This is a genomic window from Arthrobacter sp. MW3 TE3886 (assembly GCF_041262145.1).
In the GTDB taxonomy this organism is placed as follows: Bacteria; Actinomycetota; Actinomycetes; order Actinomycetales; family Micrococcaceae; genus Arthrobacter.
In genome coordinates this window covers 2,347,403-2,575,460 of record NZ_JBGCAN010000001.1, presented here as the reverse complement: position 1 = coordinate 2,575,460, position 228,058 = coordinate 2,347,403, and the positions used below count along the sequence as shown (strand labels likewise).

The window sequence follows — 228,058 nt, the reverse complement described above, 5'->3', positions numbered from 1 at the left end:
ACCGGCAACCAGGCGCCGCTGGCCCTGTTCGAAAACCCGCACGAGGAACGCCGCATCGGAACCATCCTGGAAGACGTGACCCGCCGGTACGGGCGCGGCTCCATCGGCCTCGGCCACGCCGGCATACGGGGTGGGCCGGACTGGACCATGAAACGGGACATGCTCTCCCCCCGCTACACCACCCACTGGGACGAACTCCCCCTCGTCAAAGCCGCCTAACACCACCTCACCCCGCAGCACCGCACCACGAAAGACCCCCATGACCCTCAGTACCGAAAACCCCGCACGAACCTTTGACCTTCAAGTCCGGCTCGACCCGGCAGGCAAGCCCCTCGCCATCCGGCACGACGGACTGATCTGGATTGTCGATCCCGCCACCGAGTCCCGGCACTGGATCGGCGGCGACCCCCGGCAGGCCACCCGACGCTCGGCCGCTGCTGGCGGCGCCAACCTGGCCGGTAGCGAATACTGGCGCGTCGAGGCCCGGCTGGGGTCGAATTCGGCGCTGCGCACCTTCACGCTGCGCCGGAATCCGCGCTCCGTCCAGTGGGTCCTGGACGACATCAGCGACGGCGGCTAGGCACCGGTGGCACTGAACCGTCAGCCGATCAACGACCAGACCTGGGCAGGGATCAGGGCAGAATTCACGCTGCCCACCCTGGAACAGGTCCGCCGCCGCCTCGACCAACTGATGGACGACCCCGAGCCCGTAATGCAGCAGCTCGTCCGCGTCTTCATCGACGACGGCACGTTCTGCCCGGGATTCCAATTCATCGCCGGCGGCCACCTCCACCCGACGGTCGTCGACCTTTTCCGGCGCGCGCTGGAATTGAAGGTTCCGCACAACTACTTCACGGCCTGGATGATCACCCCCTCGCGGGAACTCGGCGGGTCCCGCCCCGTTGACCACCTGAAAAGTGACCCCGCTCCCCTGCTTCGCGCGCTGGAATCCCACCGCTGGAGTTAGGGGGCCGGCAACTGACGTGCAACGGATCATTCCGGCTCGGGGATGGTTTGAGTCACGCCCCGGAATCGCAGCTGCCCTGCCGTTGGTAGTCTTTAGCCCACTATCCCTTTCCGCCCAACGTCACTTGAGGTGCCAACATGATTCCGGCGACTCCCCCTCCGGGCACCGTCCTTCTTGCCGGCGCCACCGGCGATCTCGGCGGGCGTATCCTTCGGAATTTGGCTGCCCTGGGGGCCACCGTTCGGGTCCTCACACGGCCAGGGACCAGTACGGAGCGGATTGCGCAGCTCCGCGCCCAGGGCGTCGAAGTGATCCAGACGGGCTACGACGATCCGGCGGGCCTCCGAAGGGCCTGCGCGGATGTTGACTGCGTAGTCTCCGCGATCAACGGCCTGGACAGCGCAATTTTCGACGCCCAATCGCGCTTGCTGGAGGCGGCGGCCGCGGTGGGCGTACCGCGCTTCATCCCTTCCGATTTCTCCATCGACTACCGTGGAATCAGCCCCCGAAGCAACCGGAACTTGCAGTTCCGCCGAGACTTCGCACAGCGACTGGACGCCACCGAAATCCGGGCCACGTCCATCCTCAACGGCGCCTTCACCGACATGCTCTCCGGGCAGGCACCCATGATCCTGTTCTCCCGGCGCCGGGTGCTCTTCTGGTCCGACCCCGATCAGGTGCTCGACTTCACCACGAAGGACGACACGGCCGCCTACACCGCCGCCGCCGCCCTCGACGAGCGGGCGCCCCGCGTTCTCCAGATCGCCGGAGACCAGGTCACGGCAAGGACCCTGGCAGCCACCATGTCCGAGCTGACCGGAACGCAATTCCGGCTCCTCTACGCGGGCAGCGTCGGTTCCTTGACTGCAATGAGCCGGGCAGTCAAAGCCCTCACGCCGGCCTCCGACAAGCCCTTCCCGCCGTGGCAGGGCATGCAGTACTTCGCCAGCATGTTCAGCGGCGACGCGACCCTGAACTACGTCAGCAACGACCGGTACGGCAGCCGGACGTGGACCACCGCCCGGGACGTCCTGGACCAGCACCAGCTGCAGAGCTCATCGGCCCCGGTCGCCTAGCCGACGGGAGCTTGTTGCACGGACAAACCCCAAACCCCTAGTGTTCGGATCATGGCCGCGCCCGGGGGACCCGCCCGTAATGGAATACGCACGACGCCGACACTGCTGTCCCTAGCGTGCCTCGCCGTCGTCGCACTAACCGCGGCCTGCGTGTCTACTCCCCCACTTAGCACGTCGGCCGGAGAACAAGCGGTCACCAAGCCGCCCGCCGCCACGGCCGCACCGTCGACGGGCGCCGGACTGTCGCCCGGCACGACCTTCGCCCCGGTTCCGCCGATTCCGCCAGCCCCCGGGCAGGGTGTAGATGACTGTCTGCCACAGCGTGCAGGGAACGCCCTGGCCAAGGGAGCGCTGGAGTGCCATTACTTCACATCCGGTTCCATGGTGCCCGCTTCTGTGTCCAGTGGCCCGGGCGCGAGCTCCGGCGATTACGCGATACGGTTCGGCAGCGCTGGCGGCCGCACGTTAATGACCGTGCGCATCCCCTGTGCTTCGTATGCGGTCAGGGTCAATATTGCCGGCGAAACGATCACGCCGGATCCCGGGACACTGAAAAGTTTTCTGGGCACCTGCAGCTTCCCATGGGACCAGGAACAGGCGCGGATGAAACGGTACCTTCAGGCTCCGCTTCAGTTCGCACAGCGGGAGGCTGGAATCGTGCTGCATAACCCGGAATGGGGAATCACTCTCTTCCGCACCCCTTACGAGGCCGGCTGATTCCTCAGTTCCGTCTGAGGGCGCTGGGCTCTGGCCAGATTGAGACGTTCATTCACGTGGTCCAAGACAGCGGCGGAAGCGAAGGAGATGCCGGCACCCGGCCTCGCCCCCAGGTGCGTCAGCCTCGGGCGGTTGTGGGCGGCGGGGACTGAAAGCGTTCCCACGCCGATTGCCGGGTCATGCCCAGAGCCGCGCCAATGCGCGCCCAGCTGATGCGCCGTTGACGCGCGGTCCCGACCCAGGCGTTCAGTCGCTCTTCGACCTGGGAGGCGACGGCGGCGATTTCCGGCAGGTGGGCCAGCAGCTCATCATCAGTCATCTGCAACCAGGGCGCTTCAGCCCGTGAGCCCTCCGGACTGCTGAACAGCCTCATGGGCGCCGCCGCACGGTCGTGACAAATGGCAACGCCGGGACCGGCAACGAGATGCCCGGAGATCCTGGCTGATCTCGTGCGGAAGCTACACATCATCGGGCCGGTCAACGGCGGGTCCACTGAATAAACCGGAACCCACATCATCCCGAGGTGCGCTGCGCCGTCGACACTTGCGGGATTTAGCAGCGCACCGTGTCGCAGTATTGACCGCCACAGGACGGGCGGCCGCGATGCGCTCGCGACCGCCCGCACGGACCGGGTGCAGCCTTGGCTCAGCGCACCGACTTGCGCTCGTAGATCGCCATCGACCAGGCATACCCGGCGACCACGATCACGACACACCACCCGATTGCCAGCACCGGGCTCCAGCCGAGCGGGGTGCCGAGCAGCAGTCCGCGGATGGCCTCGATGAACGGTGTGAACGGCTGGTACTGCGCGAACCACTGCAGCCACTCCGGCATCGACTCGGTCGGCACAAAGCCGCTGCTGAGGAAGGGCAGGAACGTCAGCACGAGGGGCAGGTTGCTGGCGGTCTCGGCCGACTTCGCCTGCATGCCCATGGCCACCCCGAGCCAGCTGATCGCGTACGCGATGAGCACGATCAGACCGGCGGCGGAGATCCATTCGACAAACCCGGCGGTCGGCCGGAAGCCAATCAGGAGGCCGACGCCGAGCACGAGCACGACGGCGATGATCGCCTGGATGGTATTGCCAAGCACGTGCCCGGCGAGCACCGCGGCCCGCGAGATCGCCATCGTCCGGAACCGCGCGGTGATGCCCTCGCTCATGTCCATCGACACGGTCGTCGCGATGCCGCCGGCGCTGCCTGCAATGGTCAGCAGCAGGATGCCCGGCATGACGTACGCGACATACGCCTGCCGCCCGCCGGCCGGGTCCGCGCCGGGCAGGCCGGCCCCGAGCGTGCCGCCGAACACGAACACGAAAAACAGCAGCAGGACTACCGGCCCCACGATGGTGAACACCGACAGGCCCGGATAGCGCAGCATGTGCAGCAGGTTGCGGCGCAGCATCGTGACCGAGTCGGCAAGGACGTGTGATTGCTGGCGGGTGCCCGAGGCCGTCTGGCGCTTGGCGGTGATGGTGGTCATGATTCGGTTCCCTTCGTCTCGACCCGGCCGGTGAGCGCGAAGAACACATCATCGAGGTCGGGGGTGTGGATGCTGAGGTCGTCGACCTCCAGGTTGGCCGTGTCGAGGCGGTCCAGCACGGTGCGCAGCGAACCGACACCGCCGTCGCTCGGCACGGTGAGCGAGAGCCCGGCGTCATCGCGGGCTGACTCGCCGAGCAGCCGGGACGCGGCGTCGAGCCGCGCGGCATCGGCGAACCGGAGCCGGATGTGTCCGCCGGGCACCAGGCGCTTGAGCTCGTCCGGCGTCCCCTCGGCGACGAGTCGGCCGCCGTCGAGCACCGCAATGCGGTCCGCGAGCTCGTCCGCCTCGTCCAGGTACTGGGTGGTGAGCAGCACGGTGGTGCCGTCCGCCACCAGGCTGCGCACGATGTCCCACATGGTGTGGCGGCTGCGCGGGTCCAGGCCCGTGGTGGGCTCGTCCAGGAAGATGACGCTGGGCGCCGAGACGAGGGTCATGGCGAGGTCGAGGCGGCGCTGCATCCCACCCGAGTAGGTGGCGAGCGGCTTGCGGGCGGCCTCGACGAGGTCGAACTGCTCCAGCAGCTCGGCCGCCCGGGTCTTGGAGCGCTTCGCCCCGAGATGGCGCAGCCGGGCCACCAGCAGGAGGTTCTCCTCGCCGGTGAGCAGCTTATCGACGGCGGAGAACTGGCCGGTCAGGCCGATCGCGGCGCGGACCCCGTCGGGGTCGCGCACGACGTCGCGCCCGTTCACGAGTGCCGTGCCGCCGTCGGGCCGCACCAGGGTGGACAGGATGTGCACGGTCGTCGTCTTGCCGGCGCCGTTCGGGCCGAGCAGTGCGGTGACGGTGCCCGCGCCCACGGTGAGGTCGACGTCGTCGAGCACGGCCTTTGTGCCATAGGACTTCCGCAGCCCGCGGACTTCGATTGCTGGCGTGTTCATGTGCTTCGTTCCCTTCTGTCGGTGGCCCGGAGTCAGTGGGCGCGCTGGATGCTGATGTCGCCGTGCTGGGTGCGGGCACGCACTGCGACGGTCTGTTCAGACTCGCCGGGCGCGCGGTCGCTGTCGAGCTGGTTGCGGACGTGCCCCTCCTTCGAGGAGAGGTCGAGCCAGGCGGGAACGCCGGGCCGCACGCCGATGGTGACCTGGCCGAAGCCGCTCTCGACCTGGATGGAACCACTCGAGACCTCTGCGAGCTGGATGCTGCCGTAGGCGGTCTTCGCCGCCACGGAGCCGAGTGCCTTCGTGATCTCGAGGTCGCCGTAGGAGAGCTTCGCTTCAAGGTCGCCGCCGGACTCCCCGATCAGGATGGTGCCGTGCGAGGCCTTGAGGATCGCGTCGCCGGTGACCTTGCCGATCCGGATCTGACCGTGGTCGGCCGTGATCTCGATCCCGCCCTCGGCGGTGCCCAGGGTGGCGTTGCCGTGCGAGGCGCGCAGCCACAGGTCGCCGGTGGAGTCGAGGTCCACGCGGCCCATCGAACTCTTGATCCGGGTTGCGCCGAGGCGTCCGACGGTGCGCACGCCGCCGACCCCGATTTCGGCGGTGAGCCGTGACCCGGCCGGCAGCTCGACCTTCACATCGACCGACTCGGTTGGTCCGATCCAGCTGATGCGGGGCCGGGGGCCGGTGATGATGAGCCGCTGGCCGTCGACGTCGACCCTGGTCTCCTCCGCGCCACGGCAGTCAACCGCCTTCGCGGGGTTGGTCGGCGAGACGGTCACAACCGTGTCGTCGCGGTCAGAGGCGATGATTTCGATCGCGCCGACCTGGAGCTTGATGGCGAGGTCGATGGGGGTGGGGGTGTCGTAGGTGGGCATGCTGGCGCCTTCCTTTTGGGTGTGTTTGATCGACCCCGCGGGTCCGCGTGGTTGATGGGTGGTGGGGTGAGCCGGCTAGCGGGCTAGCGGGCCCAGCCGGCGAAGTTGTCGCCGGTGCGCAGCGTGCGCTGGGCGGATCGTCGTTGCTTGGGTTGCAGGGCCGCCGCAACTGCACGGACCAGCCAGGTGTTGACGGACAGGCCGTCAGCAGCCGCGGCCTCGTCCACCCGCGTCTTGAGGGCATCCGGCAGACGGAGCGTCGTGCGGGAGGTGCTCGCGTCGTCGAGGTCGAGCGGCGCGGCGGGCCGCTCGTCACTGTCAGATTCCGTGTTCGGCTGGGTCACCACGAACTCGACGTCGCGTCCGCGCAGCCGCATGTCAACCGATCCGGGTGCGAGGTCGCGGGTGATCTCGCCGACTGCGGCCGACAGAACGTCGAGGAGCACGAGCCGGGTCGCGGCGTCCAGTCCGGCGGCGAGCCGCTCGGCGACGGCGCGGGTGTCCTCCGTGCCGTTCTCCGCGGCATCCACTAACTGCCGCTGTAGGTCGTTGACGTATTGTCCGAGTTCCATGCCACCATAGTGACACCACCGTGGTGTCACGTCAAGCGTTTATGGTGTCACCGAGGACGCGCAGGTTTGTGCGGCGGCTGAATTCGGGTCAACAGCCCTTACTCGGCCGCCGCTGTGGCGTCCTGTCGTTTCACCATCTCGGTGATCCAGATCGGCGCGAACGGCGAGGTGCAGTTCGGGGGCGTCGGGTAATCCTTGAGCACCTCCAGGCGCTCGCCGATGCCGATGGCGCGGGCGCGGTGTGCGGGGTGCTCAATCCCGATCTGGGCCAGGCAGTGGTTCATCGCCCACTGCAAGCGGTCCGGGGCGTCCTTCATCTGCGCCTCGATGGTGTCGAGCAGTCCGGCAAGGTCGAGGCCCTCCGGCTTCTTCGCCACGCGGTCCGTGGTCAGCGCCCACCCGGCACTTGCGACCACCGGGTCCGGATCGGCGAACCAGGCCACGCGCAGCTCCTCGGCATGCGGGTTCTTCTTCACCACATAGTTGACCAGCCAGTCCTGCACCTTGGGAGTGTCCGCCTGGCGCAACATGACGTCCAACTCATCACGATCAAACGCCTTCGGACGGCAGATCAGGAGCGCCAGGAGCCGCGCCGCGGTATCACCGGTCCCCCACAGCTCACATGCCAGCTCCTGCTGGGTCTTCAGCCGCTTAGCGAACGCCCGCAGCGTGCCAAGGTTCACCCCGTGGTCGTCGCCATGCCTGGCGTTCACCTCGCGGATCCTCGGATCCTCGAGGTCGGCCAGGCCGGCCATCACCTCGGCCACCGTCGTCCCGGTTTCCGTCGTCTGGGCCACCTCGGCCTCCTGTCCGTTGCTTGTGCGATTCAGCATACGACGGCGGTTCGACCGCGCGCGGCACTGACCACACGCGGCAGCCCAAAGCCGCAGCCCTAAACGGCAGCCATGACCTGCTTGCCGTTGAAGTATTCGAGCTGCCAGCCGTCGACGGCATGGTGGTGGGCCAGGTTGAGCACGGCGTTGTCGATGCTTTCCAGGGTGCGGCCGACGGCGCGGCTGAGACTCACGCGCAGGAGCGTGCCGTGGGCGACCGCCAGGACGCGGCGACCACGGAACTCCTCGGCCAGCGCCTCCAGCGCGGCCAGCCCGCGGCCGGCGGCCTCGTCCTCGCTTTCTGCGCCGCGGAACCCATTGGGGATGCGCAGTGCTTCCAGTTCAGGACCGGCCTGGAGGCCCTCCGCGGGTCCGAAGAAGCGCTCGGTGAGTTCCGGCACGCGCCGGGCCACCCTGAGCCCAAGCCCTGCGGCGATGAGGTCGGCGGTTTCCGCGGCACGGCTCAGCGGTGAGGACACGATCGCGTCCCATTCGAAGCCGGCCAGGACGGCGACGGCGTCGCGCGCCTGGCCGCGGCCGACGTCGTTCAGTGGAATATCGGTGGCTCCCTGCAGCCGGCGCTGCGCATTCCAGTCCGTCTGGCCATGGCGGACGAGGGCAAACGTCGTAGAGGTCATGCTCTCCATTCTGCCCTGACCGCTGTCATTCCCGAGATTCGGCGTCGTGATCGAGCACGACGGCGGACCGCCCGGAGTTCCCCCGCAGCCGACGGCCGGAGACGAGGTGGGGTCACTCCGTGGGGCCCGACTGTGCGGCGTAGGCAGTGGCCCGGTCGCGTACGTGGTCTACGTACGGATCAGACTGGTTGTAGGAGTAGATGGCGTCGGCCCAGCCCGCAGCGGTGCTGAGGTCACCGCCGCGGGCGCAAAGGTACGTGGCGGCGCTTAGCGCGGCGTCGTCGATGTTGAACGGGTCGGCTGTCCCGTCGCCGTTCCCGTCCCGCCCTGCGAGTTGCCAGGTAGAGGGGATGAACTGCATGGGTCCGACGGCGTGGTCCCAGCGGGCGTCGCCGTCCAGGGCGCCGGCGTCCGTATCAGGGATCGCGGCGAAGCCGTTGCCGTTGAGGCTCGGGCCGACGATGGGCCCGCTCACCTGGCCTGTGGCGGTCAGGCTGCCGCCGCCGTACGTTCCGTGGCCGGATTCGACGAAGCCCACCGCTGCCACCGTATTCCAACCGATTCCGCACGCAGGAGCGGCTTCGTTGGCCGCACCGGCCGCAGCCACGTAGGCCTGGAGGGCCCGGGCAGGGATGCCGGTCTGCGCGGCGGCATGGGTGAGCCACTCGGCGTCCGCGCTCCGCGTGATGTTGACGGCGGAGGTGATGCCGGCGGACAGAGATTCGAGTTTCGCCTCCGCCCGCGGCGGTGCGGGCAGGGCGACGCGGGTCTCCGCGCCGGAGAATCGGAAGGCCCAAAACAAGAACCCGGTGATGACGCAAAATACAAACAGGCCCAGCACGGCAAGGCGTTTAAGACGGAGCATTGACTAAGCGGGCCGGCCGTGGACGATGCCGGCCCGCCGGTCCAGCGCGGCGCGGGAAACCGCGCCGGCGCCGGTCACGCGGGAGGCCACGGCCCTAGCCTTCACATTCGACGCAGTAAGCGTGGCCGTTCTTTTCGCGTGCAACCTGGGACCGGTGCCGGACCAGGAAACAGGAGTAGCAGGTGAATTCGTCCTGCGCCTGCGGGATGACCTGCACGACGAGTTCCTCGGCGACAATTTCCCCGCCGGGGCTGATCGCATCGTCAAACGCGTCAGCTTCATCCAGCTCACGGACAACGCTGCGGGCATCCGGGGCGTTGGCAGACTGCAGCGCCTGCAGCGAATTATCCTGCGACTCCTTGACGTCGGATCGGACTTCGTCGTAATCGGTTGCCACGGGGGTGACTCTCATTCCTGTGTTTAGTTCTGACGGGAAGCCAACGTACACCATTGCGCGCGTCAGTGCCTCATGTGAACCAAGTCCTTCAGGCCGAGAGGAGTCGCGGGACCGCTTCGACGTCAGACGGTGACGGTCCGGCCGGTGAACGCGATCAGGCGTTCCAGGCTGCTCGCGGATTCCGCGACCGGCTGGGCAGCGGCGAAGCTGCCGCTGGCCCGGACCTGGTCCGAGATGGTCACCAGGGCCAGGGCCTCAACGTGATCCGTGACGACGTCAGCGGCGACGAGTTCCTGACCGGTGGCCTTCGCGAAGTCCCACGCGTGGACGAGCAGCTCGAGGTTGACGATCCCGGCGACGACGGTCGCGGGCAGTTCGGCGAAGCCCATGTCGATGGTGCCTTCGACGCCGCGGCGGCCGAACGCCTCCAGGGTGGCCTGCGCGAGTTTGGCGATGCGAACTTCCGGGCCCGCCCCGGCGTCGTCGCTCACGTCCGCGCCCAGCGCGCCGCCGACATGCTTCAGCGAACCGGCCAGGTGCTCCAGCAATTCGTGGGCGGTGAAATTAGTGGCGGCTAACGCATTCTGCAAGTGCTCAGCGGACGAAGGGGTCAGTGATCGGAAATCGCCGCTCCTGGGGGGCCGCGGCCTGGGCATGGCGCAGCGGTTTTCGGAGCGGCTTCTCAGGACGCTAGGGCGCGAGCCGGATCAGAAGCCGGCAACGAAGGCGGGGAATCCCAGGGCGCAGCGGCTAGAGGCCCCGGTGGTGCTCAATGAGCCATCGCGCCATCTGCTGGGCGCGTTTAGAGGCCAGCGCGTCCCCCTCGGTGGCGGAAATGATGGAGCCCTTCATCAGGATGTGCCAGGACCGGGCAAATTCCTCGGGGCGGTCCAGCCCGGCCTCCTCGGCCAGGGCCTGGATATGCCCGCGGATACGGCTGAGGTAATCGATACTCGCCTTGCCCAGCGGATGCCCGGCGCCCATCTCCAGCAGCACGTTGATAAACGAGCACGCCTCGAAATCCTCGCGCTGGAACCAGTCCCCGAACACGTCAAAGACGGCGAGCAGCCTCTCCTCGGGTGTGTTGCCCCGCCGGCTGGCCTCGGCCACGATCAGGTCAACGGTCCACACCTGGTCGCGGAGTTCCAGGAAGGCCAGCACCAGGGCGTCCTTGGACGGAAAGTGCCGGTAGAAGGTTGCCTTCGAGACCCCTGAACTGCTGATCAGCTCATTGACCCCTACATCGCGGATACCGCGGCGGGAGAACAACTCATAGGCGGTGGCGAGAATACGGTCCACCGGCTCGTCGCGTCCGGCCATGGCTGTGGCGGGCAGCAGCGTAGGACCCTCGGCGTCGTTGACAGTCATGATAAAAAAATTTTACACCGGACCGAGGCGTACAGACCGGTCTGCCTCGGAGTGTGCTATCAGTCTCCGGCGGATTCCCCCCCGGCGTTTCCGGCCCGTGCGACGCCGGTACGACGCCGGCGGACCGGTGCTTGGACCCGCCGGCGCCCCAGTTTCCCCTAAGGATGGAGAACCCGGTCGCTTTCGCGGCGTTGCGAGAAACGACTGTCCAATGCGTGGACGAAGCTGCGGAGGGTCGCGGCTTCGTGCGTGCTGTTAGCCAGGCGGACGATCGCCGACGCCGTGTGGGCCAACTTGATGTTGTGGTGCTGGCTGTAGGCGGAAAGCCGTGCGAAGGCGTCGTCGGAACCGATATGGAGTATTCCCATCAGGATGCCCTTGGCCTGTTCGATAAGGCCTCGGGTGCCGATGGCGCCGGCGACAGCCTCGCGGGCGGACCGGTCTGTTTCAAGTTGAACTGTCCTGGTGAGGTCCAAGATGAACCCGTCGACGAACAAGACCTTCCCGTCACTGTCCGGCACCCCCTCCCCCGCCGTCAGGACGCGGCGTTCGCGCCGGCGTGCGTCGAAGAGACGATGGTAAGTGGCAAAAAACCCTCCGCCACGGCACACATCCTCAAAAATTTCCCTGCACTGCTTCCGGTCTTCAGGATGCACGTGCTGCATCAGGACGCCCACCGTGGGCACCACCTCGCCCCGGTGGTAGCCGTGGATCTGGTAAATCTGCTCGGACCACTGCAGCTCCCCCGCGACCACGTCATAGCGAAAGGTCCCGGCGAGGCAGTGCTCGGCAACCAGCGCGCTGGAGTAAGCCTGCAACGCCTTCAACTCCGTCATGGCCAGGCCCGCCTGCCCGGCCCGTCGGCGGGCGCCCGGCCCCGGGTTGCGGTCAGCATGAGCCGAGCCCAACCTGTGCGGTCCGCGTCTCCAGTGCCTGCCGCCACCGCACGATCAGCTGCTGGTTCCGGGTCACAGCGCGACTGCCCAAGAAGCGCGCTGCGGACGGGATGCGGAGGCGCGGCGGCCCTTCAAGGGATCTCGGCGCCCCGTCCCGGGCTAGCCTCGCCCGGCCGCGCGGGCTCGTTACGCGCGCATCGTGGACTCCGCGCCTCTGCGCGCCGGGCTGCATGGGAGTGCCTGAGGCCGCGGACTGGAGCTTCGCGTCATCTCGCGGTGCGGGAATTTCCGCGACCAGCCCCATGCCGGCATACTCCCGAACTGCCGCGATCCCGGCCACAGCCGATGGCAGGTCAGGAAAGGGCTTGGAGAGGGCCATGACGGTCCCGTCCGGGGCAGTAAGTCGAAATCGGTAGGAAGTGTCGGAATCGGTGAACAGTTCGAACATGCCTGTCATAGAACCCTCCTGGGCAGCCGGGACCCGATTGCTCCCGGCGACGCCGTTGTCACCGGGAACAGCCTGAATCCACCCGAACGATGCCAGTCACACGTACCGGCCGGATCGAATTGATGAATTCATGAAAGTCTGAACTATGCATGTCGCCTGCGCAAGAGGTACCACTCTGTCTGGCGGCGGCGACGACACGGCATTGGTCCGGCGCTACGATATGTAAGCGGACTTACGAAATCAGGGCTGTGCGAGACAGACTTTTCTGTCTTGCACGTGCTAGTTTTCCTGACGGCGGAGTCCGCACAGACGCGCGGTTCAGAATATTTGAAAGTGAAGGAGGGAAGTCCCGATGCCGGATGATCTTCCCGCAAGTCCGGTCCTGACCGATGTGAAGGCAGAACTGTTCAAGGCCATGGGTCACCCTGCCCGGATCCAGTTGCTGGAAATGCTCGCCGACGGACCAGTTGCCGTAAGCAGACTGCGCGACAACACGGGCCTTGAGCCATCGAACCTCTCCCAACATTTGAGCCTGCTCCGCCGCCAGCGCCTGATTGTGCCCTCTCGCCGCGAGGGCAGGTTGTTCTATGAACTGGCCAGCCCGGAGGTTAATGTCCTGCTCGCGGCCGCCCGATCCCTGCTCGGCTCCCTCCTCGTCACCACCCGTTTGACTCTGAGCCCAATGGCTGAAGAGCCGGAAGAGGCAGTCCGCTAGATGCCGGCGCACGCCGTACTGTATGGACAACATCGATCGACCGGTCTGGAAGCATCCGGACTAGAACCAGTAGGGGTATGAATGGCTCACGCCGAGAACGAGACGACCATCAACCGTTCACCCGAGGACGTCTATGCGTTCCTCGCGGATGGGCTGAACAACCGCGCATGGCGCTCGGGGGTTCAGGACATAACACTGAAGAGTGGAACATCCGGGGACCTCGGGGCCGTGTACAGCCAGACCCTCTCGGGTCCCGGCGGCCGGCCGATCGTCGGGGACTACGAAATCACCGCGGCGGACCCCGGAAAGCATCTGGGCTTCCAGGTCGCGGCCGGCCCCGCCCGGCCGGCCGGTGCGTACCGGCTCAGTGAAGCGCCGGGCGGAACGACTGTTCGCTTCACCCTGGACCTGGAGCCCAAGGGACTCATGAAACTAGTGGGCCCGGTGATTGTCCGCACCATGAATGCCGAAGTCGCGCAGTTGACCAATCTCAAGAACGTTCTCGAATCCGCCTAGACGCAGGCGACCGGGTGCCGGTCCGTCGACCGGCCGGTTCGACGTCGGGATCTGACGACGACGGCGCCCGTCACCTCGCGAGGTGAGCGGCGCCGTCGTTCGTATCCCCCGCCGGCCTGTCGGCTTCCCGAACCACCTAAAGGACCATCCCCATGGCGCGCATTTTCATCACCGGCTCGACCGACGGACTCGGCCTCGCCACCGCCCGGACGCTCCTGAACGGCGGCGACGAGGTCCTGCTGCACGCCCGCTCCAAGGAGCGCGCCGCCGCCGTCGACGAACTCGCACGGCAAGGCATCGGCATCGTGATCGGTGACCTCAGCAGGGCTTCCGAAACCCGGGAGCTGGCCGCTCAGGTGAACGCTCACGGGCGGATGGACGCGGTCATCCACAACGCCGGCGTCTACCTCTCGCCAGGGCGCGTCGCGACCCCGGAGGGACACTCCCGCACCCTGGCCGTCAACGTTCTAGCCCCTTACATTTTGACCGCCCTGATCGAGCGGCCCCACCGCCTCATCTACCTCAGCAGCGGGATGCACCACGCGGCCAGCGGAAACCTCCAGGACATCGATTGGACCCGACGGAGCTGGAACGCCAGCGCGGCCTACTCCGAGAGCAAGCTCTACGTATCCGCGCTCTCCGCGTCCGTCGCCCGGCACTGGACCAACGTGCTCAGCAACTCCGTTGACCCCGGTTGGGTGCCCACCAAGATGGGAGGTGCCGGTGCCCCCGCCGACCTCGCCATGGGCCAGGACACCCAGGGCTGGCTCGCCGTCAGCGGTGACCCCGCCGCGCAGGTCTCTGGAATGTACTGGCACCACCGCCGGCCACGGAAGCCGGCCCCGGAGGTCAACGACGCCGATTTCCAGGACAAGCTCACCAGCAAACTCGCCGAACTCACCGGCATCACGCTCTTCTGAAGCGAAGCGTCGACCCGAACCACCGGCATTCCCGGACAGGCAGTCCCTGCCGGCCGGCCTGGTGGCACGAAGTGTTCCCCCAGCCCGTCCCTATCGTGGGCTCCACCTGTCGGCTTAGGCTGGTCGCATTCTATGTACGCAGTTGAGCATCGAACGTTGCCGGCAGCTGGAAGGCCGGCAGTCGGTTCGAGGGGGCCGGAAGGAGGCCGGGGATGACGCCGGCGGACAGGACATGGACACCCGAGGATCAGGGCTGGCTCCGGGAAAACCTGCGTGAGGCCATCGACCATCTAGTGGAGATGGGATACACGGTGCGCGGGGGGCAAGGCGAGGATCCGGAACTCATCCACCCCGGCGGTTCGGCCGTGCAGACGTGGCGGGAAGACTACCCCTACGAGGAACGGATGTCCCGCGAGGAGTACGAGCTGGAGAAATACCGGCTGCAGGTTGAACTGCTGAAGTTCCAGTACTGGGGCCAGGACCAGGAGCTCAGGCACGTGATCGTCTTCGAGGGCCGGGATGCGGCCGGCAAGGGCGGAACAATCAAGCGCTTCACCGAGCACTTGAATCCCCGATCGGCCCGGGCAGTGGCCTTGAGTAAACCCTCTGACCGTGAACTGGGCCAGTGGTATTTCCAGCGCTACATCCAGCACCTGCCCACGGCCGGGGAGATCGTGATGTTCGACCGCTCCTGGTACAACCGGGCAAATGTGGAGCGGGTCATGGGCTTCTGCACGGAGCAGGAGTTCGACACCTTCATGGTTCAGGCCCCGCTCTTCGAGAGAATGCTGGTGGACTCCGGGATCCACCTGACCAAGTTCTGGTTCTCGGTGACACGCCACGAGCAGCGCACCCGCTTTGCGATCCGGCAGATAGACCCGGTGCGGCGCTGGAAGCTCTCACCTATCGATCTGGCTTCCCTGGACCGGTGGGAGGAGTACACGGCCGCCAAGGAGGAAACGTTCCTCCGGACCGATACGGACCATGCGCCGTGGATCACCATCAAGTTCAACGACAAGAAGCGTGGACGGATCAACGCCATGCGCTACTTCCTCAACCAGTTCGACTACGAGGACAAGGACACGTCAGTGGTCCACAGCCCCGACCGGCTGATCGTGCGCCGCGGCCGCGAAGCCGCCGGCGACTAGCGCCACGCCAAGCGGATGAATGCGGTCCCCCCATCCGGCGAAGTAGGAGTCGACGCGAATGACCACGTATCTGATCTCGTTTCCCAGTGCCGCCATGGTCGTCCCTGAGCTGGCGATCGCTCGGATGCGTCGCGTTCACGCTGGCATCCCAGCAGAAGATGACAACATGGGGATATGAGTCCTGCACACGGTTTCTCCGACTTCTTCCGGCGTCCCCAGCCCATCAAACCCAAGTCCGGCCAAGAATCGGTGTGGGACTATCCGCGACCGCCAAGGGTCGAGCCACGGTCCGAACGGGTAATCGTGCGGCTGGGCGGGCAGGTGATTGCCGACACCACCGATGCGGTGCGCGTACTGGAGACGAGTCATCCGCCTGTCTACTACTTGCCATTGGACTCATTCCCTACTGGCGCACTCGTCCCGGTCGAGGGCACCACCTTCTGCGAGTTCAAGGGAGAAGCGCACTACTTCGACGTCGTTGCCGGCGGCGTCGTCGTTCCCCGTGCAGGGTGGACCTACCCCGAACCCACCCGGGGGTTCGAGGCGCTCAATACCCGAGTAGCCCTCTACCCGGGTCGCATGGACTCCTGCCAAGTCAACGGCGAGCAGGTGACCTCCCAGGAAGGTGACTTCTACGGTGGTTGGATCACCACGCGGATCGTTGGTCCTTTCAAGGGCGGCCCGGGCACGGCCGGGTGGTGAGCACAGCGCCCATGCCCCGGAAGACTTGCGCATCGGCTCGACGACAACTTCCCATGCTGAGGGGGCAGCAGGGTCGAAACGATCTTCCCGGATAGCACTTCCGAGCACATGTTCGGCGCCAACGCGATGGATCTGTCGCTGCGTCCGCCCGCGGCGCGAGCCGTAACAGCCAAGGCAGAGCCCTCGCGGACCTGCTCTCCGAAATGTGGCGGTGACGCCCGAACCCTGTCGATATTGGACAGTTACGGCGCGAGAGTCCAGGGGTCGCCGTGCAAGGCGCGGTGCCATGCCTGCCACTTGCTCCCAATCCGGGATGACCCATCGGCCATGGCGTCCGGTCACGCGGAACCAGTCGTGTCGCCGGGATGCGGTGACCTCCAATGGGAACGTGCGGCACAGCGATATCCAGTCCTCTGCCGTGCCGATCTCAAGAGTCCGGCCCGCTCCCCGAACCGGAACCGTGGTCGCCCGCTCCCACCCCAGGGAATCTTCCACGAGGCTCAGTGCGGCCGGGACCTGCCCCACGGTGCGGAGCAGCCCCTGCGGGACCGACCACCACTTTCCTGACCAATTGGCGCGAGGGTCACCCGGGCGTTCGCGCACGGTCCGCAGTTCCCCGGCACGTTCGTCTCGGGCCCACTATCAAGTTCGTAACCCAGCCAGAAGGCCGCAGTCTTGACGTCCGGATCCAGCTGCATCGCCAGCTCGAGACACAGACGGCGGCCTCGGGGTCCCCGCAGAAATACGTCCACACTTGGCGTCATCGGATCATCCTCGCACCAGAGCGCACCTTATCTGGTGCGGTTGGGGGTGCCGTCGATGACGGCCGGGTTTGTCGCGACGAGCTTTACCATAGCGAGATGGAGTCCACCGTTAGCGGAGTGCCGGTGCATTACGCCGAGTACGGCAGCGGCACGCCGGTTCTCGCTCTCCACGGGGCCGGTGTGGATCATCGCGAGATCGCCGGTGCCCTTGAACCGATATTCGCCAACATGCCTGGCTATCGGCGCCTGTATCCGGACCTGCCCGGGATGGGCCGGACCCCGGCTCCCGAGGCGATCGCGAGCAATGACGACGTCGTGGACCTTCTGCTCGGCCTTATCGCCAGCACCATTGGTGATGAACCGTTTCTCGTCATCGGCCAGTCCTACGGTGGCTACCTGGCCCGTGCGATTGCGACTCTGCGACCTGATCAGGCCGTCGGGCTGGCGCTGATCTGCCCGGTTGGCGCGCAGACGCGCGACGTGCCTCAGCACGAGGTCCTTGTTTCGGCGGCAGATCTGACCGGCGAACTCGACTCGGATCTCGAGGCCACATATCGCAGCTACTTCGTGGTGCAGACCCCTGGAACGCTGCGCCGGTTCCAGGAGTACGTGGCTCCCGCAACATCACTCGTTGACGAGTCGAGCCTGATGCGGATCTTTTCGCACTGGGAGTTGCGGGATCGGCCAGAAGCCGCGAAGGCCTATCCTCATCCGGTATTGGTCCTGGCCGGGCGACAGGACGCCACCGCCGGGCACACCGGCCCCTCCGAGTTGATCGGGCACTACCCTCGCGCCACGTTGGCCGTCCTCGACCGCGCCGGCCACGCCTTGATCCATGAGCAACCCGGCCTCGTGCAAACCCTCGTCGCCGAATGGCTCACCCGCGTGCGTGAAGCACTGGACGACAGAACCTAGCGGGCCGTGGCGCTCGCATACCGGTCGGAATCCCTATTGCACGGCTCCACCGAACAAGGGCAAGGTGATCAGCCCGCGCCCCGGGTCCAACTGGCGTCATGTACCTTTCGGTCAGCAGCGGACCATCGCCACGGATTGCAGTCGGGCGGCCAGCGACCGGAGAATGGTGCGCATGACCGCCGTAACCCTCCTGGCCTTTGCCGGGCTGTGCCTCCTTCTTTCCGTCACCCCCGGCCCGGATACGTTCCTGGTGCTGCGGATCTCGCTGCAGGGTGCCGGGGCCGGCCTGGCGGCGGCGCTGGGCTCGGCACTGGCATCCCTGATCTGGGCTGCGCTGGTCGGAGTGGGGCTCGCCGCAATCCTGGAGGACTCTGCGGAAGTGTTCCGCTGGCTAAAGATCGCAGGCGGGTTGTACCTGCTGTATCTGGGAATCTCGTCCCTGATCCGGGCCCGCCGCACATCAGCCTCCCCGGCGGCCGGGTACGCTCCCCGCCGGAGCTACAGCCGAAGGACCGGATTCGGAGCCGGCGCCTTCTCCACACTGCTCAACCCCAAGGTCGGCCTGTTCTACCTCGCCGTCGTGCCGCAGTTCATTCCGCACGGCGGCAACACGCTGGACACCGCCATGGTGCTTGGTGCCATCGAAAGCGCTATTGGTTTCCTCTACCTGGCGGCCGTGGCGGTCGCGGCAGCGAAGGCAATGGCCTGGCTGCAGCGCCCCCGGGTGAGCAGTTGGCTCGAACGCGGCAGCAGCGGCATCATCGCCGCGCTCGGCCTGGGCGTGCTGGCATCCAGCACCAGCTCGTAGCGGCGTTTCGTCGATCCTCGAAGGAGTCGATCCTCGAAGGACAGGTGAAGTTCCTTAGCCTGCAGCAAGGCCGACCCACTCAAGAGCGGCGCTCGCTATCTGTCTCCCTCCGCTGGGCCTTCAGCAGCCGCAGTCCGCTGGCCAACACGACCACGTGGCTGAACGCCTGGGGAAGATTGCCTAGGAATTCCCCGGGCACCCACCCGGCACCAAACGGCCCCGCACGGGACATGCCCCGCCCCGGCCCCGGCGAGTGGACATAAGACCACCATGCCCATCCCCGCGCCCCGCCGCGGAGCATGTCCAGTGGCTGCGGACCGCGTGCATGGCAGGATTCCCGTGCATCAGGTCCGGCGTGCTTCCAGGGTGGGCACGGCGCGGCGCGGCGCTACTGGGCCCTCTTGGCCCAGCCTTTCTCGTCAGGACCGCCCGACTCGCCATGTTCGCAGAGCTCAATGACTTTGTTCGACGCGGCGTGCACGGCCTCCTGCGTGCCCTTGCGGCCCTTGGTGGACGCCGTGCCCGCAGCGTAGCCCACGATGAACGCACTGATGGCGTCCGCATGCGGCCCGACGGCCTTGACCGACTCGTCTGCCACCTGGACGATCTTTTCGTGGTCGACTTCCAGGTCGAGGATCTGCAGCGCCTGGATCAGCCGGCTGCTCCAATGCCGCAGCGAGCTGTCTTCGTCTCGGGACAACGTCATTGCTACTCCTTCTCGCAGGGTGAATGGATCGTCTAACCCTCAAGGGGTAGCACCCACCCCCGGCGTTGCGCAACGCGACACAGCGGCAGGCAGCACAGCAGCAGCCGGCACAGCGGCAGGTGCCTCAGCTCCAGAGCGCCACATGGAACTTGGATCCCCGCCGCTCCAGCCCGCGTGAACCGCCGGGAGCCACCATGGCCGCGGTGGCGTCGGCGGTGCCGGCAAACCGTTGGAGGGTCCGCGCCATGGTGGTGGCCCGGCCGCGGTCCAGGGTACTGGCCCACCAGAGTCCGGAGATCGGTGTCCCGGCTACCGGCACACGGACCAGGGAGCCGCTGCGGATCTCAGCCCGGACAATATGCCCCAGCGCCAGCATGGTTCCCTCCCCGGCCCTGACGGCGGCCAGGGCCTCCGTTTCGCTGCTCAACCGGACAATCTCCGGCGCCACCGACTGGGCAGCCAGCCAGCGGCCCTCCTCGCTGGCCGCCTGGATGCCGGCGGGCCCGGCAAACCAGGGTCTGCGCACCAGTTCGGCCAGCGCTACCGGCCCGTGGAGGGCAGCGATCGGATGTCCGGCGGCCGCCACGACGATCCGCTGGTACCGCAGGAACGGGACGGACTCGATGCCCACCTCCCCAGTCCCGCTGGGAACGGAGCCGTTGCGGACGGCGGGCCTGGCCCCCAAAGCGATGTCATAGACGCGTTCCCGCATCAGCGAGGGAATGTCCTCGGCCGCCTCCACCACCACATCGACCGAGGCCCCGGGAACCCGGCGGGTAAAAAGGTCCAGCAGTCGTCCGGCCGCGTGCTCGGCAAACGGTGCCGTCGCCACGATTTTCAGCCGCCCGGTCTCGGTCTGGGCATGTGCCACCTCCCACCGCGCCCGGTCCGCCAGTCCCACGATGTCCTGGGCATGTTCGGCGAGGGCCCGGCCGCCGGGAGTCAGCGCAATCCCGCCGTGAGCTCGCACGAAGAGCGGGTCGCCCAGATCCTGCCTGAGTGCGGCGAGCGCCGTCGATACTGCCGGTTCGCTGACTCCGAGCTGGACGGCGGCCGCGTGGAGGGAACCCAGCTTGGCCACCAGGGCGAACGTCCGCAACTGTCCCAATGTCATCGCCACGGCTTCATAACCTTTCGCTTATGACGATATTGACAGCCCAGTAAGGCCGGGGCAAGACTGACCTCAATCCGGCGCTAGGCAGCCGCTACTCCACGCCGCCGGCCTTTCGGAGTGAGGTAGGGACTATGCAGATTCCGGCTCCATTTGACTACGTGCGCGCCACTACGGTGGAGAACGCCCTGGAACTCCTTGCCCGGTACGGACCCGAATCGCGGGTGGTGGCCGGCGGCCATAGTCTCCTGCCGATGATGAAGCTCCGCCTCTCCCGGCCCGAATGGCTGATCGACATCAATGACCTCTACGAGCTCGATTTCATCCTCCGTGACGGCAACAAGCTAAGGGTCGGCGCCCTGACGCGCCACACCACCCTGCTCGAGTCGGACGAGGTCGCCGGGCTGTTCCCCATCGTGCGGGACGCGGAGCGGGTGATCGCCGACCCCGTGGTCCGCAACCGCGGCACCATAGGCGGCTCGCTCTGCCAGGCCGACCCGGCCGAGGACCTCTCCACGGTGTGTGATGTCCTGGGCGCCGAGGCGGTGATCCGCGGACCAGGCGGCGAGCGCATCCTGTCCATGTCCGAGTTCCACCGCGGACCCTATGAAACCGCGGTCGGGCAGGATGAACTGCTCTGCGAAGTCAGGTTCGGCATCCGCCCCCGCTCGGGCAGCGCCTATGAAAAGGTCGAACGCCGGGTCGGAGACTGGGCAGTCGGTGCCGCCGGTGCCGCCGTCACCCTGACCGCGGACGGCACTGTCGACGACGCCGCCGTCGGGCTCACCGCCCTGGGCCTTGACCACCCCCTGGCCGGGGCTGCCGCGGTGTTCCGCGGCAGGCATCCGGACGAGGAGCTGTTCGCGGAGGCGGGCAGGCTGGCAGCGGAGGCCTGCAACCCGGTGGCTGACCAGCGCGGCCCCGTCGACTATAAGCGGCATCTCGCCGATGAGCTCACCCAACGGGTGCTGCGGCGGGCCTGTGCCCGCGCCGCCCAGACGCAGGAAGGCTGAAGCCGATGCAGATCAGCATGACCGTGAACGGCAGCGACGTCACGAGCGAGATTGAGCCCCGGGTGCTTCTGGTCCACTACATCCGCGAGGTCCTGGGCCTCACCGGTACGCACTGGGGATGCGACACAAGCAACTGCGGGACGTGCGTGGTCCTGATGGACGGGCAGCCCGTGAAGTCTTGCACCGTCCTGGCCGCCATGGCCGCGGGGCACGACATCCGCACTGTCGAGGGGCTGGCCACCGGCGGCACGCTCGACCCCGTCCAGCAGGGCTTCATGGAAGAGCACGGGCTGCAGTGCGGCTTCTGCACCCCGGGGATGATGCTCACGGCCCGCGCGCTGCTGGACAAGAATCCGCACCCGGACGACGCCGAGATCCGGCAGGCCATTTCCGGGCAGATCTGCCGGTGCACCGGCTACGCCACGATTGTCCGCTCGGTGCAGTGGGCCGCCGCCCATCCTGCCGGTCCCGGCCGGGACGACGCACCGGCTACCGACGAAGTGCTCGCCGGCACGGACACCGCCGTCCCGGATGTCGCGGCGGAGACAGAAGACACGGAGGTGAAGGCATGACCGTCATCCATGACCGGCAGTCAAACCCGGCCGCCGGCGACGAGGACCGCCCGATCGGCTACGGCCGTATCCAGCGGAAGGAAGACCCGCGTTTCGTGCGCGGCAAGGGCCATTACCTGGATGACATCGTGCTGCCGGGGATGCTGCACGGCGCCATCCTGCGGGCTCCGGTGGCGCACGCCAAGCTGGTGTCCATTGATACCACTAACGCCCTCGCGCATCCGAAGGTGGTTGCAGTCATCACCGGCAAGGACCTGCTGGGCCTGAAGCTCGCGTGGGCGCCGACGCTGTCGGCAGATGTCCAGGCCGTGCTGGTGACCGACAAAGTCCGGTTCCAGGGGCAGGAAGTCGCGTTTGTCGTGGCCGAGGACCGTTATGCCGCACGGGACGCCCTGGAACTGATCGACGTCGAATACGATGTGCTTCCCCCGCTGGTTGACGCCCGCAAGGCGCTCGATGCGGACGCCCCGGTGATCCGTGATGAGATCGAGGGCCGGACAGACAACCGGATCTTCGACTGGGAGATGGGCGACAAGGCCGAAACCGATGCGGTGTTCGCCTCCGCGGATGTTGTGGTCAGCCAGGAGGTCGTATACCCACGGGTCCATCCCGCACCGATGGAGACGTGCGGCGCTGTCGCCGATTTCGACGCCGTCAACGGCAAGCTGACGCTCTACGAGACCACCCAGGCCCCGCACGCGCACAGGACCCTGTTCGCGATCGTCGCCGGCATCCCCGAGCACAAGATCCGGATCGTCTCCCCCGATATCGGCGGCGGTTTCGGCAACAAGGTTGGGATCTATCCCGGCTACATCCTCGCCGTCGTCGGTTCGATCGTCTCCGGCCGGCCGGTCAAATGGGTGGAGGACCGCTCCGAGAACCTGATGTCGACCTCGTTCGCCCGGGATTACATCATGCAGGGCGAAATCGCGGCGACCAAGGAAGGCAAGATCCTCGCCCTGCGCACCCATGTGCTGGCCGACCACGGCGCGTTCAACGCCACCGCCCAGCCCACCAAGAACCCGGCCGGATTCTTCTCCATCTTCACCGGCAGCTATGACCTGTTGGCCGCCCACTGCTCCGTCACCGGCGTGTATACCAACAAGGCGCCCGGCGGGGTCGCTTACGCCTGCTCCTTCCGCGTCACCGAGGCCGTCTACCTCGTGGAGCGGATGGTCGACATCCTGGCCCGCAAGCTGGACATGGACCCCGCGGAGCTGCGGCTCAAGAACTTCATCAAGCCGGAGCAGTTCCCCTATGCCAACAAGACCGGCTGGGTCTACGACTCGGGCAACTACGAGGCCGCCATGCGCCTCTCGATGCAGCTCGCCGGCTACGAGGACCTCCGCCGCGAGCAGGCCGAAAAACGCGAACGCGGGGAACTCATGGGCATCGGGGTCTCCTTCTTCACGGAAGTTGTCGGGGCCGGGCCCCGGAAGCATTTCGACATCGTGGGTCTCGGCATGGCCGACGGCGCCGAACTGCGCGTGCACCCCACGGGCAAGGCCGTGGTGCGCATCTCGGTGCAGAGCCAGGGCCAGGGCCACGAGACCACCTTCGCCCAGATTGTGGCGGAGGAACTCGGCATCCCGCCGGAGGACATCGAGGTGGTGCACGGCGACACCGACCAGACGCCGTTCGGGTTGGGCACGTACGGCAGCCGTTCGACGCCGGTCAGCGGCGGCGCCGTCGCCCTTGTTGCACGGAAGGTGCGCGAGAAGGCGAAACTGATCGCCGGGGCGATGCTGGAGACCCGTCCCGAGGACCTCGAATGGGAAAAGGGCCGCTGGTTCGTCAAGGGCGACCCCAGCGCCGGTAAGACCATCGCCGAGATCGCCATGGCCGCCCACGGCACAATGACGCTGCCAGAAGGCGTGGACGGCAACCTCGACGCCGAGGTCACCTACGACCCGCCGAACCTGACCTTCCCGTTCGGCGCCTACATCTGCGTCGTCGACATCGATCCCGGCACGGGGCAGGTCAAGGTGCGGCGGTTCATCGCGGTGGATGACTGCGGCACCCGGATCAACCCGATGATCATCGAGGGCCAGGTGCACGGCGGGCTGACCGACGGCGTCGGGATGGCCCTGATGGAGATCATCGAGTTCGACGCCGACGGCAACTGCCTGGGCGGTTCCTTCATGGACTACCTGATCCCCACCGCAATGGAAGTGCCCGACTGGGAGACCGGCTTCACTGTCACCCCGTCCCCGCACCACCCCATCGGCGCGAAGGGCATCGGCGAGTCCGCCACCGTCGGCTCACCGCCGGCGATCGTCAACGCCGTTGTCGATGCCCTGGCGCCGTTCGGCGTCACACATATGGACATGCCCTGCACCCCGGCCCGTGTCTGGGCTGCCATGCAGGGCCGGGCCAGGCCGCCGATCTGATGGCCGCCACCGCAGGATCCCTGGCCGCCAGGGCCGATGAACTCGCCAGCCGCCGCGAGCCGTTCGTCCATGCCACGGTAGTCCGCGCCCAGCATCCGACGAGCGCCCACGCGGGGGACACCGCCCTGGTGCTGCCCAGCGGAGAGATCCACGGCTTTGTGGGTGGAAACTGCGTGGAGGAGTCGGTGCGCGAGTACAGCCGGCAGGTTCTGGCCACCCAGGAACCCCTCCTGTTGCGGGTGCTGCCCGGAGAACCGTCCCGGACCGCGGAGGAAGGCGCCGTCGAGGTCACCAACCCGTGCCTGAGCGGCGGGGCGATCGAGATCTTCCTCCAGCCGCGGATTCCGGCGCCCCGGGTCGTGGTGGTGGGCACGACGCCGGTGGCCCAGGCCCTGGAAACGCTCGGCTCCGGCGTCGGCCTCGAAGTCGAACTCACGGACGGCGAATCCGCCGATCCCCGCGGCGATGACGCGGCCCTGATTGTCGCCTCGCACGGAAAAGCGGAAGAGGGTGCGCTGGAAGCGGCCCTGCGGGCGGGTGTCCCCTACGTTGCCCTCGTGGCCAGCGCAACCCGCGGCGCCGCCGTCCTGGAATCCCTCGACGTCGACGACGCCCTGCGGCGGCGGGTGTTCACACCGGCCGGGCTGCAGCTCGGTGCCCGGACGCCCGGGGAAATCGCGCTGTCCATCCTGGCCCAGCTGGTCGGGGAACGGTCCAGGGCGCGCCGCGCCGCCCCGCCCCTTGCGGCGTCAGGGCCGGCCGAGCCGGGGCCACCTGAGCCAGGGCCGGCGAGCGCGGTCGACCCCGTATGCGGCATGTCCGTCCCGGCCCTCGAATCGTCCCTGCACCTGGTTCACGAAGGGGTCACCGTCTACTTCTGCTCGCCCGGCTGCCGGGCCGCCTTCCGCAAAGATCCGGAACGCTATGCCGTTACGATCTGACCCGTTGCGGGCGGCAGGAAGCCCCGGACCCCGGACCGCCGGCATCATCCTGGCCGCGGGCGGTTCCCGGCGCCTGGGCCGGCCCAAACAGCTGCTGCCCTACGGCGCGGGAGTGCTGCTCGATGCCGTCCTGGCGGCTGCCCGGGACTGCGCCTTCGGCCAGACGGTGCTTGCCCTGGGCGGCGCTGCGGCCGAGGTGGAGCGCACCGTCGACACCAGCGGCTGCGATGTGGTGCTCAACCCGGACTTCGGCGAAGGGTGCGCGTCCTCGATCGCCACGGCGCTCGCTGCCCTCCGTCCGGAGACCGACGCGGTCGTCCTGTTGCTCGGGGACCAGCCCGGTGTCCGGGCCGCGAGCGTCCGGGCAGTGCTTGGCGTCCTGCACGCTTCCGCGGGCGCCGCCGGCATCGCGGTGTGCCGCTACGACGACGGCGTGGGCCACCCCCTGGCGTTTGCCCGGCGCCTGCTGCCGGAGCTGGCCGCCCTGCACGGGGACAAGGCCGTCTGGAAGCTCCTGGAACAGCGGGCGGACGACGTCGTCGAGGTCCGTACGCCCGGCCCCGTCCCCCAGGACGTGGACACCGAGGAAGACTACCGGCGCCTCCTCGCCGGGCTTCAGGGGACCGTATGACGACGGCGGCGCGGGCCGGCGCTGAAGAGGACGTGCGGCGCCGGATCCCGGATGTCGGATCGCTGATGGCCGCGCTGGACCGGACCAACTACCTGGCCGACGTCGGCCTGGCAACGGCCCTGTTCCTGGCCGTCCGCCTGCCGCAGCCCATCCTGCTCGAGGGCGAGGCGGGAGTCGGGAAAACGGAGGCCGCGAAGGCGCTGGCCGAGCTCCTCGACACCCCGCTGTACCGGCTGCAGTGCTACGAGGGAATCGACGCCGGTGAAGCCCTCTACGAATGGAACCACCAGCGCCAGCTGCTCGGCATCCGGCTGGCCGAAGTCCGCGACACCGAGGTCACGGAAACTGACCTGTTTGCCTCCCAGTACCTGCTGCGGCGCCCGCTCCTGCAGGCGCTGGAGCATCCCGGCCCGCGGCCCGCCGTGCTGCTCCTGGACGAGATCGACCGCGCCGACGCCGAATTCGAGGCCTTCACCTTTGAACTGCTGGCCGAATCCGCCGTCACCATCCCGGAACTGGGCACAATCCGGGCCACCCATCCGCCCATCGTGATCCTGACCTCCAACCGGACCCGGGACCTTCACGACGCCTTGACCCGCCGCTGCCTCTACCACTGGATCGACTACCCGGGACCCGCCCGGATCGCCGAGATCGTGCGCCGCCGGGTTCCTTCCAGCAGCGGCCCGCTGGCCCTCCAGGCCGCGGCCGTGATAACCCGGCTGCGCACCCTGGACCTCGCCAAGCCGCCCGGGATCTCCGAGGCAATCGACTGGGTCTCGGCCCTGGCCGTGCTGGGGGTGGAACGGATCGACGCCGGCACCACCGAGCAGACGTGGGGCTCCATCGTCAAGAACCGCGATGACCTCGAACTCGTCGGCTCCCGCGGCGCGGCCTGGCTCGTGGACGGCACCGATGGCTGAAAACAACAGCGCGGCGCCCGCAGGTCCGCCACGGGTCGAGGCGGCCACCTTGTCCGCCGCGTTCGTCACGGCAATCCGGCGGGCCGGCCTGGCAACCTCGCCGGACCGGGCGGCGCGGCTGGCCGAGGCGCTCCACCTGATCCCCCCGGCCAGGCTTGAGCAGCTCTACTGGACCTGCCGCGTGGTGCTCGTGTCCGCGCGCGAACAGGTGCCGGTGTTCGATGCCGTTTTCGCGGCCGTGTTCGGCGGGAACACCGCCCCCGCCCACCCGGGCAACGTGCCCGGCCCGGCAGCGGTGCCGCCCGCACCGGCCCCACGGACCAGGCCCGCAGCGCCAGACAGCCGGACGCCCGGCACGGCCCCCGGCACCGCCGCCGGCACGCAGCAGCGGCCGCGCGTGGCCTCCCCGGGCCCGGACGGCTCCGCGGAGGACGGCCGCACTGACCGGGAGGCCGTCCTGGCCATGGTTTCCGCGGACGAACACCTGCAGGAGACATCCTTCGCCGAGCTTTCCGCCGATGAAGTAGCGGAGGTGCGGCGGCTGGCAGCGGCGCTGCAGCTCGCGACGCCGCTGCGCCTGAGCCGCCGCACGCGCACGTCGGCCCACAGCACGGCGAGCCTGGACGTCCGGGCGACAGTGCGCGCAGCCCGGCGGTCCGGGACCGACGCCCCACGGCTGCTGTATGCCCGCCGGCGCGGACAGCGCCGCAAACTGGTGCTGCTCTGCGATGTCTCGGGATCGATGGAGCCCTACTCCCGAGTCTTCGTATCCCTCCTGCAGGGCGCCGTGACCGGGGCCGGGGCCGAAGCCTTCGTCTTCTCCACCAGGCTGACCAGGCTCACTCGGCAACTGGCCCTGCGCGATCCGGACCGGGCCCTGGCCCGCGCCGCCGTCTCCGCGCCGGACTGGGCCGGCGGAACCCGGATCGCCGGCTGCCTCCGGCGCTTCGTCGACGAGCACGGCCGCCGCGGACTGGCGCGCGGCGCCGTCGTGGTGGTGTTCTCCGACGGCTGGGCGTACGAGGACCCGGAACAGGTCGCGGCGCAGATGGCCCGCCTGCGCCGGCTCGCCCACCGGATCATCTGGGTAAATCCGCGCAAGGCAGCCCCGCAGTACCAGCCCCTCGTGGGCGGCATGGCAGCGGCCCTGCCCTACTGCGACGCCTTTGTCAGCGGCCACAGCTACCGGGCCCTGGCGCAGATGGCGGCCGCCATTCGCGGTGGCGGCCCGCCATCACAGGACAGGCACGAACGAGCGAGAGGCAAGGAACCAGCCCATGCACATTGACAGCACGTTCTCGGTGGTCGCACCGATAAACCAGGTGTGGGACACGCTGATGGACTTTGAAAGGGTGGCCGGTTGCCTTCCGGGGGCCAGGATCCTGAACAAGCTCTCCGATGACGCCTACCAAGTGGGCATGACGGTAAAGCTCGGCCCGGTCACGATGCAATACAAGGGCCTGCTGAACGTCCTTGAACGAAATTCCACGGAACACCGCGCGGTCCTTGGCGGCAAGGCCCAGGAGACCCGCGGACAAGGCACCGCCGAGGCCACCGTCACCCTGGTGCTGGCCGAAGACGGCGCGGCCACACGGGGTTCCGTCAGCGCGGATCTCGCACTGTCCGGCAAGGCCGCGGCCATGGGCAAGGGGGTGATCGGCAGCGTCACGGAGCAGATGATGTCCCTGTTCGCGAAAAATCTGCAGGCCATGCTCACCGAGGCAGCACCTTCTGCGTCGGAAACCCCCGCGGGACCGGACCCTGCGGCTGTCCCGGAACCCACCCTGCAGCCCACCCCGGCGCCGGTCCCCGCGTCAGAGCCCGCCCTGGCTCCGGTCCCCGCGTCGGCTGCGCCGGCCGGCAGCCTGGATGCGCTGAGCCTCGCCAAGGGAATCGCGGCGGAGCAGCTGTCCAGCCCGGTGAAAGTCCTCGGCGTCGTCGCCGTCGTGGCGTGCATCGCCTACTGGGCCGGCCGGCGTTCGGCGTTCCGGCTGCTCCGGCTGTGCGGCAGGCTCTGAGGAGCGCCGATGCGTGATGTCCTTGCGGCCATGTTGCCTGACTGGCGAAGGGGTGCCACGGCAGGCCTGGCCACCGTCGTCAGCACTTTCAAATCAGCGCCACGGCTCCCGGGGGCGGCGATGCTGGTGACGGCCGACGGCGAGGCCGTGGGCTCCGTCTCCGGCGGCTGCGTCGAGGGGGCTGTGTACGAGCTCGCCACCCAGGTCAAGGACGACGGCGAGGCGACCCTGGTGCGGTACGGGATCAGCGACGACGATGCCTTTGCCGTGGGCCTGACCTGCGGTGGAATCATCGACATCTTCGTCGAACCTGTGTCCCGGCGCCGCTTTGCCGAACTCGACGCCGTCGCGCAGGACATCGCCGCGGGGCGCCGCGTGGGCGTCGCCACGATAATCGAACACCCGGATGCCGGCCGTGTGGGGCGGCACCTGGTTGTCAGGCCGGACGGTTGGGACGGTGACCTGGGCTCGGACCGGACCAACCGCGCCGTTGGCGACGACACCCAGGGTCTTCTCGCCGCCGGCCGGACGGGCATCCTGAACTACGGCGTGGACGGCGAGCGGCTGGACACCGGGATGCGCGTCTTCTTTGCCAGCTATGCGCCGCCGCCCCGAATGATCGTCTTCGGCGCCATTGACTTCGCCGCGGCGCTGGCGCGGCTGGGCGCGTTCCTGGGCTACCGGGTGACCGTCTGTGACGCGCGGTCCGTATTCGCGACGCCGGCGCGGTTCCCCGACGCCGCCGAGGTGGTCAACGCGTGGCCCCACCGATACCTGAGCGAGCAGTTCGCCCAAGGGCTGCTGGATTCCCGGGCCGTGCTCTGCGTCCTGACCCATGACCCGAAGTTCGACATCCCCGTCCTTGAGGTCGCTTTGCGCGGCAGCCCCGTGGCCTTTATCGGCGCCATGGGATCCCGGCGCACGCACGAGGACAGGATGGCGCGGCTGCGGCAGACGGGACTTACTGAGGACGAACTCTCCAGGCTCCACAGTCCTGTCGGCCTGGACCTGGGCGCCCGCACCCCGGAGGAAACGGCCGTGTCCATCGCGGCAGAGTTCATCGCCCAGCAGTGGAGCGGCAGCGGCGAGCCGTTGCACAAGCTCGGCGAGCGGATCCACCACGACGAACAGAATGTCGACGAGCAGCACGCGTAGCGTCAGATCGACTCCAGCCCAGCCAGCCGAACCACGATCTTCCCCCGGACATGGCGCCGGGCCAGGCGTTCCAGGGCGTCCGGGGTGTCCGCCAGCCCGACAGTCTCGATCGGCAGCGGGGCCAGCGAGCCCTCGGCGACAAGCCGCAGCAGCTCTGTCAGCATAAGCGCCAGGTCGGCCTGGTGGCCGCGGTCCCCGTGCGTGTACGCTGCCCCGAGAGCGATTTCGTGCAGGCTGGGAGCAATGCCAAACGGCTCGACGGTGTCCAGCGAAGGCCGCCCCGCAACCGCTGCCAGACCGCCCCCGTGACGGAGCAGATGCAGTCCCCGCTCCGCCGACGCCGGCGAGACCAGGTCCACAACGACGTCGAACCCGCGCTCCCCGGTGGCGGCGCGCAAAGCGGCCCCCAGATCCGTCCGGTGGTAATCCAATAACGTGTCCGCTCCAAGGCCGCGCACGTAGGCGTGGTTGGGCGCGGAGGCGGTGGCGATGACCGTGGCTCCGGCGGCGGCCAGTAGCTGTACCGAGAACCCGCCGACGCCGCCGGAAGCACCCTGGACCAGCGCATATTGGCCCCGTTCCGGCCGGAGCCTGCGCACGACTGCCTGGTACGCCGTCATGCCGGCGCACGGCAGGCTGGCGGCGACGGTCATGCTGACCTCCGGCGGTACCACCGCCATCACGGCGGCCGGTGCAGTGACATAGTCGGCCAGGCCGCCGGGGCGCCGCAGGTCCTGGTGCCACGCCACCCGGGTGCCAACCGGCAAGCGCGGATCCGGTGCGGGCCCGGCGTCGTGCACCACGCCAGCGATGTCCAGGCCCGGGATGTGCGGGTATGTCCAGAGCGGGTGTCCGCCGGACGCCAGTTGATAGTCGACCGGGTTGAGGGCAGCCGCGTCGACCCGCACCAGGACTTCGCCGACGCCGGGAACCGGCCGGGCCGCGTCGCCCACGCGCAGGGACGACGGCGGTCCTGGCCGGTCAAGGAGGAGGGCTCGCATCATTTCACCAATCCCCGGCGGCAGGTTCGGTCAGGATCTCAGCCGGCTCAGTGTCCGGCGGCGGCGGGGACGGCCGAGAGCAGTTCCCGGTACCTGGCAGTGTGCCGCTCGAGTCCGTCGCTGTCCACCCCGTGCGCCGAGTGCAGGATGAGTGGCTCGGCCATTTCCAGCCCGCACAGGTGTGCCGTGGCATCGAGGGGGCGGAGGAGTTCCTCCATCGTGAAGCGGTTGTAGCCCGCCTCCGCGTAGGACGCCTCCGGGCCCCCTGTCGAAAGCACCAGCTGGAGCCGCTTTCCCTGCAGGGCGTCTCCTCCCGTGCCGTAGGCAAAGCCGTACGTGAGCACCTGGTCCATCCACTCCTTCAGGACCCCCGGGACGGAGTACCAGTGCCACGGGAACTGCCAGACGATGGTGTCGTGCCCGCGCAGCAGCTCCTGTTCCCGGGCGGTATCGAACTGCCGGTCGGGGTGGGCGGCGGAGAGGTCATGCACCGTCACGTGCTCCAAGTCCATGATGGCCGAGGTGAGGTGTGCGGTGATCCGCGAGCTTTCCAGGTCGGGGTGGGCTACAAGGACGAGCGTGCGCTGTGGGGTCATGGAGGGTTCGTGCTTCTTTCAGAATCGGATTCGAGGCCGACCAGAGCCGAGCTGACATGCCAGAGGCGGTCAATATCGGACTGGCTGTAGCTGCGTTTTGATGATTTTTTAGGAGTGCTGTTGGCAAAGTACCGGCCGGTGACGTTGTCGAGCTCCGGCGCGGAGGCAAGGTATATCGAGGTCCGGGCGCCCTGCTCCGGGGTTTTCATCCACCGCTGCACCAGCGGGGTCAGGAACTCTTGCATCCGGCCCGGATCTTCGGCCCCGAACGCCGTCGCCACCACTCCGGGGTGGAGCACATTCGCGGTGACCCCGGTGCCGGAGAGACGTGCGGCGAGTCCGTACGTGAACAGGACGTTGGCCAGTTTCGACTGGTTGTACGCCCGCTGCCCCGAGTAGGCCCGTTCGGCCAGCAGGTCCGGGAAGTCCATGCGTCCCATGGCCTGGGCGCCGGACGAGACAGTTATGATCCGTGCCGGTCGGCTTTCCTTCAACCGTTCAAGGAGCAGGTTGGTGAGCAGGAAAGGGGCGAGGTGGTTAAGGGCGAAGGTGTATTCCAGTCCGTCGGCGGTGACGCGGCGGGTGTTCCAGAAGCCGCCTACGTTGTTGACCAGCACATCAAGGCGGTCCAGGGTATTCAATACCTCGTCGGCCAGTCTGCGGACTTCCTGCTGGGAGGAAAGATCGGCGATGAACACCTCGACGGGGGCCGAGGCCACAGCGCGGATCTCCTCAGCTGCCCGGGATGCCCTGTCAGCATTACGTCCGGTGATGGCAACCCGCGCACCCAGGACGGCCAGGCCAAGAGCCGTGGCCTTGCCGATCCCGCCGGTGCCTCCGGTGATCAGAACTGTCTTTCCTGCCATTGACAGCATTCGGTTCTCGCTCTCGGTGTTGGTTCGCCGGACAGATCTCGCGTTGGCCTAGACAGGTTTGTCTATACCGGGAACGAAGCTATCAGACAGAACTGTCTGTGCACAAGCCGCGGCCGGCCCAGGGCCACCGCGGGACATTGGGGCCGGCTGGCGGGCTCCGCATTGGCCGTCCGGGCGGCAGCCGGGCGTATGCTCTTGGAATGGCGAGATACTTCGATGTGCACCCCGAGAACCCCCAGCACCGTTCGATCCTCCAGGCCGTGGACATCGTGCGCTCAGGCGGCCTCATCGCTTACCCCACGGATTCCTGCTACGCCCTGGGCGCACAGCTGGGTAACCGGGAGGCCCTGGACCGGATCCGGACCATCCGGCAATTGGACGGCAAGCATCACTTCACTCTCGTCTGCAAGGACTTCGCCCAGTTGGGCCAGTTCGTCCAGATCGACAACGACGTGTTCCGCAGCATCAAGGCCGTCACGCCCGGCAGTTATACCTTCATCCTGCCCGCGACCAGGGAAGTGCCCAAACGGCTGCTGCACCCGAAGAAGAAGACTGTTGGCGTGCGCATCCCGGACAACCATGTGGTCCAGGCGCTGCTCGCTGAGCTTGGCGAACCGCTGCTATCGAGTACGCTGCTGCTTCCGGATGAGGACGAGCCGCTCACGCAAGGGTGGGAGATCAAGGAACGCCTGGACCACGTGGTGGACGCCGTGATCGATTCCGGCGACTGCGGTGCCGAACCAACCACGGTGATCGACTACTCCAGTGGTGTCGCGGAAATCGTCCGGCGCGGCATGGGCGATCCTTCCCGCTTCGAGTAACGGAGGACGCCGGCAACGGCAGGGCGCACGCTGCGGGCCGGGCCCAGCGACGTAGCGCCGGCCCCGGCTCAGCGGTAACGACTCAGCCGTAACGACTCAGCGGGGCAGGCTAGGCGGATTCCGCCGCGCTCGCCTGCCGGTTCCGCAGCCACCGACGCACGAGGTCGATAGCGGCGACGAGCCCGGCCAGGGGCGAGAGCACCGCTGCAGCGTAGACGAACATCATCCACGTCAGAGTGGTCACCGGGCTCTGGCGGGTGCTCAGGAGGGACAGTCCGCCGAAGAGGCCCAGGACCCAGAACAGGATGACTCCGGACAGCACAGCGGCTGCGGGGAAGTACTCGTTCGTGACGACTTTCTTCAAGGTTTCCATGGGCCCTCCTCACACCCGGCGGTGGGACAGCCCGCCAGGGACATTCCAAGTATGGGGCCCCGCACGGCGGAATTCCCCGAGAATCCCGGGCACGTGACGAAGCTAACGCCCCGGGGCCCGGCGGCAGCCATCCCTGTCGTCAATCTGGGGTGGCCGGCCCGTCGGTAACGGCCCTGCGGGGCTCAGACGGCGGCCCGGACGCGCTGGAGGAAGGAATCAAGCACCCGCCCGGCGTTCTCATGCATGCGCCGGGACTCCGCCGCCGGCAGCTGCCGGCCCTTGGGCCCGTTCAACCGCTCGCCCAGATAGAGCAGCGCCGCCAGCACCTCGGAGAGTTCGGAGTTGCTCTCCGCGCGCTGCCGCAGGAGCCGCAGATGAGCCTCCTGCAGGGCCGGACCGGGGGTGCAGCCAAGGTCGCGGTCGAAGAGCCGCCGGCAGCGGTCATACGCCGCGAGGCCCTCCGCCGGCAGGCCCGCCTGTTCATACGCTGTCACCAGTATCGTCCAGGCCCGCTCATTCAGGGGCTCCGCCCGAATGGCAGCCTGGACTAGGTTGACGGCGTCGTCAGGTTTGCCCAGCAGAGCCGCCGTTTCTGCCGCGAGGATCTGCAGCGCCACCTTCTCGGCTGCATGGCGTGCGCGCGCCTCTTCGGCCCAGTCGGAGGCAAGTTCGAACCCGAGCAGCGGCTCGGCGGAAATCTCCAGGGCCTCGAGCATCAGGGGGTACGCCTCATCCGGAGGCAGCTCGCCGGCGTCGCGGACCAGGTCACGGAACCGGAACAAATCGAGATCCACGAGCTTGGGGTCCAGGACGTAGCCACTGTTGGCTGTGCGGAGCGGACCGGTCTTGGTCTGCCCCGGCTGGATGGCGCGGCGGATACCGCTGATATAGCTCTCGAGGGTCGCGACGGAGCCGTCACTGGCTCCGGCGCCCCAGAGAAGATCGATCAGGCGGGTCTTGGACACGGGCGTGCCAAGGTTCAGGAGAAGAATTTCCAGTATGTGCCGCGGTTTGCAGCCGCCCATGTCGGCAGCGTTGAGCGCCACGCCGTCCCGGCGCACCTCGAATGATCCGAAGAGGCGGACCGAAATGGAGGGTGTAGTTTCCTTTGGGCTATCCACGATGTTCTCCGATTTCCCCAGGTAAAACGAACTGAATCGTCTGTGGAGAGCCGGATCAACATTGAAACCAGGCCATACTGAGACGCTGTTCCCTCCGGCTTTCCAATGACACCGTGACACGCCAGACAGGGCGCAACAAGGCATGCCGCTACCCGATCTTTCGCCCAAAGAAAGACGCGTACAGGCGTCAGTACCGTCGAGTAAGCGCGCGGCGCGGAGGGCAGGTGATTGCGGCGCCAACCAAGTAATTCCGCGGGCTGCCCCCATACGGACCCAAGTAGTTCAGCGCGTCAAGATTTGGGCCCGCGGGCGGGCAAGTTCCAGCCCGTGGAACCGCCGGTCCGGGCCGGGTTTCCTACTGGTTGTCGGTCATCTCGGCGGGCACCGCGACCAGGCGCAGGTCCGCGCCGTCCCGGAGCACGGCAAGGTCCAGCGGCTCCCCGATGGCCTCTGCGAACAGCAGCTTCTGCAGGCTCTCGGCGTTCGACACATACATCTGCCCGACCTTCAGGAGGATGTCGCCGGCCCGGAGCCCGGCCCGCTCGGCTGGCGAACCAGGGAGGACTTCGACCACGAGCAGGCCCTCCCTGCGGCCCGTCCGGACGACGGCGCTCGGCTGCAACTGGATCGGTGTGTTGACCAGGCCCAGGTAGGCCCGGCGGACGCGGCCGTCCTTGAGCAGCGAAGCGATGATCCGCCGGGACGTGGCGTTGATGGGAACGGCCAGGCCGAGTCCAACGCCTGCCACGGCCGTATTGATGCCGACGATCCGCCCGCGGGCGTCTGCCAGCGCCCCGCCGGAACTGCCGGGATTGAGGGCCGCGTCGGTCTGGATGACGTCCTCGATCACGCGCCGGCTCCGTCCGGACCAGACGGGGATCGAACGGCCCAGCCCGCTGACCACCCCGGCGGTGACGGAGCCGGCGAGCCCAAGCGGATTGCCCACGGCGATGACCAGCTGGCCGACCCGGAGGGACTCGGCGTCGCCCAGTTCGGCCGGCGCCGCAGTCGGTGCCCGGCCGTGGACCACGGCAAGATCGGAGAGCGGGTCGGCGCCCACCACGTCCACAGCCGTGCTGGTGCCGTCGGCGAAGACTGCATGGCCCGACTGGGCGCCGCCCACCACGTGGGCGTTCGTCAGCAGATAACCGTCCGTGGTGAACAGCACGGCCGAACCCGCACCGACCCTCAGCCTGCCGTTGCGCCCGTTGCCGGTCATTTCGAGAGCTGCGACGTGCTGGGTGACAGCCTCGGCCACGCGGATGACCGTTGCGGAATAGGAATCCAGCGGGTCTCCGGACAGATCGGATCCGGATACCCTGCTGATGGATGCGGCCACGGTGCACCTCCTGCTAACCGGTACTCATCCAAGTCAACCACCGCCGCCCCGGGAGTAGTCCTGGCGGGCCTACGCCGTCAGAGAAATACTCCGGATGAAGCGGCGCGGATGCAACAGTTCAGCCCGGCGCGGATCCGCGGCTAGGCTCGGACATAGATCCGCCCGACAGCCAGGAGAACCTACGTGACACCAGCGTCCGCTTCCCCCGCCCCGCTGCCCCTGCCGGGTCTGACCTGGGGCATCAAACGCAGCTTTTTGGACTACATTTCCGGACTCCCGGACGGTGCCGTTTCCGCGGCCGACGGCGCCACGGTCACCGCGTCCGGAGAGTTCTGTTTCGCCCCCGCCGGCTCCGAGTACGATCCTGCCAGCGGCACCGGCCTGCTGCGCTTCCGCGGCGACGTCCGGGTCGCCGGACACCACGGAATGATGTTCGTCCGGCTGCTGGATCCATGGGTCGAGTTCGCGGCCGGGCACGGGGTCCTGTCCATCAGCACGGGCGACGGCGGCGGGATGGACCGCTCGGATGTCGGCACCCTGCGTACTGCCGCGCCCCGCAACATGGAAGGGTTCCTCGTCTGGGAGCGCGTCGAGGTGGCGATATCCCAGGCCGGTTCGGAACTGTTCGACGGCCAGTACGCCGACGGCCAGGCGATGGACCCCCTCGTCATCCGGGTGCCGGCGTAACCAGGGTAGGGCGGCACCGGCGGTCGGCTGCCTTCCTCGCCGAACACGGCTGCCGTGCTGGGCACCTGTCCGTCCGTCTGCAAGGATGTGAACTGTCCTCGCGCCGTCGAGGACTGAAACTGGTCAAAGGAGACGCTCCATGGTTGAACCCGCCCTTGTAGCTGGCGGCGCAGACAGCGGGGTCCGCCGGCATGTGCTCCGGGCCCTGGCGGCGGCCCCGGGAATCGGGTGGGACGGCCCGGACCGGGCCGTCTTCGAAGAGCGCTTCGACCGCCATTTCCCGGTCCTGTTCCGGTTGTTCCACGATCTCTACGGCGCACGGCACGATTGGCGCGATCAGCTGACGGACCTTGTGATGGCATCTGCCCGCTCGTGGGCCGAGAGGCCTGCCGCGCTCAAGGGCCTCGACGCCGAACGGGAACACGACAGCGGCTGGTTCCAGTCCAACACCATGCTCGGCGGCGTTTGCTATGTCGACAGATACGCCGAGGACCTCGAAGGTGTCCGCGCCCGGATCCCCTACTTCAAGGAACTCGGCCTGACGTATCTGCACCTGATGCCGCTGTTCCTGGCCCCCGAACCGCACTCCGACGGCGGCTACGCCGTCTCCAGCTACCGCGACGTCAACCCCAGGCTGGGCACCATGCGGCAGCTGCGTGAGCTCGCCGCCGAGCTGCGGGCGAACGGCATCAGCCTCGTAGTCGATTTCATCTTCAACCACACCTCCGACGAACACGAATGGGCCCGGAAGGCGGCCGCGGGCGAGCCGGCCTACAGCGACTACTACTGGATCTTCCCGGACCGGTCCATGCCGGACGCATTCGAGCAAACCGTCCGCGAAATCTTCCCCGACGACCACCCCGGCTCGTTTGTCGATTTGCCGGACGGACGGTGGGTCTGGACCACGTTCCACACCTTCCAGTGGGACCTGAACTACGCCAACCCGGACGTCTTCCGGGCCATGGCCGGCGAGATGCTGTACCTGGCCAACCAGGGCGTGGACATTCTCCGGATGGACGCCGTCGCCTTCATTTGGAAGCAGCTCGGCACGCCTTGTGAGAACCTGCCCGAGGCCCACACCCTGCTGAAGGCCTTCAATGCCGTGTGCCGGCTGGCGGCGCCGTCACTGCTGTTCAAGTCCGAGGCGATCGTCCACCCCGATGAGGTGGCCCGCTACATCGACCCCGCCGAGTGCCAGCTCTCCTACAACCCACTGCAGATGGCCCTGATCTGGGAAGCGTTGGCCACCCGCGACGTTTCGCTGCTCTCCCAGGCCCTGGAGCGGCGCCACAATATCCCGGACGGCACGGCCTGGGTGAACTATGTCCGCAGCCATGACGACATCGGCTGGACGTTTGCGGATGAGGACGCCGCCGAGCTTGGCATCAATGCCTTCGAGCACCGACGGTTCCTCAATTCCTTCTACGTCAACCGTTTCCCCGGCAGCTTCGCCCGCGGCGTGCCTTTTCAGGACAACCCGCGCACCGGCGACTGCCGGATTTCCGGCACAACGGCGTCGCTCTGCGGGCTGGAGGGCGGAACAGCTGCGGCGGTGAACCGGATCCTGCTGGCCCACTCGGTGACCTTCAGCACCGGGGGCATCCCGCTGCTGTACCTCGGTGACGAGGTTGGCCAGTTCAACGACTACGCGTACGCCGCCGAGGATGGCCATGGAATGGACAGCCGCTGGGTGCACCGGCCGCACTACCCGGCTGCAGACTACGCACGGCGTGCGGAGCCGGAAACCCCCGCCGGGGCCGTCTTTGCCGGACTGCGCCGGATGGTGTCCGTACGGTCAGCGACGCCGGAGCTGGCCGGGACCCGGCTGGTCGGTTTCGACACGAAAAACCCTGGGGTCCTGGGGTACCAGCGTCCGGGAAATGGAACGCTGATCCTCGCCCTGGCCAACTTCAGCGACGGCTCTCAGGAAGTAGCGGCGGTGACACTCTCCGGCTTCGCGGCCGGCGCCGTCAACATCCTGACCGGCGCCCATGTGCGCCTCGACGCGGGACTGGTCCTGGACGCCCAGCAGTTCGTCTGGCTCAGGGTGACGCACCGGTCTTGAGGGGCTGGCCCGCGGCTCATCGGCGTGGCTTACCGGACGTAGCTTGTTGTGGGCGCCCGTTCCGCCGCCGCGCCGCTTCGCCCTGGTGTCGTGTCCGGCCGCACACTGGTTGAGGAGAGCGTGCGGCCGGAATCTGTGGACGAACGGCCCCGTGGCGGCCGGCGGCCGTCTTCTGCGGCCTATTTCCACTGTCCCGCATCCCGCTGAGAAGAGACTGAGAGCAGCCTCTCCCGGTGGGGCCGGGCGCGCGGTGACGCCAATGCGGCCGCGGTGGTTGTCCCGGACCACGCATTGACGCATTCTTGGAGCATGGCACTGGGCAAACGAGCCCCATCCGGCCCCGGCAGGGTCGAGATTCGTTGGGGCGTGCGGAAGCGCTCGACGGCGGTCGCCGTCGGCGTCGTAGCCGTCGCGCTGCTGCTCGGCGGCATCGTCCTTCTCGTCCTGTTGCAGGCCTCCCTGGCGAGGTCGAGCGACGCCGCAGCCCAGCAGAAGGCCCTGGATGTGATCGCCGAGATGGAGGACATGGACATCGAGGATGCCCGCGCCTACATCCTTGACACCTCGCATGCGGGCCAGTTCGTTCAGGTGCTGGATACCGAAGGGTACGTCCTGGCCAGCTCGGACCCCGAGGTCGCCAACTCCCCATTGTCAGCCCAGCGGCCCAGCCCGGGCCAGACGATGACCCAGGACGTCTCGAGCCTTCCAAGCATCGGGGACACCGACGACTACCACATCGTCACCGTGGGAGCGCGGACCGGAACGCTCAGCTACACGGTGGTGGTGGCCCAGGCCGCACAGATACAGGCGGACACCCTTTCCACCGTCGCGTGGTTCATGCTCGGAGCCACGCCGCTGCTGCTGGGCACCGTGGCCGTGTCCGTGTGGCTCCTGGTGGGGCGATCCCTCCGCCAGGTTGAGCGGATCCGTGGCCAGGTGGCCCGGATCAATGCCGAACGGCTGGATGGACGCGTCGACGTCCCGCCGACCAACGATGAAATCCACGCCCTGGCGCTGACCATGAACACCATGCTGGACCGGCTGCAGGCCTCGGACACAGAACAGCGCAGATTCGTCTCGGACGCCAGCCACGAGCTCCGCAGCCCGCTGGCCACGCTGAGGGCCGGAATCGAGATAGCAGCGGCCGACCCGACCGGGGCGATGTGGCTGCAGATGAAGGATGTCCTCTCTGAGGAGACGGCCCGCATGAGCTTCCTCGTGGAGGACCTGCTGACGCTGGCCAAAGCCAACGACGGCGGCCTGCGCGTGGAGCAGAAGGACGTCGATCTTGACGACGTGCTGGACCAGGAGATCCGCCGGCTGCGCTCCACCAGCCGGAACGAGATTTCGGCGGAGCTCGTTCCGGCACGGATCCGCGGCGACGCCCGCCGCCTGGCGCAGGTCCTGCGCAACGTCCTGGACAACGCCGACCGCCACGCCCTGTCCCGGATCGCCGTGAACCTGCACACCGCCGGGGACCGGGTCATCATCACGGTCGACAATGACGGCGACCCCATTCCGGAGGCGGACCGGGAACGGATCTTCGAACGGTTCGTCCGGCTCGATGGCAGCCGTTCCCGGGAAGGCGGCGGCAGCGGACTGGGCCTGGCCATCGCGGCGGGAATTGTGGCCGCCCATCATGGGAGCATCCGCCCGACGGACGGACCAGCGGGTCACTGCCGGTTTGAGATCGTATTACCCCTTCCGGAACCCGTGGAGCCGGCGGAGGTCACGCCTCGGGAATCTCGGCGGCACGGGGTTCAGGGATCGGGTCGGCGCTGAGCAGATAGCCCATGCCGCGCACGGTGGTCAGGCTGTGGATCCCGAACGGGACATCGATCTTGCGCCGAAGGTAGCCGATGTACACCTCCACCACATTGTTCGCGCCCTCGAAAGCCGGGTCCCAGACGTTTTGGAGGATTTCCGCCTTTGAGACGATCTGGTCATGCCGGCGCATCAGATAATGCAGTAGCCCGTACTCCCTGGCCGTGAGGCTGATGAGGGTATCGCCGCGGCGCACACTGTGGCTGACCGGGTCCAGGGACAGTGTGCCAAGCGTCATGATGACAGGCCTGGCGGGCGCTCCGCGCCGGATCAGCGCCCTGATCCGGGCCACGAGCACCAGGAAGCTGAATGGCTTGGTGAGGTAGTCGTCAGCGCCCAGGTCGAAGGCATCGGTCTGGTCGTATTCGCCGTCCTTGGCCGTGAGCATCAGCACCGGAGTCCACACTTTGCGTTGCCGCAGTTCCTTCAAAACGTCGTAGCCGTTCATCCGCGGCAACATGAGGTCCAGAAGGATGGCATCGTAGGCGTTCTCCAACGCCGCGGAGAGTCCCCGCACGCCGTCGTGGGCCACGTCGACGACGAAACCCTCATTCTTCAGTCCGCGGCGGACTGTCTCGGCCAGGGCGTGCTCATCCTCCACCATCAGAATCCGCAATCCGGCCCCCTCCCTTTGGGCCAGTATGGCCCTTCCGGGGCCGGGCTGGAAGGAACCTCGCGAGTCCGGTGGCAGGGTGGTGCCCGTAGCTGTTCGGTCAGGCCTGCTGGGGAGGGCCGAACAGCCAGCCCGAAACGTCGCTGCGCAGGACCACGTGCGGGCCTCCGGTGGAGCTGACGCTCCCGTTGGCAACGTAGTAGCCGCGCCCGGCTCCGGGACCGCCGGCCGCGCGGTCGATGGCGTCGGTCAGGCGCCGGGTCAGGTGACCGCTGGGGCCCAAGGAGCGCAGTTCATTGAGTTCATCCTGCGTGAGCCGTCCCAGCACTGCAGCAATATCGGCCATGGTGAATCCTCCCGACGGATGGTGCGGATGGTATCCAAGGTGGGATGGTGCCTAAAGAATCAGGCTAGGGCACGCAAATTAACGGCACATGACGCCCCGGTGACCAGTGGCGAACAGGGCGTGAAGGCCGGCGCCGCGGACGGCCGCCTTCGGGTGTCACGAGCGTCACTGCCGCGACTCCCCCGGTCCCCAGCATTTACACGGCGTCATGCTGTACGGTTCAATCCCGGAGATCCGGAAATCCGTGGGATCCCGACAGACACCGAACACACGCCCAGCAACTGAAATGAGTACCACCAGGTGGCAACCGATTATGACGAAGTACGCTCCGACGTCGCGGAATCCCGCAACGCTTCCCTGGAGGCGCTCCGTTCGGCGAATGCGCCTGACGCCCGAAGCGTTGTCCGCGAACTCGACGAGGCCGATACCTCCGAAGGCGTGGAACTGCCGGGAGCAGACCTGTCCGGCGAGGAACTGACCGTCACGGTCATCCCGCAAAAGGAGGACGAGTTCACCTGCTTTTCCTGCTTCCTGGTGCGGCACCGGTCCCAGCTGGCCAAGGAGAAGGCCGGCCACGCGTACTGCGCAGACTGCCTCAGCTAGAGCCCCCGGCAGGCGCTCCCCGCCGGGCCATCCGTCGAATACACTTCTGTCACATGCTTCACAATAGTGTCAGGAAGCCACCGAACGTGACCGGCCGGGGCAGGTTCGGCTACGCTCCTGATTGACGATGCGGCGATTGCCGGCACACGGCCGGAGGCTGATCATGCGTAAATCCAACAGCAGGTTGGCGGACCCTGCTGCTGCGTCCCCGTCGACCGCTGCCAACAACGCCAACGGACCGGAACAACGATCCGACGGCGGGGCGGCCAGGCCGGCTGAAGGACCGCCAGGCCCACGTGCCCGCACCGGCAAACCCGCCCGCGCAGGGAGCCTGCAGCGGGAATGGTCCAGGGCATTCATGCTCGTGCTCCTAGCCCTGTTGGCCGGGGCCGCGGTGACCCTGGTCGGCGTCCGTTTTGTAACGGACCAGATGCAGCACGCCGCGGCACAGCACCGCGTCGAGTCGGAAGCCGTCGCCGAGCTTCGGACCGGCCTTGAGACCCACGAACAAGCCGGACTTCAACTGTTGTCCGCAGGACCCGTAGATAAGACCGCCTTTTTGCGGCAACAAGAGGACGTCTCCGCCCAGTTCGATGCCGCGTCTGGGATGCTGCCGGAGGCGTACGGCATGCGGGCCACAATCCGCGAGGCCCGGGCCGCATGGCAGGAGGGACTGTCCGCGCACAGTCTCTGGGGAAGCCAGGTGGCCAGCGTCCACGGCAACCGAGTGGCGGAGGCACCGGCGTTCGCCGCATCCAGCGCGAAGGCCCGCGCACTGCTCGCCGACGTCCGGCGCGCTTCGCTCGACGCGCTGGAGGACGGCGTCGCCCATGGAACCGAGCTCCAGCAGACGGTATCGACCGTCCGCACGGCTCTCTTTGCGCTGGCCGCTTGCGGCGTGTTCTTCTTCCGCCGGCGGATGAGCAAGTACCTGATTCGCCCCGTGGAGCAGCTGCACCGCGGGGTCGTGAAGTTGCAGTCCGGTGACTACAGCCACCGGATCAGCGTTGTCCGCAATGACGAACTGGGCCAGCTGGCCGAGGCCTTCAATTCCATGGCCGCGACCGTGCATGACAACCATCTGGAACTGACCTTCCGCGCCTCGCATGACCCGCTCACGGGATTGGCCAACCGGGCGGTCCTCACCGAACGCCTCGCCGCCGTGTTCGACCCCCAAGCGAAGGACCCGGACGCTTCGGGCACCGGGCACTGGGACGGGCGTGAAGGCCTGTTGATCATCGACGTCGACGACTTCAAGGATGTCAACGACTCGCTGGGCCATGAGGGCGGCGACGCGTTGCTCATTCAGCTGGCCCAACGCCTGCGGGGCTGCGTGCGCGGACATGACCTCGTCGCCAGGCTGGGCGGCGACGAATTCGCGATCGTCGTCATGGATGACGGCGGCACGGCGACGGACGACGTCGCACGGCGCATCCAGGTCGCGCTGCGGGACCCGTTCTGCATCGATGACGTCCGGCTGAAGGTAACCGTCAGCATGGGCGCCGCCCAGCGCAGCGCCGGCACTGCAGATCCGGCCGAGTTGATGCGGCAGGCAGACTTCGCCATGTATATGGCCAAGCACGGCGGCAAAGGCCGCTACCAGCTTTTCGATGCCCGGGGCTATGACGAAATGACGTACCGCGCTGCTCTCCGGGCGGACCTCGCCACGGCTGTCCAGGCCGGGCAGTTGCGCCTTGACTACCAGCCCGTGGTGAATCTTGGCACCGGCGAAATCGCCGGAGTGGAGGCGCTGGTCCGCTGGGAGCACCCGACCCTGGGCCGGCTGGGACCGGCCGACTTCATCCCCTTGGCCGAGGAAACCGGCGAGATTGGCCCCATCGGCTGCTGGGTACTGGACACCGCAAGCCGTCACGTCGCCGGCTGGCGCCGGTCCCCCGGAACTGCCGAAGACTTCTGGGTCTCGGTCAATCTCTCCACCCTCCAGCTATCCAGCGACCGGAATCTGGCTGCCCTGGAGCGCATCCTGGCCCACCCCGCTTCGCAGGCTGACAAGGTCATCCTCGAGGTCACCGAATCGGCCCTGGCCACAAGCGCCGACGGCGGGGTGGCTGCGCTAAACCGGCTGAAGAGCTTCGGCGTCCGAATCGCAATCGACGACTTCGGGACCGGCTTCTCCTCGCTCAGCACGCTCGCGGCGCTGCCCGCGGACATTCTCAAGGTCGACCGCGCCTTCCTGTCCGGGCTGCCCGGGGACGCCCCGGCCGCGGCGATGCTCGAGGGCATCCTGGAAGTGGCCAGGAAACTGGACCTGGCCGTCATCGCCGAGGGCATCGAGCACACCGGGCAGCTGGATCTCCTGCGCTCGCTCGGCTGTGACATGGGCCAGGGCTTCCTGCTGGCCAGTCCCAGCCCGTCCCCGGTTCTCGTGGCGCTGCTGGCCTCCGGGGCGCGCCTGCAGCCACCGGCCGGCATGGACGCGGCGGCGACTGGCGCCTGAGCCAGCCGAAGGACCGGACTAAGAGGCGTCCTGCTCAAACGGCGGGGAAATCCAACGAGGGCTCGTCCGCGGTGGCGAGTGTCAGGACGGCTTCCTCCACGGTTTCGTGGTCCTCAAGTTCGCGTTCAACCCGGCGTAAGGCCACGGCGACGTCGTGTTCCCGCAGGTCCCCCTGGATGTCCACCGCCGCCACGACGTAAAGTTTGCGCGGGCCGACGTATTCGAGATGCAGGTAAGTGATGCGCTCGATCTCACGGTGCTCGAGGAGCCGGCGGGCCATGGTGGCCTCGATATCGCCGGTCACGGCTTGCCCCACCAGGAAGCGCCGGTTCCGCTCGATCAGCACGACAGCAACCGCGGCCAGCAGGATGCCCACCAGAATCGACCCCACGGCGTCCGGCACTGAGGATCCTGTGACCTGGTGCAGGAATATCCCGGCGAAGGCGATGAGCAGGCCGATCAGCGCGGCCCCGTCCTCGGCAAAGACGGCCCGCAGGGTGGGGTCGGAGCCCTTGAGGACCTGTTCGAGGGTGTTCCGGTCCAGCTCGCGCGCCGCTTTCCGGTTTTGCCGGAACGCCTGGATGAAGGACACGCCTTCAAGGACGAACGCGACCGTCAGCACCACGTAGGCGATCGCATAGTCACCTGGCGGTTCCGGGGTGATCAGCTGCTGGATGCCGTGCATCACCGACACCACCGCCCCGGCCGTAAACAGGCCAAAGGCGGCGATCATCGACCACACGTAGGCCTCGCGCCCGTAGCCCATGGGGTGGGCTTTGTCCCGTTTCCGCGCGGCTTTCCGTTCGGCGATGAGCAGGAAGACCTGGTTGCCGGTGTCCGCCCAGGAGTGGGCCGCCTCGGCAGTCATGGACGCCGAGCCAGAGATGAGCGCGGCCACTGTTTTGGCTGCCGCGACGAGGACGTTCGCTGCAAAGGCAATGAGCACTGTGAGCGATGCGGACCAGGACTTCTCACGCTTCACGCAATTTCCCTCCCTCGGCTGCGGAATGCATGCCAGTGACTACGCTATCTCCCCGGCCCCTCGCCGCCCGGCGTTCGACGCCGGCTGGTTCCATTTGTGCCGGTCGGGCGCACAATATAGCTAGTACGTTCATCCGCTCGTTTCCACTAGCCGCTCGGGGTGGTGCGCAATGAATGCTCGTTCGAAGCTGCCGTCGCTGGGGGTGCTCCCGGTCTGGCTGGGGACCGGCAGGTGCTTCGCGGCCGACGAAAGCGAAGCGTTCGATGCCGAGGTCAAGGGCGGCGGCACTGACACCTTCACCGCGCCGACGAAGCCCGGATCCTACGCGTATCACTGCACCTTTCATCCGGGCAGGCACGGGACGCTGGTGGTCAAATGAGCGCCCAGAGCCCCGGACGGTCCGCGCGGGTCCATACCGCCGGCATGACACTGCGAATCCTCACGGCCGTTGCCCTGTTCATTGACGCCGCCGTCCACATCCATCTGGCCCCGGGCTACCAGGCGGGGAACTCCGCGGGGATCGGCCAGGGCAACCTGTTCCTGCTGGAATCGGCTGCCGCTGTGCTGGCCGGGTTGTACGTGCTGCTGCGCGGCAGCCGGGCGGCCTTCGCCGTCGCGTTCGTCGTCGCCATGAGCGCCTTCGTGGCCGTGGTGGCGTACCGTTATGTGAATATTCCCGCGTTCGGGCCTTTCCCGGCCATGTACGAGCCCATCTGGTTCTTCGAGAAGTCCGTCAGCGCCGTGGCCGAAGGCGCCGGCGCTGTTCTGGCGGCCATCGGTTTCGTCCGGGCCGGACGGCGGACGGACCGGCAGGGCACCCGGTCCAAGCACTGAGCAGACCGGGGCCGCCGACTCCGTCCTGCGACGGAAACCCCGGTTTTCCACCCCCGCGGACCGCGTTACCCTCGGCCGGGCATGCATCGTGGCCTGCTGTGCCGCCGAAACGGTGGTCGGCTTGACCGTCGGCGCCGAAGCCGGACCACGCCCTCTGGTGGTGGTCCTCGGCACAGCCGCATTCCTGCTCGATGCCGTGGATGGCCGGGTGGCCCGGTTCACGGGTTCTGCCACGGCCGAGGGTTCACGTCTGGATACGGATACGGATGCCGCCCTGGTTCTGGTGCTGTCCTGCGCGGCGGCCGGAAAATTCGGCCTGTGGCCTCTGGGAATCGGCCTGATGTACTACACGTTTGTGGCAGCAGCCTGGTTCCGGCCGTCTCTGAAGAACCCGCTACCGTCCAGCACTGTCCGCAGGGTCATCGGAGCCACCCAGCCCGCGGCCCTGCTGTTCGTCCTGTTGCCGGGCGTGCCTCCGCCGCTCGGGGCCACGGTGCTCGGCCCGGCGCTGGGGTTGCTGGCGTTTTCATTCGGGCGGGACGTGGTCGGGCTGGAACGGCTCCAGGCAAGCCGTGCTTCGGCCGCCGGCTCCCCCACCCCGCGCGCCGGCACCCCGGCGGGGACCTAACGCGGCGCGGGTCTCGGTGCCAGGTTCATCGTCGCCGGGCCCTGGATGACGGCGCCGTCGGCGGCAAACCGCGAGCCGTGGCAGGGGCAGTCCCACGTCGAATCGTCCGCGTTGAACGCGACCGTGCAGCCCAGATGGGTGCAGATGGCCGAGACTGCGAGCAGGTCCCCGTCAGCGCTAGCGTAGACGGCGGTCATTTCGCTGTCGATCTCCGCGACGGTGCCTTCGCCGGGTCGGAGCCCGGCGACGGTCGGTTTGTCCGGCAGCTGGGGTTGCGGCGCTTGGTCCGGTTGCTGCCGCGCCCCGCCAGGCTGGCCGGCGGAAGAGCGGTTGGTGTCGAATACCGCCGCCCAGGGGTTGTGACGGCCCGACAGGGTGTCGGCCAGGATCAGGGCGGCGGCGGTGCCGTTGGTCAGGCCCCATTTGCGCAGGCCGGTGATCACATGAAGGTGCGCCGCCGTCGGAGTCAAAGTCCCGGCGTACGGCAACCCGTCGACGGGCATGGTGTCCTGTGTGGACCATCTGAAGCTGGTCTCCCCGGTGCCGAGGCGTTCCCGGGAGAAAGCCGCTAGGCGGCTGTACCGGGCGGCGGCATCGCTGATTTCGGCGGCCCGGTGCCCCTCGCCGCCGGTGAGAACGAAACGGGAACCCTCAATGTTGATCGCCAGGATGGAGCGCATCGGCTCGTCGACGCTGATGAAGGTCCCGTCCAGGGGCACGTCAGGTGCCAGGCTGGCAACGAGGTAGGAGCGGTGCAGGTAGCAGCGTTCGGCAAACAGGCCGGCGTCGCCAACGGGGACGTTGGTGGCAACGATCACCTCGCGCGCCCGGACGGTGCCACTGCCGGTCCCGACGACGGCGGGAACCCCGTCGCGGACCGAGGTGACGCGCGAGTCCTCCAGTACGTGGCTTCCGCTCCCGTCCACTGCGCGGGCGAGGCCTTGGAGGTACTTCACCGCGTGAAGCTGCGCCTGGTCGTCGAACCGGACCGCGCCCCGGGCACCGAACGGCAGCGGCACGTCAGAAGTAAAGACGGCTGGCAGGCCGAGCCGTTCGGCCAGGGCCGCCTCGTCGCGGACCCGGGCGAGGGCGTCAGCGGATTCTGCGTAGGTGTAATTGGACACCCTGCGGAAGTCGCAGTCGATGTCCTCCTCCGCCACGACACGCGCAATGTGCTCGATGGCGGCCTGGTTGGCCTGCCCGTATGTGCCGGCGACGTCCGGTCCGTGCCGGTCCGCGAGTTCGGTGTAGGCCAGCCGGTGCAGGGAGGTGACCTTGCCGGTGGTGTGCCCGGTGACGCCGGTGCCGATGCGCGCTGCTTCCAGGACCGCGACGGTGTTGCCGGCACGTTTGAGGGCCAGCGCCGCCGTCAGCCCGGCAATCCCTCCCCCGACGACGGCGACGTCGACCTCAAGTTCCGCGTCCAGGGATGGATAGCGGGTGCTACCGGTTGTGGCGATCCAGAGCGAAACCTGCCGTCCTTCGGGCATCCGCGATCAGAGGCCTTCAACGGCTTCCAGCCGTCCCGAGCGAACCGCATCGGCGAAGGCCTGGTAGTCCTTTTCGTTCTGGTCGGCGTATCGCTCGGAAAAATCGGTGATGGAGCGGTCGAACTTGTCGCTCTTGCCGAGGTAGGACGCGATCGCGATTGGGTCGCCGGACCGGGCGTGTGCCCGCGCCAGCGTCCAGCCGCAGGCGTCGGCATAGAAGTTCATGCCGAGCGGCTTCATCCCTTCCACAACCGCTGAGCCCTTCATGTCACGCAGTTGGCGCCAATAGAGGTACCGGTTGTCCTGCACGCCTTTGGTCCACCCCAGGAAGATGTCGCTCGCGGCCTGCATCATCCGCTGCCCCTGCACGACGCGTTCGCCCGGCTGCTTGAATTTGCTCTTCGGCAGGTGGTCCTCGAGCACGGACCTCGTGGCCTCCTTGACCTGCAGAAACAACGGGTCCTGCTGGTCGCGCCCCTGGAGCAAGGCGATGAACGCCCGGGTGCCGACGCTGCCCACGCCTACAACCTTGCGGGCGACGTCGATGACTTCGAATCGCTCCAGCAGGCGTCGTCGGTCATCTGGCAGGGTGGCCCGGTAGGACCGGAGCTGGTCACGGACCGCTTCCTCCACCTCGGCAGCGGACATGCCGAACGATTCTCCCAACTCCCGGGCCGGGATAACGATCGGCGGCTGACTGACGATCCGGTACTTCCCGTCCACGAGCTCGCCGAGCTTGGAGAGCGCCTGCAGGCTGTCCCGGGTGTGGGCCTTGGCGACGTTGGCCTTTGCCGTCTTTTCAATGCCCTCGACCACCTTCTTGAGGGCCTTGCCCTTCTGGGTTGCCACGGCCAGGTTCAAGGTTTCCATCAGCTGCTCCTCCGACAGTCGGGCGTACCAGATGTCCAAGGTGCGCATCTGCGCGAACTCGGCCATCGCCTCCCGGTAGGCCCGAACCGCCCCGAGTGTCACATCGCGGGTATCTTCTTTGGTGTACCCGTTGTTGCGCGCCGCGATCGTGAAGCTCGCGGCCATCCGCTTGACGTCATATTCGAACGGCCCCGGAAGGGTCTCGTCGAAGTCGTTCAGGTCGAACAGCAAGGTCCGCTCTGGCGAGGCGAACACTCCGAAGTTGGACAGGTGGGCGTCTCCGCATAGCTGGACGCGCAGGCCGGACCGCGGCGTGTCCTTCAGGTCGGCAGCCATGATCTTGGCGGCCCCGCGGTAGAACGTAAACGGTGAGACCAGCATCCGTCCGTGCCGCACCGGCACGAGGTCCTGTTCCCGGGTGAGGTTCTGTTCCTCGAGCAGTGCCACCGGATCGGGACGGTCGGACGCGGTTTTCCACCCCGTGTGGCCGGAGACCGGCGCCTTATCCCGGTATTTCTTGCCCTTCGATTTACGTTCCTCGACGCTTGGATGCTTGACTTTGGTCTCAGCCATGATCGGCGACCTCCCTTTGATGTCAGGAACCGCCATCGGCACTCGTTGCCTGGGTCAGTCCTGCTGAGCGCGCGGACGCGCCTTGGGTCGAACTAATGCGATTCTGGCCCCGGCGCGGACAATCGTCAACGCGTTGGTGAAGTCTTGCCGGACCCCGCCGCCGGACACTGAATGCCGGTTCGTAGCGCAGTCTGATGGCTGGCCACCGGTTCATCCCGTTCGGGTGATGCCCGCCCTCACCGTGCCGGGTTACGTTGCAAGACGAGTGGGGTAATCCTTGCTCTTCGCCAACTCGGCAATCAACACCGAAAACCAGATGGAGACATAACCATGGCCGAAGAAGAAGCTCCCGTCCTCGCCGCCCTGGCCGACATCACCGCCGTGTCGCTCGAACGCTCCACGCTCGAACCTCGCGAATTGATGCTGGCCCGGATCGCGGCCCTCGCTGCAGTGGATGCCCCGGCTGGCTCCTACCTGCTCAATGCCGGTACCGCAATGGACGTCGGCATCACCTTGGAGGACGTCCAAGGCATCCTCATCGCAGTTGCTCCAATCGTCGGGACTCCCCGGATCGTGGCGGCAGCCGGCAACCTCGCCAGCGCGCTGGGCTTTGCCCTCGAAATGGCAGAGGCAGAACTCGAAGCAGAGGCCGAAGGCTGAGCCCGTCCTCGCCGAAAGTCACACTTGACGGTACCGTTTCCTACGAACCGCACGTCACGGCGTCGGCAGTTCCTCGCTGCATCTGCCACGATGCCCTGACTAAAGGCGGCCCATGAACAAGAACCGGCTGGAAGCCTTCAGCGACGGCGTACTTGCGATCGTGATCACCATCATGGTGCTGGAGCTTCACGTCCCCGCCGAACCGACCTGGCCGGCGCTGCTCCACGAACTTCCAACGCTGCTCAGCTACCTGCTGAGCTTCATCTACGTCGGGATCTACTGGAACAACCACCATCACATGCTGCATCTGGCCGGACGGATCAACGGCGGGGTGCTCTGGGCAAACCTGCATTTGCTGTTCTGGCTCTCCCTCATCCCCTTCACCACCCGGTGGATGAATGACACGGGCCTGGCGGAGGTCCCCGTCCTCGTCTACGGGCTGAACCTGCTGCTCGCCGCCATCGCCTACTACATCCTGAAAACAACCCTGATCCGCCAGCAGGGACGCGGCGGCGCGCTGGACCAGGCCATGGGGCAGGACTGGAAGGGCAAGGGCTCGCCCGCGCTCTACATCGCCGGGATGGGGCTCAGCCTGGTGAACCCGCTCCTGGGGATCGCTGCCTATACGGTGGTCGCCGCGATCTGGCTCATCCCGGACCGGCGGGTGGAGCGGTTCATCGCGCACATGTGAGTCCAGAGGCGCACGTAAGTCTCGGGGCGGCTACTGCCGGACGCGTTGAGCCAGCGAGTCGCTCAGGAACCGCAGATGCGCCGGGGTTGGCGCTACCACATGAGCCGCGTAGCCGGGGTGGTTGCCCAGGTACTTCTTGATGTAGGGACACACCGGAACGATCGTCAGGCCCGCGGCGGTGGTCTCATCGAGTGCCTGTGCGGCCAGCACCCCGGCCAGCCCACGGCCGCCATATTCCTCGTTGATCTCCGTGTGGGAGAAAATCCGCTGGCCCGCCCCAACGTCGTCCACGTAAGCGGCCTGGCCGATCACGGTGCCGGCGTCGAGCACTTCGAAACGGCTGCGCTGCGGGTTGTCACTGATGGTAATCGTGGTCACTATGGTCTCCTTGAGCGGGCCGGATTGGCCCGGCGATCGGGCTTATGGCAGCAGGGCTGGCGGGTGCATGGCTGGCCGGATTGGACAGGTCAGCCGCGTGGCCGAATACGGGCATTCGGCAGGGCAGGGGCCGGGAGAGCGGCGGGCCCGCCGGGCGGAAACGGGCCGAACCGCAGCTCAGGTGCTCCACCGGCGGCGTCCCCAGTGCCGGCGTCCGCGCCGATCTCGGACTGCCACTGGGCCCTGTACGCGACGATCTCCTCATGGCTGCGGCCGACGAAGTTCCACCACATCACAATTTTTTCGTCCAGCGGCTCTCCGCCGATCAGGAGAACGCGGGCTCCGTCGCTGCCCGCGACCAGGGTCAGGGACCCGTGGCCGACGGGCAGGTACGCGAGGTTGTCCTTCGGGACCGGCTGCCCGTCCACGGCCAGGGTGCCCGAGTCCACCAGCAGGCCGTGTTCGAAGGACGCGTCTGTTTCGAGCGTCAGTTCCGTCCCCGCGTCGAGCAGGATTTCGGCACCCAGCAGGGGTGTGTGGGTTGTGACGGGCGAGACCGACCCGGAGAGCGCGCCGAGGAAGACGCGCATGGTCCAGCCGTTTCCGCTGACCGGCTCGGGACGGTAGTGCTCAAAGGTGGGCGCCATGTGGCGTGCCGTGTCCGGCAGCGCCACCCACAGCTGCGCGCCGTGCAGGACGGTTGTGTCCGGTGTGGAAAATTCCGAGTGGCTGATGCCGCGGCCGGCGGTCATCAGGTTCACTTCGCCGGGCCGTACCGCTGCGTGAAAGCCGGCCGAGTCCTGGTGTTCGATCTCGCCTGTGAACAGCCAGCTGACGGTTTGAAGCCCGGTGTGCGGGTGGCGCGGGACTTTCATGCCGCCGGAATCGCCGACCTGGTCCGGGCCATAATGGTCCAGGAAGCACCACGCCCCAATGAGGCTGCGCTGGCGTTGCGGAAGGGTGCGCCGCACATCCATCGCGCGCGGGCCGCCCAGCGGGACCTGCCGCGGAACCAGGAGTTCGACGCCGGCGCAGGGCCCGTCCGTTTCGCAGAGGACTTCCTGGGGCGCGACTTCGGTATTGCTCATGATGACAGCCTAGCTTCGCGCGGGCCGCGGGTCAGCCTTCGGCAGACGGCCTCAACCGGCCAGGACCGGGCCTCAATTCCAGGCCGAACGGCGCAAGGGGGGTTCCGCGCCGCCCGGGCGCTGGACCAGAACCTGGTTCACGCCCGTGATGCCGGCCTCGAAGCCGAGTGCGCTCGCGGCCATGTAGAGCCGCCACACCCGGGCCCTTCCGAGACCGGCGAAGCGCACGGCCTCGTCCCAGTGCTCCTCCAGGTTCCGCACCCAGGCCCGGAGCGTCAGGGCGTAGTGGCGCCGCAACGCCTCAACGTCCAAGACCTCCAGGCCCGCCGCTTCGAGTGCCGCGACCATCTCCGAAAGGCTGAGCATCTCGCCGTCGGGGAAGACATAGCGGGGAATGAAGGAGTCCGGGTCCGGCGGGGTCGCGCCGGCATTCCAGGAGATCGCGTGGTTGAGCAGCCGTCCTCCCGGGCGGAGCAGGCCCTGCAGGTGGGAGGAATAGTGCTGGATCTGCTCGCGTCCTACATGCTCTGACATGCCGATGGAGCTGATCGCGTCGAACGGCCCGTCGTCCACGTCGCGGTAGTCCTGCACCCGGATGTCCACCCGGTCCGTGAGTCCGGCGTCCGCCGCCCGCTTGCGGGCCAGGGCCGCCTGTTCGACCGAGAGCGTCACCCCGACGACGTCGGCCCCGTAGTGTTGCGCGGCATGCAGTGCGAGGCTGCCCCAGCCGCATCCCACGTCCAGCATGCGCATGCCCGGTTGGAGCCCCAACTTGCGGCAGACCAGATCGAGCTTGGCTGTCTGGGCAGCGTCAAGCCCGGTCTCGTCCGACTCCCAGACCGCGCACGAGTAGACCATGGATGGGCCCAGGACGAGGGCGTAAAAGTCGTTCCCGACGTCGTAATGGTGCGAGATGGCCGCGGCGTCGCGTCCCTTGGAATGCCGCCGGCCGTGCCGGCTCACGCGCGCTTCCTCCGGCGGCGGAGCCGGGTTCGTTCCCAGCGCGCCGAGCCGGACGGCAGTTTTGACCAGCGCGAACACTTCGCCGGGTGTCGGCGGCCGGAACGGGCCGGGCTCGGCGAACTTTCCCGCCGCGCTGAGGGCCGCGAAGGCGGCGAAGATGTCGCCGGGTGCCTCGATATCGCCGGCCACGTAGGCCCGGCTCAGTCCAAGCTGCCCTGGGGACCACAGCATCCGTCGAAGCGCCCGCCGGGATCGGAAAACGACGACGGGGGCGTCTTCCGGGCCCGCTTCCGAGCCGTCCCAGGCCTTCAGCCGCAGGGGGATCCCGTCGGTGCCAAGGATGATCGCCAATGCGTCGGCCAGCCGTGAAGCCGCATTCGTGGATGCCGTCATGTCCAGTGCCCCATTTCCAGTGCCTCGTCTCCGGTGCTGCGGGCTGAGCCCCGCCAGTTCCAAATCTAAGGGCATTACACGCCCGGCAACCAGAGTCTTGGTTCCGATTCCTTTGCCCGCCCCTTCCCAGAGCAGCAGCGGCGGCTGGCTCTGGCGCTCCGGGGTGCTGTTGCCTATGGTGTGTCCTATGTCTGAGTCTTTCTCATCCCTCGTGGACACGTTCAAGAATGTCGGTGTGTCACGGGCCTACGGGCCCGCCGTGAACATCGCAGGAGAAGAGGTCGTCCCGGTAGCGGTGGTGTCCTTCGGCTTCGGCGGGGGCAGCAGCCCGGAAGACGGCCAGCCCGGCGGCGGCGGAAGTGGAGGCGGGGGCGGCGGCCTCGTCTTGCCCCTGGGCGTCTACGCCAAGGGCCCTTCGGGCGGCATGACGTTCCGGCCCAACACCGTGGTGGTTCTTGTGGCGCTGGCCCCTCTGGTGTGCGCCGTCGGCATTTCGATCCGCGGCATACTTCGCACCTTCCGTTCCCACCGCTAGCACCGCGGCTGCGGGGCCAAGGATTCCCCAAGCCCGTCAGGGCATCGTGGGGTCTGGCGGCCTGGGTCTCGGGCAGTCCTGTGGCGGGCGTCGGATGGACTTGATCGGCGATGAACTTATTCAGAACTGCATGCGCACCAAGCCTGGGCGCGGCGCTCCTGATGACAGGATGCGCTGCTCCCCAGGCAATCCCGGGCCCCACAACCACCGTGACGGCGACAGCCCCGCCGTCGGTGGTGGTCTTCGATCCGCAGACCAGCGGCAAGGTTCTGGCCGAGCGGATCAAGGCACGCGCCAAACCCACGGACCCCGGCGTCACGATTTCCGAAGTGGAGTGCAAGAACTTCCCGGATATCAAGGTCAACACGCATACGGATTGCCAGATGGTGGTTAACGGGGTCAAACGCGGATACCGGGCCACGTTCACCCAGCGTGACGGCCACTATGAGATAAAGGCCCAGGAACTTACCTGGTAGGGGGCGCGGCGTAGGACATGGCGGGCTCCCGGTCGTCGTCGGCGTCGACCCAGGCTGCGAAGTCCTTCAGCGACATGAAGCAGTAGTAGTCGCAATACCGCAGGTTCTTCTTCTCCGACTTGCTCATGCCGGTAATTCTGAGGCGGGCCCGGCCGCGGATGGGCCGGCGGCGGTCAGCACCCTAGCGTTGCCGCCTGCCGGCATCGGCGATGGCGAGCGCCAGTTCGGAGAACACTTCCTCCGGGGTCCCCGACGCAGCCAGCTCGGTGAAGTGCGCGTATTCGGGCAGCGATCGGTAGGCGGCCCGCAACGAGGTGAGCTCTTCGAGCGTTTCCGTGTCCGTGCCGCGTGCCAAGACTCTGCGATGCGCCTGTTCCGGGTCGATCACGAGGTGGAGCACCACATCAGGTTGGGGAAACTTCGTCAGGAGGAAGGGCAGAAGCCGGCCCCGGGGAAGGCCCCGCGCCTGGCGCAGCGCCAACTGGCAGTGCAGGTGGCGGTCCATGATGACCAGGCCCGGATGCCTGTGCGCCCTGGCGTGGGAAACCACCACGTTTGCGGTGCGGATGGCTGTCTCTACGGCATCCGCCAGCCGCGGATGAAGCTGTATGCCGAACTGTGCGCCCAGCAGCGACATCCGGCGCCGTCCGGCGTAGTTCCGGAGCAGGAGCGCCTTCTTTCCTGCCCGGTGCGCGGCTGCAACCGTTGCCTGCGCGGCGGTTGTTTTTCCCGACCCGTCAATTCCCGTCAAGACAATCAGCAATCCGGCTCCTCCTGGTAGTGGCGGTGTTCGGGCCCGCGACGCAATCCGGCGGCTTCCCCTACTGCTACCAACGGCAGGGACCGCTGAATCGTCCCCGTCAAACAGGTGATCCCCGCCGCTATGGGAGGAACCGGCGGCCTCGTTCTAGGACTCTGGCGATTCGTCCCTGGCCTGGCTCAAGGCATCTATTTCGTCGTGAAAAGCCAGGTAGAGGTTGGCAATTATGCGTGCGCTCGACAGTGACCCGCCTACCAGGGTTTCAACCTTCTTCAAGCGGTAGCGGACAGTGTTCGGGTGCACAAACAACACACTGGCAACCTTCGCGACATCGAGGTCGTTCACCAGGTAGCAGATGACCGTCTCCTTCAGGTCGCTGTCGACGTTTAGGGCCTCAACAAACCTGTTGAGCTTGTCCTTGTCCGGCGCAGACTGCCGACGTGCCAGGAGCCACGTGGCGGGGTCCACCTCATCCAGCCGGACGATGCCCCGATACGTTCCGGAGGCGGTGGCCGCTGCGGCCCGGATTTGCCGGCGGGCAATTCCGGCTGCTGCCGCTGCTTCCCGGAATGCCTCGGGGGTCCTTGCAAGATCGGAATAGGGTTCAGACAGGCCGACGAAAACAGACCCGGCCGTCAGCTCCAGCCAGGCATCCAGAGCCGACGAGTCCGAAACCACCGCATGGAAGCCCGGCGGGTTTTCGGGCGTTCGCCCGTTCTCTGCCAGCAAGAGCCCCAGACCACTGGCTTCGGCCCCTCGTAAAAGGAGTTCGGTAAAGGACGGGTCCACCGGCTCCTCGGCCGGACTTGCCGCGACCACGGCACGCAGGGGCTCGTACGGCGTGAACCGGAAGGCGCGCATCCGCTCCCAGTGCCTGAACTCGCGGGCCAAGGGCACACCGTCTTGCAGCATGGTCAGCAACAGCGTGTTTTCGTGCCGCTCTCTTGAATCCGAAAACCGGGCGATCCCATTAACTGCGGCCAGGAGCCGCTGCGCCGTTTCGAGCAGGACGTCTCCGAGATCCTTCAGCACGCGGTGGTTCCTGCTGGCCACGGCCAGGGTGAAGCCCTCGCCGCGAAGCACCAGTGGCCGCGCCATGACCCCCCACTGCCCTATCACGATGGTCCCGGACGCATTATTGCCATCACGCAACTCTTTCCAGATCAGGTGGGTCGGGCCTCCCCCGGAGGATTCGACGATTCGTCCGGAATTTTCGTAAAGCACCGCTGTGCCCCGGCATGCCATGGCGAGTCTGACGATGAGCGCGTGGACGGGGTTCTCAGCGGAAATGCTCTGCAGCAGGTCGTTGCTTATCCAGAGTGCCCGCTTCTGCACGTACGCATCGGGAGATGCCTGCGACTGGTTGATGAAGTTCTCTATGCGGTGGAAGGGAACATCGTGCGCCACGGTATACAGCGGGAAGCCGGCTTGTTTGCAGGCCGCGACGAGCTTGGCGGGCACTTGGTCAAAGTAGACTCCAACACCGAAGAAGAGGGCCGCCACGCGCGCTGTCCGCAGATCTTCGACGAGTTTCACGGGCAGCAGTTCATCCCGTTCGGCATTGACGAACCTCAGCCCCGTGGTCAGCAGGACGGTGTTAGGTTCGAGCCACGCAGCCGGATTGTGGATGTCACTTGTGTGGGCTCCCAATACGATGGCAGCCGGGTTGCCCGGAACGAGAGGGGTCAGGCCCAACGGCGCTTCGGATACGACGTCGTGAAGAGTGACCGGGGTCCGGTCGGGCATTGTTCCTCCTGGCTGCAGGGGAAGGGAGGCTTTGGCGGACGACCGATTGTAAATCTGACAAAGGTCCCTGCTCCAAAATTTTAGTTCCTCCAGTGACAGAGACCCACGTCACAGGGAAAGTTGTTGGTACCCAATCAGCATCCTGGAGGAACTTAGATGTCCAACCTTAGAGTCGCCGTCGACGTCGGGGGTACGTTTACTGACGTTTGTATTTTCGACGAAGAAACCCATCGCATGCGTGTCACGAAGGTCCCGTCGACACCTGCTGACCCCATGTTGGCGATATTGAGCGGCGTGGAGCGCGCCGAGATCAACCTCGAGGACGTGTCGCTCTTCTCCCACGGCACCACGGTGGCAACGAACGCCCTCATCACCCGCAACTTTCCCCCTGCAGCCATGGTCACGACCAAGGGGTTCAGGGACGTCATCGAGATCAGGGACGGTACGAAGGACGACCTTTGGGACGCCTACAACGACGTAAGCGGCCCCTACATCCGCCGACGGGACAGGTTCGAGGTGACCGAGCGTACTGACTACGCCGGCAGCATCGTCACTCCCCTGGACGAAGGGGAAGCCCGCCGCCTGGCCGCGGTGCTCCGCAAGCGCGGCGTCACCACCATCGCCGTCTGCTTCATCAACTCCTACGCCAACGCCGAGCACGAAATCCAGATGCGCAAAATCCTGGAAGAAGAGCTTCCCGAGGCAACAGTTTCCACCTCGTCCGAGATCCTGCCCGAAATCTTCGAGCACGACCGCTTCAACACCGCCGTCTCCAACGCCGTGCTGGGCCCACTGGTGTCCGGCTACGTCAGCCGCCTCGCCGATGAGCTCAAAAGCGGCGGCTACGACGGCGACCTGCTGCTCCTGCACTCCGGCGGCGGCTCCATGACCCCCCGCATGGTCAAGCGGTACCCGGTGCGCCTCGCCGCATCCGGCATCGCGGCCGGAGCTATCGCTGCGAAGCACATCGCCCAGCAGTGTGGCTTCGAGAACGCCGTCAGCCTGGACATGGGCGGCACGTCTACGGACATTGCCCTGGTCTCCGACGGTGAGCTCCGCATCACCAAGGAATGGCAGGTGGAATACGGCCACCCCATCGTCTTCCCCAGTATCGAGGTCCTCACCATCGGCGCCGGCGGCGGCTCGATTGCGCACATTGACATTGCCGGTTCGCTTCGCAACGGCCCGCAGTCCGCGGGTGCCGATCCGGGACCCGCCTGTTACGACATGGGCGGTGAAGAGCCCACCAACTGCGACGCCAACGTGGTCCTGAACAGGCTCGGATCCACCCTGGCCGGCGGCGCGAAGACGCTGGACCGCGGACTCTCCCAGGCCGCAATCAAGCGTGTCATCGCTGAACCGCTGGACATGAACGAAGCGGAGGCGGCCCACGCCATCCTCCAGGTCGCCAACGCCAACATGGCCGACGCCGTCCGCCTGATCTCTATCCGCCGCGGTTACGATCCCCGTGACTTCGCGCTGATCGCCTTCGGCGGCGCCGGCGCCCTGCACGGCGCAGAGGTGGCCAGGGAACTGAACATTCCCACCGTCGTCGTACCGCCCAGCCCCGGCGTCACGTCCGCGCTGGGCTGCCTCCTGGTGGACATCAGGCACGACCTGTCCGCGATGTACACGGCCGTTGCCGCCGACGCCGATCCGGAAGACCTGGAGAGCAAGTACAGGTCCCTCGAAACGGAAGCCACGGCCCGGCTGCGCCACGAAGGCGTGTCCGAGGAGAATTCGATCCTGCAGCGGATCATCTCCATGCGCTACCAGGGACAATGGCGGTCGCTGGCCGTGAATATGGGAACCGGTGCCGGCGCCCTAGAAGACGCCATCCAGAGCTTCCACCAGCAGCACGAACGCGAGTTTGCTTTCCGCCAGGACGACCAGCCCGTGGAGATCTACCAGCTGCAGCTGTCCGCCATCGGCAAGACACCCAAGCCCTCCTTCGCCCCGGCGACGGAACGGGTCTCCGGACCCGGCGAGCCCGATTCGGTCCGGCCGGTGTACTTCGGCAACGACGGCTGGGTTGATACGCCCGTCTACGACCGCACCAAGCTCGGCGCGGGCGCGACCTTCGAGGGCCCCGCCATCATCGACCAGCTTGACTCCACGACCGTCGTGCCCCCGCGCACCACCGCCAAGATCGACGAGTGGCTCAACATCCGGATCCACCTCACCGAGTTCAAAGACGAGCAGGAAGCCTAACCATGACCGACGTGATCACCATGCCAGATCTCCATGTCGCGCACTCCGATGCCCGGCTGGCATCAGGCCTAGACCCCGTGACGTTCGAGGTGCTGAAAAACGCCTTCGTCACCAGCGTCGACCTGATGAGCGAGCAGATTCTCCGGACTTGCTACTCCTTCGTCATCTACTCACGTGACTTCTCTTCCGCCCTGTGTGATGCCAACGGAAACACCGTCATGCAGGGCAGCGGTGATATTGCCGTCCACGTCGGTACCCTGCACTTCCAGTGCAAGGCTGTCATTGACGAATTCAAGGACGACATCCACGACGGCGACGTGTTCGCCATCAACGACCCCTACCGGGGCGGCACGCACTTCAACGACGTCAGCTTCATCCGCCCGATCTTCTCCGACGGTGAGGTGATCGCCTTCGCCCAGAACAAGGGCCACTGGGCTGACATCGGCGGGAACGTTCCGGGTTCATTCGATGTCAACGCCAAGGAGCACTTCGGCGAGGGCCTGCGGATCACTCCCGTGCGGATCTGGAGCAAGGGTGTCTTCCTTCACGACGTCGCCCAACTCCTGGTCTCCAACACCCGGGCACCGCGCCAGGCGATGGGAGACCTCCAGGCCCAGTCGGAGGCTACCGCGGTGTGCGAGCGTGAAGTCCTTCGCCTGGTGGAAAAGTACTCCAAGTCGACGGTTGTCGCCGCGATGCAGGAGACCCAGGACTATGTGGAACGGATCGTCCTGCGGCGCCTGGAATCCCTGCCGGAGGGAGTGTGGGAGACCACCGACTACATCGACTTCGATCCCGGCAAGGGCGAGGGCCTGGTGCCCATCAAGATCAAGCTGACGCTGGACGGCAAGGGCATCCACTATGACCTGACCGGTTCCGCGCCCGCCGTCGAAACCTTCCTTAACTCCGGTTACGGCACCACCTACTCGGCCATCTACGCCGGCACCAAGACGTTCTTCCCCGACGTTCCGTTGAACTCCGGCTTCTATGCCGCCGTCGATGCGGAAATCGGGCCGGAGGGCACCGTGATCAATGCCGGCTGGCCCTTTGCGGTCACCGGCTTCTGCTCCGGTCCGTACGAAAAGCTCATGAACGGGATCTTCGAGCTGTGGTCGCAGATCATGCCCGAGCGCGCCATGGCCTGTGCGTTCAACCTCGAGTACCTCCTGGTGGGTGGCCGCGACGGCCGCACCGACGATAACCCCTACTTCATGTGGTACGACTGGATGGCCGGCGGCTGGGGTGGCCGAGCCTCCAAGGACGGGGCCAGCGCCACCGCCCCGGTCTTCGGCCCCGGCCTGGCGGTCCAGCCCATCGAAGGCCAGGAACGGCTGTCGCCGGTCCTGACCACCGTGCACCAGATTGGCACCGACTCCGGCGGCCCGGGCAGGTTCCGCGGCGGCCTCGGCATCGAAAAGGGCGGCACCTTGGTCGACGCGACGAAGACCGTGATGAGCTACTGCTGCGACCGTGCCCGCTCCATTACCTGGGGCATCGAAGGCGGCCTGCCCTCCATCCCGCACGGGGTCTGGATGAACAAGGGCACCGATCAGGAAAAGTTCCTCGGGTCCAACTTCTCAGCCGTTCCGCTGCAATCCGGGGACTCGTTCACCCGCCCGTCCGCGGGTGGGGGCGGCTACGGCGATCCCCTGGACCGGCCCTTCGACGACGTCCTCGAAGACGTGATCGACGACTACGTGTCAATCGAACGGGCAGCGAAGGACTACGGCGTCATCATCCGCGAACTCGACCGCGAACTCGACCAGTTCGAGATCGATGAAGCGGCCAGCGCCTTGCTGCGCCAACAGATCCGCGCCGACCGCCCCGCATGGCTGACCGCCGATCCGGTCGCGGTGGCGGAGAAATACCGCGCCGGAGAAGTGGACATGCTCGACGTGATCCGCCGCCACGGCGTCATCCTGGACTGGGGCACCGGGGAGCTGTTCCCGGAGACCACCGCGGAGTTCCGCAAGAGCATGACGAAGCGTTCCTCGTCCCACTGGCACTAAACGCATTCCGACGAACACCGGGCCCGCCGGCGCTGATCGCGGCGGCGGGCCCTGGCATCTCATTGCCCTGAAATCGCGACAGATCCGTGACCACGGCGAAGGAAACAGCACAGGTCGGCAGGAATGAACCCCGGATCGAACCCCACGGTAGTGCCGGGTTCCGTTCCTCTCGAACGACCGAAGGCAAAGCGTCCCCTCCCTAGCTTCTTCAATGATGTGAAAGGTGCGAAATTGTCGTACTCGAACTATGTCCTGCCGGCCAGCATGCGTGCCGGAAGATGGTCCCTCACCATGGCTTGGTGGGCGGTCTTCTCCGCGATGTTCTGGATCTACATAGCTGTGGCTTCAGCAGGCGCCGTCGGCGTGACCAACACCCTGATTGGCATGGCTCTCACCGTTGTCACGTACGGTGCAATCAACACGGTGCTCTCGCGCTATGCGGCGCGGACAGGGCTCACCGTCAGCCTCTTCTCCCGGACACTGTTCGGACTGGGCGGGTCCGCCCTGGCATCGCTGATCTTCGCAGCCACTGCCATTTACTACGCGGTGTTCGAAGGATCCATCATTGCCGTGGCGTTCCACGAGTATTTCGGTGGAAGCATGGTGGTTTGGTACGGCATCGTGGTGCTGTACGCCATTCCCCTGGCCCTGGGGGGCGTGCAGAACTGGCTGGACAAACTCAACGGTGTCCTGCTCCCGCTCTATGTTGCTGGACTGGTTGCCGTGGTCATCGCCGCCACCCTCATCCGGGGCGTACCGACGGACTGGATTGGCCAGGCCGCCGCCTCGTCGGCACTCCCGGGCTGGTTGACGTCGTACCTGATCTACATGGGCGTCTACATCATGATGATGTACACCTTTGACTACGCCAGGCTGGGACGCCAACGGGATGAAAAATTCCTGGGAAGAGTGACATTCGGCTGGGTCTTCTACGCATTCACGTTCGGGCTGAACGGGCTGGTTGGCATCTACATCATGAGCGCATGGCGAATTGAAGCCTCGGAAACCGGGGTCGTCCAGGCGTTCATCTCTTCCCTTGGGCTTGTCGGCCTGCTCGTCATCCTCATTTCCCAGACCCGCATCAACACGGCAAACTACTTCCTTGCATCAGAAAACCTTTCGGCATTTGCCAGTCGGGTATTTAGGCTCGAACTGCCGCGCTTTGTCTGGGTGATCGTCTGCGGGGCACTGGCCTTCTTGCTCATGCTCACGGATGTTCTGAGTTACCTTCTCAAGGCCCTGGCCTGGCAAGGCGTCTTTGTCACTGCCTGGGTTGCCGTCGCACTGGTCTTTATTGGCATGAATTGGAATAAGCAGGACCGTGTTCCGGATATCCGGCCAGCCAGTCTCAAGGCGGTCAGCCCCGGAGCAGTCGCCTGGGTTTTCGCTTCGGCGGTCGGAATTGCCCTCACGGAACAAACAATGTGGCCGGTCGTGTCACAGCTGACGCCCTTGATCACCATGGCGTTGGCCGCGGGCGTCTACTACGGCGCCTATAAGATCTCGCCGCCGCGTCTGATCAGCGCCGCAGGGACTATTGAGCCAACCGAGGAAGAGTTGGATCCTGCGATCACGCATTAGGCCAACCGCAGGGAATATCGCTAGCTCATGCAGCCGAACTCCACCGGACAACGTCGTCTGGTGGAGTTCGGCTTTGTGAGTATACGTAATTCAGGATCACTGGGAGGGCCTGATCCAAGGCCAGCAACGACGCCGGCCAATGCCAGCGAATGCTCTACAGGCCGAGCATGGGACACGTCGAAGTCCGGGCGCCTGCGTGGTTCCCGAATCAGGAGCCGAAGGACGGCGTCGCGTTTGGCGCAGGCGCCGGATTCATCCTGAACTATTTTCCGGACATGTCTCCATACTGGGGGCCGCCGGTTGTCTATGGGGCTCCCAGACTCCACCCAATAAGGCCCCCGATAATGCAGCCGCCTCCCCCAAGGAAAGCAAAGATGGCAAAGACGATCCAGAGCGCACCGTTGATGACCGAGGCAACGATCAGTGATTTTCGGGTGATTATGTCAGTGGGCACATGCACGCCCTCGGCGCGCAGGGCGCGGGTTTCAGAGACTACTCCCCGGATCAGGGGAACGAAGACCGCCGCCACGACAGCAGCAAAAGCCACGGACAACCACGACTCAGGTATTCCCGCTGCGTCCAGGGCGCTCCGCAAGACGAAGTTCAAAAACATGAGCCACAGCAGCCCCCAGACAACCAGCCGCCGCCGCTTGGGCGGCATCCCCTCCAGTGAGTCCGACGGCCACGATTGCCACGCGTACTTCTTTCCGTCTTCACCGCTGCCGGACGTCACGGCCACAGGCTACGACAGGAATGATGCCAACGAAGATTCAAAGATGCTGTGCGAGGCAGACGTCCCCGGCAAGGGCATTCCATTCCGCCATGGTCTTCCGGAACCGGGCAGGTAGCGTCAGCTCATGCAAGGCGCGACAGACCGCCTGGGGGGAAGTTCGCACCGAGGGTCATGCAGCGGTCGATGTCCTGGGACGCCGCCACGGCGCCGTCGTCGAGCATCAGCTGGGCTTCCTCGGCCAGCGCGTCGCGGGTGCGCCGGCGGACGCGGTCCGGGTCGATGCCGTGCCGCTCCGATGGAAGCATGCCTGCCGCAGGCTGCACCTCGCCTTTTTCATCGAGGGGAACAGGCGGTGCGCATCACGGCGGGGCCGGACGGCCGCTGCGCTTACCGGAAAGCCCCTGTGCCTGTGAGCTTCTGGCCGAGAATGAGGGTATGGACTTCGTCGGTGCCTTCGTAGGTGCGCACCGATTCGAGGTTGTTGGCGTGGCGCAGGGGCGAGTGTTCGAGAGTGATCCCGTTGCCGCCCAGGATCGTTCGGGCTTCGCGGCAGATCTCGATCGCCTCGCGGCAGTTGTTGAGCTTGCCCACGCTTATCTGGTGGGGCTGCAGTTTGCCCGCGTCCTTGAGGCGACCCAGGTGCAGGGCCAGGAGAAATCCCTTGTTGATCTCCAAAGCCATGTTCACGAGCTTCTGTTGGGTGAGCTGGTACCCCGCGAGCGGGCGGCCGAACTGAAGGCGACCCATGGAGTAGCTGAGGGCGGCCTCGAAAGCGTCGCGTGCCGCGCCCATCGTGCCCCAGGCAATGCCATAGCGCGCCTCGTTGAGGCACGCGAAGGGGCCCCGGAGTCCGGTGACGTTGGGCAGGACTGCCCCGGCGGGGAGGCGCACGTCGTTCAGCGTGATCTCGCACTGGATCGAGGCGCGCATCGAGAGTTTCTGCTGGATCGGCGTAGCCGTGAAACCGGGGGTATCCGTCGGGACGACGAAGCCACGCACGCCGTCGTCGGTCTGGGCCCAAATCACGGCGACCTGCGCCACGTTCGCCAGCCCGATCCAGCGCTTGGTGCCGTTCAGGACCCAGTCCCCGCCGTCGCGGCGGGCGAACGTGGTCATGGATGATGGGTCCGAGCCGGCGGTTGGCTCAGTGAGGCCGAAACATCCGATCGCCCTGCCGGCGGCCATTTGAGGGAGCCATTCCAGCTTTTGCTCCTCGGAGCCGTGCTTGGCGATGGCGGACATCGCGAGGGAACCCTGGACGGAGACGAAGGTGCGGATGCCGGAGTCGCCGGCCTCGAGTTCGGCGGCGGCGATCCCGTAGTCGACGGCCGTGCCGCCGGCGCAGCCGTACCCCTTCAGGTGCATGCCGAGCAGTCCCAGTTCGGCGAGGTCGGGCACGATCTCGAGCGGGAACCGGGCCTCGTCGTACCATTTGGCGATGTTCGGTTTGATTTCCTGCCGGACATACGTCCGGACCCGGTCACGGAGGGCCAGCTCATCGGCGCTGAGGAGGGAGTCGAAGGAGATGAGGTCCGAGGGGTCCACGGCGGCGGCTGCCTCGAGGTCGGCGGAACTGGGGGCAAGAGTCATGGGGTGGTCCTTCCTGGGCCTGAATGACAAGGGGAATGGCGGGGCTTTGCGGCGTGCAGAGGGTGGTCGTGCTTTGCGGGTGCCGCAGCCAGTCCAGTACGTCTTCGGTGTGCTCCCCGAGCGCGGGCGGCGCCTGGGTCCGCGGCGGCAGCGCCGGCGTCCAGGTGATGGGGTGGCGGATCTGGCGTCCGATGACTGAACCGCCGCCGTCGTGCACTTCGATGGTCGGCGCGAGACCCAAGGACTCCGCGAAGGCAATTCCTTCCCCGATGCTGGCTACGCGCCCGGCTGGCACGCCCGCCGCGACCAGGGTGTCCTGCCATGCCTCCGCCCCTGCACCGGCGAGCCCGGACTCCAGCAGCGGAATGAGCTCGCGGCGGTGCCGGACGCGGAGCGAGTTGGTCACGAAGCGCGGGTCCGCTGCAAGCTCCGGCACGCCGATGGCTTTGCAGAGCCGCGCGAACTGCCCGTCGTTGCCCACAGCTACGGCCAAGGGGGTGTCGGCCGTGGCCAGGAGCTGGTACGGGACGATGGAGGGATGATCGTTGCCCATTCGTTGAGGCACGACGCCGGCCCCCAAATACGCTTGTCCCTGATTGGCCAGGGCGCCCTGGAGGCTGGAGAGCAGGTTGACCTCGATCCTGCGGCCCCGTCCTGAGTAAGCACGCTCGGAAAGGGCTGCGAGGATGCCGATGGTCGCGTCCTTCGCCGTCAGGACATCGACCAGCGCGACCCCCACTTTGTAGGGGTCGCCCTCCGGGTCGCCCGTAATGCTCATGAGCCCGCCGAGCGCCTGGACGATGAAGTCGTACCCGGGAAGATCCCGGCCGCCGGTGGAGCCGAAGCCCGAGATCGACGCGTACACGAGTCCCGGGTTCTTGTCCGTGAGTGACTCATAGCCGAGCCCGAGTTTGTCGAGCCCGCCGGGCTTGAAGTTCTCGACAAGAACGTCTGCACGGCGCGCGAGTTCCCGGGCCAGCTCGAGGTCATCGGGGTCGGTCAGGTCCAGGGTGATCGATTCCTTGTTCCGATTGACGCCCTCGAAGTAGGTTGCCCCCGTTGGCGAGGACGGCGGAGCCCACTGGCGGGTGTCATCCCCGGTTCCCGGGCGTTCGACTTTGATGACACGGGCCCCGAGATCGGCCAGGGTCATGGTCGCCAGCGGCCCGGCGAGCACGCGGGAAAAGTCCGCGACGAGGATTCCCTCGAGGGGCGCGCTGGGCGGGGCCTCGGACCTCATGGCCGGCCTCGATCGGGCCACATAGCAGGAACACTCATGACAGCACCGAGCGAATGGAAGCCTCCAGCACGGCCAGGCCCTCATCGAGGACGTCGGCCTCGATCCCAAGCGGTGGAAGCAGGCGGATCACATTTCCGTTTGTCCCGCAGGTGAGGGTGATGACGCCGTGGGCGTTGGCTGCCTTGGCGGCGGCGGCGGCGAGGTCCCCGCGGGGTCCTGAGCCGTCGCGGAACTCGATTGCCATCATGGCGCCGCGACCGCGCACGTCGGCGACGCCCTCCAGTGCCACCAGGGGCTCCAAGCGCCGACGAACTGCGGCCTCGATGCGACCAGCATTCTCCAGCAGGGTGCCCTCGCCGAGGATTTCAAATACCGCCAGGGCGGCCTCGCAGGCCACCGGATTGCCGGCGTAGGTGCCGCCGAGACCGCCGGTGTGAACGGCGTTCATGAGTTCGGCCCGCCCGGTAGCGGCCGAAAGCGGCAGGCCTGCGCCGAGGGCCTTCGCGGTCAGGGTGATGTCCCCGGCGATGCCCTCGTGCTCGGAAGCGAACAGCTTCCCGGTGCGGCCCATGCCGGTCTGGATCTCGTCGATGACCAGGACAATTCCGTGGCGCGTCGCGATCTCCCGGAGCCCGGTGAGGAAGCCTGGGGCGTGGACGATGAAGCCGCCCTCGCCCTGGATCGGTTCGATGACCATCGCTGCGAAAGTTTCCTGACCGTGCTCGGCAAGAAGCGCCTCGACCTGCGTGAGGGCTTCGCCGGGTCCATCAGGGGTGGCGTGCGCGGGCGCCGTCGGGCCCCGGAAGACGGAACCCGGGAACGGACCGAAGTTGAGCCTGTACGGGTTTTCCTTGGCCGTCATGGCCATCGCGAGCTGGGTGCGGCCGTGATAGGCGTCATCGAAGACGAGGATGTTCGGGCGCCGGGTTGCGGCGCGGGCGATCTTGACCGCGTTTTCGACCGCCTCCGCGCCGGTAGTGAACAAGGCGGTCCGCTTCTCGAAGTCGCCGGGCGTGTGCTCGTTGAGCCACCGGCAAACGTCAACGAAGGACGCATATTCGGTGACCATGAAGCAGGTGTGGGTGAATCGCTCGAGCTGGGCGGCGGCGCGCCTGGCCACCCGCGGGTTGGCCGCGCCGACGCTCGTTACGGCGATGCCGGAGGCGAAGTCGATCAGGTGATTGCCGTCAACGTCCACGAGAAGCGCATTCAGCGCGTGGTCGATGAACACGGGCATGGTAATGCCGAACGCGTCCGTGACCTGCCGGCGGCGTTCCGCTTCCAGATCCCGGGAACGCGGGCCGGGGAGCTCGGTGAGCAGGCGTCGGGCCGTGGCTGCGACGCTGGCCGGATCATCGGCCCGGGTGGGGGCGATTTCTCGGGTGGCGGTCATGGGTCCTCCTCGTGTGTTTGAATCCACGATAGGGACGGCGCAGCCCATTGTCTTTGGATGATCCATCCCAATTGAGGAGACGTGAAGCCGGATTGCACAAAGGCGTGTGCCCTATGATCTATGCATGATCACCCTCGCGCGGCTCGTCGAGGCTGCCAAGCCTGACCTGGTGCCCTTCTGGCCGATCCCGCTCCCCCGCGTTGAGCTTACGGGTGTACATGTGTCCGAGCTGGAGGATCCGACGGTGTTCCTCTATGGCGGCGAACTGCTCCTGACGGTGGGGCTGCAGCTCGGCGGCCTCAACGGTGACGCTCGGGCGGACGCGGCCCGAAATTACGTACGGCGGCTCGTCGACGGCGGCGTTGCTGCCCTGGGACTGGGCCTGGGTTCGGGCCACGCCATGGTGCCCGACGAGCTGCGGGCGGCGTGCGTGGAATCGGGCCTTCCCCTTCTGACAGTTTCCCGGGAATCCCCCTTCCTGGCCGTGTCGCGGGCCTACTGGGAGCTGGTCAGGCAAGGCGGCGAGGCCGAACTCACCGCCCTGCTGGGACTTCAGGTGGCGCTTACCCGTGCCGCCGCTGACGAGGACGCCGAGCCCGAGATCGTGCGTGAACTGTCCCGCGCCCTCGGCACCTGGGTTGCCTATCTTCCCGAAGGGGAGGGGCCGCCGTCGTCGGCTGCCAGCGGCGGAGAACTGCCGGCCGGACTGCTGGCGGAACTGGCCCGCGAGGCTGCCCGGCTGCGGACCGCGCGCCGCGGCGCGACCGGCAATATCCAACTGGCATCCGGCACGGCTTCCCTCTATCCGGTCTCGGACGGCCCGGCGATGTCCGGCTACCTTGCGTTGGGCCGAAGCGGGCAACTTGCTGCTGCAGAACGGCACCTGTTCCTGACCGCGTCCACTCTCCTTGCGGCGCGGGCGGCAGGACAGCGCCGCGCGGCGGCTGAACGGCGCCGCGCCGAAGGGATGCTGGCGGCGCTCGTCCTGGAGGGCCATGACGACGCCGCGCGCCTCCTTGCGACGCAGATGGGCTCCGAACCACTGCCCGAGACGGCGTTTGTCGCAGTGCTCCCGGACGCTGAGCAGATGGCGGCGCAGCCGCTTCCGGCCGGACTCGTGCTGGAACGGTCCGGTGTTCTGTTCGTGCTCCAGGCAGCATCGGGCCCCTACCCGCAGCTGCCAAAGGGTGCCCGCGGAGCGTGGGGCGGCCCGATGCCGCTTCGGCGCCTGCACGAAATCGCCGCCCAAGCCGCCGAGGTTGCCAAGTCGGCCCCTCCCGGACAGCTCATCCGCGTCGGCCACGGACTCGATCTTCCGGCTGACAAATGGGTGGACGAGCTGGTCGCGCACCCGGGCCACCTTCTCGAGACCGTGCGCGCGTACTTGGCCCACCGCGGGCAATGGGAGGCCGCCGGGCGCGAACTCGGGGTGCACCGGAACTCGGTGCGCTACAGGATTGCCCAGGCCAGGGAACTCCTCGGGGTAGACCTCGATGATCCCGACGTCGCAGCCCAGCTCTGGTTGGCCCTCAGGGGCCGGACCCAGGCACCGCGCAACGAGGCACCGCGCAAGGAATAGCTGCCTCGGCGCCACGGGCCAATCTTTGGACCTTTCGGCCGATATCCCACACGAACAGCGATACTCCCGTGCCCGGTTCCGGCGAGCGCCCTTTGGGCGAATCGTACAAAGAAATGGCGAACTTCTGACGTTCTGCCCCGTGACTGGCGTTGTCCGGCTGCCTACTCTCAATGGACAGTCCGTAGTCGGGGGAACGATCTCCCACCGGGACGAAGGCACCCTTTGAGGAGGAACGAACCGTGACGGTCGAAGACACAAGCCGGACCGCGCAGACAGCCAGCCGCACCAGGACCATCCGTGGAGCGGTGCTGGAAGCCATCGGGGCGGACCGGCCCTATGCGGGCTCACGGCCCATCCAGGTGCAGGACCTTGAGCTGGACGGACCGGGACACGGTGAGATCCTGGTCCGCATAGAGGCCGCCGGGGTCTGTCATTCCGACCTGTCCGTAGTCAACGGAAACCGGCCGCGGCCGTTTCCAATGCTGCTCGGTCATGAAGCCGCCGGCATCGTGGAGGAATTGGGCGCAGGGGTCGACGACCTTCCACTCGGCCAACGTGTGGTCATGACCTTCCTCCCCCGGTGCGGCGCATGCGCCGGATGTCAGTCCAACGGCAAGACGCCCTGCGGGCAAGGCAGTGCGTCCAACACTGAAGGCACGCTACTCGGTGGCACCCGGAGGCTTTCCAGGACCGGAGAACCTGTGCACCACCACCTCGGAGTCTCCGCATTCGCCACGCACGCCGTGGTCTCCCGCCGCTCCGTTGTGCCCGTCGGCCCGGACGTGCCGGCGCATATCGCAGCGCTGCTCGGCTGTGCACTGCTCACCGGCGGCGGAGCGATCCTCAACGTCGCCAAGCCAGGCCCCTCCGCCAGAGTGGCCGTCGTGGGGCTCGGTGGCGTAGGCATGGCCGCGCTCATCACCGCCGTCGCCACCGGCGTCGAATACGTGGTTGGCATCGACACGCTGCCGGCCAAGCTGGACGCCGCCAAAAGGCTCGGCGCCGCTGACGCCATGACCTCTGCGACTGCGCTGGGACGAGGCGAGAAGTTCGACGCTGTCATTGAAGCGGCAGGACACCCCCGCGCTTTGGAAGCTGCCGTCGCCCTCACAAAGCCCGGGGGCATCACCGTAACCGTGGGACTGCCGGCGCCGGGCCAGCCTGCCTCGATCGATCCGCTCGCGCTGACGGCCGAGGGGAGGTCGATCGTCGGCAGCTACCTCGGCTCGGCCGTTCCGGAACACGACATTCCGATCTACGCAGAGCTTTGGCGCTCCGGGCAGCTGGCCGTTGAGGGACTTGTCTCGGACACCATCCCACTCGAAGAGATCAATCGCGCCATGGACACCCTCGACGGCGGCCACGCCCTCCGCCAGATCATCACGTTTTCCTGACCTACCTAATATTCCACCACTGAGGAGAGACCTTCATGTCATCCACGAACGACCACATTTACAGTGCCATCGTCATCGGCGCCGGCTTCGGCGGCCTGGGCCAGGGCGCCCAGTTCGTCCAGGCCGGCATCGACGACTTCCTGATCCTTGAGCGCAGCAACGACGTCGGAGGTGTGTGGCGGGAGAACACCTACCCCGGCGCCGCATGTGACACCCAAGCACTCGTATACTGCTACAGCTATTTCCTGAACCTGAGGGTTTCCCGGATGTTTGCCGGCCAGGATGAACTCCAGGGCTACCTGCGTTCCCTGGTCGAGGAATTCGGACTCGGCAAACACATCCGCTTCGGCCAGAACATCCTGGCTTCTGAATGGGACCAGGACCGCCGCCTCTGGACTGTCCGGACCGACGAAGGCTCCCAGTTCCTGACCCGTTCCCTGGTCGCCGCATGGGGACAGCTGAACGACCCGAACATCCCCGCCTTCCCCGGCTCCGACAAATTCGAGGGCGCGGCATTCCACTCCTCCACGTGGCGGCACGATCTTGATCTCACCGGCAAACGGGTCGCTTCCATCGGTTCGGCCGCAACCGCGGTCCAATACGTGCCCGAGGTCGCGAAAATCGCCGCGAACCTGACGGTGTTCCAGCGTTCAGCCAACTACGTCCTCCCCCGGGACCAGTACGTCTTCACGGAGGAGGAGAGTGCGAACTTCCTGGCGAACCCGGACACGTACCGCCAGCAGCGCCAGGAAATCCATGAGTTCCGCGAAGCCGGATTCGAGCGGACGCGCCGCCACACGGCAGCTTCAGAGGAAGGTGTCCAGCTCGCCCGCCAGCATCTCGAAACCCAGGTCTCCGATCCCGCACTGCGGGACAAGCTCACTCCCGACTACGACTTCGGCTGCAAGCGCATTCTGCGGAGCGACGACTTCTACCCTGCCCTCACCCGCGACAACGTGGAACTGGTGACCGAGTCCATCACGGAGTTCACCCGCGCTGGCATCCGAACGGCCGACGGCGTCGAGCATGAGTTCGATGTGATCATCTACGCCACCGGGTTCAAAAGCCATGCGTTCCAGGGATCGATGCGCGTGGCGGGACGCGGCGGACTCCGCCTGGACGAGCGGTGGGGCAACGCCCCCGAGGCGTATCTCGGCATCACGATCGACAACTTCCCCAACCTGTTCCTGGTCTACGGACCGAACACCAACCTGAACCACAACTCCGTGGTGTCCATGCTGGAAGCGCAGCACCGCTACATCTCACAGGCCGTCGAGCACATCGCTGCCGACGAGTCGCGGATTCTCGAGGTGGACCGCGGTGTGCTGGATATGTTCAACAAGCGCGTTCAGGACGAGCTTGGACAGTCTGCCTTCTCCTCCGACTGCTCCTCCTGGTACAAGAATGAGGAGGGCCGCGTTATCAACAATTGGTCCGGAACTGTCGAGGAATACCGGGCAATCACCCGCGAGTTCGAACTTGACGACTACCTCCAGCTGGCAGACGCCGGGCCCGTGCGATGACCCAGCCAGACCTGTTCAGCGGAAGGCCGGTCGCCGCGGACGCCGCGGAGGTTCTGGAGAAGTTCCGGGCCTCCGGCGGCCGTCCGTTTCACACCTACCCGGTCCGAGAGGTTCGTGAACTCTATGAGCGCGGGTGCGCGTCGAACGGGCTGAGCGGAGATGCTCTTTCTTCCGTCTCCGACTTCACTGTGGACGACTTCCAGACGCGGGTTTATGACCCGCGGGTCTCCTCCGGCCCCACCCCCGTGGTGCTGTTTTTCCACGGCGGGGGCTGGGTCATGGGGAGTCTGTCCACGCATGACGGGCTCTGCCGGCGGCTGGCTGCCCTGACAGGCCTGCCGGTCGTGGCGGTGGACTACCGGCTTGCCCCGGAGCACCCGTATCCGGCCGCAATCGAGGATAGCCGGACCGCGTTGGACTGGCTGTTCACGCCGGGTGGGGTCCACGGACTGGACGTAACCGAGGCTGTTCTGGTCGGCGATAGTGCAGGAGGTCAGCTGGCGGCGGTGCTGGCAATAGAGAACGCCGGGATGGCTGATCCGCTGCCGGTCGCGGCGCAGGTCCTCATCTATCCGATGGTGGATCTGACCATGTCCTCGCCCTCATATGCCCGCGTCACTGAGGGGTTCCCCCTGGTAGCGGAGACGATCGCATGGTTCGCGGACCTGTACCTTCCGGGGGCCGTGGACCGTGCGGCGCCCGACATCAGCCCGGCCTTGGCCAGCTTGCCTGCACGGCTTCCGCCGGCCTTCGTCATCACAGTGGACAACGATCCGCTGCTTGATGAGGGTGCCGGCTACGCGGCCGCCCTGGCGCGGGCCGGAGCAGAGGTGCGGTACCAGCACCTCCCGGGGTACGCGCACGGCCTTCTTACCTCAGCCGGCCGCATCGGCCGCGGAGCACAAATGGTCGAGGAAATCGCGGCCTTCATCTGCAACAGCAGACTGGAGTCGGCTCCGGCGTAGGGACCCCCGGCCCAGGCCGGACCGGCAGCCTCAGCCGCTGTTGCGCGCCCGGCTGGGCTGCACCCGCGGCGGTTCCCCGGGCATCTTCGGAAAGTCCGGCGGGAACGGCAGCTCCCCTAGCCCGGCCTCGAGGTCCCTGTTCCACCATTCCAGCAGGAGATCGACGGAGCCCGCGCCGCCCGCGTGCATGTCCTCCCACGGATCGCCGGTGGCTTTGAGCCGCTCCGGCACGGTGGCGATCGTGAAGGCAGCCGGGTCGACGGACCCGAGCTCTTCCCAACGGACCGGGCACGACACCGTCGCGGTGGCGAGTGCCCGCGGGCTGTAGGCCCCCGCGATCGTGCGGTCGCGGTTCGCCTGGTTGAAGTCGACGAAGATGCGGGCGCCGCGTTCCTCTTTCCACCATGCCGTGGTGACCTGCTCGGGCATGCGACGTTCGAGTTCGCGGGCCGCCGCGATGACGGCGTGCCGCACGTCCAGGAACTCCCGGGTCGGCTCGATCGGGGCAAAGACGTGGAGCCCGCGGTTCCCCGAGGTCTTGATGAAGGCCTCCAACCCGGCCTCCGCGAGGACGCGCCGCAGCTCCAATGCGACCGGAACGGCCTCGGTGAACCCGGTACCGGGCTGCGGATCGAGGTCGATCCGCAACTCGTCCGGATAATCCGGCTTGCCGGCCCGGGAGGCCCAAGGGTGGAAGACCACCGTATTCATCTGCACCGCCCACACCGCGGCGGCGATCTCGTCAATGACCAGCTGGGGATGCGTGCGTCCGCTGGGATAGACGACGTCGACCGCGCGGATGAATTCCGGGGCACCCTTGGGCGGGTTCTTGGAGAAGAACTGCTCGCCGTCCACCGTGTCCTTGAACCGCTGGAGCGTCACCGGCCGGTCCCCGTTCGCGGCCAGGAAGGCGTCCCCGACGTCCACCATGTACCGGGCCAGGTCCAGCTTGGTCAGCCCCGGGCCGGGCCAGACGACCCTCGCCGGGCTCGACACCCGCAACTCCCGGTCGCCGTGCGGACCGCTGACAGTGAGGTGGACTTCTTCCTTGGCCATGGGGACAACCTACCCCGGCGGCGTAGACAGTTGAAGAGCGGAACGGCCGTCCGCCCGGCATGATGGACGCATGACAACGCCCGAGTTCCCAATCACCCTTGAGGTCGGCGACGCCACAGTGTCGGGCGTCTTTGCCGGCCCCGAGGACTCCTTCGCAACCCTGGTTGTTGCCCACGGCGCCGGGGCGGGAATGGACCATCCGTTCCTTGTGGGCTTCACCCGCGCCCTGAATGAACTCGGCGTCGCCACCCTGCGTTTCAACTTCCCTTACCGTGAGGCAGGACGAAAATTCCCGGACCGGCCGCCGGCTGCCATCGCCACCTGGCGGGCGGCCATGGACGCCGCAGCATCCCGTTCCGCCGGCCGGCCGTTGTGGGCCGCCGGGAAGTCGTTCGGCGGACGCATGGCCTCGATGGCCGTCGCGGAAGGCATGCCAGCCGCGGGGTTGGTCTATCTGGGCTACCCGCTGCACCCGCCCGGGAAACCGGAAACACTCCGCGACGAGCACCTCTACGGGCTGACTCTGCCGATGCTCTTCCTGCAGGGCACGCGCGACACGTTCGCCACCCCGGAACTGCTGGAGGCCGTGGCGGCCAAAATCGGGCCGTCCGCGACCGTGGAGTGGCGCGAGGGCGGCGACCACTCCTTTGCCGTTGCCGGCGCGAAGCGCAGTGCCGACGAGGCGGGGGCATCGCTCGCTGCGACGGTCGCCGACTTCCTGAAGGCACACGGCGAAAATCCCGCGGCCGCACTCCCCTAAACGAGCTCCCCTAAACGAGCTCCCCTAAACGAGCTCCCCTAAACGAGCTCCCCTAAACGAGCTGGCCTAACCGACGTCGCCGAACCGGCCCGCCCCGTGGTGCACACGCGCCTCGATGGCGTCGGCGGCAGCCACGGCACCTCCCGCGTTGCGGACAACCTCGCTCATCGCGGCCAGGTTGCGCCGGACCTGCGGGTCGGTGTGGACGGCGGCGACCGCGGCCCGGAGCGCGTCGGGCCCGACGTCCTCTGCCGCAAGGTGCCGGCCAAGACCCAGTTCTTCCAGCCGGCGGGCGGTGGCCGCCTGCTCCGGCTGCTGCGGCACGGCCACCAGCGGGACGGCGAAATACAGCGCTTCCATGGTCGAATTCATGCCCGCATGGGTGATGAAGACGTCGGTCTGGCGCAGTACCTGCAACTGCGGGAAGAACGGCCGGACCCGGACGTTCGGCGCAATCGTGCCAAGATCGGCCGGGCTGGTCTGGTCCCCGACGGCCATCGCGACGTCCCACTCGCTTCCGCCGAAGGCGTCAAGACACATCCGGAAGAAGTCCGGCCGGCGGTTCAGCGGTGTGGTTCCCAGCGAAATGAACAGCAGCGGTCCCGTCCCCTCACGTTCCCATTCGCCGTCGCCGTCCCGGCGGCCGACGCTGGGACCCACAAACCGGAACCGGTCATCGAAGGTCGCCCCCATGGGCTGGAATTCGCGGGGAAGGAACACGATGTTGAACGGCGCAGGCGGACCGTCGAACATCCGCGGTGTCCGCACGCCCTGACCGGCAGCGAACTCCGCCAGCAATCGGCCCATGGCCAGCGCAACCTTGGCCATCTCATCGGCGCCGTCCGGTGGTGGGGCAGGCATCAGCGATCTCAGCGAGAAGTGCTCGTTGGTGGCATAGGTGGGCATCAGGGCAATGGCCGGGGCGCCGATCTTTTCCGCGGCCATGCTGCCGCTGAGCGTCATCGCGTCAAAGCAGACGGCGTCCGGCGGGTCGCGGCGGAGTTGATCGACCAGCGCCGGAAAGCTGGCTCTGAGGTCCTCGAATACGCGGTTCATGATCGGCAACATCAGGTGTGCCTGTGCCCCGTGCCCGGGCCCGAGGGCGGGCATCGACGCCATCCAGTTCCCGCCGGAAGCGTGAAAGTCCGCGCCGGCGTTGCGGATCATCGGTCCGAAGTCGGCGGACGTGAAGTATGTGACCCTGTGCCCCCGGCCCACGAGCTCCGCCACCAGTGGCAGGGTCGGGTTCACGTGTCCGTGGGCGGGAATGGAGACGAACGCAAGGTGCATGGCCATCACTCTTCATCGCGTGGCTGAGTTCCTGTTTAACCGGCCTGGTTGACCGGCCTGTTTGCCCGGCGTCCCGCGGGCCAGGAGGCCCGCCGGCGTCGTGCTCCTTCATCATGCCCCTGTTGCCCGGGCGGCGCGAGTGGTCACCCGGCACCGGGTCCCGGGGTCAGTTCCGCGGCTTGGTCCGGGCTGTTGCGGGCGCGGTCCACGGGTCTTCAGGCCACGGATGCCGGGGATAACGGCCGCGCATTTCGGCCCGGACCTGCGCGTAGGGGCCGGACCAGAACGATGCGAGATCGTCTGTCACGGCCAGGGGCCGGCGGGCCGGCGAGAGCAGATGGAACAGCACCGGCACGCGCCCATCTGCCAGCCGCGGCGTCTCGGCCCAGCCAAAGCACTCCTGCAGCTTGACGGCCACTACCGGCCGGCCGGTGGCGTCTGCCGCGTCCGGGTAGTCGATCCGGATCCGGGATCCGCTGGGGACCGCCAGCGACTCGGGTGCCAGTTCGCCCAGCCGGGCCGCCTCGGGCCACGGCAGCAGCCGGCTCAGCGGGCCGGCGAGGTCGATCCCGCCCGTGGATGCCCCGCCGGCCAGCGCCGCGAGTTCCGGGGCCAGCCAGTCCTCCAGCCGGGCCAGCAGCGCCGGTTCGGAAACGTCGGGCCATGCTCCGCCCAGCTCCCGGTGCAGCAGGGCAAGACGGCGGCGCAGGCCGTCCGCCGCGCTCGACCATCCGATGGTCGCCAGCCCCTCGCTGGCCAGGGCGCGGGCCACAGCTGCGCGGCCCTCTTCCGCAGGAGGCCGTACCGGGGTGGACGAGAGCACGATCGCGCCCAAGCGGCGCTCCCGCCGGGCCGAGACGCGGCCCTGGCTAAACCTCGCCTGCAGCGTGTCGCTCAGGAGATTGCCGGCGGCGGCCTCTGCGGTGTCCCCTGTCAGGGGCGCCGCAGAGCGGATGACGGCGCCGGTCCCCGCGGCGTCGCGCCCTTGCGCGCGGGACACTTCGGCCACGCCCAGCCATTCGTACCCGGACAGGGGGCTGCCGGCCGGCAACCCCGCCCGCGTTCCGGACGTGAGCAGGTATTGTGCGGGCCCCTCGCCCGGAACGCGGCGCCCCACCCGGTCCGGGAAAGCCAGGGCGACGACGAAGCCGATCGCCTCCGCGGCACCAACAGTCCCGGCGGGCGCGGCGCGGGATGATTCCCCGGGCCCGACGCCGGTGGATTCCTGCCGGGCGATCGACTCCATCCGCCGGACGTCCTCCGCCCAGCGCCGGGATCCGGGATCCCGGCCGGTCCGCAGCGCGGCAACCAGGCGGGTGAGGTCTGCGCCCGGGGCGCGCTGGTCCCCTGAGACCAGGGCGACAGCCTCGGCCGCCGTGCGGTGGCCCACTGTCGCGGCGCCGTCCAGCAGTGCCCGGGCCAGCCGGGGGTCCGTCGGGACCCGGGCCAGGACCTTGCCCACTTCCGTTGCGTGACCGTCCGGGGCGACGGCGCCGAGTTCCCGCAACACTTCGACGGCCTCGTCCATCGCAGCCCGGGGCGGCGCGTCGGGCAGTTCCAATCCCCTGCCGCCGGGGGATCCCCAGCACGCCAGGATCAGGGCCGCACCGGTGAGGTCAGCCGCCGCGATCTCCGGCGTCGGGTGCGCTGGCGCGGCGCCAAAGGCCCTCTGGTCGTAGCAGCGGATCACCGTGCCAGGGCCCTGGCGTGCGGCACGGCCGGCGCGCTGGTCCGCCGACGCCCGGGAGCAGGACACCGTCACGAGGCCAGACATTCCGCGGCCGGCATCTCGCCGCGGCTCGCGGGACAGCCCGGAATCGATGACCAGCCGGACGCCCGGGACGGTGAGGGAGGATTCGGCGAGTGAGGTGGAAACGATGATCCGGGCAGCCCCGCCGGGCTCACGCCCGGAGACGGCGCGGTCCTGCTCCGCGGGCCCGGCCCGGCCGTGGAGTTCCAGAACCTCGGCGCTGCTCCGGCTGCGAAGCCGCGCGGCGATGTAGGAGACCTCCCACGCACCGGGAACGAACACCAGGGCGTCCAGGTCCCGCCCGCCGGCCAGCGCGGCGGCGTGCCCGGCCGCTGCCGTGTCGGCCACATGGTCCAGGAAGGCCCGGGCCACGCCCCTTTCGTCCAGGCGAGGCACCGACGCGGGGACCCATTCGACGTCCAGCGGGAACAGCGCGGACGGACAGTCGATGACCGGTGCCGGGCCGCCGCCGTCGTCGTTTCCGGCCGCCGACTCACCGATCAGGGCGGCGAAACGGGGCGCGTCGAGCGTGGCCGACATGGCGACGAGGGCGAGGTCGCCGCGCAACTGGCGGACTTCTGCGAGCATGCCGACAAGGAGGTCGGTCTCCAGACCGCGTTCGTGGACCTCGTCGAGGATCACGGCGTCCGTGCCCTCGAGCCCCGGATCCGCGAGGAGGCGGCGCAGCAGGATGCCGGGCGTGACGAACTCGATCACGGTTCCCGGGCCCGTCTGGCGTTCCCCGCGGACGGTGTAGCCCACACGGTCGCCGAGCCGCGTGCCGTCCAGGGCGGCCAGGCGCCGGGCGGCCGCACGGGCAGCGACGCGGCGCGGCTGGGTGACCACGATCCGCGGACGGCCGCCCCGCCCGCCCGCAGCAAGGTTGGCCAGCAGCGGCGGCACCAGCGTCGTCTTGCCCGTGCCCGGAGGCGCCTGCACCACCGCGGACGCCCCGGCACCCCCGGCCCGCAATGCCGCCGCGAGGGCCCCCAGCGATTCCGCAAAAGTCAGGCCCGCCCCGATGACGCCGAGGTCGAAGAGGCCCTTGGAACAGGCTGGGTCCAGGGGTACGGTCGCGGAAGTCACGCCTCCATTGTCCCTGCAATAGCGTCCTGGCCATCCATTCGGGGCGGCGCCGCTGATCCGCCCGCCGGCGCCCTTGCCTGCGCGCGCACGGGTCCGGCCGGCGTTGGCCCGCATGTGCGCCGGCGCTACGGGTGCGCAGCCAGCAGCGTCTTGCCGCTCGCGACGGCACGGATTTCAACGCTGCGGATTTCGGCCGTCGGGACAACCGTGGTGGCCGTCGGCGTCGCCACTGTCCCCGGCGTTGCCGTCCAGGTGGCCACCTGGGTCGTGGCACCGCGGGAGTCGACAACCACCAAACGGTACTCCTCCGGCGTCCGGAGACCGCCGGGTGGAGCGTACTCGGCCGGGGACGGCGTGTAGGTGCACTTCCAGTCGATCTGCGTTCCCCACGGCTGCGTGGTCAGGGATCCGGTGGCCACCAGGGCGCCGCCGGCTACCGGGGTGAAGTTCAGGGCCGTCCCTGATGCGGCCTGGATCTGGGCGGGAGGTGGCGGCGAGACCGCGACCTGAACGTATACCGCGCCAGCGGCGGCAGCGGCGCCCAGCATGATCCCGGCGGCAGCCAGGCGGGTGCGCCGGCGCCCGCGCTGGACCTTGTTCGCCAACCCGGGCTGCAACTTCGGCGTCGGCCGTTCGCCGTCAGTCCTCCCGAGGGACTGGGCTTCCTCGGGTGAGAGTGCGGCCAGCAGTGACGGCAGTCCGGCAAGTTCGGCGACGGCGGCCCTGCAGCCCGCGCAGCCGGACAGGTGCTCCTCGAACTCGTGCCGCTCGGAGGAGACGAGGGATCCGAGCACGTACGCGGCATCCCAGCGGCGGTACTCATCGATTCCGTTCTGGTTCATGGCGTCACGCCTCCCTCCTGCAGGGCCAGTCGCATCGCCCTCAGCGCGTAGTGCAGGCGCGACTTCACTGTGCCCTCGGCCAGCTGAAGATTTTGCGCGATCTCGGCCGTTGTCTCTCGCAGATAGTACGAATGAACGACGACGGCCCTGTGCTCGGCGGACAGCCCGGCGAGCGCATCCGAGACAAGCCACCCGTCCAGGATCCTGTCGACCCGGTCCGCCTCCGGAATCTCAGGCAACTGGTCGGTCGCCGTTTCGTGCCGGCGGCGGGCGCTGCGACGGTCATCGATGACGAGGTTGCGGGCAACTGTGTATAGCCACGCCCGCACCGCCGTCTCCGGGCGCTGCAGAATCGCCGGGTGTTTCCATGCGCGGATCAGCGTCTCCTGTACGACGTCATCCGCCAGGGTGCTGTCGCGGGTCATTTTCATGACGAACCGCCATAGCGCCGGGCCGTAAGCCTCCTGCAGCGATCGCAGCAACTCGGCCTCCTGATCGGACATTTCAGCCTCCTTGGAGGTAGGACGACGCCGGCCGGCGAACAGTTCACTAGCGTCCGGCTGCCGGCAATTGCCGGGCCGCGTTGAACCTGCAGGCAGCCGGAACCGTTGTAGGGACAGCCCGGCTGCCCTGGCCGGCCATCACTGAGGAGAGCACAATGAAGATTCTTCGCCCGGCGACTGCCGCCGCGGCGTTAGGCACCATCCTGCTGCTGGGGGCCTGCTCCGCCGGGCACCCAGCACTGCCGGCACCGGCACCCTACACAGTCCCATCCGTTCCTGCGACGGGGAGCCCCTCGCCAACGCCCAAGGACCCCGCAAGCAACCCGGCTCCGCCGCCGACCGTTGCGCCGCCCGCTGTGCCGGCTCCGGCACGGACCGTTGCGCCGCGCGCTCCGGCGCCCGTGATGCGGCCGCCGGTGCCCGCCCCGCGGCGCGTCGTTCCACCGGCGCCGCGGCCCATGGTCGCGCCGCCCGCCCGGGTTCCTGCCGGAAACGATCATGATGCCGACAACAACGGAGGACCGGACGACGGTGACGGCAACAAGTAGCTGCCGCGGCGCGCTTGGACCGGGCCCCGGCAGGGGGCTGCTGTTCGGAGTGCCGGCGGCGTTAGCGGCAATGGTCCTCAGCGCCTGCGGCGGTCCGGCAGGGAACCAGACGGCAGTGCCTGCGGCCGGCCCCACCGCGTTCGCCTGGTTCCGTGCCGGCCCGGCCCCCGCAGGATGGCAGGCCCTGGAAATTCCGGACGCTACAGCAGTGCTGGCCATCCCCCCTGATGCCGCTCCCGTCCCGGGCGACCCCGGCAGCGTATCCGCAACCGTCACCGCCCCGGACGGGGATCTGCGAATCTATCTCAATGCCACGCCGCAACAGGGCGAGGAGTCGCTGGCCAATTGGTCCGATTTCCGGCTGGCCCATCTCACAGGCGAGAACGCCGCATCCGCGAGCCGGCTGCAGTACCGCACCGGCATGGAGTTCCGGGGAGGCACCGGTTCCTGCCTGGAAGACACGTATGTGACACGCATCGGTGCCCACAAATACCGTGAAATAGCCTGCCTCGTTGCAGGTACCCGAGGGGGCAGTGTCCTGGTTGCAGCCGCGCCGGCCGATTCCTGGGACCGCTACAGCACCGTGCTGCAGCAAGCGGTGGACGCGTACGCCTCTGAATAGCGGCAAGCCCCCATCCCCATCGAACACAGTGGCCCGGACCCGTTGGATGGGGCCGGCTGGTCTTGACCGGTTGGTTTAGGCACGGCGAAGGCGGGAGACTGGATCAACTCGATCACGAAAGTGGGAACCACATGATTAATCTCAAGCAAGACGCCGAGGGTTTCATCCGCATGAACCGGCATTTCCCGGAAAAGTCGCTCATCAGCATCACGTTCACGGACGGCTCAGAACACGTCTATTCCGGGCACCGGCTCAATGGCATCTATGACGAGGCCCTGGCGGAGTACCGGGCCCAGAACCACCTGGACGCCAAGGGGTTCTCGCGCGCCCCCAAGAAGACGGTCCAGCCCGCGAACAAGATCGAGTTCGTTCCGGTGCACGCCGGAATGGACCCGTAACGGCGGCCCCTGCCGTATCAGCCGACGCCGACGGCGCCCGGCCCGTGCGCCGGGCGACGGAGGGCCCGGGCGCGGATCCGGAGATCGTTGTCGTGCACCCGCCGGTCGACGCCAGGCACGGCAGCCGGGGTGGTCCGCGGCCGCGGTACCGCCGGAGTTGCCGGAGGCTCCGGGCACAGATCACTGATCAGCCCCATGCCGGCGTACTCGCGCACCGCGGAGATGCCTGCAACCGCTGCAGGCTTGTCCGCGAAGCCCTTTGAGACGGCCAGTACGGCCCCATCCGGTGACCTGAGCCGAAACCTGAAGCAGGCATCGGCATCTACGAAGAGTTCAAATGTGCCGGCCATGACGATCCTCCCGATTCGCGGGCTCCCCTTCCGCGCATCATTGCCACAGAATGAAGGGGAAAGCGTCGCTGCTGCCCGCTGGTTTGGTTTGTCCTCGCGGCTGAACAGATCATGTCAGCCCGTGTTATCAGTTTCGCTGCGGCCGTGAAACGCCCACAAGGCAGGTCACGTAAATCCTAGGTAAATAGAAGCCAACAGCCGTGCGCAGCCGCCGTCGGGTCCGCCACGGGCAGGAGTATTGCCGGCTCCGCGGTGCCCTACAGGGGCGGCCAATGGTCGCGGCAGTAGTCACCGCGGCTGGCGCCCGGAGACCCCGGCGGGATGGCCCGGTCCCAGGAGGGGGCGACGGCGTCGCTCCGCTCGGAAGGCTCGGCCGCCGCTGCGCGGCTTGCATCGCCGGGCAACCAGGTCATGACTGAATCGTTGGACAACGTACCCCCCATTGTTGTTGGCTGGAGGCGCACCGGCTCGCATCACGGACCGCCATGCGCCTCACGCAAGACTAGCCGGGAGGACTGACGCCAAAACAGGGACTTTGGACCGTATCGGCGAAAGCCGCAGGCGCGTACCCGTTAGCGCCCGCAGGCCGCCGTCAACGGCTCTTGGCGCCCGACAGCCCGGAGCAAAGGGCAGAAGTGTTTCATCCAATGGAATTGGACGTCGCCGCGGCGGAGAATCAGGGGCAGTCTTGGGGACAGCCCGCGCTCCACAGACAGGAAAGAAGGATGCGATGTCCCTCAGCGTTGAGGAAATGAACAAACAGCTCCCGGTGGCGAATGTGCTGCCGGGCGACGCCGTCCCGTACTACATGGCGTCGGGCGAAGGCGCCCGCTATGAGATCAACGGCCAGCTCGTCACGGTGATCGCCCGGGCGGCGGACACCGGCGGGATTTTCAGCGCCGCCTACATCTCCGGCGGCATGGGGGCCGAATCGCCGTTCGTGAGCCACGCGGTGGAGCACAAAACCCTGTACGTCTTCGACGGCATCCTGCACGTCTGGCTGCCGGGCGAGAGCCGCATCCTGACTCCCGGGGATTCCGTGGTGATCCCGCCGGGAACCCCGCACGCATACCGGATGGCAAGCCACTACACCCGGTTCCTGAACTGGATGACCCCCGGCGGCGCCGAGGCCTACTACGCACGCGTTGGCACTCCCATCGATTCGCACGTCCCGCCTGTCAGCCCGGGCCGGAAGCTCGGCCGGCAGGAGTGCGCGGCGGTGGGCGCCGAATTCGGCATGACGTTCCCCGACGTCGAACGGGTGGCACCGTCTCTCCGGCAGGACGCCGGGCTGCCGGCCGCCCAGAGCCAGTACTTCCTCAGTGCCGGCGAGGGCGAACGGATGGTCAGCTACCAGACCATGTTCACCTACTTGTCCCGGCCGGCGAACACGGGATCGAACTACTTCGCCGTCCACACCAAGGGCGCCAAGTCCCCCTACATTCCGCTGCATTTCCACGAACAGCACACGGAAAACTTCCTCTGCACCGAGGGCCGGATGTGGATCTACGCCAACGGTCGCGAAGTGCTGCTCACCAAGGGCGACTTCCTCCACGCCCCCGCCGGGACCATCCACTCCTTCGCCTTCGATGCCCACAACACCCAGATGGTCGGGTTCCTGACGCCGTCGGTGTTCAACGGCTTCTTCGAGTACTTCAACAAGCCCACGGAGGACTACATGTACACCGAGGGCGGTGAGCCCTATATGGACATGGAGGGCTTCGGCCGGGCCCAGGCCGAGATGGACCTGACCGTGGTGGGTCCCCCGCCGCAGCGCAGGGCTGCGCTGGACATCTAGGCGGCCTGGGCATCTGCCGGCTCTCTGGTCCGGTTGCACGTCCCACGGGAATGGCCCGGAACCCCTGCGGGGGTTCCGGGCCGTTGGCGTCGGTGCACGGTTTACTGGCGGTTCATGGGGCGTGTCGGTGCACAGCCTGGCGGACCAGCTCGCGCCCGTAGTCGTTGCCGTTCGGTGTGCGCAGCACCGTGTGCATGTGGAACGGGGCCGGGGTGTCATTGCTGAGGAAGACCCCGGTGTGGTGGTCCAGTTCCATGACCAGCACGGGGCTTTGCAGGCGGAAGTAGAAAGCGTCCTGCGCCTCCCATCCGCCGATCCAGCAGAACCAGGTTTCGTCCCAGTGGGCCGCGATCTCCCGCCGGCGCGCGGTCCGCGGTCCGTCGGGGAGGTACGCGATGAAGTCTGCCACGAGCTCGTCGAGGATCGCGCGTGGCGCGGCGGGCATCGCGCTGACCGGGATGCCCTCGTAGGGAATCACGCGGTTGTCCTGGAAGCAGCCGGCCAGGTGCCGTTCGTCCCCGGGGTGCAGCCGGCCCTCGGGCATGGCGGGATCCTGCATGTCCGCGAAAAGCGTGGCCTCGTCCCGCAGCGGCCTGGGCAGGGACTGCATGAGACGCCGCGCCAGGGCGATCCGCTCCTTGAAAACGGCCACGCCCCGGTGCGGGCCGGCGTCGATGACGTCCGGTTCGGCGCCGAGGAACACCGGGGAAATCACCAGCTGGGTCCCGGCCACCAGGACGTTGAGCGCCACGTGGTGGCCGAAGAGCTGCCAGCCCCACGGGGCAGTCTCCGAGGGCTCACCGTAGAGGGCGAAGTTGTAGCTGAACTCGTTCATGAGCTGCGGCAGTTCCACCAGGTCGCCCAGGAATCCATTGATCCGCATCAGGTTCCGGACCAGCTCGTAGCCGGCCGGGCTCAGGCTCGCCGCCAGGACGGCCAGGATCCGTTCGCGCACGTCCGGGTCCAGTTCGTCCAGGCGCAGGCCCGTGTCATGCTGCAGGAATTCCGGGTTGGCCCAGCTCTGCCATTCGTGGGCGTCCACCCCGTAGCGGAGCTGCCCGGCCTGCGCCGGCGTGAGTCCCGCCAGCAGGTCCCGGGCGGCGGCTGTCATCGCGGCCGCGGGCGCCTCCTCCCCTGCCGGTGCCGGCTCGAGGGGGTACAGCCCGGTCCGGCGGACCCCGTCGCTGGTCACACCGGTGAAAGACTCGGGGTACTGGGCGGCCCAGCCTTGGATCATCGGACCGGCGAAGGGGTCGGTCTTCGCCGCCTCGGCGTAGCCCCGGGCATCCAGGCCACGGATCAGCGCCACCCGAGGGTGGTCGGGCGGGTAGAGATAGTCACGGAAGGACGGCACGGACACGTGATCTCCTGTCGGGGTCTTCGGATGGGGTTGCCAGCGGCCAGCCGGCGGCGACGCCAATGGCCGCGGCGGCCGCCGCCGGATCGGTCCCCCGCCACGCGACGTGCTGGTCCGGGCGGACCAGCACCGCGGTGGCCTGCCAGTGCGTGGTCATCGGCGTTTTGTGCTGGTCGGGTCCAACGTCGACGACGGCCAGCGGGATCCCGTGTACCGCCGCGGCGGCCAGGGCCGCCGCGTAGGCCTGACCGGCGGCGGCGCCGCCCAGGCTGTCACGGTCCACCAGGAGGGTGAAGCCGGTGCCCAGCAGGTCATAGAGCGACGTCGTCGCGTCGAGCCAGGCGTGTGGCAGCATTGATCCCGGACTGGCGGAGGGGACGTAGCTGACGGGGTCCTCGGCGGGGACGGGCTGGCCGTCCGGGACCACCAGCGGCGAGGAGCCGTACGCGTAGCCCAGCACCAGCCCCAGCGAGTCGAACTCGCTTTGTTTGACGGCCAGCGCCTCCCTGGCGGCCTGCCGGGCTGCCTCGCCGTCCGCATCCGCCCGGCCTAGGGCCGGGTCCGCGAAGTGGTAGGCCAGCGACTTCCCGTTGGCGGCGGCGTCGCGGATGGTCCGGGCCGCGACGGGCCGGCGCTCCAGCTCGTAGCTGGCGGCCAGGGCCGGGCCGGCCCAGCCCTCCAGGGCGGCCGCGATCTTCCAGGCCAGGTTGGCGGCGTCGCCGATGCACGTGTTGAAGCCGTGTCCGCCCCAGGGCGGATTCAGGTGCGCGGCGTCCCCGACCAGGAACACGCCGTCGTGCCCGTACCCCGGGGCGAGCAGCATGCGGGCCGTCCAGGGGTCGGTGGCGATGACCTCGACGTCGACGTCGGCCCCGACGAGCGAGCGGACCAGGTGTCCGGCGTCGGGTGTTCCGTTGCCGTCCACGCCCTGGATGATGGCCCACCAGGTGCTGCCGAGATCCAGCCGCCCCACCATGCCCGAAACCTCGGGTCCCAGGACCCAGTACTGGACGGCCGGGTCCAGAGTGATCGCGGCGGCGAGGGTGTCGGAACGGAACAGGACACTGATGTTGGAGAGCTCGGCGGAGCCGCCGGCGAGGCGGATGTTCAACCGGCGGCGCACGGTGGAGGAACCGCCGTCGGCCGCGGCGACGAAGCTGCAGTCCACGGCCTTGCGCCGCCCGGTTGCGTCGGACACCGCCACGCGCGAGCCAAACCGCGGCCGGCCGAGACCCGGCGTGCCGCCGCCCTGGTTGATGTCCAGGTCTTCCACGCTCAGGCCGGTCAGCAGCGTAATGAGCGGGGATTCGGCGGCGGCCTCCCGGAGCACGGCCTCCATGACGGGCTGCGGGACCTGCTGCCCGCATTCCGGCTGGGGGCCATACCGTCCCGGGACGAGCTGGAAGGCCTGGTGGAACCGGGTGACTTCGTGGCCGGTGAGGGCGGAGCAGAAGATGACGTCCTGGGCGTAGGCGACCGGCAGCGGGGCGGCGTCGCGGAGTTTCCCGGCCAGCCCGAGGCGGCGCAGGTGCGTCATGGTCCGGGCGTTCGTGGTCTTCGCGCGCGGCCGGTCCGGGTCGATGGTGGTCCTCGGCTCGATGACGAGGCTGCGGACGCCGCGGTGCGCCAGGTCCAGGGCCAGGAACAGCCCGCTGGGTCCTCCGCCGGCGATCAGTACCGGCACCCGCTCCGGCAGGTCGCCGAGGGCCGCGTTGTCGACGGCCGTCATCAGGCCCGGGCCCGCAGCGACGGTCCGCCCACGGGCGTGGTGAGCGTTCCCAGGGTGTCGATCTCCACTTCGACCGTGTCGCCGGGTTGCAGGAGCCACGGCGGGGTCCGTACGTAGCCGACCCCTTCCGGGGTTCCCGTGGCGATGACGTCACCGGGATGCAGGGTCATCGTCTGGCTGATCAGGGCGATGATGGCCGGGACGGAGAAGATCATGTCCCGGGTGTTGCCGTTCTGGACCTCGGTCCCGTTGACCCTCGTCCGGACCTGCAGTCCCTCGCGAAGGTCCCCGGCCTCGTCGCGGCTGACCAGCGGGCCGAGGGGGCCGCTGAAGTCGCCGTTCTTGCCCAGGGTCCACTGCGCGGTGAGTTTTTGGGCCCGCCGCGCGGTGAGGTCGTTGAACGTGGAGTAGCCGAATACGGCTTCCGCGGCGGTGGCTTCGTCGGCGGATTCGACCCGCTGGCCCACGTAGGCGGCGACTTCGCCTTCCCAGTCCAGCCCGGCCTCGCCGGCGGGCACCGGCGCGGGGACGTTGCCGACTGACAGGGAGGCGGTCCACCGGCCGAACAGCGTGGGGTACTCGGGCACGGAGAAGGCACCCTCGGCCGCGTGGGCCCGGTAGTTCAAGCCCACGCAGATCACGCGGGCAGTGGGCGGGACCAGCGGCACTTCCGTGACGTCCGCCCGGTTCAGCGACGCGCCGCCGGCCGTCAGGGACAGGGACTTTTCCTGCCAGCCGACGGCATCCGCCCAGAAATCCTGGACCGGAGCCAACGGGTGGACCCGGGTGTCGGCCAGGGCCGCAACCCAGGCCGCGCCGTCGTGGGTGATGCCGATGTACTGCATGTGGAGGGCCTTTCAGGTTCCGCCCGGACGGGCGCGGGGTAATGGTGATCGTGAAAAATTGGCACAGCAAAGCTGCCCGGGTCAGGCCGGAGCCTGCACATCGTGGCGGCGGGGACAGTTCCCTCAGGGGACGTGGGCCTGCCGGAGGAAGAAGTCGACGGTGGCGTCCATGGCCTTCTCCGCGGCCGCCTGGCTGTGATCGGGCAGCACCCACATGTGGTCCGCGTCCTCGATCAGGAGCAGTTCGACGTCGGTTCCGGCGGCTTGCAGCGCCGCCGCGAGGGACGTCGACTGGGCCGGCGGGACGAAGCGGTCGGCGGTCCCGTGGACCAGGAGGAACGGCGGCGCCGCCGGCGTCACATGGCCCACGGGGCTGGCGGCAGCGGCCTTGCCGGGGGCCTCGGCCAGCACCGCTCCGATGAGCAGTTCTTCGCGGGACCCGGGGTCATCGGCACGGGCGACGGCGTTGGGCAGGCTTTGTTCGGCCATCCGGGCCAGGTCCGCGGGCGCGTACCAGGCGGCCACGGCAGCGACTGTGCCGGCCGTGGCGGCAGCGGTTGTGGCGGCAGCGGTTGTGGCGGCAGCGTTGCCGGAGGTGAGCCCCACGAGGCTGGCGAGATGTCCGCCCGCGGAGTCGCCCCAGGCGTAGATCCGGTCAGGATCCACGCCGTACTCCTGGGCGTGGTTCCGGAGCCAGTGCACGGCGGCCTTCGCGTCCTCCAGCTGAGCCGGGAACCGGGCGGCCGTGCTGAGCCGGTAGTCCGCGGAGACCACCACGAATCCCGCGTCCGTGAGCCTCCGGAACGGGCTGAACCCGAAACCGTCCAGCACCGGGCCGAGGGAGGACCGCTCCCCCGTCCGCCAGCCGCCGCCGTGGAAGTGCACGATCGCGGGGAACAGCTTCGCAGCCCGCCCTTCGGCGGGGTGCTGTTCAGCGGCGGGGAGGTAGAGGTCCAGCAGCAAGGGTTCTGCGCCCCCGGGGCAGGCGAACTCGATCCCTTCCAGGATCTGTTCTTCTGTCATCGTCGGCTCCATCTGCTGCTGGCCGGCTCGAGGTGTTCCGGCGTCTGAATCAAGGGTGTCGGATACCGGGCAGTGCCGGCACCGGGCATTTCAATCATTGGAACGGCTTTGCCTCCACCAGGGCCCGGGCCAGGAAGGCGAGGCCTTCCTGCACGATCCTAAGCCCCGCGGAATGGTTGAGGTAGCCGTGGACAGCACCGGCTTCGAGGCGGAAGTCAACGTCGGTTCCGGCACGCCGGAGTCCTCCCGCGAACGCCTCTGCCGAGGGCCGCAGGTCGTCATATTCGCACGCGATGATCGCCGCGGGCGGCAGCCCGGCGGGGTCGGCGTTGCCGGGCATGGCGTAGGAGGACGCCATGGCGACGGGACCGCCGATGTAGTTCTCCACGAGGGCGCGGCAGTCATCGGAAGTGAAGCGCAGCAGCCGCGGAAGCCCCTCGAGCACTCCGGCGGCGTCCAGCACCCGGGCGGCGCCGGACCCGCGGCCTGGCCCGGTGCCGGATCCGGCGCCGGGCTCTGGCAGCTCGGCGTGCAGGAACGGGTACGCGAGCAGCAGCTTGGCCGGCAGCGGCAGACCGGCGTCCTTGAGGAAGAGCGCGGCCCCGACGGCGAGATTGCCGCCCGCGCTGGCGCCGCCCAGGCACACCCGGGCGGGGTCCGCGCCCAGCTCCGCGGCGTGCTCCACGGTCCAGAGCCAGGCGGCCAGGACGTCCTCGTGCGGGACGGGGAAGTGCACGCCGTCGCGGGCCAGCCGGTAGTCCACGGACACCACCACGCCGCCGCTGCGGGCTGCGACTTCCCGGGCCAGTTGGTCCGCCTCACGCATTTCCGGACCGCCGCCGGCAAAGCCCCCGCCATGCATCCACACGAGCGCGGGAGCATCGCGGCCCGGGCCGCCGCCGTAGACCCTGACCGGGACGGTCCCGTTCGGGCCGCGGGCCCCGGCTTCCCGGAAACGGACCGACGGAGCCTGGTAGGGCACGGCGCCGCCGCTGAACGCCTCGAGCCGGTCCAGGCCGCCGGGCTGGCCCAGGAGCTCAGTGAACGAGCCCGCTCCGGCCAGATGGTGCAGGGCCCCGGCCAGGTCCGGATCCAGGCTCATGGCCGGGACCCGGTCACGGACCGGACCCAGGGCAGCGGACCCCCCAAGTCAACCGTGTCGGAAGTGTCGGCATCGCCCGCAGCGTCCGCGGCCCCGGCCGTGCCGGCGCGTCCGGCCTGCGGCAGGGACAGTCCGTGGCCAAAGCGGAAGACGGGGTCCTCGGTGTCGAACGGCATGTCTTCCCGGGAGGCTTCGACGGCGGCCATGGAACGCGGGAGGTCGAACGGCAGCCGGCCCTCCGGTACGGCACGGCCGGTGAGGATGTCCGCCAGCGCATCGGCATCGGATCCGTAGTTAGCCAGCAGGGCCGCGGCGTGGTCGGCGAGTTCGGGCAGGACGGCGGGCCGCTCCAGGTTGATGTCGATCACCGTGGGGACGGCCCGGCAGATGGCGGTGACGCGTTCGATCTCCTCGGGGGCGAAGGCCAGGTTGCCGCAGTGGAAGAAGGATTCGAAGCCTTCGCCGCGCACTTCGAACGGGGTCCGCAGCCGGAGGATGGCGAGGTCCGCGGCGTCCGGCGTCGGAACTGAGACGAAGCCCGGCCCCAGGTCCGCGGCCGTGATGCCTTCCAGGTAGACCCTGGCGCCGGCGGCGAGCGGCAGGAGGGGACCGCCGTCGACGTCCTTGTTGGCCAGGAGCGTGTAGGAGCGGCGCTGCATGGCCCGGCCCGCCGCGCGGAACTGTGGGGTCCCCACCGAGGCGTCGGAGGCGGCTGCGTCCACCAGGGGGTTCTCGAAGAGCCCCAGGCGGAACTTCTCCTCCAGCAGTTTGCGGACGGAGACGTCGAGCTGGCCTTCGCTGAGCTTGCCCGCCCGGACGGCGTCGGTCAGGAGGTCGACGCAGCTTTCGCCGCCGATCTGGTCCACGCCGGCGTCCAGTGCCTTGAGCAGCCGTTCCTGCGGGGTCAGGTGTTCCACGCCCCACGCCCTGGCCGGGAACACCCTGCCGAAGATGTCGCCGTCGGTGAGGATGCCCCAGTCTGAGCAGACGATCCCGCCGAAGCCCAGCTCTTCGCGCAGGAGTTCGGTGAGGACGCGCTTGTTGAAGGCGAAGCCCACTTCCTCATATTCCGTGCCGACGGGCATGCCGTAGTACGGCATGATCTGCCGTGTGCCGGCGGCGACGGCGGAACGGAAGGGCAGCAGGTGGTAGTCGAAGTTGCCGCCGGGATAGACCTGTTCGCGGCCGTAGCTGAAGTGCGGGTCCTCCCCGTCGAGCTGGGGGCCGCCGCCGGGGAAATGCTTGGTCATGGTGGACACGGACGCCGGGCCGAACGCTTCGCCCTGGAAGCCCCGGACATAGGCGCCCACCAGCTCCGCGGCGAGCTCGGCGCTTTCACCAAACGTGGCCGCGCCGCGGGACCAGCGCGGTTCGGTGAACACGTCCACCTGCGGGTGCAGCGCGGCACGGATGCCGACGGCGAGGTACTCCTGCCGGGCGATGTCGGCGAACTCCGCCACCGCGTCGGGGTCTCCGACGGCGGCGAAGCCGAGCGCCTCGGGCCACTGGGAGAACGGGCCGGCCAGGGCTCCGGTGCCGGGGTTGTCGGTGTAGGCGTGGCGCGGGTCGGTGGAGAGCGTGACGGGGATGCCCCAGCCGGTGTCCAGGGCGAGGCGTTGGATGCTGTTGTGCCATTCGGCGAGTTCCCTGGCCTGGGTCGCGGCGCCGATGATGTTGAAGTGGTTCATGCGGCGCCTGCCGATCAGCTCCACTGCAGGGCCGGTGCCAAGCGCGAAGGGCAGCGCGCCGTGGAACATCAGGCCCGCCTTGTCCTCGAGGGAGAGCCGGGAGCGCAGGTCCTGCACGCGTTGCCCGACCGGCAGGGTGGCGTCCTGGTAGGGGTAGCGGGCGGTGGCGGGGGTCATGGCTGGCTCAATTCGTTGGAAAGGAAGGTGATGGCGGTGTCCAGGATGCTGTCTATCCGGTCTTCTGCGCCGAAGAAGCAGTGGTCGGCGCCTTCGATGACGACGACGTCGTTGCGGACGCTGGCGGCGCTGAGGGCTTGCGCGAGGAGTTCGCTCTGGGACAGGGGCACGAGGGCGTCGCTGTCGCCGTGGATCAGCAGGAACGGCGGCGCGCCGGCGCTGACGTGGCCGAGCGGACTCGCGGCGGCCAGCAGGTCCGGGTCGCTGGAACCGCCAATGAGCATGGGCCCGGGTTCCATGCTCATGCCTGCCGGAACGCCGGCAACCATGGGGCCGGTGAGGAGGCCGGCCGGGAGCTGCATCGGGGGCATGAGGGGCAGCGAGGCAACGCCGTAGAAGTCCACGACGGCGCTGACGGCACTGGAGTGTCCCTGCGCCCCGAGTCCGCCCTCGAGGTCATCCCGGTCGCCGGTCAGGCCCAGCAGCGCGGGCGAGGTGGCCGCCGGCCGATTCGCCCCAGGCGCCAAAGCGTTCCGGGTCGATCCCGAGCTCCTGTGCGTGCGCGCGGAGGTAGCGGACCGCCGCTTTCAGGTCATGAAGCTGGGCCGGGAAAGGGGCTTCGAGGGCCAGCCGGTAGTCGACGGTGGCGCAGGCGATCCCCGCCGCGTTGAGCCGGGAAAAGACGGAGTCCGCTGGGAAAGTGGGCGGCAGCTCACGGCGGTCCCCCAGCTGGAAGGCGCCGCCGTGGACCCACAGCACCAGCGGAACCGGTCCGGGCACCGGACCCCGTCCGGTCCGCGGGAGCCAGATGTCCATGGTCAGCGGCCGGAACCCGACGGTCCGGGCGTAGCTGACTTCGCGGTGGACCGCGGAGACCTCGGACACCTGCACGGCCACGCCCGGGCCATCGAAGGCAGGGAAGGCGGGGAACGCGGGACCAGCTTGTCCGTCCTTCCCGGCGGCGGTGTTGAGGTCTGCCGCCGTGTCAGCAACTGCGGGTTCGATAAGGGTCATGGTGCGCTCCTGATGAGGTGGGACAGGGATTCAGTTCCCGCCGAAACGGCCGGGCCAGCCGTTCCCGCCGGTCCAAGCGGGACGGAGAAGGTGTGCGTTCCGGGCCCGACGACGGCGCCCGCCCGGCCGGGCAGGCGGACTTCGGCGCTGGTGCCGGCCGGCACGACGGCGTTCAGGGTCAGCTCGCCGTCGTCTATCCGCCAGCTGGCCGCAATCAGGCCCTGGGGTCCGCGGTGGGACGTGCCGGCGGATGAGAGGCCGGCGCCGGGGCGTGGTTCGATGATGAGTTGTTCATAGGCCGCGCTCCCCGGTGCCTGCCGGAGTCCGGCGGCGTAGCGGTGCAGGAAGGACACCACGGCGCCCTTGCTGTAGTGGTTCAGGGACTGCTGCGCCCTGCCGTCCGGGCCGATGCCGTTCCAGGCTTCCCACATGGTGGTCGCTCCGCGGTCCACCATGACCAGCCAGGACGGTTCGGTGTCCTGCATGAGCAGTTCATAGGCCAGGTCAAGGTGGCCGTTGTCGGCAAGGACGGGCAGCAGGTCCGCGGTGGCGAGGAATCCGGTGCCCAGGTGGGTGCCGGCGTCCCGGATGAGGCCGGCCAGCTGCGCCGCGACCGCTGCCCGGTGCTCCTCGGCGACAAGGCCGAAGGCGAGTGCCCGCACACAGTTCGCCTGGCTGGGGTCGGACAGTTGCCCGGTGTCAGTGACGTATTCGCGGGCCCAGGCGTCGCGGACGTTGGCGGACAGCCCGGCCAGGGCGGCGGCCTCCGCATCTTTGCCCAGGACGGCGGCGATCCCGGCCATGATGGCGGCGGAGTGCCGGTAATAGGCGGTGGCCACGATGCCGTGGTCGGCGGACCTGGCCGCGAACAGGTCCGGTTCCGGCCCGTCGGGTTCGAGCCATTCACCCCAGTGGAAGCCGGTGTCCCACAGATACTGTTCGTGCGGTTCCGGTGCGGGGCGGGCGGCGGCGCGGGCTGGGTGCCGGCCGCCAGCGGCTGTGCTGCGGATGAACCCGAGCCAGCGGTTCATGGCCTCCCAGTTCTGTTCCAGGATGTCCGTGTCCCCCGTGGCCCGGTAGATCTCCCATGGCACCAGGACGATCGCGTCTCCCCAGCCGGCCGAGCCGTTGACAAAGGCCATGTGATCGGCCGCGGTGGCGTCCGGGCCCGGCGACGGCGAAATGTTGACGATTACCCCGTTGTCCCACTGGTCCGCCCGGACGTCGTTGAGCCACTTCCGGGAGAAGCCGGCAACGTCGAAGAGGTAGGCGGCGGTGGGCACGAACACCTGCCAGTCGCCGGTCCAGCCAGCTTTCTCCCGCTGCGGGCAGTCCGTGGGGACCTCGCAGGCATTGCCGCGGAAGCTCCACTCGACGATCTCGTGCAGCTTGTTGAGCCGGTCATCGCTGCAGCTGAACGTGCCCACGGGTTCGAGGTCGGTCTGGACCATGCGGCCCACGAGGTCCCCCGGTTCCAGCGGTTCCGCCAGTCCCCGGACCGAAACGTACCGGAAGCCGTGCGACGTGTGGCGCGGCTCGAAAATTTCGCCCGGCGCGCCGGAGGACACCACGGAGTCGATCTGCCCGGCGGACAGGAACTGGCCCGGGTTGCGGAAATCGTGCGGCCGCAGGTGCTCCTGCGTGACCTCGCCCGTGTCGTCCAGGGCTTCGCCGTACACCAGCGTCACGGCGTGGCCTGGGGCGCCGAGCCGGGCCAGGCGCACCCAGCCGTTGATGTTCTGGCCCAGGTCCACCACCTGGTGGCCGCTGGTAAGCCGGGTGATGGAGGCCGGGGCGATGTCCTCCACGGCGCGGGTAGGCGGTGCGACCGGCCCCGTCAGGGTTTCAAAGCTGCCGTCACGGAGCACAGCGTGTACGCGACGGTTTCCGGGGCGAACGCCTGCGGCACGGAAGTCGACGTGCTGCCCGGCCATGAGGTCCGCCCTGACAATTTCGGTCGGCGTCACCAGCCAAGTGTCATCGGTCCCGACCACCGTCCGACCCGCCGTCGACGCCACCTCGATCTGCACCAGCAGCGCCGTCGTGGTCCCGTACATGTCGGCGTCGCGCGTGTACCCGAACGTGCCGCGGTACCAGCCGTCGGTGAGGACGCCCGTGACGGTGTTGCTGCCGGCGTGCAGCAACGTTCCGACGTCGAACGTCTGGACTTGCAGGGTGCTGTGGTAGCTCGTGGAGCCCGGGGTGAGCTCCTGGTCCCCTACCCGGTGGCCGTTGATGAAGAGCTCGTAGATCCCGTGGGCGGTGGCGTACGCCCGGGCTGAGTCCGGGACCGCGTCCAGCTCGAAGGTGGTGGACAGCGCGTAGCCCGGGCGCTCGCCGGGCGCGGGGATGGCGGGCTCGCCGGGGCCGATCCACTGCGCGGTCCAGTCGGCGGGGTGTAGCAGGCCCAGTTCGACCGGCATCGGTTCCGCCCAACCGGAGGCTGACTCGCTGCCGTCCGCGGCAAGGTCCCAGGTCCGCACAGTCCATTCAAAGCGGTCCCGGGAGCCCAGCGCCGGGCCGCCGTAGGGCACCAGGCGGTGGGTTCCCGATTCCACCCGGCCGCTGTCCCAGCCGTTGCTGGCGGTGATCTGGTAGGCGTTTTGCCGCACCGTCCCCTCCGGCGGGGTCCAGCTGAGCCGGGGACGGGTGGTTGTGATGCCGAAGGCCTCGCCCAGGTGCTCGGCGCGCAGGCGTGTGGGGTGGTTCATGGTTGCCTACCTCATCCCGTCGAGGGCGGGGACGGACGCCGCCGGCCGCGAAGACGCCGTCGGCAGGACGGTCGCCGCTGGCCGAATGGAGGCCATTGGCCGAATGGGGGCCGCGAGGGGTCCGGCGAGCGCAGCGCGTGCATTGCCGGCGTGCCCGGCGGGCGCGACCCTGAAGCTTGTCTCCTCCCCGCACCAGCCGCGCCCGGCGTCCCAGTGCTGGAAGGACCGCCCGGGCAGTGTGACCCGGATGTCCCGGTGTTCCCCGGCCGGGATGAGTTCGGTCGCGAACCCCGCCAGCCAGAACTCGGGCCGGTCCACGTCCGTTTCCGGGGCGTCGGCGTAGATCTGCGCCAGGTATTTTCCGGCCCGGGAACCGGTGTTGCGGACCGTCAGGACGGTCTGCACGTCGTCCCCGGGTGCCGCTGCCCCCAGCAGCGTGAACCCCTCCACCGCGAAGGTGGTGTAGCCCAGGCCGTGGCCCAGCCAGTACGCCGGAGCGGCAGCCTGCGGGGTTTGTCCGGTTTGCTTTGCCCAGCCGCGGTAGCCGACATCCAGCCGTTCCGTATACTCGAGCCTGCCATGCCGGGGGCGCGTGTCACGGACGGGGGCATCAGCAAGGGCGGCCGGCCAGGTGGTCGGCAGGTGCCCGCCGGGTTCGGCGTCGCCGAACAGCACATCGGCCAGGGCGTTCCCGAATTCCATGCCCGGGAACCAGACCAGGAGCACCGCAGCGGCGTCGTTCCGCCAGGGCATCTCCACCGCGGCACCGGCGTTGACCACCACCACCGTGCGTGGGTTCGCTTCGATGACGGCGCGGACGAGGTCGTCCTGCCGGCCCGGTAGCGCCAGGGAGGTCCGGTCAAAGCCTTCGCTTTCGACGGCACCGGAGGTCCCGACCATGACGACGGCGACGTCGGCGGCGCCGGCCGCGGCAGCGGCCTTGGCGATCTCCCGGTCCGCCGACTCCCGGGGTTCGTCGATGGCCAGCCCCACGCGGAACAGAGTGGCCTGCGGATGCCAGGCGTACCGCAAGGTCAGACGCACCGGGGTTCCGGCGGTCAGGTCGACGCCTGCTGATTCGTCCGGCGCGCCGATCAGCACGGCTTCAATGTCGGCGTAGCGGGCCCGCGAGTCCGCGCCCGCCACGGCGTCGCCGTCGACCTCCAGGCTGGCGTGGCCGATGCCCTTGAAGCCCAGCTTCCAGGTCCCGGAGACGTCCGGCGTGAAGATTGTTTCGACGTCGACGGCGGTGGCGCCGGCGGGGATGGCGCCGGTACCCCGGGTGAGCGTGGTGCGGGGACCATATTCCTCCGCGACTGTGCCGGCCGGTCCCCGCCAGGTCAGCCGGACGCTGCCCTCCCCCTGGCCCGGGGCGTGGCATTCCGCGGTCCGGGGTTCGCGAAGGCCCTCGGAGAGCCAGGCACCCTGGACGGTGGTGAGCCGGACGCCGTCGCCCGCCCGTGCGCGCAGGCCCTCAGCGGGCGCCACCGTGTAGGCCGGGAACACCGAGGCGCTGCCGCCGCCCTGGGTCCGGGGATCCAGCGCCGCCGGTCCCACCACTGCGATGGAGGTGAGGTCCCCGGGTGAGAGGGGAAGGACGCCGGCCGGATTTTCCAGCAGCACGAATCCTGCCGCGGCGGCCTCCCTGGCCACGGCGGCGCCGGCTTCGGGTGCCGCGGGCCCGTTCCGGCGGCCCTCCTCCACCCGGCGGCCCAGGGTGACGAGCCGCCGCACCTTCTCGTCAATGACGGCCTCGGGGACCAGACCGGAGGAGATGGCGTCCACCAGCCCGTCGCCCCACAGTTTCTCCGGTCCCGGCATGGCCAGGTCCGTGGCCGAGAGGGCGGAGTCCACGGTGGAGTACACCGCGTGCCAGTCCGAGACGACGGCGCCTTCGAATCCCCACTCGGTTTTGAGCGGGTTCTCCGTCAGGGGATTCTCGGTCATGGCCTTTCCGTTCACGCCGTTGTAGGCCGCCATGATCATCCAGGGGCGGGCCTGCCTGACGACTCGTTCAAACGGTGCAAGGTAAACCTCGTGCAAAGTCCGTTCGTCGAGCACGTTGTTGACGGTGGTCCGCTCGGTCTCGGCCTCGTTGGCGACGAAGTGCTTGGGGCAGGCGCCGATTCCCTGGCCTTGGATGCCGTCCACGTATGCGGCCGCCAGTTCACCGGTCAGGAGCGGGTCCTCGGACAGGCATTCGAAGTTCCGGCCTGCCAGCGGTGAACGGTGCAGGTTCATGGTGGGTCCGAGCACCACGTCCACCTCCTGGCGGCGCGCCTCGGCCGCCAGCAGCCTCCCCACCCGCGCCATCAGCCGCCGGTCCCAGGAAGAGGCCAGGCACGTGGCGGACGGCAGGTTCACCGAGCCGGCCGCCTCGGTGTCGCGGTGGCCGCGGACGCCGACGGGCCCGTCGGAAACCGTGATCTTCGGCAGTCCCAGGCGCGGCTCGGCCTGGGTAAACCAGAGGCCGGAGCCGCTCAGGAGCCGGACCTTGTCGGCCACCGGCAGGGTGCGGATCGCTTCTTCGACGTCGGCGTCAAAGCTCGTGAAAGTCATTCCTTGGTGCTCCTGATCGTGGGTTTTGGTCAGCTACCAGCATGGGTTTGCGGCGGCGTGCCCGGACAGCGCAGTTTCATTGGTTGACACGGCGCTGCGGGGAACTCAGGAAGCGACCGCTGCTGATATGGCGGCGGCGGTCAGGCGGTGCGTGCCCGCCCCGACGGTCTGGCCGTCCTCCCCCGGCAGCCTGATCTCCGCCTCCACGCCGTCGGGGATGCTTGCTTCGACCTCGAACACCCCGTCGCCGGTGGTCCGCCACTCGACGGCGATGGTGCCGTGCGGGCTGCGCAGGCTGGTCCTGGCCCAATCGATGCCCTCGCCGGGCAGGGGCGCGATCAGCACCCTGGAGTAGCCCGGGGCGAGGGGCCGGATTCCCCCGACGTACTTGTGCAGCCAATCAGCAATGGCGCCGAGCGCGTAATGGTTGAAACTCGTCATTTCGCCCGGGTTGATGGTGCCGTCCGGGAGCATGGAGTCCCACCGTTCCCAGACGGTGGTGGCCCCCATGGTCACCGGGTACAGCCACGAGGGGCATTCCTGTTCAAGCAGGAGCCGGTACGCCTCGCCAGCGTGTCCGGTATCGGCCAGGGCGCCGGTGATGAAGGGGGTCCCGGCGAACCCGGTGGAGACGCGGTAGTTGTTGTTCCGCACCAGTTCGGCGAGGCGGTTGCCGGCAAACTCCCGCTGCCGGCCGGTCTGCAGGATGTCGAAGGCGATGGCCAGGGCGTAGACCGTGGTGCAGTCGCTGTGCACGGTTCCGTCGGCGGCCACGTAGTGGGTGTTGAAGGCCGCCTTGACCCGCTCGGCGAGGCGGCCGAACGCGGCGGCGTCGGCGTCGTGTCCCAGGAGCGCAGCCGTCCGGGCGGTGATGGACGCCGTGCGGTACAGGCACGCTGTGGCGACGACGCCGGTGTCCGCCTTGGCCGCCCACGGCTGGTCCGGCGCGGCGTCCGGGTCCAGCCAGTCGCCGAACTGGAAGCCCTCATCCCAGAGCCCGGCGGGCGAGAGCAGTCCCTCCACCCGGCGCGTGTGGGAAGCCATTGAATCGTACTGGTCCTTCAACACGGTGCTGTCGCCGTAGGCCTCCCACAACGCCCACGGAACCCACACGGACGCCTCGCTCCAGATGGCCGAGGATTCCGGTGCCGGGAATTCCGGCGGCTGGGGGCAGTACTTCAGTGCGTCCGGCACGGTGATGGGAACGAGTCCCCCGGCAGCCTTTTGTTCCGCGGCAAGGTCCAGGAGCCAGTCCTGCAGGAAGCCCTTGACGTCGTAGAGGAAGGTGGCCGTGGGGGCGAACACGGCGATGTCCCCGGTCCAGCCGAGCCGCTCATCGCGCTGCGGGCAGTCGGTGGGGAGGTCCAGGAAATTGCCCTTGAGGCCCCAGACGATGTTGCGGTGAAGCTGGTTCACCAGCGGGTTGGAGCACTCGAAGGTTCCGGTGCGTTCGAGCTCGGAGTGCACCGCCACGGCTTCGAGGGATTCCGCCGTGAGCTCGCCGGGCCAGCCGGATACTTCCGCATAGCGGAACCCGTGGAAGGTCTTGCTCGGTTCGAAGAAGTCCTTGGCGCCGGAGAGGATGAACGTGTCGGTGGCGGCGGCCGAGCGCAGCGCCCGGGTTCCCAGCTCACCGTCCTCGAGGACTTCGGCGTGGCGCACGGTGATGGTGGTGCCGGCGTCGCCCTGGACGGTGAAGCGCAGCCAGCCGACCAGGTTCTGGCCAAAATCCACCAGCGTCTTGCCGGCCGGTGAGGTGAAGACCTCCACCGGTTTGATGACCTCGTTGCGCACCACCGGCGGCCCGACGGGATCCGCCAGCCGGCCGGCGTCGAACTCCAGCGCATGGACCCCTGCCCAGGCGCCCGCCCCCACGGCGGTTGCGTCGGCGTTAAAGCCCGGCCGGGCCCAGCCTGCCGGTTCCCGCCGCGCGTCGGTGCGCTGCCCGTCGTAAAGATCGTTGGCCGTGGTGCCCGAGGGTCCGGACTGCCATGACGTGTCCGAGGCGACCGACTGGACGTGGCCGTCGGCGAATTCGATGTCCAGCTGTCCGTAGAACCCGAGTTCATCGCCGTACAGGCCCGACTTGCCGTGCCAGGCCAGGCGTCCGCGGTACCAGCCGTTGCCGAGCGCAATGCCGATCACCGTAGCAGGCCCCACGAGCGCGGTCACGTCGTAACTGCGGTAGCGCAGGCGCCATTCGTACGAGCTCCAGCCCGGACTCAGTACGTCCTCCCCAACCGGGACGCCGTTGATCTGCGCCTCGTAGATGCCGAACGCCGTTGCCCGCAGGAGCGCGCGCTTCACGGGTCCGTGGCCTGCGTCGAGCCGGAATTCCTTGCGCAGAAGCGGGGCGCCGTCAAAGTCTCGATCGGGCGCGATCATCGTGGCGGACCAGGGAGCCGGGGTCATGTGGTGTCGTCCATTCTTGTCAGGCGTTGGCATGGGAGTTGGAATGCTGTGGGAGTTGCCATTCTGTGGGGGGTGCGCGGTACCGCTGGCGTCGCGGGATCAGGACCGGCACGGGTTCGGTTCAGGCGTAGTGGCAGGCGACGTCGGACGCGCCCACGCTCCGCAGGGCCGGCCGTTCGGTCCGGCACAAGTCCGTGGCCAGCGGGCAGCGCTCGCTGAAGGGGCAGCCGCCGGGCGCGGCAGCGGCGGCCGCCGCGGTCCGCACGCCCAACGCTTCGCGTTTTTGCCGCCGTTCGGCCTGTTCCGCCGGGCGGGGCACGGGCGAGGTCGCCACGAGTGCCTGGGTGAAGGGGTGTTGGGGCGACTCGGTGACATGTGCCGCGGGACCGCTTTCCATGACCTGGCCGCGGTAGAGCACCACGACGCGCTGGGCGAGGAACTGGACCACGGAGATATCGTGGGCGATGAACAGGTAGCTCAGCCCCCGCTCGTCCCGGAGGTCGGCCAGGAGGTTCAGGACCTGGGCCTGCGTTGAGAGGTCCAGCGCGCTGACCGCTTCGTCGCACACCACGAGTTTCGGCTCGCAGATCAGGGCCCGGGCGACGGCGATCCGCTGCCGCTGGCCGCCGGAAAACTGGCCGGGAAAGCGGTCCACGGCCTCGCGCGGAAGCCCCACCCTGGCCAGCATGTCCTCGGCGCGCTGCCGGGCTTCCCGGGCGGCCACGCCGCGGATCCGCAGCGGTTCGGCCAGTGACGCGCCGATGCTCTGCCGGGGGTTGAGCGAGGAGTTCGGGTCCTGGAACACGGCCCGGAGTTCGCCGCCCAGTTCACGCCGCCGCGCGGGGCTGGCATGGGTGATGTCCGTGCCGTTGTAGCTGACCGAACCCCCGCTGCACTTTTCCAGGCCCAGGATGGCTTTGCCGATCGTGGACTTTCCGGAGCCGGACTCCCCCACCAGGCCCACGGTCTCCCCGGGCCGGATGCTGAAGCTCACGCCGTCCACCGCGGCCGGCATCGCGGCGGCCTTCCGGCCCCGGCCGTAACGGACCACAAGGTCCACCACGTCCAGGAGCGGCTGCTCGGGAGCCTGCGCTGTTCCGTCCTGGCGTACCGCTGTTTCGATGCTCATGGCCTGTCCTTCTCAACTGTGCTGTCCATCTCAAGAATGTCGAGGACACGGTGGGCGGGTACTTCGGTGGCCACCCAGGCCAGGCCCTCCACGGCCAGTTCGTCGGCCTTGACACAGCGCACCAGGCCGTCGTCGGAGCCGGAGGGCACCAGCGGGACCGGCGCCACGCAGGCCGAGCCGGCGAACTGGCAACGCGCCACGAACCGGCACCCGCCCGGCCAGTCCTTGGGCTGCGGCACCTGGCCGTTGATGGTTGCCAACCGCTCGGGCATGTCCTCGGCGGTGTTGGCGTGCGGGTCCGCGGCCAGCAGCGCCAAGGTGTATGGGTGGCGGGGGTTGTCCAGGATGCTGGCCGTCCGGCCGCTTTCCACCACCTGGCCGGCATACATCACGGCCACGGTGTCGCAGATGTCGGCCACCACGCCGAGGTCGTGTGTCACCATCACCACGGACATGCCGGTGTCCTTGACCAGTGCCCGCAGCAACGAGAGGATCTCGGCCTGCACCGTCACGTCCAGCGCCGTGGTGGGTTCGTCGGCGACCAGCAGCCGGGGACGTCCGGCCAGGGCCAGGGCGATGGCCACGCGCTGGGCCATGCCGCCGGAGATCTGGTGCGGGTAGGTGGTGAGGATGCGGGCGGCGTCCACGATGCCCACCTTTTCGAGCAGGCCCACGGCTTCAGTGCGCGCTTCGGCTTTGCCCATGCTCCGCAGGCGCCGGATGGCGGAGACCAGCTGGTAGCCGACCGTGAACATGGGATCGAGGGCCCGCATGGGTTCCTGGGAGATCAGCGCGATCTCCCGGCCCCTGACGCCCGCCAGCTCATTTTCCGCGGCGGCCGCAAGGTTCCGGCCGTTCCACAAAATCTGGCCTCCGGTGGCGGATACGCCGGAAGGCAACAGGCCCAGCAGGGACAATGCCGTCATGGTTTTGCCGCAGCCGGATTCGCCCACGAGCCCGAGCACGGTCCCCTGTTCGACGTCGAAGGAGACCTCCGTGACCAGCGGCGTGCCGCCGTCGACGCCCACCGAGAGCCCGCGGACGCTCAGGCGGCCGGCCGTGGCGGGTTCGTCCGCCGCCGCGGACGGCGCAGCGACAGCGGTGGATGGGGCAGCCGCAGCGGTGGACGGCGCAGCAGCGGACGCAGCCGCCCGGCGTCGGCGGTCCGCGGCGGAGGGCAGATGGGAGGCGGCCGCATTCGGGGCCTTCCCCAGGGCGTTGCCGATGGCGTTGGCCGCGAGGACCGTCAGCGCCAGGACCGCACCGGTGGGGACCATCAGCCAGGGGGCGTCGTAGACGTGCTGGGATGCGCCCTGGATCATGCCGCCCCAGCTGGGCTGCGGGATGGGCGGCCCGAATCCGATGAAGGCCAGGCCGGCCTGGATCAGCATGCCCACCGCGAAGATGAGGGCGGACTGCACCACGATCGTGTTGTTCAACCCGGGCAGCACGTGCCGCAGGCTGATGCCGAGCGTGCTCACGCCGTCCACCTTGGCGGCGTCGACGTAGAGCTGTGACTGCAGCGCGGTGGCCTGGCCCAGCATCACGCGGTAGATGCCGGCCGAGATGAGGACGCCCAGGATCGCCATGACGACGGGAATGTTCGTTCCCACGGCACCGATGACCGCCAGGATGATCACGGTGCCGGGCAAGGACATCATGACTTCGGTGACGCGGCTGATCGGCCCTTCGGTCCGTTTTCCCGCGGCGGCGACCATCGCCAGGACGGTGCCGAGTCCGACGCCGACGATCACCGTGATGAGCGATGTCCCCAAGGTGCCGGCGGCTGCGGCGAAGATGCGGCTAAGCAGGTCCCGGCCCAGTTCGTCGGTGCCCAGCCAGTGGGCGGCGGTGGGGCCGGAGAGGATGGCGGCGAAGTCCTGGTCCTCGGTCTTGTACGGCAGCCACCACGGCGCCGTGAGGGAGGCAAGCACCAGGGCCGCCAGCCAGAGCACGCCTGCCACGGCACCGGGTGCCGCGAACAGGCGGTGGGCCTGAATCCGGCCGACCGCGGCCTTGGGGCCGGGCCCGGGCCTTCCCGTGGCGGTGCTGGCGGGTGTGGCTTCGCCTGTGCCCGTATCTTCCGCATTCGCCGTGGCGGGGACGGGCGCGGGGGCAATGGAAGGGATCATGAGGCACGCAACTTCGGGTCGAGAAACTTGGTGGCGAGTTCCAGCACGAGGTTCACGGCCACCACCACGACGGTGGCGACCACCACCACGCCCTGCACGGACGGGGCGTCGTGGGTGCTGACGGAGGTCTGGACTGCCTGGCCGAGGCCGGGCATGGCGAAGAGCTGCTCCGCGATCACGGAACCGCCGAACAGTCCGATGAACTGCAGGGCGATGCCGGCCACGATCGGCAGGCTGGCATAGCGCAGGGCGTGGATGTACAGGATCTTCCAGGTGGGGGTGGCCGTTGCCCGCAGGGTCCGGATGTGTTCCTGCTGCAGCGCCTCCAGCATGGAGGCCCGGGTCTGGCGGGCGATGAACGCCGCACCGCCCACGGCGAGGGTGATCACCGGCAGGGCCAGGGACAGGGCCCAATCCTGGGGTGAGACCTCAAAGGGGACGTAGCCGGTGGCCGGAAAGACCGAGGACTGGACAGCGAAGAGGTACACAAAGATGATGCCGATCCAGAAGGCCGGCAGCGCCACGGCGAGGCCGCAGACGGCGCCGACGATCCGGTCGACCAGGCCGCCGCGCACGGCTGCCGTGACGCCAAGACCGATTCCGAGTACCGCACTCAGGAGCGTGGCTCCCGCCGCGAGGGCCGCCGTCACCGGCAGCCTGCTGGCCAGGTCGGCGCTCACGGAGCGGCCGTCGATCAGGGACACCCCGAAGTCACCCTGCGCGGCGCTGCCGAGCCAGCGGAAGAACTGGACGGGCAGCGGATCGGACCAGCCGAGCCGGACGTTGACCTCGTCAATGGCTTGCTGGGTGGCGCCGGCGCCGAGGGACACGGCTCCGGGGCTGCCCGGCATGGCGTGCACCAAGAGAAATGCCAGCACCGCGACCACCAGCACGGTGGCCAGCGCCATGAGCAGGCGCTTTGCGACGTAAATCGCCATGATGACCTCCATTGGTCAGGTCCTGCCGGACGGCCTTCGCCTGGGGTTAAGGCCGTCCGGCGGGGTGGGTGGTCAGTTGGCCGGAGCGTAGGACGAGAGAAGCGGGTAGACGTTGCTCCCGGCGAACTCCACCGGCTTGACCTTCTTGGTGTTGTAGCCCTGGTTGGTGAGGGATTCGAAGAGCGGGATCATCCAGCCGGATTCGACCAGCCGGGTGTTGAGCTTGGTCAGCGCCGCCTTCCGGGCGGCATCGTCCTTGGCGGCGGCGACCTCGCCGGTGGCGGCGCTGAGCTGATCGTCCGTGGCCTTCTGGACATTGGTGAAGCCGTTGAGGATCGCGCCGTACATCAGGCCCACCGGGTTGTCCCAGCCCAGCGGTGCGTAGCCCAGCGGGGTGGTGGCGACGGCGGCGAACGCCTCATCGGTCGACGTCGCCATCTTGACCTGCATGGTGACGCCGACGGCGGCCAGGTCCTTCTGGACCGCCTGGAGATCGGTCTGCGTGGTGGCGCTCGCGACGATGGTGAATTCAAAGCCGTTGGCGTAGCCGGCCTCCGCCAGCAGGCTCTTGGCCTTCGCGGGGTCGTAGGCGAACTGTGAATTCAGTGCTTCCGTGAAACCGGCTGAATCTTTGGGCAGGGCGTTCCACGCCGCGATGTCACCCTTGTGCAGCGCATCGACCAGGGCCTGCCGGTTGATGGCGTACTGGAACGCCTGGCGGACCTTTTCGCTGGCGAAGGCCGGCGATGTCTTGCCGGTCTTGTCGAAGGCGACCATGGTCTGGACCGTGCCGCCGATCTGGGAGACGCCCACCCCCTTGGCCTTGACGAAGTCAACGGTCGGTGAGGTCAACTGGGCGACGTCCACCTGCCCGGAAACGAGGGCGTTGGCGCGGGCCTGCGGGTCCTGGATGACGCTGAAGACGATCTTGTTGTAGGGGTATTTCGCGGCGTCGGTGTTCTTGTCGTTCTTCTGCAGGACGTACTTGTTGCCCTTGACCGTGGTTCCGGAGTCCAGCGTGTACGGGCCGGAGCCGTCCGGCTTGGCGGCCAGGCTTGCCGTATCCGCGGCCCCTGCCTTGCCAACGATCATGCCGAGGGTGGAGGTCAGGTTCTTCTCGAAGCCCGGCTGCGCCTTGGCGAAGGTCAGGGAAACCTGGGTGGGGCTCAGGACGTCCACGGACGTCAGTTCCTGGGCGCCGCCCTTGGCGATGGCGGAGTACGCCGAGAGGGCGGGATCCGTGCGGCGGTCGAAGTTGGCCTTCACCAGTGCCGCGTCCAGCGTGGACCCGTCCGTGAACGTCACGCCCTGCTTCAGCGTCAGGGTCAGCACTGTGTTGTCGGCGTTGTAGCTGAATCCGGTGGCCAGGCCCGGGCCCACGGAGCCGTCCGCCTTCAGGGTCATGAGGTTCTCGTAGAGGCCTTCGAAGAACTGACGCTGTGCGTCGGAGACCCGCAGCGGGTCGAATCCGAAGGACGCGCTGTCACTCTCGACGCCGATTGTCAGGGTGGTCTTGTCCACGGTGGAGGCCGCCTGGCCGGAGCCGCCGCAGGCGGTCACGGAGCTGAGCATCAGGACACCGGCCAGAACGGCTGCGCTCCGTCGGGCGGTTGGGTTCAGAAGTTTCATGTAGTGCGCCTTCGCATTCTTTCCAAAACAACGGGGATTTTCGGCATCTGGTGGGGGTCGGGGCTGAAGCGGACCGGCCGGACGTTGCCAGTCCGGCGCCGGTGCGTTCCTGGCCCTTTCCCCCAGATGCGGTCGGGTGGACCGGCTTCATCAAGAGTCGTAGGCGGACGCCATGCCGTCACATGAGATTTTCATTGGTTGGAACACTATTGTGGTGAGCGTCACTGGCGACGAAGAAGGAACGAAGACGAATGACGGCACCCGCGGATACCCATTCCCCCGCTGAAGCACCGGCCGCCGCGCGCGGCAAGCGGCCCAAACAGGGCGAACCGGTGATCGACCGGGCCCTCAGCCTGCTCGCTGTCTTCACGGACCGACGTCGGGCGCTGGCCCTGTCAGAGATGGCCCGTTATGCGCAGATGCCCGCCCCGACGGCGCTGCGCCTCATTGCCCGGCTGGTCGCCTGGGGCGCTTTGGAACGGCTCGACGACGGCCGCTACGTTGTGGGCGTCCGGCTGTGGGAAATAGCGTCCCTCTCCCCTAGGGGCCATGGCATCCGGGAAATCGCATTGCCGTACCTTGAGGACCTTTTCGAGGTGACGCGCCATCACGTGTTGCTGGCCGTACGGGACAAGGACCAGGCCGTCCTGATCGAACGGCTCTCCTCCAAGCAGGCCACGGAAGTCGCCTACCGGGTGGGCGGCCGGCTCCCCCTGCGCTCCACGGCCGTCGGCCTGGTCCTGATGGCCGGCGCGGATGCGGCATTCCAGGAAAAGATCCTGAAAGAACCAGCAGAGACTGAACCGGGCGTGGCTGCCATGCCGGAAGGCCAACTGCGGCGCACCCTCTCCGACGTCCACCGGACGGGGATTGCCATGATCCGCCGGTCCGCCCCGTCGCTGACTGTTTCCGTGGCGGCGCCCGTCTTTGATGCCCAGGGCACGGTGGTGGCCGCGCTGTCGATCGTGGTTCCGGACGGGACCACCCCGCCCAACGTCCTGGCTCCGGCGGTGATGGCCACCGCGAGGGCGGTCTCCCGAAACCTTGGCTACCGGGCCGCCCTTGCCGAGGACGTCCGGACCCTGTCGGACGGCTGACCGCGGCCCTGCCAAGCACCGGCCCTTCCAACCATTGGAAAGGCCCGGCGCGGCGTTGGGATCACGAATCGTAAAGTTGAACCGGCGGTGCACTCGGGTCCCCGGCCTGCTTCCGCGACCACTTGACATGCCCGGTGGCGGAGTCTAGGACTGGCCTTGTCCAATCCCATCCACCAGCCTAGGAGTTGCTATGGCCACCACGCCCTACGGAATCGTGCACTTTTTCCCGGGAGGCACCAAGGAACAGTACGAAGCGTCACTTGCAGCCGTCCATCCAGGCGCGGGGCTCCTTCCCGAGGGTCAGACCTTCCACGCCGCCGGGGCGTCCGCTGGTGGCTGGACGATCATGGCAGTCCACGAATCGAAAGAGAGCTGGGAAAAATTCCGGGACACGATCCTCATGCCCCGGATGCAGGCCGGTATTGAGGGCGGCTTCACCGCTCCGCCCGAAGAGACGGTGATCGACCTCTACAAGGTCATGCCCTAGCGGCACGCCACTCACACGGCCAATTCAAACAGCGCGCCCGTACCAGTCGAGTACACGCAACGCGCGGAGGGTGTTCCACCGGCTGGACCGTCCGTCACCGTCATCAACCGGGAAATGGACGATCCCGGGATGCGTGTTTTCGAGCAACCAGGTCCCGTCGGGCTGCTTCTTTGCCCGGAGCAACTCCACGGCTTCGGCCAGGCGCGGGTCGGGCGGCTCTCCCGCCGAACGGAAGTACTCCAGGGCACGGAGCACGTCATAGTGCCAGCGGGTCGGAAATGAGAACGTCAGCCAAACCGGGTCTATGACCCCTCCGGTGCTCTTGCGTCGGAACAGGCCTCGCTCCAGCAGATACTCCTCGCCCCGGCGCCGCGCGTCCAGGGACTGCGCCGACCCGCCCATGACCCGTTCGTGGGCCAGGAGGCCCTCGAGGACGTTGATCGTCGTGGCGGCCGAGGACACCACGGGCAGTTGTCCCTGACCAACGCGATGGTCTGGCGCATCTGCTCACTTCGCGGGTCGATCCCGGCCTTCGGTCGCTACCCGTGCGCGCTCTGCGGCAACGACCTCGGCCGCGGCGCCGCCGAGATCCTGCAACACCTGCCATCAAAGGGAAGGATCCGAATCCATCAGCCAGTCCAGGACGGTCATACGCCGATGGTAGCGCTCCCGGCTCGCTGGCATCAGGTGGTCACAGCCGAGCAGGCACGCGGCATTGCCACCGGACGTCCGTGGCCAGCGGGCCGGACGTTCAGGGGGTCTTCGGCCGGATCACCAGGACGGGGCACGGAGAGTGGCTGGCCACCTGGGCGGAGACCGATCCGATGTGCAGCCCGGCGAAGCCGCCGTGGCCGCGGGAGCCGACGATCACCAGGTCGGCTTCCTTTGCGGCTTCAAGAATTGCCGATGCCGCCGAGTCATTCTTGATGGTCCGCGTCACGACATTGACACCGACTGCGGATTTCGCCGCCTCGGCGCTCAGCGCTTCAGCCTGCTGTTCCGGGGAGTCCTCTGCCACGATTTCCCCTGCCGCAGTTTCCAGCATCGCCGGGTACCACGCCATCGGCGCCTTGTTCCAGACAGTCAGGACCCGGAGTTCCGCACTGCGGTACCGGGCCTCCTCAACACCCCACGCCAGGGCCTCGTGTGATTGCTTCGAGCCGTCAAATCCGATCACGATCACAAAGGGATCAACTTTTTTCATGGTTCCAGACTTTCACCGCCGGTTTGCGGCGCCTAGGGGCCTCTGACCCCATCCGGGATGAAACCACGAGAGTGAATTGACCGGCGCCCCGCGGCGCACGGCACCAAGGGTGCCGCGGTGGTCAGACGATGCCGCGCTTGGTGGCCGTCTTGAGCGCGTCGCGCCGGCTTACCGCCCCGAGTTTGCGGTATATGGACCGTTCGTGGGTCTTGACCGTGTTCACGGAAATATACAACGCCTCGGCAATTTCAGCCGCGGTCATGATGGAGCGCATGTAGGAAAGGACTTCGCGTTCGCGCTCGGTCAGGTTCCAGTAGGACTGCGCACGAAGGCGGGTCTCCCCCTGCGCCTCGCGTGCCATCAGCGCTGCGATGAACGACTCGTGCGCAGTGCCCCACACAGCATGCTCCACGAGCAGATCCGCCAATTCCTCTCTCCGTTCGACGAAAGGACGCAGGACGGTTTCAGGCTCGGCACGGAGGACTGCATGTTCAATCCGCTCGTGTGCCGCCGCAGCATCTCCGGTTCCATGGGCCATGATCGCCTCGGTCAGGCTCAGGCAGGTGTCGATATATGAGCTGCCGCGGCGATCGGCCAGTGACTCGGCACAGCGTTGCGAAGCGGCGGTGTCACCTTCGCGGCGCAGCAACTCCGCCAGCAGCGTATCCGCCAATGCGCCGTGCCCCCCGGCACCCAGTGGTTGGACGGTCCGCAAAGCTCCGTCCCGGTCGCCCCTGGCTTCGGCAATTTTCGCCATCGCGATAGTGTCCAGGGCATTCCATGACACGGCGTACCGTCCCCGCCCGTGGAAGGACTCCAGCGCCGCGCTGGAGTCGGCCAGGCGGGCCAGATCGCCATCGGCGCAATCAACCAGGACCCGATAGATGGCGCTGAGCGGGCCCGTCGGGAACAGCTCGCTGCCCAATCGCTGCGCTTTGGTAAGACAGGTCCGCGCAGCCTGCAGATCGTCATTCCAGTAGCACGCAATGCCACGGGCCAGCCAGGCGGGAGCCATCCGTTGCCGCGAATTCCAACCCAGCGCCTCTCCCCGCTCCAACGCCGCCGTGGCAAGTTCGTCGGCGCTCACGAGGTCACCGGCGACGGCGTGAGCCAACGCGAGTTCGGCCTGGGCGCAGGTTTCCACTGCTTCGAGCTGTTCCGGGTTGCCTGTGGCCCCTGTTGCCTGGAGCAGCGCCGTCGCGAGTTCGCCGGTGCGGTGCAGCCGGAACTCTGCCTGGGCCAGCAGGAAGAGTCCTGTCGAGAAGGAGCTGGAGCGGCCATCCCCTGAAATGTCCGTCGTCGACCGACTGTCGTCCGTCTCGGTGGGCAGGTCCAGGCGGCCGTCGGCAGGCACCGGCTCGTAGAGTGCCCGGTAACTGTCAAGCCTCCGGCGTCGAATTGCGTCCAGCGCGAAGGTCCGCGACAGCGCCCGGTCGGTGAGCTCGGCCGCGGCGGTGCCGTCGCCGGAAAGGGCACGGCAGACCGATCGGATCATCAGGATCTCTGGATCCTCGCCCCACGGTGCGGGCAGGTCCAGGCACAGCCGTTCGAGGGTCTGCACGTCGTTTCCGAGCAGGAATTCGAGCCAATGGGCGCCGAGGGAAATCACGGCCTGCCGGGGTGCGCGTCCCTGCAGCGCCTGGGCGACGCACTCGACGACGTCGACGTCCTGGTAGTACCGTGCCGCCACCCGGTGAAGACGCTCGGCGAGCAAAGGGTCGCGCCGCTGCAGGATGCGCCGGCACTGCGCCGCGAAGAGGGAATGCCACCGGAACATCGATTCACCCTCACGGTATTCGTGTTCCTCGATGAAGAGCCCGTTGCGGAGGCATTCCTCAAGCAGCACGCCGCCGTGGGGACGGCCTTCGAGTTCGACGGCGAGCTGGCGGCCGAGCCAGTCGCTGGTAGTGGCCCTGAGAATGAATTCGGCCAGCGACGGTTCGATCTGGTCGAGGATCTCTTCTGCGACATAGTCGGCGAGCGGGACGTGCGTAGGCACGGAGCCTGGCGTTGCAAGCGGCACGTTGCGCGCCTGCGCCAACGAGACGAGGCTGGCGTGGACGGCCACAGGCCAGCCGGCAGTCATCTTCCAGAGCGACCCGGCATCGAACGTTTGATCTTGTCCCAGCGCACAGGCGAACTGGGCAACTTCCTCCCGCGTGAAGGCGAGTTCGGCGGCGCGAAGTTCACCCAGTCCCTCGCCATACCGGAATCTTTCGAGCTGGATGGACGTATGGCCGCGTCCCGAGAGGACCAGCCGCAGTGAGGGGGGTGCCGATGCGGCGAGCACCCCGACGATTCCGTTCGCCAGCCCCGGTCCGGCCAAATGGACGTCATCAATCACCAGGACGATCGGTTCGGTGAGGTGCTCGAGCGCCCCGAGGAGAAGGTCGTAGGAGGCCGCCCGGTCGTGGGCAAGCCCCGGGTCAAGAGCCAGGAGGGCGTCGGTGCCGGGCAGCGGCAGTTTGCTCGCCGCGGACTGGATCGCCCCAACGACACCGTGAAACAGCCGCGCGGGCTGCGTGTCGAACCGGTCCAGCGACAGCCAAGCGCACGGCAGATCGCACTTGCGGACCCAATCACCCAGGAACGTGGACTTGCCGTAGCCGGCCGGGGCCGCGACGAGGGTCAGGCGGTGCGAATCTGCGGCCGCGGACAGGGCGCTTTCCAGACGTGGACGCTCCAACGCTCCGAGGCCGCGCACAGGCGGACGGATCTTGAACTGTGGACCCGATACCCATTCGGTGTCTAGCCTATCTCTCACATTCCACATGCTAGGTGGGCGCAAAAGGGCACCAACAGGGCGCAAAGACCCCTTGTGCGCCGCTCCATAGCGCGAAAATGCGCGAAAATACGGCAATTAAGGCTGCCCGATTGCGGCGCAGCACGAATTGCATGCCCGGCGGTATCATCAGTCATGCCTATGAAGCACGGCAGCCCGACAGACCCGATTTTCCTTCATGACCTCGACAAGGCCGACCGCAGGCGGGTCATTATTTTCGCGATTGCACGTCTCATCGCATTTTCGATTGTGGTCCTCACCCTGTATTTCCTTATTCCCGTCGGGGGATTCAATGACGCCGATCCCGCGGCCGCGTGGATCCGCCTGGCGGCTGTCGTGCTGGTCTTTTTCGCAGTCTTGGCAATTCAATTGCGGCTGATACTCGTGGCGCATATCCCGAGGGTCCGGGCGGCCGCGGCTGTCGCCGAAACCCTGTTGATGTTTCTGTGCCTCTTCGCACTGCTTTACACATCAATGTCGATCACATCTGCGGCGGCGTTTAGCGAGCCCCTGAGCCGAACCGATGCCCTTTACTTCACCACTTCCACGTTTGCCACCGTCGGGTTCGGGGACATTGCGCCGGTAAGCCAGCTGGCGAGGGGAGTCGTGTCCGTCCAAATGATTGCCGATTTGGGTGCACTCCTATTGATCGCAAAAGTGGCCTTCTTCGCGGCCGGGCGGCGTCTGGGCAGCGAATCCTGAACCGGCCGCCGTCATCACCCAAAACGGATGACAGCACGCCGGCCGGTTGAAATTTCGCGGGATATGAAAGAGCGGGCACCCGGACACCTTTGGCAGTGCCGGGTCCGGTCCGCCAATCTGCACGTCCGACGTGCGGCGTCCACCCCGTAGGGGCGGCCGTGGCGGGCGTTTCCCCGGCGTGACAGATCACCCTGTGTGGGTGGGGCTGGACCGGTGCGCCGAGTGAACAATGAAAATAGCCGTGAATGCCCAGCCGCGGAACACAAGCTAAGGCGGATCCCCTCATGTCGCTGAACGATCAGCCCGCTGGCCCCGCTAGCCCGGATCAGGAAGAGATCCTGCGGTTGCGGGCCGAAGTCGCCCGTCTCCAGCAGGAACGGGACGCTGCCCGCAAGGCCCCCCCGAGGCCGTCCGTGCGGCATCCGGGGCTGGCCCGACGCATTGTGGCAATCGTGCTGGTGGTTCTCACTGGCTTGTTGGCCTTCGCGACAGTTCCGGCCCTTTACCTGCGCAGCGAAGTCATCGACACCGACCGCTACGTGGCCACTGTCGCACCGCTGGCCTCGGACCCTGCGATCCAGGCCGAAATCGCCGACAAGGTCACCCAACAGATCACCGACGCCGTGGATTTCCAGACCATCACGCGCGATGCCCTGAGCGAGCTCGCAAAAACGGCGCCCCGCGTGGCGGCCGTGCTCACCGGGCTGGCCCCGATGCTTGCGGAGCAGACCAAATCGCTCATCCATACCGCCGTGGCCAGATTCGTGGCGACACCGCAGTTCCAGGATCTTTGGATCCAGGTGAACCGGGTCGCGCACCAGGGGCTGGTCAACCTTGCCACGGGAAGCACGGGAGGCACCGTCAGTATTGACGAGAACGGCACGGTGTCGATTTCCACGAAAGAGATCATCGCCCGGGTCAAGACTCTCCTTGTCCAGCAGGGGGTGGACATCGCATCGAGGATCCCGGAAGTGGACGCGCAGATCGCCCTGTTCCAGTCTCCTGAACTGGTCCGTGCCACGGAAACCATCCGGACCTTGGACCGGCTCGGCCCAATCTTGGCGTGGCTGACGGTACTCAGCGCCGTGGGTGCCATTGCCGTTGCCCCCCGGGGCCGGCGACGGAGCACGACGAGCGGCGTGGGGTTGGCCGTGGCGGTGTCAATGGCCGTGCTGGCGCTGGCCCTCGTGATCGGGCGGAACTACGTCCTGGACTCGATTCCGTCGAGTGCGGTCTCCCCCGCCGCGGCCGAAAGCCTGGTCGAGGCACTCCTGGTACCGCTGCGCACCAGCCTGCGCCTTGTCTTCGTCGTCGGACTGCTGATTGCCCTGGCAGCTTTTCTGGGCGGCCACTCGCGTCCCGCGGAGTATGTCCGGCACGGCCTGGCGACTGCGGGCGACTACATCACCGGCAAGATCGGCGGTGGCCAGGCGAAGCCATGGCAGCTCTGGTTGGCCCGCTACCGTCGGATCATCGAAGCCACCGTCGTCGGCATCGCTGTGCTGGTGCTGATCTTTTGGCAGGACCCGACGGCGGCCGTCGCCATCTGGACGGCCGTGCTGGCCGTGCTGGTCATTCTCGTGGTCGAACTGCTGTGCCGGCCGGCCGTAGCCGGCGTGCCAGCGCCCGAGCCCGGCGCCGAGCCGGGCGCCGAGCCTGCCGGTGAATCCGCCGTCGAAGCTGGCGGTGAGTCCAGTGTCGAGTCCGGCGGCAAGCCCGGCGGTGAGTCCGTCACTGCCGGCGGCCCTCCCGATGACACGTATCCCACGACTCCCATTCCCCGGGCGACCGACGCCGGAGGGACCGGCGGGTGACGGATTGTCGGGACCGGACAGCCAGTTAGCGCCGGGCCAGCCGGCGCTAATTGGGCAGCCGCCGCCGCAGCCGCCGAGACTAAGCGAATCTAGGGCGCGGTCGGCGCGAATGGGAAGAGGTCCTCCCCGGCGCCGTGCACCACCACGCAGGTAGCCTCGGGTACTTCCCGCCAGGCCCCGCGGAGGTCCCCCAGCGGTTCGGAGACAACCAGGCGCGCGTTGTCCGCCAGGTCATGAAGCAACGGGTTCTCCGGGTACTGGACGCGTAGGGTCGCGACGTCGGTGCTGTGGAACAGCGACCGGGACTGCCGTTCACTCGAGTAGCGGAACGCCCAGGTGGTGTCGCCGTCGGTAGTGGCCACTGTCATCTGGAGCGGCTGCTCGATCCCGTGGCGCCGGCCGACGTCTTCAATCAGTCCAACCGCGGCAGCCACGGCTGCCCTCGGGTCCTGCTCCAGCCCGAAGGTCAGGGCGAGGAAAAAGAAGAGCTCTGAGTCCGTGGCTCCCTCGATCAGCGGAAAGAGCGATGGCTCAACGGCCATGGCCAAGTCGCGCTTCACGGTCGGGAAATCCCTGATGAGTCCGTTGTGCATCCATAGCCAGCTGCCGTGGCGGAATGGATGGCAGTTCGTCTGTTGGACTGCCGAGCCGGTCGAGGCTCGAATGTGCGCGAAAACCCGGCCGGCCGACGCCTGGGCGGACAGCTCGCGGAGGTTGCGGTCATTCCAGGCCGGCTCCGTGCTGTGGAACAGCCCGGGATACGGCGCGTTTCCGTACCAGCCCACGCCGAAGCCGTCCCCGTTGGTGGTTTCAACGCCCATTCGAGCGTGCTTGCTCTGCATCACGAGCGAGTTGGTGGGTTTGTACAGCAACTCCTCCAGTTGCACCGGCGAACCCGAATACGCTAGCCAACGGCACATGGCATCCTCCCTCAGTTGTGGACAGCAGTCCATCACGGCGACGGAGCGGGCACATCATCACCCCGGGGTGATTCGGGCCGCGGGGTGGGAGGTCATGGGTCCCACCCGTGTTCGATAGTTCCGACCTCGCGTCCCCGCTGGTCAGCGGTGACGACATCGCGTCCCCGCTGGTCAGCGGCGCGCCCGGCCTGGACAGCAGCGCGAAAGGATCACCCGCGGCGGGTGACGCGCATGCGGGCCCCTCACCCAACACTGGTGGTACCTGCCAGTGATTGGGCTGCCAGGCGAAAGCCCATGGAGAGGTGAGTCCAATGTCGAAACCACAACCAGTCCTCGCGCGAATGTCCGCGCTCGGGGCGGCGGTCGCGCTGCTCGCCGGCTGCGCCACCTCGGGACCCAGCAGCAGCCCCAGTGCGAGCCCAACGGCGAGCGTTTCACCGGTTTGCGCTGCCGCCACTGACCTTTCAACAGCCCTGACGAATTTCAAGGACACCCTCAAGTCGGGCGCCACGATCGGCCAGATCCAGGCGGCCCGGGATCAAGTTCGGAAGAGCTACGACGATCTGGTCAACGCGGCCAGTGACGCGGCTAAGGATCGGGTGGATGCCGTCAAAGCTGCCCAACAGAAGTTCACCTCCGCTGTGAACTCCGTTCCCGACGACGCCACCCTGACGCAGGCGGCCAACTCGCTCAAGGACGAAGCCGCGAACGTGCAGGCCGCCATCAGCGATCTTTCGAATGACGCCCATTGCTAGTCCGGGTCTTCCGGGATATCCGCGGTGAATCCCATTCCCATCCAAGGCTGCGTTCATAGGCAGCGCCGCACCACGTGAAAGTAGGGAAGCCAAATGAATTTCTTCGAGAACTTTTGGGACATTTTCTGGTGGTTGTTCATCTTCTATGCGATCTTCGCCTTCCTGTATGCAGTGTTCATGGTGATCGGAGACTTATTCCGCGACAGCGAGCTCAGCGGCTGGTGGAAGGCCGTCTGGATCGTCCTCCTGGTCTTCATTCCATTCCTGACTGTGCTGGCATACATGATTGCCCGCGGCAAGGGCATGGCGGAGCGGTCCATGGCCCGGGCCCGCAAGTCCCAGCAGGAAACCGATGCCTATATCCGCAGTGTCGCCACCGCGAGCCCCACCGAGGAGATCGCCAAAGCCAAGGCGCTCATGGACGCGGGAACCATCAGCGCGGAGGAGTTTGCCCAGATCAAGAGCAAGATTGTCGTCTGACTCCGGGCTGACACGCGAGGAGCAGGCCTGGCCAACTCGCTATTCATGGGGCCATGAGGCTTCTAAGATATGGCTAGGCTGAACCAAGGAGGGCTCATGGAGCCGGAACCATCGGAATCCAATCCACGTTCGGCCCTCCCCCGCACCTTAATCATCCTGCTCGCCCTGGCCAGCGCGACGATTGCAGCGTTCGGCCTCGGCGCGATCCAGGGAATAGTCACCCCCGTCTTTTTTGCCTTCGTGCTGACGCTTTGTGTCCATCCGCTGCGCCGCTGGATGCAGGCACGGGGAATTTCCCGGGGCATCGCCACCGGGACCACCATCGCGGCTGTCTTCGGATTATTGACCGCCTTCGCCGCAGTCCTGATTGCCTCGCTCGCCCAGTTCTCCGCGCTGCTGCCGCAGTACGCCCCCCAAATGGCCGAGATCGGCGCCAGCATCTCCGCGCTGCTGGAATCTGTTGGATTTGGCTCGGAGCAAGCCCAGGAAGTCCTGAACGGGTTTACGCCGGGCCGCATCATCGGGTTCCTGGGCGGCCTCCTGGGAAACGTCGCGAGCCTGGTGACCAGCCTCGTGATCATCCTGACGATGCTCATTCTCATGGCGGTGGACGGCTCCCGCGTGCCGGCACTGTTGATCCATCTGAACTACCACCGGCCGGCACTGGTTTCAGCGCTCAACGGCTTCGGCACCAGCGTACGCCGCTACATGGTCGCCACCACGGTCCTCGGAATAGCGCAGGGCTTGTTCAACTGGCTGGTTCTGGTCATTCTGCAGATCCCCGGCGCCCTGCTTTGGGGGCTGCTGTCTTTCATCTGCAGCTTCATTCCCAACATCGGGTATTTCATCGCCATCATCCCGCCCTTGTTCTTCGGCTACCTCACCGGGGGCTGGCCGACCGTCGTGGCCGTCATCATCATCTATGGCGGGATCAACAGCATCATCCAGTCGATCATCCAGCCGAAATACGTGGGCAACGCCGTGTCGCTGAGTGAGACGTTGACCTTCTTCTCCGTCCTCTTCTGGGCGGTGGTCCTGGGCCCTGTCGGCGCCGTCCTCGCCGTCCCCTTGACGCTGTTGTTCCGGACCATCCTGCTCGATTCCGACCCCTCGCTGTCATGGTGGCGGCCGTTGACGGGCGACAAGACGGACCTCGAGGTGCTCATCAAGGAAGAAGACAAGGCGATTCGCGCCCGCCGCGGACGACTGAAAACGGGCCGCCCGGACACCGGAAGCGGGCCGAAGGCATGACATGCCATCGGGGTGCTGCCGGGGGCCGGTGAGGGCCGCATGCTGAGCACGTTCAGCAGCCTGGCCCTCTTCGCCCTGGCCGGGGCGATCAGTACCGTGCCTGTCAGCGTGACAATCTTGATTCTGCTCTCGCCGGATCCACGCCGCGGCGCCCTTCCCTTCCTGACCGGCAGCCTTGCCGGTTCGATAGTGGTCGTGGGGCTGTCGGCGGTCGGGCTGCAATTCTTGCCCGTCAGGCCGCCGCGCCTGCATAAGGATGAATGGGTGGCCCAGATTGCCATTGTGACCGGTGCGCTTCTGATTGCGTACGCCGTGTACCTCTTCGTGAGCAAGGGCGGCCGGGACAACGCCATGCTTGGCAAGATGAAGTCGCGGTTCCGCGCCGCCCGGCCCTGGGAGTTCCTCGTGCTGGGACTGGGCTTGAACCTTCGTCCGAAGGCAATTCTGCTGGCCGTCACCGCCGGTGCAGTGATCAGTGTCCAGGAACTGCCGCCGCTGCCAGGTAGCCTGCTCGTCCTCGCCTACGCCGCCGTCGTCCAGTCAGCAGTCATCATTCCGGTCGCTGTGTGGCTGCGCTCCCCCGAACGGGCTCAAGTGCCTTTGACCGCCCTTTTCAACTGGCTGCAGCGCCATGGCCGCAGGATTGCGGCGATCGCAACGCTGGCGATTGGGATTTTCCTCGTCGGCTACAGCCTTCTCCAGCTCTGATCGGACTGCCCCGAAACCACATTCGCAGCGGTGAACCCCTCAATCCAGGAACGCGCCGTCACCGGCGCCGGCGGGCTTGGGATCGGGAATCCGTACCATCCGGAAAGAGATGATGAGGCCAGCGAGACTGGCGAGAATCGGAATGAGCAGACCAATCTGGAGGGAGATGGGCCGGGCCTCCGTGTTGATCCGGATGATCTCCTCCTGGATCGCCGGAGGCTGGCCGGCGAGGAGTTCGGCAAGCGCGGTGTTGCTGAGGACCTGCGCGTCTTCTTCAAGTACCTGTGCGACCTGCTGCTGCTCGGCGGGCGGCAGCACGGTGCTGGACTCCGCCATGGAAGTGAAGATGATCGAGAGGGACGCGAGCATGATGGCCCCGGCGAAGGCGAGTCCGAACGACAAGCCGAACGAGCCCGCTGCCGAGTTCACGCCGGCGGCCTCGCTGACGCGTTCGTCAGAGATCGGGGACAACGTGTAGTTATTCAGCTGAGATACCAGCAGCCCCAGACCGCAGCCCGCGATGACCAGCGGGATCAGGAGCCACCAGCCGGAGTCCGCGCGGGGCACCACCGGAAGGATCGCGACCAGCCCAACCATCAGGAGGATGAAGCCCCACCTGATGATGCTCGCCGGGCGGCGAGACCCTGCTCTCTTGCCGGCGAGCACGGCGACAGCGAACATGCTGAGCGAGAGGGGTGATATGGACAATCCTGCCTGCATGGCGTTGTATTCCAGGACCATCTGGAGGTAGATGGGCAGCACGATCATGGTGCCGCCCAGGGCCACCTGCTGCATCATTTGCTCCGTGGCGCCAAGGCGGAAGGCATTCAAACGGAACAGCCCCGGGTCCAGAAGGGTCGCCTTCTTGACGCGCTCGCGCCGCACGAGCCAAAAGAACAGGCCGCACAGTCCGGCCACGCCGATGATGATGAGGGCGGCCACGGACTCGCCACCCTCCTGCCAGACCAGGATGCCGAGGACGACGCCGCCCATGCCCACGACGGACAGAACCGATCCAACGACGTCGAACTCCCGGGGTCCCGTGTACGGCACGTCGTGGACGAGTTTGATACCGGACAACACGATCGCGATGATGACGGCTTCGAGCAGGAAGGCGACACGCCAGGAGAGAAATGTGGTGATGAACCCGCCAAGCAGGGGTCCAACGGCGGCGGCGATCGCCGCAGATGCCCCGACGAAGGCATAGACCCGCTTCCGGTCGGCTCCGTCGAAGTTGCCATGGATCAGGGACTGCATGGCCGGCAGGAGGAGCGATGCGCCCAGGCCGCCGATCAATGCCCAGAAAATGAGGATCGGCACAATGCTTTGGGCCAGCGTCATCGCGATGGCGCCAACGGCGTACGCGCACAGGCCCAGGATGTAGGCGCGCTTGCGCCCGATCAAGTCGCCCACTTTGCCGCCGATCAGGATGAATGCGGCGGACACCAGCGCTTCGAGCGCGATGGTCGCTTGGAGGTCGCTCACGGTGCTGTTAATGTCGTTGACCACCGCGGAGATCGACACGTTCATGATCGACGTGTCGACAACGAGCACGAACATCGCCATCGCCAGCAGCAGCGCCAGCCTTTGGTTGAACTGCACCGGCTGGGTCCCGGCGTCGTTCGGAGAGCTCATCGCGGGCCACCTCCCGCTCTTGTTGGCTTGCTCGGGTCCACCGCGCAACCGGACATGTCGCCTCCTCTGGAGCAGAACGGGCAGTTCATGCATGAGCGTGATCCTGCAGGCACTCCCACCAGCGCCCACCGCAAAGCGATGCTGATGCAAAGCTAGCTGTCCGCACTCGCGACCGAATCATGCCCAGCGGGTGAGGTTGCTGCCCCCCCTTCCGCCGGGGACGAGGCGGGGCTGCGCTCCGGGCCTGCCCGGGATGGCCTAACGTAGAAGGCTGCCCGGGTTTCGTTGCCGGACAGAATTTCACCGCCCACCGCCATAGCCTGACGCCCGGAGGAAATCCCAGATGCTGGAACAACTGGTGGCCTTTGTGCTGACCTGCCTGGTCGTGGTGGTGGTGCCCGGACCTGACTTTGCGCTTGTCCTCAGGAATGCGCCCCGCGGCCCCCGGGCGGCAACCACAGCCGCCGCCGGCATCATGGTTGGCAACACGATCCTTGCCGCGCTGGCGGTGCTCGGTGTCACAGCGCTGCTGGGCGCCTCGGAAGTAGTTGGGACCGGGATCAGAATTGCCGGGGCCGCGTACCTGCTCTACCTGGGCCTGCGCGCTTTCGCCGAGGCGTTCGCCAGGAAACCCAAGCCCAGCCAACCCCCGGCACTGGCAGCAGGACGCCAACCCGGCGGCGCCTCGCCCTTCGTGCAGGGGATGGTGAGCAACTTGCTCAACCCGAAAGTCGCCGTCTTCTACTTGTCGCTGTTCCCGCAATTCAATGTCGCCCCGTTGCCGCCCCTCGCCCAGCACGCCCTGATGGCCGGCATCTTCCTGCTGATCGCGTTGGCCTGGTACGTGCTGCTGCTCAGCGCGCTCAAGAAGGTCACCGGCGTCCTCGCCCGGCCCCGGACCAGCCGGATCGTCGTCGTAAGTTCAGGCGCGGTCCTGGCCGGGGTTGGCGGCACCATCCTGACGCAGACACTGGCGTACGCCTAGCTTCCCGAGGAAGCCCCGCGCAGCGTTTTCGGGTGCCTGGACTCGGGATCGACCCCGGGGCGTTGATAAGCGCCCCACGGGGCGGGATGATCAGCACATGCCCGGTAACCGTCAACGAAGGAGCCCGATCGTGAGCGCCGCAACCAAGACAACCGAGAAGCTGATCATCATCGGGTCCGGCCCCGCGGGCTACACCGCGGCGATCTACGCCGCCCGGGCCGGGCTCAAACCGCTCGTCATCGCCGGTGCGGTCACGGCCGGCGGTGCCCTCATGAACACCACCGAGGTGGAAAACTTCCCCGGCTTCCCGGGCGGCATCCAAGGCCCCGAGCTGATGGACGGCCTGCAGCAGCAGGCCGAAAAGTTTGGCGCGCAGGTGGTGTTCGACGACGTCACCGAGGTCCGGCTCGTCGGGCACCTGAAGCGTGTGGTCACCGGCGCCGGGGAGACCCATGAAGCCCCCGCCGTCATCCTCGCCACGGGCTCGGCGTACAAGGAACTGGGCCTGCCGGAGGAAAAGAAGTTCAGCGGCCACGGACTGTCCTGGTGCGCCACCTGCGACGGCTTCTTCTTCCGCGACCAGGACATCATCGTGGTCGGCGGCGGCGACTCGGCCATGGAGGAGGCTACGTTCCTGACCCGGTTCGGCAAATCAGTGACCGTCGTGGTCCGCAAGGGCGAACTGCGCGCCTCCCGGATCATGGCCCAGCGGGCCAAGGACAACCCCAAGATCAGGTTCGCCTGGAACTCCGCCGTCACCGCGATCCACGGCAATGGCAAGGTCACCGGCGTCACCCTGACCGACACCCGCACCGGCGAAACCCGGCAGCAGACCGCCACTGGCATCTTTGTCGCGATCGGGCACGTGCCCCGGACCGAACTCCTGGCCGGCCAGGTGGACCTCGATGCCGACGGTTACATCCAGGTCGACTCCCCCACCACGGTCACCAACCTGACCGGGGTCTTCGCCTGCGGCGACGCCGTGGACCACCGCTACCGCCAGGCCATCACCGCCGCCGGCACCGGCTGCGCCGCGGCCCTGGACGCCGAACGCTTCCTGTCCGCGCTCGACGACGCCGACAGCATCGCCACCGCGCTGGTGGAAGAACCCACGCACTCCTAGGCCACCCGTGAAGCAGTCCCTCCCGACGGCGCTCCCAGGCACCGCCCGGTCCCGCGGCGCTTACGGCTCGGTCGCCGCGCTGTCTGTTGCGGAAACTGGCCGGGCCGCAGGCTCAGCCGGCGGTGGCAGCGGCCGGCCCGGCAGGTTTGCCTCAAGCTGGTCGGCATCGGCGGCTGCAAGGTTGCGGATCAGGATGATGAGCCAGGCGAAGATCAGCGACGCCGCGATGAGCTCCACCGCGGTCAGGTTGTAGTAGCCCACCGGGAACCACAGCACCGCGGCGACGACGATGACCGCCAGGAAGAGCCACCCGAGCGCGGCGAAGGTCGCCGAGACAGACGGAACCAGCGTGCGGATGCGGATAATGAGGGACGCGAAGATCACCACCATGCCGGAAGCGACCAGGGTGTGGAGCCCGAAACGTTCATCGACGGGGAACAATCCCACGCAGGCGAGGAAGACACCGATGAGGGCGATCCCGCCCTCGAGCAGCCGCACCCGATGCAGCGCGGTCGGGGACTTCGCAGCCGCCGCGAGGGTCGCCGTCGCATATCCCGCCAGCGTGGAGATGACGACGCCGGCGACGATCAGGGTGAAGTTGAACGCCACCCCAGAGACATCGGAACTCATGCCGAGGGCGCTGAGGTTCTCCTGCCACCACAGCGGATTCTCTGCAGTGAGCATGCTCGTGAGCAGGCCGGTCACCAGGAAGCCGGCGAGGAGGGCGGCGAGCCGGTAGGCGGTCATGCTGAGCGCGGACAGGTAGGCGATGTAGGCGCTGATGGCTCCCGTGGTGCCGACAAGGACTGCGGCCGCGAAGGGATAGACGACTGCACCGATGAACGCCTGCTGGAACAGCGAAAAGAGCGCCAGCCAGCCGAGCAGGAAAATGCAGGCGTGGGCCAGCGCGAGTGCGGCGATGTCGATGGACGTGCGGATCCGGCCTCCGCCGCGGGCTTCCGGTGTGACAGCCGGACGACGTTGCAGGCAACCGGCCACCACCGCCCCGGCGCCCACCACTGCCGTGCCGATCGCCGCAATGTCACCGACCGAACCCCGTCCGGACAACGGGACCGGTTCCCGCCCGGTCAGCAGAAGTGCGAGCCCGCCCAGGACGAGAAAGGCGGCGCTGCCAATGAAGAGCGCCCGCGACTCTGACGTGACGGCTGCTGGCTTGTTCGGGTCTACCATCACTCACTTCGATTCGCTGGCGTTGACGGCTCGTGCAGTTCCGCCGCCAGCGGCAGTCCCTTCTGCTGCAGCAATGGGCTCGGGCCACATCCGATTCCGGAATCTGCGCATCCCGGGCGCTCGCACACCGGCGGTACTCCAACGCTAGGGCCGCGGCGGTGCGGGGCCGTCACCCAGAACGGATGAACCCGCGCCCGATGAACCCGCGCCTATTGAACCCGCGCCGCGGGCCGTGCGGGACCGACTTCGCCGGACCGCCGCACGGCCCGGGCGGGTCACCGGCCCGTATGCGGAACGATCAGCACGGGCCTGGCCTGCAGACGGGTCAGGGACACGCCGACCGACCCCTCCAGGAGCCGGCCCATCCGGGCGATCCGCCCAGGCCGCTGCCCGCCGACTATCAGCGCAGCCGCGTCCGCGCTTTGCGCCAGACGGCCCAGGGCATGGGCCACGTCCCCGTTCAGCACCCGGAAAGACCAGGCCCCGCCGGGAGGGCCGAGGATGCACTCGAGGCCGCTGAGCACCTGCGAGCTTGGGTATTCGGCTTCGACATTCGGGGCAGGATCCAGTGAGGTGGCATCCAGGACTCCGGCGGGCTCCCACTCCGTGAGATAGCTCGCCGGGTCCACGAAAGCGCAAATCAAGTGCGCCCCCAAGATTGCGGCCAGCCCGGCGGCGGTGCGCACCAGCTGCTCTTCGAATTCCCACGGAACGCCGAGAACCAGCGGGCCGTCCGGCCACTGGCCGGCCCCGCCCTGCTCAAAAATACCGGGAGTTTCCATGGGTCCTGTCAGTCGAGGCCCGCACGTGCCGGGCGTCTAGTCCCTGAGGGTGCAGAGGGAATCCACGCCTTCATTATGCCTACTCCCGGCCTAGTGCGTATTAGCTCGCGGCGGCTGACGTCAGAGCCTGCAACAGCGGCGTCGTCGGCCGTCCGATCAGCCGGGACAGCTCGCCCGTGACGGTGGCCAGCAGGCCCGCCTCGGTGTCCGTGTCCAGGGCGGCGAGGAATCCCGCGGTGCCCTCGTCGAGGCCGGCAGCGGTCAGGACCTTAACCAGTTCCGGTGCCGAGACGGGCTGGTAGACAACTTCCCTGCCCACGATCCGGGTGATCGCCGTCGCCAGTTCCTTGAAGTCCCAGGCGTAGTCGCCGGAAAGTTCGTATGTGCGGCCCTCATGCCCGGCGGAGCTGAGCACCGCCGCGGCCGCGGCCGCGTAGTCGGCCCGCGTGGCACTGGCCACCCGGCCGTCACCGGCAGCGGCCACGACGGCGCCCGTCTGCTTGGCCGTTTCCACGGTCTGGGCGTAGTTTTCGGTGTACCAGCCGTTGCGCAGAATGGTGTTGTCGAGTCCCGACGCCCGGATGAGCTCCTCCGTTGCCTTGTGCTCGGGCGCCAGGATCAGCTCGGTGGTGTCCGCGGCCAGGACGGATGTGTAGGCGATGAACCCGACGCCGGCGGCCTTGGCCGCGTCGATGACGTTGCCGTGCTGCGCCACCCGGGAGCCCACTTCGCTGCCGGAGACCAGCAGGAGCTTGTCGACGCCCCTCAGGGCAGCCTCAAGCGCCGCGGGATCGGAATAGTCCGCGACGCACACCTGGACGCCACGGGCAGCCAGTTCCCCGGCTTTCGCGGCGTCGCGCACGATGGCCACGAGCGAATCCGGTTCCTGGCTGGTGAGCAGTTCGTCGAGGACCAGCCGGCCCAGCTGTCCTGTGGCACCCGTTACTGCAATGGTCATGTTTGCGCTCCTCATCAGTGGTGAAGTCCACGTCACGTTTTGGTCCGCCGGCGGTCCGGCGCTGGCGGGCATAACCGGACCCCGGTCCGGTTCATTCCCCGTGTTACGTTGTGCGACCGCTACGTCAGGGTCCACGAGCGCTTGGACAGCCCGAACCAGAACCCGTCGATCGCCGTTTTGGCCTGGATGCCTCCCGCGCCGTATGCCGCCCCGAGGGCAACATAGAGCGGTGCCCAATGCTCACTGCGGGGGTGAGCCTCGCGGGCGGCGGGTGCCTTGTTCAGGAAGTCGAGGATGGAGTCGACGTCGCCGCGGGCCATGGCTTCCTCGGCCCAGTGGTCGAATTCGCTGGAGGCTGCGGGCGGGGCGGTGCCCGGCCCCCCGGCTGGATTGAACCAGCGCAAGTTGTGGGTGGTGAATCCTGACCCGACGATCAGCGTGCCCCGGTCGCGGAGGGGTCCCAGCGACATGCCGAGGTCAAACAATCCCTGCGGATCAAGCGTCGGCATGGACATCTGCACCACCGGCACGTCGGCGTCGGGGTACATCTCCTTGAGCGGAACGTAGGCGCCATGGTCCAGCCCTCGGCTTTCATCGCGCTCCACGTGGTGGCCGTGGCCGGCGACGAGCCTCTCCACTTCGGCAGCGAGCTCTGGTGCCTGCGGGGCGTCGTAGGCCACCTCGTAGTACTTCTGCGGGAAGCCGCCGAAATCGTAGACCAGGCCGGGATCCCGCCCGGTGGCACTGAGTGTCACGGGGGCGTTCTCCCAGTGGGCGGAGACCATGAGGATGTCCCGGGGCTTGCCGAAGGTGCCGGACCAGTCGCGGAGTTCGCGGGTCCACGTCGAGTCGTCGGCCAGCGGCGGCGCGCCATGGCTGAGGAAGAGAACCGGGGGGCGGTCAGCGGTCTGAGTCATGGCACCATCGTAGTTGTTTTTGATTGAAGCTTCAAGTTTATTGTCAGAACGTAGGGATTGTCAGAACGAGGGCACGGTGAACCCGAGCCCCAGAAGACCCCGGCCCGCTTGCTCGAGAACCGGATCCCTCGTCAGCGCCGCATGGTTCATCAGCACATTGACGTCGCGCTGGATCCGCTGCAGCGGATGCGACAGCCGGTGGACACTCCCGCCGGATCCCAGCAAGATCAGGCGTACGGCCTCGGCCGACGCCTCGCCGCTCAGGGCGAGGGACAGCCGGTACTGCCCGCGGTCCGGTGCTGTCATGGTCGAAGGCCCGCGCGCATGGGCGGCGGAGACCACCCGGACCGCTTCCTGCCAATGCAGCCGCGCGGTGGCGACCAGCCCGAAGGCGTGGGCATACCGGACTTGCGCGAGCGGCGAGTCCGCCTGGCGGTTCTCCACGGTGTGCTTGACCTTGCGGACCATGATCAGCTCGCCGAACAGTTCGAGCGCGTATTCGGCAGACCCCAGGGCGGCGGCAGGAGCCACCATGTTCAGCAGCGCGCCCATGGGGGTGTGGATTAGCGGATCCGCATGGAGCAGGCTCCCCGGATTATCTTCCGCGCCCAGGAGGTCCCAGTCCAGCGTTCGATGCTCCGGGACGAACAGGTCCGCCGCCTGAATGTCATTGCTCCCGGTGCCCCGCAGGCCGGCCGTCTGCCACACGTCGAGGAGCTCGACGTCGGCCAGCGGCACCAGGCACTGCAGGCGCACGTCGCCGTGCTGCGCGGCGAGCAGCGCCCATCGGGCATGCATGACCCCGGAGGCAAAGGTCCACCGGCCCGAGATGGAGTAGCCTCCCGGCACTTTCCTGGCCAGTCCCGGCGGGGCCCCGGTAGCGGCCGCCAAGGGAGCCGGCCCGTTCGCGAAGACCTCGTCCTGAGCCTCCCGGGGCCACCGCGCGAGCATCCAGACATGTTCGATCAGATGACCGGCGCTCCACGCCGTGGAGGCGCACCCCCGGGCGAGCCGGCGCACCACCTCCACGTAGGTTTCCAGCCCCATGCCGAATCCGCCGACCCCTTTCGGGGAGAGCATGCGGAAGACTTCGGCCGCGTGCAGCTCCGCCATGGTGGCGTCCGGAATGCGCCGGAGTTCCTCGGTTTCCGCGGCCCGCTCGCGCAGGCCGGCCACGAGCCCCTGGGCCCGGGCGAGCATGTCGTCATGGGTCGGCACGGCCGTGGCGCCGGGCGCGCCGGCGACGGGTCCGGCGACGGGTCCGGCGACGTGTCCGGCGACGGGTCCGGCGTCGGACGGGAGCACGAGCGTATGGCCGGTATGGTCGCGTTTTGCAGCCAGGTACCGGAGGTTGGCTGCCGACGCATGGACGCCGGTGGCGATCTGCCCGGAGATCTCGAGGCCGAGGCCGGTCAGCTGGGCCGCCTTGTCCGGGTTGTTGCTGAGCAGTCGCAGCGTGCCGGCACCCATTGCCTCCAGCATCTGGGCCGCCGCCGTGTAGTCCCGCTCATCCTCGCCGTGGCCCAGGGCCAGGTTCGCCGCGAAGGTGTCCAGGCCGCCATCCTGCAGGGCGTAGGCGTCAAGCTTCGAATACAGGCCGATGCCGCGGCCCTCCTGGCGGAGGTAGAGCAGGAAGCCTCCCTCGGCGGCAATCCGCTCCACGGCCTCCCGCAGCTGCGGGCCACAGTCGCAGCGCTGGCTCCCGAATACGTCGCCGGTGAGGCACTCGCTGTGCAGCCGCACCAGGGGCCCGGCGCCGCCATGCGCCGCACCGTGCAGCGCCTGCTCCCACTCGCCGAGGGCCAGCAGCAGGTGTTCCTTCCCGTCGGCGAGCCCGCTGAAGGTCAGCACCTCGGCCGCGGCCTCGAATCCGTCCGGGAAACGCAGCGGCACTAAGACGCGGCTGCGCACCGCAGCCGAAGGTGCCGCGGCCTTGGTAGTTGCAGTGGATTCTGGTGCAAGGGTCATCTCGGGTCCTCAGGTATTGGGCAACAAGTGCAGGCGTTGGCCGGCGCGGAATACCCCGGCAAGGCGGCAACGAGTCACGCGGCCGTGCCGGCACGTTTACTTGAAGCTTAAAGTTATCGGCCGGGCGGCTGGCGTGCAAGCGATGACACCGCATGACGGCCGGGCGGGCGAGTCGGCGCCCAGCCGTACGGAGAGGCCGCAGGGCAGTGCCATCATGAGGGCGTGACTATCCCGAAAACCATCCTGTTGTTCGTCCTCGCCGCCGTTGCTGAAATCGGTGGGGCGTGGCTCGTCTGGCAGTCCGTCCGCGAGGGCCGGGCCTGGTGGTGGGCCGGGCTGGGGGTCGTGGCGCTGGGCATCTACGGTTTCGCCGCGACGCTGCAGCCGGACGCTCATTTCGGGCGTATTCTCGCCGCGTACGGCGGCGTTTTCGTGGCCGGTTCCCTGGCCTGGGGCATGATCTTCGACGGCTTCCGCCCTGACCGGTGGGACGTCCTGGGTTCGGTGATCTGCCTGCTCGGGGTCGCCGTCATCATGTTCGCGCCCCGCGAGGCCGGATGACCGCTGCTGCACCAAGGAAAGGATCCAGAAACCATGACCCGATTCGTGATTGGCCCGGACGTGGCCCTTCATCTCGCCCGGGACGGGGCGGCGGTTGCAGATGAGCACCAGCTGGTGGCGCCGACGCTCCTTCGCTCGCAGGTGCTTGCGCTCCTGTACCAGTCAGTCCGGCGCGGCGACGTGACGCAGGCCGATGCCGGTCGTCAGCTCGACTACGTCCGGGGCCTTCGCATCCGGCTCCTTGGCGACCGCGTCCTGCAACGCCACGCGTGGAGCCTCGCCGAGCAACTTGGCTGGGATGACACCTTCGACGCCGAATACGTGGCCCTGGCCCGGCTTCAGGCAGACGCCCTTGTAACGCTCGACGCCGGGCTTGCCCGGGCCGTGGAGGGCCTCGTGACGCTCGCTGCACCCCAGTCGCTGCTCTCCCCGGCTTAGGGCGGCAGCTGCCGCCTACTGCCCGGCGGTGCGTTCGAGCACCTGGCCGAGGATCCGCGCGCCTTCCCGGAAAGCACCCGGATTGGGTCCGGCGAAGTTCAGTCGAATGAACGGTCCGGCGGGTTCGGCCGGGAACCACTCGCTACCGGCCGCGATGATGACCCCGGCGGCCTCGCAGTCCCGGACGAACTGGTCGACGTCGGTCCCGTCAGGAAGACGGGCCCAGAGATTGAGCCCGCCCGTGGGCACGTGCTCAACGTGGGCCAGCGGGGCAAGTTCCCGCAGGCTGCTGAGCATGAGATCACGGCGGGACTGGAGTTGCAGCCGCAGTCCGCGCAGGTGCGTCTGCCATCCCGGCTGCGTCACGACGTCGAGGGCGGCCGCCTGGAGCACGCCGCTGACATACATGGACTCGGCGCCCCGGTCGGCCAGGATGCGATCACGTGCCGGGCCGCGGGCGATCACCGCGGCAATGCGGATGGCCGGGGACACGCTCTTGGTCAGAGAGCGGAGATAGACGACATGGCCGGAATCGTCGAGGCTGGCAACGGGCACGGACTCGGTGGTGATGCCGAAATCATGGGCCCAGTCATCCTCCACCAGGAACGCACCATATTCGCGCACCACGTCGAGCACCTGCTCGCGCCGGCGGGCGGGCCATTGCGCGCCAGTGGGATTCGCATAGTTCGGCTGCGCGTAGAACAGCCGCGCGCCTGTCTCGTCAAAGGCGCGGGCCAGGTCCTCGGGGTCCGGGCCTTCGGGACCGCTGGGTACCGGAACAACCCGGACCCCGGACTGCGCCGCGGCCTGGATCGCCCCCCAGTAGGTCGGGGATTCCACCAGCAGCGGCTGCCCGCTGCCGACCAGCGCGCGGAACACGGAACTGAGCCCGCCCTGGCTCCCCGGGAGCACGATCACGTCGCGCGGCGTTGGCGGGGTGACGCCGGCCGGCGTGGAAGCCCGGAGCTCGTGCGCGAACCAGGACTGCAGGTCGGGCAGGCCCGCGGCAGGCGGACGTGACAGGGCAGCCTCACCCCGGGCAGCCCGGGCCAGGGCCGCCCTCACCAGCCGCTCGGGCAGCAGTTCCCGGTCCGGATAGCCTGAATGGAAGGCGATGACGTCGTTCGGGGCGCTGCGCATTGCAGTGGAGACGGGGCGGAGGGGCGCCCGAGGCGATCCCAGCGCCGCCGTCTGCCAGCCGTAGTCCGCCGGCCGGGCCGTCCGAACGGCCCGTACGAACGTCCCGACGCCGGGGCGGCTCTCGATCAGCCCTTGCGCGGAGAGGGTCCGCAGGACCTTTTGCACGGTCACGGGACTGGCCTGGTACTCGGCGACCAGGGACCGGGTGGAAGGCAGCCGGGCGCCCGGCGCGGCGGCGGCGATCCATTCCCGGAGCTTCGCCGCCATGAGTGAAGTGCTATCGTAGGACATGAAAGCCAATAGTAGCGCTACTCTGCAAATTGATCACCCGTTATCGTCCCGGCCGGCCACCGGACTGTGGTGGGGATTGGTCGGCGTCGCCGCCTTTTCCTTCACGCTGCCGTTCACCCGGGTGGCGGTTGCGGGGTTGTCTCCCTTGTTCATTGGATCGGGCCGGGCTGTTGTGGCGACCGTTCTCGCCGCGTTCGCCCTCGCTTTGACCCGGCAGCGCCTGCCCCGGGGCGTCCAGTGGGCGCGCGTTGCAGTGGTCGCCGGCGGAGTGGTGGTCGGATTCCCGCTGCTGACCTCTTTCGCCCTCACGTCCGTTCCCGCCAGCCACGGCGCGGTGGTTATTGCCCTGCTCCCCGCGGCAACCGCAACCATGGCGGTGATCCGCGGCCACGAACGGCCGCCCAAGACTTTCTGGATAATCACCGGCGCCGGCGCGGTTGCGGCATTCGGTTTCGCCGCCGCGCAGTCCGGCGGCACCGGAGACCTGCAGCTGGCCGACCTGCTGCTGTTCGGCGCCGTCGTGTCCGCTGCGATCGGCTACGCCGAAGGCGGCCTGCTGGCCCGCGAACTCGGCTCGTGGCAGACCGTCTCCTGGGCCCTCGTGCTCGCCTCTCCCCTCATGGTGGCCATAGCGGCGTTCTCCGTGGCCAGCCAGCCTCCTTCCGCTACTCCCGTGCAGTGGGCGGCCTTCGCGTACCTGGGCGTGGTGAGCATGTTTTTCGGCTTCTTCGCCTGGTACCGCGGCCTGGCCATCGGTCCCATGGCGCAGGTCAGCCAGATCCAGCTCGTCCAGCCAGTCTTGAGCATCGGCTGGGCCGCGCTCATACTGGGCGAAGACCTGACCTGGGCGACCATCATCGGCGGCACCGCGGTCATTCTCTGCGCCGGACTGGCCGTCCGGTCCCGGCCAAGTGCGGCGAGGGCGACGGCGGGAAACATAGCGGAAGTGAAGGACAACGGGAAGGACGACACCGTGACAGTGAAACAACCCGGCTGACCTGTCACCTGCCCCGCCCCCGAAGGCCCCCAGCCCCAGACCAATCCACGATCCGAATGGAAGTTCCGTGTACATCCCCGCACATTTCGCCGCCACCCCCGATTCTGTTCGGCATCTGCTCACACGCCCGTCCGCGGCCAACCTGGTCACCGCCACCGCGAACGGCATGCTTGCCACGCTGCTGCCCTTCGTCTTCGAGCCCTCCGCCGGTGAACACGGCGCGCTGCACGGGCACCTGGCCCGCAACAATCCCCAATGGTCTGAACCCGCCCTCGGCGAATCGCTCGCCATCATCCAGGGCGCGGACGCCTACATCTCGCCGCGGTGGTACGCGTCCAAGGCAGAGCACGGACGCGTGGTGCCGACCTGGAACTACTCCACGGCCCACGTATACGGCACCCTGGTCATCCACGACGATCCCGTCTGGCTCGCCAGCCATGTGAGGCGGCTGAGCAACCACAACGAGGCCGGCTCCGAACGGCCCTGGACCGTCGAGGATGCCCCGGAGCGCTACATTGCCGGCCAGTTGCGCGCGATCGTCGGCGTCGAGCTTCTCATCACGCGGATCGAGGCGAAGCACAAACTCAGCCAGAACCGGCCCGACGCCGATGTTGACGGTGTGGTGGCCGGGCTGCGTGACCGCGGTGACCTCGAAAGCGCCAACGACGTCGAGAACGCGCGGGCACGGGCCGCGGAACAGATGCGATGCACGCACTCCGACAACACCCCGGCCGGTCCTGCTTCATGATCCTGGCACCGGCCGGGCCTGTAACTTGATGGCTGCTGGCTGACCCCGGCATCCGAGCCTGGCTACGGCTGGACGCATCCGGAACACACCCTCAGTGCCCCGGTTGCCCGTTTTCGCTAGGTTTTTCGCTACGAATTCGGGCCGGTGCCATGCAAAAGGTCCGGCGCTACGGGTATACCCGCAGCGCCGGACCTTCTCCGCGTCACGCGTCCGGTTCCGTAGCAGAATCCCGCGCCATCTCGTGGCAGAGGTTCAGCAAGCCCGGTGCTGAGCATCGACCAGGATGCCGTCGGCGCCGTCACCAGGGCTCCCGGCGGACTAGGGCGGCTGGACCAGCACAGGAGCCTTGTGAATCCAGGCTCATGGGTCCTTACTGGTGGGAGGAGCGCGGACCACCGCCCGCCAGGGCCGCCCACCGTGGAGGGCCGGTCCCCCGTTCAAGGGCCTGAGCGGCACGCACTCCGGCTCTCTCGGATTCAGGAGGATGGACATGTTCGCTCGCGTCAGCACCTACCAGCCCGGCCCGGACAGCTCGGGGGCACCATCAGAGGACACCGTCAACCGGGTGCTCCAGCTTCCGGGATGCCTGGGCATCTATTACCTGCTGGGGAAGGACAAGAAGTCACTGTCGATCACGCTGTGGGAGGACGAGCAGGCCCTCGCCGGCAGCCAGGACGCCGCAGCCAAGATCCGCACCGAGACCAGCGCCGAGCAGCACATGCAAATCTTGGGCGTGGAGGAATTCGAAGTGTTGACCAGGCAGCTCAAGGAATGATCGTCAGGACGGTCCGAAGCCAGGGGCCAGGGAGGACCGGCGGAAGTCGGTCTGCCACACGTCTGTGTCCTGTCCCTCCGCGTCTGTGAGGACGTAGTCGGGCCAGCGGTCAAACGCGGAGCAGGGATGGGATATCCCGAAATCCACCGTGTCGGTGACATCCAGACCGGTCACGCCGGTGAGCACCGCGTGATGGTCGAAGAGATTGCGCACCGCTGCGGTTGCGCCGGGCTTGAGGGCTCCCTCCGCGGTCCGGACCGAGAGGACGTTGGGCAGTCCGGCGTCGTAGGGAAGGTCCCGTTTGCCGGCACCGACGACGGCCATCCCGTCTTCGGGGGTGGACAGGACCATCGCGCGAACGGATAGCGCCGGAATGAGTCCCGGAACGGGGCTGACGGCGGCATAGGTGCCGTGGTCGTGGGTGACGTAGCACCCTGAGCGGAGGATAGTCCGCGTCCCGGGCACCTGGCCCCGGCCGGGAAGGAACTCCACCACGCGGTCCGGGAACGCAGACCCACCCATGGAGTAGATGGGAGTGGCGGTCTCAAAGAATTCCGCGGCTTCCAGATAGACGTCCCGCACCAGCCGGCAGTGCCGGTCAACCGCTGCGACCGTATCCTCAGAGCGGCTGTTCGGCGCGACACCTTCGTACCCGGCAACACCCACCAGCCTCAGTCCCGGCGCGGCACGGACCAGCCCGGCCAGGCGCAGCCCCTCGGACAGGCTGCGGACGCCGGTGCGCCCGCCGGGGGTTCCGACGTCGATCAGCACCTCCAGGTCGGCCGCCGCGCCTTCGAAGACCTCGGCCGCCGCCTTCACGCCCGCTGCCGAATCGATGAAGCAGCGGATTTCCCGGGCAGGATCCTCTTGAAGCCAGGCACGGACACGTGTCAGTCCGAACCTGTCGACGATCTCGTTGGCGACGAGGACGTGCTGATGACCCCAGCGCAGTGCCGAGGCGACTTGATCCACGGTGGCGACGGTGACGCCGACCGCGCCGGCAGCCAGCTGCCGCTCGATGATCGGTGCCGACATCGTCGTCTTGACATGAGGAGCGAGCTCGACGCCCCGCTCCAGGCACCACGCCGCCATTATGCCGATGTTGTTCTCGAGCGCAGCGCTGTTGAGCCGCAGTTGCGGATACGCCGGCGCCGTGAGGGACATTGCCGCGAAGTCCGCATCGGTTCCGTCCGATCTTCCGCTCAGCCAGCTCACACGTATCCCCTGTTCTTCGGTCCAATTGCTGCCTCGACTCCGCCAAATCTACTGGAGTGACGTGCCTCCGGCGGAACTGGCCGGGGCCGCCTATACGTCCAGCGCCGGGTTCCGGTCGAAGAATCCGGCCGGCTTGAGCCAGAACGCGACAGTGTCCACCGGCATGACCGGCCACTCCTCCGGCCGCGGGATGTGGTGAATGCCGAAGACGTACCAAACGACGACGTCGGTGTTTTCCACGGACCGCCCCTGCCGCACCCATTCGGGCATGCCCAGCCCGCCGGCGCCCTGGTTCACGAACTCGCCCGCCGGCCAGCGTTCCCTGGCATCGTTGGGTGTCACCCATACTGTGTGCCCAATGACCTCCGCGCGCTGGAAGACCGGGGACGCCGGGTCAAAGAATGACGGGAAAGCTGCGCCGGGCACCAGCTTGTACGACACCGGGGTCCCGAGTCCGTTGACCGAGTTGTCGTTCGTCACCGTCCAGGCCCGCTGGGTCTCCCAGGAATAGTCGTCGTGCCCCTCGGTCGTGATGGGGGCCTTGTTTTCATGCAGGGCGAGCCCGTACGGATTGTCCGGACCCATCGGGACCATAGCGGTTTCCGAACGGTAAACCGTGTTTGCCGTGCCGTCGATGTCCAGGTCGAGCCGGGCCACGAGGAAGTGCTGGTGGAAGGGTGCGTAGGTCCGGTTGTCCACCAGCGTTCCGCTCGGATGCTGCTGGCCCTCGCCGAAATGGCTAACCACCATGATTCCCGTGGCCCTTACCTCGCACTCAATGTTCCCGTCCTGGTAGAAGCGCCAGTAGACCAGGTATTCGTAGTTGGCCACGGTGACATGGAAAGAAATCACCAGTCGACGCATACGGCGCACTTCCATGCCGCCGTCGTGGTCGATGTGCTTCCACAACACCGCTGCGTCCTCCTCGTGGACGCAGATGGCGTTCCTGATGGTGTAGGGCTCCCCCGCGGAATTGTGCATGACCGCATCCAAATACCGGATTTCCCCGAGGCAGTCGCAACCCAGTTCCAGCGACGTCGTCATGAATCCCAGACCCCATTCGCCGACGTCGAACGCGGTGCGCCTGTAGTGGTCATCACCGGGATCCCTGTAGGGAACGGCCATCTCGGCGAAGGACAGACGGTTCGCGATCGGCCGTTCGCGGCCGCCGTCGCGATAGCTGACCCGGTGGATGGTCAGGCCTTCGCGGTAGTTGAACCCGATGCGCATGGACCAGTTCTGCCAGCTGATCCTGTTGCCGTCCATCTGAAAGGAAACGCCCTCGGGCTGGACAATGTCCAGCGGCTTCAACGGTTCGCGGGTGCTTGCGTCGCGGAGCCGGTCCGGGATCAGCGCCGGGACATATTCGCCCATAATTTCGGGACGGTCGACCGCAAAAGTGTCCTCGATGTCCAGCAGCTCCATGGAAGCCAGGTCAAGGACGCAGTGGAACCCGTTGACCGGCCCCGCATAGGGGTTGGCGCCCGCACGGGCACGGACCCACGTATCGGACCAGCCGACCCGGCGCCCCTGGTACCTCTCCGGGATCAGTGACAGGCCATAGGTCCACACGTCCATGAAGACCAGGGACAGATCAGTGATGCCGCGCTTGGCAAGCGCAGCGATCACCTGCGGGTGGCTGCGCAGCGCTGCGTCAGCTTCTTCCCACTCGTCGACGGTCATGTTCGCCTGAACGCCAGGGATATGGGTGAAAGAGACGACGACCCCGCGGGTCAGCGACAGCCGCGCCTGGTAGGTCTTGTTTGAGGACCGCTCGAAGCAGTTCACGCCGACGATCCGTTCCGGAGTCGGCGCGTCCGCATCGGCCTCGAATGCGACGACGGCAGCCTTTTCCGGTTCGATCAGCTCGATGGCCGCAAGCCGCCACGCTGGAAACGCGACGCCCTGTGCGCTGGCGAGCAGGGCCGCCGCTGCACGGAACTCGTCCTCGCTCAGCGGATCCAGTGGATGAAACGGGGCGGACCTTCTCACGGCGCTCTCCTTCTGCGAGATCACGTTCACGGCCCGCTACGGCTTCTCTTCCTCGGCGGCCTCGGTGAAGAGGGCACCCTGCGCCGCTCCCGAGCCCGACCTCCCTCCGCCCGCTCCGCGCAGGATGAACGCGATACCGACGGCGGCCGCCGCGCCGACCAGCGGCCCGGCGACATACACCCAGTAGTCGCTGAAATTTCCGCCGGCGAGATCCGGCCCGAACGTTCGTGCCGGATTCATCGATGTGCCGGAGATGGGGCTGCCCCACAGGCCTGCCAGGGCAATGTACGCGCCGACCCCGAACGCCCCAAACAGCCCGACGTTCTGGGCCCCCGAGGCGGTTCCCAGGATGACGCTGACCAGCACCATCGTCAGCAGTGCCTCCATCAGGAACGCGGCGCCGGCCGTATAGCCCGCGGCCGGATAGTTTGAACCGTAGGTGGCGGAGACCCCGATCACGCCCTGCAGCAACAGACAGGCGAGCGTCGCTCCGATGAGCTGAACAACGATGTAGCCCGGCACCCGGCGCCACGGGAAGTCACCGCGGAGCGCGAACGCAATGCTGACCGCAGGGTTCAGATGCGCGCCGGAGATCTTGCCCATGAACAAAATGATGCCCATCACCATCAGGCCCGGGGCCACCACTGCCGCCGTGCGGCTGATGACACCGGGGAACGCCTGGCCCATCATGCCGCCGCCGGCTGCGACGATCACGAGCAGGAACGTGCCGTACAACTCTGAGAACAGGCGCCGCCATTCCTGGCGAGGATCATTGAAGTCCTCAATCCGCTGCAGGACGCTTTGCTCCACTGTTCCGAGCACGTTGGGGATGGCGCGGTGATGCGCGTGGTCCTGGCCAGCGCCCTCTTTGCCCTGATTTGCCGCCATGGCTCTCCGCCTCCGCAGGTTCTGGCCATGTGGTCTGCCGTGCCCAGCCTCGGTCTGCCACCTCAGAAGGCCAATGTACCGCTGCCGGCGACGGTTGTCAGCGCTGCGCGGGTGGCTCGCTGCCCATTGGTGGCTGGCTTAGGGACAGTATGGCAATTTCGTAAGGACATCCGCGGGTCAAAGTCCTAGCATTCAGCCATGAGGCAAGAAACCTGGCAGAAGTATTCCGAGTGGCCCCTCGTCGGTGCGGCTTTCATCTTTCTGGCGGCCTACTCCGTCCTGGTCATTGCCGAACCGCCGCAGCCCTACGCCGACCTCCTCGGAATCGTCGTGGGCTCAACATGGGTCACCTTCGGCGTCGACTACATTGTGAAGTTGCTCCTGGCGCCCCAGCGGGGCCGGTGGTTCGTCCGCCATCCGTTGGACCTGCTCATGGTGGTGCTTCCGGTAGCGCGGCCATTGCGGCTCCTGCGTCCGTTCACCTTGCGCCGCGTCATGGAACGGGCCCCGGGCACCGCCATCAGGGCCCGCGTCCTGGCCTACGTCGTTGTCTCCGCGCTCCTCCTGCTCTACACAGTCGCCCTGAGCGTCTTCAATTTCGAAAAGGGCGCGCCGAACGCGAACATCACCTCGATGGGTGACTCGTTGTGGTGGGCGATTGTCACCATCACAACGATTGGTTATGGCGATTATTACCCCGTCACCGTTCCTGGCCGGTGGGCTGCGGCCACCCTGATGGTCGGCGGGTTTGCCGTCCTGAGCATGGTCACCGCGGTGGTGTCCTCCTGGCTCGTCGAAAGTGTGACCGCAGCAACCACACTGCGTAAGAGAACGGGCGAAGGCATCGGCAGCGAGGAACGCGCCCGCCTCGTGGCCCAGATCAACCGGCTCCATGACCAACTGGCCCAGGGACCGGGCGAATCCGGCAGCGGCCCCGACGTTGGAGGGACACCCAAGGAACCGCGCCGGGGGCAATGACGCTGCCATCTCTCCGCTTGGACTTTCCTGACGCCATGGCCGCAACCGACCGGAGCGGGTACAACTAGTTCATGACCACCTCTGCCTTGGTGCTCGGCCCCATGATGCGGTACGTGGATGAGACGTCGGCCAGTGTCTGGGTGGAGACCCAAGCCGCTGCCCGGGTTTCCATCCGCGCCGGCGGCCGGGACTGGGAGGCCCGCACGTTTGCAGTTCACGGCCACCACTACGCGCTGGTGGAAGTGGACGGATTGGAGCCGGGCACGGTTACGCCGTACGCCCTCGATGTCAACGGAACGCAGGTCTGGCCCGACCCCTCGTCGGGGTTTCCGCCGTCCATGATCGCCACCCTGGCCACCGGCAAACCGCTGCGGATGGCGTACGGCTCGTGCAGGACCAGCGTCCCGCACGATGCATCCGGCAACCGGACCCACGGCGTCGACTCACTGCGCGCCTACGCACTGGAAATGGCCTCCGGCACGGACCTGCCGTGGCCGGATCTGTTGGCCTTCCTTGGGGACCAGGTGTACGCCGACTTGACCAGCGAGCAGATGCAGGAGTTCATCCGCACCCGGCGCGACATCAAGGCACCCCCCGGCGAAGAGCTCAAGGACTACGAGGAGTACGCGCACCTGTACTTCCTGGCCTGGTCAGACCCCGCGAACCGGTGGTTGTTGTCCACCCTGCCCAGCGCCATGATCTTCGATGACCACGACATCCGCGACGACTGGAATACCTCGCTGAGCTGGAAGAAGAAGATGGAGGCGACCTCGTGGTGGCATGGGCGGATCGTCGCGGGGCTGGCCTCGTACTGGGTCTACCAGCATCTGGGGAACCTGTCACCGCAGGAACGGGCGGAGGATGCCGTTTGGCAGCGGATCACCGGGCACACAGGCGAGGATGAGGTCGATGTGGGCGCCGAGCTGGACAGTTTCGCGGAGCGGGCTGATCGGGACCCGAAATCCTATCGGTGGAGCTACTGCCGCGACTTCGGCGACTCCCGGCTGATCGTGGTTGACTCCCGCGCAGCCCGGGACCTGACGCCGGACGACCGGGCGCTGGTTGATGCGGTGGAAATGGCCTGGCTGGATGACCGGATGCAAGGCGGCTTCCGCCACCTGCTCGTGGCGACGTCCCTGCCCTTCCTGTTGCCGATGGGCTTGCACTACGTCGAGTCGTGGAATGAGGCGGTCTCTGAAGGCGCGTGGGGAAACCGTGCCGCCTGGGCCGGCGAGAAGCTGCGCCAGGCCCTGGACCTTGAACACTGGGGCGCATTCCAAAACAGCTTCCGGGAACTGGCGGCCATGGCCATCGAGGTCGCCGACGGCAATCGCGGCCCGGCGCCGGAAACAATCACCTTCCTCTCCGGGGACGTCCACTACTCTTACGTTGCGGAGGTGGATCGTGCCTCGGGCAGCCGGATCCTGCAGGCCGTCTGCTCCCCCATCCGCAACCCGTTGCCCCGCCTGATGAGGTCCTTCGCGGCCATCATGTCCTACGGCCTGGCCACGCCGGTGGGCGCTTTGGTCGCACGGTCGGCCAAGGTGCCGGACCCGCCGTTCCACTGGTCCGGCATCCGGGGGCCCTGGTTCCAAAACAACGTGGCCTCCCTGGAGGTGGTACCGGAAGGGCTGAAACTGTGGTGGCAGACCGGGGTGGTGGACGACGGCGACCACCTGCATCCGCGGCTGGAACGCGTCGCTACCCTCACGGTGTCTCCGCGGAGCGCGCAGGACCCCGTCCAGGGACAGCAGGGAAACGCAGACTCCAGACGTTCTACCGAAGATCGCGCTCAGGGGCTGCCACGTTCTCGATGGCGACCGTTTCGATGATTCTGGTGGATGGCTCACCGACCAGCGCCGGCGCCGTCACACCCGTTTTCCACGTATCGTTCTGCAGCCGGCCCAGGAAGTCCACCGCCGCCGCCTGCGTATCGAAGTCCATCTCCAGCATCACGTAATCCTGCTGGTCAAGCGGGCGCGAGATCCGGAATGACCGCACGCCCGACGCGGCGCGGCCCAGCGGATCGCTGTCAAAAGCCCTCCGCCACATGTCAAAATCCCGGACCTGGTGTTCGATCTGCAGGGTAATCACTGAGGCGCTCCTGTCGACGGTTCTACACGCCCACTGTAGGCCCGGAAGGCCCCGCCAAGTAAGGAGCGAGGCCGAAGTGTTATTCCGGCCGGCGTCTTATGCCGGCTGGGTTCCGGTGTTGGTGCTGGTCGGGGCGTTGGACTGATCGGCCTGGTGGCGTTGCCGGCGGCTCGCCAGCAGGAACGGCACCGCGATCAACTCGATCACACCGCCGATCGCCAGCGACGCCGCGTAGCCGTACACATCTGCCGCACGGCCGAGCAGCGGCTGGACCACCACGCCACCGCTTGAGCCCATGAGTGAATCGAAGCTGAGCACTGTGGCGCGCTGCTTCGAGGCGATCATGTCGTTCAGGTACGCCTGCCGCACCGGGATGCCCGCCGACGACACCACTGCCCAGAGTGCCAACAGCACCAGAGCCACCCAGAACACGTGGGTGAACCCGAGCACCACCAGGATCACCATGTCCACGACGCTGCTCAGGATCAACACGGTGGTGCGCCGGCGGACAAGGCGCCGGACGCGGGGAGCCATCCAGCCGCCGAGCACCTGCGCCGCGGCCACGATGGCCGCCGCCAGGCCCGCGACGGAATACGCGTGGGGGTCCCCATAGAGCTCGAGCAGGTACGGCTGCAGGGCGTAAAACACGTAGATCCCGACGCCGAAGGTGAACGGCGCGGCCAGCATCACGTAACGTACGGGCGGATTCTTCAATCCGTTCTCAATCGAGGCGGCAAGTACAGCCCGGGTCGCCTGGAGGGGATGGGTCGAACGTTCGGGGGTGAATCCGACGTCGCGCATGAGCCCAAAAGCCACCGCAAACATGGCCAGCAGCACGCCCACGCGCATCAGGAACGGCACGCCCAGATTGGTGGCCTGCGCGATCACGCCGCCGGCCACGGAGCCGGCGAGCATCGCGACCCCGGAGACCATCTGGCCGCGTCCAAGCACTGCTTCCATCCCGCCCTCAAACCCCGAGAAGCGCAGTGCATCGACGAGCCAGGCCTCCACCGCTCCGGAGAAAAAGGTGAAGCCGAGGCCGAGCAGGACCGACACTATGGCCCACCACCAGAACGGGGCGGAGAACTGCCAGAGCAGGTAGTAAAAGTAGGTCGAGACGGCGAGGGTCACGGTTCCGAGCAGGAACGAGACGCGCCGGCCCCAGCCGTCGGCAACCACCCCGGTGGGCACCTCGAACAACACCATGCCGGCCGTGAAGAAGGCATTCGCGGCAAACGCCTCGAAGTTGCTGAGTCCGGCGTCGAGCAGGAAGAGGGTGTTGATCCCCCAGATGAACGAGGCCGCAAGGGTATTGCCCAGCGTCAACGTGAGATAGATGCGCTGGATCTTTCGGGCGGCGGCGTTCATGGTATCGCCGTCCCCGCCGGGGCGAGGAGGGAGCACGAGGCCATTCTCGTCTCCGCTGCCGGCGCGCGCCAGTGCACATCAGGCGCGGGGCATGACGCGAAACGATCGAGCCGAAGGTGCCCGGCCGGCTCAGCTGCCCTGGTTGGTGTAGAACGACCGCCGGCGGGCGTATTCATGGACCCGGTCCAGGGTGGCGATCTGCTCGCGTGCCGTGGTGGCCAGTCCGTCGAACCTGGAACCGTCCAGTCCCAGATCGCCGGAGAGGTCCTGCAGCGTCTGCCACAGCCCCAGTTTTCCCATCACCGCCGACCGCATGACCTCGGACTCCAGCACCAGCGTCATCGGTGAGCGGCTCACCACCCGCCCGTTGAGCTTGAGTCGGCCGGCACGCTCCGCGACCCACGCCGCCACCCGCCGCGGAGTTCGCCGTGGCAGGCCAAAATCGCCCACCAGTCCGCGCAGGTACTCCCGCTCCTCCCTGATCTGGGTGGCAAGCGCTGCGAGTTCGGCGTGGAAGGGAGTGTCCGTGAAGTCGCGCGCCATGCGCTCTATGCGGCCCTGCCCCGCCGTGGCCCCCGCGAGGTGGTCCGAGAGGTAGAGCCCGAACAATTTCTTATCGATTTTTCCGGAAATCTGCGGTGCCATGAATGCTCCACTCTGATCGAAGGGTTGCTTCGGGAAACATCACCCTACCGGAGGTCATGGCGGGCCCAGAAGTTCTATCGGGGCTCGGAATCGTCGTGCGCCGGCCGTACTGACCCGGCGTCGGGATCCATCGCCACGAGCCCGGCGTCGTCCGTCACCTCTGTCAGTTCCTGCGCCACGTCGGGCTTGAGCCAGGACGCCACCACGCTGACCCCGCCTCCGTCGTCGCGGTCGATCACGATGTCGATCTCGGAGGCGGCCGCCCCCATGCGCGACAGCTGCTCGCGATATGACGCGACGACCATCTCCAGGCTTTCCTCGGTCCACTCCCCCGGCCGCATCCTCGTTGAGATTTCGACCGGTTCAGGCTGATACAGCGTCATGAAAATCCTTCCCGTGGGGTTCGATCAGGGTGAGCACGACCCCATTCTCGCCCCCCTGCGCCGGTGTGCGCCAGAGCAGGAGTGGGGCGCGGATCCGGACCCCGGGCCCCATCTGGTGTCGCGTCTCTCGCAGTCCTCTCGGGTAATCGCGGCCGGCTACGCAATAGGAACGTCCACAACGCCGCGGTTCGGTCGCGGCGCTGGTGACTATTTCCTGAGGCGGAAGACGTCGGCTTTGATCGCGTGGCGTCCGGTCTTGCGCTTGCCCGCCGGCGTCCCGTACAGCACCAAGGCCGACCTGCCGTCGTCGAGAACGGTGATCCCCTCGGCATGGTCCTCGTCCTCACCGAACGGCGCGTCGAATTCGCAATGCAGGTCGTCTTTCGCAAGGACGGCCTCGGACTGGGACGTCAGCGCGCCCCGCCAGCGAAACACGGCCGCTCGCCCGTCGAGTTCCATGGTGGGTCCGGCCAGGACGAGCAGGTCCTCGCCGTGACGGCACAGATCCCGCACGCCCAAACCTTGCAGGCGAAGGAAGTGCTTGCGGTAGCGACGGTTCCCGGGACCGATCGGCTGCGGTTCCAGGCCGGGCCCGTCACCAACCTGGAGCTCGATGATCATCGCCCACCCACGCAGCACCGGCCCGCGCAGACCGATGAAGACCCGGTCGCCCGCCACGGCGAGGCCCTCGCAGTCAATGCCGTTGTCCTTGCCCGGGATCGGGCGGCCGGTCTTCGAGGACTGGATGAAGTCTCCAAGGTGTGGGTCATCGGCCAGGAGATCGACCAGGTCCGTGCCCCGGCCGAGGCCCACCACGGCGGGGAGCGGCTGCGGACCCGTCGGGCTGGCGCCCGGATCGAGGAGGGTCTTAGTCGAAAGACGCGCCAACACCCGGCGGCGCTGGCTGACCTCCACTGTCGCCAGGGACCTCTGCGCCTCTGCGGGCGTGGCGTTGTTCTTGACCTGTCTGCGGGCTGAGCTGTGCGATCCGACCAGCCACAGCGTGTCGTTCTCGACATCGAGGCCTTCGATGTCCATCTCACCGCTGTCCCCGGGCAGCTCAAGGATGTGGGTGAGATCGAAGCTGCGGTGGGTGCGGGCCTGGCCGCCGGCCTCCAGGGTGAGCCGCTCGAGGCTGGTCGTCTCGTCATTGGCGACCCACAGGTGGGAACCCTGCCGGGCGACCGCGGACAACCCGTCGCGGAGGTCATCCTTCGGATCCAGGGTGCTGCGCTGGTCGAGTACGAGGCTGATTTCGCCGGAGGGCTCGTCCGGCCGCGGCCATCCGCTCACCGCGGATCACCCATTCCCATCAGCGGTGATCGGCAGCTTTTCCCGCGCTCTCCGTTCCCGCAGCCAAGGGATGAGGCCACCCGCCAGGAGCATGTCCACCTGGCGGCTGGAGAGGCTGTGCCGCACAGGGTAGACCTCGCCGCGGGTCTGGTTCTGCACGAGGATCTCCTTGCCTGTGACGAGGGCGTCGTGTATCCCTGTCAACGCGAGCACATCGCCCTGTTCGATGCGGTCGTGATCGGCCGCATTTGTGAACTCGAGGGCGATGACGCCGAAATTGGCCAGGTTCTGCCAGTGGATCCGCGCGAACGAGACGGCCACCACCGCGCGCAGCCCGAGGAAACGCGGGGTGATAGCTGCGTGTTCGCGGGAGGATCCCTGGCCGTAGTTCGTGCCGCCAACCAGGATGTGCCCTGTCGAGTCGCGGGTTCGTGCGGCGCGGGCGGCGTAGGTGGGGTCGAGCTGGTCGAAGGTGAATTCGGCGAGTTTGGGGATGTTGCTGCGGTAGGGCAGGACGCGGGCACCGGCGGGCAGAATCTCGTCCGTCGACACGTCATTGCCCACCACCAGGGCCACTGGTGCCTCGATGCGGTCCGCGAGGGGACCAAAAACCGGAAGCGAGGAGATGTTTTCGCCCTTGACCAGCGCCACGTTGGCGGCTTCCTCCGGCGCCAACGGTTCCTCCAACATGGCCACGTTCACGCTCGACACCTCGGGAAGTTTGATCTCGGGGTACTCAAGGTCGAAGAGCTCCGTTAGGTCCCGCGGGTCGGTGATAGTCCCGGTGAGTGCGGCAGCCGCGGCCGTTTCCGGTGAGCACAGGTAGACCGAGTCCTCCTTCGTGCCCGAACGGCCGGGAAAGTTGCGGGGCATGGTGCGCAGGCTGTTGCTTCCGTTCGCGGGGGCCTGTCCCATCCCGATGCAGCCCATGCATCCGGTCTGATGCAGCCGGGCTCCGGCGCTGATCAGATCAAAGGTGGCCCCCATCTTGGTGAGGTCCTGCAGGATTTGCCGGGAACTCGGGTTGACGTCGAAAGAGAGTCCGGGGTGGCACTGCCGCCCCTTCGTGATGGCGGCGACGATGGCGAAGTCGCGCAGGCCCGGGTTCGCTGAGGACCCAATCACGACCTGCGCCACCGGCCTGCCGGCGGCTTCCCGCACCGGAACGACGTTGCCGGGCGAGCTGGGCAGGGCGATGAGCGGCTCGATCGCGGCCAGATCGATCTCTTCGGTCACGTCGTAGGTGGCACCGGAATCGGCGAGGAGTTCGGTGAAGTCACCCTCGCGCTGTTCGGAACGCAGGAAGGCGCGGACCTGCTCGTCAGCCGGGAAGACCGTGCTCGTCGCACCGAGTTCGGCGCCCATATTGGCAATCACGTGCCGGTCCATCGCGCTCAGCGTGGCGAGGCCGGGACCGTAGTACTCGATGATCCGGTCCTTGCCGCCCTTCACGCCGTGCCGGCGAAGCATTTCGAGAATGACGTCCTTGGCGCTGGTCCACGGTGGCAGTTTGCCGGTAAGCCGCACGCCCCAGATCTCCGGCATCTTCAGGTAGAGCGGCTCGCCCGCGATTGCCAGGGCCACCTCGGTGCCGCCGACCCCGATTGCCAGCATCCCCAGTGACCCTGCGGCCGGGGTATGGCTGTCGGAGCCGACCATGGTTTTGCCCGGACGACCAAACCGCTGCATGTGCGTCGGATGGGACACCCCGTTTCCGGCCTTCGAGAACCACAGGCCAAACCGGCGGCAGGCCGAGCGGAGAAAATCATGGTCCTCAGCGTTCCTGCTGTCAGCCTGCAACAGGTTGTGGTCCACGTACTGCACGGAGACTTCAGTTTGTGCCCGGTCGAGCCCAATGGCCTCCAGTTCAAGCATGACCATTGTCCCGGTCGCGTCCTGGGTGAGGGTCTGATCGATATGCAGGCCGATCTCACGGCCGGGAATCATCTCCCCGGCCACCAGATGGGATGCGATGAGCTTTTGGGCCACGTTGTAGGCCACGGTGGGCTTCCTTACTCGATGGCGAGGCCGGACGCCTCCGTCGGCAACGAACCGGCCACCGGGCACTCCCCTTTATCCCCAAATTAGCCCACTCCGGGCGCCGCGAACAGTGGGGATTTGACGCTCATCGCAGCGCTGCCGGCCCCGGGACGCTCCTGGTGTTCCACGAGCTGAGGAAGGCCAGTGCCGCAGCCAATCCCGCACTCAGCACCACGGCGCCCAGCCACATCGACACGGGCCATTGAATCGATGACGCCAGGGCGATGCCAGCCAGTTGGCCCGTCCAGATGAGTGCCGCGAACACCGCGGTGACCGCCGGCAACCGGCGCCTCAGCCCCGGCCCCGGCCGGCGGGCAAGCAGCGCATCCGCCACTGCCGCGATTATCGTGGCACCGGCCGCACCGGCGACCGCTGGCGGCCGCAGCCCCGACATGGCCAGCGGCAGCCACGCCACCACGGCGACCAGGATGGTGGCGATGCCGAAAGGCGGCCTTCGGGTTCCGGAAAAGGTGTAGAGGAAGGGGGCGATAATCAGCGCTGTGGTCACCAAATAGCTGGCCAGTCCGAGGGCCGGGGGCAACTCCGCCTGGGTGTGCCCGGGGCTCCCGATTGGCGTCTGCAGATATGGGACGGCCGGCGGGGTCCGGACGAACGCCGAGCAGTAGATGAGGAAGAAGGCTCCCAAGCCGGTCATCAGGGCGAGCGACAACAGTGCAGGCGGCGTCCATTTGAAGGCCTCTGAGCCGCTGGCTGCCCGTGCACTACGGATAGCGGTGCCGAGGATAAGGAAAAGACTGAACCCCAGCAGCAAGTGTGTGGGGCTCACCAGCGCATCGAGGGAGACTTCGATGCCCAGGATCTCGTGCCAGGCCAGGTCCAGAACGCCTGCGACGGCGAACAGGACCAATCCGACGACTGTGCCCTGGTAGCCGGCCGGAACCGACCGGGTCAATGGCCGTCCGGGCTGACGGTTCCTCCAGATCAGGCTTGCCGTCCACGCGGCGGTGGCCACGAGGCCCGAATAAAGTGCCGCGTGCCAGGGGGTGAAGAAGGTTTCCAACCCGGGAACGTGCAGGTGGGCCCAGCCGTCAAGGAAGACGGCCAGGAGGAGCCAGATGCCCAGCAGTTCCGTCACAAGATCGTTCCGCGCCCCTGCCCGAAGAGTCTGTGCTGCCGTGTCAACCATCGCCACTCTCCTCGCACTCGCCGTGCCATCCCCTTGGCCACGCTGTCCGGGAGGCCGGGACGCCCACCGCATCCGGCCCCGCGTCGAATGGTTAAAGCTTGGACCTGCCGGTCTCCGCCCGCCAGTGCTGGATTCCCTCGACGACGGCGGTTAGCTTCCTTTACATGGGCGCGGGCATGTAAAGCCCGGGCAGCAGCTCCGGGTGTGCCGGGACGAAGAGCGCGAACACGATCAGCGAGACTCCAGTGATCCGGCTGAAGACGGGCCCGTATTTCCATGTCTTCTCCAGGAAGATCACTACCGTGAGCACGGCCATCCACGCCAGGTTCATCACGCCGACGGCAATCAGCACCACCATGAGCCCCCAACAGCAGCCGACGCAGTAGACGCCGTGGTACATGCCGACGCGGACGTCACGCAAGCGGCCCTTGTATCCGGAGACGTGCAACAGGAAGGCTATGGGCGACCGGCAGTGCCTGAGGCAGAAATCCTTCAGCGGGGTCAACTGGTAGGCTCCGGCCGCCACCAGGACCCCGGCCCCGACCCAAGGTGCGATATCCGCCGCGTTCTCAGCCAGCTGCGCAGACAGCGCGGCGGCCGCGTAGGCAAGGACGCCGAATCCGATCCATGTCAGAAGGTAGCCGCCTACCAGGGCCGTTGTCCGGACGGCCCTGACCCGGCTGCTGCGTACGGCGCGGATGGATCTGAGGTACGTCGAAGTCAGGGGCGCCAGCGCCGGCAGCATCATGGCTGCCATCATCAGGGTCCACACGCCCAGAAAACCCCAGAGCCTCAGCCCCATGGTTCCCGGGCCTGTGGACATGTCCGAAAGGCCTAAGAAGGTCAGATACCAGGCCAGCGCTGCGCACCCGATCAACGCCAACTCGCCGGCACGGTGGCCGGCTGTCAGACGGCTCCTGCCCGGCACTTAGGCGGACCAGGCGAAGGGTGCCGAGAAGGAGTTCTTCCCGGCGTTATCCCAAGTCATGCCGAACACGTCGACGCGGGCGGTGCTGGCCGTGCCGGCAGCCAGAGTATCGGCCGGGAATCCGACCCCGCTGATTTTCACTCCTCGCCCTGTGGAATCAAATGGATTCATGAAGTCCTCGACCACCATGTCAACGGCACTGCCTATACGCACCTGGTGGACACGCCCGTCGTCGGCGTAGGCCATGTCCAGGGACTCCATGCCCGCCATTTCACCGATCAAGGGGGCGAGGCCCTCCATCGGTCCGCCGAGCTGGCCGCCGAAGACTGCACCGAGCGCCTCGGCTTGCTCAGCCGAGGCGGCGGCGTCCATCAGAACACCGACTTTCCAGCCCCCGACACTCATCAGGGCCGGAGTATCGGCCACGACGCAGACTGTCAGACCGCCGACGTCGACACCGTTCACGTCGCCGGTTTCCACGTGGAAGGCCAAGGCCACGTTGCAACGGTCATTGTCCGCCGGTGCGGTCTGCCCTGATGCCGTACACGGGCAGACCATGTCGCAATTGCAGTTCTCAAAATAGGTACCTTCGAGATGCCACGGCATTTAGGGCTCCTTTCGAAGAGGCCCCCCAAAAATAAAGTCTCCTCGCGGCCCTGAACAGTGTCAACGCCATGCGGACACCCATGCCCAGGGCGACTCTTACGTCTGCCCGGCGGTGTAACGCCGCTGCTAACTGGCCGGCGTCACGACGTCCTCCAGCATTGACCTGTCAAAGAATCGGACCTCACCCGTCGCCTGGAAAAACACCGGAACGACTGAGGTGCTCGGGTCCTTCGAGGTTTCGTAGATCTCGGGCGCGCCCCCGTGTTTGCGCGCGATGGTTCCAACCAGGTCAGTGCCGCGAACCCGGACGGTTCGATATTTGTAGCTCATTTGGACCCTTTCGTCTGGCGACCCCTTCGTCTGCCAAGGCAAACCCTACTCCTGGGAGGCGCTCCGGGAACGGATCCTGGCGTCGCTGACCACAATGCACCGGATGCTTGCCGGTTGGCGGACGAGGGCGCCCCGCACCAAAGGTGCGGGGCGCCGTCGTAGGTTCCCGACTGCTGCCGGGCGCTACTGCCTAGATGATCGCTGCCCGCAACTCCTTGGCGGCAAGCGCGGGATCGTCAGCGCTGTAGATGGACCCGCCGACGACGGCGACGTCCGCTCCGGCGCGCTGCACGGCGTTGACGGTGGAGATGTTCACTCCGCCCGCCACGGAGAACGGAACGCGGGCCCTCTCCCCTGCGCTGAGCAGGACTTCCAGGTTGTAGCCCGGCTTCGCCTGTTCATCGAGGCCGGCGTGGAACTCGACGAACTTGGCCCCCAAGGCACGGGCTTCCTTGGCACGGGTCACTTTGTCCGCAACGCCGATCAGGTCGACAACCACACCCTTGTTGTGGGCCTTCGCCGCCTTCACCGCCCCGGCGATCGTGGAATCGTCGGCGCTGCCGAGGACGGAGACCAGGTCCGCGCCGGCGCTGAAGGCGATCCCGGCTTCCAGCTCGCCCGCGTCCATGGTCTTCATGTCCGCGAACACGATCTTGTCCGGGTGGGCGGCCTTGACGGCGGTCACGGCTGACAGGCCGGCGTTTTTCACCAGCGGCGTGCCGAGTTCGATGATGTCCACGTATTCGGCAACCTTGCCGGCCAGCTCGAGGGCGGCGTCGACGGTGAGGACATCCATGGCGACTTGCAGTTTCATGCGGGGTCTCTTTTCGGATTGGGTCAGGGATGGGGAGCGGTTTGGTCGGTGCGGCTGCTCTATTCGAGGTTCGCGTGGCGCTGCCAGAGGTCCTCAGCCGCCGCCGCGTCCTCGTCCCAGAGGCTTTGGAACACGGCTTCGGTGGTGGCGAACAGCACTTGTTCGAAGAGACTGCCCGAATATTGCCGGGACACGGCCGAGCCGTGGTCCGTCTTTTGGGCAGCCGGGATGAGGACGACGGCGGCAGCAACAGCCGCGAGCGGGGAGCCGGAGTTGGTGGTGTAGGCAGCGACCCGCGCATCCTGGCCGGCCGCGGTTTCCGCCGCCTTGACGACGCCGGCGGTGGTCCCGGAACCGGAGGCTGCGAGCAACAGGTCGCCGGCGCGGATGGCCGGCGCCGTCGGCTCCCCGACGACGTGCACGGTCAGCCCCAGGTGCATGAGCCGCATGGCCGCCATTTTCAGGACAAGGCCGCTGCGTCCGGCGCCGGTCACGAAGATCCTGTCGGCCAGCCTGAGCTCGGTTGCCAGGGCCGCAACCTGCGCCGGGTCAACGCGTTGGAACACCTCGGTGATTTCGTCCTGGACAAGAACGCGGTTGCGCCTGAAAGCGCTGGACGTATCGGCCAGGGCGGCCGGGCCGGTCTCTGCGATGACGCTCATTGTGGGGTTCCTCCTTCACGAAAGTCGTTGCCCATTCATCCTCGCCCACCCGTTGAGTACGCCCAACGCCATGGTCGAATGGTCTTTACTGCCCAAAGGGATAGTAGGATTCCCGAAACGTCGTAAACTGGGCAGGTGGCAGTCCTCACCGATGCATCCAACACCGACTCTCTTCCGCGGCCCGACCTACGTCGGCTTGTCGACGAGGCGCAGCCCCTGCTCGAAGCCGTCGCCGCCGTGTCCACCGCGTCGCTGGCCACCATTGCCCGGCGGCTGTGGGAAGCCACACTCCCTTACCTCGGCAGTACCGCGCTGGTCATCTTCACTGAGGACTGCACGGGCCGGCCGCAGAAGAAGGCCGGCGACGAGTCGATCATCAGCCGCGTATCCATCGCCGAACTCGACCACATCCGGGCGTCACTTTCCAACGGCGGACGCTCCGGCGGCGAGGATGCCGGCCCTGAATCCTGGCAGGGCGAAGCGGTGCTTGGCGGCGAGCCGCACCCGGTCCTGGCCCTGTCTTCACCAAGCAATGCCCTGCTGGTGCTCGCCGATCCGCAACCCCTGCAAGATCCCACCCAGCACGCGGCGGCAGGGCGGCTGCTCCGCTACCTCTGGATGCTGGCAGCCGAGCGGATCCGGGAGAAGGTGGCCGACGCACCGCCGTCGTACCTCATTGAATCCCGCGCGGCCTCGGCCGAGCGGGTCAGGGTGACCGCCGAACTGGTGGACCGCCATTCCACCACCCTCGAAACCCTGCTCGCCGCTTTGCGGTCCCCCGCCCTGGGCGACGACGCGGCACGGAAGTCCGCCACCGAGGTCGCCGCCAAGGCCCTGGTCAGTCTCCGCACTCTCAACGACCGCACCACGGAACTGGTCAAGGAACCCGTCGCCACCGCCTTCCAACGCCTCCGCGAGGACCTGAAACCGCTCATGACCTTCAGCGGCATCGACGTCCAGTTCATCGAACCTCCCATCACCGGCCGGGCATTGCCCGGCGAAGTGGCCCACGCCGCCCGGGCGATTGTCCGCGGGCTGGTGCTTGCCATGGTGGACCAGTCCGACGTCCGCCGGATCCGTACGCAGTGGGATTGCGACGGGGAGAACCTCCTGGTCAACGTCCGCGACGACGGGCCCGGCGAACTGTCCGCCGCGGCACCGACCATGGCCCGCCTCGCCCAACGCGTCGAAGCACTTGACGGCAGAATGTCGGTGGATGTGATGCCCGGCTGGGGTGCCGACGTCGCCGTCTCACTCCCCCTCGATCCGCCAGCCCGCCACCTGGCGGACGTCTCCGGCTGGAAGCTTGGCGAGCGCGAACTCCAGGTGCTGCAGCTGCTGGCTGCCGGACAGCGGAACCGGGGCATCGCGGCGGAACTGCACATCAGCGAGAACACCGTGAAGTTCCATCTCCGGAACATCTACCGGAAAGTTGGCGCCACCTCACGCACCGAAGCCATCGCGATGGCCCACAGCAGCGGACTGCGATAGACCCGGACCGGGGAACCGGAGGACTCCACGAAATGGACCTGCGTCAACCCACTTAACCCAATGTCGGCCCCATCACACCTCACGGCATAGGATCGAAACTGTGGAACTAACCGAGAGGACGCTACAGGCGGCCTTGTGGCGGGCAAGCAGGCCGCAGAAACTACTTGAGAGTATGGATCATGGCTTCCAAAAATGACCCCGAGTCCGACGTCGATGCGGAGTCGGGCCAGCACGGCGGTGTCCAGTCAGTGGACCGGGCGCTCATGGTCCTGGAAATCCTGGCGCGGGACGGCCACGCGGGCGTGAGCGAAATCGCCGACGAGATGGGCATCCACAAGTCCACAGTCTCCCGGCTGCTGGGTTCGCTGGTGGGCCGGGAAATGGTCCACCAGAACAGTGAGCGCGGCAAGTACCAGCTGGGCTTCGGCATCCTGAGGCTGGCAAGCTCCATCCCCGGGCGGCTCAGCCTGGTCCGCGAGGCCCGGCCCGTACTCGAAAGCCTGGCAGAGGAGTTCAAGGAGACGGTGAACCTGGCCGTCCTGCGCTCCAACTACGCCGTCAACGTGGACCAGGCCATGGGCCCGTCAACCTTGGCCACCTACGACTGGGTGGGCAGCCTGACGCCGCTCCACGCGACCTCCAGTGGAAAGGTGCTGCTGGCTGCACTGTCCGCGGACGAGCGGGACCGCGTCCTGAAGGAGACCGGGCTTCCGGCCCGGACGCCGCGGACCATCACCAACAGGAACAAGCTCGAAAGCCAGCTGATCGACGTCGCCCGTGACGGCTACGGAGTGGTCCGGGAGGAGTTCGAAATCGGGCTCAACTCGATGTCCGTGCCGGTGTACAACCATGTGGGAGCCGTCATCGGTGCGGTCAGCATTTCCGGGCCGGCCTTCCGTTTTGATCCGGAGACGGCGCCGGGACTCCTCGATGCGCTGAAACAGGCGGGGCTGCAGATCAGCGCGAAGATGGGCTACACCGGGCGTTAACAGCGGAGGACCCGCCGAAACCAACGGTTCCGGCGGGTCCTCCATTGGTAGCAGGCCTCAATGGCCGGGGGTAACGTCCCCGACCTTCTCCTGGACCCAGTCATGGAAGGCGCCGATGTGGTGCTCGCTCGGCACCAGCACGCCGCCCTTGGCGTAGACCTTCGAGCCCATGGCCGGCTGGCACCGTTCGCAGGCGTCGAAGTCCTGCTGGTTGACGCGGTGGAACAGCTCCACGGACGCGCTGACGTCCTTGCCGCTCTCCACGACGCTGGGCACGTAGAGCCAGTCGCACTCCACGATCGTGTGGTCCGCGGCCATGGGGAACATGCGGTGGATAATCACGTGGTCCGGGACCAGGTTCACGAACACTGTGGGCTTGATGGTGATGGCGTAGTACCTGCGGTCCTGGTCCTCCCCCACCCCCGGAATCAGGTCCAGCCCTTCCGAGCCGTCGATGGTGAAACCCTTGACGTCCTCGCCGAACTCGGCGCCGTGGCCCACGAAGTACTGCGCAGCCAGGCCGTCGGCGAATTCCGGCAGGACCTCGGTCAGTTCCGGGTGGATCGTCGCGCAGTGGTAGCACTCCATGAAGTTCTCGATGATGAGCTTCCAGTTCGCCTTCACGTCATAGCGGATCCGGCGGCCCAGGCTGAGGTTGGCCACGTCGTAGCCTTCGATCGCCTTGAGGTCGCCGAGCCGTTCCTCGATGGCACCCATTACTTCTTCTTCGAACGACGGCGGCTCGTCAGCCAGGCACACCCAGACGTAGCCCAGGTATTCGCGGATGTGGACCTTCACCAGGCCGTACTCGTCCCGGTCGATGTCCGGCATTTTGGTCAGGTTGGGCGCCGCGATGAGCTTTCCCTCGAAGTCATAGGTCCAGGCGTGGTACGGGCACTGGAACGAGCGTGCGGCTTCGCCCTGCTCTTCCATGCACAGCTTGACGCCCCGGTGCCGGCAGATGTTGTAGAAGGCACGGATTCCGCCCTTGCGGGTGCGGCTGATCAGCACGCTTTCCCGCCCGACCTGGACTGTCCGCCATGCGCCGGCCTTGTCCAGGTCGGCGGAGCGGACGGCGCAGAACCACATCTGCTCAAAGATCCGCTCCTGCTCGGCCCGGAACACGGCCTCATCCACGTAGGTGTAACCGGGCAGGGTGGGGATCAGGCTTGGGGCGCTTACCTCAAGAGACAATTTGTCCTCCTAACGAACAAAGATCAACGAAGCTGGGACTTGAAGGGACGGGATATTTGGGGACAGGTTTCAGGCACGGTTGTCAGGACACGGCGGCTGCGCCCACCAGCTCGGAGGCGTCCGCACAGGCAGCCTGCCCGCTGGGTGCGCCCAGTGGCCGGGCGGGTGGAGCGAGCAGGCGCCGCCACTTGGTGAACAGCCGCGGCTGGTTCATCCCGAGGACCGCCACCGGGACGTCCTCGCGGTAGTACACGGCAAGACAGCTGTGCGTCAGGGCGTCGCCGACTTCGATCTCCAGCCGGTCGTAGCCGGCGCAGTGGCCTGCGAACTGCAACTTGACGCCGTGCTGGTCGGACCAGAAATAGTGCGGTTTGGCCGGCCTCGGCGCGGCATCAGAGTCCAGCAGCGCCTCAACGGCCAGCGCGGCACGCTCCAGTGCGCCGGTCCAGTGCTCCACCCGGCGGTGCGTGCCCGCTGCATGGTCGAACCAGGCGGCGCAGTCCCCCACGGCGGTGATGCCGGGGACCCCGGTGCGGCCCATGGCGTCGCACAGGACGCCGCCGCGAAGCTCCAGGCCGGAACCCTCCAGCCACTCCGTGTTTGGCTCGGCTCCAATGCCGACCACCACGACGTCGGCGCCCACGTAGCGTCCGCCGGCCAGCCGGAGTCCGGTGACGTTGCCTTCGCCGCTGTAGAAGTCCTCGATTACGGCGGAGGAAATGAGTTCCACGCCGTTGGCGGTGTGGAGTCCCGCCACCACGCCGCCCATCTCCGCACCGAGCTGGGCGGCGAACGGGACCGGCTTGGTGTCGATCATGGTGACTTCCATGCCTCGCGATGCGGCAGCCGAGGCAACCTCCGCGCCGATGAAACCGGCACCTATCACGGCCATCCTGCTCCCGGGCACCAGCTCGGGCGCAAGGCTCTGTGCGTCCGCGAGGGTGCGCAGGGTGAAAACGTTGCTTAGACCGGCCAGGGTGGGCAGCAGCCTGGCCCTCGCGCCGGTGGCAATGACAATGCCGTCCGCCTGCACGGTGCGGCCGTCATTAAGGAGGATGGTCCGCGAGGAAGCATCCAGGGACACGGCCTCGGTGCCCAGCACCCATTCAGCCTGGAGCTCGTCGGCGTCGGCCTCCAGGAACAAGTCCTCCGCCGTGACGCTGCCGAGCAGGAAGTCCTTGGACAGCGGCGGCCGGTCATACGGACGGTGCGGCTCATCGCCAATGATGACCAACCGTCCGCTGAAGCCTTGGGCGCGGGCTGCCCGGGCGGCCGAAAGACCTGCCAGGGACGCTCCCACAATCGCAAGTGTCTGCACTTCGGCGCCTCCTTTCAATTGCTTGTGACGCAACAACAATCGCTATATGCAACAGCGTGAGGTATGTCACGGGCACTGTCAAGGGTCTTCCTGCTGAGAAGACGCGGGTCCGCAATAGAGAGGAAAAGTCTTGACAAGCATTGTGAGCTATCGCACTCTGTTGCTTATTGCGATTGCTGTTGTTCACTACGGAACTCCACCAGTAGCAGTTGCACAGCCAAGGATCCCGACCGAAGAAGAGGTCCCTCCATGCACAAGGCATGCCCGCTCAGCGAACTGGCACCCGGGGAAGCGCTCCGCCTGAACACGTCGCCGCCCATCGCGGTGTTCCACACGGAAGACGGCGAGCTTTTTGCCCTCGACGACACGTGCACGCACCAGGACGCCTCCCTGGCCGACGGCTGGGTGGAGGACTGCTGGGTTGAATGCCCGCTGCACGCCTCCAGGTTCAATTTGCGCACGGGCGGCGTGGACGCCCCGCCGGCCAAGCTGCCCGTCCGCCGACACGAGGTCAGCGTGATTGACGGCGACATCATGGTCACCGAATCCGACGAGGTTCCCAACCTCCCTCCAGGCCTGACAGTGGATGGCCACATCTAGCACCAGCCCATGAATCCGAACAAAGGACTTCCTCATGGCATTGAACAGTGATATCGGCACAGACAGTAACATCGGCATAGACAGTGACATCGACGCGGACACCGGCACCCACGCTCCGGACCGTCCCCCAACCGCCCCCCGCCCTTCCGCATCCGTCCCGGACGCGGAAAACTATGACGAGCTCCTGCAGGAACTGCGTCAGAGCAAGACCGAGCGGGCCGTGACGGAACGCCGGAACCGCAAGCTCACCCTCGACAAGATCACCTTCGGGATCACGGGAGCATGCGCCATCGCCTTCGTGATGTGGGGCTTCCTCGGAAGGGACAGCCTCTCTGCCACGTCACAGGGCGTTCTCGACTGGGTCATGGAATACACCGGCTGGCTCTTCATGGTGTTGGCTTCTCTCTTCGTGGTCTTCGTCCTGTGGCTGGCGCTCGGCAAGTTCGGCAACATCCCGCTGGGCAAGGACGGGGAAAAACCCGAATTCCGCACCATCTCCTGGGTGGCCATGATGTTTGCCGCCGGCATGGGCATCGGGCTCATGTTCTATGGCGTGGCTGAGCCGCTGTACCACTACATTTCGCCGCCACCCGGAACCGTGGACGGACGGACCCCCGCAGCCATCCAGACCGCCATGGCCACCTCCATCTTCCACTGGACCCTGCACCCGTGGGCCATGTACGCAGTGGTGGGCATCGCCATGGCCTACGGCACCTACCGCCTGGGCCGCAGGCAACTCATTTCCGCGGCCTTCACCTCACTCTTTGGCATCAGGATGGTTGAAGGGCCCGTCGGCAAGTTCATCAACATCCTGGCCATCTTCGCCACGCTGTTCGGTACCGCTGCCTCGTTGGGCCTCGGCGCCCTCCAGATCGGCAGCGGACTGACGTCCAATGGCTGGGTCGGGGAAATCGGCACTCCCGTGCTCGTGGTGATCGTCGCCATCCTGACTTCCTGCTTCGTGGCCTCCGCGGTATCCGGCATCAGCCGCGGCATCCAGTGGCTTTCCAACATCAACATGGTCCTGGCCGTCGTCCTGGCACTCATCGTCTTTGTTGCTGGCCCTACCCTCTTCATCCTCAACCTGATCCCCGCCGCGGTGGGAGACTACGCCAGGGACCTGGCGGAAATGTCCTCCCGGACCGAAGCCGTGGGAGACGAGGCGCTGCGGAGCTGGATGTCCAGCTGGACCATCTTCTACTGGGCCTGGTGGCTGTCCTGGACGCCGTTCGTAGGCATGTTCATCGCCCGCATCAGCCGGGGCCGCACCATCCGGCAGTTTGTCACCGGGGTACTGCTGGTACCGAGCATTGTCAGCGTGATCTGGTTCGGCATCTTCGGCGGCACTGCCTTTGGCATCCAGCAGCAGGCCGACAAGACGCAGGACCCCACCGACGGCCTCGTCAAAATGGTCGACGGCGCACCCTCCATATCCTTCGACGGCGCCCTGTTCGACTTGATCAAGAACCTGAACATGCCCGCCTGGGCCACCACTGCAGTCATCGTCCTGGCCATGGTCCTGGTGGCAATCTTCTTCATCACCGGAGCAGACTCAGCCTCCATCATCATGGCCTCCCTGAGTTCCAACGGATCCAGCGAACCGCGCCGCGGGCTCGTGATCTTCTGGGGTTTGCTGACCGGCGGAGTGGCCGCCGTGATGCTCCTTGCCGGCGGAGACGAACCGTCCGAGGCGTTGTCCGGCCTGCAGCGCATCACGATCGTAGCCGCCCTGCCCTTCGTAGTGGTCATGTTGCTGCTATGCGTCGCGCTGGCACGTGACCTGCGCCGCGATCCGCTGGCCTTGCGGCAGCGGCTCGCCACAACCGTCGTCGAACGCGCCATCCGTACCGGCGTGGAACAACACGGGGGCGTGCAGTTCGAGCTGGTGACCAAACATGAATGCGACGGACGCTGTGCCGAGGGCACGCGCTGCCCGGGCGACGCCAAAGACAACGAGGCCAAGAGCAGCAACCCCACCGGCGCCACCAACTAGTCGACACCAACCAGGAGTCAATCGTGACCACAATTCTTGAAAGCCGCCACGCCGCCGCCATTGCCCCCGTGACATCCGAGGCCGCTGCCGCTCGCTCGGCACCCGGGACCCGCACGGCAGAATTTGTCCTCACCCTGGCCTGTCCGGAAAGGCCTGGCATCGTCCGGGCGGTCACCGCCTTCCTGGCCGACCGCGGCTTCGACATCGTGGAGCATCAGCAGTTCGATGACCACGTCAGCGGGAACCTCTTCCTGCGCACGGCCTTCAGCGGCGGTGGTTCCGGCCACGGTGATCATGCCCGGCGGGACCCCGGTTTCGACGGTCTCAACCACAAGCTCGACACCAAGGACGTGGAACTCCTCAGGGCCGGCTTCGCGGCAACGGCCGCCGAGTTTGGCATGGATTTCACCTTCCACGACGGCCGGCCGCAGCGCCTGTTGGTCATGGTCTCCAAATTCGGCCACTGCCTGAACGACCTGATCTACCGGTGGCGCGCGGGCAGCCTGGGCGCGGAGATCGCCGTCGTGGTTTCCAACCATGAGGACCTTCGCGCTATGGCCGAAAACGCCGGGCTCCCGTTCATCCATGTTCCGGTGACCCCCGGCACCAAACCGGAAGCCGAGGCGCGGCTGCTGGAACTCGTGGCCGGGTACGACGCCGATCTGGTGGTACTGGCGCGCTACATGCAGGTGCTGTCCAACGATCTATGCACAAACCTGCGCGGCCGGGCCATCAACATCCACCATTCCTTCCTGCCGGGCTTCAAGGGCGCGAAGCCGTACCACCAGGCCTATGACCGCGGCGTGAAGCTCATCGGGGCCACGGCGCACTACGTGACGCCGGACCTGGATGAGGGACCCATCATCGAGCAGGAGGTCTTCCGGGTGGACCACAGCCTGGATGCGGACGCCCTGGTGACGATTGGCCGGGACGCCGAATCACAGGCCCTGTCCCGGGCTGTGAAGTGGCATTGCCAGCACCGCGTCCTGCTCAACAACACCCGCACTGTCGTATTCCGCTAACGCGAAACCAGGAGAACAACTCATGAGCGCATCACCACGCGTCGTCATCATCGGCGCCGGCATTGTCGGCACCAACCTCGCGGACGAACTCGCCAGCCGGGGCTGGAACAACATCACGGTCGTCGAACAGGGTCCGCTGGAACTGGCCGGCGGTTCCACCTCGCACGCCCCCGGCCTGGTCTTCCAGACCAACCCGTCCAAGACCATGACGGAATTCGCCAGCTACACGGTGGACAAGCTGCTCTCCCTCAGCGCCGACGGGGTGTCTTGCTTCAACCAGCTCGGCGGCCTTGAGCTCGCCACCACCGAGGCGCGGCTGCAGGACCTCAGGCGCAAGCTGGGGTACGCCACCTCCTGGGGCATCGAAGGCCGGATCATCGACCCCGACGAGTGCGGCAAACACTACCCGCTGCTGACCACCGGGGCGCTGGCGAACGGCAACGAGGTCCTCGGCGGCCTCTACGTCCCCACGGACGGCCTGGCCTCCGCGGCCCGCGCCGTCCAGCTGCTCATCAGCCGCACCCGGCAAGCCGGCGTGACCTACCTTGGCTCCACCACCGTGACGGGCATCCAACAGACCTCGGGCCGGGTCACCGGCGTCGGAACAGCCGACGGCGTGATCCCGGCGGACATTGTGGTGTCCTGCGCCGGGTTCTGGGGCCGCGAGCTCGGCAAGATGGTTGGCATGAAGGTGCCGCTGCTGCCGCTGGCGCACCAGTACGTGAAGACCACGCCACTTCCGGAGCTGAAGGGCCGGAACGAACTTCCCAACGGCGCCCGACTGCCCATCCTGCGCTTCCAGGACAAGGACCTCTACTACCGCGAGCACGGCGACCGGATCGGCATCGGCAGCTACGCGCACCGACCGATGCCCGTAGACATGGCACAGCTGCCCAGCGTTGGCGCGGAGGAGATGTCGGATCACCGTATGCCCTCCCGCCTGGACTTCACGATGGAGGACTTCCTGCCCGCCTGGGAAGACAGCAAGGAACTCCTCCCGGCCCTGCACGGGGCCCAGATCGACGACGGCTTCAACGGGATCTTCTCCTTCACTCCCGACGGTGGCCCGCTGATGGGCGAGTCCCCCGACGTCGACGGCTTCTTCGTGGCCGAGGCAGTCTGGGTCACCCACTCAGCCGGCGTCGCCCGGGCCATGGCGGAGCTGCTCATCGAGGGCCAGTCCCGCACCGACCTGCACGGCTGTGAGCTCACGCGCTTCGAGAAGGTCCAGACCAGCGACCACTACGTCAGCGAAACGTCCCAGCAGAACTTCGTGGAAATCTACGACGTCCTGCACCCGCTGCAGCCTAAGGAATCCCCGCGTGACCTGCGCGTCAGCCCCTTTAACGTCCGTCAGAAGGAGCTCGGCGCGTTCTTCCTGGAGTCCGCTGGCTGGGAGCGCCCGCATTGGTTCGAGGCCAACCGCGCCCTGCTCGACGAACTGCCGGCGCAATGGCAGGCACCCGAGCGGGACGAGTGGTCCGCGATGTTCCACTCCCCCATCTCGGCGGCCGAAGCGTGGAAGACGCGTACCGCCGTCGGGCTCTATGACATGACGCCGCTGAAGCGGCTGGCGGTCACTGGGCCCGGGGCACTGCCACTGCTGCAGCGGCTGAGCACCGGCAACATCGCAAAGAAGCCGGGTGCCGTGACGTACTGCCTCCTGCTGGCGGACAACGGCGGCATCCGCAGCGACGTGACGGTCGCCCGCCTCGCGGAGGAAGAGTTCCAGCTCGGCGTGAACAGCAACGTGGACTTTGACTACCTCCGCGTCGAGGCCAGGAAGCAGTCAGCCGCGGATCCCGCCCGGTGGGTGCACGTATCCGACATCACCGGCAGCACCTGCTGCATCGGGCTCTGGGGGCCGCTGGCCCGTGAAGTGATCGGCAAGCTCAGCGGGGACGACCTCAGCAACGACGGCCTGAAATACTTCCGGACCAAGGACATCTCGGTGGGCGGCATTCCTGTCACGGCCATGCGGCTCTCCTATGTGGGCGAGCTCGGCTGGGAGCTCTACACCACCGCCGAGTACGGGCTGACGCTCTGGGACCTCCTCTTCGAGGCAGGACAGCAACACGGCATCATCGCCGCCGGGCGTGGCGCATTCAACAGCATGCGGCTCGAGAAGGGCTACCGGCTGTGGGGCACGGACATGACCTCCCAGCACCACCCCTACGAGGCCGGCCTGGGATTCTCGATCGCCAAGGACAAGGAAGGCTTCGTGGGCTGCGAAGCGCTGGCAGCCCGCAGGGAACAGCCCGCCACCAGGGCGCTGCGGTGCCTGACCATGGACGACGGCACGTCCGTGGTCCTCGGCAAGGAACCGGTGTACGTCAACGGCGAGGCAGCCGGCTATGTCACCAGCGCCGCTTACGGCTATTCGGTCCGCAAGCCCCTCGCCTATGCCTGGCTGCCTGCCTCGGTGACCGAGGGCGACGCCGTGGAGGTGGAGTACTTCGGCAAGCGCATCGCCGCGACTGTCACGGCCGAGCCGCTGTTCGATCCCGGCATGGAGCGGCTGCGCGGCTGACGCGAACCGGGGGTTGCCGGCTAGAGACCGGCAACCCCCGGTTTTCACGCGTGGCTCCCTCGTTCCTCGGTTGGACACACGCTTTCGAAGGAGAGGGCCTACAAGAATGGCCCCGCTTCCTGGCTGGATTCCAACCAGGAAGCGGGGCCGCTGTGTCGTGGTGCCTAGCTCGCCGTGGCCGCCCCAAGCACGCCGGCCGCCTCGGAATGCTCCGCAGGGTGCGGCACGAACCGGACGAACATGGCCTTGAAGCCGGGGGTGTTGGATTCGCGGGCCACGTTTTCCTTGTGGACCAGGGCATTGGCCTCCGGGAAGTACGCCGCGGCGCAGCCCTTGGCCGTCGGGTAGGCCACCAGCCGGAACTTGTCCGCCTGCCGGTCGTGACCCCGGAACGTGCTCACCACGTCCACCAGGTCCCGGTCCTGGAAGCCGAGCTCGGCCAGGTCCTCGGGATGGACCAGAACCACCCTGCGTCCGTCCGAGATTCCGCGGTACCGGTCATCCAGGCCGTAGAACGTGGTGTTGTACTGGTCGTGGCTCCGGATGGTCTGCAGGACCAGATGGCCGTCCGGCGGAGTCAGGTACTCCAGCGGGCTGACCGTGAACCGGCCACGGCCGATGTCCGTCTTGAAGGACCGGGTGTCCCGCGGCGGGTTGGGCAGCACAAAGCCGTTCCTGGTCCGGATCCGGGCGTTGAAGTCCTGGAAGCCCGGGATGACGCGGGAGATGTGGTCCCGGACCACGTCGTAGTCCCCGGCCATGGCCTTCCAGTTGACCGGATGGTCCTCGCCGAACGTGGCGTCGGCCATCCGGGCGATGATCACCGGCTCCGCGAGCAGGTGCTCGGAGACGGGCGTCAGCCGGCCCTGTGTCGAGTGGACCACGGACATGGAGTCCTCCACGGAGAGGAACTGGGCGCCCTTGGGGTGTTTGTCGTCCTTGTCCGTCCGGCCCAGGGTGGGCAGGATGAGCGAGGTGCGCCCGTGCACCACGTGGGAACGGTTCGGCTTAGTAGAGATGTGCACCGTCAGGCCGATCCGCTGCATCCCGGCTTCCAGCGTCTCTGTGTCCGAGCAGGCGAGGGAGAAGTTGCCGCCCATGGACACAAACACATCCACCTCGTTCCGCTCAAACGCCTCCATGGCCTCCACTGCATCAAAGCCGTGGCCGCGCGGAGACGTGATCCCGAATTCCTTGTCCAGGGCTTCGAGCAGCCATTCCTTGGGCTTCTCCCAGATGCCCATGGTCCGGTCGCCCTGGACGTTGGAGTGCCCGCGGACCGGGCAGGCGCCGGCGCCGGGCTTGCCGAAGTTGCCCTGAAGGAGCAGGACGTTGACCATTTCCTTGATGGTGTCCACGGAGTGCGGCTGCTGCGTGACGCCGAGGGCCCAGCAGAAGATCGTGGCCTTGGACCGGATGAGCATTCCGGCCACCTCCTCGATCTGCTTCCGGGCCAGGCCGGTGGCTTTCTCGGTCTCGTCCCAGTCCAGCTCCCGGCGGGCGTCACGGTAGGCGTCGAAGCCGTCCGTCTGCGCCTCGACGAAAGTCCGGTCGACGACGGTGCCGGGTGCCCGCTCTTCTTCGGCCAGCAGCAGGTGGCCCAGGGCCTGGAACAAGGCCAGGTCCCCTCCCACCTTGATCTGCAGGTACTCGTCGGCCAGCGGTGTGCCGTTGCCAACCACTCCGGATAAGGTCTGGGGATCCTTGAAGTTGAACAGCCCGGCCTCGGGCAGCGGGTTCACCGCCACCACCTTCCCGCCGTTGTCCTTGCATTCCTTCAGCGCCGACAGCATCCGGGGATGGTTGGTGCCGGGGTTCTGCCCGACGACGAAGATGAGCTCCGAGTCATGGATATCGTCCAGGGACACGGTGCCCTTGCCGATGCCGATGGTGGGGTTAAGCGCCGAGCCCGAGGACTCATGGCACATGTTGGAGCAGTCCGGCAGGTTGTTGGTGCCCAGGGCCCGCGCGAAGAGCTGGTACATGAACGCGGTCTCGTTGGCCGTGCGGCCGGAGGTGTAGAAGACGCAGCGGTCAGGCGTGCTGGCCCGGATGTGGTCGCCGATGAGCTCGAAGGCGTCCGCCCAGGAGATCGGCGAATAGTGCGTCTCCCCTTCGCGGATCACCACGGGCTCGCTCAGCCGGCCCTGGTTACCCAACCAGTACTCGGTCTTCCCGGACAGGTGGGCGATGGAATGCCGGGCCCAGAACTCCGCCCCGACCGTGCGCAGGGTGTTCTCCTCCGCCACCGCCTTGGCGCCGTTCTCGCAGAACTCGGCCGTTTTGCGCTTCTTATCCGATTCCGGCCACGCGCAACCCGGGCAGTCGAATCCGCCGCGCTGGTTCAGCCGCAGCAGCGAGTGGGCCGTCCGGGCTACCCCGGCCTGGGCCACGGCGCGCTCCAGCGCCACCATCACTGCCTTGACGCCGGCTGCTTGCTTCTTCGGTTTATGGACCTCCAGTTCGTCCTCGTTGATGTCCGCGACGGGCGCCGGCTGCCTGCCCAATTTCACAGCGTCACCTTGGCCAGCGTCTCCCGCTCCGCCCCGATCGTGGTGCTGTCGCCGTGCCCGGTGCGGACCACGGTTTCGGGAGGGAGCGTCAGCAGCCGTTCCCGGATCGAGGCGAGGATGGTCGGGTAGTCGCTGTAGGACCTGCCGGTCGCCCCCGGGCCCCCGTTGAACAGCGTGTCGCCGGTGAACACCGTTCCCTCCCCCGCCAGCAGGAAGCAGGTGGATCCGGGTGAGTGGCCGGGGGTGTGGATGGCCCTCAGTGTCGTGCCTCCCACGCGGAAGACCTCACCATCGGCAAGCTCACGGTCCGGCGTGGTGCCGGGATAAACCTGTTCCCAGAGCATCAGGTCATCGGGGTGCAGGTGGATGGGGGCATTCACCGCCGCTGCCACCTCGCGGGCCGCGCCGATGTGGTCGTTGTGCGCATGGGTGAGCAGGATGGCAAGGACCTTCCGGCCGCGGACCTGGTCGATGATTGCGGCTGCGTCGTGCGGGGAGTCGATAATCACGCATTCTTCGCGGTCGCCGACGATCCAGACGTTGTTGTCCACGTCCCAGGTTCCGCCGTCGAGCGAAAACGTTCCCGACGTCACCAGGTTCTCGATGGTGACGCTCATGCGGACTCCGCCGCTGCCGCGAGATCGGCGGCCGGCCGGATTTCAACCACGGAGCGCAGGACCTTGCCCTCGTGCATCTTGCCGAAGGCCTCTTCCACCTGGTCGATGGTGATGCGTTCGGTGACGAAGGCGTCCAGGTCCAGATTGCCGAGCTTGTAGTGCTGGACCAGCATCGGGAAGTCGCGGGACGGCAGGCAGTCTCCGTACCAGGAGGACTTCAGGGACCCGCCGCGGCCAAAGACATCCAAGAGCGGCAGCTCGAGCAACATGTCCGGCGTCGGCACGCCCACCAGCACCACGCGGCCGGCGAGGTCCCGGGCGTAGAACGCCTGCTTGTACGTTTCGGGGCGTCCCACCGCCTCGATCACGACGTCGGCACCGTTGCCTCCGGTCAGCGCCCGGATGGCCTCGATCGGGTCCTCCCTGCTGGAGTCCACGCCGTGCGTGGCGCCGAGGGACCTGGCCATCTCCACCTTGTTGGCGTCGATGTCCACGGCGATGATCGTCGTGGCACCGGCCAGCTTCGCGCCGGCGATCGCGGCAATGCCCACGCCGCCGCAGCCGATGACGGCGACGGATTCGCCCCGTTGGACCTCACCTGTGTTGATGGCGGCGCCGATGCCCGCCATCACACCACAGCCGAGCAGCCCGACGGCGGCGGGATCGGCGTCGTCGTCAACCTTGGTGCACTGCCCGGCGGCGACGAGCGTCTTCTCCGCGAAGGCGCCGATGCCCAGCGCGGGCGAGAGTTCCGTGCCGTCCTCGAGAGTCATCTTCTGCGTTGCATTGTGGGTGTTGAAGCAGTACTGCGGCTGCCCCTTGGCGCAGGCGCGGCATTCGCCGCACACGGCGCGCCAGTTCAGGATCACGCGGTCCCCGGGAGCCACTTCGGTGACGTCCGGGCCGACGGCGCTGACCACGCCGGTGGCCTCATGGCCCAGCAGGATGGGGAAATCGCCGGTGATCCCGCCCTGCTTATAGTGCAGGTCTGTGTGGCAGACGCCGCAGGTCAGAATATCCACGAGCGCCTCACCGGGTCCAGGATCCGGCACGAGGATGTTCTCCACCGAGACCGGGGCATTCTTCTCCTTGGCGATGACCGCCTTAACTTTGTGAACCATAGTTCCTGTGTTCCTTTCCTGAGTCCGCGAGGGACTCTTTGGCGGGACCCTCTGGCGACGGACACGCGATGCCATTTTCGGCCCACCCGTTGCGGCTCGAATCATCTGGCCATGCCCCCAAAAAGCGCTTGTCCTGTGCTTTGACGGTGAGGGCACGTACCACACCTGCCATCGAATTGCGTATTACACAACACGATGCACATAGCGCGTACTTTGAAAATATGGCAGTCATCACACGGGGGTGTCAATAGATTCCCGCAGTGCGACCTCCGCGTACCTGGCGTGACATCACTGCGGCGCGCGACACCATACGGAACTCCACGCAGATCCCTCTTGTACGGCCAGCGCCGTGGGCAAAAGGTGTCGGCTACAATGCTGCCCGCGTGCCAGAATCCTCACATGAGCAAGGAACGCAATGAACTGAAGAGCATCGGATACGAAATCTTCATCGGTATCCTGTCGATCCTGTCGATCGTCAATCTCGTACTCTTGTATGCGGCGCAGGACGAGTCGCTCGACACCGTACTGAGGGCGATGAACGCCCTGTTCAGCATGATCTTCGTCGCCGACTTCCTCTTCCGGATCTTCACCGCGCCATCGGCGGGCGCCTATTTCTTCAAGCACTTCGGCTGGGCCGACCTGTTGGCCAGCGTGCCTTTGGCGCAGTTCAAGATCCTGCGCGTCTTCCGGCTTGCGCGGGTGTACCGCCTGCTCCGCGATGTCGGCATCCACACGGTCGGCCGCGCGCTGCTCAAAGATCGGGCCGGCAGCTCCCTGTACATCCTGCTGATCATGGGCATTTTCGTGCTGGAATTCGGGAGCCTTGCGGTTCTCAGCGTCGAGCAGAACGCGCCGGGGGCCAACATCACGTCGGCCTCGGACTCCCTCTGGTACACGATCGTCACGATCTCGACAGTCGGATACGGTGACCAATATCCGGTCACCGATGCGGGCCGCATGATCGGGACAGGCATCATCGTCGTCGGTGTCGGCATCTTCGGCACGTTCACCGGCTACCTGGCCAACTTCTTCCTCTCCCCCAAGAAGAAGGATTCCGTACCGCCCGGCAAAGCGGCTGACACGAGTCCCGCAACGGTCGAAAGGCTCCGCCAGAGCCTCGAGGAGTCCGAGGCAAAGCTCGCCGAGATCAGAAAGCTCCTTGCCGGGCCAACCCAGTGAAAGTTTGTCCCGCAGCCGGCGCCATCAGGCCCGGCGCCTCTGTTGAAGCATCGCTCACTTCGACGGAGGCGTGAACTGGCTGGCGGTGAACTCCGCTCCCTGGGGGTCGCGGATCAGTGCCGTGCGCGTCCACTCGGTGTCGTGTTGGCGAAGGACTTGGGCGCCGAGTCGCTTCGCATCAGCCACCACTCGGTCCCGGTCGGCGACAGTGAACGAGACGTGCCAGCGCGGCAGTTCGTCTGGGGCGGTGGCCGCGACCCAGGCGATCGCATCCTCGAAGCCAGGTGGGGCAGCCAGCACTGACTGCCTCGCCCTGATGCCCGGATCAACTGTCGCCTCCAGATGATCACCGTAACCGGGCCGGCGGATCATCATCGCGAAGCCGAGGTCGTCGACCTGCCAGCCGAACGCGTCTTCATAGAACTTGATGGCCGCGCCGGGGTCGGGCGTGTGGAGATCGCTGAAATTCCAGGTCCCCGGCTGATTGGCCACCTGTGCCCCTAAACGCCGCTTGGCCTGCCAGACACGGATCTCGGCGCCCCCTGGATCGGTCAGCGCCGCACCGCGTCCGCCCTCGCCCGCATCGGCAGGAGCTGATCGCACTTTAGCGCCGGCAGCGACCAGCCGCTGCACTGCGGTATCGGCGTCCTCGACGGATACGTAGGTATTCCACGCCGCGGCACCCCGGGTGCCCGCCATCCCGGCGATGTCTTGGCCATTGAGCTTGGCTATCAAGTATCGGCCCGGCGCGCCCGCCGGCCCGGCGTCCTCGAACGTCCAGCCAAAGAGGCCGGCATAGAATGCGGCGGCCGCCTCGACGTCGGGCTGCTCGGTGTCGATCCAACACGGTACGCCCTGAGGGTAGGTCCGCTGGGTCATGTCCTGCTCCCGTCCATGGACATAGCCTAGCGAGCAGAGGCCCGGCCGGGCGCCCGACCTCTCTATTAAGTAGTCTTACTATGCACGCTTCCAGCAGAGACGAGGAGGTTGAAGTGGCCGGACATTTGGAATTGGTGGACTCCCTGGAGAGTGGTGGCGGCGTTCTGATCGTGGACGCTGAGGAGTCTTTGACGGGTCCTTCGGACCCCGGGCCGGAAAAATCCGTTATGGGCCGAGCCCTTGCCTGGTCAGGCGCATGCGGCCGCCCTCAACTGAAGGTGGGGTAGCAATGGTGCCAGGTTCAAAACCCGTAAAGAAACGCGGCGTCCTTTTCGACGTCGATGGGACCTTGATTGACTCCAGCTATTTCCACGCCCTTGCCTGGTGGCAGGCATTCCGGCGGGAGGGGCTGGACATCCAGATCTCCGCCATCCACCGCTGCGTCGGCATGGGCGGCGACAAGCTGATCGAACACTTGGTTCCCGGGTGCACCACGGACATGCAGGAAGACCTCAAATCCGCGCACGGCGCCGTGTTCTCCACGTTTTGGCCCTCCCTGCGGCCCTTCGACTCTGCCCGGGACCTCCTGGCCGCATGCTCCGGCGCCGGGCTGGCCGTGGGTTTGGCATCATCAGCTCAGGAGCGGGACTTGGACGTCACCCGGCGCCTCCTGGACGCCGGCACGTCCATCGATGCGTGGACCAGTTCCAACGACGCCGAGGAGAGCAAGCCCGCTCCCGACATTCTCCTGGCGTGCCTGGACAAGCTTGGACTCAGCCCGGCGGACGTCGTGTTTGTTGGCGACGCCGTCTGGGACGTGTTGGCCGCCGCGGCAATCGGAGTCCCCGCCATTGCCCTGACCTGCGGCGGAATCAGCGAAGCCGAACTGCGGGAAGCCGGTGCCGCCGAGGTCTACGACAATCCGCGGCACTTGTTGGAGAACCTTGAAAGCAGCGCGATTGGAAAACTAAGCGCCTAACGGCGGCACGCCGTCCGTCGCCTGAACCGCCACCCGACAGGGCAGCACGGACTGGAATTCTCAGTCCGTGCTGCCCTGCGGATGTCCTGCCTGTCTTGACCCGGGCTCTTTACCCGGGCGCGGCGGTCAGTTCGCCCCGGCGACTGCCACAGCGGCGACGGCGCCGCCTGCCGGGCCGGCGAGCCGGAGCCAGGTGTCCACCACGGTGTCCGGGTTCAAGGAGACTGAATCGATGCCTTCCCCAACCAGCCACTCGGCGAAGTCCGTGTGGTCGCTGGGACCCTGGCCGCAGATGCCGACATACTTGCCGCGCGCCTTGCAGGCCGCGATGGCCATGCTCAGGAGCTTTTTGACGGCCGGATCGCGTTCATCGAAGCCGCCCGAGACAATCGCAGAGTCCCGGTCCAGGCCCAAGGCAAGCTGGGTCATGTCATTGGAGCCGATGGAGAACCCGTCGAAGTAGTCCAGGAACTCGTCGGCGAGCAGTGCGTTGGACGGGATCTCACACATCATGATCACCTCAAGGCCGTTCTCGCCGCGGGTGAGGCCGTTCTCGGCCAGCAGTTCAATGACGCCGCGGGCCTCGTCCAGGGTCCGCACGAACGGGATCATCAGCTTGACGTTGGTCAGCCCCATCTCGTTGCGGACAAAGGACAGGGCCTCGCACTCAAGGTCGAAGCAGTCCCGGAAGGACGGCTCCAGGTACCGTGAGGCGCCGCGGAAGCCGATCATCGGGTTCTCTTCGTGCGGCTCGTAGGCGGGGCCGCCGATCAGGTTGGCGTACTCGTTGGACTTGAAGTCGGACATGCGCACAATCACGGGTTCCGGCGCGAAGGCCGCCGCGATGGTGGACACACCCTCGGCCAGGCGCTTGATGTAGTAGTCCCGCGGGCTCTCGTACGCGGCGATCCGCTGACGGATTTCCGCGGCGACGTCCGCCGGCTGCTCGTCCAGGTTCAGCAGTGCCTTGGGGTGGATGCCGATCTGGCGGTTGATGATGAATTCAAGCCGGGCCAGGCCCACTCCGTGGTTGGGCAGTTGCGCGAACGTGAACGCCTGCTCCGGGGTCCCGACGTTCATCATGACCTTGACGGGAGCCTCGGGCAGCTGGGTGATCTCGGTTTCCTCGACGCTGAAGTCCAGGAGCCCTTCGTAGATCACGCCGGTCTCACCGTCGGCGCAGGACACGGTCACGTCGAGGCCGTCGGAGAGGGCATCGGTGGCGTCCCCGGTGCCGACGACGGCGGGAATCCCCAGCTCCCGGGCAATGATGGCAGCGTGGCACGTACGCCCGCCGCGGTTGGTCACGATGGCGGAGGCACGCTTCATGATCGGTTCCCAGTCCGGGTCGGTCATGTCGGCGACCAGGACGTCGCCGGTCTTGAAGGCGGCCATCTGGTCGATCGCGGTGAGGATGCGGACGCTGCCGGCGCCGATGCGCTGGCCGATCGCGCGGCCCTCGACCAGCACTCGGCCGGTCCCGTTGAGCCGGAAACGGCTCAGGCTGCCGGAGGCCCGGCGGGACTGCACGGTCTCCGGGCGCGCCTGCAGGATGTACAGGCCGCCGTCGATCCCGTCCTTGCCCCATTCGATGTCCATGGGACGGCCGTAGTGGTTCTCGATGGCGACGGCGTGCCGGGCGAGCTGCTCGACGTCGTCGTCAGTGAGGCTGAACTGGTTCCGCAAGGACGCCTCGACCGGCACGAAGTCGATGGTGCGGCCGATTTCGCGGCTGCTCGTGTAGGTCATCTGCAGGGCCTTCTCGCCCAATCCGCGCTTGAGGATGGCGGGCCGGCCGGCCTGCAGCGCCGGCTTGTAGACGTAGAACTCGTCAGGGTTGACGGCGCCCTGGACTACGGCCTCGCCGAGGCCGTAGGAGGACGTGACGAACACGGCGTCCTGGAACCCCGACTCCGTGTCCATGGTGAACATGACGCCGGAGGCGCCGACGTCGGAGCGCACCATGCGCTGGATGCCGGCCGAGAGGGCCACCTCCGCGTGCTCGAACTTGTGGTGCACCCGGTAGGCGATCGCCCGGTCGTTGTAGAGGGACGCGAACACGTCCTTGATGGCGAGCAGGATGTTCTCGATGCCGCGGACGTTAAGGAAGGTTTCCTGCTGCCCGGCGAAGGAGGCATCGGGGAGGTCTTCCGCGGTGGCGCTGGACCGGACGGCCCAGGACAGGTCCTCAGATCCGCCATGCTTGTCCACCAACTGCTGGTAAGAGGCGCGGATCTGCGCTTCGAAGTCCGGCAGGAAGGGCGTCTCGCGCATGAAGGCCCGGATTTCCTGCCCGGCGGCTGCCAGGGCGGTGACGTCATCGGTGTCCAGGCCGACCAGCCGGTCGGCGATCTTCTGGTCCAGGCCCGACTCCGCCAGGAAGTTGCGGTAGGCATCCGCGGTGGTGGCGAAGCCGTCGGGTACCTGGACGCCGGCGGAGGTCAGGTTCTGCACCATCTCACCGAGGGAGGCGTTCTTTCCGCCCACCCGGTCCAGGTCCTTGAGTCCGAGTTCTGAGAACCACAGGATGTCTGTCGTCATAGTTACTGCTCCTTTGCAGATGATGGCATGCAAGTGCGGCGCCCCGCTCGCGGCGATGGCCGGTTGATGGGCGCAAGTCCTGTCCACAGTGACAGGTCTCCGGCACACTTGCCACATGACGTGCGCCACACTCAGTTTGTGAAACTTTTCCCTAATGCTTGAGGTTCATCCGCTGCAGGATGGTTGCCGCCATCTCCTCTACGGACACCGTGGCCGAATTCAGGTAGGGAATCCTATGGGAGACGTACAACTGCTCGGCGCTGCGCAGCTCGAAGCCGCACTGCCGCAACGACGCGTAAGGTGAGCCGCGGCGCCGTTCGGTGCGGATCTGGCTCAGGCGCAGGGGGTTGGAAGAGAGCCCGAAACACTTCTCAACGAAAGGCCGCAGCGGCTTGGGAAGACCTTCCCGTTCAAAGTCTTCGTCCACCAGCGGGAAGTTCGCGGCAAAGATGCCGTGCTGCAGCGCCAAGTACATGGTCGTGGGCGTCTTTCCGCAACGGGACGGCGCCACCAGGATGACCTGGGCCTTTTCCAGCGCCCGCAGGCTTTGGCCGTCGTCGTGCTCCATGGCGTATTCGACGGCGGCCATCCGGGATTGATACCGCTCCGCATTGCCCAGGCCGTGGGCCCTGCCGGGTTCGCCGCTGGCCGGGGAACCGAGGGCCCGCTCCAGCTGTCCGACATGGGACCCGATGAGATCCACGATGATTCCCTGGCACGTCGCCAGGACCTGGCGGATATCGCTGCTTACCGCGGTGGAAAAGACGATCGGCTGCAGGCCCGTGGCGGCCAGTTTGTCGATAGTGCCGACCACCGTCCGGGCCTGTTCGACCGTGGTGATGAAGGGGACCGTGATGCGGTCAAAGTGGTTCGCGGGGAACTGCGTCAGCAAGGTGTTGCCGAGCGTTTCCGCGGTGATGCCGGTGCTGTCCGAAAGGAAGTAGACAGGCCGTAGATCGTCTTTGGTCATGAACGCATTCTCCCCCACGCCGGGACCGGTCCGGTATCGGGCGGCCGGCGGGTCCCTACCCGGCCTCCGGTCCCGGACGTAGACTGCTCGTTTAGAACGCCACCAGCTATCCGGGAGATCGACATGAACTATGCAGGGACCGGCAACGAGAAGGCCGTCGCGGCAAGTGACCTTAATCGGACACATGTCGGACTGACTGTGAGCTTCCAGCCGGACGAATTTACCGTGGTCTTCGGCCGGATTGGCGCCCTTGCGCGCAAGGAGGGCGGCGTGACCATCGCGCTGGCCGGGGTCGACGGTACGGCTGGCCTGGCGTCCCATTACAGCCTGCCTCCCGCCCAACAGGTTTACGTACAGCCGGACATGCTCACCAATACGGAGACGACCATCAAGGATTTGTTCGGCAAGGTGCAGGAGAATCTGCGGAGCCACAAGGGAGATCAGCGGCCGGACACCGTGTAGGGCTTACTGATCCCGGACACGGTCATAGTGCTACGTGTTGAGGTCCCAGTGGACCCGGATTGCCTCGGCAACCGGTCCGGCACTGATATCGATCCGGAAAGCAACGGGCGCGGTCCCAGTTTCCTCGATGACCGCGTCATGGTAAACGCGGCCGCAGGAGGAGCACAGGGTGTAGAGATCCTCGTCCTCAGGCCACGCAGCCAGCCCCGCGGGCACGGGAACGTTTCCGCCGATGTGAACGGGCATGCCCTGTGAGTTGGCCTGGATCAATCCCTCGTTGCTTACGGTATTACCGCAAACGCAGGTGATGGTGGTGACGTCATGATCGATGACCTCGGCAAATTCGGTATCCATGATGAGCTCCCCTCAGGTTCCGCAGAACGTCCGGTACGGGCCAAAGCTTTCCGGGGCGGCAGCGGCGTAGCGCTCGAGCCCGGACCGCTCGTCGAAAGGCGCGGCGACTGCGTCCAACAACCGTGCCAGCGGATCCAGGTTTCCACCGGTAGCGGCCGTCAGGGCCTCCTCCACCAGGTGGTTCCGCGGGATGTAGACGGGGTTGACCCGGTCCATGGCGTCAGCATCCGGCGCCAAGGCACGCCAGCGCCCTAGCCAGGCGTCAAAACCTGCCGTGCCCGGAACCTGGTGCCGCGCATCGTCAGCCTGGCCGCGGGCGGCTTTGCCGAGGTGCCGGAAAAACGATGTGTAGTCCGTCCGTGACTCCTGCATCAAGGCCACAAGTTCGTCCACGAGAGGCGAGGTCACGTCGTCGTCAAGCCCGTCACGGAACCCCAGCTTGGCCCTCATGCCTGCCGACCAGGCTTCACTGTACTGCCGGCGGAACTCGCCGAGGGCCTCCACCGCGAGCTCCACCGCCTGCTCCTCGTCATCGTGGAGCAGGGGCAGAAGCGACTCCGCGAGCCGGGCTAGGTTCCACTCCGCCACCACCGGCTGATTGCGGTAGGCGTAGCGCCCGCTCTCGTCGATCGAACTGTAGACGGCGGCCGGATCGAAGCCTTCCATGAAGGCACACGGCCCGTAGTCGATCGTTTCACCCGAGATCGTCATGTTGTCGGTGTTCATGACCCCGTGAACGAACCCTACGAGCATCCACTTGGCCACCAGTGAAGCCTGGGCGGAGATGACGCCTTGGAAGAGTGCGAGATAACTGTTCGAAGCCTCCGCGGCGGCACGGTGGTGACGGGTCAGGGCGTAATCGGCGAGCCGGCGAAGGAGGCCGATGTCGCCCGTGGACCGGGCATACTGGAAGCTGCCCACCCGCAGGTGGCTGCTGGCAACCCGGGTCAGAATGGCGCCGGGCAGGAGCGTCTCGCGCTGCACCGAACGTCCCGTCCCGACGACAGCGAGGGAACGGGTCGTTGGGATGTGCAGCGCGTGCATCGCCTCGCTCACGATGTATTCGCGCAGCATAGGACCAACCACTGCCTGGCCGTCCCCGTTTCGCGCAAACGGCGTGCGTCCTGATCCCTTGAGGTGGACGTCGCGGAGCTGCCCGTCGGCGTGCCCGATCTCGCCCAGCAGGAGTGCGCGCCCGTCGCCGAGACGGGGCGCGTACCAGCCAAACTGGTGGCCGGCGTAGGCCTGCGCCACCGGACTGGCCTGGGCAGGAACGGCGTTCCCGGTCAGAAGGCGCAGACCCTCAGGACTCCGGAGAAAGGCCGGATCGAGACCCAGCTCGGCGGCGAGGTGCTCATTGAGCACCAGAAGGTGCGGCTCGGGGACCTCCTCCGCGCGCCAGGGAATGGCCATCTCCTGGAACTCCCGGGCGAAGCGGCCATCAAATGTGACGGTTGCATGCGCTGTGCCACTCATCTTTCAAGGATACCGGCGGCACCGTCAGCAATGCTGCTGGACCTGGCAGAGCAGATTCGGGCCGGTGCCATGACGCGGCACGGAGCTGGTGGGAGGATGGGCGCATGGAACTGCACATCACGGGCGACCCCGCCGCCGACCAACTGCTCAGCAATGACGCGTTCGCACTCCTCGTTGGCATGCTGCTTGACCAGCAGGTGACCATGGAGTCTGCGTTTGCCGGCCCCGAAAAGATCCGGACGCGCATCGGGTCGATGGCCCCGGCCGCAATCGCCGAATATGACCCGGCAGGCTTCGTGGAGATCTTCAAGGAGCGTCCATCCATCCACCGCTTCCCCAGCTCCATGGCCAGCCGCGTCCAGGACCTCGCCGCGACCGTAGAACGCGATTGGAAGGGGGACGCAACTGCCATCTGGAACCAGGACGACCCGGACGGCCAGGAAGTGCTGCGCAGGTTGAAGGGCTTGCCCGGCTTCGGTGAGCAAAAGGCAAAGATCTTCCTTGCATTGCTCGGCAAGCAGTGCGGCCTGAAGGCGCAAGGCTGGCGTGAGGCTGCTGGCCCCTATGGCCAGGAGAGCGCATTTCTTTCGGTCGCCGACATCGTGGACCCCGACTCGCTGAAAAGAGTGCGCGCCAGCAAGCAGGCAGCCAAGGCCGCCATCAAAGCCGCGAAGGCGTCCGAGCGCTGATTCGGAGCGCCTGGATCAAAGGTTTCCAATGGATTCGCCGGGGAACACGATTCCGAGCTGGTTCCTGATGGCGTCGGCGACGGCCATGGTCCCGATGGATTCGGCGAGCGGCCGCTGTGGAACCTCCAGCTGCCCTGCCGCAATGGCACGCGCGACGGCGGCAGCCTCGTAGTGCAGGCCCTCAAAGTGCGCTCCGGCCGGCTCCTCATAGACCAGCCGGGTGCCGTCCGGGAAGCGGACACTGAAGTTGCCTGGCATGTTGAAGGGCCCGTCAATTGTCAGTGAAGCCTCGGTGCCCACAATGGTGGCCGACGTCGGCGTGAAGTTGTGCAGTTGGGTGTTCATCATGGCCTGGCGTCCGCCGGCAAAGGACATGACGGCCGAAAGCTGGGCATTGACTCCTGATACATGCGGTTCACCGAGCGCCAGGAGTCGGTCCGGTTCGCCCAGGACGGACGTGATGAGTGAGAGCGGATAGGTGCCCAGGTCCAGCAGTGGCCCGCCCGCCAGAGCCGCGTCGAAGATCCGGTGGCTGGGGTCAAAGTGCTCACCGTATTCGGCGAAGACCGTAGTGAGGTCCCCGAGCATTCCGGAGTCGAGCACTTGTCGGATGACGTCGAACTTGGGCAGGAAAAATGTCCACATGGCTTCGGCGGCGAACAGGCCGGCGGCGGCGGCCCGTTTGGCGATGCCTGCAGCCTGCGCGCGGTTGATGCCGATCGGCTTTTCGACCAGAACGTGCTTGCCGGCGTCGAGCGCCATGAGGGCGGCCTCGTAGTGGAAGTTGTGCGGCGTGGCCACGTAGACGATGTCGACGTCGGCGGCCGCCAGTTCCTCATAGCTGCCGAAGGCAGCGGGGATGCCGTGCCGTCCGGCAAAGGCTTCGGAACGGTCCAGCGAGCGGGATCCGATTGCGGCAATCACCTGCGAGGTGTGCGCCTGGACGGATTCCGTAAAGCGCTCCGCTATCCAGCCGGGACCCATAATCCCCCAGCGGAGCGGGGGTGCGGCTCGGGAATCCGGGACCCGGGACACCGGGAGTGATGAGTTCCCGGTCATCTGCGGGCCGCCATGGTCTTGACATCGATTCGCATGAGAGTCACTGCCCTTTTCCTAGATTTGTCCTGACATAATAACAAATCGCTTCATTCGGGAAAAGCCCCTGATGAAAGCGCGAGTTCGCCCATAGCCGCCCGACCCCAGGGCGCCGGCGGATACTTTGAGCGCATGTCAATACAAACTCTTGACGGTGCCGTTAGAGCGCTCTAACGTTGAAGGTGCGTGATCCAGCACACTCCCGGGAACGCTCCCAATTCAAAGTCCGCCGTTCAGGTCGGCCGAATCGAGGAAGTCAACAATGTCGTTGCACACAGCAAGCTCGCCCGCATCGGGCTCAAAACACCGCGGGTATCTCGCCCGTCTCACTGTCATCTCCACACTCGGCGGACTCCTGTTCGGCTACGACACCGGAGTGATCTCCGGTGCGTTGCTCTACATGCAGGACTCCCTGAGCATGAGCCCGGTCGAAGAGGCCACCGTCGTCAGCGCACTGCTCTTTCCCGGCGCCGCGGTGGGCGCGCTGAGCGGCGGCAAGCTCGCCGATAAGCTCGGGCGGCGCGGCACGCTGCTCGTCTGCGCGCTGCTCTTTCTCGTCGGCGCGATAGGCTGCGCCATCGCACCGACGGTTGGGTTCATGGTCGTGGCCCGCGTCATCCTCGGTCTTGGCGTCGGCGCCGCCGCCGTAACGTGCCCCCTCTACCTGGCAGAAATGGCGCCCGCACATCTGCGCGGGCGCATGGTCACCATCAACGAACTGATGATCGTTACCGGCCAGATGCTTGCTTTTGCCATCAACGCACTCCTCGACGCCGTCATCCACGACTCCGAGGTCTGGCGCATCATGCTTGGGGTTGCGTCCATCCCCGCCATCGCACTGCTGATCGGCATGCTCGCCCTGCCCGAATCACCGCGCTGGTTCGCGATCCGCGACAGGCTCGACGAGAGCCGGCGCATCCTCAACTTCAGCCGCAGCCCGGAGGAAGCCGACTTCGAGTTCAAGGAAATCGTCGAGTCCGCGAACACTGCCCGGAATGAGCGCTCCAGTGCCTGGCGCGACCTGAAGAACAATCCCTGGATGCGCCGGCTTCTCTGGGTGGGCATCGGGCTCGCCGTGGCCCAGCAGGCGACGGGCATCAATACCGTGAACTATTACGCGCCCACGATCCTCGAGCGCAGCGGCCTCGGTGTGAGCGCCTCGCTCGTGGCCACCATCGCCGTCGGCGTGACGTCGGTGCTGATGACCGTCCTGGGCATCTGGCTGCTGGGCTTCGTCGGGCGCCGGCGCATGCTGGTCATTGGCTTCTCCGGGGTCGTGGCTTCGCAGGCACTCCTCGCCGTCGTCTTCACGCTCCCCCAGTCGGACCTCGTCAGTTACACCATTCTGGCGGCGATGATGCTGTTCGTGGCCTTCGTGCAGTGCTTCATCGGCACCTGCGTGTGGCTATTGCTCTCCGAGATCTTCCCGCTGGCCATCCGCGGCTTCGCGATGGGCATTGCGGTGTTCGCGCTCTGGACCGTGAACGCGGCAATCTCCTTCCTTTTCCCGATCCTGGTTGTCGCCCTGGGCTCAACGGGGACGTTCACCGTGTTTGTGCTGGTGAACATTGTTTCCCTGATCTTCGTGGCGAAATTCGTGCCGGAGACGAAGGGTCAATCCTTGGAAGAACTGGAGGTGCACTTCCGCACCGGAGGCATCCCAATCATCGCGCCTCCCGCGGCACCTGGCGAGAAGGCGGTATCCCTCTGAGAATTGAACGTCCGCAGCCGTAGCCGCCGGTACCTCACCACGGGACAGGCATGCGGCCGGCGTCAGGCAGCAGCGGAACCGGTGCGCGTGCCCATGGGGGCTGCGGCCGGAACTGCTGTGTTTCCCGCGGTACGCTTGCCGGCAGGAGGCCATTTGTCCAGGAGCGAACTGAACCAGCATGGGGCGGCCAAGCGCGCCACCATTGAGGATGTGGCGCGCGAAGCCGGCGTATCTCGCGCACTCGTTTCCCTGGTGCTGCGGGGTTCACCCAAGGTGAGTGAACAAAAAAGAGACGCCGTCGCCACCGCGATAGCCGCACTCGATTACAGGCCCAGCAATGCGGCCCGCTCGCTCGCCAGCGGACGGACGCAAACAGTGGGAGTCCTGCTGGACGACCTCGCCAATCCCTGGTTCGTGGAGCTCCTCGACGGCATGCAGAACATTTTCCGGGAGCAGAACCTTCGGATGGTCCTCGGCGATCCCCGCTATCTGGCCCGCCCGGGGGAAAGCCCGGTGTCCGCCTTCATGGAACTGCGCGTCGACGGCCTCGTCATCGCCGGAGATTTCAACGCCGATGAAGACCTCACACGCGCCACGCTGCACACGCCAGCCGTCGTCGCCGGCACGCGCGGCTTCGACCTCCCGGCGGCGGACCGCGTCACCAACGACGACGCCGCCGGCGCCCGGATGGCCGTCGAACACCTGATTGGTCTCGGCCACAGCGACATTGCGTTCCTCACCGCTCCCACCGGGTCCGCTGCCGTGCGGGCCGACGCCTACAGGGACACGATGACCCGCCACGGCTTGCAGGACTACATCCGGGTGATAGCCACGGACTTGAGTGAACATTCCGGCTTTGAGGCAATGAGCCGCCTCATCGACAGCGGTCTACCCCCCTCAGCGGTCTTCGCCGCCAACGACATCCTCGCCGTCGGGGCACTCTCGGCCGCCGACGAGCATGGCATCAGCATCCCGGCACAGCTCTCACTGGTCGGATACGACAACACCTATCTCGCCGGGATCCGGCACGTCTCCCTGACCACCGTCGACCCGGTCAGCCGGGACGTAGGCATCCGAGCCGCAGAGTTTCTCCTCGCCCGCATCGCCGACCCCTCCCTGCCGCCACGTACCGACGTGCTGGTCCCGCGCCTCGTCGTTCGAAACACCACCGCTCCCCCTGCCCACACCTGACTGGCGGCCGGAGCAAGAATGAGTCACGAGTCCTTTCCGGGCTCGTAGGTGCCGGCGCTCCATTCCTGTCCTTGGGGATCGAGCACCCGGCAGCGCCGGGTGCCCCATGGGGTGTCTTCGGGCTCGATCACTGAGGTTCCGCCCGCGGCGAGGGCCTTCTGATGAAATGCGCCGACGTCCTCAACCAGCAGATATAGTCCCTGGCCGGTCGATCGACCGACAAGTGGCGGCCGCCGGTAGTCGGCGTCGTTACTTGCCACCATTAGCACGGCCTCCCCCATGCAGATCTCGGCGTGCAGCACCGTCCCTGCAGCGCCGTCCTGCCGGTGAATGACGTCAAAGCCCACTGCCTGGAGCCAGTCCAGGGCTGCGGGTGCGTCACTGTAGCTGAGATAGGCGAATAACTTGGCGTCCATGCCGGAATGCTATTCCCAAGCGCAGCCGGCCGGAACTAGCGTGGCGGAATGAACTCGTCCAAGGCCCCCGCCGAGATCCTCACCATTGGCGGCAACGAGGTCCGCATCTCGAGTCCGGCCAAGGTGGTGTTCCCCGACCCCGGGCTGACCAAGCTCGACCTGGTCCGCTACTACCTCACCGTCGCCGACGGTGCGTTGCGGGGCGCAGGCGGACGGCCCATGGTGCTCAAGCGCTTCCCGAAGGGGATCGGCGCCGAGCCGTTCTTTCAGAAGCGCGTGCCCGAAAACCACCCCGGCTTCATCGACACGGCGACGCTGCATTACGCGTCCGGCACATCAGCCGAAGAGGCCGTCATCAGGGATGCTGCGGGCTTGGCGTGGGTCGTGAATCTTGGATGCTTGGACCTCAACCCGCACCCCGTGCGTGCCGAGGACCTCGAACACCCCGACGAGCTCCGGGTCGACCTCGACCCGATGCCGGGGGTCGAGTGGGCGCAGATCGTTGACGTCGCCTATGTCGCGCGGGAGGTGCTCGACGACGTGGGGCTGGTGGGGTGGCCGAAAACGAGCGGTTCGCGGGGACTCCACATCCTCGTGCGCATCGCGCCCCAGTGGTCATACAGCGACGTGCGGCTCGCCGCCGAGACCCTCGCCCGCGAGGTCGAGAACCGCGCTCCGGGCCTCGCCACCGCGCGGTGGTGGAAGGAGGAGCGCGGCGAGAGTGTGTTCGTCGACTTCAATCAGAACGCCAAGGACCGCACCGTGGCATCGGCGTACTCGATCCGGCCCCTGCCCGACGCCCGGGTCTCGACTCCGCTCACTTGGGACGAGGTTACCTCCAGTCGGCCGGAACAATTCACGGTGCCCACGGTGCTTGAACGCTACGCAGCGATGGGCGACCCCCACGCCGGGATCGACGACGCGGTTGGGGCGCTCGACAGACTCATCACCCTGGCTGCCGAGCTCGGCCCCGCCGAGAAGCCACCGCGCGGCGGCGACGGCCTGGGCCGCCGGCAGTCGGTGATGCCGCTCATCGAGGTGGCACGGACCAAGACCAAGCCCGAGGCACTGGCGGCGCTCGAGGAATGGAAGACCCGGCATGCAGACCTCCTGCCGAACCTGCACCCCGCGGACATACTCGTCGACGGAATGCGGGGTTCGAGTTCGCTCTGGTACCGGGTGCGGGTGAACCTGCAGCATGTCCCGGAAAAGGAGCGTCTGCCACAGGAGGACCTCATCGCAGACTACGACCCCTGGGCGGGCAAAGAGTGGCCCGGGCGCCCGGGGTCCTGACCACTGGGTCCTGACACCGGCTCCTGACACCACCGGACTGCGTTCAGGCGTCCTGAGGCTTGTCCGGCTGCCCCAGCGTGTCTGCGTGGCGATGGGCGACCTTCCACTCGCCATCCTCGCGCCGGTAGACCTGAGTCACGCGCAGCGTGTAGTCGCTGGGCTCTCCGTTCACCGAGGCGCTTGTATGCTCGTAGCCGACGGTATAGGCCATGTCCCCGATCACGTCGGCAGCAATCACTTCGTGCGTGTATGACGTGCAATGTGAGAACGATGCTTCCAGTTGACGGAAGATGTGCCCCACGTCCTCGGCACCGCTGCCGGACATCCACGCGCCGAGCACGGAGACGGGCTCTCTTCGTGACCAGATGGCGAACCGCGGCGCGGCATCGCCGTTATGCAGGGCGGTCTCGGCGTCTTTGAGACGCGAGCCAACCCAGGCCATGAAGTCATCCCGCTCGCTCACGTCGGACCTCCAAAGGGCTCATTGTCCGTCAACGGCCGGATAGGTCCATCGCCGTCCAGGCCATCGCGGCCCCGCCATCCTAAGCCTGCCTCGTGGTGGCTGCAAGGGCTCTACTGGAGGCGCCGCAGCGAACTCGGCGAACTGGAAATCAGCCGACGGACGACCCGGGCAGCCGGAGTCAGTCACTGGCTCATCGACACCGGAGTCAACACCGGGGCCATGCTCGATCCACCCGGAATGGCGGAAACTGCCGGAGCCACCGTCCGCGAGATCTGGCGCAACGCGATTACAGCCATCTTCGGCCAGTGGATTGACGACGACGAGTGGTCGGACGCCGATGCCCGCCGCGTTGTGGAGCTGGTTGCGCGGGAGAACGCCCGAAGGGTCTCCGGACTGCCGTAACGGGACCCCACCACGGTCATTGTCCACACGTTAAAGCAAGAACCCCTCTGACGAGGGGTTTTGCTGTCACTCAACGGCTGCGCTAGTGCTCGGTGTCTGCCGCCTTCTTGGCGTCTTTCTCGGCGTCCTTCTCGGCGCGCAAAGCCTCCGCGTCGTGCTTTTCCTCGGCTTTCTCCTGGTGGATGACCTCTGCGAAGAGCTTCTCCATCTCTTTGGCCACGCCGGCGGCTGAGGCCGGGTTCTGCCCGGTCACCAGCCGGTCGTCAGCCACAACCTTCTCCTCAAAGACAGCAGCGGCGACGTGCGTGGCGCCCTGTTCCTCAAGCCGGTCGGCCAAGAAGAACGGAATGACCTTGTCCTTCCCCGCGGCAACCTCCTCGTCGTTGGTGAAGGCGGCCACCTTACGGCCCTCGACAAGGCGAAGCCCGTTCTTCAATTCCACGTTCAGCAGGCCGGCCGGTCCGTGGCAAACCGCGCCCACCAGGCCGCCGGCGTTGTAGACGCTGGCCACCAGATCCTGCAAGCCTTTGCTGTCCGGGAAGTCCCACATGGTGCCGTGGCCGCCCACGAGATAGACGGCGTCGTACTGGTCGGGATCAACGACGTCGACGCGGGCAGTGTTATAGAGACCGGCGCGCGTGGTCTCGTCCTCCGTGAAGGCGACCTGGATGGGATCTTCCGAGTCCACCTCGTCGCGCGGGGGCTGGCCGCCCTGGATGGACGCGAAGTCGACGAAATGCCCGGCATCCTTGAAGACCTTCCACGGATGTGCGGCCTCGGCCACGTTGTAGCCGGTCTTCTCTCCGGTATCGCCGATCTCGGAAACGCTGGTCAGTACCATGAGGATTTTCTTCATGAAGTCTTCCTTTCGTCCAGCTTCCACCCTACGCCCAGCCCACTTCGGGCCCTCAGCGCCCGAAGCGGTATCGGCTAGTTCGATGACACATCGATCAGCACCTTGCCGACGATGCCCTCTTCCACGGCCGTGTGGGCCGCCGCCATGTCAGCCAGGTCAAAGCGATGCAGCGGCAGCCCCGCGGCCTCTCCCACCGGAAGGGCGCCGTCGGCGATGGCCGCATTGATGTCCTCGGCGGCGGCTTGCACGGCCGCCATGCCAACGGTGTAGAGCAGCACAAACTGGTAGCGGACGTTGAGGCTGAAATGCCGGCGCACGTCCAGGCTCACCTGATCGCCGCCGTTATTGGCGTAGACGGCGACGGAGCCGCGGTTGCGGATCACCGCCAGGTCCAGTTCCGAGTTCTGCGCGGGTGCCACCTCCACGATCTGGTCGACGCCGTCGGGAGCGATCCGGCGGATCTCCGCGGCCGCGTCGGTATCCCGGTAATTGATGACGTGATCGGCGCCGGCGGCCGTGGCCAGCGCAGCCTTCGCCGGTCCGCTCACGGTCGTGATCACAGCGGCGCCGGCCCACTTGGCCAGCTGGATCGCCGCATGGCCCACGGCGCCTGCCCCTCCAGCGACGAGGACCACTTTGCCGTCCAAGGCACCCGGGTGCAGCCGCCGCGGGCCGTCCTCGGCGATGGTCAGGGCCCGGTGGGCGGTGATTGCGGGAACACCCAGGCTTGCGCCGAGGTCGAACCCGGCGTTCTCCGGCAGCGGAAAAACCCGTTCGGCCGGCAGGACGGCGAACTCCTGCGCTGTCCCGCCGTCGGCGCGCTGGTAGGCGGCCAGGGCCAGCCAGACCCTGTCACCGAGGTGGAGATGCTCGACGCCGGGTCCGACGGCGTCCACCACTCCGGCGCCGTCCTGGTTCGGCACGACCTCCGCGAAGGGCAAGGCCTCGCCCGGTTTGGCGCCGCGGCGCGACTTCCAGTCGGTGGGGTTCACCGCGGAGACCATGATCCGAACGCGCACCTCCCCGCGCCCCGGGTCGCGGATCTCGCGGTCGACGAGCTCGAGAACGGACGGATCGCCGGTGGCGCGGTACACGATTGCTTTCATACTCAGACCAAACACCGGCCCTCACCGAAAATTCCCGCCGGGCGCGGAAACGGTGATGCCATCGGGCGGCTGCGTGATCAGGCCTGCTGGGCAGGTGACGGGACGGGCATCGTGCCGAGCTCGGCGGACCGTGGCGGATTGGCGCCCTGCCGGGAGCAGGTGATGGCCGCGGCGCGGTTGGCGTACGCGGCGAGGGCATTCATCTCAGCCGGAGTGAGGTTTTGGAGTCGTTGCCTGCCGCTGGTGCCGAGCGCGTCGAGTTGGGACAGTCCGGAGATCAGGCCTGCCATGAAGGAGTCGCCTGCCCCAACGGTGTCCGCCACAGTGATGGGTTCGGCGGCCATCTCCACCCTGCCTGGGCGGGCCAGGACGACTGGGCCGGAGGCGCCGCGTGTCAGGGCTACGATCGCGGGGCCGAGTTCCAGCCATGCTGCCATGGTTTGCTCCGGGGTCCGGTCCGGGTAGAGCCAGCTCAAGTCTTCGTCGCTGGCTTTGACGATGTCGCTGGCCGTCACGAACAGTTCCGCCCGGTTACGCGCCTCCGCAGCGTCGGGACTGATAGCGGGCCGGCAATTCGGGTCGTAGCTGACCGTCGCGTGCTTTCGTGCGGCCTTCACCAAGGCCAAGGTGGCCTTGTCTCCCGGTCGAAGCATGGTGGCGATCGATCCGGTGTGGACGTGGGTGGAGCCTTCAACGGCGGCCAGGGCGGGCAGGGACGCCCCGTTGATGTCCCAGTCGATGGAGAAGGTGTAGTGGGCGGCACCGTCAGTGCCCAGGGCCGCGAGGGCCGTCGACGTCGCTGAGGTCCCTCCGTTAATCACCCGGACGTTGTTCGACCGGAGGTGCTGATCGATCATCAGCCCGTACCGGTCCTCGGCGTAGTGGGTCACCAGGGTCGTCTGCAGGTCCAGGCGGGCCGCCCCCACCGCCACGTTGAGGGGGCTGCCGCCCGGATGGGCCTGGATCTTTTCCGGCCGGCGGGGGTCGCTGATGATGTCGACGAGTGATTCGCCGATGACGATCACCATGGTTTCACTTGCTGGCATGGCTGCTTCCCTGCTGTCTTCTTCTCAGCGGCCCGGGTAGACCACGGCTTTGAGCTGGCCGGGCTGCCTGCCGGCCTGGAGCGCATCGTCCGATTCGGCGAGGGCGAATTTGCCGGTGACGAGGATGTCCAGGTCCACCTTGCCGTCGGCGATGAGCTGGATGGCCAGCGGCCAGGTGTTGGTGTAGCGGAACACGCCGGAGAGCCAGATCTCCCGGTTCTGGATGTAGGAGACGGGGAGTTCGACGTCGTCGGCCCCGAGCCCCACCAGGATGACCCGGCCGGCCGGTCCAACGGCTTTGATCCCGGAACGGACGGCCTGCGGGGCGCCGGAGGCGTCGATGAAGGCATCGACGTCGAGCCCTTCGACACTGTCCGTCAAGGCGTTCAAGGCATGGGTGGCGCCGTGTTGGAGGGCGAAGGCCAGCCGGTCGTCTGCAATGTCGCTGATGTAGATTTCGGTGGCGCCAAAGGCGCGGGCGGCTTGGGCGGCGATGATGCCGATGGGGCCGGCGCCGGCGATCAGGACCCGGCTGCCCGGCTTGATCTGGGCGCGTTCGCAGGCCCAGAGGCCGACGGAGAGCGGTTCAATGAGGGCTGCCGCCTCGTCGCTGACGCTGTCCGGGATGTCGAAGGCAAAGTCGCTCTGGATTCTCACGTATTCGGTGAAGGCGCCGTCGATCGGCGGCGTGGCGTAGAACTCGATGTCGGGGCAGAGGTTGTAGCGTCCGGCTTTGCACTGCTTGCATGTGCGGCAGGGCCGCTGGGGCTCGACGGCGACCCGCTGGCCGATGCGGGCGGGGTCGACGTCGCTGCCGACGGCGGCGATACGTCCGGAGAGTTCGTGGCCGAGGATCAGCGGGTGGTCCACGACGTAGTCGCCGATCCGGCCGTGTTCGTAGTAGTGGACGTCGCTGCCGCACACGCCGACGGCGGCGACTTGGACGAGGACCTGGTCCGCGTCCAGCTGCGGGACGGGCAGGGCTTCCATGGCCATGGCGCCCTGGCGTTCGAGGACGGCGGCGCGCATGGTGGCCGGCACTTCGGGATGCCTGGGCCTGCGGGACTGGGCGGTTGATGTGGTCATCGGAGGAATCCTTTGCGGTTTGAAGAGGGGTGGCGGGCTATTTGACGGCGCTATTTCACGGCGCCCAGGGAGAGGCCTTGGACGAGTTTGTCCTGGGCTGCGAAACCGGCGAACAGCACCGGCAGGGAGATCACGACGGCGGCGGCGCAGACCTTGGCAATGAACAGGCCCTGGCCTGAAACGAAGCCGGTGAGGAACACCGGGGCGGTGCCGGCCACGACGCCGGTGAGGACCCGGGCCAGGAGGAGTTCGTTCCAGCTGAAGATGAAGCAGATCAGGGCGGTCGCGGCGATGCCGGGCATCGCCACGGGTGCGATGACCTTGCGGAGCGTGAGCAGCAAGGTGGCGCCGTCGATCTGGGCAGCCTCGAGCATTTCGACCGGCACTTCGGCAAGGAAGGACCGCATCATCCACACGGCGATGGGCAGGTTCATCGAGGTGTACATCAGGACCAGGAACCAGATGTTGTCCAGCGCGCCGGCGGTTTTGGCGAACAGGTAGAGCGGCAGGACTGCGGCGACCACGGGCATCATCTTCGTAGAGAGGAAGAAGAACAGAACGTCGGTCCACTTTTTCACCGGCCGGATCGACAGGGCGTACGCGGCGGGGATGGCCAGCAGCAGGACCAGGACGGTGGAGAAGATCGAGGCGGTGGCGGAGTTGATCAGCGAGGGCCAGGGGCTGACGCCGGACGTTGCGCCGAAGAACTCCTTGTAGGCATCCAGGTTGAGGTCGGCGGCGATGGACGGCGGGTTCGTGGCGGCGTCGATTTCGGAGTGGAACGAGGTCAGGATCATCCACAGGACCGGCACCGCGAACAGCAGGGCCAGCAGCCAGGCGGCGATGCCGGCGGCGGTGTTGTTGCGGGTAGGGTCCATGCGTGACTTGCGCCGGCGTCGTGATCCCGTGGTCGGGGTGGACGGGGTGGGGACTGATGACCTGGGCCCGGCGGGGGTGAGGGTGCTCATCGTGCTGCCTCCTTCTTGAAGAGCGAGAATACGGTGCGGAGTGCGAAGGTCGCCACGATGATGGTGCCGATGACCACCACGACGCCGGCCGCTGAGGCCAGGCCATATTCGTTGGCGTAGTAGAACGTCTCGTAGATGGCGTAGGGCAGGTTGGCCGTTCCCAGGCCGCCGGAGGTGATGACGAAGGTGGCGTCGAAGTTCTGCACGATGTAGATGGCCCCGAGCAGTCCGCCGAGTTCCAGGTACTGGCGCAGGTGCGGCAGGGTAAGGTGGCGGAAAATTGCCCAGGGAGTGGCGCCGTCCATCTGGGCAGCTTCGACGGTGTCCATCGGACGGGACTGCAGGCCGGCGAGCAGGATGAGCATCATGAACGGGGTCCACTGCCAGACCAGCGAGACGATGATGGCCATCAGGGGCGCCGAAGACAGCAGGTCCGGCTGCGGCGGGTTGTCGGAGCCGAAGAGCGACCAGATCCAGGTGAGGGAGCCGTTGATCAGGCCGTAGACGGGGTTGAGGATGGCGTGCTTCCAGATGAGCGCCGCGGCGACCGGAACGATGAGGAAGGGTGCGATCAGCAGGGTCCGGGCCAGTCCGCGGCCGATGAACTTCTTGTCCAGGAGCAGGGCCAGCCCGAGTCCGAGGACCAGGCTGACCAGGACCACCGAGACGGTCTCGACGATGGTGGTGAGGATTGCCTGGAGCATGTAGGGGTCGGTAACCACCTGGATGTAGTTCTCGAATCCGGCGAATCCGGTCGTGTCCGGGCTCAGGCTGTTCCAGTTCATGAACGAGATGATCAGGGTCACCACGAACGGAAGCTGGGTGACGACGATGAGGAAGATCAGGGCCGGCAGCAGCGGTGCCCGCCGTGCCCAGGCCACTGCACGTTCCCGCGCCCTGGTGTTCTTGGAAGGTTTGGCTGTGCTGCTCCCGTGCCGGGAGACGCGCGCCGTTGCGGTAGTCATAATGTTCTCCTGCGGTTGGGTTGGGGTTACTTGTACTTGTCGCCGACTTTTTGTGCGGCTTCCTGGCCCTTGGCCACCGCGTCGGCGACCGAGCCCTGGCCGGCGATGGCGGAGCTCACGCCCTGGGACACCCTGGTGCCCAAGGCGGCGAACTCGGGAATACCGACAAACTGGATGCCGACCGCCGGACGCGGCTGGACACCGGGGTTGGTCGGATCGGCGTTCTCAATGGCAAAGCGTTCGGCCTTGAAGAACGGTGCGGCCTGCTGGAACTCGGTGTTCTCGTAGGTGGAGATGCGCTTGCCGGACGGGACCTTGGACCAGCCGAGCTTGGAGGCAACCAGTTCCTCATACTTCTTCGAGCTGGCCCAGGCGATGAATTTGGCGGCAGCGTCCTGTTTCCTGGAGGCCGCCTGCATAGCCCAGGACCAGGTCCACAGCCAGCCCGAGGACTTGGTTTCCTTCACCGGAGCCTGCGCGTAACCGATCTTTCCCTTCACAGGAGAGGCCTCGGCTTCCAGGGCGCCGGCCGCGGAGGTGGCGTCGTACCACATGGCGACCTTGCTCTGGCTCATGTTGTTCAGGCATTCGGTAAACCCTGCCTGGGCGGCCCCCGCCTCACCATGGTCGCGCACCAGCTTGGTGTAGAAATCAACAGCCGCGGTGAACTCCGGAGAGTCGACCTTCGCGTTCCAATCCTTGTCGAACCATGTTCCGCCGAAGGTGTTCACCACCGTGGTCAGCGGCGCGAAAACCTGGCCCCAGCCGGGCTGGCCGCGCAGGCAGATGCCCTTCATGCCGGGGACGGCGCCATCGACCTTGGCCGCCACGGCTGCGACTTCGTCCCACGTCGGATTCTCCGGCATCGAAAGTCCCTTGGCGGTCAGAATGTCTTTCCGGTACATCAGGAAGGAGGATTCGCCGTAAAAAGGTTCGCCGTAGAGCTTGCCGTCCTTGCCAGTCAGCGACGCCGTGTAGGCCGGCAGGATGTCCGCCTGGTTGAACGCTGCGTCCTGGGCAACGTTATCCAGAGGCGCAAGCCAGCCGTTGGCGGAATAGAACGGGATCTCGTAGTTGGACAGCGACGCGACGTCATACTGGCCGGCCTGGCTCGAGAACTCCTGGCTGATCTTGGCCCGGACGTCGTTTTCCGGCAGGACGGTGTAGTTGACCCTGATGCCGGTTTCCTTGGTGAAGTTCTCCGCGGTGAGCCGCTGCAGGTCCTCCATCTGGGGGTTGTTGACCATCAGGACGTTGATGCTGTTCGGGTCTCCTGCGGAGTTGCCGCCGCCGGCGCCTGCGCAGGCCGAGGTGCTGAGTGCCACGCACAGGGCACCTGCGGCCAACGCGGCGGCGCGTGTTTTTGCGCGCATTTAGGACTCCTTTGTTCTTCAGGGGGTGCGATGCTGCCCTGCTCCGACTGCTGCGTCGGAGGTGCCAGGCCGAGAGCGGTACGAAGGGGCTGGAAGCCGGATACCTCGTCGATGTCCCTCAAGATTAGGCCTGTGGGATAAGGCACAACTAGCGCCGTGGTTGCTGAATTCTGATACTAATTTTCCTGAGTGCTCTCAAGGTGGGCGCTACTCTGGGAGAAGGCAACCAAAGCGCTGTCCAGATTTCATAACCCCAACGCAGGGAGACCCACGATGAGCACGGCGGATCCCGCCAACGGAGCAGACCTCCCTGACAGCGCAGCCGCACGGTTGGCTGAGAGGCTGCTGGGCATGCGGGCCAACCGGGAGGTCATCCCGGAGGACCCGCACCATTCGGTTCGGTGGCACCAGCACGACTACCCGAGCCCCGTGGCACGGTGGAATTACCACCCAGAGTATGAGATCCACCTCATCCGGAAGGGCACCGGAAAGTTCATCGTCGGAGACCACATTGGCACGTTCGAAGCCGGCCACGTCTCCCTCGTCGGATCCGGGCTGCCCCACGACTGGGTCAGCGACCTTGAACCCGGCGAAATACTGGAGAACCGGGACGCCATCATCCAGTTCGACGGGAAGTGGGTCGAGCAGGCCGCATCCATTGTCCCGGAGATGGCCGAGGTCAGGCCATTGTTGGAACAGTCCGCCCGGGGAATCGAATTCCTTGGCCGCTCAGCCGAGACGGCGGCCGCGTGCATCGAGGCGATGGGCACCTCCACCGGATTGGCGCGGCTTCAGCATCTCTTTGAGCTGTTGGCGACACTGGCCCGCGCGCCAGAGGTGGAGCGGCGCTACCTTGCTGAAGAATGGTTCAGGCCGCAACTTGACGGCCAGGGTGCGGCCGTGGTCGATATCGTCCTGGAGTACGTTTTCAGCAACCACGCCGGCAGTGTCAAGATGTCCGAAGCGGCGGCGCTGGTGGGCATGGCGGAGCCGACATTTTCGAAGTATTTCAAGCGCGCCACCGGCCAGAACTTCAGTGATCTGGTGCGCAAACTCCGCCTGGCCCACGCCCGCCGGCTGCTGGAGCTGAGCGACAAACCCATCTCCGATATCTGCTACGAAGTGGGTTTCTCCAATTTGTCCAACTTCAACCGTCACTTCCTCAACGACGCCGGCGAAACCCCGCGGCAGTACCGCCAGCGAATGCAGAACTGACAGTCCCGGGAATGGTACCCGAGCGGCACCGCTCGATGACACGAGCCGCCGCGGCTGGGCGTTCGACATACTGGTTTTATGCAGACGACGACGGTGTTGGTCGAGGGTGAGAGTGACCGGCTGGCGGTTGAGACGCTGGCCTTTCGCCTTGGCTACGACCTGGCAGCCTTACGGGTGTCGGTCGTACCGATGGGCGGCGCGACCAGCATCGTCCACTTCCTCGACCGCTACGGACCCAATGGCGCGGGCCACCGGCTGTTGGGCCTGTGTGATGCAGGGGAATCTCGTGGCATCGCACGCGCGCTCGGCCGGGCAGGGATCGGGTCCGGTTCGCTGGCCGAGCTTGGGTTCCATGTCTGTCACGCCGATCTGGAGGACGAACTCATCCGCTGCCTGGGGATCGATGCGGTGCTCAAAGTCATCGCTGCTCAAGGCGAGCTCGCGTCGTTCCGGCTCCTCCAGCGCCAGCCGTCCCAACGGGAGCGGCCAATAACGGCGCAGTTGCGCCGGTTCTTCGGAGGACGCAGCGGCAACAAGGTCCGCTACGCGCCGCTGCTGGTTGACGCATTGCCGGCCGGACATGCGCCTGCGCCACTCGCCCGCCTCGTTGCATCATTCTCACTGTGATCCTGCCGCCCAAGAAATCGTCGAATGCTTTCAGGTGCGTGGAAGACGGCGACCCCGACGCCTTCGCGGTGATCAAAGGCACGCCGCTGCCCGCCGTCGTCGATCACGCACATAACAGCGGAACTCATCCGCTAAGTGCCGCAATCACCGCAAGAACCCAAGGACTGCCTTATGGGACGCCGAGTGGACGGGGAGAAAGCGTTGATGAAATTTTCCTCATGAACGTTTCATCCGCGCCTCATTGTTGTCGTTCATGCTGGACGCACGAACCGGCTTGCGCCGGAACAAGCCTGCGCATGGGGAGGAGGGGGCATGGAGGGACGGAGCATGGCGCCTCCGCCGGATCCTGGGATTGATTCCATGGACTGGGCCTCCCCCGTTCCGGCGACTGCCGACGACGATACCGGCACATCCTGGACGGTTCAGCGGGCGTGGCCAGACAAGACGCCAGGAGAATTTGTCCTGGAAGTCCTGACACCGGGACGGCCCGGCGTCCGGGGAGCCCATCTGCGTCAGGGGCAGTTCGAGCTTCTCCCGCTGGAAGATCCGGGACTGCCCGCCTTGCGGGAGGAAGCACAGAAGGGTGAATTGATTTCGTATTGGCCCTCCCGCCAGGCGGTCGTCCGGGCGGATGGCTGCTACATAAAAATCTTCGGGCCCGGCGGCGCCGTCGTACCGGCCGAGCGTTGCGCACAAATGGACGCCCTCCTGGACGGCAACTTCACAACACCCAGAATGCTCCGTCAGAGCTCCCGGGAGGACGTCATCGTTTTCAGCGCCATCACGGGACCGACTCTGAACGAGCTGGGCCGGGAGGGCCCCGCCTGCGATGAAGCGTTCGCCAAGGCGTGGGAGAAGTGGTCGCGCGCCTGGGTCGCGGAACTGAACGGCTCCCGGGGTCCCGCAGCACAAAGCGTCCTTGATAGCCTTCCGCTTCGCCCACCGCAGTGGGAAGTCACAAAGATGTGGCGACGGGTGGACGACTGGTTGCGGCACAATGAAAACGTCCCGGAGCTGTCGTCTCAGCGCGATACCTTGCGCGCCGCCGCAGAACGAGTGGCCACGAACCTGCTTCGGACGGCACCGGACCCGATGGTATGGGCCCACGGAGACCTCTACGACAGGCAAATCATCGTTCCTGACGGCGACATCCCGCCCGGATTGCTGGACTTCGACAGTACGGCCCGGCACGAGGCCGCCCGGGATCTGGCCGGCCTGGACGTCCGCCTGGAACTTCATCTACGAAACAACCGCATGACGCGCGCACGATACCTGACGGCTCACACGCAGGTGCTGGCCGTCGCCGAGGAACTGCACGTCAGTCCGGTCCGGTTCGATGCGTACTCGGACGCCATCTGGCTTCGTCTGGCACTTTCTCCGTTACCAGGCCGCTTCTCCCTGGCCATCGCCGTCCTCGCGGAACGGGCCGCGCAGGAGTTGAGACAGTGAGTGGCCCAGCCAGATGACGGCATCTGCCGCACCGACGGCGGGCTGCCCAGCGGCGCCAGTCGGTCCCCGTTCCGGACAGGAACCGGTACGGCAGAGAAGGCTAGCCGCGGGTAAACCGGGCGAAGCCGGCGTGAACGTCACGGACTATAACGGTTCCGGAGCCCAGGAGCTGTGCCTTCGCTCGAAGTTGCGCCACCAGGTCCTCGGTTGGTCGGCCGAATACCTCGATCGTTCTTAGCTTGATGAGCGGCGCCACTGGCACGAACTTGGGGCCCGCCACCTTCATGTGCAGCTCCAACGAGGCTACGTCACGATGAAAATGCAGGACGCTCATGACGGAGCCGTCCTCTGAGAAACAGACGCAGTAGGAGATGATCTGCGGCTCATTCCGCTCAACGAACGCGGCGAGCTCGGCCATGGCTGCCTTGAGCTCCTCAAGCTTGCCCGGACGGACGTCGGAGGTATCAAGGTACGTGATGAAATCACCCATGTCATCTCTCCGTTGACGGTCCCGGCTGAACCTCTGGACCTGACTAGTAGGCAGAATTATCCTCCCATTCCTCACCGAAGGTGCTGTGTACTTTTGGCGGAACAATTCAAAGTAAAAGGCGGTCAGCACGGAGTAATCAGACGGACCCGATGCACGAGCGGCGGTACATTTCGAAGAACGACGGCCGCCGTGAAGCCAGGGCGCCGTTTCAGGCTATTCGAGGCCGGGCGCCGAGAGGGTCGTGGGTGTGTGGTCGATAACGATTGCGCTCCTCTGGTTTCCTGCTGCTACCAGGCGGGCATTGCGTTCGTCATTGCCGGTTGCACGCCATTCGGCGATGGCGGCGTCCTTGTCGAACTTCAGGTGCCGGGCGGTGACCCGGCGCAGGCGTTCGCCCTGGTCGAGTTCCACGAACCAGGTTTCATCCAGGAGAGATGCGACCTCGTTCCATGGGGCCTCGTCAAAGAGCAGGTAGTTGCCCTCGGTGATGACCAGGCGTATTTCCGGCGGGACGGCGATGGCCCCGGCGATCGCGTCGTTGACTTCGCGGCGGAAGACCGGCGCGAAGATCTCCCGCGAAGTCTCCGAGCGCAGCTGGCGGAGCAACGCGACGTAGCCGACGCCGTCGAAAGTGTCCGGAGCGCCCTTGCGGTGCTCCAGCCCGCGGGACTCGAGCAGCGACTGCGCCAGATGATATCCGTCCATGGGGACCAGGGCGACCTGCCGGGGATGGTTGGTGAGCAGATGCTCCAGCAGCCATTCAGAGATGGTGGATTTTCCGGCACCAGGCGCCCCGGCTATTCCAAGCAGGCACCGTCCGCGCCGCTGGAGCAACGCTTCAGCCCGGGCGAGGAGCTGCTGCCGGCCTGATTCGTCCCAGCGCAGGTGCAACGGAGTGTTCATCGCTTCTTCTTTCCTCCTCTGGCCTGGGACCCGCCTGACCACGGGCGCTCTATGGCTGCAACGCTATCGCGCCGGCTAGGCAGCCTCTGCGACGAGGCGGCCTGGCTGCCCGACGCCGCCTCCCTCCAGTACGCCCCGGGGACGTCAGCCGCGCGGACCGGGAGCGGGATCTGAAAGGCACCACCCTTGAACCCAGCTTAAGAGATGTTGTCGTGGAGTCTCCGTTTCGTCAGCCCCGTCAGCACTGCATCAATCAACTAACGAGAGACCATGGGCCCCGTGTCGATTCAAGCTTTTTGCAAGGCGCCTCTGGCAGGATGCGTTCCGACGTTTCCCGATTGAAAACGTGGGGTGGTTGTTGTGTATGAAAACGCGAGGTCGAAACGCGCCGTCCGGTTCTGGGTAGTTAGCATTGTTATTTTGGGTGCCCTTGGGGTTGTGGGCTGGTACGCGATGAGCGTGGTCGCGCGCCTGTTGTTCCCTTCCTGAGACCAAATCATTAGTTTGCCTTCGGGGTCCTGACAACAATTGCCAGGGAACGACCGGGAGTTTGGGGAGCCCTTGCCGAGCCGAGGCAGGCAGCCGACGGCTGGGGCGCAACGATCCGATCAATCGAATACTGGTCCCGTGCAAGGCTGAGTTCGCCCGATTATGGATGGCGAGCAGGGGCACGATGGGACATGATCGGAAGATGCGCCGATCCGGAAAGATTCCATTCTGGGCGGTCCCGCCAGCCCTGCGCGGCTACAGGATCGAGTGGCTGCGCCACGACCTGGTGGCCGGCGCCGCGCTCTTCGCAATCTTGGTCCCCGCGGGCATGGCGTACGCCCAGGCCGCCGGCCTTCCACCGGTGACCGGACTGTACGCGACGGTAGTGCCCCTGCTTGTCTACGCAGCAGTCGGGCCATCGCGTGTACTGGTGCTGGGGCCGGATTCCGCGCTCGCCCCGATGATCGTTGCAGCCTTGGTTCCCTTGGCCGCGGATAACGAGCAGAAATCCGTGGCCCTGGCTGGTCTCCTGGCCATACTGATTGGCGGCATCTTGCTGCTCGGCTCAGTGCTGAGATTGGGCATCGTCACCGGACTGCTGTCGAAGCCAATCCGGCTCGGCTATCTCAATGGCATCGCCTTGCTGGTGGCCGTGTCCCAGCTTCCCACCCTCCTGGGGATCTCCGTGGAGGGCAGTACACCCTGGGAAAAACTCATCTCCGCCGGACCGAAGGTGCTTGCCGGCGAGACCAATCTGACGGCACTGCTGCTCGGCTTGGTCTCGCTGGCGCTCATCTGGGTTCCCCGCCGGCTGAAATGGAGGGTTCCGGGCGTGCTCATTGCGGTGGTTGTGTCCTGCGTCGCCGTGGCCCTGCTGGGACTCCAAGAGCGTTTGAAGGTCACGGGCGCCCTCCCGCAGGGGCTCCCCGCACCGGCGCTGGGCGGAATTGGCTGGGCCGACGTCCTGACACTGTTGCCCGCCGCCGCCGCGATCGCCCTCATCGTCTTCGTTGATACCGGAACCCTGTCCCAATCCCTGGCGGCCGCAGAGGACGGCAGGGTATCCGGCAACCATGAAATGGCAGCCTTGGGTGCGGCGAACGCTGCCACCGGGCTACTGGGCGGCTTCCCGGTGTCGGCCAGCACGTCCCGTACGCCAGTGGCGGTCGAGTCCGGGGCGAAATCCCAGCTCACGGGGGCCGCAGGCGCCGTCCTGGTGCTCGGCTTCATGCTCGTGGCGCCCGGCGTCACCGAGTTCCTGCCGGCCACAACCCTTGCCGCCATTGTCATCGCCGCAGCCACAGCCATAGCCGACCCGGCCGGTGTGCGACGGCTCATCGGCATGAGCCGCAGTGAATCGTTGGTGATGCTCGCGGCATTCCTGGGGGTCACCATACTGGGCGTCCTCCCGGGCATCGCCGTTGCCATCGGTTTGGCAATCCTGGACTTCCTACGGCACTCCTGGGACCCCTACCGTGCCGAACTGGTGGACGTGCCAGGGATTCCCGGGTACCACGACGTGAGCCGTCATCCGGAAGGGGAACGCATCCCCGGCCTGTTGATCCTGCGCTTCGATGCACCGCTGTTCTTCGGCAACGGAGCCTTGCTGGGATCGTTCGTGCGCAACGAACTGGACCAGGCGGAAGACGGCACTGAACGCGTGGTGCTCGCGGCCGAACCAGTCACGGGAATCGACACGACTGCATTGGACGAGTTGGTGCAGCTTGACGAATGGCTGGACCGGCACGGTGTGGACCTGGTGTTCGCCGAGCTCAAGGACCCGGTCAAAGACAGATTGTTGCAGTACGGCATGGGCGCCCGATTCTCTCCCGACCATTTCTACCCGACAGTGAGCGAAGCAGTGCGGGCGTTCCAACGGGAGAAACGGGAGGGATAGGAAAAGGCTATCCCCGATCGTCGTCAACCAGTTCCTTGAGCCACTGTCGTTACCCAGGCCTAAACTGAAACTCTCAATGGCAACCCACGGACGCCGTGAAGGAGAAGCCCGGCCTCTGCGCCTGGGCTCGTGTCAGCCCATCGGAGGTGTCAGCCCGTACCGGGCGATGATGTCCGGCAGCCAGGGCGGTTCACCGAACTGAAGCCCGTATTCGGCGGCCATTTTGCCAATGACCTCGGGATCCGGCGGACCGGCTTCAAAGTGATCGGCCAGTCCCCAGAAGAAATGCTCAAACCCGGCTGGGCTGATGATCTCGATCATCCGGGCGGGGACTTTGCCGGCATTCCACATCGTGTGGAGCTCCCCCCGCGGTTTCGTGATGTAGCCTCCCGCTCCGAGCACCGCCTCACGATCACCGGACCGGAATCCTATCTCGCCTTCAAGGACGATCGAGTACTCGTCCTCCCTCGTATGGGTGTGCGGGGGGACCAGAGCCCCGACAGGGAACGGGTGCTCCACAATCGAGAGCTGTTCATTGGTATGTTCGCCGAAGAGCTTGAAGACGACGCCGATTGTTCCGAGACTGCCCTCCCGCCCGTAGCCTGGCGGCACAACTGTCAACCGCGGAGCCCTTTCAAGGTCCATAACAGACCACCCCTCCAATTTCAATATACAATGGTGTTTATCGAAATTGTCCGCCCGGGAAGGAACCGAGTCAATACATTGAGTGAACACCACCGCTCATCCGAGAGCCGCCGCTACGAAATGAGCAAGAGGACAGAAAAGATAAGCGGCACTCACCAGCGCATCGTCGATGCGGCCGTGACCCTGCACGGTTCCATGGGGCCGGCCCGCACCACGATCGCGGGCATCGCCGAAAAGGCTGGTGTTACCAGGCTGACGGTCTACCGCCACTTTCCTGACGAGGAGGCACTATTCTCCGCCTGCTCCTCGCACTGGCTCTCGCAGCAGCAACTGCCGGACCCCGAGCAATGGTCCCGGCACACCGACCCACTCGAACGCCTCACCGTTGGCCTATCCGATCTGTACCGGTTCTACCGCGGCGGCGAGGCCATGCTCACCCGAATCTATGCGGACTGGCATGCGCTCCCCCAAACACGCCGCACGGCCCTCGAATCCTCGAACGCCCACTTCCGGAACATTCTTGTCGAGCCGTTCCCCGAGTCGCACAGGAATTCCAGGTTTAACGCCACGCTCAGCCACGCGGTTTCCTTCTGGACGTGGCGATCACTTTGCCATGACAACGGACTTTCCGACGATGACGCCGTCGAAGTCATGTCAACCCTGATCACCACCGCAGTCCGCGCTCCAGAGACGCCCGACGCACCCATGCCAGAGAACGCGGGAGTCCGCCGACAGTGAACAGCTAAAACCGGCGGACAGAACCTGCTGCCAGGTCGGCCGCAATTAGTGCCGTGCGTGGCGTTCAGAGGAAGAGAGGTGAGTCCAGAAAGGGGGACTAACGTCCTGCACCAGATCGGTCTTCGCGAGCCCGAAGAAATGTGTCGTGCCGGGAAAACCCGGGAGTTGCGACGCCGGTACACCCTCGCCTCCATTGGGCTGGCCGGGCTGGTCGTGGCCTCGATTGGGAACGCCTTGGGCGCTGGGCCCACCAGCCACGACACTGAACCCGCTCCCCCACAAACACTCGACTCCCCCGGAAACATGCGGAGTCCTGCCCGAACCGAGCCATGTACGACCCGGTCCGAATCCCGAAGCGTGGCCAATGTACACACCCCCACTTTGGTTGCCACGGAGCCGAACCGGTGCCGGACGCTGACCTGCCCGAAGTGCCCGCAGCGCCCACGTGGATCTGACGCCAACTGGGGCGCTGATCGCCGGCGTGATCGAGGAACTCACCCTCGATATCCGCGCTGCCTGCTTCCCGCGCAGCCGAACCAAGCCAAAACAACCTCCGCCATTCGACAGCCCAAAACATACAGGGCGACTGAAAGTGGCTGACCAGTCGCGCGGGATAGCAGAAGCCCCCCGATGCTGGTTTTGACTGGATGATGGCATCCACGAACGCCGGCATCTAACGCACCATCTCCCGCAATCGGAACGACTCTCCGTTGGAACACGACGTTCGATGTACTGCCGTCTAAGGCTGTGCCCGTGAATGTTAGTGAAAGGAGCCCAGAACCGTGCCCGCATTGCGCGCCATGTGTTGGCCAAGGTTCAAGACCCGGAGCGCCAATTCCGCCTGAGGATCGCCGGCCGCCAGGACCCTCGCCTCCAAATCTCCGATGTTCCCCGCAGCGCCAGCGTTTTCCGCAGCGCCTGGGCCGTCCGCGACATTATGCAGATCTGAGGAACGCAATCCCGGACTGCTCCGGAGAATGGCGGACCACACTGCTTCCACGGTCGGGACGGCCGCTGTGGCGCCCGTTGGTCCCGAGACCAGCCAGCCGTCGCTGGTGGCGACCACTTTCGGGGCCCCGGGCCAGGATTGGCAGACGCTGTTAATTGTTTGGGCGACGATCAGGTGCTGCCGCATCGTTCGGACCGCTCCCAGCACGGGATCCCTGACAACGCTTCGTCCGCACGCACCGCACATTGTGAGTGTCCCTTCCTAGGGCATGACGTCGCCGGAATTTGGCCCCAGCGTCTGGCCGACATATAGGTTGCCGCCCGGATCGCTGGCCAGAAGCAGCGCGGTAGGGGCGACCTCAGCCGGCAGTCCGAAGCGCAAGAGCGGGAGACCAGCACGTTTCGCTGCCTTCCACTCCTCCGATATCCCGTCTACAAGGGGCGTCTCGATGGGACCCGGGGCGATGCTGTTGACCAGCACGTTGTCGCCAGCAGTTTCCAGGGCCAGGGCCTTGGTCATTGCTACGACTCCGGCTTTAGCGGCGCTGTAGTGGCTGAGGCCGGTGCCGCCCTTGATGGCCAGCTGTGAGGCGATGTTGATGATGCGGCCCCACTTCTGCTGCCGCATCTCCCCCACCACTTCCCGGCAACACAGAAATACGCCGGTCAAATCCACGGCAATCGTTTCGTTCCACATGGCCAGGGTCATATCTTGCAACGGCGATTCGGTCAGCAGGCCCGCGCTGTTCACAAGGACGTCGATGGTGCCAAGCTCGGAGCGGGCTGCGGCGAAGGCCGCCTTCACGCTCGCTTCATCGGCGACGTCGACGGCGATGGTTCCCGCCGCGCCCGACCGGTCCAGGACAGCGACTCTGTCGCCGTTGGCGGTGAATGCGTCGGCGATGGCCTTGCCGATGCCGCTGGCTCCGCCCGTGACCACTACAGCACGGCCCTCCGTGTATCGGGAGGCGTCAGGGTTGTTCATGCTTTTCCTTCCGGGGCCGGTCAGGCTCGCATCTTGATGGTGAGACCGCCGTCGACGATCAGGGACTGCCCCGTGACGTAGACGGCATCATCGGAGGTCAGGAAGCCGATCACGCTGGCCACCTCCTCAGCCCGTCCGACGCGGCCCCAGGGGATTTCCCCACCGGCGCGCTGCAGGCCCTCGGGCCCGAGGGAGTTCACCGGATCCAGGGATTGGGGAGTTTCGATCAGTCCGGGGATCACGGCGTTGGCGCGGATGCGGCGCGGCCCCAACTCGGCGGCAGCACTGCGGATCAGTCCGAGGATGCCTGCCTTGGCGGCTGCGTAGTGGGCATGCTCCTCCCACCCGTAGACTCCACCGGCAATGGAGGACACGGCAACCATCGCTCCGCCGTCGGTCATCCTCGCGGAACCAGCGCGCAGGGTCCGCATGACTCCTGTGAGGTCGACGTCGAGCATGTCGTGCCAGCGCTGATCGGTCATCTCCTCCAGCGGTGAGTTCCGCAGGATTCCGGCGTTGGCCACCGCGTAGTCCAGGCGGCCGTACTCCTGGACGGCGCGTTCGGCGAAGGCATCGACGGACGGGGTACTGCGGACGTCCACTTCGTGGATGACTCCCTGGCCGCCGGCGGCTTTCACCAGCCGAAGGGTTTCCTCCGGATCGTGCGGGTCGCCGGGAAAGGTGCCGATCACCGAATGCACCCCGCGGTGGGCGTAGTGGACCGCGAGTGCCCGTCCAATGCCGCTGGCCGCTCCCGTGATCACGGCCACCCTGTTCTCAGACGTCATGGGGGTGGTCCTCAAGCAGGGCCTCGGCCGGCGGCTTCGCGCCGATCATCAGGAGGCCGGAGAACAGCGTTCCGGCCGCGCCGACCCACAGGGCGGCAGCGCCGGTCCCCATGCTGGCGGCCGCAAGCGTGAACAGGAACCCGCCGAGAATGGTGCCGGGCTGGCTCATTGCGCCGATAAAGGCTGTGCCGGTGGCACGGCAGCTGACGGGGTAGCACTCGGCCATGAAGTACTGGATCGCGGCGTACGGCCCGACCAGGAAGAACAGTCCGGCACCGTAGGTTGCGATGATCATGAAGGGGCTGGTGGCGATGGGGCTGAGCATGATGGAGAACGAAATGCCGGAAAGAATCCAGCCGCCGATGATGGTCCGCTTCCGGCCGATCTTGTCGCCGAGCCACCCGTGGAAGACGTAGCCGAAGTACGCCAGCATGTTGATGATGATCAGCATCCAGAAGGCATCGGAAAGTTCCACACCCTTGGCGTTCTTCAGGACGGAGCTGCCGAGAATGCTGAAGATCAGGATGCCGAAGAAGTTGAAGATCCAGGCCAGCGAGAAGACGATCGTGTTCCGGCGCAGGTGCGGCTCCCAGATGCGCTTGAGTGGGGCCGCGGAGGAGTGCTCGACGCCGAATGCATGGGCCAGGGCGTGGGCTTCCTCGGGCTTGCCGTGCTTCTCGAGTTGGGTCAGCTTTTGGTGCAGTTCGAACTGCGGCGTTTCCTTCAGCTTCTTGGCAATGAGCCACACGATGATTGCTGCCGGAACGGTCGCCATCAGGTACAGGGCGCGCCAGCCAAGGGACGGAAGGAAGACGAGGGCGAGGGCGCTGGCGAGCAGGAAGCCCAGCGGCCAGCCGCCCTGGATGAAGGAGTAGTGGAAGCCGGGGCGCTTGCGCTTATCCGCGACTTCGGTGACCTGGTAGACCTCGTTCATGTAGGTCGCGTTGACGGCCTGCTCGGAGAATCCGAGCCCACCGAAGGAACGAACCAGAATCAACAGGCCGTTGCTGAGGAACGGGATTCCGGTCGGGATCAGGGCTGTCAGGCCGGAGACAATGGCGGTTCCGCCGACAGTCGTCATCATGCCCTTGCGGCGGCCGAGCCGGTCAATGACGGGGCCGATTCCGAAGCAGACGATCGCGGTGCCGACGGCGATCCAGGTGTTGATGGCGTAGGCCTCGGTGGCGGTCCAGCCGAATTCCTGCTGCATGGCCGGCAGGAGGGTGCCGAAAAGTCCGAAGTCGAATACGGCGACGGTCCAGGCACATAGCGCCAAGACGGTGGCGACGGTTGTGTGGTGCTTGGAGAAAACCGGGAACCGGCGTTTTTCGTCCGGTCCGGGTTGCGTCAGATCGACGGCGGGCTGCTGGATGGTCATTACTGGTTATCCTTTCGGGGGCTGCGGGCGAGGAAGGAGTCCGCGATCTGGTCGAACGTCAGCCAGCTGACGCCTTCGTGGGAGTTGATGTGTTCGATGAGGCGCTCAAGCATGAGGAGCACCTGGGGGCGGCCCGAGACGTCCGGGTGGATGGTCATGGTGAAGACGGCCTGGTCCATTTCCCGGTACACCCAGTCGAACTGGTCGCGCCACATTTGTTCGATGTCCCGGGGGCTGACGAATCCGTGGGAGTTCGGGGCCGCCTTGATGAACATCATGGGAGGGAGGTCGTCCAGGTACCAGTTGGCGGGGATCTCGACAAGGTCGGTTTCGGTGCCCCTGACCAGCGGCTCCATCCAGGTTTCGGCGGCCTTGGTGTAGTCGATCTTCTTCCAGCTGTCGCCGACCCGGACGTAGTAGGGTTCGAAATCCTTGTGCATCAGGGAGTGGTCGTATTTGATCCCGCGTTCGAGCAGGATCTCGTTGGTGACCGGGGAAAATTCCCACCAGGGAGCAACGTAGCCCGTGGGCCGTCGGCCGGAGACCTTCTCGATGAGTTCGATCGAGCGGTCCAGGATGGCGGTCTCCTGTTCGCGGGTCATGGCGATGGGGTTTTCGTGCGAGTACCCGTGCACGCCGATTTCGTGCCCGGCGTCGACGATCATCCGGGTCAGGTCCGGGAAGGTCTCGATCGAATGGCCCGGCACGAACCAGGTGGCGGGCAGGCTGTACTTCTCAAACAGGCGGATGAGGCGCGGGCCGCCAACCTCGCCGCTGAACAAGCCCCGGGAGATATCACAGGGCGAGTCCTCGCCCCCGTAGGAGCCGAGCATTCCGGCAACTGCGTCCACGTCGACGCCGAACGCGACTTGGATGTCCTTAGTCATGAGATCAACCTTTCACTGCGTATCTTGTAGAGGTTTTCTTGCTGAGGTTTGTTGATGGTTCTGCTGATGAGGTTCTGGTTCCGGGGCGGGACTAGTCAGGGGGCGCGCCCCGGCGGGCGAAAGTGTCCGCTATCCGCGCAGTGGGAGTGTCAAGTCTGAGCAGCAGACTGAGAAGGACCAGCGACTGGGATGGCCTGAGCAGCCCGGATGGTATGGCACCGGCAACCCGCAGGTCGTCTCCGCCGCCGTCGCCGTACCGGGGCACGACGGCGCCGGCCTCCACGCGGGTGCTCGTCACCACCACGACGCCGGCCGCGGTAGCGTCGGCGACCTCACGGCACAGCGCGCGGTTGGCGTTGCCCGTCCCCGTGCCCTGGAGCACAATCCCTGCCGCCCCGGCCTCCAGGGAAGCCCGCAGGAGAGTGGAGTCGGCTCCCGGGTAGGAGGCAATAAGGTCCACGCGAGGCGAACCGGCGGCGACGTCCGGCAAGGGCAACGGGGCCATTGCGGGGCGTGCCGCCTGCATCATGACCTCGCCGGACTCGGACACCGAACCCGCAGTGCCGAAATCCGGGTTGGCAAAAGCATCGAGCCGCGTTGTGTGGCTTTTCCGGACCCCGGTCACAGGGAAGATGGTTCCGGCAAACTCCAACAACACGCCCCTCCCCCGCGACTGCGGGGACCCGGCGACGGCGATCGCCCGGTACAGATTGCCGGGACCGTCAGGCGCCGGGGAATCGGCCGCCTGCTGTGCTCCGGTGAACACGACGGGGCGGGGATCATCGTGGGTGAGGTCCACCAGATAGGCTGTCTCCTCCATCGTGTCCGTGCCATGGGTGACCACGACCCCCAAAACCTGGGGGTCAGCCAGAGCGAGCCGGATCCTGGCGCAGATGGCGATCATGTCCTCCACCGTTAGCAGGTACGAACCCTTCCGAAAGACATCGACCACGCGGACCGGATGCGCGGCCGGCACCCCCATGCTGGCGAACACGTCGTCTCCCGTGTCCGAGGCCACGGCGGCTCCCCCGGTCTCCGACGCACGGGAGGATATTGTTCCTCCCGTGGCCAACAGCACCACATGGGGGCCATCCAATTTTGTGACAGTCATTTCCACTCCGTTTGTCCTGCATCTGCTGCGAAAGATGCTTACCCAATCGATTGGGTTATGGGTTAAAAATTATCTTTGCGATGTTTCCTGAAGATGCTTCCGGGTGTTTCGAGGGTGTAAACACTTCGCCGATTGGCGCCGGGATCCCGGCAACCCAATCGATTGGGTTGGCGATGAAATGACTATAGAATGTGAGGTGCGGCACGTCAAGGGCTCCCTGATCAGACTTGCGCAGGTTATCGGGCAGTCTTGGTGATGACGTCTTTTTGAGCTGAGGCAGGGGAACGAATGGAAGAATCCAGAGCTGGGGACCGCACGGTTACGCTGAAGGATCTGGCGAACGAGCTCGGCATCCACCCGTCGACTGTGTCCAGGATCCTGCACTCGGGCTCCGAGGTGGCAAGAGGGGCAGCCTCCCTGGCCACGGCCGAACGCGTACGTGAGCTGGCGCGGAATCGGGGCTACTCACCCGACCCTCAGGCCGCCGGACTGCGGACACGGCGCACGCGCCTCATGGGCGTGATCGTGCCCCGGCTTTCGGACCTTGTCCTGGCGATCATGTACGAGGGAATCGACGAGGCCGCGGCAGAGCTCGGCTATTCCACGTTCGTCATGAACTCCCGCGACGACCCGGAGGAACAACGGCGCAAGACCGACATCATGCTGGCCCGGCGCGTGGACGGACTGATCATCGGCGACGCACATCTGGACAGTGGCCTGTTGCAGGAGTTGACCGCCCGTAAGGTGCCGTTCGTGCTCGTGAACCGCCGCGTCCCGGGCTACCCGTCCGCCACTTGCGACGACCTCCTTGGCGGCGAGCTCGTGGCCGACCACCTGTGGAGCAAGGGGCACCGGAACGTCGCCGTAATCGCCGGCGAGCCCTACGCCAGCACAGCCGTTGACCGGACGGCCGGCTTCGTGGACCGCTGGCGTTCGCTCGGCGGAAAAATCCCCGGTAAGGCCGTGGTCTGGTCCCGGTTCGATACCGCTGGCGGACGGGAAGCGGCCGAGTCGATCCTGACCCACTGCAAACCCCGTCCAACTGCAATTTTCGCCGTCAATGACTTCGCGGCCATCGGCGCCATGGGCGCCTTACGATCCCACGGACTTAGCGTCGGCGACGACGTCGCGGTGGTTGGTTTCAATGACACCTCCCTGGCCGCGGAGCTTCCTATACAGCTGTCCTCGGTCCACTCGCCCATGCTCGACATCGGGAGGACGGCGGTGCAGCTCCTCAAGCAGGTTCTGGACGGCGAACACGTCGAACCGGTCAGGCTGGAACCAACCTTGTGCGTGCGGGAAAGCAGCGCCTAAGGCAACGCAAGATGACAACGCCAATCGTTTATCTCGGCTGGCGGACCGGCGCCGCCGGCCGGCGAATGACCCAGCGGGCAGGCTCTTCAGCCCATGATGTCCGGTACGCTGCCCGGCAGTGATTTATTCCTCACGAGGATTGTCAGGTTGCCATCTAAGACCCTCGGCAACGGGTGTCGATAAATAGCCCAGTCCACCCCAACCTGACACGGATTAGAGCCCCCGCAGCCGGTGCAGCAAGAGTGCGACGTGTAGGGATGTCCTGGATTCGGCGTCGTCCAGATCCACCGCCAGCAGTTCCTCCAGTTTGGCCAGCCGAGCGTAGAGCGTAGGACGGCTCAGGTAGCCGCTGCGGGCCATCGCCGCCTTGTTGCCCCCGGATTCCAGATACTTCCCGAGCAGTTCCAGCTGGCCGCCCTGGCCTTGGGCTTCAGCCGTGAGGAGGGATGCCAGTTCCGATTCGACGAACTGCTGCACACGCGGGTCGTGGCGAAGCAGGGCCAGAAGACCCCGGAGCCGGACATCCGTGGCTCGGTAGAAAGACTTTCCGCCGTCGCGCAGAGTCGCCGCCGTCTCGGCGACATGGGCCGCTTCGTCGATGCCCGCTGCGGCCTCGAGCAGGGAACCGGTGGGGCGTCCGACGCCGATGGTCCAGCGCGGCGCCGCCCAGGCTCCCGCATCCCCGGAAGGACCGGTGTGTTCGGCAACGACCCGGGCGAGGTGCTGGAGCACCGCCTCCTGGAGCCGGTGTGCCGGCAGTCCCAGGATCATGCCGACCGAACCCGATCGGATGCTGGCCGTCAGGGCGGTGCCGGAGCTTGTTTTGAGTGTCCGGGCCAAGAGTTCCAGCAGTTCCCGCTCCTCCTGCTGGCCGGCGAGCGGATCGCCCGGCGGAAGTGTTGCGCCGTGCGCGGCAGCCTGCTGGACCGGGGTGGTCCGGAACACGACAGGCACGTAAAGCGGTGACCGCTTCAGCCCCAGAGATCCGGCGCGTGCAAGGGCTTCGGCGTCGCTCAGTCCGCGGGGCTGGCGCAGCGCGTTGAACAGACCTGCCTGGGCCCGCTGGCTCAGTTCGAGCCGGTCCCGTTCCGCGAGGCGGTTAATGGCCAGGGTCTGTGCCGCGCGCTCCAGGACCATTGCGGCCGTCTCGTCGTCGTCGAGCGGCATCGGCACAATCAGCCGACCCCACAGCTGCCCCCGCACGCCCACCGGTGTCTGAAGCCATTCCTCCGGCCCGGTCCGCGCCGTCGAGGCCGGCGACGGCGTGGTTCGGGACCGCCGCTCCCAGTCTTCCAAGAGATCTGCCGTGCCCAGCTGCCGGGCGGAATAGCTGAGGACCAGATGGGAGAGGTCCTCCAAAACCACGGGGGCGTCGATCATCATCGCCGCCTGCTCCACCACCTGCTGGCTCCCCGCGCTTTCCAGGCTCAGGACAGTGAAGGCCTCATGGACATCTCTGGCGCGCTCCACGCGTTCGAGCTGCTCCGCCACGATCATCCGGTGCACTACCTCCGTGACCTGGACGAACCGCACGCGCCGCTCGAGGACAATCACCGGAAGTGAGGCCCCCTTGGCCGCGGCCCGCAGCGCGGCCATGCTGCGTTCCCTGTTTCCGATAAGTTCGACGATCAGCCCGGCGGCTGCGGCCCCCTCCAGGGATCTGATGAACGACGCCGTGAGGCCGGGCTCCTTTTCCAGCTCAAGGCCCGTGGTCAGCACCAGTTCCCCGCCGGCGAGCAGCCCGCCGACGTCGAGCAGCTCACTGACATGCACCCAGCGCACCGGCGCGTCCAAACCGGCTAAACCACCCAGCACCCTCGGGTCCGCAGCACGCAGAACGGGAAGGTCAAGGATGGCACGGACCGTAGGCAGCATTTACAGAGTGTAATCCCAGAGGCGTAATTCTTTACACACTGCCCCTTACGGGGTTACGCCGCCGCGGACAGACTGGACGCACAGCACGGCACCGAATGCCGCCACACACCAAAGAGCACTGAGGAGAATCCTTGAACACGATCAAGCACTGGATCAACGGCACTTATGTCCCCGCCGGAGACCGCACAGCCCCCGTCACGAACCCCGCCACAGGAAAGGTGACCGGACAGGTTGTGCTCGCCAGCGTCGCTGAAAGCGACGCCGCCGTTGCCGCGGCCAAAGCCGCCTTCCCGGCCTGGCGCGACACCTCGCTCGCCCGCCGCACCCAGATCCTCTTCGCATTCCGCGAGCTGCTGAACACCCGCAAGGACGAACTCGCGGCCATCATCACATCAGAGCACGGCAAGGTCCTGGACGATGCGCTGGGCGAGGTCACCCGCGGCCAGGAGGTCGTGGAATTTGCCTGCGGCATCCCGCACCTGGTTAAGGGCAGCTTCACGGCGAACGCCTCCACCAACGTGGACGTCCATTCCGTCCGCCAGGCCCTGGGCCCGGTCGCCATCATCAGCCCGTTCAATTTCCCGGCCATGGTTCCCATGTGGTTCTTCCCCCTGGCCATTGCCGCGGGCAACACAGTGGTCATCAAGCCGAGCGAAAAGGACCCGACCGCCGCCAACTGGATGGCCGAGCTGTGGAAGGAAGCCGGGCTGCCGGACGGCATCTTCAACGTCCTGCACGGCGACAAGGTGGCCGTCGATGCACTGCTGACCCACCCGGACATCAAGGCCGTCTCCTTCGTGGGATCCACTCCGATCGCCAAGTACGTCTACGAGACCGCCACCGCCAACGGCAAGCGCGTCCAGGCCCTCGGCGGCGCCAAGAACCACATGATCGTCCTGCCCGACGCCGATCTCGACCTCGCCGCCGACGCCGCCATCAATGCAGGCTTCGGCTCCGCCGGCGAACGCTGCATGGCCGTCTCCGCGCTCCTCGCCGTGGGCGACATCGCGGACGAACTGGTCCGCAAGATTGCCGGCCGAGCAACCTCGATCCGCACCGGCGACGGCCTGCGCGGCTGTGACATGGGCCCGCTCGTCACGGCCCAGCACCGGGACAAGGTGGCCGGTTACATCGACGCCGGCGAAGCGGCCGGCGCCACGCTCGTCGTCGACGGCCGCGCCATCGCCGCCGACGCCGAAGGTGAGGGATTCTTCGTCGGGCCGACCCTCTTCGACAACGTCACCACCGACATGTCCATCTACACCGATGAGATCTTCGGCCCGGTCCTCTCCGTGGTCCGCGTCGACAGCTACGACCAGGCCCTCGAGACGATCAATTCCAACCCGTACGGCAACGGCACCGCGATCTTCACGAACGACGGCGGTGCGGCCCGCCGCTTCGAGAACGAGGTGGAGGTCGGCATGGTGGGCATCAACGTTCCGGTGCCGGTCCCAATGGCCTACTACTCCTTCGGCGGCTGGAAGAACTCGCTCTTCGGCGACACCCACGCCCACGGCACCGAAGGCGTCGGATTCTTCACCCGCGGCAAGGCCGTCACGTCCCGCTGGCTGGACCCGAGCCACGGCGGCATCAACCTCGGCTTCCCGCAGAACGCGTGACCGGAACGTCAAGAGAAGGGCAACTGCCATGACCTCCACAATCGACAGCGGCATCCGACCGGTCCACGACACTGCCGACGCCGCACGCCGCGCCTACGAACTGGACCGCAGGCACGTCTTCCATTCCTGGTCCGCCCAGGACCTCATCGACCCCATGGTCATTTCCGCGGCCGAGGGATCCCACGTCTGGGACGGCGACGGCAACAAGTACCTGGACTTCTCCTCGCAGCTGGTCAACACCAATATCGGCCACCAGCACCCCGCCGTCGTATCCGCGATCGCCGCCCAGGCCACGAAGCTGTGCACGATCGCCCCGAGTTACGTCAATGACGCGCGCTCCGAAGCCGCCCGTCTGATTGCCGGGCGCACCCCCGGCGAACTGGACAAGATCTTCTTCACCAACGGCGGCGCCGACGCCAACGAGCACGCGATCCGGATGGCCCGGCTGCACACGGGCCGTCACAAGGTGCTCTCCGCCTACCGCTCGTACCATGGCGGCACCCAGCTGGCCATCAACGTCACGGGTGACCCCCGCCGCTGGGCCAGCGACACCGCCAGTAGCGGGACCGTGCACTTCTTCCCGCCGTACTTGTACCGCACCGCCTTCCACTCCACCACCGAGGAGGAGGAAAGCCAGCGCGCCTTGGAACACCTGGAACAGCTGATTAGCTTCGAGGGGCCTTCAACCATCGCCGCCCTCATCCTGGAAGGCGTCCCGGGCACAGCCGGGATCTACATGCCGCCTCCTGGATACCTGCAGGGCGTCCGGGAGCTCTGCACACGGCACGGCATCGTCTTCATCGCCGACGAAGTCATGTCCGGCTTCGGCCGCACCGGGACCTGGTTCGCCGTCGAGCACTTCGCCGTCGTCCCCGACTTGCTGACCTTCGCCAAGGGCGTGAATTCCGGCTATGTTCCGATGGGCGGCGTGGCGATCAGTCCGGAGATCGCCGCCACGTTCGGCACGCGCGTTTACCCGGGCGGCCTGACCTACTCGGGCCACCCGCTCGCGGCGGCTGCCGCCGTGGCCACCATTAACGCGATGGAGAACGAACAGATCGTCCAGCACGCGGCAGCCCTCGGCGAGACGGTGATCGGCCCGGCCCTGCGCGGATTCGCCGAAACCCACGCCTCGGTCGGGGAAGTCCGCGGCACGGGCGTGTTCTGGGCCATCGAACTCGTCAAGGACCGGCAGACCCGCGAGCCCCTCGCGCCGTACGGCGCCTCAAGCCCGGAAATGAACCAGCTCGTGGCGGCCTGCAAATCCCGCGGACTGCTCCCGTTCGCGAACTTCAACCGCATCCATGTCGTCCCGCCCTGCAACACCAGCGTGGAAGACACCCAGACAGGCCTGGCCATCCTGGACACCGCGCTGGACATCGCGGACGGGTTCGCCACCTGATGATTCCGGAGACATTCGCGCCGGACAGGAGCTTGCACGTGAGCGCCCACAAGTGATGCCGGCGCTGCCTTCGGAGATGGACGTCAACTGCCGACCCGATCCAGCCGCTATTGCCCGGAACGGGAGAAGGCGAGACTTCCGATGTGGTCGAGGAGCGTGTCGTGGCCGAGGCCCAGAAGGGCCGAGGCGAGACTGGCGACCAGGTCAAGCACGTCCTGGCTGCTGGCGGTGCCGGCCAGTACATCCATGACCAGCCCGTCCTCCTGGGCCACCAGGGTCCGTGCGATCTTCGCCGGTTCCAGGACGGGAAAGAACTCACCGGCCTGGATTCCGTCGGCAATGATTTGTTCGTACGTCGCTTGCTGGGTGCGGATGAGTTCCGCTTGGATCCGTCGGTGCTCCGCGTCCCTGATCGAATGGGTCCAGTACTCGTAAAGAATCCGGAAAGTGTCGTCCTCCAGTCCTGCCGTGGTGCCCGCACTGATGACTGCGGCGAGCCGGACCGTCGGGCTCATGGCGGGGTCCGCTGCCTCCGCCAGCCGTGCGAGGAATCTGGCGGACGAGGCTTCGACGGCTGCCGCGGTGATTTCGGCAAGGCTTCCGTAGTAGTACAGCACGGCGTTTGGGGCCATGCCCGCCTCCGCCGCAATCGCCCGCAGCGTCGCGGCTTCCGCACCGTCACGGGCGGCGACGGCCTGTGCCGCCGCCGCAATCGCCCGCCGGCGCACTTCCCTCTTGCTGAGGTCCGCCATTGCCATTCCTCCCCCGGCCCGATGCCTATTGACAGCGAGTCTAGACCCGTATTGAATGGTATTCAAATTTGAATGTGATTCAAATAACTTTGATTCGATGAGGAGTCTCCGTGTCACATCCCCTTCCACCCCCCACCGTTACACCCCCCACCCTTCCGGCTGCCGCTGCGAGCAAGGGACTGAAGGCCGGCTCGATCGGCATCGGCCCCACGGTGGCCTTGGGTCTCGCCGCGGTGGCCCCGGCGTACAGCTTGGCGGTGACCTTGGGCTTCGTTGTCCTGGCGGTCGGGTCGAGCACACCCGCGGCGTTCCTGCTGGGGTTCGTGCCTATCCTGTTCACGGCCTTCGCATTCCGGGACCTCAACCGGGAAATGCCGGACTGCGGCGGGGTTTTCGTGTGGATCTCCCGGGTCTTCGGCCCGTGGTCGGGCTGGTTCTTCGGTGGCTGGGTCCCCCAAATTGCCACCTTCATCTCCAGCGCGGCCCTGGCGCAGGTTGCCACGACGTATCTTCTGACCTTCTTGGGGCTCGGCTGGGCCGCCTCCCAACCGGTCATCGTCGCGGCCATCGCGTGCGGGCTGATCGCCCTGAGCGGCGTCGTGGCGGCCCGCGGAATCGAACTCTCCGCGTGGCTTCAATACGCGTTGATCGCCTTGCAGCTGGTCGCCCTGGGCGGTTTCTGCATCGGGGCCTTTACCGCCATGGCCGCCGGGACCGCGGCGGCAGGTGCCGAGCAGCCACGGCTGGACTGGTTCAACCCCTTTGCCTCCGGCGATCTCTCCGGCCTGGTCCACGGCGTCATCCTGTGCCTGTTCATCTACTGGGGCTGGGACGCGCTGATAGCGGTCAATGAGGAAACGACCGACCGCAAGGGAACACCCGGGCGGGCCGTGGTCATCACCACCGTGATCCTTCTGTTCTTCTACGTCGTGACCGCGACGGCCGCCGTCGGATTTGCCGGAACCGCCGGCATCACGGATCCTGAAACCGTCTCGGACGTGCTGTCCGTGCTCGGCCCCCAGGCCACCGGTGGCCTCTTCGGGCAGGTCATCATTCTCGCCGTCGGCATCTCGGCATTGGCGGCGCTGATGACCGTCGCGATCAGCAACCCCCGGTCCTGGCTCAGCATGGGAACCTACGGCGCACTGCCCGCTGCCACCACGAAGATGCACCCCTCCAGAGGGACACCCGCCACGTCAATCGTTTGGTGGGCGCTCCTGAGCATTGCCGTGACAGTAGTTCTGACAGCGATCAGCGCCGACTTCATCGGCCTGGCTATTCTTTCAGTCGGCCTGATGATCGCCGCCTACTATGCCGCGACGGCGCTGGCCTGTGTCGTCTATTTCGCTCCCCAAATGCGCACCTCCACCTCTGCCCTTGTCATCAAGGGCATCCTTCCTGGCCTGGGCGCCCTCCTGATGACGGGAGCGTTTGCCTACAGCGCCGTTGACATGTTGTCCCCCGACTATGCCGGGCTCTCCTGGCTCGGTATCGGAACGGTGTTCTGGATCGGCATCGGCGCCCTCGCCCTGGGCGTCCTGGTCATCGCCATCATCCGCCCCAGGCTCCGGCCCTACTTCGCCGGGCAAACGATCCCCCAGGGAACTTTCTCCACCCGCAAAGAACTGCAATCCATCCTGAGCAGCGAAACCGAGGCATAAATGCGCGTCCTATCCATTGCAGCAATCCAAACGAAACCTGTGCCGTACGACGTCGAAGCAACCTGGGAACGCTTCGCTGCCCAGGCCGAAACCGCCAAAGAGCTCGGTCCTGAGGTCGACATCATCGTTGCACCAGAACTTCTGCTCGCAGCACCCGGGGAATTCCTGATCCCCGACCCTGAGGGCGAAACCCGCTCCGCCGGCCCCATCCCCAGCGTGCTCACCGACCGGATCGCGGACCTGGCCCGCCGCCTGGGGGTCTGGCTCGTGCCCGGTTCCCTGCTGGAAACCGACGGCGGCAACACCTACAACACGGCAATCGCTGTTTCCCCCGACGGCGAGATCGTGGCCCGGTACCGGAAGCTCTTTCCCTGGCGCCCGTTCGAAACAACGACGCCGGGCGACTCGTTCGTGACCTTCGACATCCCCGGCCGGGGACGCGTAGGCCTCGCCATCTGCTTCGATGGAAGCTTTCCCGAGGTCGCCCGGCAACTGGCATGGCTCGGAGCGGAAGTCATCATCCAGCCGACCCTCACCACGACCCGTGACAGGGAAATGGAAATCGTGATGTCACGGGCCAACGCCTTCGCAAACCAGGTGTACATCGTCAACGTCAACGGCGCCGACCCATCAGCAGTCGGAGAAAGCGTCATCGTGGACCCGGAGGGCACCATCATGCAGCAGGCCAGAGGAGGCGAGGAAATCCTCTTCGGCGTCCTGGACCTCGACCGGGTGACCCAGGTCCGCCGCTACGGAACCCACGGCATCAACCGGCCCTGGGCTCAACTCCACGACCAGGAAGGAATCCTCCGTTACCCGATGTACGGCGGCGCACACTTCCAACCCCCGGCGTGGAGCACCCCGGACCCGGAGGATTCACACGTGAACCAGCTCAGCACTTCAGGGGCCTGACCGCTTCCTTCCACGGCCGCACCCCCACCACAACGAGTGCGTACCTCCGGCCCCGGAGGTACGCACTCGTTGCCAGAAACGACCATCGACAGCACGATCTCATCCGCACCCGCCAACTGTCGGCCGCTGTGAAGCCGCCCGACCCTTGCCGCCGACACTCTAGGCGCGTGCCCAACATTCAAGATCACGGGAAGTCTGATGCCCAATAACCTCAAATCCGCGGACACTGTCATCGTTAATGCCGGGGTGCACACCCTGGATCCAAAACAACCATCCGCCAGCACCATCGTCATCGCGAACGGCAGGATCCTCGCCGCTGGCGGCAACCACCTACTTGGCGAGCACCGCGGTCCACGAACCCGAGTGCACGATGCCAAGGGCCAAACCATTACGCCGGGACTCATCGACGGACACATTCACCCCATCCAAGGTTCGGAAATCACGGTCGGCGTCGATTTCGGCCCAGTGTCAACGTTCGACGGTTTCCTCGCCGTCCTGCGCACCGAAGCAGCCAGGGTGCTTGCAGAGAATCCGGCGGGGTGGGTCCGGGGATGGAACCTTGACTACGGCATCTTTGAAGGCAGGCGAATATCCGCTGACCTGATTGAAGAGTCGGTCTACGGCCTGCCGGCGTACATTCTCCTGTTTGATCTTCATACCGCACTGGCGAGCAGGAAAGCTCTGGGACTGAGCGGCATCACAGGTGGGCGCCGGTTTTGCGACAATTCAGAGATAGTTGTTGACGACGCCGGCAACCCCACCGGGGAGTTGCGGGAATCCACTGCCTACGACTTGGTTGCATCCACCGCGCCGGCTCTTTCTGCAGCGCAGTCCGTTGAGAGGGCACGGGAGCTGATCTCCTGCTTGTCGAGAACCGGCATCACCTCAGGAACGATCATGGACGGTGACCTTGCTTCGCTCGATTTCATCGACAACATCGACAGCACCGGATCGGGCTTGCCCGTCAGGCTGGTTTCCGCACTCGAGCATCGGCCCGGCCTGACTGCTGAAGAAGCACGGTCTTACGTCTTGTCGAAGGACCGACGGGGTCATCGCTGGCGCGGCGGACTCGTCAAGCTCTTACTCGACGGTGTAATCGATACGGGAACCGGCTGGCTCTATGAACCGGACACGATGGGCGGCGGAGTGAAATCATTCTGGCCCGATCCGGCCGACTATGCTGCAACCGTCAAAAACTATAGCGACGCAGGATTCCAAATCGCGACGCACGCTATCGGTGATCGAGCCATCGGTGCTGCGATCGACGCATACGTCTCGGCCGGCGTGCGATCCCGGCGGGGAGCCCCGCACCGGATCGAGCACCTGGAGTGCCTTGCGGACAGGGACCTTTCACGTCTTTCCGCGGCAGGCGTCACGGCATCGATGCAGCCGTTGCACATGCAGTGGCGAAAGGCGGACGGATCCGATTCTTGGTCCAGTCGTCTGGGGGCCGAGCGATCGAAACGGGCCTGGAGGATCCGTGACGTCATAGATTCGGGCGCTCCGGTTGCGCTGGGCTCGGATTGGCCCGTGGCCCAGTACGACGCGCGCATCGGCATGGGCACGCCTGCGCCGAATCCCGGGCCGGACCGATGCGCATGTCTTCGAACCCTCACAAAGGTTGACGGCGCTCGAAGCGCTCAAGGGCTTCTCGGTTTGGGCCGCCGAAGCCCAAGGAGACCACGACCAGGGAAGAATCCGGCCCGGGAACAGGGCGGACCTCGCGATATGGGCCGACGATCCCCTTCTGGTTTCAGCCGACGAGCTCATTGACCTCCCGATCGAATCGACCTGGGTGGGTGGAGAAACTGTCTTCAGCCGCCAAGAATAGGCCGCCGTCACCGCCCAGGGGTCCGCCAACAACCATAGACGGATCCCTGTCCGCGTTCCGTCCCAGCCCGACACCCGCAGGCATTAAGCGAGGCCGAGCGCATCCTCGACCATTTCGCCCGGCAGCTGTGCACCAGTCCCGGGGTCACCGCCAGGGGGCAGGTGCCGGTTTGGCGACTTCCCCGGGCAGTGTGCCGGCGGCGGTGGTTGTCGGAATCGAGCCGGACGAGGGCGGTTGGCTGCTGTGGTTCCGGTGGTTTACTTGCTCGTGATGGGGCGCTCACAGAGGGCGCCAAGGCAGGGCGTGTGCGGGAAATTTCGTTGTTCGACAACGCCGGTTGGCGGGCGGATACTGAAGAACCATGAAGCCTACCCAAAGTGGGTTGCGCATCCAGCTTCTTGGCTCGTTCATCGTGTACGTCAACGGGAACGCCGTCGAGAACAGCCGCTGGCGGCTGCAGAAGGCAAAGGCCGTGGTGGCAATGCTGGCGCTGGCGCGTGGTCAGCGTGGCCGTCGCGAGCAGGTACTGGATCGCTTGTGGCCTGACATGGAGCCGGTGGCCGCCGCACGGAATCTGCATCAGACCCTGTACGTCGCTCGCCGTGCGCTCGCCAGCGCTGGAGCCGGCAGCGACGGGCTGCTCGCCATCCGCGGTGAAGTCGTCGTGCTGGATGACACTGGACCGGTCGATGTCGATGTCCTGCAGTTCGAGCGTTCGGCCGTGGCAGCGTTGGCTGCAGGTGACGAGGCAAGCCTGCGCGATGCGGCCGACTTGTACAGTGGTGATCTTCTGCCGGAGCTGCCGGATGCGGACTGGCTGACGACACGCCGCGATGAGCTCCGGGAAATCCATCGCGAAGTACTGGTGAAACTGGGGTCGGCGGTGGCGCAGCGCGCGCCGGAGGAAGCGCTGGTCATCCTCACCCATGCGCTCGAATCCGATCCCGTCCACGAGGGAGCCGTGCGCGCGCAGATGCTGTTGCTGGCTGGGATGGGCCGGCGGTCGGAAGCATTGGCACGATACGAGCGGCTGGTCGACGAACTCCTCGACGCGTTCGGGACCGACCCGGACACCCGGACAATGGCACTGTTTCGCGAGTTGTTGACCGGTTCGCCGCCCGAGGAACGCCTCCACCAGCCCGCCGGCGTGACCGGCCGAGACGATGCCATCGGTTACCTGCCATCCCCGTTGACAAGCTTCATCGGGCGCGAGCGTGAACTCGTTGACGTCGAACGCCTGTTGGGCCATGCCCGCCTGCTCACCCTCACCGGGGCTGGCGGCAGCGGCAAGACCAGACTGGCATTGGAGGCCGCGAAGACAGTTCGTCCTGAGTACGTGGACGGAGTCTGGTTCGTCGACCTCGCGGCCGTTGGGGAATCGCTGCTGGTGGCAGATGCCGTAGCCGAGGTCCTCGGGTTGGATTCCGGCGCGGCACCAAGCCGCGTGCAAACGCTGGTCGACCAACTGCGGCGACGCTCGCTGCTCCTCGTGCTGGACAACTGCGAACACTTGCTGGCGGCCTGTGCGCAACTCGTCGTCGCGCTACTTGACGGCTCCCCCGGGGTTAAAGTGCTGGCCACCAGCCGGGAGCCACTCCATGCCGACGGGGAGTACACCTACCGGGTGCCGTCATTGCCCCTGCCCTCTCCCCTGCGGACCGACGCTCTCGACCTGGCCGTGCTGGGCCAGCTGCCCTCTGTCCGGCTTTTCGTTGAGCGGGCAGCGCAGGTCCGGCCGGGTTTCGCGCTCGACGCCGACAACGCGCAGGGGGTGACAGAGTTGTGCCGACGGCTCGACGGGATGCCGCTGGCCCTGGAATTGGCCGCGGCCAGGGCGGCCGTACTCGAACCCGCCGAGATCGTCCAGGGATTGGGCGATGCTCTGTCCATGCTCGGCGGGGGAACCAGCGGCGTCACGCGGCACCAGACGCTGCGTGGCACCTTGGAATGGAGTCACGAACTGCTCACCAAACCGGAGCAGGTTCTGCTGCGCCGGCTGTCTGTGTTCGCGGGTGGTTTCACCCTCGACGCCGTGGTAGCAGTCTGCGCTGACGCGCCCCTCCAGCAGATCGAACTGCTCGACCTGTTGGCCAAGCTGGTGGACAAGTCTTTGGTGGTCGCCGAAAGGACGGGCGCCGGGACCCGATACCGGCAATTGGAGACGGTCCGCCAGTTTGGCCTCGAGAATCTCGAGCATGCAGGTGAGGCGGCTCAACTGGCCGCTGCGCATTGCGCCTACTTCCTTGCCGTCGCCGAATCCCACAATCCGGAACGGGCCACCGGGGTGGTCATCGAACAGCCGAAGTTGCTCGACCGCGAGCACGACAACCTGCGCGCTGCGTTGCGCTGGTCGTGCGCCCACGAGCCCGAGACCGCGCTCCGGCTCGCCGCCAGCCTGTGGCGGTTCTGGTTCCTCCGCGGTCACGCGGTCGAGGGAGCACGTTGGGTCGAACGTGCCTTGGCGGTGGCTCCCGAGCCGACCCGGCCTCGCGCGGCTGCTCTGATCGGCCTGACCGGGCTGGACAGCCGACAGGGCCGCGGCGATCGGCATCGGGCGCTCGGCGCGGAGGCCCTGGCAATTGTGCGGGAGATCGGCAACCCCGACGAGGTGACGATGGCCCGGCTCATTGAGACCTCGCTCGCCTGGAGCACTTTTGACTTGGACGAGGCCGAACAGCTGGCAGCCGAAGTGCACACCGAGTCAGTCGAGGGTGGCAGACCCGAACATTGCGCTGCCAGCAGTTGGCTGCTCGGCCAGTGCGCGTTGTCCCGGGAGGACGGACCACTCGCCGCCCGTCACCTAAACACGTGCCTGAGCGAACTCGCACAGTCTGAGACCAGCACTCCACCCTTCCTGCCGGTGATCACGCCCAGCCTGCAACTGATCCCGATCGCCGGCCGGTTGGTCCCCTGCGTCGAGGAGACCCTGCTGTTGGGCCGGCGGGTTGGCGTCATCCAAGCCAAAGGCTACGTGCTGTCCGCAATCGGCTACGCGGCCAGGCTTTCGAGAGACACGCAGTCTGCGATATCCGTCATCACGGATGCAGCCGAACATTTCGCCGAGTTAGGAGATGACTTGGCTAGGGCGCAAACACTTCACCAACTTGGCTGCATTCTGCGCGACTGTGGCGACCACAGCGCGGCCCATGAGGCCCTGTCCTTGGCGCGGGAGCTTCGGCTTGGCCTCGGCGACCGACGCGGCGAGCTGCTGTCCGAGATTAATATCGCCCTGCTCCGCGCCATGGGTGGTGATATCGACCGTGGCCTGACAGACGCTCGGCGTTGCCTTTCGGGGTTCGAGTCCGCGGGAGATCAGGTGGGGATGGGCGCCACGCTGACCATTCTCGGTGCTGCCGAACTGATCTCCGGGGAGGTCCGGGCAGCCCGGGAAATGTACAGGCAGGCAGCGGAAAAGGTCGCCCCATGGCGGCGACACACCGGCTGGCAACGGTTGATGGTGGCAGAGCTATCCAACGAGCTCGGCGACCCACATCGGGCGGCCCGCGAAATTGACAGGGCTGGGGCGATTTTCGACCGAACGAGATGCCTCATCGCCGGTCAGCGGCTCGCCGCACTGCGTAGGCGGGACTCCGATGATGATGTTGAGACGGCGTTGAGTGCCCGTTGAGGACGGTTCACTAGCGTTTTTCCTGGATCTGACAAATGGATCTGACAAACAGACAGCAATCAGGAGGAACGCATCGTGACAACGACGCAGACTAGGCCGACCCGCATCGGTGAGGCCACCATCGCCGAGTTCGCCGCCGGCCTGCGCGGCACTGTCGTCCTGCCAGGGGACGCGGACTACGACCACGAACGCAGCATCTGGAACGGGGCCCACGACCGCCGCCCGACGCTCATCGCACGCTGTGCGGGTGTGGCGGATGTGATCCGCACGGTCGATCTCGCGCGCAGTGAGGGGTTGCCGTTGTCGGTTCGCGGCGGTGGCCATTCGATCCCCGGGTTTTCCACCGTCGACGACGGTATCGTGCTGGACCTTTCGCTGATGAAGGGGGTCCAGGTGGACCCTGCCCGCCGCCGCGTGACGGCACAGGCAGGGTGTACTTGGAAGGATCTGGATGCAGAGACCCAGCAATTCGGGCTTGCGGTGACCGGTGGCCTGGTGTCCTCGACCGGCATCGCCGGCTTCACCACAGGCGGCGGCATCGGCTGGCTCGTGCGCAAGCACGGGCTGGCCAGCGACAATCTGGTCGGCGCCGACGTCGTGACCGCTGACGGGCAGTTCATTCACGCCAGTGCCGACGAGCACCCCGATTTGTTCTGGGGACTGCGCGGCGGCGGCGGCAATTTCGGTGTGGTGACGTCCTTCGACTATCAATTGCACGACGTGGGGCCCACCGTCCTTTCCGGCCTGGTCTTCTACCCCGGAGAAGAGGCGGAGCAGGTGTTGCGAGGCTATCGAGCGGCCTGCGCGGCGGCCCCCGATGAGCTGACCACGCTGGTCAACATGACCACGGCGCCGCCGGTCCCGTTCCTGCCAGAATCGGTGCACGGCAAGCCGGTCATCGCTGTGGGAGGGTGTTGGACCGGCGACCCAGATGCCGGCGAGGCCGCCACCGCGCCCTTCCGGTCTTTGGGCACGGTCATCGCCGATGTGTTCGCCGCCCACCCGTACGCGGGATGGCAGCAGGCGCTCGATCCGCTGTACCCGCGGGGCGTGCACAACTATTTCCGCTCGGCATTTCTGCGCGTCGCCGACGACGCGTCCGTGCGCGTGCTGCTGGACTCGTTTGTAGCATCGCCCAACGCCATGACGGAGATTCACGTGCACCACCTTGGCGGCGCGGTCGGACGGGTTCCTGCCGAAGCAACGGCCTTCGCACTCCGTGATCAGGAATTCATCGTCAACGTTATTGCACGCACGCCGACGGCGGAAGGCTTCGCGGATGTCGTCGAATGGGCCCGGGGCGTGACGTCCGCGCTCGGTCCGGATGCAGCGGCCTACGTCAATTTCACAGGTGAAGCGAATACGGCGCTCGTCCGGGCGTCGTACCCGGCGGATACATACCGGCGGCTCGTGGAACTGAAGAACGAATACGACCCCACCAATCTATTCCGGTTGAACCAGAACATCGCCCCCACGGTGTGACAGCACAGCCTGCGTGAGAAGTGGATGATCGACCGAGGACCGGGAAGCAACCTGACAGCCCGCGCCAGAGGCACCTCGAATCCCGCGGCAACTGACCGGCCCCGCCGGTCAGTGGCCGCGGGAAAGGAGACCCGAATGAGCTTCGCCCGTCCGGTTGCTGAGACGTCTCCATCGCATAGATCGTCCGTTCTGGATGAGCCGGATATCCAGGACGGGTGCCATGCTGGCCCCATGGATGATTGGGGCGGTGTGGTTTGGCCACACGGTTATCACCGACTGCCTCGACCGTGCCGACTCAGTGTCTATTCGGTAGAACCTGCGGTCCGCGCGCATCGGCAGGCAACATCAAGTCCTGGATGCGGTTCGTCCGGCGGAGAGTGAGGGCCTGTGAGCGACGTGGCTGAGCGGCAAGTGGGTGCAGCCGGGGTCGTGCTGTTGACGTTGGCGATGGGGCAGTTCGTGATGGCCCTGGACACCACCGTGATGAACACGGCGATCGCGACGGTGGCCAGCGACCTCGGGACCACGGTGACCGGCATCCAGACGGCGATCACGCTCTACACGCTGGTGATGGCGTCGTTGATGATTACGGGCGGCAAGATCGGCGAGATCATCGGCCGGAAGCGGGCGTTCGCGATCGGGTGCGTCGTATATTCCTGCGGATCGTTGACGACGGCACTGGCCCCGAACCTGACCGTGCTGATCATCGGCTGGTCATTCCTGGAGGGTCTGGGAGCCGTACTGATCATGCCGGCGATCGTGGCGCTCGTCGCGTCGAACTTCGGCAAGCCCGAACGGCCGCGTGCCTACGGGCTGGTCGCCGCCGCCGGCGCCATCGCGGCGGCACTCGGCCCGCTGATCGGCGGCGCGTTCACCACCTACGCATCGTGGCGCTGGGTGTTCGCCGGCGAGGTCCTCATCGTGGTCGTCATCCTGCTGCTCGCGCGGCGCGTTAACGACACACCCGCTGCGGAGGGTGTCCGCCTCGACCTCGTGGGCACGGTGCTGTCGGCGCTCGGTCTCACTTTGATCGTCATGGGCATCCTCCTCTCGGGGTCGTGGGGGTTCGTGCAGCCCAAACCCAACGCGCCGGAGTGGCTCGGGCTGTCTCCGGTCATCTGGCTCATCCTCGGCGGCGGTGTGGTCCTGGCCCTTTTCATGGCGTGGGAGAACCGGCGCATCGCACGCGGTGAGGGCGCGCTCATCGACCCCGCGATGCTCCGCAACCTCCAGCTGCGCAGCGGCGTCACCTCCTTCCTGTTCATGTACCTCGTCCAAGCAGGCACTTTCTTCGTCGTCCCACTGTTCTTGTCCGTGGCGCTCGGGCTTTCGGCGATCGAGACCGGAGTGCGCCTGCTGCCTCTTTCGCTGACTCTGCTGATCTTCGCCATAGGCATACCGAAACTGCGCCCGGACGCTTCGCCACGACGTGTCGTCAACGCCGGCTTCGTCGCCCTGTTCACCGGCCTGGTGCTCCTGGTCGCACTGCTCGAAGTCGGCGCGGGTCCAGAGATCGTGACCTGGCCGCTGCTGCTCGCGGGTTCCGGACTGGGAGCGATGGCCTCCCAGCTCGGCAGCGTCACCGTGTCCGCCGTGCCTGACGAACAAAGCGGTGAGGTCGGCGGTCTGCAGAACACCGGCACCCAGCTCGGCGCCTCGATCGGGACCGCGCTAGCCGGCGCTGTGCTCATCTCCGCGCTCAGTGCCTCGTTCTTCGCGATCATCCACGACAACCCGGAAATCCCGGCCACCCTTGAGTCGCAGGCGCAAGTACAGCTCGCGGATGGGGTTCCGTTCGTTTCCGACGCGGACCTGAGGGCCGCGCTCACTGCCGCGAACGTTCCCTCCGCGACTATCGACGCGGTCTCGGAGGCGAACGCGGACAGCCAGATCCAAGGGTTACGCGCCGCCATCTCCATCCTTGCCCTGATCACACTGCTCGCCCTGGTCTTCACCCGCGGCATACCAACCATTCAACCCGGCACCCAAACCAAGCAGGACTCCCAACGGGCGCCGTGATCCTCAACGGCTCGCAAGCACGGCCGCGTTCAACACCGCATTGCGCATCGCGATGCCCGATCGGGTGTTGGGTACGAGGAGGCGCGATGCGATGCCGGCGCCCCGTAGTAGCGGTCGGACGTGTTGGCGGTGCCTGTGTTCATATCCGGCGAAAGCAGCGGTGTGGTCGCCCGGATGGGCGGCAATCGCGTCGGCGAGGGTCTTGGCTCCAACGATCGCGCTGCTGGAGCCTTCACCGAACAGCGAGATGCAACTCGCCGCGTCACCGAGCAGCACCACGCGGCCGGCACTCCACTGCGGTATGTCCACGCGGGAGACGGCGTCGAAGTACCTATCGCCGGACGCACCCCATTCCTCGAGCGCGAGCGTGGTGAGCCATCCGCCGCCGGCGTAGGTGGACTCGACGAGGCTTCTTCCTTGTTCCGCATCGCGGTAGTCGAAATCGTGCTGCCCACGGAAGATAAATGCGAAACCGGGCTTCCCACCCGCCGGATGGATGGTCAAGGAGGTTCCCGGTTCGTTGTACAACAGCACGGTGCGCGGGTCCGCGACCGGCACAGGGGCGCGCACGGTGCCCACGAACATGCCGAAAGGGCGGGAAAAACGTTCCTCGGGGCCGAATGCCAGGCGCCGAACGGTGGAGTGGAGTCCGTCGGCTCCCACGACCAGGTCGAAGCGACGGGAAGGGGTCCGCTGAAACTCGACGTCGATTCCGCCGCCGTCTTGGTGCAAGGCAGCGATCGAGTCGTCCGGGATGATGAGACTTGTCTCCCGGGCCTTGTCGAACAACAGGCCGATGAGTTCATTGCGGGCGACCTCGACCTCCTGATGGCGGTCGACGCGTCGGCGCGTGCGGATTGTGGCCTGTGGCCGCCCGTCCGCGTCGACGAAGACCAGGCGTTCGACACCGGTGGCAGCCTCCTCCAGGCGCGGCCAGATGCCCATTTGCCGTGCAATCGCGACCGCTGCTCCGCGTACGTCGATAGGGTTGCCGCTGAATCGTGTGTCGGCCGCTCTTTCCACGATCGTGACCGACCAGCCAGCCTTCTCCAGCCAGTACGCGGCGGTCGAGCCGGCAATCCCGCCGCCGGAGACCAGTACGCTGCGATCCACCATGCCCCCATTCAAGCACTCAACACCGGAGGCAAGTCCGCACTGCTGGCGATCCCGCGGCGGACCCAATTTGGATCGCACCGGCCCGATCCGAAACCCAGAGCGCGGACATTGTCCACACTCTTCCGCCAGTGCATTAGCTGCCTGTTCGACGCGCGACCCGGTACGGTTCACACCGCCATCGAGCGGGTGGTTAGGCTGGGTGGATGGCGACAGTTATTCTCGTGCGGCACGGCCGCACCACAGCCAATGCCACTGGATTGCTTGCCGGTCGGGCCGTCGGCGTCAGCCTGGACCAGATCGGGCGCGACCAGGCGGCTCTGACCGGAGACCGGCTCGCGGCCGTGCCAGTAGTCGGTGTGGTGTCGAGCCCTCTTGAGCGTTGTCAGCAGACCGCCCAGCTCATCCTCGATCGCCAGGCTGGCTCGCCGTACGCGCCGGTCGATCCCGATCTCACCGAGTGCGATTACGGCCAGTGGGAGGGCCGCACGCTCAGTGATCTCGCGACCGAGGATTTGTGGCCCGTTGTGCAGTCGCAACCGTCCGCCGTCGTCTTTCCCGGCGGTGAATCCATGGCCGCGATGCAGGCTCGGTCGGTGGCAGCGATTCGACGCCACGATGCAGCCTTCGAAGCCGAGTACGGGCCAGGGGCCGTGTGGGTGGCGGTGAGTCACGGTGACATCATCAAGTCAATCCTCGCCGACGCGCTCGGCATGCACCTTGACCTGTTCCAGCGTATAAACGTGGGGCCCGCCTCCGTATCGATCGTGCGCTACGGCGCTAGTCGGCCGAGCGTTTACGCGACCAACACCGACGCGGGTGATCTGTCGTGGCTGTCGAACGGCATCCACTCTGGCGACGCGCCGGTGGGCGGCGGTGGGGGGCAAAAGGCGCCATGAACCTCATGTGCCTAGAATACTGACATGCCTACACGTGTTCACGAGTTTGCCTGGCCTGATCGGGTCGTCGTTGGCACCATTGGCCTTCCGGGGGCGCGAACGTTCTATCTGCAGGTGCGCGCAGGGTCGCAGATCGTGAGTATTGCCCTGGAGAAGCAGCAGTCGGCTCTGCTCGCGGAGAAGATAGACGAAATTCTCGACCAGCTGATCACCCTCGAGGGCAACCCCTTCAGCGTTCCCACGAGTACTCCCATTGAACTTGTCGACAATGACCAGCTCGAGGCCGTTCAGGAGCAGTTTCGTGCCGGCGCCATGAGCTTAGGTTGGGACCCAACCACTGCCCAGGTCGTATTAGAGGCCCAACCCATCACCGATCTCGATGCTGATGACAACGACGAATCGCTCGATGAGGACGGCGCTAACGAGCCCGAAATGCTGCTGGTGCGAATGCCGGTCGGCACCGCCCGCGCATTCGCCAAGCGCACCCGGGAGATCGTGGGCGCCGGGCGTCCGACGTGCCCGCTCTGCGGTTACCCCATAGACGCCGACGGGCACATCTGCACCCTTCCCGAGGTCTGATGCCAGCGCCGGACCTAGTGACCGCCGGGCTGACGCTCACCGGCCGCATCACGACGGCTTCAAACGCTACCTTTCTGGGCAGCATCGGCGACGTGGTGGTCGTCTATAAGCCGATAGCAGGCGAAAGTCCGCTGTGGGATTTTCCCCACGGCACACTGGCTCAGCGGGAGGTGGCCGCCTACCTGGTCTCGCAGGCCTTCGGCTGGGACGTCGTGCCCCACACCTGGCTGCGCGACGGTCCGATGGGCGAAGGCATGGTGCAGCTCTGGCAGGAGCCAGACCCAGCCCAAAGCGCCGTGAACCTGGTCGCGACGGACCACGTCCCGGAGACGGGCTGGAAACACGTTCTCGAGGGACGGGATGAGAACGGACGGATGGTCGCCCTCGTTCACGAAGACTCGCCGGCGCTCAGACGCATGGCGGTGTTCGACATGGTCGTCAACAACGCCGACCGCAAAGGCGACCACATTCTTGCCATGACGGACGGACACCGGCACGGCGTGGACCATGGGCTCACCTTTCACCGAGACCACAAGCTGCGCACGGTGCTGTGGGGATGGCTGGGAGAAGCTCTGACCGTCGAGGAACGCAACGGCATCGATCGTGTCAGCGAAGGACTGCACGGTGGGCTGGGCCGAAACCTGGCGGACTTGCTCAGCGCCGAAGAAATCGCATCGCTCGCCGCGCGCTGCGCCCGGTTGCGCCTGGCAGGGCGGTTTCCGGCTCCGAGCGGTGAGATGTCGGCGGTGCCCTGGCCGCTGTTCTAAGGGAATTACCCACCGGCCCCTGACCAGGGAAAAGACGTGCCCGAGGTGGGACTCGAACTGCATGCACTCCCCCGCAAACACTGGACGCGCCCGGAAACATGCGGAATCCGGCCCGCACCGCCCCACATTCGACCCGGTCGGGTTGGAATGGGCCCTGCCCCGCCGAAGGGCAGGGCCCATCGCCGTCAGATAGCGAGGTAGCCGCCGTCGATGTTGAACAACGACCCTGTAGCGAACGCGGCGGCGTCGGAACCGAGCCACGCGACGGCCTCTGCGATGTCCTTGGGTGAGCCCAGCCGGCCGATCGGGTGTTTCGCCAGCAGCGCCTCCTTGAAGCCAGGGTGCGTTTCTTCGAGGGAATCGATCATGGGCGTCTGGATCACACCAGGCAGTACGGCGTTCACGCGGATGCCGCGCTCGGAATACTCGACGGCTGCGGCGCGCGTCAATCCGATCACACCATGCTTAGAGGTCACGTATGCGGATTGGTGTGCAATCGCTGCCTGGCCGAGCGATGATGCGGTGTTGATGATGGACCCACCGCCTTGAGAGAGCATCTGGGGGATCTCTACTTTCATGCTGATGAAGACGCCGGTGAGGTTGACCGCGATGATTTTGTTGAAGTCCTCGACGGTCACGTCGGCCAGGTCCGGCCCGCTCAATTCGATTCCGGCATTGTTGTGCGCGATGTCGAGGCGGCCATAGCGGTCTACCGTTGCGCGGACGAGGGCGGTCATCGAGTCGAGATCTGTGACGTTGGCGCGGACGAACATGGCGTCGTCCCCGGCGCCCACAACCTCGAGCGTCTCCTGTCCGGCTTCTTCCGAGAGGTCAGCCACGACTACGCGTGCACCCTTTTCGGCAAGCACGCGGGCCGTCTCTCGGCCGATTCCGCCTCCTCCTCCGGTGACAATGGCGACTTTGCCGGCAAGCGATTCACTCATGATATTCCTACTTTCCATTGCGGTTGAGGCACCCTGAATTTGAGTGCCTCACGTTGTGATGCGGTTCAATCAACTGGCGACTACTACACGCCACCAGTGCCCGGGCGCTGGACGGACAGCGGGCAGGGCGTTCAGTCGGCGACGTTTGCTGCGGTGCGCCCGGTGTGGGTGAGTCGGAGCGCCGGGGGTGCGGCGGGTGCCATCTCGCTGCGCAGGACCGGAACGATCTCGGTTCCGAGGATGTGGAGTTGTT

General features: G+C 66.8%; 211 protein-coding genes and 2 pseudogenes (2 of these 213 cut by a window edge). 96 read left to right on the top strand and 117 right to left on the bottom strand.

All coding sequences use genetic code 11. The annotated features are described in order from the left end of the window. The 5 genes from ABH915_RS11690 to ABH915_RS11670 all read left to right on the top strand — a co-directional run. Nucleotides 1-219, top strand: the 3' end of a protein-coding gene (locus tag ABH915_RS11690; RefSeq protein WP_370121372.1) for a Y-family DNA polymerase. Its footprint begins 1,080 nt before the window's first position; only the last 219 of its 1,299 coding nucleotides appear in the window; its start codon lies off the left edge, out of view; its stop codon occupies nt 217-219. 40 nt (nt 220-259) lie between these two features. Beyond that, nucleotides 260-580: a hypothetical protein gene (locus ABH915_RS11685; RefSeq protein ID WP_370121369.1), complete on the top strand. Its 321-nt coding sequence runs from the start codon at nt 260-262 to the stop codon at nt 578-580. A 6-nt stretch (nt 581-586) separates the two neighbouring features. Next, the gene (locus tag ABH915_RS11680; protein ID WP_370121366.1) at nt 587-967 is read left to right on the top strand and encodes a hypothetical protein; all 381 of its coding nucleotides are present in this window, start codon (nt 587-589) and stop codon (nt 965-967) included. A 137-nt stretch (nt 968-1,104) separates the two neighbouring features. Beyond that, entirely contained in the window at nt 1,105-2,043 is a 939-nt protein-coding gene (locus ABH915_RS11675) for an NmrA family NAD(P)-binding protein (protein WP_370121363.1), read from the top strand. A gap of 468 nt (nt 2,044-2,511) precedes the next feature. Beyond that, nucleotides 2,512-2,760 carry a hypothetical protein gene (locus ABH915_RS11670; protein ID WP_370121360.1) on the top strand — a complete coding sequence of 83 codons (249 nt, stop codon included), beginning with the start codon at nt 2,512-2,514 and terminating at the stop codon, nt 2,758-2,760. A gap of 118 nt (nt 2,761-2,878) precedes the next feature. Here ABH915_RS11670 and ABH915_RS11665 read toward each other — a convergent pair whose 3' ends face one another. The 13 genes from ABH915_RS11665 to ABH915_RS11605 all read right to left on the bottom strand — a co-directional run bounded on the left by ABH915_RS11665 (nt 2,879) and on the right by ABH915_RS11605 (nt 12,009). Further along, nucleotides 2,879-3,079 (bottom strand): hypothetical protein, encoded by a 201-nt coding sequence (locus tag ABH915_RS11665; RefSeq protein ID WP_370121357.1) that lies wholly within the window; start codon nt 3,077-3,079, stop codon nt 2,879-2,881. A 326-nt stretch (nt 3,080-3,405) separates the two neighbouring features. Further along, entirely contained in the window at nt 3,406-4,242 is an 837-nt protein-coding gene (locus ABH915_RS11660; protein ID WP_370121354.1) for an ABC transporter permease, read from the bottom strand. Then, nucleotides 4,239-5,183, bottom strand: a complete 945-nt coding sequence (locus tag ABH915_RS11655) for an ATP-binding cassette domain-containing protein (protein WP_370121351.1) — start codon at nt 5,181-5,183, stop codon at nt 4,239-4,241. The genes ABH915_RS11660 and ABH915_RS11655 overlap by 4 nt, the downstream gene beginning before the upstream one ends. A gap of 32 nt (nt 5,184-5,215) precedes the next feature. Then, nucleotides 5,216-6,061, bottom strand: a complete 846-nt coding sequence (locus tag ABH915_RS11650) for a DUF4097 domain-containing protein (RefSeq protein WP_370121349.1) — start codon at nt 6,059-6,061, stop codon at nt 5,216-5,218. An 83-nt stretch (nt 6,062-6,144) separates the two neighbouring features. Continuing rightward, nucleotides 6,145-6,633 carry a hypothetical protein gene (locus tag ABH915_RS11645; protein ID WP_018772840.1) on the bottom strand — a complete coding sequence of 163 codons (489 nt, stop codon included), beginning with the start codon at nt 6,631-6,633 and terminating at the stop codon, nt 6,145-6,147. 98 nt (nt 6,634-6,731) lie between these two features. Beyond that, nucleotides 6,732-7,466 (bottom strand): DNA alkylation repair protein, encoded by a 735-nt coding sequence (locus tag ABH915_RS11640; RefSeq protein ID WP_370121346.1) that lies wholly within the window; start codon nt 7,464-7,466, stop codon nt 6,732-6,734. A 59-nt stretch (nt 7,467-7,525) separates the two neighbouring features. Further along, entirely contained in the window at nt 7,526-8,104 is a 579-nt protein-coding gene (locus tag ABH915_RS11635; RefSeq protein WP_370121343.1) for a histidine phosphatase family protein, read from the bottom strand. A 112-nt stretch (nt 8,105-8,216) separates the two neighbouring features. Then, nucleotides 8,217-8,969: a lytic transglycosylase domain-containing protein gene (locus ABH915_RS11630; protein ID WP_370121341.1), complete on the bottom strand. Its 753-nt coding sequence runs from the start codon at nt 8,967-8,969 to the stop codon at nt 8,217-8,219. 94 nt (nt 8,970-9,063) lie between these two features. Then, entirely contained in the window at nt 9,064-9,366 is a 303-nt protein-coding gene (locus ABH915_RS11625) for a DUF4193 domain-containing protein (RefSeq protein ID WP_018772836.1), read from the bottom strand. Nucleotides 9,367-9,488: 122 nt separating this feature from the next. After that, nucleotides 9,489-9,956, bottom strand: coding sequence for a TIGR03086 family metal-binding protein (locus tag ABH915_RS11620; protein ID WP_370121338.1), 468 nt, complete (start codon nt 9,954-9,956; stop codon nt 9,489-9,491). A gap of 160 nt (nt 9,957-10,116) precedes the next feature. Beyond that, on the bottom strand, nt 10,117-10,734 hold the full coding sequence (locus ABH915_RS11615; protein WP_018772833.1) for a TetR/AcrR family transcriptional regulator: 618 nt from the start codon (nt 10,732-10,734) through the stop codon (nt 10,117-10,119). A gap of 158 nt (nt 10,735-10,892) precedes the next feature. Then, a complete protein-coding gene (locus tag ABH915_RS11610; protein WP_370121335.1) occupies nt 10,893-11,570 on the bottom strand; it encodes a PAS and ANTAR domain-containing protein in 678 nt (225 codons plus the stop codon). A gap of 52 nt (nt 11,571-11,622) precedes the next feature. After that, a complete protein-coding gene (locus tag ABH915_RS11605) occupies nt 11,623-12,009 on the bottom strand; it encodes a hypothetical protein (RefSeq protein WP_370124993.1) in 387 nt (128 codons plus the stop codon). Nucleotides 12,010-12,430: 421 nt separating this feature from the next. On the opposite strand from ABH915_RS11605, the gene ABH915_RS11600 reads away from it, so the two are divergent. The 8 genes and pseudogenes from ABH915_RS11600 (at nt 12,431) to ABH915_RS11565 (ending at nt 18,566) form a co-directional block, all read left to right on the top strand. Next, a complete protein-coding gene (locus ABH915_RS11600; protein WP_370121332.1) occupies nt 12,431-12,793 on the top strand; it encodes an ArsR/SmtB family transcription factor in 363 nt (120 codons plus the stop codon). 81 nt (nt 12,794-12,874) lie between these two features. Next, complete coding sequence (locus ABH915_RS11595; RefSeq protein ID WP_370121329.1) at nt 12,875-13,309, top strand: SRPBCC family protein; 435 nt, start codon at nt 12,875-12,877, stop codon at nt 13,307-13,309. Nucleotides 13,310-13,461: 152 nt separating this feature from the next. Beyond that, a complete protein-coding gene (locus tag ABH915_RS11590; protein ID WP_370121326.1) occupies nt 13,462-14,229 on the top strand; it encodes an SDR family NAD(P)-dependent oxidoreductase in 768 nt (255 codons plus the stop codon). 212 nt (nt 14,230-14,441) lie between these two features. Continuing rightward, complete coding sequence (ppk2, locus tag ABH915_RS11585) at nt 14,442-15,377, top strand: polyphosphate kinase 2 (protein WP_018772827.1); 936 nt, start codon at nt 14,442-14,444, stop codon at nt 15,375-15,377. 174 nt (nt 15,378-15,551) lie between these two features. Continuing rightward, the gene (locus ABH915_RS11580; RefSeq protein WP_370121322.1) at nt 15,552-16,079 is read left to right on the top strand and encodes a DUF427 domain-containing protein; all 528 of its coding nucleotides are present in this window, start codon (nt 15,552-15,554) and stop codon (nt 16,077-16,079) included. A 63-nt stretch (nt 16,080-16,142) separates the two neighbouring features. Next, nucleotides 16,143-16,294, top strand: a pseudogene (locus ABH915_RS11575) (patatin-like phospholipase family protein); the annotation flags it as partial. 645 nt (nt 16,295-16,939) lie between these two features. Further along, nucleotides 16,940-17,758 (top strand): alpha/beta fold hydrolase, encoded by an 819-nt coding sequence (locus ABH915_RS11570; protein ID WP_370121319.1) that lies wholly within the window; start codon nt 16,940-16,942, stop codon nt 17,756-17,758. Between the two features lie 172 nt (nt 17,759-17,930). Further along, complete coding sequence (locus ABH915_RS11565; RefSeq protein WP_370121316.1) at nt 17,931-18,566, top strand: LysE family translocator; 636 nt, start codon at nt 17,931-17,933, stop codon at nt 18,564-18,566. 388 nt (nt 18,567-18,954) lie between these two features. Here ABH915_RS11565 and ABH915_RS11560 read toward each other — a convergent pair whose 3' ends face one another. Both ABH915_RS11560 and ABH915_RS11555 read right to left on the bottom strand, forming a co-directional pair. Next, on the bottom strand, nt 18,955-19,272 hold the full coding sequence (locus ABH915_RS11560) for a DUF6457 domain-containing protein (RefSeq protein WP_018772821.1): 318 nt from the start codon (nt 19,270-19,272) through the stop codon (nt 18,955-18,957). A 124-nt stretch (nt 19,273-19,396) separates the two neighbouring features. Next, on the bottom strand, nt 19,397-20,386 hold the full coding sequence (locus ABH915_RS11555) for a LysR family transcriptional regulator (RefSeq protein WP_370124992.1): 990 nt from the start codon (nt 20,384-20,386) through the stop codon (nt 19,397-19,399). A gap of 131 nt (nt 20,387-20,517) precedes the next feature. On the opposite strand from ABH915_RS11555, the gene ABH915_RS11550 reads away from it, so the two are divergent. From ABH915_RS11550 to ABH915_RS11510, 9 genes are read left to right on the top strand one after another with little or no spacing between them, the layout of a single operon-like run. Then, nucleotides 20,518-21,396, top strand: a complete 879-nt coding sequence (locus tag ABH915_RS11550; protein ID WP_370121313.1) for a xanthine dehydrogenase family protein subunit M — start codon at nt 20,518-20,520, stop codon at nt 21,394-21,396. A gap of 5 nt (nt 21,397-21,401) precedes the next feature. Continuing rightward, nucleotides 21,402-21,968, top strand: coding sequence for a (2Fe-2S)-binding protein (locus ABH915_RS11545; RefSeq protein WP_370121310.1), 567 nt, complete (start codon nt 21,402-21,404; stop codon nt 21,966-21,968). After that, entirely contained in the window at nt 21,965-24,358 is a 2,394-nt protein-coding gene (locus tag ABH915_RS11540) for an aerobic carbon-monoxide dehydrogenase large subunit (protein WP_370121307.1), read from the top strand. Before ABH915_RS11545 ends, ABH915_RS11540 begins: the two co-directional genes overlap by 4 nt. Further along, nucleotides 24,358-25,299 (top strand): XdhC family protein, encoded by a 942-nt coding sequence (locus ABH915_RS11535; RefSeq protein ID WP_370121304.1) that lies wholly within the window; start codon nt 24,358-24,360, stop codon nt 25,297-25,299. The genes ABH915_RS11540 and ABH915_RS11535 overlap by 1 nt, the downstream gene beginning before the upstream one ends. After that, complete coding sequence (locus tag ABH915_RS11530; protein WP_370121301.1) at nt 25,283-25,930, top strand: NTP transferase domain-containing protein; 648 nt, start codon at nt 25,283-25,285, stop codon at nt 25,928-25,930. The genes ABH915_RS11535 and ABH915_RS11530 overlap by 17 nt, the downstream gene beginning before the upstream one ends. Next, nucleotides 25,927-26,850, top strand: coding sequence for an AAA family ATPase (locus tag ABH915_RS11525; RefSeq protein WP_370121298.1), 924 nt, complete (start codon nt 25,927-25,929; stop codon nt 26,848-26,850). Before ABH915_RS11530 ends, ABH915_RS11525 begins: the two co-directional genes overlap by 4 nt. Beyond that, nucleotides 26,843-28,138 (top strand): VWA domain-containing protein, encoded by a 1,296-nt coding sequence (locus ABH915_RS11520; protein WP_370121295.1) that lies wholly within the window; start codon nt 26,843-26,845, stop codon nt 28,136-28,138. The genes ABH915_RS11525 and ABH915_RS11520 overlap by 8 nt, the downstream gene beginning before the upstream one ends. Further along, entirely contained in the window at nt 28,128-28,868 is a 741-nt protein-coding gene (locus tag ABH915_RS11515; RefSeq protein WP_370121292.1) for an SRPBCC family protein, read from the top strand. The genes ABH915_RS11520 and ABH915_RS11515 overlap by 11 nt, the downstream gene beginning before the upstream one ends. A 9-nt stretch (nt 28,869-28,877) precedes the next feature. Further along, nucleotides 28,878-30,023, top strand: a complete 1,146-nt coding sequence (locus ABH915_RS11510) for an XdhC family protein (RefSeq protein WP_370121289.1) — start codon at nt 28,878-28,880, stop codon at nt 30,021-30,023. 2 nt (nt 30,024-30,025) lie between these two features. On the opposite strand, the gene ABH915_RS11505 is transcribed toward ABH915_RS11510, so the two are convergent. The 3 genes from ABH915_RS11505 to ABH915_RS11495 are packed head-to-tail and all read right to left on the bottom strand — an operon-like array spanning nt 30,026 to nt 32,486. Beyond that, nucleotides 30,026-31,027, bottom strand: a complete 1,002-nt coding sequence (locus ABH915_RS11505) for a zinc-binding dehydrogenase (protein WP_370121286.1) — start codon at nt 31,025-31,027, stop codon at nt 30,026-30,028. 44 nt (nt 31,028-31,071) lie between these two features. Further along, complete coding sequence (locus ABH915_RS11500) at nt 31,072-31,620, bottom strand: NAD(P)H-dependent oxidoreductase (protein ID WP_370121283.1); 549 nt, start codon at nt 31,618-31,620, stop codon at nt 31,072-31,074. After that, the gene (locus tag ABH915_RS11495; protein ID WP_370121280.1) at nt 31,617-32,486 is read right to left on the bottom strand and encodes an SDR family NAD(P)-dependent oxidoreductase; all 870 of its coding nucleotides are present in this window, start codon (nt 32,484-32,486) and stop codon (nt 31,617-31,619) included. Before ABH915_RS11495 ends, ABH915_RS11500 begins: the two co-directional genes overlap by 4 nt. A gap of 209 nt (nt 32,487-32,695) precedes the next feature. Here ABH915_RS11495 and ABH915_RS11490 point away from each other — a divergent pair, with 209 nt between their 5' ends. Then, nucleotides 32,696-33,316, top strand: coding sequence for an L-threonylcarbamoyladenylate synthase (locus ABH915_RS11490; RefSeq protein ID WP_370121277.1), 621 nt, complete (start codon nt 32,696-32,698; stop codon nt 33,314-33,316). A 109-nt stretch (nt 33,317-33,425) separates the two neighbouring features. Here ABH915_RS11490 and ABH915_RS11485 read toward each other — a convergent pair whose 3' ends face one another. The 3 genes from ABH915_RS11485 to ABH915_RS11475 all read right to left on the bottom strand — a co-directional run bounded on the left by ABH915_RS11485 (nt 33,426) and on the right by ABH915_RS11475 (nt 36,149). Further along, the gene (locus ABH915_RS11485; protein ID WP_026536676.1) at nt 33,426-33,689 is read right to left on the bottom strand and encodes a hypothetical protein; all 264 of its coding nucleotides are present in this window, start codon (nt 33,687-33,689) and stop codon (nt 33,426-33,428) included. Between the two features lie 182 nt (nt 33,690-33,871). After that, nucleotides 33,872-34,810 (bottom strand): BTAD domain-containing putative transcriptional regulator, encoded by a 939-nt coding sequence (locus ABH915_RS11480; RefSeq protein ID WP_370121274.1) that lies wholly within the window; start codon nt 34,808-34,810, stop codon nt 33,872-33,874. A 355-nt stretch (nt 34,811-35,165) separates the two neighbouring features. Further along, nucleotides 35,166-36,149 carry a S1C family serine protease gene (locus ABH915_RS11475; protein WP_370121272.1) on the bottom strand — a complete coding sequence of 328 codons (984 nt, stop codon included), beginning with the start codon at nt 36,147-36,149 and terminating at the stop codon, nt 35,166-35,168. A gap of 183 nt (nt 36,150-36,332) precedes the next feature. Here ABH915_RS11475 and ABH915_RS11470 point away from each other — a divergent pair, with 183 nt between their 5' ends. The 3 genes from ABH915_RS11470 to ABH915_RS11460 all read left to right on the top strand — a co-directional run bounded on the left by ABH915_RS11470 (nt 36,333) and on the right by ABH915_RS11460 (nt 40,683). Beyond that, nucleotides 36,333-36,836, top strand: a complete 504-nt coding sequence (locus ABH915_RS11470) for an HtaA domain-containing protein (protein WP_018772803.1) — start codon at nt 36,333-36,335, stop codon at nt 36,834-36,836. Nucleotides 36,837-36,975: 139 nt separating this feature from the next. After that, the gene (locus ABH915_RS11465) at nt 36,976-38,901 is read left to right on the top strand and encodes an alpha-amylase family protein (protein WP_370121268.1); all 1,926 of its coding nucleotides are present in this window, start codon (nt 36,976-36,978) and stop codon (nt 38,899-38,901) included. 309 nt (nt 38,902-39,210) lie between these two features. Then, nucleotides 39,211-40,683, top strand: a complete 1,473-nt coding sequence (locus ABH915_RS11460; RefSeq protein WP_370121265.1) for a sensor histidine kinase — start codon at nt 39,211-39,213, stop codon at nt 40,681-40,683. Here ABH915_RS11460 and ABH915_RS11455 read toward each other — a convergent pair. Further along, nucleotides 40,631-41,341, bottom strand: a complete 711-nt coding sequence (locus tag ABH915_RS11455; RefSeq protein WP_043422215.1) for a response regulator transcription factor — start codon at nt 41,339-41,341, stop codon at nt 40,631-40,633. The genes ABH915_RS11460 and ABH915_RS11455 overlap by 53 nt on opposite strands. 97 nt (nt 41,342-41,438) lie before the next feature. Beyond that, nucleotides 41,439-41,684: a hypothetical protein gene (locus ABH915_RS11450; RefSeq protein ID WP_018772799.1), complete on the bottom strand. Its 246-nt coding sequence runs from the start codon at nt 41,682-41,684 to the stop codon at nt 41,439-41,441. Nucleotides 41,685-41,984: 300 nt separating this feature from the next. Between ABH915_RS11450 and ABH915_RS11445 the strand changes: the two genes are divergently transcribed. Beyond that, entirely contained in the window at nt 41,985-42,287 is a 303-nt protein-coding gene (locus ABH915_RS11445; RefSeq protein ID WP_018772798.1) for a DUF4193 domain-containing protein, read from the top strand. A gap of 163 nt (nt 42,288-42,450) precedes the next feature. After that, complete coding sequence (locus ABH915_RS11440) at nt 42,451-44,745, top strand: putative bifunctional diguanylate cyclase/phosphodiesterase (RefSeq protein WP_370121260.1); 2,295 nt, start codon at nt 42,451-42,453, stop codon at nt 44,743-44,745. 34 nt (nt 44,746-44,779) lie between these two features. On the opposite strand, the gene ABH915_RS11435 is transcribed toward ABH915_RS11440, so the two are convergent. Further along, nucleotides 44,780-45,727, bottom strand: a complete 948-nt coding sequence (locus tag ABH915_RS11435) for a cation diffusion facilitator family transporter (RefSeq protein WP_370121258.1) — start codon at nt 45,725-45,727, stop codon at nt 44,780-44,782. A gap of 169 nt (nt 45,728-45,896) precedes the next feature. Between ABH915_RS11435 and ABH915_RS11430 the strand changes: the two genes are divergently transcribed. From ABH915_RS11430 to ABH915_RS11420, 3 genes are read left to right on the top strand one after another with little or no spacing between them, the layout of a single operon-like run. After that, nucleotides 45,897-46,106, top strand: coding sequence for a hypothetical protein (locus ABH915_RS11430; RefSeq protein ID WP_370121256.1), 210 nt, complete (start codon nt 45,897-45,899; stop codon nt 46,104-46,106). A 44-nt stretch (nt 46,107-46,150) separates the two neighbouring features. Then, nucleotides 46,151-46,561, top strand: a complete 411-nt coding sequence (locus ABH915_RS11425; RefSeq protein ID WP_051532914.1) for a hypothetical protein — start codon at nt 46,151-46,153, stop codon at nt 46,559-46,561. Next, nucleotides 46,488-47,189 carry a CDP-alcohol phosphatidyltransferase family protein gene (locus ABH915_RS11420; protein WP_370124991.1) on the top strand — a complete coding sequence of 234 codons (702 nt, stop codon included), beginning with the start codon at nt 46,488-46,490 and terminating at the stop codon, nt 47,187-47,189. Before ABH915_RS11425 ends, ABH915_RS11420 begins: the two co-directional genes overlap by 74 nt. Here ABH915_RS11420 and ABH915_RS11415 read toward each other — a convergent pair. Together ABH915_RS11415 and ABH915_RS11410 are read right to left on the bottom strand one after the other, a co-directional pair. Further along, the gene (locus ABH915_RS11415; RefSeq protein WP_370121253.1) at nt 47,186-48,679 is read right to left on the bottom strand and encodes an FAD-dependent oxidoreductase; all 1,494 of its coding nucleotides are present in this window, start codon (nt 48,677-48,679) and stop codon (nt 47,186-47,188) included. The two genes, ABH915_RS11420 and ABH915_RS11415, sit on opposite strands and share 4 nt — an antisense overlap. Before the next feature lie 6 nt (nt 48,680-48,685). Beyond that, nucleotides 48,686-50,122: a DUF2252 domain-containing protein gene (locus ABH915_RS11410; RefSeq protein WP_370121250.1), complete on the bottom strand. Its 1,437-nt coding sequence runs from the start codon at nt 50,120-50,122 to the stop codon at nt 48,686-48,688. Nucleotides 50,123-50,452: 330 nt separating this feature from the next. Between ABH915_RS11410 and ABH915_RS11405 the strand changes: the two genes are divergently transcribed. Together ABH915_RS11405 and ABH915_RS11400 are read left to right on the top strand one after the other, a co-directional pair. Beyond that, a complete protein-coding gene (locus ABH915_RS11405; protein WP_018772790.1) occupies nt 50,453-50,782 on the top strand; it encodes a carboxymuconolactone decarboxylase family protein in 330 nt (109 codons plus the stop codon). Between the two features lie 112 nt (nt 50,783-50,894). After that, the gene (locus ABH915_RS11400; RefSeq protein ID WP_370121247.1) at nt 50,895-51,473 is read left to right on the top strand and encodes a TMEM175 family protein; all 579 of its coding nucleotides are present in this window, start codon (nt 50,895-50,897) and stop codon (nt 51,471-51,473) included. Between the two features lie 30 nt (nt 51,474-51,503). On the opposite strand, the gene ABH915_RS11395 is transcribed toward ABH915_RS11400, so the two are convergent. The 3 genes from ABH915_RS11395 to ABH915_RS11385 all read right to left on the bottom strand — a co-directional run bounded on the left by ABH915_RS11395 (nt 51,504) and on the right by ABH915_RS11385 (nt 54,295). Beyond that, entirely contained in the window at nt 51,504-51,851 is a 348-nt protein-coding gene (locus tag ABH915_RS11395) for a GNAT family N-acetyltransferase (RefSeq protein WP_370121245.1), read from the bottom strand. Nucleotides 51,852-51,940: 89 nt separating this feature from the next. Beyond that, nucleotides 51,941-52,939 (bottom strand): pirin family protein, encoded by a 999-nt coding sequence (locus tag ABH915_RS11390; RefSeq protein ID WP_370121242.1) that lies wholly within the window; start codon nt 52,937-52,939, stop codon nt 51,941-51,943. Between the two features lie 72 nt (nt 52,940-53,011). Beyond that, complete coding sequence (locus ABH915_RS11385; protein WP_026536688.1) at nt 53,012-54,295, bottom strand: cyclopropane-fatty-acyl-phospholipid synthase family protein; 1,284 nt, start codon at nt 54,293-54,295, stop codon at nt 53,012-53,014. 187 nt (nt 54,296-54,482) lie between these two features. On the opposite strand from ABH915_RS11385, the gene ABH915_RS11380 reads away from it, so the two are divergent. Both ABH915_RS11380 and ABH915_RS11375 read left to right on the top strand, forming a co-directional pair. Further along, nucleotides 54,483-54,830: a hypothetical protein gene (locus ABH915_RS11380; protein WP_370121239.1), complete on the top strand. Its 348-nt coding sequence runs from the start codon at nt 54,483-54,485 to the stop codon at nt 54,828-54,830. A gap of 209 nt (nt 54,831-55,039) precedes the next feature. Further along, a complete protein-coding gene (locus tag ABH915_RS11375; protein WP_026536690.1) occupies nt 55,040-55,306 on the top strand; it encodes a hypothetical protein in 267 nt (88 codons plus the stop codon). Here ABH915_RS11375 and ABH915_RS11370 read toward each other — a convergent pair. The 3 genes from ABH915_RS11370 to ABH915_RS11360 form a co-directional block, all read right to left on the bottom strand. After that, the gene (locus ABH915_RS11370) at nt 55,296-55,433 is read right to left on the bottom strand and encodes a hypothetical protein (RefSeq protein ID WP_176803199.1); all 138 of its coding nucleotides are present in this window, start codon (nt 55,431-55,433) and stop codon (nt 55,296-55,298) included. The two genes, ABH915_RS11375 and ABH915_RS11370, sit on opposite strands and share 11 nt — an antisense overlap. Before the next feature lie 54 nt (nt 55,434-55,487). Next, a complete protein-coding gene (locus ABH915_RS11365) occupies nt 55,488-56,069 on the bottom strand; it encodes an AAA family ATPase (RefSeq protein WP_018772782.1) in 582 nt (193 codons plus the stop codon). A gap of 144 nt (nt 56,070-56,213) precedes the next feature. Next, complete coding sequence (locus ABH915_RS11360) at nt 56,214-57,812, bottom strand: helix-turn-helix domain-containing protein (RefSeq protein WP_370121234.1); 1,599 nt, start codon at nt 57,810-57,812, stop codon at nt 56,214-56,216. A gap of 156 nt (nt 57,813-57,968) precedes the next feature. On the opposite strand from ABH915_RS11360, the gene ABH915_RS11355 reads away from it, so the two are divergent. From ABH915_RS11355 to ABH915_RS11340, 4 genes are all read left to right on the top strand, one after another. After that, entirely contained in the window at nt 57,969-60,023 is a 2,055-nt protein-coding gene (locus tag ABH915_RS11355; RefSeq protein WP_370121231.1) for a hydantoinase/oxoprolinase family protein, read from the top strand. Between the two features lie 2 nt (nt 60,024-60,025). Further along, nucleotides 60,026-62,032, top strand: coding sequence for a hydantoinase B/oxoprolinase family protein (locus ABH915_RS11350; protein WP_370121228.1), 2,007 nt, complete (start codon nt 60,026-60,028; stop codon nt 62,030-62,032). A 123-nt stretch (nt 62,033-62,155) separates the two neighbouring features. Then, nucleotides 62,156-63,613: a cytosine permease gene (locus ABH915_RS11345; RefSeq protein ID WP_370121226.1), complete on the top strand. Its 1,458-nt coding sequence runs from the start codon at nt 62,156-62,158 to the stop codon at nt 63,611-63,613. A 374-nt stretch (nt 63,614-63,987) separates the two neighbouring features. After that, the gene (locus ABH915_RS11340) at nt 63,988-64,461 is read left to right on the top strand and encodes a hypothetical protein (protein ID WP_370121223.1); all 474 of its coding nucleotides are present in this window, start codon (nt 63,988-63,990) and stop codon (nt 64,459-64,461) included. 7 nt (nt 64,462-64,468) lie between these two features. On the opposite strand, the gene ABH915_RS11335 is transcribed toward ABH915_RS11340, so the two are convergent. The 4 genes from ABH915_RS11335 to ABH915_RS11320 all read right to left on the bottom strand — a co-directional run bounded on the left by ABH915_RS11335 (nt 64,469) and on the right by ABH915_RS11320 (nt 68,569). After that, nucleotides 64,469-64,651: a hypothetical protein gene (locus tag ABH915_RS11335; protein WP_370121220.1), complete on the bottom strand. Its 183-nt coding sequence runs from the start codon at nt 64,649-64,651 to the stop codon at nt 64,469-64,471. 82 nt (nt 64,652-64,733) lie between these two features. Continuing rightward, nucleotides 64,734-65,936 (bottom strand): acyl-CoA dehydrogenase family protein, encoded by a 1,203-nt coding sequence (locus ABH915_RS11330; protein ID WP_370121217.1) that lies wholly within the window; start codon nt 65,934-65,936, stop codon nt 64,734-64,736. Continuing rightward, nucleotides 65,842-67,176, bottom strand: a complete 1,335-nt coding sequence (locus ABH915_RS11325) for a CaiB/BaiF CoA transferase family protein (protein ID WP_370121214.1) — start codon at nt 67,174-67,176, stop codon at nt 65,842-65,844. The genes ABH915_RS11330 and ABH915_RS11325 overlap by 95 nt, the downstream gene beginning before the upstream one ends. 34 nt (nt 67,177-67,210) lie before the next feature. Then, nucleotides 67,211-68,569: an aminotransferase class III-fold pyridoxal phosphate-dependent enzyme gene (locus tag ABH915_RS11320; RefSeq protein WP_370121211.1), complete on the bottom strand. Its 1,359-nt coding sequence runs from the start codon at nt 68,567-68,569 to the stop codon at nt 67,211-67,213. 124 nt (nt 68,570-68,693) lie between these two features. On the opposite strand from ABH915_RS11320, the gene ABH915_RS11315 reads away from it, so the two are divergent. From ABH915_RS11315 to ABH915_RS11300, 4 genes are all read left to right on the top strand, one after another. Beyond that, on the top strand, nt 68,694-70,148 hold the full coding sequence (locus ABH915_RS11315) for a PucR family transcriptional regulator (RefSeq protein ID WP_370121208.1): 1,455 nt from the start codon (nt 68,694-68,696) through the stop codon (nt 70,146-70,148). A gap of 293 nt (nt 70,149-70,441) precedes the next feature. Beyond that, nucleotides 70,442-71,542, top strand: a complete 1,101-nt coding sequence (locus tag ABH915_RS11310) for an alcohol dehydrogenase catalytic domain-containing protein (RefSeq protein ID WP_370124990.1) — start codon at nt 70,442-70,444, stop codon at nt 71,540-71,542. 35 nt (nt 71,543-71,577) lie between these two features. Next, nucleotides 71,578-73,065: a flavin-containing monooxygenase gene (locus tag ABH915_RS11305; RefSeq protein ID WP_370121205.1), complete on the top strand. Its 1,488-nt coding sequence runs from the start codon at nt 71,578-71,580 to the stop codon at nt 73,063-73,065. After that, nucleotides 73,062-74,030: an alpha/beta hydrolase gene (locus ABH915_RS11300; protein ID WP_370121203.1), complete on the top strand. Its 969-nt coding sequence runs from the start codon at nt 73,062-73,064 to the stop codon at nt 74,028-74,030. The genes ABH915_RS11305 and ABH915_RS11300 overlap by 4 nt, the downstream gene beginning before the upstream one ends. Before the next feature lie 30 nt (nt 74,031-74,060). Here ABH915_RS11300 and ligD (ABH915_RS11295) read toward each other — a convergent pair whose 3' ends face one another. Continuing rightward, nucleotides 74,061-75,086 carry a non-homologous end-joining DNA ligase gene (ligD, locus tag ABH915_RS11295; protein ID WP_370121200.1) on the bottom strand — a complete coding sequence of 342 codons (1,026 nt, stop codon included), beginning with the start codon at nt 75,084-75,086 and terminating at the stop codon, nt 74,061-74,063. Nucleotides 75,087-75,156: 70 nt separating this feature from the next. Here ligD (ABH915_RS11295) and ABH915_RS11290 point away from each other — a divergent pair, with 70 nt between their 5' ends. After that, nucleotides 75,157-75,846, top strand: a complete 690-nt coding sequence (locus ABH915_RS11290) for an alpha/beta family hydrolase (RefSeq protein ID WP_370121197.1) — start codon at nt 75,157-75,159, stop codon at nt 75,844-75,846. A gap of 66 nt (nt 75,847-75,912) precedes the next feature. Here ABH915_RS11290 and ABH915_RS11285 read toward each other — a convergent pair whose 3' ends face one another. From ABH915_RS11285 to ABH915_RS11270, 4 genes are all read right to left on the bottom strand, one after another. Next, nucleotides 75,913-77,136: a macrolide family glycosyltransferase gene (locus ABH915_RS11285; protein WP_370121194.1), complete on the bottom strand. Its 1,224-nt coding sequence runs from the start codon at nt 77,134-77,136 to the stop codon at nt 75,913-75,915. Between the two features lie 166 nt (nt 77,137-77,302). Then, nucleotides 77,303-79,972 (bottom strand): ATP-dependent helicase HrpB, encoded by a 2,670-nt coding sequence (hrpB, locus tag ABH915_RS11280; protein WP_370121192.1) that lies wholly within the window; start codon nt 79,970-79,972, stop codon nt 77,303-77,305. 125 nt (nt 79,973-80,097) lie between these two features. Then, nucleotides 80,098-80,814, bottom strand: coding sequence for an anti-sigma factor (locus ABH915_RS11275; protein WP_370121189.1), 717 nt, complete (start codon nt 80,812-80,814; stop codon nt 80,098-80,100). Next, complete coding sequence (locus tag ABH915_RS11270; RefSeq protein WP_018772762.1) at nt 80,811-81,317, bottom strand: sigma-70 family RNA polymerase sigma factor; 507 nt, start codon at nt 81,315-81,317, stop codon at nt 80,811-80,813. The genes ABH915_RS11275 and ABH915_RS11270 overlap by 4 nt, the downstream gene beginning before the upstream one ends. Before the next feature lie 663 nt (nt 81,318-81,980). Between ABH915_RS11270 and ABH915_RS11265 the strand changes: the two genes are divergently transcribed. Then, nucleotides 81,981-82,487 carry a hypothetical protein gene (locus tag ABH915_RS11265; RefSeq protein ID WP_370121186.1) on the top strand — a complete coding sequence of 169 codons (507 nt, stop codon included), beginning with the start codon at nt 81,981-81,983 and terminating at the stop codon, nt 82,485-82,487. Nucleotides 82,488-82,618: 131 nt separating this feature from the next. Next, complete coding sequence (locus tag ABH915_RS11260; RefSeq protein ID WP_018772760.1) at nt 82,619-82,885, top strand: hypothetical protein; 267 nt, start codon at nt 82,619-82,621, stop codon at nt 82,883-82,885. Nucleotides 82,886-82,902: 17 nt separating this feature from the next. On the opposite strand, the gene ABH915_RS11255 is transcribed toward ABH915_RS11260, so the two are convergent. Together ABH915_RS11255 and ABH915_RS11250 are read right to left on the bottom strand one after the other, a co-directional pair. After that, nucleotides 82,903-83,235: a YegP family protein gene (locus ABH915_RS11255; RefSeq protein ID WP_370121182.1), complete on the bottom strand. Its 333-nt coding sequence runs from the start codon at nt 83,233-83,235 to the stop codon at nt 82,903-82,905. Between the two features lie 257 nt (nt 83,236-83,492). Beyond that, a complete protein-coding gene (locus tag ABH915_RS11250; protein ID WP_155855690.1) occupies nt 83,493-83,648 on the bottom strand; it encodes a hypothetical protein in 156 nt (51 codons plus the stop codon). A gap of 317 nt (nt 83,649-83,965) precedes the next feature. On the opposite strand from ABH915_RS11250, the gene ABH915_RS11245 reads away from it, so the two are divergent. After that, on the top strand, nt 83,966-85,033 hold the full coding sequence (locus tag ABH915_RS11245) for a quercetin 2,3-dioxygenase (protein WP_370121179.1): 1,068 nt from the start codon (nt 83,966-83,968) through the stop codon (nt 85,031-85,033). A gap of 112 nt (nt 85,034-85,145) precedes the next feature. On the opposite strand, the gene ABH915_RS11240 is transcribed toward ABH915_RS11245, so the two are convergent. The 15 genes from ABH915_RS11240 to ABH915_RS11170 form a co-directional block, all read right to left on the bottom strand. Further along, on the bottom strand, nt 85,146-86,393 hold the full coding sequence (locus ABH915_RS11240) for a DUF3500 domain-containing protein (protein ID WP_370121176.1): 1,248 nt from the start codon (nt 86,391-86,393) through the stop codon (nt 85,146-85,148). After that, nucleotides 86,371-88,119, bottom strand: a complete 1,749-nt coding sequence (locus tag ABH915_RS11235) for an FAD-dependent monooxygenase (RefSeq protein ID WP_370121173.1) — start codon at nt 88,117-88,119, stop codon at nt 86,371-86,373. Before ABH915_RS11235 ends, ABH915_RS11240 begins: the two co-directional genes overlap by 23 nt. Further along, nucleotides 88,119-88,964 carry a fumarylacetoacetate hydrolase family protein gene (locus ABH915_RS11230; protein ID WP_370121170.1) on the bottom strand — a complete coding sequence of 282 codons (846 nt, stop codon included), beginning with the start codon at nt 88,962-88,964 and terminating at the stop codon, nt 88,119-88,121. Before ABH915_RS11230 ends, ABH915_RS11235 begins: the two co-directional genes overlap by 1 nt. A gap of 123 nt (nt 88,965-89,087) precedes the next feature. Continuing rightward, on the bottom strand, nt 89,088-89,999 hold the full coding sequence (locus tag ABH915_RS11225) for an alpha/beta hydrolase fold domain-containing protein (protein ID WP_370121168.1): 912 nt from the start codon (nt 89,997-89,999) through the stop codon (nt 89,088-89,090). Nucleotides 90,000-90,081: 82 nt separating this feature from the next. Then, nucleotides 90,082-91,089 carry an alpha/beta hydrolase fold domain-containing protein gene (locus tag ABH915_RS11220; RefSeq protein WP_370121165.1) on the bottom strand — a complete coding sequence of 336 codons (1,008 nt, stop codon included), beginning with the start codon at nt 91,087-91,089 and terminating at the stop codon, nt 90,082-90,084. Next, the gene (locus ABH915_RS11215; RefSeq protein ID WP_370121162.1) at nt 91,086-92,954 is read right to left on the bottom strand and encodes a glycoside hydrolase family 3 N-terminal domain-containing protein; all 1,869 of its coding nucleotides are present in this window, start codon (nt 92,952-92,954) and stop codon (nt 91,086-91,088) included. The genes ABH915_RS11220 and ABH915_RS11215 overlap by 4 nt, the downstream gene beginning before the upstream one ends. Further along, nucleotides 92,951-93,481 carry a prolyl oligopeptidase family serine peptidase gene (locus ABH915_RS11210; protein WP_370121159.1) on the bottom strand — a complete coding sequence of 177 codons (531 nt, stop codon included), beginning with the start codon at nt 93,479-93,481 and terminating at the stop codon, nt 92,951-92,953. The genes ABH915_RS11215 and ABH915_RS11210 overlap by 4 nt, the downstream gene beginning before the upstream one ends. Beyond that, complete coding sequence (locus ABH915_RS11205; RefSeq protein ID WP_370121156.1) at nt 93,411-93,968, bottom strand: alpha/beta hydrolase fold domain-containing protein; 558 nt, start codon at nt 93,966-93,968, stop codon at nt 93,411-93,413. The genes ABH915_RS11210 and ABH915_RS11205 overlap by 71 nt, the downstream gene beginning before the upstream one ends. After that, nucleotides 93,965-96,679 carry a family 78 glycoside hydrolase catalytic domain gene (locus ABH915_RS11200; protein WP_370121153.1) on the bottom strand — a complete coding sequence of 905 codons (2,715 nt, stop codon included), beginning with the start codon at nt 96,677-96,679 and terminating at the stop codon, nt 93,965-93,967. The genes ABH915_RS11205 and ABH915_RS11200 overlap by 4 nt, the downstream gene beginning before the upstream one ends. Before the next feature lie 6 nt (nt 96,680-96,685). Continuing rightward, nucleotides 96,686-99,238: a beta-glucosidase gene (locus tag ABH915_RS11195; protein WP_370121150.1), complete on the bottom strand. Its 2,553-nt coding sequence runs from the start codon at nt 99,236-99,238 to the stop codon at nt 96,686-96,688. Between the two features lie 105 nt (nt 99,239-99,343). Continuing rightward, nucleotides 99,344-101,650 (bottom strand): family 78 glycoside hydrolase catalytic domain, encoded by a 2,307-nt coding sequence (locus ABH915_RS11190; RefSeq protein WP_370121147.1) that lies wholly within the window; start codon nt 101,648-101,650, stop codon nt 99,344-99,346. Nucleotides 101,651-101,771: 121 nt separating this feature from the next. After that, on the bottom strand, nt 101,772-102,779 hold the full coding sequence (locus ABH915_RS11185; protein WP_370121144.1) for an oligopeptide/dipeptide ABC transporter ATP-binding protein: 1,008 nt from the start codon (nt 102,777-102,779) through the stop codon (nt 101,772-101,774). Next, nucleotides 102,776-104,911 (bottom strand): dipeptide/oligopeptide/nickel ABC transporter permease/ATP-binding protein, encoded by a 2,136-nt coding sequence (locus ABH915_RS11180; RefSeq protein ID WP_370121141.1) that lies wholly within the window; start codon nt 104,909-104,911, stop codon nt 102,776-102,778. Before ABH915_RS11180 ends, ABH915_RS11185 begins: the two co-directional genes overlap by 4 nt. Next, complete coding sequence (locus tag ABH915_RS11175; protein ID WP_018772745.1) at nt 104,908-105,861, bottom strand: ABC transporter permease subunit; 954 nt, start codon at nt 105,859-105,861, stop codon at nt 104,908-104,910. Before ABH915_RS11175 ends, ABH915_RS11180 begins: the two co-directional genes overlap by 4 nt. Before the next feature lie 60 nt (nt 105,862-105,921). Beyond that, nucleotides 105,922-107,478, bottom strand: coding sequence for an ABC transporter substrate-binding protein (locus ABH915_RS11170; protein ID WP_370121137.1), 1,557 nt, complete (start codon nt 107,476-107,478; stop codon nt 105,922-105,924). A gap of 251 nt (nt 107,479-107,729) precedes the next feature. Between ABH915_RS11170 and ABH915_RS11165 the strand changes: the two genes are divergently transcribed. Together ABH915_RS11165 and ABH915_RS11160 are read left to right on the top strand one after the other, a co-directional pair. Then, the gene (locus ABH915_RS11165) at nt 107,730-108,575 is read left to right on the top strand and encodes an IclR family transcriptional regulator (protein ID WP_370121134.1); all 846 of its coding nucleotides are present in this window, start codon (nt 107,730-107,732) and stop codon (nt 108,573-108,575) included. A gap of 190 nt (nt 108,576-108,765) precedes the next feature. After that, nucleotides 108,766-109,062 carry a hypothetical protein gene (locus tag ABH915_RS11160; RefSeq protein WP_370121131.1) on the top strand — a complete coding sequence of 99 codons (297 nt, stop codon included), beginning with the start codon at nt 108,766-108,768 and terminating at the stop codon, nt 109,060-109,062. A 24-nt stretch (nt 109,063-109,086) separates the two neighbouring features. Here the strand turns inward: ABH915_RS11160 and ABH915_RS11155 are convergent, their stop codons facing one another. The 3 genes from ABH915_RS11155 to ABH915_RS11145 form a co-directional block, all read right to left on the bottom strand. Next, on the bottom strand, nt 109,087-109,527 hold the full coding sequence (locus ABH915_RS11155) for a hypothetical protein (RefSeq protein WP_370121128.1): 441 nt from the start codon (nt 109,525-109,527) through the stop codon (nt 109,087-109,089). 286 nt (nt 109,528-109,813) lie between these two features. Continuing rightward, nucleotides 109,814-110,266, bottom strand: coding sequence for a universal stress protein (locus ABH915_RS11150; protein ID WP_370121125.1), 453 nt, complete (start codon nt 110,264-110,266; stop codon nt 109,814-109,816). A gap of 121 nt (nt 110,267-110,387) precedes the next feature. Then, nucleotides 110,388-113,030, bottom strand: a complete 2,643-nt coding sequence (locus ABH915_RS11145) for a LuxR C-terminal-related transcriptional regulator (protein ID WP_370121122.1) — start codon at nt 113,028-113,030, stop codon at nt 110,388-110,390. Nucleotides 113,031-113,183: 153 nt separating this feature from the next. Here ABH915_RS11145 and ABH915_RS11140 point away from each other — a divergent pair, with 153 nt between their 5' ends. Further along, on the top strand, nt 113,184-113,750 hold the full coding sequence (locus ABH915_RS11140) for an ion channel (protein ID WP_370121119.1): 567 nt from the start codon (nt 113,184-113,186) through the stop codon (nt 113,748-113,750). 284 nt (nt 113,751-114,034) lie between these two features. After that, nucleotides 114,035-115,564 (top strand): hypothetical protein, encoded by a 1,530-nt coding sequence (locus ABH915_RS11135; RefSeq protein ID WP_370121117.1) that lies wholly within the window; start codon nt 114,035-114,037, stop codon nt 115,562-115,564. A gap of 89 nt (nt 115,565-115,653) precedes the next feature. Here ABH915_RS11135 and ABH915_RS11130 read toward each other — a convergent pair whose 3' ends face one another. Continuing rightward, complete coding sequence (locus ABH915_RS11130; RefSeq protein WP_370121115.1) at nt 115,654-116,484, bottom strand: class II glutamine amidotransferase; 831 nt, start codon at nt 116,482-116,484, stop codon at nt 115,654-115,656. A gap of 311 nt (nt 116,485-116,795) precedes the next feature. On the opposite strand from ABH915_RS11130, the gene ABH915_RS11125 reads away from it, so the two are divergent. The 4 genes from ABH915_RS11125 to ABH915_RS11110 all read left to right on the top strand — a co-directional run bounded on the left by ABH915_RS11125 (nt 116,796) and on the right by ABH915_RS11110 (nt 119,678). Then, nucleotides 116,796-117,239, top strand: a complete 444-nt coding sequence (locus ABH915_RS11125) for a hypothetical protein (RefSeq protein ID WP_370121112.1) — start codon at nt 116,796-116,798, stop codon at nt 117,237-117,239. A gap of 93 nt (nt 117,240-117,332) precedes the next feature. Next, nucleotides 117,333-117,719 (top strand): SHOCT domain-containing protein, encoded by a 387-nt coding sequence (locus ABH915_RS11120; protein WP_026536729.1) that lies wholly within the window; start codon nt 117,333-117,335, stop codon nt 117,717-117,719. 96 nt (nt 117,720-117,815) lie between these two features. After that, a complete protein-coding gene (locus tag ABH915_RS11115; protein WP_043422225.1) occupies nt 117,816-118,970 on the top strand; it encodes an AI-2E family transporter in 1,155 nt (384 codons plus the stop codon). A gap of 39 nt (nt 118,971-119,009) precedes the next feature. Beyond that, nucleotides 119,010-119,678: a GAP family protein gene (locus tag ABH915_RS11110; protein WP_370121107.1), complete on the top strand. Its 669-nt coding sequence runs from the start codon at nt 119,010-119,012 to the stop codon at nt 119,676-119,678. Nucleotides 119,679-119,717: 39 nt separating this feature from the next. Here the strand turns inward: ABH915_RS11110 and ABH915_RS11105 are convergent, their stop codons facing one another. Continuing rightward, entirely contained in the window at nt 119,718-121,313 is a 1,596-nt protein-coding gene (locus tag ABH915_RS11105; protein WP_370121104.1) for an MFS transporter, read from the bottom strand. Between the two features lie 343 nt (nt 121,314-121,656). On the opposite strand from ABH915_RS11105, the gene ABH915_RS11100 reads away from it, so the two are divergent. Further along, nucleotides 121,657-122,298, top strand: coding sequence for a LysE family translocator (locus tag ABH915_RS11100; RefSeq protein ID WP_370121101.1), 642 nt, complete (start codon nt 121,657-121,659; stop codon nt 122,296-122,298). Between the two features lie 130 nt (nt 122,299-122,428). Then, nucleotides 122,429-123,421, top strand: a complete 993-nt coding sequence (gene trxB, locus ABH915_RS11095) for a thioredoxin-disulfide reductase (RefSeq protein ID WP_370121098.1) — start codon at nt 122,429-122,431, stop codon at nt 123,419-123,421. Between the two features lie 60 nt (nt 123,422-123,481). Here the strand turns inward: trxB and ABH915_RS11090 are convergent, their stop codons facing one another. From ABH915_RS11090 to ribA, 5 genes are all read right to left on the bottom strand, one after another. Next, nucleotides 123,482-124,615: a hypothetical protein gene (locus tag ABH915_RS11090; RefSeq protein ID WP_370121090.1), complete on the bottom strand. Its 1,134-nt coding sequence runs from the start codon at nt 124,613-124,615 to the stop codon at nt 123,482-123,484. 272 nt (nt 124,616-124,887) lie between these two features. Continuing rightward, complete coding sequence (locus ABH915_RS11085) at nt 124,888-125,394, bottom strand: universal stress protein (RefSeq protein ID WP_370121087.1); 507 nt, start codon at nt 125,392-125,394, stop codon at nt 124,888-124,890. 100 nt (nt 125,395-125,494) lie between these two features. Next, nucleotides 125,495-126,352: an SDR family oxidoreductase gene (locus tag ABH915_RS11080; RefSeq protein ID WP_370121084.1), complete on the bottom strand. Its 858-nt coding sequence runs from the start codon at nt 126,350-126,352 to the stop codon at nt 125,495-125,497. 119 nt (nt 126,353-126,471) lie between these two features. Beyond that, nucleotides 126,472-127,269, bottom strand: coding sequence for a dioxygenase (locus ABH915_RS11075; protein WP_370121081.1), 798 nt, complete (start codon nt 127,267-127,269; stop codon nt 126,472-126,474). Nucleotides 127,270-127,329: 60 nt separating this feature from the next. After that, on the bottom strand, nt 127,330-129,237 hold the full coding sequence (gene ribA / locus ABH915_RS11070; protein WP_370121078.1) for a GTP cyclohydrolase II RibA: 1,908 nt from the start codon (nt 129,235-129,237) through the stop codon (nt 127,330-127,332). Nucleotides 129,238-129,459: 222 nt separating this feature from the next. Here ribA and ABH915_RS11065 point away from each other — a divergent pair, with 222 nt between their 5' ends. Next, a complete protein-coding gene (locus ABH915_RS11065; RefSeq protein ID WP_026266298.1) occupies nt 129,460-129,798 on the top strand; it encodes a YnfA family protein in 339 nt (112 codons plus the stop codon). Between the two features lie 33 nt (nt 129,799-129,831). Further along, nucleotides 129,832-130,236, top strand: a complete 405-nt coding sequence (locus ABH915_RS11060) for a type II toxin-antitoxin system VapC family toxin (protein WP_370121074.1) — start codon at nt 129,832-129,834, stop codon at nt 130,234-130,236. A 15-nt stretch (nt 130,237-130,251) separates the two neighbouring features. Here the strand turns inward: ABH915_RS11060 and ABH915_RS11055 are convergent, their stop codons facing one another. After that, nucleotides 130,252-131,667, bottom strand: coding sequence for a PLP-dependent aminotransferase family protein (locus ABH915_RS11055; RefSeq protein ID WP_370121071.1), 1,416 nt, complete (start codon nt 131,665-131,667; stop codon nt 130,252-130,254). On the opposite strand from ABH915_RS11055, the gene ABH915_RS11050 reads away from it, so the two are divergent. The 3 genes from ABH915_RS11050 to ABH915_RS11040 all read left to right on the top strand — a co-directional run bounded on the left by ABH915_RS11050 (nt 131,666) and on the right by ABH915_RS11040 (nt 134,187). Continuing rightward, nucleotides 131,666-132,664 carry a DMT family transporter gene (locus tag ABH915_RS11050; RefSeq protein ID WP_370121068.1) on the top strand — a complete coding sequence of 333 codons (999 nt, stop codon included), beginning with the start codon at nt 131,666-131,668 and terminating at the stop codon, nt 132,662-132,664. The genes ABH915_RS11055 and ABH915_RS11050 overlap by 2 nt on opposite strands. Before the next feature lie 67 nt (nt 132,665-132,731). Continuing rightward, nucleotides 132,732-133,412 (top strand): FMN-binding negative transcriptional regulator, encoded by a 681-nt coding sequence (locus tag ABH915_RS11045; protein WP_370121065.1) that lies wholly within the window; start codon nt 132,732-132,734, stop codon nt 133,410-133,412. Between the two features lie 490 nt (nt 133,413-133,902). Beyond that, complete coding sequence (locus ABH915_RS11040) at nt 133,903-134,187, top strand: hypothetical protein (protein WP_370121062.1); 285 nt, start codon at nt 133,903-133,905, stop codon at nt 134,185-134,187. Between the two features lie 3 nt (nt 134,188-134,190). Here the strand turns inward: ABH915_RS11040 and ABH915_RS11035 are convergent, their stop codons facing one another. From ABH915_RS11035 to ABH915_RS11025, 3 genes are all read right to left on the bottom strand, one after another. After that, nucleotides 134,191-135,402: an alanine racemase gene (locus ABH915_RS11035; RefSeq protein WP_370121059.1), complete on the bottom strand. Its 1,212-nt coding sequence runs from the start codon at nt 135,400-135,402 to the stop codon at nt 134,191-134,193. A gap of 90 nt (nt 135,403-135,492) precedes the next feature. After that, a complete protein-coding gene (locus ABH915_RS11030) occupies nt 135,493-137,394 on the bottom strand; it encodes a primary-amine oxidase (protein ID WP_370121056.1) in 1,902 nt (633 codons plus the stop codon). Between the two features lie 36 nt (nt 137,395-137,430). Further along, on the bottom strand, nt 137,431-138,282 hold the full coding sequence (locus tag ABH915_RS11025; protein ID WP_370121053.1) for an MIP/aquaporin family protein: 852 nt from the start codon (nt 138,280-138,282) through the stop codon (nt 137,431-137,433). Nucleotides 138,283-138,480: 198 nt separating this feature from the next. Between ABH915_RS11025 and ABH915_RS11020 the strand changes: the two genes are divergently transcribed. Together ABH915_RS11020 and ABH915_RS11015 are read left to right on the top strand one after the other, a co-directional pair. Further along, nucleotides 138,481-139,260, top strand: coding sequence for an ion transporter (locus ABH915_RS11020; RefSeq protein ID WP_370121050.1), 780 nt, complete (start codon nt 138,481-138,483; stop codon nt 139,258-139,260). 71 nt (nt 139,261-139,331) lie between these two features. After that, the gene (locus ABH915_RS11015) at nt 139,332-141,092 is read left to right on the top strand and encodes an alkaline phosphatase D family protein (RefSeq protein ID WP_370121047.1); all 1,761 of its coding nucleotides are present in this window, start codon (nt 139,332-139,334) and stop codon (nt 141,090-141,092) included. On the opposite strand, the gene ABH915_RS11010 is transcribed toward ABH915_RS11015, so the two are convergent. The 12 genes from ABH915_RS11010 to hxlB all read right to left on the bottom strand — a co-directional run bounded on the left by ABH915_RS11010 (nt 141,037) and on the right by hxlB (nt 151,570). Further along, nucleotides 141,037-141,354, bottom strand: a complete 318-nt coding sequence (locus tag ABH915_RS11010; RefSeq protein ID WP_018772712.1) for a hypothetical protein — start codon at nt 141,352-141,354, stop codon at nt 141,037-141,039. The genes ABH915_RS11015 and ABH915_RS11010 overlap by 56 nt on opposite strands. Before the next feature lie 96 nt (nt 141,355-141,450). Beyond that, nucleotides 141,451-142,722, bottom strand: coding sequence for an MFS transporter (locus ABH915_RS11005; RefSeq protein ID WP_370124989.1), 1,272 nt, complete (start codon nt 142,720-142,722; stop codon nt 141,451-141,453). 129 nt (nt 142,723-142,851) lie between these two features. Next, nucleotides 142,852-143,367 carry a hypothetical protein gene (locus ABH915_RS11000; protein ID WP_370121044.1) on the bottom strand — a complete coding sequence of 172 codons (516 nt, stop codon included), beginning with the start codon at nt 143,365-143,367 and terminating at the stop codon, nt 142,852-142,854. A gap of 74 nt (nt 143,368-143,441) precedes the next feature. Next, entirely contained in the window at nt 143,442-143,750 is a 309-nt protein-coding gene (locus ABH915_RS10995; RefSeq protein WP_370121041.1) for a hypothetical protein, read from the bottom strand. Nucleotides 143,751-143,957: 207 nt separating this feature from the next. Next, nucleotides 143,958-145,043 (bottom strand): DUF3616 domain-containing protein, encoded by a 1,086-nt coding sequence (locus ABH915_RS10990; protein WP_370121038.1) that lies wholly within the window; start codon nt 145,041-145,043, stop codon nt 143,958-143,960. A gap of 6 nt (nt 145,044-145,049) precedes the next feature. Beyond that, a complete protein-coding gene (locus tag ABH915_RS10985; RefSeq protein WP_370121035.1) occupies nt 145,050-147,044 on the bottom strand; it encodes an aconitate hydratase in 1,995 nt (664 codons plus the stop codon). Nucleotides 147,045-147,168: 124 nt separating this feature from the next. After that, nucleotides 147,169-148,230, bottom strand: coding sequence for a hypothetical protein (locus ABH915_RS10980; RefSeq protein ID WP_370121034.1), 1,062 nt, complete (start codon nt 148,228-148,230; stop codon nt 147,169-147,171). Nucleotides 148,231-148,390: 160 nt separating this feature from the next. Next, on the bottom strand, nt 148,391-149,053 hold the full coding sequence (locus ABH915_RS10975) for a DUF2182 domain-containing protein (RefSeq protein WP_370121031.1): 663 nt from the start codon (nt 149,051-149,053) through the stop codon (nt 148,391-148,393). 105 nt (nt 149,054-149,158) lie between these two features. Beyond that, complete coding sequence (locus ABH915_RS10970) at nt 149,159-149,764, bottom strand: DUF1326 domain-containing protein (protein ID WP_370121029.1); 606 nt, start codon at nt 149,762-149,764, stop codon at nt 149,159-149,161. 126 nt (nt 149,765-149,890) lie between these two features. After that, entirely contained in the window at nt 149,891-150,094 is a 204-nt protein-coding gene (locus ABH915_RS10965; protein WP_043435465.1) for a hypothetical protein, read from the bottom strand. A 190-nt stretch (nt 150,095-150,284) separates the two neighbouring features. Beyond that, nucleotides 150,285-150,908: a 3-hexulose-6-phosphate synthase gene (hxlA, locus tag ABH915_RS10960; protein WP_370121025.1), complete on the bottom strand. Its 624-nt coding sequence runs from the start codon at nt 150,906-150,908 to the stop codon at nt 150,285-150,287. Between the two features lie 59 nt (nt 150,909-150,967). Beyond that, nucleotides 150,968-151,570 (bottom strand): 6-phospho-3-hexuloisomerase, encoded by a 603-nt coding sequence (gene hxlB, locus ABH915_RS10955; protein WP_370121023.1) that lies wholly within the window; start codon nt 151,568-151,570, stop codon nt 150,968-150,970. 135 nt (nt 151,571-151,705) lie between these two features. Between hxlB and ABH915_RS10950 the strand changes: the two genes are divergently transcribed. Both ABH915_RS10950 and ABH915_RS10945 read left to right on the top strand, forming a co-directional pair. Beyond that, the gene (locus ABH915_RS10950; protein WP_370121020.1) at nt 151,706-153,061 is read left to right on the top strand and encodes a LuxR C-terminal-related transcriptional regulator; all 1,356 of its coding nucleotides are present in this window, start codon (nt 151,706-151,708) and stop codon (nt 153,059-153,061) included. 179 nt (nt 153,062-153,240) lie between these two features. Next, nucleotides 153,241-154,050: an IclR family transcriptional regulator gene (locus ABH915_RS10945; RefSeq protein WP_370121017.1), complete on the top strand. Its 810-nt coding sequence runs from the start codon at nt 153,241-153,243 to the stop codon at nt 154,048-154,050. A 57-nt stretch (nt 154,051-154,107) separates the two neighbouring features. Here the strand turns inward: ABH915_RS10945 and ABH915_RS10940 are convergent, their stop codons facing one another. Together ABH915_RS10940 and ABH915_RS10935 are read right to left on the bottom strand one after the other, a co-directional pair. Continuing rightward, entirely contained in the window at nt 154,108-155,244 is a 1,137-nt protein-coding gene (locus ABH915_RS10940; RefSeq protein ID WP_079549817.1) for an aromatic ring-hydroxylating dioxygenase subunit alpha, read from the bottom strand. A gap of 82 nt (nt 155,245-155,326) precedes the next feature. Continuing rightward, nucleotides 155,327-156,562: an NAD(P)/FAD-dependent oxidoreductase gene (locus ABH915_RS10935; protein ID WP_370121014.1), complete on the bottom strand. Its 1,236-nt coding sequence runs from the start codon at nt 156,560-156,562 to the stop codon at nt 155,327-155,329. Between the two features lie 249 nt (nt 156,563-156,811). On the opposite strand from ABH915_RS10935, the gene ABH915_RS10930 reads away from it, so the two are divergent. The 4 genes from ABH915_RS10930 to ABH915_RS10915 are packed head-to-tail and all read left to right on the top strand — an operon-like array spanning nt 156,812 to nt 162,707. Continuing rightward, on the top strand, nt 156,812-157,162 hold the full coding sequence (locus tag ABH915_RS10930) for a bifunctional 3-phenylpropionate/cinnamic acid dioxygenase ferredoxin subunit (RefSeq protein ID WP_370121011.1): 351 nt from the start codon (nt 156,812-156,814) through the stop codon (nt 157,160-157,162). A gap of 34 nt (nt 157,163-157,196) precedes the next feature. Then, nucleotides 157,197-159,155 (top strand): BCCT family transporter, encoded by a 1,959-nt coding sequence (locus tag ABH915_RS10925; RefSeq protein WP_370121008.1) that lies wholly within the window; start codon nt 157,197-157,199, stop codon nt 159,153-159,155. Between the two features lie 23 nt (nt 159,156-159,178). Then, nucleotides 159,179-160,177 carry a formyltetrahydrofolate deformylase gene (gene purU / locus ABH915_RS10920; RefSeq protein ID WP_370121006.1) on the top strand — a complete coding sequence of 333 codons (999 nt, stop codon included), beginning with the start codon at nt 159,179-159,181 and terminating at the stop codon, nt 160,175-160,177. A gap of 22 nt (nt 160,178-160,199) precedes the next feature. Continuing rightward, entirely contained in the window at nt 160,200-162,707 is a 2,508-nt protein-coding gene (locus tag ABH915_RS10915) for an FAD-dependent oxidoreductase (RefSeq protein ID WP_370121003.1), read from the top strand. 164 nt (nt 162,708-162,871) lie between these two features. Here the strand turns inward: ABH915_RS10915 and ABH915_RS10910 are convergent, their stop codons facing one another. The 3 genes from ABH915_RS10910 to ABH915_RS10900 are packed head-to-tail and all read right to left on the bottom strand — an operon-like array spanning nt 162,872 to nt 166,958. Then, a complete protein-coding gene (locus ABH915_RS10910; protein WP_370121000.1) occupies nt 162,872-165,220 on the bottom strand; it encodes an FdhF/YdeP family oxidoreductase in 2,349 nt (782 codons plus the stop codon). Beyond that, nucleotides 165,217-165,837: an MBL fold metallo-hydrolase gene (locus tag ABH915_RS10905; protein WP_370120997.1), complete on the bottom strand. Its 621-nt coding sequence runs from the start codon at nt 165,835-165,837 to the stop codon at nt 165,217-165,219. The genes ABH915_RS10910 and ABH915_RS10905 overlap by 4 nt, the downstream gene beginning before the upstream one ends. After that, entirely contained in the window at nt 165,834-166,958 is a 1,125-nt protein-coding gene (locus tag ABH915_RS10900; RefSeq protein WP_370120994.1) for an S-(hydroxymethyl)mycothiol dehydrogenase, read from the bottom strand. The genes ABH915_RS10905 and ABH915_RS10900 overlap by 4 nt, the downstream gene beginning before the upstream one ends. Nucleotides 166,959-167,357: 399 nt before the next feature. Between ABH915_RS10900 and ABH915_RS10895 the strand changes: the two genes are divergently transcribed. Continuing rightward, a complete protein-coding gene (locus tag ABH915_RS10895; RefSeq protein WP_370120991.1) occupies nt 167,358-168,137 on the top strand; it encodes an ion transporter in 780 nt (259 codons plus the stop codon). 54 nt (nt 168,138-168,191) lie between these two features. Here ABH915_RS10895 and ABH915_RS10890 read toward each other — a convergent pair whose 3' ends face one another. Beyond that, nucleotides 168,192-169,016, bottom strand: a complete 825-nt coding sequence (locus ABH915_RS10890; protein WP_370120988.1) for a VOC family protein — start codon at nt 169,014-169,016, stop codon at nt 168,192-168,194. A gap of 289 nt (nt 169,017-169,305) precedes the next feature. Here ABH915_RS10890 and ABH915_RS10885 point away from each other — a divergent pair, with 289 nt between their 5' ends. Then, nucleotides 169,306-169,995, top strand: a complete 690-nt coding sequence (locus ABH915_RS10885) for an HAD family hydrolase (protein ID WP_370120985.1) — start codon at nt 169,306-169,308, stop codon at nt 169,993-169,995. 126 nt (nt 169,996-170,121) lie between these two features. On the opposite strand, the gene ppsA is transcribed toward ABH915_RS10885, so the two are convergent. Continuing rightward, nucleotides 170,122-172,536, bottom strand: a complete 2,415-nt coding sequence (gene ppsA, locus ABH915_RS10880) for a phosphoenolpyruvate synthase (RefSeq protein WP_370120982.1) — start codon at nt 172,534-172,536, stop codon at nt 170,122-170,124. Nucleotides 172,537-172,687: 151 nt separating this feature from the next. Beyond that, nucleotides 172,688-173,506 carry a pyruvate, water dikinase regulatory protein gene (locus ABH915_RS10875; protein ID WP_370120979.1) on the bottom strand — a complete coding sequence of 273 codons (819 nt, stop codon included), beginning with the start codon at nt 173,504-173,506 and terminating at the stop codon, nt 172,688-172,690. A gap of 123 nt (nt 173,507-173,629) precedes the next feature. Here ABH915_RS10875 and ABH915_RS10870 point away from each other — a divergent pair, with 123 nt between their 5' ends. Then, a complete protein-coding gene (locus ABH915_RS10870) occupies nt 173,630-173,968 on the top strand; it encodes a hypothetical protein (RefSeq protein WP_370120976.1) in 339 nt (112 codons plus the stop codon). 30 nt (nt 173,969-173,998) lie between these two features. On the opposite strand, the gene ABH915_RS10865 is transcribed toward ABH915_RS10870, so the two are convergent. Further along, nucleotides 173,999-174,322, bottom strand: a complete 324-nt coding sequence (locus ABH915_RS10865) for a hypothetical protein (RefSeq protein ID WP_370120973.1) — start codon at nt 174,320-174,322, stop codon at nt 173,999-174,001. Between the two features lie 12 nt (nt 174,323-174,334). Beyond that, nucleotides 174,335-175,798, bottom strand: coding sequence for a YdiU family protein (locus ABH915_RS10860; RefSeq protein WP_370120970.1), 1,464 nt, complete (start codon nt 175,796-175,798; stop codon nt 174,335-174,337). Nucleotides 175,799-175,902: 104 nt separating this feature from the next. Between ABH915_RS10860 and ABH915_RS10855 the strand changes: the two genes are divergently transcribed. Next, nucleotides 175,903-176,487, top strand: a complete 585-nt coding sequence (locus tag ABH915_RS10855; protein ID WP_370120967.1) for an HhH-GPD-type base excision DNA repair protein — start codon at nt 175,903-175,905, stop codon at nt 176,485-176,487. A 15-nt stretch (nt 176,488-176,502) separates the two neighbouring features. Here the strand turns inward: ABH915_RS10855 and ABH915_RS10850 are convergent, their stop codons facing one another. Beyond that, nucleotides 176,503-177,546, bottom strand: coding sequence for a Gfo/Idh/MocA family protein (locus ABH915_RS10850; protein WP_370120965.1), 1,044 nt, complete (start codon nt 177,544-177,546; stop codon nt 176,503-176,505). Between the two features lie 298 nt (nt 177,547-177,844). On the opposite strand from ABH915_RS10850, the gene ABH915_RS10845 reads away from it, so the two are divergent. After that, the gene (locus ABH915_RS10845) at nt 177,845-179,293 is read left to right on the top strand and encodes a sugar porter family MFS transporter (RefSeq protein ID WP_370120962.1); all 1,449 of its coding nucleotides are present in this window, start codon (nt 177,845-177,847) and stop codon (nt 179,291-179,293) included. A gap of 153 nt (nt 179,294-179,446) precedes the next feature. Continuing rightward, on the top strand, nt 179,447-180,484 hold the full coding sequence (locus tag ABH915_RS10840) for a LacI family DNA-binding transcriptional regulator (protein ID WP_370120959.1): 1,038 nt from the start codon (nt 179,447-179,449) through the stop codon (nt 180,482-180,484). 23 nt (nt 180,485-180,507) lie between these two features. Here ABH915_RS10840 and ABH915_RS10835 read toward each other — a convergent pair whose 3' ends face one another. Then, on the bottom strand, nt 180,508-180,900 hold the full coding sequence (locus ABH915_RS10835; protein ID WP_370120956.1) for a VOC family protein: 393 nt from the start codon (nt 180,898-180,900) through the stop codon (nt 180,508-180,510). A gap of 48 nt (nt 180,901-180,948) precedes the next feature. Between ABH915_RS10835 and ligD (ABH915_RS10830) the strand changes: the two genes are divergently transcribed. Beyond that, on the top strand, nt 180,949-182,193 hold the full coding sequence (ligD, locus tag ABH915_RS10830; RefSeq protein ID WP_370120953.1) for a non-homologous end-joining DNA ligase: 1,245 nt from the start codon (nt 180,949-180,951) through the stop codon (nt 182,191-182,193). 43 nt (nt 182,194-182,236) lie between these two features. Here ligD (ABH915_RS10830) and ABH915_RS10825 read toward each other — a convergent pair whose 3' ends face one another. Next, on the bottom strand, nt 182,237-182,656 hold the full coding sequence (locus ABH915_RS10825) for a nuclear transport factor 2 family protein (protein ID WP_370120950.1): 420 nt from the start codon (nt 182,654-182,656) through the stop codon (nt 182,237-182,239). 219 nt (nt 182,657-182,875) lie between these two features. Here ABH915_RS10825 and ABH915_RS10820 point away from each other — a divergent pair, with 219 nt between their 5' ends. Next, the gene (locus tag ABH915_RS10820) at nt 182,876-183,058 is read left to right on the top strand and encodes a hypothetical protein (RefSeq protein WP_370120947.1); all 183 of its coding nucleotides are present in this window, start codon (nt 182,876-182,878) and stop codon (nt 183,056-183,058) included. A gap of 82 nt (nt 183,059-183,140) precedes the next feature. On the opposite strand, the gene ABH915_RS10815 is transcribed toward ABH915_RS10820, so the two are convergent. The 7 genes from ABH915_RS10815 to ABH915_RS10785 form a co-directional block, all read right to left on the bottom strand. Next, nucleotides 183,141-183,914: a type 1 glutamine amidotransferase domain-containing protein gene (locus tag ABH915_RS10815; protein WP_370120944.1), complete on the bottom strand. Its 774-nt coding sequence runs from the start codon at nt 183,912-183,914 to the stop codon at nt 183,141-183,143. 74 nt (nt 183,915-183,988) lie between these two features. Further along, complete coding sequence (locus tag ABH915_RS10810) at nt 183,989-185,020, bottom strand: NADPH:quinone reductase (RefSeq protein WP_370120941.1); 1,032 nt, start codon at nt 185,018-185,020, stop codon at nt 183,989-183,991. A 77-nt stretch (nt 185,021-185,097) separates the two neighbouring features. Continuing rightward, nucleotides 185,098-186,066 (bottom strand): carbohydrate kinase, encoded by a 969-nt coding sequence (locus tag ABH915_RS10805; protein WP_370120937.1) that lies wholly within the window; start codon nt 186,064-186,066, stop codon nt 185,098-185,100. Between the two features lie 24 nt (nt 186,067-186,090). Then, nucleotides 186,091-187,152 (bottom strand): NAD(P)-dependent alcohol dehydrogenase, encoded by a 1,062-nt coding sequence (locus tag ABH915_RS10800; protein WP_370120934.1) that lies wholly within the window; start codon nt 187,150-187,152, stop codon nt 186,091-186,093. Between the two features lie 50 nt (nt 187,153-187,202). Beyond that, on the bottom strand, nt 187,203-188,120 hold the full coding sequence (locus ABH915_RS10795; RefSeq protein ID WP_370120931.1) for a carbohydrate ABC transporter permease: 918 nt from the start codon (nt 188,118-188,120) through the stop codon (nt 187,203-187,205). Continuing rightward, entirely contained in the window at nt 188,117-189,085 is a 969-nt protein-coding gene (locus ABH915_RS10790) for a carbohydrate ABC transporter permease (protein ID WP_026536777.1), read from the bottom strand. The genes ABH915_RS10795 and ABH915_RS10790 overlap by 4 nt, the downstream gene beginning before the upstream one ends. A gap of 26 nt (nt 189,086-189,111) precedes the next feature. Further along, a complete protein-coding gene (locus ABH915_RS10785) occupies nt 189,112-190,458 on the bottom strand; it encodes a sugar ABC transporter substrate-binding protein (RefSeq protein WP_370120928.1) in 1,347 nt (448 codons plus the stop codon). Between the two features lie 273 nt (nt 190,459-190,731). On the opposite strand from ABH915_RS10785, the gene ABH915_RS10780 reads away from it, so the two are divergent. The 3 genes from ABH915_RS10780 to ABH915_RS10770 all read left to right on the top strand — a co-directional run bounded on the left by ABH915_RS10780 (nt 190,732) and on the right by ABH915_RS10770 (nt 193,749). Then, on the top strand, nt 190,732-191,673 hold the full coding sequence (locus tag ABH915_RS10780) for an AraC family transcriptional regulator (protein ID WP_370120924.1): 942 nt from the start codon (nt 190,732-190,734) through the stop codon (nt 191,671-191,673). Nucleotides 191,674-191,751: 78 nt separating this feature from the next. Further along, nucleotides 191,752-192,300 carry a TOPRIM nucleotidyl transferase/hydrolase domain-containing protein gene (locus tag ABH915_RS10775; protein ID WP_370120919.1) on the top strand — a complete coding sequence of 183 codons (549 nt, stop codon included), beginning with the start codon at nt 191,752-191,754 and terminating at the stop codon, nt 192,298-192,300. A 360-nt stretch (nt 192,301-192,660) separates the two neighbouring features. Then, the gene (locus ABH915_RS10770; RefSeq protein WP_370120916.1) at nt 192,661-193,749 is read left to right on the top strand and encodes a phosphotransferase; all 1,089 of its coding nucleotides are present in this window, start codon (nt 192,661-192,663) and stop codon (nt 193,747-193,749) included. A gap of 100 nt (nt 193,750-193,849) precedes the next feature. Here ABH915_RS10770 and ABH915_RS10765 read toward each other — a convergent pair whose 3' ends face one another. Together ABH915_RS10765 and ABH915_RS10760 are read right to left on the bottom strand one after the other, a co-directional pair. Further along, entirely contained in the window at nt 193,850-194,239 is a 390-nt protein-coding gene (locus ABH915_RS10765) for a hypothetical protein (protein ID WP_370120914.1), read from the bottom strand. 213 nt (nt 194,240-194,452) lie between these two features. Next, nucleotides 194,453-195,142 carry a nucleoside/nucleotide kinase family protein gene (locus ABH915_RS10760; RefSeq protein ID WP_370120911.1) on the bottom strand — a complete coding sequence of 230 codons (690 nt, stop codon included), beginning with the start codon at nt 195,140-195,142 and terminating at the stop codon, nt 194,453-194,455. 691 nt (nt 195,143-195,833) lie between these two features. On the opposite strand from ABH915_RS10760, the gene ABH915_RS10755 reads away from it, so the two are divergent. After that, complete coding sequence (locus tag ABH915_RS10755) at nt 195,834-197,528, top strand: SulP family inorganic anion transporter (protein WP_370120908.1); 1,695 nt, start codon at nt 195,834-195,836, stop codon at nt 197,526-197,528. A 132-nt stretch (nt 197,529-197,660) separates the two neighbouring features. On the opposite strand, the gene ABH915_RS10750 is transcribed toward ABH915_RS10755, so the two are convergent. Further along, nucleotides 197,661-198,140: a cupin domain-containing protein gene (locus ABH915_RS10750; protein WP_370124988.1), complete on the bottom strand. Its 480-nt coding sequence runs from the start codon at nt 198,138-198,140 to the stop codon at nt 197,661-197,663. Nucleotides 198,141-198,203: 63 nt separating this feature from the next. Between ABH915_RS10750 and ABH915_RS10745 the strand changes: the two genes are divergently transcribed. Then, nucleotides 198,204-198,911, top strand: a complete 708-nt coding sequence (locus ABH915_RS10745) for a TetR/AcrR family transcriptional regulator (protein ID WP_370120905.1) — start codon at nt 198,204-198,206, stop codon at nt 198,909-198,911. 1,210 nt (nt 198,912-200,121) lie between these two features. Here ABH915_RS10745 and ABH915_RS10740 read toward each other — a convergent pair. From ABH915_RS10740 to ABH915_RS10720, 5 genes are all read right to left on the bottom strand, one after another. Then, nucleotides 200,122-200,844, bottom strand: coding sequence for an SDR family NAD(P)-dependent oxidoreductase (locus ABH915_RS10740; protein ID WP_370120902.1), 723 nt, complete (start codon nt 200,842-200,844; stop codon nt 200,122-200,124). A 20-nt stretch (nt 200,845-200,864) separates the two neighbouring features. Next, on the bottom strand, nt 200,865-201,632 hold the full coding sequence (locus ABH915_RS10735) for an SDR family NAD(P)-dependent oxidoreductase (RefSeq protein WP_370120899.1): 768 nt from the start codon (nt 201,630-201,632) through the stop codon (nt 200,865-200,867). Continuing rightward, on the bottom strand, nt 201,622-203,010 hold the full coding sequence (locus ABH915_RS10730) for an MFS transporter (RefSeq protein WP_370120896.1): 1,389 nt from the start codon (nt 203,008-203,010) through the stop codon (nt 201,622-201,624). The genes ABH915_RS10735 and ABH915_RS10730 overlap by 11 nt, the downstream gene beginning before the upstream one ends. Next, entirely contained in the window at nt 203,010-203,897 is an 888-nt protein-coding gene (locus ABH915_RS10725) for a polysaccharide deacetylase (protein WP_370120893.1), read from the bottom strand. Before ABH915_RS10725 ends, ABH915_RS10730 begins: the two co-directional genes overlap by 1 nt. Before the next feature lie 91 nt (nt 203,898-203,988). Beyond that, nucleotides 203,989-205,008 (bottom strand): asparaginase, encoded by a 1,020-nt coding sequence (locus ABH915_RS10720; protein ID WP_370120890.1) that lies wholly within the window; start codon nt 205,006-205,008, stop codon nt 203,989-203,991. Between the two features lie 288 nt (nt 205,009-205,296). On the opposite strand from ABH915_RS10720, the gene ABH915_RS10715 reads away from it, so the two are divergent. After that, nucleotides 205,297-206,322: a LacI family DNA-binding transcriptional regulator gene (locus ABH915_RS10715; RefSeq protein ID WP_370120887.1), complete on the top strand. Its 1,026-nt coding sequence runs from the start codon at nt 205,297-205,299 to the stop codon at nt 206,320-206,322. Between the two features lie 213 nt (nt 206,323-206,535). On the opposite strand, the gene ABH915_RS10710 is transcribed toward ABH915_RS10715, so the two are convergent. Then, nucleotides 206,536-208,197: a PucR family transcriptional regulator gene (locus tag ABH915_RS10710; RefSeq protein WP_370120884.1), complete on the bottom strand. Its 1,662-nt coding sequence runs from the start codon at nt 208,195-208,197 to the stop codon at nt 206,536-206,538. A gap of 131 nt (nt 208,198-208,328) precedes the next feature. On the opposite strand from ABH915_RS10710, the gene ABH915_RS10705 reads away from it, so the two are divergent. Both ABH915_RS10705 and ABH915_RS10700 read left to right on the top strand, forming a co-directional pair. After that, entirely contained in the window at nt 208,329-209,816 is a 1,488-nt protein-coding gene (locus ABH915_RS10705; protein ID WP_370120881.1) for a CoA-acylating methylmalonate-semialdehyde dehydrogenase, read from the top strand. Between the two features lie 28 nt (nt 209,817-209,844). Beyond that, nucleotides 209,845-211,218: an aspartate aminotransferase family protein gene (locus tag ABH915_RS10700; RefSeq protein WP_370120878.1), complete on the top strand. Its 1,374-nt coding sequence runs from the start codon at nt 209,845-209,847 to the stop codon at nt 211,216-211,218. A 107-nt stretch (nt 211,219-211,325) separates the two neighbouring features. Here the strand turns inward: ABH915_RS10700 and ABH915_RS10695 are convergent, their stop codons facing one another. Further along, nucleotides 211,326-211,970 (bottom strand): TetR/AcrR family transcriptional regulator, encoded by a 645-nt coding sequence (locus ABH915_RS10695; protein WP_370120875.1) that lies wholly within the window; start codon nt 211,968-211,970, stop codon nt 211,326-211,328. 110 nt (nt 211,971-212,080) lie between these two features. Between ABH915_RS10695 and ABH915_RS10690 the strand changes: the two genes are divergently transcribed. The 7 genes and pseudogenes from ABH915_RS10690 to ABH915_RS10660 all read left to right on the top strand — a co-directional run bounded on the left by ABH915_RS10690 (nt 212,081) and on the right by ABH915_RS10660 (nt 223,503). Further along, complete coding sequence (locus ABH915_RS10690; protein ID WP_370120873.1) at nt 212,081-213,631, top strand: APC family permease; 1,551 nt, start codon at nt 212,081-212,083, stop codon at nt 213,629-213,631. After that, nucleotides 213,632-214,543: a carbon-nitrogen hydrolase family protein gene (locus ABH915_RS10685; protein ID WP_370120870.1), complete on the top strand. Its 912-nt coding sequence runs from the start codon at nt 213,632-213,634 to the stop codon at nt 214,541-214,543. Between the two features lie 198 nt (nt 214,544-214,741). Further along, nucleotides 214,742-216,034: pseudogene (locus ABH915_RS10680) on the top strand (amidohydrolase); the annotation flags it as partial. Nucleotides 216,035-216,050: 16 nt separating this feature from the next. After that, complete coding sequence (locus ABH915_RS10675) at nt 216,051-216,374, top strand: amidohydrolase family protein (RefSeq protein ID WP_370124987.1); 324 nt, start codon at nt 216,051-216,053, stop codon at nt 216,372-216,374. 361 nt (nt 216,375-216,735) lie between these two features. Next, on the top strand, nt 216,736-220,002 hold the full coding sequence (locus tag ABH915_RS10670; RefSeq protein ID WP_370120867.1) for a BTAD domain-containing putative transcriptional regulator: 3,267 nt from the start codon (nt 216,736-216,738) through the stop codon (nt 220,000-220,002). A gap of 75 nt (nt 220,003-220,077) precedes the next feature. Then, nucleotides 220,078-221,484, top strand: a complete 1,407-nt coding sequence (locus ABH915_RS10665; RefSeq protein ID WP_370120864.1) for an FAD-binding oxidoreductase — start codon at nt 220,078-220,080, stop codon at nt 221,482-221,484. 387 nt (nt 221,485-221,871) lie between these two features. After that, nucleotides 221,872-223,503 (top strand): MFS transporter, encoded by a 1,632-nt coding sequence (locus ABH915_RS10660; protein ID WP_370120861.1) that lies wholly within the window; start codon nt 221,872-221,874, stop codon nt 223,501-223,503. A 3-nt stretch (nt 223,504-223,506) separates the two neighbouring features. Here the strand turns inward: ABH915_RS10660 and ABH915_RS10655 are convergent, their stop codons facing one another. Then, the gene (locus ABH915_RS10655) at nt 223,507-224,619 is read right to left on the bottom strand and encodes an FAD-dependent oxidoreductase (protein WP_370120858.1); all 1,113 of its coding nucleotides are present in this window, start codon (nt 224,617-224,619) and stop codon (nt 223,507-223,509) included. Nucleotides 224,620-224,822: 203 nt separating this feature from the next. Here ABH915_RS10655 and ABH915_RS10650 point away from each other — a divergent pair, with 203 nt between their 5' ends. From ABH915_RS10650 to ABH915_RS10640, 3 genes are read left to right on the top strand one after another with little or no spacing between them, the layout of a single operon-like run. Further along, nucleotides 224,823-225,515: a histidine phosphatase family protein gene (locus tag ABH915_RS10650; RefSeq protein WP_370120856.1), complete on the top strand. Its 693-nt coding sequence runs from the start codon at nt 224,823-224,825 to the stop codon at nt 225,513-225,515. 24 nt (nt 225,516-225,539) lie between these two features. Next, complete coding sequence (locus ABH915_RS10645) at nt 225,540-226,094, top strand: DUF3090 domain-containing protein (RefSeq protein ID WP_370120853.1); 555 nt, start codon at nt 225,540-225,542, stop codon at nt 226,092-226,094. After that, entirely contained in the window at nt 226,094-226,861 is a 768-nt protein-coding gene (locus tag ABH915_RS10640; protein WP_370120850.1) for an SCO1664 family protein, read from the top strand. The genes ABH915_RS10645 and ABH915_RS10640 overlap by 1 nt, the downstream gene beginning before the upstream one ends. A gap of 185 nt (nt 226,862-227,046) precedes the next feature. Here ABH915_RS10640 and ABH915_RS10635 read toward each other — a convergent pair whose 3' ends face one another. Then, nucleotides 227,047-227,805, bottom strand: a complete 759-nt coding sequence (locus ABH915_RS10635; RefSeq protein ID WP_370120849.1) for a glucose 1-dehydrogenase — start codon at nt 227,803-227,805, stop codon at nt 227,047-227,049. Nucleotides 227,806-227,936: 131 nt separating this feature from the next. Next, nucleotides 227,937-228,058 carry the final stretch of a CE1758 family FMN-dependent luciferase-like monooxygenase gene (locus tag ABH915_RS10630; RefSeq protein ID WP_370120846.1) on the bottom strand. 949 nt of this gene lie beyond the right edge of the window, so only the last 122 of its 1,071 coding nucleotides appear in the window; its start codon lies off the right edge, out of view; its stop codon occupies nt 227,937-227,939.

Coding starts and splice junctions, on each gene's coding strand:
- ABH915_RS11685 (WP_370121369.1), top strand. CDS start 260: ATGACCCTCAGTACCGAAAACCCCGCACGAACCTTTGACCTTCAAGTC.
- ABH915_RS11675 (WP_370121363.1), top strand. CDS start 1,105: ATGATTCCGGCGACTCCCCCTCCGGGCACCGTCCTTCTTGCCGGCGCC.
- ABH915_RS11670 (WP_370121360.1), top strand. CDS start 2,512: ATGACCGTGCGCATCCCCTGTGCTTCGTATGCGGTCAGGGTCAATATT.
- ABH915_RS11665 (WP_370121357.1), bottom strand. CDS start 3,079: ATGACTGATGATGAGCTGCTGGCCCACCTGCCGGAAATCGCCGCCGTC.
- ABH915_RS11660 (WP_370121354.1), bottom strand. CDS start 4,242: ATGACCACCATCACCGCCAAGCGCCAGACGGCCTCGGGCACCCGCCAG.
- ABH915_RS11655 (WP_370121351.1), bottom strand. CDS start 5,183: ATGAACACGCCAGCAATCGAAGTCCGCGGGCTGCGGAAGTCCTATGGC.
- ABH915_RS11650 (WP_370121349.1), bottom strand. CDS start 6,061: ATGCCCACCTACGACACCCCCACCCCCATCGACCTCGCCATCAAGCTC.
- ABH915_RS11645 (WP_018772840.1), bottom strand. CDS start 6,633: ATGGAACTCGGACAATACGTCAACGACCTACAGCGGCAGTTAGTGGAT.
- ABH915_RS11640 (WP_370121346.1), bottom strand. CDS start 7,466: ATGCTGAATCGCACAAGCAACGGACAGGAGGCCGAGGTGGCCCAGACG.
- ABH915_RS11635 (WP_370121343.1), bottom strand. CDS start 8,104: ATGACCTCTACGACGTTTGCCCTCGTCCGCCATGGCCAGACGGACTGG.
- ABH915_RS11630 (WP_370121341.1), bottom strand. CDS start 8,969: ATGCTCCGTCTTAAACGCCTTGCCGTGCTGGGCCTGTTTGTATTTTGC.
- ABH915_RS11615 (WP_018772833.1), bottom strand. CDS start 10,734: ATGACTGTCAACGACGCCGAGGGTCCTACGCTGCTGCCCGCCACAGCC.
- ABH915_RS11610 (WP_370121335.1), bottom strand. CDS start 11,570: ATGACGGAGTTGAAGGCGTTGCAGGCTTACTCCAGCGCGCTGGTTGCC.
- ABH915_RS11605 (WP_370124993.1), bottom strand. CDS start 12,009: ATGGCCCTCTCCAAGCCCTTTCCTGACCTGCCATCGGCTGTGGCCGGG.
- ABH915_RS11600 (WP_370121332.1), top strand. CDS start 12,431: ATGCCGGATGATCTTCCCGCAAGTCCGGTCCTGACCGATGTGAAGGCA.
- ABH915_RS11595 (WP_370121329.1), top strand. CDS start 12,875: ATGGCTCACGCCGAGAACGAGACGACCATCAACCGTTCACCCGAGGAC.
- ABH915_RS11590 (WP_370121326.1), top strand. CDS start 13,462: ATGGCGCGCATTTTCATCACCGGCTCGACCGACGGACTCGGCCTCGCC.
- ppk2 (WP_018772827.1), top strand. CDS start 14,442: ATGACGCCGGCGGACAGGACATGGACACCCGAGGATCAGGGCTGGCTC.
- ABH915_RS11580 (WP_370121322.1), top strand. CDS start 15,552: ATGAGTCCTGCACACGGTTTCTCCGACTTCTTCCGGCGTCCCCAGCCC.
- ABH915_RS11570 (WP_370121319.1), top strand. CDS start 16,940: ATGGAGTCCACCGTTAGCGGAGTGCCGGTGCATTACGCCGAGTACGGC.
- ABH915_RS11565 (WP_370121316.1), top strand. CDS start 17,931: ATGACCGCCGTAACCCTCCTGGCCTTTGCCGGGCTGTGCCTCCTTCTT.
- ABH915_RS11560 (WP_018772821.1), bottom strand. CDS start 19,272: ATGACGTTGTCCCGAGACGAAGACAGCTCGCTGCGGCATTGGAGCAGC.
- ABH915_RS11555 (WP_370124992.1), bottom strand. CDS start 20,386: ATGACATTGGGACAGTTGCGGACGTTCGCCCTGGTGGCCAAGCTGGGT.
- ABH915_RS11550 (WP_370121313.1), top strand. CDS start 20,518: ATGCAGATTCCGGCTCCATTTGACTACGTGCGCGCCACTACGGTGGAG.
- ABH915_RS11545 (WP_370121310.1), top strand. CDS start 21,402: ATGCAGATCAGCATGACCGTGAACGGCAGCGACGTCACGAGCGAGATT.
- ABH915_RS11540 (WP_370121307.1), top strand. CDS start 21,965: ATGACCGTCATCCATGACCGGCAGTCAAACCCGGCCGCCGGCGACGAG.
- ABH915_RS11535 (WP_370121304.1), top strand. CDS start 24,358: ATGGCCGCCACCGCAGGATCCCTGGCCGCCAGGGCCGATGAACTCGCC.
- ABH915_RS11530 (WP_370121301.1), top strand. CDS start 25,283: ATGCCGTTACGATCTGACCCGTTGCGGGCGGCAGGAAGCCCCGGACCC.
- ABH915_RS11525 (WP_370121298.1), top strand. CDS start 25,927: ATGACGACGGCGGCGCGGGCCGGCGCTGAAGAGGACGTGCGGCGCCGG.
- ABH915_RS11520 (WP_370121295.1), top strand. CDS start 26,843: ATGGCTGAAAACAACAGCGCGGCGCCCGCAGGTCCGCCACGGGTCGAG.
- ABH915_RS11515 (WP_370121292.1), top strand. CDS start 28,128: ATGCACATTGACAGCACGTTCTCGGTGGTCGCACCGATAAACCAGGTG.
- ABH915_RS11510 (WP_370121289.1), top strand. CDS start 28,878: ATGCGTGATGTCCTTGCGGCCATGTTGCCTGACTGGCGAAGGGGTGCC.
- ABH915_RS11505 (WP_370121286.1), bottom strand. CDS start 31,027: ATGATGCGAGCCCTCCTCCTTGACCGGCCAGGACCGCCGTCGTCCCTG.
- ABH915_RS11500 (WP_370121283.1), bottom strand. CDS start 31,620: ATGACCCCACAGCGCACGCTCGTCCTTGTAGCCCACCCCGACCTGGAA.
- ABH915_RS11495 (WP_370121280.1), bottom strand. CDS start 32,486: ATGGCAGGAAAGACAGTTCTGATCACCGGAGGCACCGGCGGGATCGGC.
- ABH915_RS11490 (WP_370121277.1), top strand. CDS start 32,696: ATGGCGAGATACTTCGATGTGCACCCCGAGAACCCCCAGCACCGTTCG.
- ABH915_RS11485 (WP_026536676.1), bottom strand. CDS start 33,689: ATGGAAACCTTGAAGAAAGTCGTCACGAACGAGTACTTCCCCGCAGCC.
- ABH915_RS11465 (WP_370121268.1), top strand. CDS start 36,976: ATGGTTGAACCCGCCCTTGTAGCTGGCGGCGCAGACAGCGGGGTCCGC.
- ABH915_RS11460 (WP_370121265.1), top strand. CDS start 39,211: ATGGCACTGGGCAAACGAGCCCCATCCGGCCCCGGCAGGGTCGAGATT.
- ABH915_RS11450 (WP_018772799.1), bottom strand. CDS start 41,684: ATGGCCGATATTGCTGCAGTGCTGGGACGGCTCACGCAGGATGAACTC.
- ABH915_RS11440 (WP_370121260.1), top strand. CDS start 42,451: ATGCGTAAATCCAACAGCAGGTTGGCGGACCCTGCTGCTGCGTCCCCG.
- ABH915_RS11430 (WP_370121256.1), top strand. CDS start 45,897: ATGAATGCTCGTTCGAAGCTGCCGTCGCTGGGGGTGCTCCCGGTCTGG.
- ABH915_RS11425 (WP_051532914.1), top strand. CDS start 46,151: ATGACACTGCGAATCCTCACGGCCGTTGCCCTGTTCATTGACGCCGCC.
- ABH915_RS11415 (WP_370121253.1), bottom strand. CDS start 48,679: ATGCCCGAAGGACGGCAGGTTTCGCTCTGGATCGCCACAACCGGTAGC.
- ABH915_RS11410 (WP_370121250.1), bottom strand. CDS start 50,122: ATGGCTGAGACCAAAGTCAAGCATCCAAGCGTCGAGGAACGTAAATCG.
- ABH915_RS11405 (WP_018772790.1), top strand. CDS start 50,453: ATGGCCGAAGAAGAAGCTCCCGTCCTCGCCGCCCTGGCCGACATCACC.
- ABH915_RS11400 (WP_370121247.1), top strand. CDS start 50,895: ATGAACAAGAACCGGCTGGAAGCCTTCAGCGACGGCGTACTTGCGATC.
- ABH915_RS11390 (WP_370121242.1), bottom strand. CDS start 52,939: ATGAGCAATACCGAAGTCGCGCCCCAGGAAGTCCTCTGCGAAACGGAC.
- ABH915_RS11385 (WP_026536688.1), bottom strand. CDS start 54,295: ATGACGGCATCCACGAATGCGGCTTCACGGCTGGCCGACGCATTGGCG.
- ABH915_RS11380 (WP_370121239.1), top strand. CDS start 54,483: ATGTCTGAGTCTTTCTCATCCCTCGTGGACACGTTCAAGAATGTCGGT.
- ABH915_RS11370 (WP_176803199.1), bottom strand. CDS start 55,433: ATGAGCAAGTCGGAGAAGAAGAACCTGCGGTATTGCGACTACTACTGC.
- ABH915_RS11360 (WP_370121234.1), bottom strand. CDS start 57,812: ATGCCCGACCGGACCCCGGTCACTCTTCACGACGTCGTATCCGAAGCG.
- ABH915_RS11355 (WP_370121231.1), top strand. CDS start 57,969: ATGTCCAACCTTAGAGTCGCCGTCGACGTCGGGGGTACGTTTACTGAC.
- ABH915_RS11350 (WP_370121228.1), top strand. CDS start 60,026: ATGACCGACGTGATCACCATGCCAGATCTCCATGTCGCGCACTCCGAT.
- ABH915_RS11345 (WP_370121226.1), top strand. CDS start 62,156: ATGAACCCCGGATCGAACCCCACGGTAGTGCCGGGTTCCGTTCCTCTC.
- ABH915_RS11340 (WP_370121223.1), top strand. CDS start 63,988: ATGGCAAAGACGATCCAGAGCGCACCGTTGATGACCGAGGCAACGATC.
- ABH915_RS11335 (WP_370121220.1), bottom strand. CDS start 64,651: ATGCTTCCATCGGAGCGGCACGGCATCGACCCGGACCGCGTCCGCCGG.
- ABH915_RS11330 (WP_370121217.1), bottom strand. CDS start 65,936: ATGACTCTTGCCCCCAGTTCCGCCGACCTCGAGGCAGCCGCCGCCGTG.
- ABH915_RS11325 (WP_370121214.1), bottom strand. CDS start 67,176: ATGAGGTCCGAGGCCCCGCCCAGCGCGCCCCTCGAGGGAATCCTCGTC.
- ABH915_RS11320 (WP_370121211.1), bottom strand. CDS start 68,569: ATGACCGCCACCCGAGAAATCGCCCCCACCCGGGCCGATGATCCGGCC.
- ABH915_RS11315 (WP_370121208.1), top strand. CDS start 68,694: ATGATCACCCTCGCGCGGCTCGTCGAGGCTGCCAAGCCTGACCTGGTG.
- ABH915_RS11305 (WP_370121205.1), top strand. CDS start 71,578: ATGTCATCCACGAACGACCACATTTACAGTGCCATCGTCATCGGCGCC.
- ABH915_RS11300 (WP_370121203.1), top strand. CDS start 73,062: ATGACCCAGCCAGACCTGTTCAGCGGAAGGCCGGTCGCCGCGGACGCC.
- ligD (WP_370121200.1), bottom strand. CDS start 75,086: ATGGCCAAGGAAGAAGTCCACCTCACTGTCAGCGGTCCGCACGGCGAC.
- ABH915_RS11290 (WP_370121197.1), top strand. CDS start 75,157: ATGACAACGCCCGAGTTCCCAATCACCCTTGAGGTCGGCGACGCCACA.
- ABH915_RS11285 (WP_370121194.1), bottom strand. CDS start 77,136: ATGCACCTTGCGTTCGTCTCCATTCCCGCCCACGGACACGTGAACCCG.
- ABH915_RS11275 (WP_370121189.1), bottom strand. CDS start 80,814: ATGAACCAGAACGGAATCGATGAGTACCGCCGCTGGGATGCCGCGTAC.
- ABH915_RS11270 (WP_018772762.1), bottom strand. CDS start 81,317: ATGTCCGATCAGGAGGCCGAGTTGCTGCGATCGCTGCAGGAGGCTTAC.
- ABH915_RS11260 (WP_018772760.1), top strand. CDS start 82,619: ATGATTAATCTCAAGCAAGACGCCGAGGGTTTCATCCGCATGAACCGG.
- ABH915_RS11255 (WP_370121182.1), bottom strand. CDS start 83,235: ATGGCCGGCACATTTGAACTCTTCGTAGATGCCGATGCCTGCTTCAGG.
- ABH915_RS11250 (WP_155855690.1), bottom strand. CDS start 83,648: ATGACCTGGTTGCCCGGCGATGCAAGCCGCGCAGCGGCGGCCGAGCCT.
- ABH915_RS11245 (WP_370121179.1), top strand. CDS start 83,966: ATGTCCCTCAGCGTTGAGGAAATGAACAAACAGCTCCCGGTGGCGAAT.
- ABH915_RS11235 (WP_370121173.1), bottom strand. CDS start 88,119: ATGACGGCCGTCGACAACGCGGCCCTCGGCGACCTGCCGGAGCGGGTG.
- ABH915_RS11230 (WP_370121170.1), bottom strand. CDS start 88,964: ATGCAGTACATCGGCATCACCCACGACGGCGCGGCCTGGGTTGCGGCC.
- ABH915_RS11225 (WP_370121168.1), bottom strand. CDS start 89,999: ATGGAGCCGACGATGACAGAAGAACAGATCCTGGAAGGGATCGAGTTC.
- ABH915_RS11220 (WP_370121165.1), bottom strand. CDS start 91,089: ATGAGCCTGGATCCGGACCTGGCCGGGGCCCTGCACCATCTGGCCGGA.
- ABH915_RS11215 (WP_370121162.1), bottom strand. CDS start 92,954: ATGACCCCCGCCACCGCCCGCTACCCCTACCAGGACGCCACCCTGCCG.
- ABH915_RS11205 (WP_370121156.1), bottom strand. CDS start 93,968: ATGACCCTTATCGAACCCGCAGTTGCTGACACGGCGGCAGACCTCAAC.
- ABH915_RS11200 (WP_370121153.1), bottom strand. CDS start 96,679: ATGAACCACCCCACACGCCTGCGCGCCGAGCACCTGGGCGAGGCCTTC.
- ABH915_RS11195 (WP_370121150.1), bottom strand. CDS start 99,238: ATGACTTTCACGAGCTTTGACGCCGACGTCGAAGAAGCGATCCGCACC.
- ABH915_RS11190 (WP_370121147.1), bottom strand. CDS start 101,650: ATGACCCCGGCTCCCTGGTCCGCCACGATGATCGCGCCCGATCGAGAC.
- ABH915_RS11185 (WP_370121144.1), bottom strand. CDS start 102,779: ATGAGCATCGAAACAGCGGTACGCCAGGACGGAACAGCGCAGGCTCCC.
- ABH915_RS11180 (WP_370121141.1), bottom strand. CDS start 104,911: ATGATCCCTTCCATTGCCCCCGCGCCCGTCCCCGCCACGGCGAATGCG.
- ABH915_RS11175 (WP_018772745.1), bottom strand. CDS start 105,861: ATGGAGGTCATCATGGCGATTTACGTCGCAAAGCGCCTGCTCATGGCG.
- ABH915_RS11170 (WP_370121137.1), bottom strand. CDS start 107,478: ATGAAACTTCTGAACCCAACCGCCCGACGGAGCGCAGCCGTTCTGGCC.
- ABH915_RS11165 (WP_370121134.1), top strand. CDS start 107,730: ATGACGGCACCCGCGGATACCCATTCCCCCGCTGAAGCACCGGCCGCC.
- ABH915_RS11160 (WP_370121131.1), top strand. CDS start 108,766: ATGGCCACCACGCCCTACGGAATCGTGCACTTTTTCCCGGGAGGCACC.
- ABH915_RS11150 (WP_370121125.1), bottom strand. CDS start 110,266: ATGAAAAAAGTTGATCCCTTTGTGATCGTGATCGGATTTGACGGCTCG.
- ABH915_RS11140 (WP_370121119.1), top strand. CDS start 113,184: ATGCCTATGAAGCACGGCAGCCCGACAGACCCGATTTTCCTTCATGAC.
- ABH915_RS11135 (WP_370121117.1), top strand. CDS start 114,035: ATGTCGCTGAACGATCAGCCCGCTGGCCCCGCTAGCCCGGATCAGGAA.
- ABH915_RS11130 (WP_370121115.1), bottom strand. CDS start 116,484: ATGTGCCGTTGGCTAGCGTATTCGGGTTCGCCGGTGCAACTGGAGGAG.
- ABH915_RS11125 (WP_370121112.1), top strand. CDS start 116,796: ATGTCGAAACCACAACCAGTCCTCGCGCGAATGTCCGCGCTCGGGGCG.
- ABH915_RS11120 (WP_026536729.1), top strand. CDS start 117,333: ATGAATTTCTTCGAGAACTTTTGGGACATTTTCTGGTGGTTGTTCATC.
- ABH915_RS11115 (WP_043422225.1), top strand. CDS start 117,816: ATGGAGCCGGAACCATCGGAATCCAATCCACGTTCGGCCCTCCCCCGC.
- ABH915_RS11110 (WP_370121107.1), top strand. CDS start 119,010: ATGCTGAGCACGTTCAGCAGCCTGGCCCTCTTCGCCCTGGCCGGGGCG.
- ABH915_RS11105 (WP_370121104.1), bottom strand. CDS start 121,313: ATGAGCTCTCCGAACGACGCCGGGACCCAGCCGGTGCAGTTCAACCAA.
- ABH915_RS11100 (WP_370121101.1), top strand. CDS start 121,657: ATGCTGGAACAACTGGTGGCCTTTGTGCTGACCTGCCTGGTCGTGGTG.
- ABH915_RS11085 (WP_370121087.1), bottom strand. CDS start 125,394: ATGGAAACTCCCGGTATTTTTGAGCAGGGCGGGGCCGGCCAGTGGCCG.
- ABH915_RS11080 (WP_370121084.1), bottom strand. CDS start 126,352: ATGACCATTGCAGTAACGGGTGCCACAGGACAGCTGGGCCGGCTGGTC.
- ABH915_RS11075 (WP_370121081.1), bottom strand. CDS start 127,269: ATGACTCAGACCGCTGACCGCCCCCCGGTTCTCTTCCTCAGCCATGGC.
- ribA (WP_370121078.1), bottom strand. CDS start 129,237: ATGACCCTTGCACCAGAATCCACTGCAACTACCAAGGCCGCGGCACCT.
- ABH915_RS11060 (WP_370121074.1), top strand. CDS start 129,832: ATGACCCGATTCGTGATTGGCCCGGACGTGGCCCTTCATCTCGCCCGG.
- ABH915_RS11050 (WP_370121068.1), top strand. CDS start 131,666: ATGAAAGCCAATAGTAGCGCTACTCTGCAAATTGATCACCCGTTATCG.
- ABH915_RS11055 (WP_370121071.1), bottom strand. CDS start 131,667: ATGTCCTACGATAGCACTTCACTCATGGCGGCGAAGCTCCGGGAATGG.
- ABH915_RS11040 (WP_370121062.1), top strand. CDS start 133,903: ATGTTCGCTCGCGTCAGCACCTACCAGCCCGGCCCGGACAGCTCGGGG.
- ABH915_RS11025 (WP_370121053.1), bottom strand. CDS start 138,282: ATGGCGGCAAATCAGGGCAAAGAGGGCGCTGGCCAGGACCACGCGCAT.
- ABH915_RS11020 (WP_370121050.1), top strand. CDS start 138,481: ATGAGGCAAGAAACCTGGCAGAAGTATTCCGAGTGGCCCCTCGTCGGT.
- ABH915_RS11015 (WP_370121047.1), top strand. CDS start 139,332: ATGACCACCTCTGCCTTGGTGCTCGGCCCCATGATGCGGTACGTGGAT.
- ABH915_RS11005 (WP_370124989.1), bottom strand. CDS start 142,722: ATGAACGCCGCCGCCCGAAAGATCCAGCGCATCTATCTCACGTTGACG.
- ABH915_RS11000 (WP_370121044.1), bottom strand. CDS start 143,367: ATGGCACCGCAGATTTCCGGAAAAATCGATAAGAAATTGTTCGGGCTC.
- ABH915_RS10995 (WP_370121041.1), bottom strand. CDS start 143,750: ATGACGCTGTATCAGCCTGAACCGGTCGAAATCTCAACGAGGATGCGG.
- ABH915_RS10980 (WP_370121034.1), bottom strand. CDS start 148,230: ATGGTTGACACGGCAGCACAGACTCTTCGGGCAGGGGCGCGGAACGAT.
- ABH915_RS10975 (WP_370121031.1), bottom strand. CDS start 149,053: ATGTCCACAGGCCCGGGAACCATGGGGCTGAGGCTCTGGGGTTTTCTG.
- ABH915_RS10970 (WP_370121029.1), bottom strand. CDS start 149,764: ATGCCGTGGCATCTCGAAGGTACCTATTTTGAGAACTGCAATTGCGAC.
- ABH915_RS10965 (WP_043435465.1), bottom strand. CDS start 150,094: ATGAGCTACAAATATCGAACCGTCCGGGTTCGCGGCACTGACCTGGTT.
- hxlA (WP_370121025.1), bottom strand. CDS start 150,908: ATGAAACTGCAAGTCGCCATGGATGTCCTCACCGTCGACGCCGCCCTC.
- hxlB (WP_370121023.1), bottom strand. CDS start 151,570: ATGAGCGTCATCGCAGAGACCGGCCCGGCCGCCCTGGCCGATACGTCC.
- ABH915_RS10945 (WP_370121017.1), top strand. CDS start 153,241: ATGGCTTCCAAAAATGACCCCGAGTCCGACGTCGATGCGGAGTCGGGC.
- ABH915_RS10930 (WP_370121011.1), top strand. CDS start 156,812: ATGCACAAGGCATGCCCGCTCAGCGAACTGGCACCCGGGGAAGCGCTC.
- ABH915_RS10925 (WP_370121008.1), top strand. CDS start 157,197: ATGGCATTGAACAGTGATATCGGCACAGACAGTAACATCGGCATAGAC.
- ABH915_RS10915 (WP_370121003.1), top strand. CDS start 160,200: ATGAGCGCATCACCACGCGTCGTCATCATCGGCGCCGGCATTGTCGGC.
- ABH915_RS10905 (WP_370120997.1), bottom strand. CDS start 165,837: ATGAGCGTCACCATCGAGAACCTGGTGACGTCGGGAACGTTTTCGCTC.
- ABH915_RS10900 (WP_370120994.1), bottom strand. CDS start 166,958: ATGGTTCACAAAGTTAAGGCGGTCATCGCCAAGGAGAAGAATGCCCCG.
- ABH915_RS10895 (WP_370120991.1), top strand. CDS start 167,358: ATGAGCAAGGAACGCAATGAACTGAAGAGCATCGGATACGAAATCTTC.
- ABH915_RS10890 (WP_370120988.1), bottom strand. CDS start 169,016: ATGACCCAGCGGACCTACCCTCAGGGCGTACCGTGTTGGATCGACACC.
- ABH915_RS10885 (WP_370120985.1), top strand. CDS start 169,306: ATGGTGCCAGGTTCAAAACCCGTAAAGAAACGCGGCGTCCTTTTCGAC.
- ppsA (WP_370120982.1), bottom strand. CDS start 172,536: ATGACGACAGACATCCTGTGGTTCTCAGAACTCGGACTCAAGGACCTG.
- ABH915_RS10875 (WP_370120979.1), bottom strand. CDS start 173,506: ATGACCAAAGACGATCTACGGCCTGTCTACTTCCTTTCGGACAGCACC.
- ABH915_RS10870 (WP_370120976.1), top strand. CDS start 173,630: ATGAACTATGCAGGGACCGGCAACGAGAAGGCCGTCGCGGCAAGTGAC.
- ABH915_RS10865 (WP_370120973.1), bottom strand. CDS start 174,322: ATGGATACCGAATTTGCCGAGGTCATCGATCATGACGTCACCACCATC.
- ABH915_RS10860 (WP_370120970.1), bottom strand. CDS start 175,798: ATGAGTGGCACAGCGCATGCAACCGTCACATTTGATGGCCGCTTCGCC.
- ABH915_RS10855 (WP_370120967.1), top strand. CDS start 175,903: ATGGAACTGCACATCACGGGCGACCCCGCCGCCGACCAACTGCTCAGC.
- ABH915_RS10850 (WP_370120965.1), bottom strand. CDS start 177,546: ATGACCGGGAACTCATCACTCCCGGTGTCCCGGGTCCCGGATTCCCGA.
- ABH915_RS10845 (WP_370120962.1), top strand. CDS start 177,845: ATGTCGTTGCACACAGCAAGCTCGCCCGCATCGGGCTCAAAACACCGC.
- ABH915_RS10835 (WP_370120956.1), bottom strand. CDS start 180,900: ATGGACGCCAAGTTATTCGCCTATCTCAGCTACAGTGACGCACCCGCA.
- ligD (WP_370120953.1), top strand. CDS start 180,949: ATGAACTCGTCCAAGGCCCCCGCCGAGATCCTCACCATTGGCGGCAAC.
- ABH915_RS10820 (WP_370120947.1), top strand. CDS start 182,876: ATGCTCGATCCACCCGGAATGGCGGAAACTGCCGGAGCCACCGTCCGC.
- ABH915_RS10815 (WP_370120944.1), bottom strand. CDS start 183,914: ATGAAGAAAATCCTCATGGTACTGACCAGCGTTTCCGAGATCGGCGAT.
- ABH915_RS10810 (WP_370120941.1), bottom strand. CDS start 185,020: ATGAAAGCAATCGTGTACCGCGCCACCGGCGATCCGTCCGTTCTCGAG.
- ABH915_RS10805 (WP_370120937.1), bottom strand. CDS start 186,066: ATGCCAGCAAGTGAAACCATGGTGATCGTCATCGGCGAATCACTCGTC.
- ABH915_RS10800 (WP_370120934.1), bottom strand. CDS start 187,152: ATGACCACATCAACCGCCCAGTCCCGCAGGCCCAGGCATCCCGAAGTG.
- ABH915_RS10795 (WP_370120931.1), bottom strand. CDS start 188,120: ATGAGCACCCTCACCCCCGCCGGGCCCAGGTCATCAGTCCCCACCCCG.
- ABH915_RS10790 (WP_026536777.1), bottom strand. CDS start 189,085: ATGACTACCGCAACGGCGCGCGTCTCCCGGCACGGGAGCAGCACAGCC.
- ABH915_RS10785 (WP_370120928.1), bottom strand. CDS start 190,458: ATGCGCGCAAAAACACGCGCCGCCGCGTTGGCCGCAGGTGCCCTGTGC.
- ABH915_RS10780 (WP_370120924.1), top strand. CDS start 190,732: ATGAGCACGGCGGATCCCGCCAACGGAGCAGACCTCCCTGACAGCGCA.
- ABH915_RS10775 (WP_370120919.1), top strand. CDS start 191,752: ATGCAGACGACGACGGTGTTGGTCGAGGGTGAGAGTGACCGGCTGGCG.
- ABH915_RS10770 (WP_370120916.1), top strand. CDS start 192,661: ATGGACTGGGCCTCCCCCGTTCCGGCGACTGCCGACGACGATACCGGC.
- ABH915_RS10765 (WP_370120914.1), bottom strand. CDS start 194,239: ATGGGTGATTTCATCACGTACCTTGATACCTCCGACGTCCGTCCGGGC.
- ABH915_RS10760 (WP_370120911.1), bottom strand. CDS start 195,142: ATGAACACTCCGTTGCACCTGCGCTGGGACGAATCAGGCCGGCAGCAG.
- ABH915_RS10755 (WP_370120908.1), top strand. CDS start 195,834: ATGCGCCGATCCGGAAAGATTCCATTCTGGGCGGTCCCGCCAGCCCTG.
- ABH915_RS10745 (WP_370120905.1), top strand. CDS start 198,204: ATGGTGTTTATCGAAATTGTCCGCCCGGGAAGGAACCGAGTCAATACA.
- ABH915_RS10740 (WP_370120902.1), bottom strand. CDS start 200,844: ATGAACAACCCTGACGCCTCCCGATACACGGAGGGCCGTGCTGTAGTG.
- ABH915_RS10735 (WP_370120899.1), bottom strand. CDS start 201,632: ATGACGTCTGAGAACAGGGTGGCCGTGATCACGGGAGCGGCCAGCGGC.
- ABH915_RS10730 (WP_370120896.1), bottom strand. CDS start 203,010: ATGACCATCCAGCAGCCCGCCGTCGATCTGACGCAACCCGGACCGGAC.
- ABH915_RS10725 (WP_370120893.1), bottom strand. CDS start 203,897: ATGACTAAGGACATCCAAGTCGCGTTCGGCGTCGACGTGGACGCAGTT.
- ABH915_RS10720 (WP_370120890.1), bottom strand. CDS start 205,008: ATGACTGTCACAAAATTGGATGGCCCCCATGTGGTGCTGTTGGCCACG.
- ABH915_RS10715 (WP_370120887.1), top strand. CDS start 205,297: ATGGAAGAATCCAGAGCTGGGGACCGCACGGTTACGCTGAAGGATCTG.
- ABH915_RS10710 (WP_370120884.1), bottom strand. CDS start 208,197: ATGCTGCCTACGGTCCGTGCCATCCTTGACCTTCCCGTTCTGCGTGCT.
- ABH915_RS10700 (WP_370120878.1), top strand. CDS start 209,845: ATGACCTCCACAATCGACAGCGGCATCCGACCGGTCCACGACACTGCC.
- ABH915_RS10695 (WP_370120875.1), bottom strand. CDS start 211,970: ATGGCGGACCTCAGCAAGAGGGAAGTGCGCCGGCGGGCGATTGCGGCG.
- ABH915_RS10685 (WP_370120870.1), top strand. CDS start 213,632: ATGCGCGTCCTATCCATTGCAGCAATCCAAACGAAACCTGTGCCGTAC.
- ABH915_RS10670 (WP_370120867.1), top strand. CDS start 216,736: ATGAAGCCTACCCAAAGTGGGTTGCGCATCCAGCTTCTTGGCTCGTTC.
- ABH915_RS10655 (WP_370120858.1), bottom strand. CDS start 224,619: ATGGTGGATCGCAGCGTACTGGTCTCCGGCGGCGGGATTGCCGGCTCG.
- ABH915_RS10650 (WP_370120856.1), top strand. CDS start 224,823: ATGGCGACAGTTATTCTCGTGCGGCACGGCCGCACCACAGCCAATGCC.
- ABH915_RS10645 (WP_370120853.1), top strand. CDS start 225,540: ATGCCTACACGTGTTCACGAGTTTGCCTGGCCTGATCGGGTCGTCGTT.
- ABH915_RS10640 (WP_370120850.1), top strand. CDS start 226,094: ATGCCAGCGCCGGACCTAGTGACCGCCGGGCTGACGCTCACCGGCCGC.
- ABH915_RS10635 (WP_370120849.1), bottom strand. CDS start 227,805: ATGAGTGAATCGCTTGCCGGCAAAGTCGCCATTGTCACCGGAGGAGGA.